This window comes from Tessaracoccus terricola (genome assembly GCF_054776555.1).
Genome location: NZ_BAAHBS010000004.1, coordinates 284,015 through 511,134 on the forward strand (window position 1 = coordinate 284,015; position 227,120 = coordinate 511,134).

The 227,120-nt window shown below is 70.0% G+C and carries 212 protein-coding genes, 3 tRNA genes, 1 other RNA gene and 2 riboswitches (2 of these 218 running past the window's edge); of the genes, 130 read left to right on the forward strand and 86 right to left on the reverse strand.

Going from position 1 to position 227,120, the window contains the following annotated elements; translation table 11 throughout:
• Positions 1–274, reverse strand: the beginning of a protein-coding gene (locus ACYU7G_RS07055; protein WP_461106200.1) for an enolase C-terminal domain-like protein. 845 nt of this gene lie to the left of the window's left edge; the window shows 274 of its 1,119 coding nt (coding positions 1–274); it begins with the start codon at positions 272–274; the stop codon falls past the left edge of the window.
• 92 nt (positions 275–366) lie between these two features.
• Here ACYU7G_RS07055 and ACYU7G_RS07060 point away from each other — a divergent pair, with 92 nt between their 5' ends.
• Positions 367–1,077, forward strand: coding sequence for a FadR/GntR family transcriptional regulator (locus tag ACYU7G_RS07060; protein ID WP_461106202.1), 711 nt, complete (start codon positions 367–369; stop codon positions 1,075–1,077).
• On the opposite strand, the gene ACYU7G_RS07065 is transcribed toward ACYU7G_RS07060, so the two are convergent.
• From ACYU7G_RS07065 to ACYU7G_RS07085, 5 genes are all read right to left on the reverse strand, one after another.
• Positions 1,074–1,829, reverse strand: a complete 756-nt coding sequence (locus ACYU7G_RS07065) for an SDR family NAD(P)-dependent oxidoreductase (protein ID WP_461106204.1) — start codon at positions 1,827–1,829, stop codon at positions 1,074–1,076. The two genes, ACYU7G_RS07060 and ACYU7G_RS07065, sit on opposite strands and share 4 nt — an antisense overlap.
• Before the next feature lie 22 nt (positions 1,830–1,851).
• A complete protein-coding gene (locus ACYU7G_RS07070; protein WP_461106206.1) occupies positions 1,852–3,084 on the reverse strand; it encodes a UxaA family hydrolase in 1,233 nt (410 codons plus the stop codon).
• Positions 3,077–3,436: a UxaA family hydrolase gene (locus tag ACYU7G_RS07075; protein ID WP_461106208.1), complete on the reverse strand. Its 360-nt coding sequence runs from the start codon at positions 3,434–3,436 to the stop codon at positions 3,077–3,079. The genes ACYU7G_RS07070 and ACYU7G_RS07075 overlap by 8 nt, the downstream gene beginning before the upstream one ends.
• Positions 3,436–4,125, reverse strand: a complete 690-nt coding sequence (locus ACYU7G_RS07080; RefSeq protein ID WP_461106210.1) for an RraA family protein — start codon at positions 4,123–4,125, stop codon at positions 3,436–3,438. The genes ACYU7G_RS07075 and ACYU7G_RS07080 overlap by 1 nt, the downstream gene beginning before the upstream one ends.
• 80 nt (positions 4,126–4,205) lie before the next feature.
• A complete protein-coding gene (locus ACYU7G_RS07085) occupies positions 4,206–4,889 on the reverse strand; it encodes a GntR family transcriptional regulator (RefSeq protein WP_461106212.1) in 684 nt (227 codons plus the stop codon).
• Between the two features lie 128 nt (positions 4,890–5,017).
• On the opposite strand from ACYU7G_RS07085, the gene ACYU7G_RS07090 reads away from it, so the two are divergent.
• The 5 genes from ACYU7G_RS07090 to ACYU7G_RS07110 are packed head-to-tail and all read left to right on the forward strand — an operon-like array spanning position 5,018 to position 10,082.
• Positions 5,018–6,139, forward strand: coding sequence for a mandelate racemase/muconate lactonizing enzyme family protein (locus ACYU7G_RS07090; RefSeq protein WP_461106214.1), 1,122 nt, complete (start codon positions 5,018–5,020; stop codon positions 6,137–6,139).
• 10 nt (positions 6,140–6,149) lie between these two features.
• Positions 6,150–7,169 (forward strand): zinc-binding dehydrogenase, encoded by a 1,020-nt coding sequence (locus ACYU7G_RS07095; protein ID WP_461106216.1) that lies wholly within the window; start codon positions 6,150–6,152, stop codon positions 7,167–7,169.
• A gap of 29 nt (positions 7,170–7,198) precedes the next feature.
• Positions 7,199–8,239 carry a C4-dicarboxylate TRAP transporter substrate-binding protein gene (locus ACYU7G_RS07100; protein ID WP_461106218.1) on the forward strand — a complete coding sequence of 347 codons (1,041 nt, stop codon included), beginning with the start codon at positions 7,199–7,201 and terminating at the stop codon, positions 8,237–8,239.
• Positions 8,236–8,799 (forward strand): TRAP transporter small permease, encoded by a 564-nt coding sequence (locus ACYU7G_RS07105; protein WP_461106220.1) that lies wholly within the window; start codon positions 8,236–8,238, stop codon positions 8,797–8,799. The genes ACYU7G_RS07100 and ACYU7G_RS07105 overlap by 4 nt, the downstream gene beginning before the upstream one ends.
• Positions 8,796–10,082 (forward strand): TRAP transporter large permease, encoded by a 1,287-nt coding sequence (locus ACYU7G_RS07110; protein ID WP_461106222.1) that lies wholly within the window; start codon positions 8,796–8,798, stop codon positions 10,080–10,082. Before ACYU7G_RS07105 ends, ACYU7G_RS07110 begins: the two co-directional genes overlap by 4 nt.
• A 123-nt stretch (positions 10,083–10,205) precedes the next feature.
• On the opposite strand, the gene ACYU7G_RS07115 is transcribed toward ACYU7G_RS07110, so the two are convergent.
• Positions 10,206–11,192, reverse strand: coding sequence for a LacI family DNA-binding transcriptional regulator (locus ACYU7G_RS07115; RefSeq protein ID WP_461106225.1), 987 nt, complete (start codon positions 11,190–11,192; stop codon positions 10,206–10,208).
• Between the two features lie 185 nt (positions 11,193–11,377).
• Between ACYU7G_RS07115 and ACYU7G_RS07120 the strand changes: the two genes are divergently transcribed.
• From ACYU7G_RS07120 to ACYU7G_RS07150, 7 genes are all read left to right on the forward strand, one after another.
• Positions 11,378–12,403 (forward strand): autoinducer 2 ABC transporter substrate-binding protein, encoded by a 1,026-nt coding sequence (locus tag ACYU7G_RS07120; RefSeq protein ID WP_461106227.1) that lies wholly within the window; start codon positions 11,378–11,380, stop codon positions 12,401–12,403.
• 26 nt (positions 12,404–12,429) lie between these two features.
• Complete coding sequence (locus ACYU7G_RS07125) at positions 12,430–13,947, forward strand: sugar ABC transporter ATP-binding protein (RefSeq protein WP_461106229.1); 1,518 nt, start codon at positions 12,430–12,432, stop codon at positions 13,945–13,947.
• Positions 13,944–14,960, forward strand: coding sequence for an ABC transporter permease (locus ACYU7G_RS07130; RefSeq protein ID WP_461106231.1), 1,017 nt, complete (start codon positions 13,944–13,946; stop codon positions 14,958–14,960). The genes ACYU7G_RS07125 and ACYU7G_RS07130 overlap by 4 nt, the downstream gene beginning before the upstream one ends.
• A complete protein-coding gene (locus ACYU7G_RS07135; RefSeq protein ID WP_461106233.1) occupies positions 14,957–16,033 on the forward strand; it encodes an ABC transporter permease in 1,077 nt (358 codons plus the stop codon). Before ACYU7G_RS07130 ends, ACYU7G_RS07135 begins: the two co-directional genes overlap by 4 nt.
• Positions 16,034–16,060: 27 nt before the next feature.
• The gene (locus ACYU7G_RS07140; protein WP_461106235.1) at positions 16,061–16,501 is read left to right on the forward strand and encodes a VOC family protein; all 441 of its coding nucleotides are present in this window, start codon (positions 16,061–16,063) and stop codon (positions 16,499–16,501) included.
• A 7-nt stretch (positions 16,502–16,508) separates the two neighbouring features.
• Entirely contained in the window at positions 16,509–17,378 is an 870-nt protein-coding gene (locus ACYU7G_RS07145; protein ID WP_461106237.1) for a sugar phosphate isomerase/epimerase family protein, read from the forward strand.
• A 393-nt stretch (positions 17,379–17,771) separates the two neighbouring features.
• Positions 17,772–18,305 carry a class C sortase gene (locus ACYU7G_RS07150; protein ID WP_461106239.1) on the forward strand — a complete coding sequence of 178 codons (534 nt, stop codon included), beginning with the start codon at positions 17,772–17,774 and terminating at the stop codon, positions 18,303–18,305.
• Positions 18,306–18,512: 207 nt separating this feature from the next.
• Here ACYU7G_RS07150 and ACYU7G_RS07155 read toward each other — a convergent pair whose 3' ends face one another.
• From ACYU7G_RS07155 to ACYU7G_RS07165, 3 genes are all read right to left on the reverse strand, one after another.
• Positions 18,513–19,187 carry an SDR family NAD(P)-dependent oxidoreductase gene (locus ACYU7G_RS07155; RefSeq protein WP_461106241.1) on the reverse strand — a complete coding sequence of 225 codons (675 nt, stop codon included), beginning with the start codon at positions 19,185–19,187 and terminating at the stop codon, positions 18,513–18,515.
• A gap of 11 nt (positions 19,188–19,198) precedes the next feature.
• Entirely contained in the window at positions 19,199–19,531 is a 333-nt protein-coding gene (locus ACYU7G_RS07160) for a dihydrofolate reductase family protein (RefSeq protein WP_461106243.1), read from the reverse strand.
• 166 nt (positions 19,532–19,697) lie between these two features.
• Positions 19,698–20,219, reverse strand: a complete 522-nt coding sequence (locus ACYU7G_RS07165) for a Dps family protein (RefSeq protein WP_461106245.1) — start codon at positions 20,217–20,219, stop codon at positions 19,698–19,700.
• Between the two features lie 198 nt (positions 20,220–20,417).
• Here ACYU7G_RS07165 and ACYU7G_RS07170 point away from each other — a divergent pair, with 198 nt between their 5' ends.
• The 8 genes from ACYU7G_RS07170 (at position 20,418) to ACYU7G_RS07205 (ending at position 26,830) form a co-directional block, all read left to right on the forward strand.
• Positions 20,418–21,350, forward strand: a complete 933-nt coding sequence (locus ACYU7G_RS07170; RefSeq protein WP_461106247.1) for an AEC family transporter — start codon at positions 20,418–20,420, stop codon at positions 21,348–21,350.
• Positions 21,351–21,459: 109 nt separating this feature from the next.
• Positions 21,460–22,707, forward strand: a complete 1,248-nt coding sequence (locus ACYU7G_RS07175; RefSeq protein WP_461107255.1) for an ATP-binding protein — start codon at positions 21,460–21,462, stop codon at positions 22,705–22,707.
• 176 nt (positions 22,708–22,883) lie between these two features.
• Complete coding sequence (locus ACYU7G_RS07180) at positions 22,884–23,831, forward strand: hypothetical protein (protein WP_461106249.1); 948 nt, start codon at positions 22,884–22,886, stop codon at positions 23,829–23,831.
• Positions 23,818–24,084 carry a sulfurtransferase TusA family protein gene (locus ACYU7G_RS07185; RefSeq protein WP_461106251.1) on the forward strand — a complete coding sequence of 89 codons (267 nt, stop codon included), beginning with the start codon at positions 23,818–23,820 and terminating at the stop codon, positions 24,082–24,084. Before ACYU7G_RS07180 ends, ACYU7G_RS07185 begins: the two co-directional genes overlap by 14 nt.
• A gap of 49 nt (positions 24,085–24,133) precedes the next feature.
• Entirely contained in the window at positions 24,134–24,391 is a 258-nt protein-coding gene (locus ACYU7G_RS07190) for a type II toxin-antitoxin system Phd/YefM family antitoxin (protein ID WP_461106253.1), read from the forward strand.
• The gene (locus ACYU7G_RS07195; protein WP_461106255.1) at positions 24,388–24,792 is read left to right on the forward strand and encodes a type II toxin-antitoxin system VapC family toxin; all 405 of its coding nucleotides are present in this window, start codon (positions 24,388–24,390) and stop codon (positions 24,790–24,792) included. The genes ACYU7G_RS07190 and ACYU7G_RS07195 overlap by 4 nt, the downstream gene beginning before the upstream one ends.
• A gap of 14 nt (positions 24,793–24,806) precedes the next feature.
• The gene (locus ACYU7G_RS07200; RefSeq protein WP_461106258.1) at positions 24,807–25,910 is read left to right on the forward strand and encodes a Gfo/Idh/MocA family protein; all 1,104 of its coding nucleotides are present in this window, start codon (positions 24,807–24,809) and stop codon (positions 25,908–25,910) included.
• Positions 25,911–26,038: 128 nt separating this feature from the next.
• On the forward strand, positions 26,039–26,830 hold the full coding sequence (locus ACYU7G_RS07205; protein ID WP_461106260.1) for an alpha/beta hydrolase: 792 nt from the start codon (positions 26,039–26,041) through the stop codon (positions 26,828–26,830).
• A gap of 16 nt (positions 26,831–26,846) precedes the next feature.
• Here the strand turns inward: ACYU7G_RS07205 and glsA are convergent, their stop codons facing one another.
• The 3 genes from glsA to ACYU7G_RS07220 form a co-directional block, all read right to left on the reverse strand.
• Entirely contained in the window at positions 26,847–27,782 is a 936-nt protein-coding gene (gene glsA / locus ACYU7G_RS07210) for a glutaminase A (protein WP_461106262.1), read from the reverse strand.
• Between the two features lie 62 nt (positions 27,783–27,844).
• The gene (locus ACYU7G_RS07215; RefSeq protein ID WP_461106264.1) at positions 27,845–28,135 is read right to left on the reverse strand and encodes a hypothetical protein; all 291 of its coding nucleotides are present in this window, start codon (positions 28,133–28,135) and stop codon (positions 27,845–27,847) included.
• Positions 28,136–28,355: 220 nt separating this feature from the next.
• Entirely contained in the window at positions 28,356–29,864 is a 1,509-nt protein-coding gene (locus ACYU7G_RS07220) for a DEAD/DEAH box helicase (protein ID WP_461106266.1), read from the reverse strand.
• Between the two features lie 262 nt (positions 29,865–30,126).
• On the opposite strand from ACYU7G_RS07220, the gene ACYU7G_RS07225 reads away from it, so the two are divergent.
• The gene (locus tag ACYU7G_RS07225; RefSeq protein ID WP_461106268.1) at positions 30,127–31,818 is read left to right on the forward strand and encodes a hypothetical protein; all 1,692 of its coding nucleotides are present in this window, start codon (positions 30,127–30,129) and stop codon (positions 31,816–31,818) included.
• 20 nt (positions 31,819–31,838) lie between these two features.
• On the opposite strand, the gene ACYU7G_RS07230 is transcribed toward ACYU7G_RS07225, so the two are convergent.
• The 4 genes from ACYU7G_RS07230 to ACYU7G_RS07245 all read right to left on the reverse strand — a co-directional run bounded on the left by ACYU7G_RS07230 (position 31,839) and on the right by ACYU7G_RS07245 (position 35,306).
• Positions 31,839–32,438: a TetR/AcrR family transcriptional regulator gene (locus tag ACYU7G_RS07230; RefSeq protein WP_461106270.1), complete on the reverse strand. Its 600-nt coding sequence runs from the start codon at positions 32,436–32,438 to the stop codon at positions 31,839–31,841.
• Positions 32,439–32,447: 9 nt separating this feature from the next.
• Positions 32,448–34,016, reverse strand: a complete 1,569-nt coding sequence (locus tag ACYU7G_RS07235; RefSeq protein ID WP_461106272.1) for a PH domain-containing protein — start codon at positions 34,014–34,016, stop codon at positions 32,448–32,450.
• The gene (locus ACYU7G_RS07240; RefSeq protein WP_461106274.1) at positions 34,013–34,528 is read right to left on the reverse strand and encodes a PH domain-containing protein; all 516 of its coding nucleotides are present in this window, start codon (positions 34,526–34,528) and stop codon (positions 34,013–34,015) included. Before ACYU7G_RS07240 ends, ACYU7G_RS07235 begins: the two co-directional genes overlap by 4 nt.
• 67 nt (positions 34,529–34,595) lie before the next feature.
• Positions 34,596–35,306: a MerR family transcriptional regulator gene (locus ACYU7G_RS07245; RefSeq protein ID WP_461106276.1), complete on the reverse strand. Its 711-nt coding sequence runs from the start codon at positions 35,304–35,306 to the stop codon at positions 34,596–34,598.
• Between the two features lie 41 nt (positions 35,307–35,347).
• Here ACYU7G_RS07245 and ACYU7G_RS07250 point away from each other — a divergent pair, with 41 nt between their 5' ends.
• Positions 35,348–35,806, forward strand: a complete 459-nt coding sequence (locus tag ACYU7G_RS07250; protein WP_461106278.1) for a DUF6194 family protein — start codon at positions 35,348–35,350, stop codon at positions 35,804–35,806.
• Positions 35,807–35,813: 7 nt separating this feature from the next.
• On the opposite strand, the gene ACYU7G_RS07255 is transcribed toward ACYU7G_RS07250, so the two are convergent.
• Positions 35,814–36,425, reverse strand: a complete 612-nt coding sequence (locus tag ACYU7G_RS07255) for an alpha/beta hydrolase family protein (protein WP_461106280.1) — start codon at positions 36,423–36,425, stop codon at positions 35,814–35,816.
• A 53-nt stretch (positions 36,426–36,478) separates the two neighbouring features.
• On the opposite strand from ACYU7G_RS07255, the gene ACYU7G_RS07260 reads away from it, so the two are divergent.
• Positions 36,479–37,021, forward strand: coding sequence for a YbaK/EbsC family protein (locus tag ACYU7G_RS07260; RefSeq protein WP_461107256.1), 543 nt, complete (start codon positions 36,479–36,481; stop codon positions 37,019–37,021).
• Between the two features lie 7 nt (positions 37,022–37,028).
• Here the strand turns inward: ACYU7G_RS07260 and ACYU7G_RS07265 are convergent, their stop codons facing one another.
• Together ACYU7G_RS07265 and ACYU7G_RS07270 are read right to left on the reverse strand one after the other, a co-directional pair.
• Positions 37,029–38,126 (reverse strand): COX15/CtaA family protein, encoded by a 1,098-nt coding sequence (locus ACYU7G_RS07265; RefSeq protein ID WP_461106282.1) that lies wholly within the window; start codon positions 38,124–38,126, stop codon positions 37,029–37,031.
• Between the two features lie 308 nt (positions 38,127–38,434).
• Complete coding sequence (locus tag ACYU7G_RS07270; protein ID WP_461106284.1) at positions 38,435–40,480, reverse strand: DUF4185 domain-containing protein; 2,046 nt, start codon at positions 40,478–40,480, stop codon at positions 38,435–38,437.
• A gap of 246 nt (positions 40,481–40,726) precedes the next feature.
• Here ACYU7G_RS07270 and ACYU7G_RS07275 point away from each other — a divergent pair, with 246 nt between their 5' ends.
• The 6 genes from ACYU7G_RS07275 (at position 40,727) to ACYU7G_RS07300 (ending at position 49,195) form a co-directional block, all read left to right on the forward strand.
• A complete protein-coding gene (locus ACYU7G_RS07275) occupies positions 40,727–41,806 on the forward strand; it encodes a glycoside hydrolase family 172 protein (RefSeq protein ID WP_461106286.1) in 1,080 nt (359 codons plus the stop codon).
• Between the two features lie 86 nt (positions 41,807–41,892).
• Positions 41,893–43,296: an ABC transporter substrate-binding protein gene (locus ACYU7G_RS07280; RefSeq protein ID WP_461106288.1), complete on the forward strand. Its 1,404-nt coding sequence runs from the start codon at positions 41,893–41,895 to the stop codon at positions 43,294–43,296.
• Positions 43,297–43,431: 135 nt separating this feature from the next.
• Entirely contained in the window at positions 43,432–44,349 is a 918-nt protein-coding gene (locus tag ACYU7G_RS07285) for a carbohydrate ABC transporter permease (protein ID WP_461106290.1), read from the forward strand.
• The gene (locus ACYU7G_RS07290) at positions 44,349–45,254 is read left to right on the forward strand and encodes a carbohydrate ABC transporter permease (protein ID WP_461106292.1); all 906 of its coding nucleotides are present in this window, start codon (positions 44,349–44,351) and stop codon (positions 45,252–45,254) included. The genes ACYU7G_RS07285 and ACYU7G_RS07290 overlap by 1 nt, the downstream gene beginning before the upstream one ends.
• 133 nt (positions 45,255–45,387) lie before the next feature.
• Positions 45,388–48,180, forward strand: coding sequence for a GH116 family glycosyl-hydrolase (locus tag ACYU7G_RS07295; protein WP_461106294.1), 2,793 nt, complete (start codon positions 45,388–45,390; stop codon positions 48,178–48,180).
• Position 48,181: 1 nt separating this feature from the next.
• Positions 48,182–49,195 carry a LacI family DNA-binding transcriptional regulator gene (locus tag ACYU7G_RS07300; protein ID WP_461107257.1) on the forward strand — a complete coding sequence of 338 codons (1,014 nt, stop codon included), beginning with the start codon at positions 48,182–48,184 and terminating at the stop codon, positions 49,193–49,195.
• Positions 49,196–49,203: 8 nt separating this feature from the next.
• On the opposite strand, the gene ACYU7G_RS07305 is transcribed toward ACYU7G_RS07300, so the two are convergent.
• The 8 genes from ACYU7G_RS07305 to rfbB form a co-directional block, all read right to left on the reverse strand.
• On the reverse strand, positions 49,204–49,914 hold the full coding sequence (locus tag ACYU7G_RS07305; RefSeq protein WP_461106296.1) for a DUF1345 domain-containing protein: 711 nt from the start codon (positions 49,912–49,914) through the stop codon (positions 49,204–49,206).
• A gap of 153 nt (positions 49,915–50,067) precedes the next feature.
• Positions 50,068–50,155 (reverse strand) — tRNA-Ser (locus ACYU7G_RS07310).
• A gap of 65 nt (positions 50,156–50,220) precedes the next feature.
• On the reverse strand, positions 50,221–51,174 hold the full coding sequence (locus ACYU7G_RS07315; RefSeq protein WP_461106298.1) for a lysostaphin resistance A-like protein: 954 nt from the start codon (positions 51,172–51,174) through the stop codon (positions 50,221–50,223).
• Positions 51,171–52,184, reverse strand: coding sequence for a DUF1648 domain-containing protein (locus ACYU7G_RS07320; protein WP_461106300.1), 1,014 nt, complete (start codon positions 52,182–52,184; stop codon positions 51,171–51,173). The genes ACYU7G_RS07315 and ACYU7G_RS07320 overlap by 4 nt, the downstream gene beginning before the upstream one ends.
• Positions 52,174–52,545 carry a GntR family transcriptional regulator gene (locus ACYU7G_RS07325; protein WP_461106302.1) on the reverse strand — a complete coding sequence of 124 codons (372 nt, stop codon included), beginning with the start codon at positions 52,543–52,545 and terminating at the stop codon, positions 52,174–52,176. Before ACYU7G_RS07325 ends, ACYU7G_RS07320 begins: the two co-directional genes overlap by 11 nt.
• Before the next feature lie 173 nt (positions 52,546–52,718).
• Positions 52,719–53,237, reverse strand: coding sequence for a metallophosphoesterase family protein (locus ACYU7G_RS07330; protein ID WP_461106304.1), 519 nt, complete (start codon positions 53,235–53,237; stop codon positions 52,719–52,721).
• Positions 53,238–53,242: 5 nt separating this feature from the next.
• On the reverse strand, positions 53,243–54,634 hold the full coding sequence (locus ACYU7G_RS07335) for a sugar nucleotide-binding protein (RefSeq protein ID WP_461106306.1): 1,392 nt from the start codon (positions 54,632–54,634) through the stop codon (positions 53,243–53,245).
• Positions 54,634–55,629, reverse strand: coding sequence for a dTDP-glucose 4,6-dehydratase (gene rfbB / locus ACYU7G_RS07340; protein ID WP_461106308.1), 996 nt, complete (start codon positions 55,627–55,629; stop codon positions 54,634–54,636). Before rfbB ends, ACYU7G_RS07335 begins: the two co-directional genes overlap by 1 nt.
• A gap of 261 nt (positions 55,630–55,890) precedes the next feature.
• On the opposite strand from rfbB, the gene rfbA reads away from it, so the two are divergent.
• Positions 55,891–56,760: a glucose-1-phosphate thymidylyltransferase RfbA gene (rfbA, locus tag ACYU7G_RS07345; RefSeq protein ID WP_461106310.1), complete on the forward strand. Its 870-nt coding sequence runs from the start codon at positions 55,891–55,893 to the stop codon at positions 56,758–56,760.
• A 143-nt stretch (positions 56,761–56,903) separates the two neighbouring features.
• On the opposite strand, the gene ACYU7G_RS07350 is transcribed toward rfbA, so the two are convergent.
• Positions 56,904–57,488 (reverse strand): maleylpyruvate isomerase family mycothiol-dependent enzyme, encoded by a 585-nt coding sequence (locus ACYU7G_RS07350; RefSeq protein ID WP_461106312.1) that lies wholly within the window; start codon positions 57,486–57,488, stop codon positions 56,904–56,906.
• An 80-nt stretch (positions 57,489–57,568) separates the two neighbouring features.
• Here ACYU7G_RS07350 and ACYU7G_RS07355 point away from each other — a divergent pair, with 80 nt between their 5' ends.
• Positions 57,569–57,910, forward strand: a complete 342-nt coding sequence (locus tag ACYU7G_RS07355; RefSeq protein ID WP_461106314.1) for a DUF488 domain-containing protein — start codon at positions 57,569–57,571, stop codon at positions 57,908–57,910.
• Position 57,911: 1 nt separating this feature from the next.
• Here the strand turns inward: ACYU7G_RS07355 and ACYU7G_RS07360 are convergent, their stop codons facing one another.
• Positions 57,912–58,745, reverse strand: coding sequence for a DUF4097 family beta strand repeat-containing protein (locus ACYU7G_RS07360; RefSeq protein ID WP_461106316.1), 834 nt, complete (start codon positions 58,743–58,745; stop codon positions 57,912–57,914).
• 23 nt (positions 58,746–58,768) lie between these two features.
• Positions 58,769–59,311, reverse strand: a complete 543-nt coding sequence (locus ACYU7G_RS07365; protein ID WP_461106318.1) for a hypothetical protein — start codon at positions 59,309–59,311, stop codon at positions 58,769–58,771.
• A gap of 213 nt (positions 59,312–59,524) precedes the next feature.
• Between ACYU7G_RS07365 and ACYU7G_RS07370 the strand changes: the two genes are divergently transcribed.
• Genes ACYU7G_RS07370 through ACYU7G_RS07400 form a run of 7 tightly spaced genes read left to right on the forward strand, consistent with a single transcriptional unit; the run spans position 59,525 to position 66,168 of the window.
• Positions 59,525–60,244 carry a FadR/GntR family transcriptional regulator gene (locus tag ACYU7G_RS07370; protein ID WP_461106320.1) on the forward strand — a complete coding sequence of 240 codons (720 nt, stop codon included), beginning with the start codon at positions 59,525–59,527 and terminating at the stop codon, positions 60,242–60,244.
• 33 nt (positions 60,245–60,277) lie between these two features.
• Positions 60,278–61,555 (forward strand): ABC transporter substrate-binding protein, encoded by a 1,278-nt coding sequence (locus ACYU7G_RS07375; protein WP_461106322.1) that lies wholly within the window; start codon positions 60,278–60,280, stop codon positions 61,553–61,555.
• Positions 61,555–62,469, forward strand: coding sequence for a carbohydrate ABC transporter permease (locus ACYU7G_RS07380; RefSeq protein WP_461106325.1), 915 nt, complete (start codon positions 61,555–61,557; stop codon positions 62,467–62,469). The genes ACYU7G_RS07375 and ACYU7G_RS07380 overlap by 1 nt, the downstream gene beginning before the upstream one ends.
• Positions 62,466–63,314, forward strand: coding sequence for a carbohydrate ABC transporter permease (locus ACYU7G_RS07385; protein ID WP_461106327.1), 849 nt, complete (start codon positions 62,466–62,468; stop codon positions 63,312–63,314). Before ACYU7G_RS07380 ends, ACYU7G_RS07385 begins: the two co-directional genes overlap by 4 nt.
• 42 nt (positions 63,315–63,356) lie before the next feature.
• Entirely contained in the window at positions 63,357–64,442 is a 1,086-nt protein-coding gene (locus tag ACYU7G_RS07390; protein WP_461106329.1) for a mandelate racemase/muconate lactonizing enzyme family protein, read from the forward strand.
• Positions 64,442–65,257: an SDR family oxidoreductase gene (locus tag ACYU7G_RS07395; protein ID WP_461106331.1), complete on the forward strand. Its 816-nt coding sequence runs from the start codon at positions 64,442–64,444 to the stop codon at positions 65,255–65,257. The genes ACYU7G_RS07390 and ACYU7G_RS07395 overlap by 1 nt, the downstream gene beginning before the upstream one ends.
• On the forward strand, positions 65,251–66,168 hold the full coding sequence (locus ACYU7G_RS07400; protein WP_461106333.1) for a dihydrodipicolinate synthase family protein: 918 nt from the start codon (positions 65,251–65,253) through the stop codon (positions 66,166–66,168). The genes ACYU7G_RS07395 and ACYU7G_RS07400 overlap by 7 nt, the downstream gene beginning before the upstream one ends.
• A gap of 78 nt (positions 66,169–66,246) precedes the next feature.
• Here ACYU7G_RS07400 and ACYU7G_RS07405 read toward each other — a convergent pair whose 3' ends face one another.
• From ACYU7G_RS07405 to ACYU7G_RS07425, 5 genes are all read right to left on the reverse strand, one after another.
• Positions 66,247–66,567, reverse strand: coding sequence for a helix-turn-helix domain-containing protein (locus ACYU7G_RS07405; protein WP_461106335.1), 321 nt, complete (start codon positions 66,565–66,567; stop codon positions 66,247–66,249).
• 59 nt (positions 66,568–66,626) lie between these two features.
• Positions 66,627–67,217, reverse strand: a complete 591-nt coding sequence (locus ACYU7G_RS07410) for a ClpP family protease (RefSeq protein ID WP_461106337.1) — start codon at positions 67,215–67,217, stop codon at positions 66,627–66,629.
• Positions 67,214–67,840, reverse strand: coding sequence for a ClpP family protease (locus ACYU7G_RS07415; protein WP_461106339.1), 627 nt, complete (start codon positions 67,838–67,840; stop codon positions 67,214–67,216). Before ACYU7G_RS07415 ends, ACYU7G_RS07410 begins: the two co-directional genes overlap by 4 nt.
• Positions 67,841–67,920: 80 nt before the next feature.
• On the reverse strand, positions 67,921–68,331 hold the full coding sequence (locus tag ACYU7G_RS07420; RefSeq protein ID WP_461106341.1) for a VOC family protein: 411 nt from the start codon (positions 68,329–68,331) through the stop codon (positions 67,921–67,923).
• Position 68,332: 1 nt separating this feature from the next.
• On the reverse strand, positions 68,333–68,683 hold the full coding sequence (locus ACYU7G_RS07425; protein WP_461106343.1) for a YdeI/OmpD-associated family protein: 351 nt from the start codon (positions 68,681–68,683) through the stop codon (positions 68,333–68,335).
• A 63-nt stretch (positions 68,684–68,746) separates the two neighbouring features.
• Here ACYU7G_RS07425 and ACYU7G_RS07430 point away from each other — a divergent pair, with 63 nt between their 5' ends.
• The 3 genes from ACYU7G_RS07430 to ACYU7G_RS07440 all read left to right on the forward strand — a co-directional run bounded on the left by ACYU7G_RS07430 (position 68,747) and on the right by ACYU7G_RS07440 (position 72,705).
• Positions 68,747–69,691, forward strand: coding sequence for a helix-turn-helix transcriptional regulator (locus ACYU7G_RS07430; protein ID WP_461106345.1), 945 nt, complete (start codon positions 68,747–68,749; stop codon positions 69,689–69,691).
• Between the two features lie 68 nt (positions 69,692–69,759).
• Positions 69,760–70,584, forward strand: coding sequence for a rhamnogalacturonan lyase family protein (locus ACYU7G_RS07435; RefSeq protein ID WP_461106347.1), 825 nt, complete (start codon positions 69,760–69,762; stop codon positions 70,582–70,584).
• 75 nt (positions 70,585–70,659) lie between these two features.
• On the forward strand, positions 70,660–72,705 hold the full coding sequence (locus ACYU7G_RS07440; protein ID WP_461106349.1) for an acyltransferase family protein: 2,046 nt from the start codon (positions 70,660–70,662) through the stop codon (positions 72,703–72,705).
• Here ACYU7G_RS07440 and ACYU7G_RS07445 read toward each other — a convergent pair.
• Positions 72,653–74,380, reverse strand: coding sequence for a hypothetical protein (locus tag ACYU7G_RS07445; protein ID WP_461106351.1), 1,728 nt, complete (start codon positions 74,378–74,380; stop codon positions 72,653–72,655). The genes ACYU7G_RS07440 and ACYU7G_RS07445 overlap by 53 nt on opposite strands.
• A gap of 178 nt (positions 74,381–74,558) precedes the next feature.
• On the opposite strand from ACYU7G_RS07445, the gene ACYU7G_RS07450 reads away from it, so the two are divergent.
• Entirely contained in the window at positions 74,559–75,725 is a 1,167-nt protein-coding gene (locus tag ACYU7G_RS07450) for a nucleotide sugar dehydrogenase (protein ID WP_461106353.1), read from the forward strand.
• Here ACYU7G_RS07450 and ACYU7G_RS07455 read toward each other — a convergent pair.
• From ACYU7G_RS07455 to ACYU7G_RS07470, 4 genes are read right to left on the reverse strand one after another with little or no spacing between them, the layout of a single operon-like run.
• Entirely contained in the window at positions 75,710–76,138 is a 429-nt protein-coding gene (locus ACYU7G_RS07455; protein ID WP_461106355.1) for a VanZ family protein, read from the reverse strand. The genes ACYU7G_RS07450 and ACYU7G_RS07455 overlap by 16 nt on opposite strands.
• A 39-nt stretch (positions 76,139–76,177) precedes the next feature.
• On the reverse strand, positions 76,178–77,197 hold the full coding sequence (locus tag ACYU7G_RS07460; protein WP_461106357.1) for an LCP family protein: 1,020 nt from the start codon (positions 77,195–77,197) through the stop codon (positions 76,178–76,180).
• Positions 77,194–79,146 (reverse strand): dTDP-4-dehydrorhamnose 3,5-epimerase family protein, encoded by a 1,953-nt coding sequence (locus tag ACYU7G_RS07465; RefSeq protein WP_461106359.1) that lies wholly within the window; start codon positions 79,144–79,146, stop codon positions 77,194–77,196. The genes ACYU7G_RS07460 and ACYU7G_RS07465 overlap by 4 nt, the downstream gene beginning before the upstream one ends.
• 19 nt (positions 79,147–79,165) lie before the next feature.
• Complete coding sequence (locus ACYU7G_RS07470) at positions 79,166–79,918, reverse strand: SGNH/GDSL hydrolase family protein (protein ID WP_461106361.1); 753 nt, start codon at positions 79,916–79,918, stop codon at positions 79,166–79,168.
• Between the two features lie 153 nt (positions 79,919–80,071).
• Between ACYU7G_RS07470 and ACYU7G_RS07475 the strand changes: the two genes are divergently transcribed.
• Positions 80,072–81,490 carry a tyrosine-protein kinase domain-containing protein gene (locus tag ACYU7G_RS07475; protein WP_461106363.1) on the forward strand — a complete coding sequence of 473 codons (1,419 nt, stop codon included), beginning with the start codon at positions 80,072–80,074 and terminating at the stop codon, positions 81,488–81,490.
• A 6-nt stretch (positions 81,491–81,496) separates the two neighbouring features.
• On the opposite strand, the gene ACYU7G_RS07480 is transcribed toward ACYU7G_RS07475, so the two are convergent.
• The 4 genes from ACYU7G_RS07480 to ACYU7G_RS07495 all read right to left on the reverse strand — a co-directional run bounded on the left by ACYU7G_RS07480 (position 81,497) and on the right by ACYU7G_RS07495 (position 87,208).
• Positions 81,497–83,371 (reverse strand): polysaccharide biosynthesis protein, encoded by a 1,875-nt coding sequence (locus ACYU7G_RS07480; protein WP_461106365.1) that lies wholly within the window; start codon positions 83,369–83,371, stop codon positions 81,497–81,499.
• Positions 83,372–83,588: 217 nt separating this feature from the next.
• Positions 83,589–85,034, reverse strand: coding sequence for a L,D-transpeptidase (locus tag ACYU7G_RS07485; RefSeq protein WP_461106367.1), 1,446 nt, complete (start codon positions 85,032–85,034; stop codon positions 83,589–83,591).
• Positions 85,035–85,231: 197 nt separating this feature from the next.
• Positions 85,232–86,086, reverse strand: a complete 855-nt coding sequence (locus tag ACYU7G_RS07490; protein WP_461106369.1) for a septal ring lytic transglycosylase RlpA family protein — start codon at positions 86,084–86,086, stop codon at positions 85,232–85,234.
• Between the two features lie 99 nt (positions 86,087–86,185).
• Complete coding sequence (locus ACYU7G_RS07495; protein WP_461106371.1) at positions 86,186–87,208, reverse strand: acyltransferase family protein; 1,023 nt, start codon at positions 87,206–87,208, stop codon at positions 86,186–86,188.
• A gap of 70 nt (positions 87,209–87,278) precedes the next feature.
• Here ACYU7G_RS07495 and ffs point away from each other — a divergent pair.
• An RNA gene (gene ffs / locus ACYU7G_RS07500) (signal recognition particle sRNA small type) lies at positions 87,279–87,375 on the forward strand.
• Between the two features lie 6 nt (positions 87,376–87,381).
• Here the strand turns inward: ffs and ACYU7G_RS07505 are convergent.
• Positions 87,382–89,043, reverse strand: a complete 1,662-nt coding sequence (locus ACYU7G_RS07505; RefSeq protein WP_461106374.1) for a sensor histidine kinase — start codon at positions 89,041–89,043, stop codon at positions 87,382–87,384.
• 265 nt (positions 89,044–89,308) lie between these two features.
• Here ACYU7G_RS07505 and ACYU7G_RS07510 point away from each other — a divergent pair, with 265 nt between their 5' ends.
• The 9 genes from ACYU7G_RS07510 to ACYU7G_RS07550 all read left to right on the forward strand — a co-directional run bounded on the left by ACYU7G_RS07510 (position 89,309) and on the right by ACYU7G_RS07550 (position 98,812).
• Entirely contained in the window at positions 89,309–91,606 is a 2,298-nt protein-coding gene (locus ACYU7G_RS07510) for a DNA polymerase III subunit gamma and tau (RefSeq protein ID WP_461107258.1), read from the forward strand.
• Between the two features lie 77 nt (positions 91,607–91,683).
• Positions 91,684–92,019, forward strand: a complete 336-nt coding sequence (locus tag ACYU7G_RS07515) for a YbaB/EbfC family nucleoid-associated protein (RefSeq protein WP_461106376.1) — start codon at positions 91,684–91,686, stop codon at positions 92,017–92,019.
• Position 92,020: 1 nt separating this feature from the next.
• Positions 92,021–92,656 (forward strand): recombination mediator RecR, encoded by a 636-nt coding sequence (gene recR, locus ACYU7G_RS07520; protein ID WP_461106378.1) that lies wholly within the window; start codon positions 92,021–92,023, stop codon positions 92,654–92,656.
• A 42-nt stretch (positions 92,657–92,698) separates the two neighbouring features.
• Entirely contained in the window at positions 92,699–93,895 is a 1,197-nt protein-coding gene (locus ACYU7G_RS07525; protein WP_461106380.1) for an MFS transporter, read from the forward strand.
• A 167-nt stretch (positions 93,896–94,062) separates the two neighbouring features.
• The gene (folP, locus tag ACYU7G_RS07530) at positions 94,063–94,950 is read left to right on the forward strand and encodes a dihydropteroate synthase (RefSeq protein WP_461106382.1); all 888 of its coding nucleotides are present in this window, start codon (positions 94,063–94,065) and stop codon (positions 94,948–94,950) included.
• Between the two features lie 100 nt (positions 94,951–95,050).
• Positions 95,051–95,473, forward strand: a complete 423-nt coding sequence (locus tag ACYU7G_RS07535; RefSeq protein WP_461106384.1) for a YciI family protein — start codon at positions 95,051–95,053, stop codon at positions 95,471–95,473.
• Positions 95,440–96,789: an RNA polymerase sigma factor gene (locus ACYU7G_RS07540; protein ID WP_461106386.1), complete on the forward strand. Its 1,350-nt coding sequence runs from the start codon at positions 95,440–95,442 to the stop codon at positions 96,787–96,789. Before ACYU7G_RS07535 ends, ACYU7G_RS07540 begins: the two co-directional genes overlap by 34 nt.
• 10 nt (positions 96,790–96,799) lie before the next feature.
• A complete protein-coding gene (locus tag ACYU7G_RS07545; protein WP_461106388.1) occupies positions 96,800–98,077 on the forward strand; it encodes a thymidine phosphorylase in 1,278 nt (425 codons plus the stop codon).
• 99 nt (positions 98,078–98,176) lie between these two features.
• Positions 98,177–98,812, forward strand: coding sequence for a hypothetical protein (locus ACYU7G_RS07550; protein WP_461106390.1), 636 nt, complete (start codon positions 98,177–98,179; stop codon positions 98,810–98,812).
• A gap of 68 nt (positions 98,813–98,880) precedes the next feature.
• Here the strand turns inward: ACYU7G_RS07550 and ACYU7G_RS07555 are convergent.
• Both ACYU7G_RS07555 and ACYU7G_RS07560 read right to left on the reverse strand, forming a co-directional pair.
• Positions 98,881–98,954, reverse strand: a tRNA-Pro gene (locus ACYU7G_RS07555).
• A gap of 120 nt (positions 98,955–99,074) precedes the next feature.
• Positions 99,075–101,705, reverse strand: a complete 2,631-nt coding sequence (locus ACYU7G_RS07560) for a glycoside hydrolase family 5 protein (protein ID WP_461106392.1) — start codon at positions 101,703–101,705, stop codon at positions 99,075–99,077.
• A gap of 151 nt (positions 101,706–101,856) precedes the next feature.
• On the opposite strand from ACYU7G_RS07560, the gene ACYU7G_RS07565 reads away from it, so the two are divergent.
• Entirely contained in the window at positions 101,857–102,285 is a 429-nt protein-coding gene (locus ACYU7G_RS07565) for a pyrimidine dimer DNA glycosylase/endonuclease V (protein WP_461106394.1), read from the forward strand.
• Here the strand turns inward: ACYU7G_RS07565 and ACYU7G_RS07570 are convergent.
• The 5 genes from ACYU7G_RS07570 to ACYU7G_RS07590 form a co-directional block, all read right to left on the reverse strand.
• On the reverse strand, positions 102,282–103,403 hold the full coding sequence (locus ACYU7G_RS07570) for an SGNH/GDSL hydrolase family protein (RefSeq protein ID WP_461106396.1): 1,122 nt from the start codon (positions 103,401–103,403) through the stop codon (positions 102,282–102,284). The two genes, ACYU7G_RS07565 and ACYU7G_RS07570, sit on opposite strands and share 4 nt — an antisense overlap.
• A gap of 4 nt (positions 103,404–103,407) precedes the next feature.
• On the reverse strand, positions 103,408–104,190 hold the full coding sequence (locus tag ACYU7G_RS07575; RefSeq protein WP_461106398.1) for a carbohydrate ABC transporter permease: 783 nt from the start codon (positions 104,188–104,190) through the stop codon (positions 103,408–103,410).
• 104 nt (positions 104,191–104,294) lie between these two features.
• On the reverse strand, positions 104,295–105,242 hold the full coding sequence (locus tag ACYU7G_RS07580) for a carbohydrate ABC transporter permease (protein ID WP_461106400.1): 948 nt from the start codon (positions 105,240–105,242) through the stop codon (positions 104,295–104,297).
• A complete protein-coding gene (locus ACYU7G_RS07585; protein WP_461106402.1) occupies positions 105,239–106,555 on the reverse strand; it encodes an ABC transporter substrate-binding protein in 1,317 nt (438 codons plus the stop codon). Before ACYU7G_RS07585 ends, ACYU7G_RS07580 begins: the two co-directional genes overlap by 4 nt.
• Positions 106,556–106,682: 127 nt before the next feature.
• Complete coding sequence (locus tag ACYU7G_RS07590) at positions 106,683–107,744, reverse strand: LacI family DNA-binding transcriptional regulator (protein WP_461106404.1); 1,062 nt, start codon at positions 107,742–107,744, stop codon at positions 106,683–106,685.
• Positions 107,745–107,916: 172 nt separating this feature from the next.
• On the opposite strand from ACYU7G_RS07590, the gene ACYU7G_RS07595 reads away from it, so the two are divergent.
• From ACYU7G_RS07595 to ACYU7G_RS07605, 3 genes are all read left to right on the forward strand, one after another.
• Entirely contained in the window at positions 107,917–110,505 is a 2,589-nt protein-coding gene (locus tag ACYU7G_RS07595; protein WP_461106406.1) for a glycoside hydrolase family 2 protein, read from the forward strand.
• Complete coding sequence (locus tag ACYU7G_RS07600; RefSeq protein ID WP_461106408.1) at positions 110,502–112,949, forward strand: hypothetical protein; 2,448 nt, start codon at positions 110,502–110,504, stop codon at positions 112,947–112,949. The genes ACYU7G_RS07595 and ACYU7G_RS07600 overlap by 4 nt, the downstream gene beginning before the upstream one ends.
• A 98-nt stretch (positions 112,950–113,047) precedes the next feature.
• The gene (locus ACYU7G_RS07605) at positions 113,048–114,502 is read left to right on the forward strand and encodes a hypothetical protein (RefSeq protein WP_461106411.1); all 1,455 of its coding nucleotides are present in this window, start codon (positions 113,048–113,050) and stop codon (positions 114,500–114,502) included.
• Here ACYU7G_RS07605 and ACYU7G_RS07610 read toward each other — a convergent pair.
• A complete protein-coding gene (locus ACYU7G_RS07610) occupies positions 114,449–117,058 on the reverse strand; it encodes a family 78 glycoside hydrolase catalytic domain (protein ID WP_461106413.1) in 2,610 nt (869 codons plus the stop codon). The two genes, ACYU7G_RS07605 and ACYU7G_RS07610, sit on opposite strands and share 54 nt — an antisense overlap.
• 101 nt (positions 117,059–117,159) lie before the next feature.
• Between ACYU7G_RS07610 and ACYU7G_RS07615 the strand changes: the two genes are divergently transcribed.
• Together ACYU7G_RS07615 and ACYU7G_RS07620 are read left to right on the forward strand one after the other, a co-directional pair.
• Entirely contained in the window at positions 117,160–117,957 is a 798-nt protein-coding gene (locus ACYU7G_RS07615; RefSeq protein ID WP_461106415.1) for an IclR family transcriptional regulator, read from the forward strand.
• Complete coding sequence (locus tag ACYU7G_RS07620) at positions 117,950–119,263, forward strand: FAD-dependent oxidoreductase (protein ID WP_461106417.1); 1,314 nt, start codon at positions 117,950–117,952, stop codon at positions 119,261–119,263. The genes ACYU7G_RS07615 and ACYU7G_RS07620 overlap by 8 nt, the downstream gene beginning before the upstream one ends.
• Here the strand turns inward: ACYU7G_RS07620 and ACYU7G_RS07625 are convergent.
• Positions 119,247–120,146, reverse strand: a complete 900-nt coding sequence (locus ACYU7G_RS07625) for a metallophosphoesterase (RefSeq protein WP_461106419.1) — start codon at positions 120,144–120,146, stop codon at positions 119,247–119,249. The two genes, ACYU7G_RS07620 and ACYU7G_RS07625, sit on opposite strands and share 17 nt — an antisense overlap.
• Before the next feature lies 1 nt (position 120,147).
• Positions 120,148–122,616, reverse strand: a complete 2,469-nt coding sequence (locus ACYU7G_RS07630) for a transglycosylase domain-containing protein (protein ID WP_461106421.1) — start codon at positions 122,614–122,616, stop codon at positions 120,148–120,150.
• Positions 122,617–122,802: 186 nt separating this feature from the next.
• On the opposite strand from ACYU7G_RS07630, the gene ACYU7G_RS07635 reads away from it, so the two are divergent.
• The 6 genes from ACYU7G_RS07635 (at position 122,803) to ACYU7G_RS07660 (ending at position 125,857) form a co-directional block, all read left to right on the forward strand.
• The gene (locus ACYU7G_RS07635) at positions 122,803–123,087 is read left to right on the forward strand and encodes a WhiB family transcriptional regulator (protein WP_143939380.1); all 285 of its coding nucleotides are present in this window, start codon (positions 122,803–122,805) and stop codon (positions 123,085–123,087) included.
• A gap of 110 nt (positions 123,088–123,197) precedes the next feature.
• Positions 123,198–123,359, forward strand: coding sequence for a DUF4177 domain-containing protein (locus ACYU7G_RS07640; RefSeq protein ID WP_461106423.1), 162 nt, complete (start codon positions 123,198–123,200; stop codon positions 123,357–123,359).
• Positions 123,359–123,820 (forward strand): RidA family protein, encoded by a 462-nt coding sequence (locus tag ACYU7G_RS07645; RefSeq protein ID WP_461106425.1) that lies wholly within the window; start codon positions 123,359–123,361, stop codon positions 123,818–123,820. The genes ACYU7G_RS07640 and ACYU7G_RS07645 overlap by 1 nt, the downstream gene beginning before the upstream one ends.
• A gap of 9 nt (positions 123,821–123,829) precedes the next feature.
• Positions 123,830–124,501: an endonuclease III gene (nth, locus tag ACYU7G_RS07650; RefSeq protein WP_461106427.1), complete on the forward strand. Its 672-nt coding sequence runs from the start codon at positions 123,830–123,832 to the stop codon at positions 124,499–124,501.
• A gap of 50 nt (positions 124,502–124,551) precedes the next feature.
• On the forward strand, positions 124,552–125,181 hold the full coding sequence (locus tag ACYU7G_RS07655; RefSeq protein ID WP_461106429.1) for a TlpA family protein disulfide reductase: 630 nt from the start codon (positions 124,552–124,554) through the stop codon (positions 125,179–125,181).
• A gap of 46 nt (positions 125,182–125,227) precedes the next feature.
• Complete coding sequence (locus ACYU7G_RS07660; RefSeq protein ID WP_461106431.1) at positions 125,228–125,857, forward strand: NUDIX hydrolase; 630 nt, start codon at positions 125,228–125,230, stop codon at positions 125,855–125,857.
• Between the two features lie 7 nt (positions 125,858–125,864).
• Here ACYU7G_RS07660 and ACYU7G_RS07665 read toward each other — a convergent pair whose 3' ends face one another.
• Both ACYU7G_RS07665 and ACYU7G_RS07670 read right to left on the reverse strand, forming a co-directional pair.
• A complete protein-coding gene (locus ACYU7G_RS07665) occupies positions 125,865–126,335 on the reverse strand; it encodes a phage holin family protein (protein ID WP_461106433.1) in 471 nt (156 codons plus the stop codon).
• Between the two features lie 50 nt (positions 126,336–126,385).
• The gene (locus tag ACYU7G_RS07670) at positions 126,386–127,132 is read right to left on the reverse strand and encodes a class I SAM-dependent methyltransferase (RefSeq protein ID WP_461106435.1); all 747 of its coding nucleotides are present in this window, start codon (positions 127,130–127,132) and stop codon (positions 126,386–126,388) included.
• Positions 127,133–127,228: 96 nt separating this feature from the next.
• Between ACYU7G_RS07670 and ssd the strand changes: the two genes are divergently transcribed.
• From ssd to nrdF, 9 genes are all read left to right on the forward strand, one after another.
• On the forward strand, positions 127,229–128,248 hold the full coding sequence (ssd, locus tag ACYU7G_RS07675) for a septum site-determining protein Ssd (RefSeq protein WP_461106437.1): 1,020 nt from the start codon (positions 127,229–127,231) through the stop codon (positions 128,246–128,248).
• Positions 128,245–129,393 (forward strand): TadA family conjugal transfer-associated ATPase, encoded by a 1,149-nt coding sequence (locus tag ACYU7G_RS07680; RefSeq protein WP_461106439.1) that lies wholly within the window; start codon positions 128,245–128,247, stop codon positions 129,391–129,393. Before ssd ends, ACYU7G_RS07680 begins: the two co-directional genes overlap by 4 nt.
• Complete coding sequence (locus ACYU7G_RS07685; RefSeq protein WP_461106441.1) at positions 129,390–130,208, forward strand: type II secretion system F family protein; 819 nt, start codon at positions 129,390–129,392, stop codon at positions 130,206–130,208. Before ACYU7G_RS07680 ends, ACYU7G_RS07685 begins: the two co-directional genes overlap by 4 nt.
• Positions 130,209–130,213: 5 nt before the next feature.
• On the forward strand, positions 130,214–130,942 hold the full coding sequence (locus ACYU7G_RS07690) for a type II secretion system F family protein (RefSeq protein WP_461107259.1): 729 nt from the start codon (positions 130,214–130,216) through the stop codon (positions 130,940–130,942).
• Between the two features lie 69 nt (positions 130,943–131,011).
• The gene (gene ald, locus ACYU7G_RS07695; protein ID WP_461106443.1) at positions 131,012–132,124 is read left to right on the forward strand and encodes an alanine dehydrogenase; all 1,113 of its coding nucleotides are present in this window, start codon (positions 131,012–131,014) and stop codon (positions 132,122–132,124) included.
• A gap of 181 nt (positions 132,125–132,305) precedes the next feature.
• Positions 132,306–132,535: riboswitch (cobalamin riboswitch) on the forward strand.
• A gap of 90 nt (positions 132,536–132,625) precedes the next feature.
• On the forward strand, positions 132,626–132,868 hold the full coding sequence (gene nrdH, locus ACYU7G_RS07700; protein ID WP_461106445.1) for a glutaredoxin-like protein NrdH: 243 nt from the start codon (positions 132,626–132,628) through the stop codon (positions 132,866–132,868).
• Between the two features lie 3 nt (positions 132,869–132,871).
• Positions 132,872–133,261 carry a class Ib ribonucleoside-diphosphate reductase assembly flavoprotein NrdI gene (gene nrdI / locus ACYU7G_RS07705; RefSeq protein ID WP_461106447.1) on the forward strand — a complete coding sequence of 130 codons (390 nt, stop codon included), beginning with the start codon at positions 132,872–132,874 and terminating at the stop codon, positions 133,259–133,261.
• Positions 133,254–135,410 carry a class 1b ribonucleoside-diphosphate reductase subunit alpha gene (gene nrdE / locus ACYU7G_RS07710; protein WP_461106449.1) on the forward strand — a complete coding sequence of 719 codons (2,157 nt, stop codon included), beginning with the start codon at positions 133,254–133,256 and terminating at the stop codon, positions 135,408–135,410. Before nrdI ends, nrdE begins: the two co-directional genes overlap by 8 nt.
• 23 nt (positions 135,411–135,433) lie before the next feature.
• On the forward strand, positions 135,434–136,408 hold the full coding sequence (nrdF, locus tag ACYU7G_RS07715) for a class 1b ribonucleoside-diphosphate reductase subunit beta (RefSeq protein WP_461106451.1): 975 nt from the start codon (positions 135,434–135,436) through the stop codon (positions 136,406–136,408).
• Positions 136,409–136,615: 207 nt separating this feature from the next.
• On the opposite strand, the gene ACYU7G_RS07720 is transcribed toward nrdF, so the two are convergent.
• The gene (locus ACYU7G_RS07720) at positions 136,616–140,050 is read right to left on the reverse strand and encodes a proline dehydrogenase family protein (RefSeq protein WP_461106453.1); all 3,435 of its coding nucleotides are present in this window, start codon (positions 140,048–140,050) and stop codon (positions 136,616–136,618) included.
• Between the two features lie 55 nt (positions 140,051–140,105).
• Between ACYU7G_RS07720 and ACYU7G_RS07725 the strand changes: the two genes are divergently transcribed.
• The 4 genes from ACYU7G_RS07725 to ACYU7G_RS07740 all read left to right on the forward strand — a co-directional run bounded on the left by ACYU7G_RS07725 (position 140,106) and on the right by ACYU7G_RS07740 (position 143,548).
• Positions 140,106–142,358 (forward strand): DEAD/DEAH box helicase, encoded by a 2,253-nt coding sequence (locus tag ACYU7G_RS07725; RefSeq protein WP_461106455.1) that lies wholly within the window; start codon positions 140,106–140,108, stop codon positions 142,356–142,358.
• 178 nt (positions 142,359–142,536) lie between these two features.
• Positions 142,537–142,803 (forward strand): DUF4244 domain-containing protein, encoded by a 267-nt coding sequence (locus tag ACYU7G_RS07730; protein ID WP_461106457.1) that lies wholly within the window; start codon positions 142,537–142,539, stop codon positions 142,801–142,803.
• A complete protein-coding gene (locus tag ACYU7G_RS07735; protein ID WP_461106459.1) occupies positions 142,800–143,192 on the forward strand; it encodes a TadE family type IV pilus minor pilin in 393 nt (130 codons plus the stop codon). Before ACYU7G_RS07730 ends, ACYU7G_RS07735 begins: the two co-directional genes overlap by 4 nt.
• Positions 143,189–143,548 (forward strand): Rv3654c family TadE-like protein, encoded by a 360-nt coding sequence (locus ACYU7G_RS07740; RefSeq protein ID WP_461106462.1) that lies wholly within the window; start codon positions 143,189–143,191, stop codon positions 143,546–143,548. Before ACYU7G_RS07735 ends, ACYU7G_RS07740 begins: the two co-directional genes overlap by 4 nt.
• A gap of 12 nt (positions 143,549–143,560) precedes the next feature.
• On the opposite strand, the gene ACYU7G_RS07745 is transcribed toward ACYU7G_RS07740, so the two are convergent.
• Together ACYU7G_RS07745 and ACYU7G_RS07750 are read right to left on the reverse strand one after the other, a co-directional pair.
• Positions 143,561–143,947, reverse strand: a complete 387-nt coding sequence (locus ACYU7G_RS07745; protein ID WP_461106464.1) for a hypothetical protein — start codon at positions 143,945–143,947, stop codon at positions 143,561–143,563.
• A gap of 74 nt (positions 143,948–144,021) precedes the next feature.
• Entirely contained in the window at positions 144,022–145,056 is a 1,035-nt protein-coding gene (locus tag ACYU7G_RS07750) for a hypothetical protein (RefSeq protein WP_461106466.1), read from the reverse strand.
• Between the two features lie 14 nt (positions 145,057–145,070).
• Here ACYU7G_RS07750 and ACYU7G_RS07755 point away from each other — a divergent pair, with 14 nt between their 5' ends.
• From ACYU7G_RS07755 to ACYU7G_RS07795, 9 genes are all read left to right on the forward strand, one after another.
• Positions 145,071–146,633, forward strand: a complete 1,563-nt coding sequence (locus tag ACYU7G_RS07755) for a DUF7059 domain-containing protein (RefSeq protein ID WP_461107261.1) — start codon at positions 145,071–145,073, stop codon at positions 146,631–146,633.
• Between the two features lie 39 nt (positions 146,634–146,672).
• Positions 146,673–147,026, forward strand: a complete 354-nt coding sequence (locus ACYU7G_RS07760; RefSeq protein WP_461106468.1) for an ArsR/SmtB family transcription factor — start codon at positions 146,673–146,675, stop codon at positions 147,024–147,026.
• 1 nt (position 147,027) lies between these two features.
• Positions 147,028–147,684, forward strand: a complete 657-nt coding sequence (locus tag ACYU7G_RS07765; protein ID WP_461106470.1) for an SRPBCC domain-containing protein — start codon at positions 147,028–147,030, stop codon at positions 147,682–147,684.
• A 265-nt stretch (positions 147,685–147,949) separates the two neighbouring features.
• On the forward strand, positions 147,950–150,625 hold the full coding sequence (gene topA / locus ACYU7G_RS07770) for a type I DNA topoisomerase (RefSeq protein WP_461106472.1): 2,676 nt from the start codon (positions 147,950–147,952) through the stop codon (positions 150,623–150,625).
• Positions 150,626–150,639: 14 nt separating this feature from the next.
• On the forward strand, positions 150,640–152,007 hold the full coding sequence (locus tag ACYU7G_RS07775) for a CYTH domain-containing protein (RefSeq protein WP_461106474.1): 1,368 nt from the start codon (positions 150,640–150,642) through the stop codon (positions 152,005–152,007).
• Positions 152,004–152,621: a dTMP kinase gene (tmk, locus tag ACYU7G_RS07780; RefSeq protein WP_461106476.1), complete on the forward strand. Its 618-nt coding sequence runs from the start codon at positions 152,004–152,006 to the stop codon at positions 152,619–152,621. Before ACYU7G_RS07775 ends, tmk begins: the two co-directional genes overlap by 4 nt.
• Before the next feature lie 34 nt (positions 152,622–152,655).
• The gene (locus tag ACYU7G_RS07785) at positions 152,656–153,807 is read left to right on the forward strand and encodes a DNA polymerase III subunit delta' (RefSeq protein ID WP_461106478.1); all 1,152 of its coding nucleotides are present in this window, start codon (positions 152,656–152,658) and stop codon (positions 153,805–153,807) included.
• 114 nt (positions 153,808–153,921) lie between these two features.
• Positions 153,922–155,532 carry a DoxX family protein gene (locus tag ACYU7G_RS07790; RefSeq protein WP_461106480.1) on the forward strand — a complete coding sequence of 537 codons (1,611 nt, stop codon included), beginning with the start codon at positions 153,922–153,924 and terminating at the stop codon, positions 155,530–155,532.
• 139 nt (positions 155,533–155,671) lie between these two features.
• Positions 155,672–157,327, forward strand: coding sequence for an alpha/beta fold hydrolase (locus ACYU7G_RS07795; protein WP_461106482.1), 1,656 nt, complete (start codon positions 155,672–155,674; stop codon positions 157,325–157,327).
• Here the strand turns inward: ACYU7G_RS07795 and ACYU7G_RS07800 are convergent.
• Complete coding sequence (locus tag ACYU7G_RS07800; RefSeq protein WP_461106484.1) at positions 157,282–158,211, reverse strand: ROK family protein; 930 nt, start codon at positions 158,209–158,211, stop codon at positions 157,282–157,284. The genes ACYU7G_RS07795 and ACYU7G_RS07800 overlap by 46 nt on opposite strands.
• Positions 158,212–158,226: 15 nt before the next feature.
• Here ACYU7G_RS07800 and ACYU7G_RS07805 point away from each other — a divergent pair, with 15 nt between their 5' ends.
• The 3 genes from ACYU7G_RS07805 to ACYU7G_RS07815 all read left to right on the forward strand — a co-directional run bounded on the left by ACYU7G_RS07805 (position 158,227) and on the right by ACYU7G_RS07815 (position 160,183).
• The gene (locus tag ACYU7G_RS07805; RefSeq protein WP_461106486.1) at positions 158,227–158,490 is read left to right on the forward strand and encodes a hypothetical protein; all 264 of its coding nucleotides are present in this window, start codon (positions 158,227–158,229) and stop codon (positions 158,488–158,490) included.
• 57 nt (positions 158,491–158,547) lie between these two features.
• Positions 158,548–158,623, forward strand: a tRNA-Thr gene (locus ACYU7G_RS07810).
• Between the two features lie 210 nt (positions 158,624–158,833).
• The gene (locus tag ACYU7G_RS07815) at positions 158,834–160,183 is read left to right on the forward strand and encodes a flavin monoamine oxidase family protein (RefSeq protein ID WP_461106488.1); all 1,350 of its coding nucleotides are present in this window, start codon (positions 158,834–158,836) and stop codon (positions 160,181–160,183) included.
• An 8-nt stretch (positions 160,184–160,191) separates the two neighbouring features.
• Here the strand turns inward: ACYU7G_RS07815 and ACYU7G_RS07820 are convergent, their stop codons facing one another.
• Positions 160,192–161,280, reverse strand: coding sequence for a winged helix DNA-binding domain-containing protein (locus ACYU7G_RS07820; RefSeq protein ID WP_461106490.1), 1,089 nt, complete (start codon positions 161,278–161,280; stop codon positions 160,192–160,194).
• Positions 161,281–161,473: 193 nt separating this feature from the next.
• Positions 161,474–162,406, reverse strand: coding sequence for a DUF559 domain-containing protein (locus tag ACYU7G_RS07825; protein WP_461106492.1), 933 nt, complete (start codon positions 162,404–162,406; stop codon positions 161,474–161,476).
• 286 nt (positions 162,407–162,692) lie between these two features.
• On the opposite strand from ACYU7G_RS07825, the gene ACYU7G_RS07830 reads away from it, so the two are divergent.
• The 3 genes from ACYU7G_RS07830 to ACYU7G_RS07840 are packed head-to-tail and all read left to right on the forward strand — an operon-like array spanning position 162,693 to position 167,142.
• Positions 162,693–164,111 carry an MFS transporter gene (locus tag ACYU7G_RS07830; protein WP_461106494.1) on the forward strand — a complete coding sequence of 473 codons (1,419 nt, stop codon included), beginning with the start codon at positions 162,693–162,695 and terminating at the stop codon, positions 164,109–164,111.
• Positions 164,108–166,078 (forward strand): hypothetical protein, encoded by a 1,971-nt coding sequence (locus ACYU7G_RS07835; protein ID WP_461106496.1) that lies wholly within the window; start codon positions 164,108–164,110, stop codon positions 166,076–166,078. Before ACYU7G_RS07830 ends, ACYU7G_RS07835 begins: the two co-directional genes overlap by 4 nt.
• Positions 166,075–167,142 carry a glycoside hydrolase family 88 protein gene (locus ACYU7G_RS07840; RefSeq protein ID WP_461106498.1) on the forward strand — a complete coding sequence of 356 codons (1,068 nt, stop codon included), beginning with the start codon at positions 166,075–166,077 and terminating at the stop codon, positions 167,140–167,142. The genes ACYU7G_RS07835 and ACYU7G_RS07840 overlap by 4 nt, the downstream gene beginning before the upstream one ends.
• Positions 167,143–167,155: 13 nt before the next feature.
• On the opposite strand, the gene ACYU7G_RS07845 is transcribed toward ACYU7G_RS07840, so the two are convergent.
• From ACYU7G_RS07845 to ACYU7G_RS07870, 6 genes are all read right to left on the reverse strand, one after another.
• The gene (locus ACYU7G_RS07845) at positions 167,156–168,610 is read right to left on the reverse strand and encodes an NAD-dependent succinate-semialdehyde dehydrogenase (protein ID WP_461106500.1); all 1,455 of its coding nucleotides are present in this window, start codon (positions 168,608–168,610) and stop codon (positions 167,156–167,158) included.
• An 81-nt stretch (positions 168,611–168,691) separates the two neighbouring features.
• Entirely contained in the window at positions 168,692–169,030 is a 339-nt protein-coding gene (locus ACYU7G_RS07850; protein ID WP_461106502.1) for a P-II family nitrogen regulator, read from the reverse strand.
• Positions 169,027–170,358, reverse strand: coding sequence for an ammonium transporter (locus ACYU7G_RS07855; protein ID WP_461106504.1), 1,332 nt, complete (start codon positions 170,356–170,358; stop codon positions 169,027–169,029). The genes ACYU7G_RS07850 and ACYU7G_RS07855 overlap by 4 nt, the downstream gene beginning before the upstream one ends.
• Before the next feature lie 132 nt (positions 170,359–170,490).
• Positions 170,491–170,979, reverse strand: coding sequence for a SixA phosphatase family protein (locus tag ACYU7G_RS07860; RefSeq protein WP_461106506.1), 489 nt, complete (start codon positions 170,977–170,979; stop codon positions 170,491–170,493).
• A gap of 31 nt (positions 170,980–171,010) precedes the next feature.
• The gene (locus ACYU7G_RS07865) at positions 171,011–172,015 is read right to left on the reverse strand and encodes a TRM11 family SAM-dependent methyltransferase (protein WP_461106508.1); all 1,005 of its coding nucleotides are present in this window, start codon (positions 172,013–172,015) and stop codon (positions 171,011–171,013) included.
• Positions 172,016–172,050: 35 nt separating this feature from the next.
• Positions 172,051–172,590 carry an inorganic diphosphatase gene (locus ACYU7G_RS07870; protein WP_461107263.1) on the reverse strand — a complete coding sequence of 180 codons (540 nt, stop codon included), beginning with the start codon at positions 172,588–172,590 and terminating at the stop codon, positions 172,051–172,053.
• 100 nt (positions 172,591–172,690) lie between these two features.
• Between ACYU7G_RS07870 and dacB the strand changes: the two genes are divergently transcribed.
• The 3 genes from dacB to tilS are packed head-to-tail and all read left to right on the forward strand — an operon-like array spanning position 172,691 to position 176,026.
• Positions 172,691–174,118, forward strand: a complete 1,428-nt coding sequence (dacB, locus tag ACYU7G_RS07875) for a D-alanyl-D-alanine carboxypeptidase/D-alanyl-D-alanine endopeptidase (RefSeq protein ID WP_461106510.1) — start codon at positions 172,691–172,693, stop codon at positions 174,116–174,118.
• Entirely contained in the window at positions 174,106–175,095 is a 990-nt protein-coding gene (locus ACYU7G_RS07880) for a zinc-dependent metalloprotease (protein ID WP_461106512.1), read from the forward strand. The genes dacB and ACYU7G_RS07880 overlap by 13 nt, the downstream gene beginning before the upstream one ends.
• Positions 175,082–176,026: a tRNA lysidine(34) synthetase TilS gene (gene tilS / locus ACYU7G_RS07885; RefSeq protein WP_461106514.1), complete on the forward strand. Its 945-nt coding sequence runs from the start codon at positions 175,082–175,084 to the stop codon at positions 176,024–176,026. The genes ACYU7G_RS07880 and tilS overlap by 14 nt, the downstream gene beginning before the upstream one ends.
• Positions 176,027–176,030: 4 nt before the next feature.
• Here tilS and ACYU7G_RS07890 read toward each other — a convergent pair whose 3' ends face one another.
• Together ACYU7G_RS07890 and ACYU7G_RS07895 are read right to left on the reverse strand one after the other, a co-directional pair.
• Complete coding sequence (locus ACYU7G_RS07890) at positions 176,031–176,828, reverse strand: ABC transporter permease (protein ID WP_461106516.1); 798 nt, start codon at positions 176,826–176,828, stop codon at positions 176,031–176,033.
• Complete coding sequence (locus ACYU7G_RS07895; RefSeq protein ID WP_461106518.1) at positions 176,825–177,700, reverse strand: ABC transporter ATP-binding protein; 876 nt, start codon at positions 177,698–177,700, stop codon at positions 176,825–176,827. Before ACYU7G_RS07895 ends, ACYU7G_RS07890 begins: the two co-directional genes overlap by 4 nt.
• Positions 177,701–177,819: 119 nt before the next feature.
• Between ACYU7G_RS07895 and ACYU7G_RS07900 the strand changes: the two genes are divergently transcribed.
• Complete coding sequence (locus tag ACYU7G_RS07900) at positions 177,820–178,773, forward strand: TetR/AcrR family transcriptional regulator (RefSeq protein ID WP_461106520.1); 954 nt, start codon at positions 177,820–177,822, stop codon at positions 178,771–178,773.
• Positions 178,774–178,836: 63 nt separating this feature from the next.
• On the opposite strand, the gene ACYU7G_RS07905 is transcribed toward ACYU7G_RS07900, so the two are convergent.
• Positions 178,837–179,322: a MarR family winged helix-turn-helix transcriptional regulator gene (locus tag ACYU7G_RS07905; RefSeq protein WP_461106522.1), complete on the reverse strand. Its 486-nt coding sequence runs from the start codon at positions 179,320–179,322 to the stop codon at positions 178,837–178,839.
• A 41-nt stretch (positions 179,323–179,363) separates the two neighbouring features.
• Between ACYU7G_RS07905 and ACYU7G_RS07910 the strand changes: the two genes are divergently transcribed.
• The 10 genes from ACYU7G_RS07910 (at position 179,364) to ACYU7G_RS07955 (ending at position 188,714) form a co-directional block, all read left to right on the forward strand.
• Complete coding sequence (locus ACYU7G_RS07910; RefSeq protein WP_461107265.1) at positions 179,364–180,296, forward strand: aldo/keto reductase; 933 nt, start codon at positions 179,364–179,366, stop codon at positions 180,294–180,296.
• Between the two features lie 81 nt (positions 180,297–180,377).
• Entirely contained in the window at positions 180,378–180,929 is a 552-nt protein-coding gene (gene hpt / locus ACYU7G_RS07915) for a hypoxanthine phosphoribosyltransferase (protein WP_461106524.1), read from the forward strand.
• An 84-nt stretch (positions 180,930–181,013) separates the two neighbouring features.
• Positions 181,014–182,963, forward strand: coding sequence for a DUF5107 domain-containing protein (locus ACYU7G_RS07920; protein WP_461106526.1), 1,950 nt, complete (start codon positions 181,014–181,016; stop codon positions 182,961–182,963).
• Between the two features lie 98 nt (positions 182,964–183,061).
• On the forward strand, positions 183,062–185,134 hold the full coding sequence (ftsH, locus tag ACYU7G_RS07925) for an ATP-dependent zinc metalloprotease FtsH (RefSeq protein ID WP_461106528.1): 2,073 nt from the start codon (positions 183,062–183,064) through the stop codon (positions 185,132–185,134).
• A gap of 1 nt (position 185,135) precedes the next feature.
• Positions 185,136–185,705 (forward strand): GTP cyclohydrolase I FolE, encoded by a 570-nt coding sequence (gene folE, locus ACYU7G_RS07930; RefSeq protein ID WP_461106530.1) that lies wholly within the window; start codon positions 185,136–185,138, stop codon positions 185,703–185,705.
• A 2-nt stretch (positions 185,706–185,707) separates the two neighbouring features.
• Positions 185,708–186,550, forward strand: coding sequence for a dihydropteroate synthase (gene folP, locus ACYU7G_RS07935; RefSeq protein ID WP_461107267.1), 843 nt, complete (start codon positions 185,708–185,710; stop codon positions 186,548–186,550).
• A gap of 43 nt (positions 186,551–186,593) precedes the next feature.
• On the forward strand, positions 186,594–186,974 hold the full coding sequence (folB, locus tag ACYU7G_RS07940; RefSeq protein WP_461106532.1) for a dihydroneopterin aldolase: 381 nt from the start codon (positions 186,594–186,596) through the stop codon (positions 186,972–186,974).
• Positions 186,955–187,518: a 2-amino-4-hydroxy-6-hydroxymethyldihydropteridine diphosphokinase gene (folK, locus tag ACYU7G_RS07945; protein WP_461106534.1), complete on the forward strand. Its 564-nt coding sequence runs from the start codon at positions 186,955–186,957 to the stop codon at positions 187,516–187,518. Before folB ends, folK begins: the two co-directional genes overlap by 20 nt.
• 6 nt (positions 187,519–187,524) lie before the next feature.
• A complete protein-coding gene (locus tag ACYU7G_RS07950) occupies positions 187,525–188,025 on the forward strand; it encodes a DUF3180 domain-containing protein (RefSeq protein ID WP_461106536.1) in 501 nt (166 codons plus the stop codon).
• Positions 188,026–188,093: 68 nt separating this feature from the next.
• Positions 188,094–188,714, forward strand: a complete 621-nt coding sequence (locus ACYU7G_RS07955) for a hypothetical protein (protein ID WP_461106538.1) — start codon at positions 188,094–188,096, stop codon at positions 188,712–188,714.
• A 141-nt stretch (positions 188,715–188,855) separates the two neighbouring features.
• Here ACYU7G_RS07955 and ACYU7G_RS07960 read toward each other — a convergent pair whose 3' ends face one another.
• Positions 188,856–189,899 (reverse strand): NADH-quinone oxidoreductase subunit D-related protein, encoded by a 1,044-nt coding sequence (locus ACYU7G_RS07960; RefSeq protein WP_461106540.1) that lies wholly within the window; start codon positions 189,897–189,899, stop codon positions 188,856–188,858.
• Positions 189,900–190,074: 175 nt separating this feature from the next.
• Between ACYU7G_RS07960 and ACYU7G_RS07965 the strand changes: the two genes are divergently transcribed.
• Positions 190,075–190,401 (forward strand): histone-like nucleoid-structuring protein Lsr2, encoded by a 327-nt coding sequence (locus ACYU7G_RS07965; RefSeq protein ID WP_461106542.1) that lies wholly within the window; start codon positions 190,075–190,077, stop codon positions 190,399–190,401.
• Positions 190,402–190,516: 115 nt separating this feature from the next.
• Positions 190,517–193,015: an ATP-dependent Clp protease ATP-binding subunit gene (locus ACYU7G_RS07970; RefSeq protein ID WP_461106544.1), complete on the forward strand. Its 2,499-nt coding sequence runs from the start codon at positions 190,517–190,519 to the stop codon at positions 193,013–193,015.
• A gap of 66 nt (positions 193,016–193,081) precedes the next feature.
• On the opposite strand, the gene ACYU7G_RS07975 is transcribed toward ACYU7G_RS07970, so the two are convergent.
• From ACYU7G_RS07975 to ACYU7G_RS08020, 10 genes are all read right to left on the reverse strand, one after another.
• On the reverse strand, positions 193,082–193,417 hold the full coding sequence (locus tag ACYU7G_RS07975; RefSeq protein WP_461106546.1) for a DUF202 domain-containing protein: 336 nt from the start codon (positions 193,415–193,417) through the stop codon (positions 193,082–193,084).
• A 1-nt stretch (position 193,418) separates the two neighbouring features.
• Entirely contained in the window at positions 193,419–193,781 is a 363-nt protein-coding gene (locus tag ACYU7G_RS07980) for a YidH family protein (protein WP_461106548.1), read from the reverse strand.
• A 231-nt stretch (positions 193,782–194,012) separates the two neighbouring features.
• Positions 194,013–194,987, reverse strand: a complete 975-nt coding sequence (locus tag ACYU7G_RS07985) for an ABC transporter ATP-binding protein (protein ID WP_461106550.1) — start codon at positions 194,985–194,987, stop codon at positions 194,013–194,015.
• A complete protein-coding gene (locus ACYU7G_RS07990; RefSeq protein WP_461106552.1) occupies positions 194,981–196,666 on the reverse strand; it encodes an ABC transporter permease in 1,686 nt (561 codons plus the stop codon). Before ACYU7G_RS07990 ends, ACYU7G_RS07985 begins: the two co-directional genes overlap by 7 nt.
• The gene (locus tag ACYU7G_RS07995; RefSeq protein WP_461106554.1) at positions 196,630–197,703 is read right to left on the reverse strand and encodes a thiamine ABC transporter substrate-binding protein; all 1,074 of its coding nucleotides are present in this window, start codon (positions 197,701–197,703) and stop codon (positions 196,630–196,632) included. Before ACYU7G_RS07995 ends, ACYU7G_RS07990 begins: the two co-directional genes overlap by 37 nt.
• 42 nt (positions 197,704–197,745) lie before the next feature.
• Positions 197,746–197,851: riboswitch (TPP riboswitch) on the reverse strand.
• 4 nt (positions 197,852–197,855) lie between these two features.
• Positions 197,856–200,450, reverse strand: a complete 2,595-nt coding sequence (locus tag ACYU7G_RS08000) for an FtsX-like permease family protein (RefSeq protein ID WP_461106556.1) — start codon at positions 200,448–200,450, stop codon at positions 197,856–197,858.
• Between the two features lie 3 nt (positions 200,451–200,453).
• Positions 200,454–201,218 (reverse strand): ABC transporter ATP-binding protein, encoded by a 765-nt coding sequence (locus ACYU7G_RS08005; RefSeq protein ID WP_461106558.1) that lies wholly within the window; start codon positions 201,216–201,218, stop codon positions 200,454–200,456.
• Positions 201,219–201,256: 38 nt separating this feature from the next.
• On the reverse strand, positions 201,257–202,321 hold the full coding sequence (gene disA, locus ACYU7G_RS08010; protein ID WP_461107269.1) for a DNA integrity scanning diadenylate cyclase DisA: 1,065 nt from the start codon (positions 202,319–202,321) through the stop codon (positions 201,257–201,259).
• On the reverse strand, positions 202,321–203,721 hold the full coding sequence (gene radA / locus ACYU7G_RS08015; RefSeq protein WP_461106560.1) for a DNA repair protein RadA: 1,401 nt from the start codon (positions 203,719–203,721) through the stop codon (positions 202,321–202,323). The genes disA and radA overlap by 1 nt, the downstream gene beginning before the upstream one ends.
• Before the next feature lie 65 nt (positions 203,722–203,786).
• A complete protein-coding gene (locus ACYU7G_RS08020; RefSeq protein ID WP_461106562.1) occupies positions 203,787–204,425 on the reverse strand; it encodes a VOC family protein in 639 nt (212 codons plus the stop codon).
• Positions 204,426–204,520: 95 nt separating this feature from the next.
• On the opposite strand from ACYU7G_RS08020, the gene ACYU7G_RS08025 reads away from it, so the two are divergent.
• From ACYU7G_RS08025 to ACYU7G_RS08105, 17 genes are all read left to right on the forward strand, one after another.
• Positions 204,521–205,324: a sugar phosphate isomerase/epimerase family protein gene (locus tag ACYU7G_RS08025; RefSeq protein ID WP_461106564.1), complete on the forward strand. Its 804-nt coding sequence runs from the start codon at positions 204,521–204,523 to the stop codon at positions 205,322–205,324.
• A 1-nt stretch (position 205,325) separates the two neighbouring features.
• Positions 205,326–206,216: a proline dehydrogenase family protein gene (locus ACYU7G_RS08030; protein WP_461106566.1), complete on the forward strand. Its 891-nt coding sequence runs from the start codon at positions 205,326–205,328 to the stop codon at positions 206,214–206,216.
• Complete coding sequence (locus ACYU7G_RS08035) at positions 206,213–207,007, forward strand: CPBP family intramembrane glutamic endopeptidase (protein ID WP_461106568.1); 795 nt, start codon at positions 206,213–206,215, stop codon at positions 207,005–207,007. The genes ACYU7G_RS08030 and ACYU7G_RS08035 overlap by 4 nt, the downstream gene beginning before the upstream one ends.
• A 364-nt stretch (positions 207,008–207,371) precedes the next feature.
• Positions 207,372–208,766: an MFS transporter gene (locus ACYU7G_RS08040; protein ID WP_461106570.1), complete on the forward strand. Its 1,395-nt coding sequence runs from the start codon at positions 207,372–207,374 to the stop codon at positions 208,764–208,766.
• A gap of 40 nt (positions 208,767–208,806) precedes the next feature.
• A complete protein-coding gene (locus ACYU7G_RS08045) occupies positions 208,807–210,852 on the forward strand; it encodes a molybdopterin oxidoreductase family protein (protein WP_461106572.1) in 2,046 nt (681 codons plus the stop codon).
• Complete coding sequence (locus ACYU7G_RS08050) at positions 210,849–212,402, forward strand: FAD-dependent oxidoreductase (protein ID WP_461106574.1); 1,554 nt, start codon at positions 210,849–210,851, stop codon at positions 212,400–212,402. Before ACYU7G_RS08045 ends, ACYU7G_RS08050 begins: the two co-directional genes overlap by 4 nt.
• A gap of 48 nt (positions 212,403–212,450) precedes the next feature.
• Complete coding sequence (locus ACYU7G_RS08055; RefSeq protein ID WP_461107271.1) at positions 212,451–213,479, forward strand: aspartate-semialdehyde dehydrogenase; 1,029 nt, start codon at positions 212,451–212,453, stop codon at positions 213,477–213,479.
• Positions 213,476–214,273, forward strand: a complete 798-nt coding sequence (gene proC, locus ACYU7G_RS08060; RefSeq protein WP_461106576.1) for a pyrroline-5-carboxylate reductase — start codon at positions 213,476–213,478, stop codon at positions 214,271–214,273. The genes ACYU7G_RS08055 and proC overlap by 4 nt, the downstream gene beginning before the upstream one ends.
• Positions 214,274–214,417: 144 nt before the next feature.
• The gene (locus ACYU7G_RS08065; RefSeq protein WP_002550589.1) at positions 214,418–214,519 is read left to right on the forward strand and encodes a 30S ribosomal protein bS22; all 102 of its coding nucleotides are present in this window, start codon (positions 214,418–214,420) and stop codon (positions 214,517–214,519) included.
• Positions 214,520–214,523: 4 nt separating this feature from the next.
• Positions 214,524–214,823, forward strand: a complete 300-nt coding sequence (locus tag ACYU7G_RS08070) for a glutaredoxin family protein (RefSeq protein WP_461106579.1) — start codon at positions 214,524–214,526, stop codon at positions 214,821–214,823.
• A 17-nt stretch (positions 214,824–214,840) separates the two neighbouring features.
• Positions 214,841–216,442, forward strand: a complete 1,602-nt coding sequence (locus ACYU7G_RS08075) for a uroporphyrinogen-III synthase (protein ID WP_461106581.1) — start codon at positions 214,841–214,843, stop codon at positions 216,440–216,442.
• A 61-nt stretch (positions 216,443–216,503) separates the two neighbouring features.
• Positions 216,504–217,133 (forward strand): histidine phosphatase family protein, encoded by a 630-nt coding sequence (locus ACYU7G_RS08080; RefSeq protein WP_461107273.1) that lies wholly within the window; start codon positions 216,504–216,506, stop codon positions 217,131–217,133.
• Positions 217,130–217,693: a TlpA family protein disulfide reductase gene (locus ACYU7G_RS08085; RefSeq protein WP_461106583.1), complete on the forward strand. Its 564-nt coding sequence runs from the start codon at positions 217,130–217,132 to the stop codon at positions 217,691–217,693. Before ACYU7G_RS08080 ends, ACYU7G_RS08085 begins: the two co-directional genes overlap by 4 nt.
• Positions 217,690–218,442, forward strand: coding sequence for a cytochrome c biogenesis CcdA family protein (locus tag ACYU7G_RS08090; protein ID WP_461106585.1), 753 nt, complete (start codon positions 217,690–217,692; stop codon positions 218,440–218,442). The genes ACYU7G_RS08085 and ACYU7G_RS08090 overlap by 4 nt, the downstream gene beginning before the upstream one ends.
• Positions 218,412–220,043: a cytochrome c biogenesis protein ResB gene (resB, locus tag ACYU7G_RS08095; RefSeq protein ID WP_461106587.1), complete on the forward strand. Its 1,632-nt coding sequence runs from the start codon at positions 218,412–218,414 to the stop codon at positions 220,041–220,043. The genes ACYU7G_RS08090 and resB overlap by 31 nt, the downstream gene beginning before the upstream one ends.
• Positions 220,040–220,939 (forward strand): c-type cytochrome biogenesis protein CcsB, encoded by a 900-nt coding sequence (gene ccsB / locus ACYU7G_RS08100; protein WP_461106589.1) that lies wholly within the window; start codon positions 220,040–220,042, stop codon positions 220,937–220,939. Before resB ends, ccsB begins: the two co-directional genes overlap by 4 nt.
• A gap of 16 nt (positions 220,940–220,955) precedes the next feature.
• Positions 220,956–222,443 carry a GerMN domain-containing protein gene (locus ACYU7G_RS08105; protein ID WP_461106590.1) on the forward strand — a complete coding sequence of 496 codons (1,488 nt, stop codon included), beginning with the start codon at positions 220,956–220,958 and terminating at the stop codon, positions 222,441–222,443.
• A gap of 12 nt (positions 222,444–222,455) precedes the next feature.
• Here ACYU7G_RS08105 and ACYU7G_RS08110 read toward each other — a convergent pair whose 3' ends face one another.
• A complete protein-coding gene (locus ACYU7G_RS08110; protein WP_461106592.1) occupies positions 222,456–223,217 on the reverse strand; it encodes an SDR family NAD(P)-dependent oxidoreductase in 762 nt (253 codons plus the stop codon).
• 67 nt (positions 223,218–223,284) lie between these two features.
• Between ACYU7G_RS08110 and ACYU7G_RS08115 the strand changes: the two genes are divergently transcribed.
• The 3 genes from ACYU7G_RS08115 to ACYU7G_RS08125 are packed head-to-tail and all read left to right on the forward strand — an operon-like array spanning position 223,285 to position 226,384.
• Complete coding sequence (locus tag ACYU7G_RS08115; RefSeq protein ID WP_461106594.1) at positions 223,285–224,706, forward strand: mycothione reductase; 1,422 nt, start codon at positions 223,285–223,287, stop codon at positions 224,704–224,706.
• A 4-nt stretch (positions 224,707–224,710) separates the two neighbouring features.
• Positions 224,711–225,157 (forward strand): hypothetical protein, encoded by a 447-nt coding sequence (locus ACYU7G_RS08120; protein WP_461106596.1) that lies wholly within the window; start codon positions 224,711–224,713, stop codon positions 225,155–225,157.
• Positions 225,158–225,166: 9 nt separating this feature from the next.
• On the forward strand, positions 225,167–226,384 hold the full coding sequence (locus ACYU7G_RS08125) for a glycoside hydrolase family 3 N-terminal domain-containing protein (protein WP_461106598.1): 1,218 nt from the start codon (positions 225,167–225,169) through the stop codon (positions 226,382–226,384).
• Positions 226,385–226,449: 65 nt separating this feature from the next.
• On the opposite strand, the gene pstB is transcribed toward ACYU7G_RS08125, so the two are convergent.
• Positions 226,450–227,120, reverse strand: the 3' portion of a protein-coding gene (pstB, locus tag ACYU7G_RS08130) for a phosphate ABC transporter ATP-binding protein PstB (protein WP_461106600.1). Its footprint extends 109 nt past the window's final position; 671 of the gene's 780 nt are visible here — the last part of the coding sequence; its start codon lies off the right edge, out of view; the stop codon is at positions 226,450–226,452.

The following is a 227,120-nucleotide window of genomic DNA, read 5'->3' on the forward strand; positions in this document are numbered from 1 at the left end:
GGTGGCGGTTCACGTTCCACAGGTCGTGCCAGATGGCCTCCCTGTCAGTGGCCTCCCGGCCCAGGATGATGGGGGCGATCGTGTCGTGGATCAACGCCTCCGGCACCACGCCGCCACGCGCGGCGAGACAGGAGGCAGTGCCCACCACGCCCGTGTCCGAGTGGAGCTGCAGCACCAGGACGTCCCAGTCCATCGGGGCGCCGCCCTCGCGGCTGGCGTCGAAGAGGCTCTCCTCCCGGTGCACGAGCCAGGTCTCGACCTTGGTGATCTTCATGGGGTTTGTCTCCTTGCGGGGGTGCGGTGCAGCAGGCTTGACAGGTGGCAGCGGCCACGGTCGAATGCAGGAATGGACGAGGGAGCGCTCGGATGATGCACAGTGACGTGGTGGAGGGAGTCGGGCGCATGGTGCTCCAGCAGGAGAGCGCCAACCCGGTGCTGCCCATCGAGCCGGAGCTGTGTGAAATGTTCGGTGTGAGCCGCAGCGTCCTGCGTGAGGCGATGAAGTCCATCGCGGCCAAGGGGCTCATCGAGGTGCGCCCCCGCGTCGGAACGCGCATCCGGCCCCGGCACCTGTGGAACAACCTGGACCCCGACGTGCTGCGCTGGTCCGCCGCCCAGGACCGGGAGAGGACCATCGTGGAGCTCAACGAGCTGCGGCAGGCCATCGAGCCGGCTGCCGCGGCGTTGGCCGCCCGGCACGCAAACGCCGACGAGCGCTCCGAGATCTGGGACCACTACTTGCGCATGGAGGATGCCGTGCGGGACCGCGACCTTGCAAGCTTCATCGAGGCGGACACCCGATTCCACACGGGCATCCTCGGGGCCGGTGGCAACGAGTTGTTCCGCTCCCTCGGGCACGCCATCGACGTCGTGCTCCAGGACAGCTTCCGGTCCGAGGCCGCCAGCATCGACGACGTCGCCAGCAGCATCCCGCTTCACCGCGCCGTCGCCGCCGCGATCACGGGCTGCCTGCCCGACGAGGCAGCCGCGGCCATGCGCGCGGTGGTGGGGTTCACGCTGCAGCGCATCGGCCAGGACCGCCAGGGCTTCAGTGCCCGCGCCGAGGCCACCACCTAGAATCCCACCAGGGCGCCGCCGTCCACCGGCAGGCACACGCCGGTGACGAAGCTCGCCGCCGGGCTGGAGAGGTAGACCGCGGCCAGGCCGATGTCCGACGGCGTGCCCACGCGCTCCATCGGGGTACGGCCCAGGATCTTTCTCAGCCGCTCCGGGTCGTCGTCGGTGGCCTTGCGGAACATCGCCGTGTCGATCCAGCCCGGTGCGATCGCGTTCACCCGAACGCCATCCGGGCCCGCCTCTGCGGCGAGGGCCCGCATCACGCCCAGGATGCCGGACTTGGCGGCCGAGTAGCCGGTGACCGCCGGCATGCCGATGTAGCTGGTCATGCTGCCGATGAACAGCAGCGAACCCGAACGCCGTGACCGCATGGTGGGCAGGAATGCCTTGCTCAACGCGAACGCCCCCACCAGGTGGACGTCCAGTACGTCTGTGAAGTCCTCCACAGTCATCTCGTCCACCAGCTTCTTGCGGTGGTTGCCGGCGTTGTTCACAAGCACGTCCACCGGCCCGAAACGCTCCTGCACCATGGCCGCCACATCGGGGGCTGCAGCGGTGTCCGTGACGTCGAAGGGGATGTGGTGGACGGCATCCCCGAAGCGGGCCAACTCGTCCGAGGGGTTCCGGCTCAGCACCACCACGCGTGCGCCAGCGGAGACGAAGGCCTCCGTCATGCCCAGCCCCAGCCCGGTGGCTCCACCGGTGATCACGGCCGTCATGCCGTCGAGTGAGAAGGGGGATCCAACTGTCATGTTCAAACTCCTGGTGTGATGGTCAACTGCAGGCGGGCGCGAAGGACACCGTCGGCACCTGGTACTTGTACGGGATGCAGTACTCCTTGTGGCCCAGCGCCTCGCTTCGAGTCAGTTGCCCCGCAGCAGTTCCGGCCACCAGCTCGAGCAGGGAATCGCGGGCCTGGGCCTGTGTCTGCCGCCCCGTGAGCACCATGCTGGCATCGAAGTCCATGTCCTCACGCATCCGCTCGAACGTCTGGGAGTTGCCGGTGATCTTGATGGTGGGTGCCACGGGTGAACCCACCACGGAACCCCGGCCGGTGATGAACAGCAGGATGTGCGCCCCGCAGGAGATGAGGTCGATGAGGCCTTCGCTGTCGTTCGGGTTGGTGATGCCGAACTGCATGAAGTGGGGGTCCGGGGTGGAGTCGAGCAGCCACAGCCCAGGGTGGGGGACGGGCATGGACACCTTGAGCACCCCCTCGATGGGGCGGGTGCCGCTCTTGACCACGGCACCCATGCTCTTCTCCTCGATGGTGGTCAGGCCGCCGGCGAAATTGCCCGGGCTGACGGAGTACTGCCTGACGGAGCGGCAGTACTCCAGGGCCTTGTCATAGGTTGCGCCGATGTCCGACGCGGCGTCCTCGTCGCGGGCGCGGGCCAGGAGTTGCGCGCGCAGGCCGATGGCCTCCACGATCTCCTCGAAGATGGCTGTGCCGCCGGCGTCGACGAGGACGTCGAAGAAGCTGCCTACGACAGCGTTGCCCGCCAGGCCGCTCGTGAAGTCGCTGCCGCCGCACTCGGCGCCCACCACCAGATCTGTGAGTCCCATCGGCACCCGTGGGGTGGCTGCGATGGCCTGCTGCAACTCCCGCACCGCCGCCACGCCGTGCTCGATGCTGGAGGTGGTGCCGCCGTGGTCCTGGATCCGGAACCAGGTGGTGGGACGCCCCGTCTCATCGGCCAGGGCTGCCAGCTTGTCCGGCTGCAGGTACTCGCACCCCAGCCCCACCAGTAGCGCCGCGCCGACGTTGGGGTGTCGCAGGAGCGCTCCCAGCAGTCGGATGGCGTACTCGTTGTCCGTGCAGCCTGCGAAGCCCACCACCTCGACGTCGTTGTCGGCGCAGGCGCGGACGATCTCGTCGGCCACGAAGTGGGCACACTCAACCGTGTAGACAACCAGGACACGGTTGCGGATTCCCAGCGACCCGTCGGGGCGCTGGTAGCCGAGCCACGTCAGCTCCTCGGGTGCGGCGACGCTCTGGTCAGGCATAGTTCACGTCCTGCGGTGCTCCGGTGACCGGGTCCAGGGATGCGGAACGCTCGTCGAACAGGCTCCGCGCGCAGTGGAGGTGGACCCAGGCGCCAGCGGAGATTTGCGCGCTGGCCTCGGCAATGGTGATCCCGTACTTGACCACGGGGTCTCCGCTCTTGTGCGGCACCAGGGCGAGCTTGTGGCCGCGGGGGATCGTCTCACCTGCCGTGACGACGTGCTCCATCGCGCCCCGGAGCCGCACCGGTCCGGGTGGGACCTCCTCCAGGGCAGTGGCCACCGTGTCCCCCGCGGAGACCACATACGCCGCAGGTGCGGACGGATCGGGTGCCACGCAGTCGCTGGCAGGCATCACAGGATCCCGTACTTGGCGAAGGCGGCCGTCGCCGTCATGCCGCCCTCGATGGCCCGGCGCACCAGCTTCTCCTGCGAGGCCTTCTCCATGGCCTCCTCCACGACGGACAGCGCGATGCCCGAGGGAATCACCAGGACGCCGTCCAGATCGCCGAAGACGATGTCGCCGTCGTCGATCTGCACGCCACCGATCTCGATGCGGCAACGGAAGTCCACCACCTGGGTGCGGATGGATGAGTCCTGTGCCCACGGACCCCAACTGAAAACGGGCCAGTCCTGCTCCAGCACCTGCGGGGTGTCCCGGTGGTAGCCGTTGACGACGGCGCCCACCGCGCCCCGTGTGCGGGCCGTTGCCGTGAGCATCTCTCCCCAGTAGGCGCAGCGCTGCGTGCCCCCGGTAGCCAGGTAGACCTCGTTGGGACGCAGGTCATCCAGTGCCTCTGTGAGGCGGCCGAAGGGCTTCTTCTGCGGCCCGAACACGTCGATCATCAGCACCGTCATGGCGCGGCCGGCCACCTTCATCCCGGGCTGGAGCGGCATCACGCTCGGCGGCAGGAACTGGTGCGCCAGGCCACGTGCGTCAAGGATGTCGCCCACCACCGGGGTGTAGAGGCTGGTGCGCAACGCCTCCAGCATCCCGTCAGCATCCAGTTCAGCGTTCTCCTGTGCCACAGGGGCAACACTCATGACCTTCACCACTCCTTCGTAAGGTGATCAATGGTCTGATGATAATAGCGCTCACCCCGAGCCGTGGCCAGCGATTCGTCTCAGTTCTTTCCGGGCGGGTCGGCCAGGTTGGGGTTGCGCCTGACGTACTCGAGCGACCGCAGGGAGGCTGCCAGGGAGTGGTTCAGGTGGTAGATCAGGGCGTCAGTGGCCGCCGTGGCGTTCTCGCGCAGCGTGGCGTCGATGATGGCCAGGTGCTCCGGGAGGTTGTGCTTCGGGTCTGACGTGCCGAGCGACGCCGCATACATGGCCAGGCGGAACTGCTGGCGCATCAGGCCCTGGTGCAGCGATGTGAGGATGGAGTTGTCCACCACCGCAACCAGGAAGCAGTGGAACTCGACATCCAGGTGGTAGTGGGCCTCGGTTTCGCCGTCGCCCAGCTCCTCGAATCGGCGGCGCAGGTCGAAGAGTTCCCGCTTCGGGTAGGTGGAGATGTACTGGGTCAGCACGGCGGGCTCCAGCAGGCGGCGGGTCTGGTAGAGCTCGGTGACGCTCTGCTCCGAGAATGCGGCCACCTGCATCCCTTTGCGCGGGTACACCACCACCAGTCGCTCGCGCCGGAGCCGCTGCAACGCCTCGCGAACGGGGGTGCGCCCGATCCCGGTCTCGTCGCTGATGCCCTGTTCCGAGATGGTCTGGCCGGGGAGGTAGGCGCAGGACTGGATGCGCTCCAGCAGTAGTTCGTAGGCCTGGTCTGCCAGGCCCCCGGCGGGCGTGGTGCTCACGACTTCTCCTCCTAGGGGTGTGGAGCAAAGCTACTTCAATAATCGGTTGACACACATCACAGGACGTACTTAGTATCTGGTGATACATCAACCGTGTCACATCACCGACTGAAGGACGAAGGCGTTCTGTGGACACAAGCAGGATCATAGACATACGGGTCTACGAGGCCACCTCGAGCATCTCCAGGGCGATCTCGGATGCCACCCATGACATCTCGAAGATCGCGTTCCTCGTGCTCGAGGTGGAGACCGCCGGCGGCGTCACCGGGCAGGGGTACCTGCTGTCCTTCCACTATTCAGAGCAGGCCGTCAAGGGCGCCCTCGCGGATCTGGTGGAGTTCACGTTGCCGCGGGACTACAAGGTCCACGAGACCCTCCAGGTCCAGCGGGACTACGAGGCCGAGTCTGAGTACTTCGGGATCGAGGGGCTGCAGCGCTGGGCGCTGGCGACGCTCAACGTCGCCATGTGGGATGCCTGGGGGCGCCAGTTGGGCCAGCCTGTGTGGCGGCTGCTGGGCAACCACAACCGCCCCATCCCGGTCTATGGCAGCGGTGGTTGGCTCTCCTACACCGACGACGAACTGCTCGAGGAGGTCCGGGGCTACAAGGCCCGTGGATTCCGGGCGGTTAAGATCAAGGTCGGGTCATCCGAGCCAGGGCGGGACATCGAGCGCCTGCGCCGCGTGCGCGACGCCGTCGGCCCGGAACTGGGCATCATGATGGACGCGAACCAGGGCATGGACGTGCCCGGTGCGCTGGAGTTGAGCCACGCCGCCCAACCGCTGGGCATCCGCTGGTTCGAGGAGCCCATTGCGCGCGACAACTACGAAGGTTTCGCCACCCTGCGCCACCGCACCCAGATCTCCATCGCGATGGGGGAGCGGGAGTACAACAGCATCGGCCTGCGCGAGCTCCTGGACCGTCGGGCCATCGACCTGTGGCAGCCCGACATCATCCGGATCGGCGGGGTGGAGGCCTGGCGCGAGTCCGCGGCGCTCGCGGCCACGCACGGCATCCCGGTGCTGCCCCACTACTACAAGGACTACGACGTCCCGCTGCTGGCCACCGTGTCCAACGCCTATGGCGCCGAGTCCTTTGACTGGATCGATGGACTCATTGACAACCAGATGGTCATCCAGGACGGACTGGCCCGCCCACGCGAAGGTGCCGGGTGGGGATTCACCTTCCGTCAAGAACTGCTGAACGAGGTCCACATGCCCTCGTCCCAGCTCACCGCGAAAGCAAGCTGAGGAGGCAACAGTGCCCAGCATCGTCCTGACCGAGCCGTTCCAGGTATCGGTCGCAGACACCCCCAAGCCCACGCCTGCCGCAGGTGAGGCGCTGCTGAAGATGGTCTACGGCGGGGTGTGCGGCAGCGACCTGGCTTCCTACCGTGGCGTCTCCCCGTACGTTTCCTACCCGAGAACTCTCGGGCACGAGTTCTCGGCCGAGGTCGTGGAGGTGGGGGACAACCCGCACGGCATCCGCCCCGGCATGTTGGTGACGGCTCTGCCCTACTTCGCCTGCGGCACCTGCCGGGGATGCCGATTGGGAAAGCCCAACGCGTGCCGCAACAACCAGACGATGGGGGTGCAGCGCGAAGGCGCCTTCTCCACCTGGTTCACCCTGCCCACCGAGCGGATCTACGACGGCACGGGCATCGACCCGCGGGCGCTGGCGCTGGTGGAGCCGTTCGCGATCAGCCACCACGCCGTCACCCAGGGGAAGGTGGGGCCCGGGGACAAGGTCCTTGTGTTCGGGGCCGGCGCCATCGGGATCCTCGCGGCCGTGGCGGCACGCAGCCGCGGGGCCGAGGCCTGGATCGCCGACATCTCACAGGAGAAGTTGGACCGGGCAGTCGAGCAGTTCGGCTTGGACGGTGGCCTGAACAGCGCCAACGCTGACGAGATGTCCGCACGGGTGGCGGAGCTGACCGGGGGAGACGGCTTCGACGTCACCATCGAGGCCGCCGGTGCGGCAGCCGCCTTCGAGGCCGCGGTGGAGCACACTGCAACCCTGGGGCGCGTCGTCGAGGTGGGGGTTTCCAGCCAGCGCGCCAACTTCGACCAGACGATGCTGCAGCGCAAGGAACTCACCATGGTGGGCTCCCGGGGCGCCACGGCAGCCGACTTCGCCGCCTGCCTCGCCCTCGTACGCGAGGGGGACGTCGACCTCACACGGCTAGTCACGTTTGAAACACCAGCGGCGGAGGCACCGGACGCCTTCACCCGTCTCCATCGCGAGTCCGCGGTGGTCACCAAAGTCCTGTTCCGATTCTGAACCGGACGATCCAAAGGAAAGGGAAGCACATGCGCATCAAGAAAAGGACCTGCATCGTCGCAGCCGGACTCGCCGCCAGCGTCGCGCTGCTCGGCGCCTGCAGCAACGAGTCCGCCGGAGGCGGCGGTGAAGACGTCGAGGGCGACGTCGTCACCATCGAACTCGGCTTCGAGAACACGATGGAGGAGCCCGTCGGCCAGGCGGTGCAGTACTGGGCGGACCAGTTGGAGGAGCAGAGCGGCGGCCAGATGAAGCTGGACCTGTACCCGAACAGCGCCCTCGGCAGCAAGCCTGAGCTCATCGACCAGATGGTGGCCGGGGAGGGCGTCATCACCATCGCCGACGGCGGCTTCTACGCCGAGTTCGGCGCACCGGACATGGGCATCCTGTACGGACCGTTCTTCTTCCAGTCCTGGGACGAGGTCTGGAATCTCGTGGAGAGCGACTGGTACGCCGAGCAGAGCGAACTGCTGGCCGACAAGGGCTTGACCCTTCTGGCCTCCAACTGGATCTATGGCGACCGCCACCTGATGACCACCAAGGAGGTCCACACCCCGGCCGACATCGCAGGGATGAACATCCGGCTGGCCAACAGCAAGGTGTTCGTCGAGGGCTTCAACGCCATTGGCGCCAACGCCGTGGCGATGGACCTCGGCGACGTCTACACCGGCCTGCAGACCGGCGTCGTCGAAGGTGTCGAGAACCCGATGTCCACCCTATACGGGCAGAGTTTTCAGGAGGTTGCCCCCTACCTGCTGAAGACCTCACACATCCGGAACTTCACCACTTGGGTGACGAGCACCGACTTCCTCGACACCCTGACCGACGAGCAGCGCGAACTCCTCATCAGCACCGCAGAGGAGGCAGGCCTGCACAACAACGAGCTCGCCGAGGCCGCCGACTCCGAGTACCAACGGATGTTGGAGGACGACGGCGTGACCGTGTCCGAGGTGACCGACGAGGAGCGCCAGCAGTGGGAGGACGCGGCGCAGGGATTCTATGACCTGGGCGACGAACTGGGCTGGAGCGAGGGCCTCTTCGACACCGTCCAAGAGGCGAAGAGCAAGTGACCTCAGAGGCCCAGGTCATCTTGGGGACGGACGAACCCCCCACCCGGAACAGGGCCCTCAGGGCCCTGTTCACGGTGGAAAACGTCCTCGCCGGCATCGTCCTTGTGATGCTCGTGGGCATCACCATCCTCGGTGTGGTGATGCGCTACGTGCTGCGGCAGCCGCTGCCCTGGCTGATCGAGATGCAACTCGCCGGCATGGTGTGGGTGGCGTTCCTCGCCGCAGCGATGGGGTTCCGGTACAAGGCGCACGTGGCCATCGAGATCATCATCGACCTCCTCCCAGCCCGCGCCCAGGCCGTGGCCGAAGTGGTCATCGGAATCATCGTCTACGCACTACTCGGATTCCTGTTCTACTCGTGCCTCGCGTACCTGCAGAACTTCGTGACCTCCGGGCGCAGCACGCCAATCCTCCGGATTCCGTACTACCTGATCTACGGGGTGGCGCCAGTGGCCTGCGTGCTGATGGCCATCAGTTACACGGCCGGATACTTCGTTCCTGCCCTCCGTACCCTGTTCGGGCGCCGGAATGCGGCCGTCGAAGGTGGTGAACCTGCATGAGTACCGCCGTCGTCCTGATGATCGTTGCCCTGCTGGTGCTGCTGTTCCTGAAGGTTCCGGTGTTCATCGCCGTCTTCGGTGCATCCGCGGTCTACTTCCTCATGAACCCCGGGATCAACATCTCGCTGTTCGCGCAACAGGCCATCACCGGTGCGGAGAGCATCCCGCTGCTTGCCATCCCGTTCTTCGTCGGCGCCGGGGTGCTGATGAACTACACCGGCGTGACGGCCAGGATCATGGACTTCTGCGCCGTCCTGACCGGGCGCCTGTGGGGTGGTCTGGCCCAGGTCAACGTCCTGCTGTCCACGATGATGGGCGGGCTGTCCGGTTCGGCTCTGGCCGATGCCGCCATGGAAGCCAAGATGCTGGTCCCGCAGATGACAAAGAAGGGCCTGTCCAAGTCCTTCTCCAGCGTCGTGACCGCTGCCTCGGCGATGATCACCCCGTTGATCCCGCCCGGGATCGGGCTGATCCTCTACGGCGTCGTCGCCAACGTGTCCATCGGAAAGCTGTTCGTCGCCGGCATCGGGCCGGGCCTGCTGCTGTGCCTCTCGATGATGGGGATGGTCTCGCTCATCTCCCGCCGGCGTGGCTACAAGCCGCTGCGTGCTGACCGTCCGAAGGGGTCCGAACTGTGGAAGTCGTTCCGGCCGGCGATCCTTCCCCTGTGCCTGCCCATCCTCATCATCGGAGGCATCCGGATCGGTGCGTTCACCGCCACTGAGGCGGGAGCCGTGGCGATCCTGTTCGCCATCATCCTGGGGCTGGTCTACCGGGAACTCCGGTTCCGCGAGACCCTCACAAGCATCCGGGAAACCCTGACGACGTCGTCCTCGGTGCTGCTCATCGTGGCCGCCGCATCGACGTTCTCCTGGATCCTCACCAAGGAACGCATCCCGCAGCAGTTCACCGAATGGATGACGACCACGGTGGACAGCAAGTGGCTGTTCCTGCTGGTGGCGTGCATCTTCCTGCTGATCATCGGGATGTTCATCGAGGGCAACGCGACGATGATCGTGCTCGCCCCGTTGTTCGCGCCGGTGGCCGTGGCGCAGGGGATCGACCCTATCCAGTTCGCAATGATCTTCATCTTTGCCAACGCGGTCGGTTCCTTCACGCCGCCGATGGGCACCCTGATGTTCGTGGTGAACAGCGTGACCGGCACAACGACACGCGAGTTCATCAAGGAGGCCGTCCCGTTCTACGGCCTGTTGCTGGGCTGCCTGCTGTTGCTCGTGCTGGTTCCTTCGGTTTCCACCGGGCTGGTGTCGCTGGTGTTCTGACGTCCGCAGCAGCCAATGGGTACTGGGACGAACACCTCCATCGGCATCCTCGTCGACGAGCCGTACATCGCCAAGTGATGATGAAGCGCCTCCCAGCCCGGTCCGCGCCTTCCGCACCCGAGGCTAGCGTTGACGGGTGGTGGTCTGCCGGACCTGGAGGGTGCCGGGGATGGTGATGCGGGCACCGGAGCGGGTGGAGTCCCTGCCCTGGGTGAGCAGCCGGACGGCCTCGGTGGCGATCAGTTCCATCGGCTGGCGCACGGTGGTGAGGCTGGGCAGCATCAGGGAGGCCAGTTCGATGTCGTCGAAGCCCGTCACCAGGACGTCGTCGGGGACGTGGTGCCCGGCTGCCTGGAAACCGGCCACCACGCCCAGCGCGAGGAGGTCGTCGGTGCAGACCACGGCGTCGGGGAGTTCCCCGGAGGCCAGGAGGTGCTCCGCGGCGGCGCGGCCCTCGGCGATGGAGAAGGTGACGTCGATGACGTGTTCTGGTGCAAGTGTGATGCCCAGGCGGGAGGCCTCCGAGGTGACCTCCAGGGTGCGGACCGAGGCCGAGAGGGAGGCGTCGGTGCTGGTGACGTGTGCGATGCTGCGCACGCCGCGCTCGTGGAGGTGCGCCATGACGTCGCGGATGCCGGTGCGGTCCTCGACGCCCACCCACGGGATCCGCAGGCTCGGCACCTCGCGGTCGAGTTGCACCACCGGCACCTGGCCGACGGCCGCAGTCATCGCCGGGGCGCTGCCCTCCGCGTGTGCGGGAACGATGAGGATCCCGTCGACGGTGCCCGCCGACATCGAGCGCAGGCGCCTGGCCTCCAACTCGACGCTGCCGCGCGAGTCGCTGAGGAACAGGTTCAGCTCGTGCGTGCTGAGTGCGTGCTCCACCTCCTCCACCAGCTCGGTGAAGAACGGGTTGCGGATGCTGGGCACCACCATGCCCACGGACCGGGTCTGCGAACTGCGCAGCGCACGGGCGATGGGGTTGACGCGGTAGCCGAGCCGGGCAGCCGTCTTCTCCACCAGTTCCGTGGTGGCGGCGCTCACCTTGTGTGCACTGCCACCCAGCACGCGGGACACCGTCGCCGTCGACACACCCGCTGCCTCTGCCACATCGGACAGCCGGGCGGGCAATCGATCTCCACTGACCATGACGTCCATTTTAGCGGACCTTGACTTGTTTCGCACAGGATGGTTACGCTCTGCGATGTAATCGTTTGCCATCCTCATTGACGAGTAAGCGTCAACCGGACCCCGCCGCAGTGGTCGGGCGCCGGCACAACCGATTGGAGACCCAGATGAACAAGAAGTCCCTCCTCGCAGGCGTCGCCGCAGCCGCGCTCCTGCTCACGGCCGCCTGCACCAACCGCAACGATCCCGGAACGGACGCCTCGGAACCCGCGGCCGCCGGCGGGGACGGCGCCACCGTCGCCTTCGTCCCGAAACTGCAGGGCATCCCGTACTTCGAGGAGATGAACCGCGGTGGTGAGGCGGCGGCGGAAGAGTTCGGATTCACCTGGCTGTACCAGGGCCCCACCAGCTCGGACGCGGCCGCGCAGGCCGACATCGTGCGCTCCTTCATCCAGCAGGACGTCGACACCCTCATCGTGGCCCCGAATGATCCGGACTCCCTCGCCCCGCTGCTCCAGGAGGCGCAGGACAAGGGCATCCGCGTGGCCACCTCGGACACGGACGCGCCCAACTCCATCCGTGAGCTCTTCGTGAACCAGACCACCACGGAGAACCACGGCGCCACGCTGGCCGAGACCCTCGCCGAGGCCATGGGCGGTGAGGGCAACTTCGCGATCGTCTCCTGTGGCGAGACCGCATCCAACCTCAACGCCTACATCGACTCGGCGAAGGCGAAGATGGAGGCCGACTACCCTGGGATCACCTTCACCCAGACCGTCTACGCCGGTGAGGACCAGGCCAAGGCCACCCAGATGGCCACCGACCTGCTCAACGCTGATCCGGAACTGCGAGGGATGATCGGCATCTGTGCCTCCGCGGCCCCGGCCGTCGCACAGGCGGTCCGGGACGCCGACCGGATCGGTGAGGTCTTCACCGTCGGCGGCGGCACCCCCAACGACATGAGGTCCTACCTCCTCGACGGCTCCTCCAGTGGCTCGGTGCTGTGGAACGTCTCCGATCTGGGCTACCTCACCGGTTGGGCCGGCCTGCAGCTCGCCGAGGGGAACGAGTTCGACGAGCAGATCAGCGTCGGTGACCTCGACGGCGTCGAGTACGACCCCGAGACGAAGATGATGCTGCTCGGTGGGCCGTTCGTATTCACCAAGGACAACGTCGAAGACTTCGACTACTGAGCCGTACCGGACCCTGGAGCAATGACATGACGACCCCGGCCCCGCCACGGATCGAACTCAAGGACATCACCAAGTCCTTCGGTGGTGTCCACGCCCTCCGCGGCGCCACGCTCCGGGTGGAGCCCGGCTCCGTTCACGCCCTCATCGGCGAGAACGGGGCCGGCAAGTCCACCCTGATCAAGATGATCGCCGGGCTGCAGAGCCCCGACTCCGGCACCATCGAGCTGGATGGCGAGCAGATCCAAATCCAGAGCCCTGCGGAGGCGATGGACCTGGGGATCCGCACGGTCTACCAGGAGCCGGAACTCGTCCCGGAGTTGACCGTCACCGAGAACATCTTCCTGGGCCGGGAGTTGACCTCCAGGGGACAGATCTCCTGGTCGGAACAGATCGCAGCCACCGCCGAGGTCCTGGACCTGATCCAGTTCCCGGCCGAGCGCGCCGGGCTGCCGATGCGTCGGCTGTCCATCGCCGAGCAGCAGCAGGTGGCCATCGCGAAGGCGGTTGCGGACGAGGCGCGAATCCTCATCCTCGACGAGCCGTCGGCCATCCTCACCGACTCGGAGATCGAGCGGCTCTTCGGCATCGTCCGGCGACTCGCGGCCAGCGGTGTGTCGGTCATCTACATCACCCACCGCCTCGACGAGGTGTTCGCGATCAGCGACACCATCACGGTGTTGCGCGATGGGCGCGAGGTGCAGTCGCTTCCCACCAGCCAGGCCAACATGCGCGACGTCATCCACGCCATGGTCGGCGACGTCGAGACGCGGGCACGCGAGGTGGGGGAGAAGGGCGACGTGGTGCTCCGGGCCACCGACATCGGCTTCACCGCCGACGGACCGCACAACAGCCTCAGCGTCCGAGCCGGCGAGATCGTCGGCCTCTACGGACTACTCGGCTCGGGCACCTTCGAGTTCGCGGAGGCCTGCTACGGCATGCGCCCCCAGTACGGCGGCACCATCGAGATCGACGGGAAGCCCGTTCGTGTCGCATCCCCTCGCGACGCCAAGGACGCCGGCGTCGCCATGGTCCCCGCCAACCGTGCCGGCCAGGCGCTCTTCTCCTTCCAGAGCATCGGCTTCAACATCTCCATCCGCGAACTGCAGCGGGTCAGCCGGTTCGGGATCCTCAAACTGCGTGACGAACTGAAGCGGGTCAAGGAACTCATCACCTCCCTGCGGGTGAAGACCCCGAGCCCGCGCCAGCCCGTCTCCGCCATGTCCGGCGGAAACGCCCAGAAGGTCGTCATGGCTCGGCAGATGATCGGGGCGCCCCGGCTCCTCGTGCTGGCCGAGCCGACCCAGGGCGTCGACGTCGGCGCCAAGGAGGAGATCCATCAGTTGGTGGAGGAGATGGCCTCCGACGGTGCTGCCGTCCTGATGGCCACCACCGACCTCACCGAGATCATGCGCATGTGTGACCGGGTGCTGGTCTTCCGCGAGGGCGAGATCGTCCACGAGTTCACCCCAGGGTTCACCCAGGCCGAGCTGCTCTCCGCAGCGGCCGGAGTGGCCCACGACACCGCAGGCAGCGAGAAGCCATGACCGCCACCGCAACCACGAAACCAGCAGCCCCGAAGCAGTCCACCCGTGGCCTCCTCCCCGCCCTGGTCACCGGCCAGGAGTGGGTGCTGCTCGCCCTGATCGCAGCCCTGTGGGTGGCCCTCGGCCTGTCCACGCCCGCATTCCTGACGCAGGGCTCCCTGGTGCCGCTGCTGGTGGCGGTGGCGCCGATCGCACTCATCGGCATCGGCATGACCTTCGTGATGATCACCGGCGGCATCGACGTCTCCGTCGGCGGCATGGTGATGGTCACCTCCGTCGTGGCCGCCAAGCTGCTCGTGGACGGCGGCCTGCCCGGGCCACTCGCACTGCTGGTGGCCGTGGCGGTGGGAGCGCTGCTGGGCCTGGTCAACGGCCTGTTCGTGGCCTACGGCGGGATCCATCCCATCATCGTCACGTTCGGTACCGCCAACCTCTTCCAGTTCATCGCGCTGCGCACCTTCAACTCGAACACGGTCAGCGGCATCCCCTCCACCTTCGACGTCTTCGGGCGCGGTGAGGCCGGGCGCACACTGGGTGTCCCGCACAGCTTCGCGCTGACGGTGGTCCTCGTCGCGCTGGCATGGTGGTACCTGCGGCACTTCCGTGCCGGGCGGCACCTCTACGCCGTCGGCGGGAACAACCAGGCCGCGGTCCGCGCCGGTGTCAAGGTGGCCGGCCTCGCGGTGTCCTCCTACGCACTCGTCGGCGCGCTGTCCGGGTTCGCCGCCACCTTCGTCATCGCCCAGGGGACCAGCACCCTTGACCAGTCCGTCGGCATCGGCATGGAACTGCTCGTCATCGCGGCAGTGGTGATCGGCGGCACCTCCGTGCTTGGTGGCCGTGGTTCGGTGCTCGGCACGTTGCTGGGGGCCGTGCTGGTGCAGACGGTCCGCTCGGGCGTCACCCAACTCGGCTGGCCGTCGCAGTCCGCCGACCTGTTCGTCGGCATCGCCATCGTCTCGGCCGTCGGCATGGACATCCTCCGCGAGCGTCGGAGCAGGAGCCTCTCATGAACAACAACCCCAATGCCCTCGCCCGCGTCCTCGAGACGGTCAGGACCAACAGGGTCCTGCTCCTGACGGTCCTGTTGGGGGTGGTCGTCGCCGCCATGATGGCCTTCAGCGCCGCCGGCTACACCTCCGGCGCGTACAACCCCGACTACATGGCCACGGCGCTCATCAACGCCGTTCCGCTGGCCATGCTCGGCCTCGCGCAGATGCTGGTCATCCTCTCCGGCCGCGCAGGGATCGACCTCTCCGTGGGGGCCGTGGTCTCCCTCAGTGGCGTCGTGTTCGGCTTCGCCTATGGGATCTGGGAGTGGCCGCTCTGGCTGGCGATCCTGCTGGCCGTGGCCGTGGGAGTGGTGTGCGGAACCATGAACGGCGTACTGGTGGCCTACATCGGCTTCCCGCCCATCATCGCCACGCTCGCCACCTTCTACGCGCTCAAGTCCCTGGCGCTGTTGGTCAGCAACCAGTCGCCCATCAACACCCCGCCCATCCAGGACTTCTACTCGGCCGCCCAGGCTGTGGAGATCCCCCTTGTCGGCGCCTACCTGCCGCTGGTGCCGCTGGGGCTGCTGACCTTCTTGGTGCCCGTCGCTGTGCTGGTCTGGTTCATCGTGAACCGCACGACCTTCGGCCGCACCCTCTACGCCAGTGGCACCAATGACACGGCCGCCCTGTGGGCAGCCCTGCCCAACCGTCGCACCCGCTGCCTGAGCTACTCGCTGGCCGGTGGCATCGCAGGGCTCACCGGTGTGTTCGTCGTGGCCCAGTTCGCATCGGCCCGACCCGACGCCGGAGTCACGGGCAATGGCATGTCCCTGCCCGCCATCACGATCGCAGTGCTGGGAGGAGTGGCCATCACCGGTGGCATCGGACGCGTGAGCGGTGTGCTGCTCGCCACCCTCGTCGTGGTCTGGCTCAACGCGGGCATCCTGCTCCTGTTCCCCGGGAACGAGGGCAGCCAGATGCAACTCCTGGCCCTCGGTGTCCTGCTGCTGGGCGCATCCCTGCTCAACGGATCACTGAAGATTCCCTGGCGGCGCAAAGTCCGTCAGAGCTCCACCACCAAGGCCGCCTGAGCGCGGCGAACTGAAAGGAAGATGACCATGGGTCTCCTCAACCACATCGGAGTGACCGTCTCAAACCTCGAGCGCTCCATCGAGTTCTACACCAAGCTGGGCATCCAGCAGCCGCCCGCCGAGTGGGTCTTCCCCATCAGCGGCGAGTGGCTGAGCAAGCTCGTCCAGGAGGAGGGCGCCGAGATCCGGGTCGCCTTCCTGCCCGTCCAGGATGACGTCGTCCTCGAACTGCTCGAGTACCAGACGCCCCAGGGCGCCAAGACCAACACCAAGCCCAACCGGGACGCCGGGGCGATGCACATCGCCCTCAACGTCGACGACGTCGACGAGGTCTACAACCGGCTCAGGGGAGAGGTGGAGTTCAACTCCGAGCCCCAGACCGTCGAGATGGGCCCCTGGGCGGGCAACAGGGTGGTCTACCTGAACGACCCGGACGGCACCCCCGTCGAGCTCGTGCAGAACGTGTGATCCCCGGATGAACACGCTCGGGATCCACTCGCTCGTCTTCGCCGGGGACACCGAACTGGACTCGGTCCGCGAGACCGTGGCCAAGTCGAAGGAGGCCGGCTTCGACCTCGTGGAGTTCTCCCTCCACGACGGCTTCGCCGCCGACACCGCGGAGGCGGCGCGCCTGGTCTCCGAAGCCGGTCTCGAGGTGGCATGCTCCCGCGGGCTCGCGCCCGACGCCGACGTCTCCAGCGAGGACCCGGCCGTCGTCGAACGTGGCCTGGAACTGGTGATGGAATCCATCCGCATCAGCAACGAACTGGGGGCCAAGGTGCTCACCGGGGCGCTGTACGGGGCTTTCGGGAAGGCGACCGCGCCGCTGAGCAGCGCCGGCCGGGCCAACATCGTCGCCAGCCTGAAGGAGGCCTCGCAGGAGGCCGCCAAGGTGGGGATGACACTCGGGCTGGAGGTGTGCAACCGGTACGAGACCAACGTTGTCAACACCGCCGCCGACGCGCTGGTGCTGGCCGACGACATCGGCGCCGACAACGTCATGGTCCACCTGGACGTCTACCACATGAACATCGAGGAGGAGGACTTCGTCAGGCCCGTCAAGCTGGTGGGGGACCGGTTGGGGTACGTGCACATCGGCGAGAACCATCGCGGCTACCTCGGTGCGGGCCACGTCGACTTCGCGTCGTTCTTCCGCGCACTGGCGGACATCGACTACACCGGAGGGATCACGTTCGAGAGCTTCTCGAGTGCCGTGGTCATGCAATCCCTGAGCAACGACCTTGCAATCTGGCGCAACACCTGGTCCGACGGCATGGCCCTGGCGAGACAGGCCAACACCATGCTGCGTGGATGGATCGAGGCCTCGCACGCTGGCGCTCGATAACGATTTGGTATCGCCATCTGGTGCCCCGGCTCGTTCAGGAGCAAGATGACAGCCAGGTTCCCGTGCGGGGGACCGACGACGCCGCGCTGAACTTCGGGGGAATGGTCAGCGCGGCGTCCAGCGCCCGGGACAGGCCCGTCACGGTGGCAGAAGCGTCAAAATTCTCACCGAGTGCACGGCGAACATCTGCCGGTCCCCCAGCCGCCGAGCGACTCCTCGCGGACGGCTCTGGTGAAGGGGGGAGGCCTCCAGCGCCGGGACCCACGCGATGGTGGGGGAGCCCATCGACCACAGCATGGCCCTGCTGTTGCGCCGTCGCGGAGTCCCCGACCAGCCTTCAGCTCGCGCCAACTGAGGGGCAGGCATGCACTGCGAGCCGACATGGTGCTCCCCGTGACCACTTGGCACCGGGGACTGCTGCTGAAGCGCGCCGTCTACCACGGCACCAGCGACGAGACCCTCATGATGGGTGTCGGCCACCTCGAGGGCACGGCCCTGCCGGTCGGGGGAGTGGGGATGCACTCCGTGCTCACCGCGCACCGCGGCCTGGCGTCTGCCACCATGTTCGACCGGCTCAACGAACTGGGCATCGGCGACGAGTTCAGCATCGAGGTCTTCGGCGAGGTCCTCAGCTACCAGGTCCGCGCCACCCAGGTGGTGCAGCCCGAGGACACCGAGACTCTTTTCCCCGAGGTCGGCTCCGACCTCGTCACCCTCGTCACCTGCACCCCCCTCGGTGTCAACAGCCACCGCATCCTCGTCACCGCCGAGCGCGTCACCCCCACGCCGCAGGTGGTGCTCGACTCCGCCGGCGCGGTTCCCGTGGTCCCGTTCCCCTGGTGGGCGGTCATCCTGGCGGGTGGCATCGTGCTGGTGGCCGGCTACCTCTTGGTGACCCGCCGCCCCCGCCCCTCGCTGGTCGAGTAGGGCGCCCAGCGCCCGTGTCGAGACCCACCCAGTCAGTTGCCCTGAGGTGCGAGCGAAAGCGAGCCTCGAAGGGCGTCTCACCCGCAGTCGTGGTGACCAGCGTCCGTACGAAAGCGATTTCGAGGCTCTGGAGGACCGCTCAGCGGCGTGTCGCGGAGCCCTGTCACCATGGGCCTGGCGTGCCTGCCGTGGCGGCTGACCGATTCGCTACTCGCGCCCTTCTTCGAGCGGGATCAGCATCGTCCTGAACTCGCCGGGTGTGGTGTGCAGCTGCCAGATGCGTTCTGCAACACCGTCGATGCCGTTGGGCACCTGGAGCTTCGGGATGGATCCCGGGATGACCAGCTGCACCACGCGCACGCCCTCGTCGGCCAGGGCCTCGTGGAGCATCTCGCCGTAGGCGCTCTCGGCCGGGAACGCCACTGACGTGCCGGAGAAACCCGCACGTGCCTTCACCGACGTGCCGCCGTTGATCAGGATGATCGTGCCGTCGCCCGCCGCGCGCATGGCAGGCAGCACCACGCGGGCCGCCGTGATCAGTCCCAAGGCCGAGAAACTCAGCGCGTCGAGTGCGAGCTCGGGGGTCAGGTCGAGCACAGGCTCCAGGTAGGCGCGTGCCGGGAGTGGGCTGTACTGCAGGGCGGTGATCGGGCCCAGGTCCGCCGCGGCGGAGGCGAGCGCCTGCTCGAGGGCTGCTGCGTCGCGCACGTCGGCCGAGTACCCGCGCGCGGTCACGCCGTCGTCGGCGAGTTCAGCTGCCAGCGCGTCGAGCTTCGACTGGTCGCGCGAGATCAGCGCAACAGCGAACCCCTCGCGCCCGAACCTCCGTGCCACCGCGGCGCCCAGGCCGGGTCCTGCTCCCACAATTGCCAGCGTTGCCATCTGAGCCTCCATCAGTGAAACCGGTGTCTGTGCCCGACCCTAGTCGGTGGCTGTTCGGGCATGCTCGGCGCCCCTGTTGACGGTTGTAGTCCAGGGGGTCTCTTGTGGGCCACGGCCTCGGCGGCGTCGTCGCCCGGCCCGGCGGCGGCTGCTGCGAACTCGGCGAACTGTCGGTAGGTGTTGGCGCCCATCAGGAGCGTGTAGGTGTCCTTGGGTTGCTGGTCCAGCCACGCGAGGTACTCGGGGCCCTGCAAGCCCCACCAGCCCGGCCAGCCCTCCGTGCTGCCGTAGCCGTCGAGGGACATGATGAAGTCCACCAGGAGTTCCTGCTGATTCTGGTTCATGGTTGCCTCCGTTGCTCAGTATGCGCTCCGGTGGCGGCATGCAACAGCCCCGGACCGAGCTGGTCCGGGGCTGTTGCTTTAGGTGTCCTTCGAGGCTCGCTGGCGCTCGCACCTCAGGACAACTGGTGGCTGGCGCTCGCACCTCAGGACAACTGAGGCGGCTGGATCACACCTGACGCGGGATGCTGCTGTTGGCGACGCGGTTCTCGGCGTCGATCATCCAGGCGAGCTGTTCGATGCGCTCGAGGATGGTGTGCAGGATGTCCGCCGTGGTGGGGTCCTCTTCGTCGACCTCGTCGTGGATGCGACGGGCCGTGCCGGCCACCGCGTACAGCGAGGCGACGATGGCGTCCACCGTGTCAGCCGTGTCCACCTCGTCGGCGGTGGGCTGGGGGAGGCTGGTCTGCTCGGCGACCGTCTTGATCCGGGCGTCCGGGGTGGCGTAGATCGCGCGCATGCGCTCGGCCACCACGTCGGTGAACTCGCGGGCGGCGTCAACCACCTCGTCGAGCACCAGGTGGGTGTCGCGGAAGTTCTTGCCGACGACGTTCCAGTGGAGCTGCTTGCCCTGGATGTGGAGATCGGTGAGGTCGACCAGCATCTGCTGCAGGTGGCCCGCCAGCTTCTCCGAAGCCTGGAAGGCCGGGTGCGCGGTGTGGGCGTCCTTGCGGTTGAGTGTCTGGGTCATGATGTTTTGCTCCCATCTCTCTTGTGGTTCGTTGGTACCCATTCTCCTCCACTTTCTTGAATGATTCAAGAAAAGGCAGGCTTGCCTAAGTTGGGTTTGAGCGTCAGCAGGGCCCTTCGGGGCTCGTTGCCACTAGCACCGCAGGGCGACTGGCAGGGGTGGGTGCCGTGATGCGAGAGGATGGGTCAGGAGGTGGCGATGCTCGACGTGTTGGCGGTGGTGGTGCCGCTCTACGTGCTCATCCTGCTGGGCCTCGCGGCCGGCGGGGCGAAGCCGTTCCAGGGCGCCGACGTCAGCCTCAACGCCTTCGTCTACTGGTTCGCGCTGCCGGCGTTCCTGTTCGACGCCATCGTCGAGGCGCCGTCGGGAGACGGGTTGCCGCTGTCCTTCTTCGTCGTCACGTTCCTGGTCACGTTCGGGTTCTCGACGCTGGTTTGGTTCGGCGCCCGGCTGACGGGGCTGCGAAACATCGCGGGGAAGCTCACGCTCTCGGCCGGGTACGGCAACGTCGGCTACTTCGCGTTCCCGCTGATCCTCAGCCTGCTCGGGCCCGAGGCCGCGCTGCCGATGGCGCTCGGCTCCATGGTGCACAACATCATCTTCATGGTCGGCTACCCGGCGCTCGCCTCCGCCGGCCAGGCCGAGCCCGGCAGGCTGCGCCAGGCACTGCTCAAGGCCGGTCCTTACAACCCGGCGGTCATCGTCGTCGTGCTGGCCATCGTCGTCAGGGCGTTCGGTGTGGCGGTGCCGGAGGTGGTGGCCGAGCCCATCTCGCTGCTGGCGCAGTCGGTGATCCCCGTGGCGCTGTTCGCCATCGGACTGGCGCTGCGCCCGGCCATCAAGGCGCTGCGGACCGGGGGAGCGTCGCTGCTGGCCATCCTGTCCGTCTCCCTGCTCAAGGTCATCGCCCTACCGCTGCTGACGTGGCTGGCGGCGCACTTCCTGATCCCCGACCCCACCGGCGTCCTCACCGCCACCCTCGTGCTGCTGGCCTGCATGCCCACCAGCGCCACGTCGTTCACGCTCTCGCAGGAGTTCGACGGCGACGGGCATCTGGTTGCTGCCGTCGTCGCCGTCTCCACGGTCCTGGCGCTGGTGACCGTGTCCGTGTTCAGTGCCCTGGTGGTGTGATCCCGGAAAAGTGACGTGGTTCGCTACTGAAAAACGACGTGGTTCAGTCCAGAAAAGCAACGTGGTTAAATCCGGAAAAGTGACGTGGTTCGTCTATGCTGGGGACATGATGGGACGTTACAGGGAACGGGTAGTGGATGCGGAGTTGGCACGGGCGCTCCGAATCAGCTCGGCTGTGAACATCGTAGGACCCAGGGCCTGCGGCAAGACGACCACCGCCAATCGCGTGGCCGCCTCGCGCCTAGTGCTGGACGATTCGGATGCGAACACGCTTGCCCAAGCCCGGCTCAGTCCGCCAAGGATGCTGGAGGGGGAGGAGCCGCGACTCCTGGATGAGTGGCAATTGGTCCCCGAACTCTGGGGTGCGGTGAGGCGCGAGGTGGACCGGGACAACCGTCCCGGAAGATTCCTGATGTCGGGATCGGCCTGGCCCGATGACGATGCTCGGCGGCACTCAGGCGCTGGGCGGATAGTGGACCTGAGGATGAGGCCCATGAGTCTGTGGGAGTCGGGCCAGTCCACGGGGGAGCTGTCTCTGAATGGCTTCGCGGCGGGCGAACCACAGCAGGGCGGGGTGTCGTCCCTCACTGTGGCTCGGGCAGCTGAGGAGGTGGTGCGGGGAGGTTGGCCGGGCTGGCTTGAGCTGGAACCCGCCGACGCCGCCTATCGCACTCGGGCGTACCTGAACGCGCTCAGCCAGCGAGATTTTCCTCTGGTCGCGGGTTCCCGACGGGCACCGGAAAGGCTCCTGGACTTCGTGCGGGCGTACTCGTCGCTGACAGCACACCCTGCGCCGTTGTCCACGGTTGGGAAGAGGTTGGCCGACGAGGGCGTGGACGTGGGGAGAGACTACCCGGGCCTGTTCCACGATTTCGCCTCCCGGCTGTTCCTGGTTGAGGACCAGCCGGCGTGGTCCCCGGGGAGGCGTTCGCGTACGCGGCTGGTGGCCAGCCCGAAGCGTCACCTGGTTGACCCGTCGCTGGCGGCCGCGAGCATGGGTATGTCAGCCGACGGGCTAATGTCAGACCCTGAGACGTTCGGGTATCTCTTCGAGTCCATGGTGGTGCGTGACCTCCGGGTCTATGCCCAGGCCGGTGATGCCAACGTGCTCCACTACCGAACCCATGATGCTGCCAGTGAGGTCGACGCCATCGTGGAGTACAGCGATGGCCGGTGGCTCGGGGTGGAAGTGAAGCTCGGGTACGCCGCGGCCGAGGAAGCGGCGGACAGGCTCCTGCGTACTGCGCGGGCGATCAACCGCGAGCCGACGGCGCTGCTCGTCGTGGTGCCGGACGGGCCAGCCGTCCAGTTGCCGAACGGGGTTTGGATCGCCCCGCTTGGGCTACTGGGGCCATGATGCTGCTGCCGGCCCGCCCCAGTTGATTGGTTCAAGGACGGTGTAACCGAGGACTCCAACAGTGAAGCTCTCGGTTACATGGACCCAGGCGACCGCGCGAGACCCCCGGTTTGTACACGCCGCAGCGTCCTAACGTGTGGAAAACACACCGCTTCGGCTGGACTGGGGGTCTGGAGATGAGCTCGACTGACGCAAGGGACCTGGCGGACCTGAGGTCCGTCAGCGGCATGCAGGTGATCGTGAAGCAGGAGACGCCGTTCCTGCCCAAGGTGGCGTTCACGCTGATCACGCTCGCCTCACTCGCGGGCGCCACCCTGACGGGCACGCTCGCGGGGCTCACCCCGTTCCAGGTGGCCGTGCGCTGGATCAGCCTCTGGGTGATCGGGCTGGCCGGCGGGTTCGCCGTCTGGCGCGTGTTCTACCTGCGCGATACCGACCCGGATGCCGAGCAAGCCGCCGTCGACGCCCTCAACGCCACCGCGCTGAGCCGGGCCACGCTGGTGGGTCGGGTGCTGGCGCCGCTGGTGCTGCTCGGCGCGTTCGGTCCCGTCCTCACCCCCTACCTGGAGCCGCAGCCGCTGCTGCGGTGGGGACTGGTGGCCGCCATCGTCGGCAGCGCGGCTGCGCTGCTGGCCGGGATCCGGCACCGTGCCGCGGGGCACGTCGTGTGGGTGCTCAGTCTGGCCACCGTCGTCGCCTGGGCCTACGCCGACGCGGGCACCGGCTGGGAGGGCTGGGTCCGGCTCGGGCACCTCGCCGCCTTCACGCTCTGGCTGGGCGGGGCGGTCTGGAACATCTGGGTGGCGATGCCGGCCGGGCGCCGGCACCCGAACGTCGACGCCGTCGTCGCGGGCGCGCACCAACTGGACCGGTTCCGCTGGGTGGTCCGGTTCGCGCTGCCCACCATCATCATCACCGGCCTGATCATGGCCGGCGTCTACCGCGTGCTGCCGCTCGAGTGGTGGCTCCAGTTCCCGGGCGTCCTCATCCCCGGCAAGGTGCTGGCCATCGTCGCCCTCGTGGTGGTGTTCATCACCTGCCCGCTGTTCCGGCACTGCTCCCCGGTGCAGGGCGTGTGCGACCTCGACGATCTCAACCCCGAGGCCGAGCATGCCTCGCACTGACGCGGTCACACTCCTGGACAACCGGGCCGCGCCCTGCGCCGTCGGACTGATCCGCGCCGACCGCCTCATGCGCACCCTCTCCGAAGGCGACGTCCTCGAAGTCCTCAGCCGGGACCGGTTCGCGCCCATGGAGGTGCCGCTGTGGGCAGAGACGGAGGGCCACGTCGTCGAGGCGCGGGAACGTACCGGTATCTGGCCGCGCCGGTACTGGCGGTTCCGAATCCGCAATGTCGCGCGGGCGGCTGCTGGCTGACGTCGCGCGGAAGGTAGATGTTGGTAGATAATCGGCGTATCATGGTTTCATGAAGACGATCACGGTGGCTGAGTTGCGCCAGAACCCCACTCCGGCTCTCGACGCGGTGGCTGGCGGAGCCAGCCTGACCGTGACCAAGCACCGTCGGCCCGTGGCGATGCTGGTCCCTGCCGAGGACGATGCACCCGTGAGGATTCAGCCAGCTGTGAATCCGTCACCCTCCCAGCTGGCAGCGCGACCGCGGCCCTCGCTGCACTCCTACGAGGAGACTGAGTCCCTTCTCGACGAGATGGCTTCCGAGTGGTGACCCGCCTCTACTTGGACACCTCGGTCGCTGTGCACGCGCTGCGTGGGACGCCCGCGGCAGAGCGCTGGTTCGACGAGGCGGCTAATGCGCAGGAGGCGGAACTCGTGTCCTCGCGGATCCTTCGGACGGAACTGACACGGGTTCTGCGCCGGGACCGGCAGCCTGTGGCTGACAGGGACCTCATTCTGGACCACGTGGCCACAGTGCCGCTCAATGACTCCATCCTCACCATCGCGGAGACCATCAGCGAACACGTGAAGACTCTCGACTCGATTCACCTGGCCTCAGCACTGGTACTGGGGAGCGGCGTGACGGTGGTGTCCCACGACGAGAACCTGAAGCGGGTTGCAGAGGTCCTGGGACTCGAGACACTGGATCCGCTTGTCCCAGACGAACCTTGAGCCTTGGAGGGCCCATGGACCATCCCATCCGATTCGCCATCACCGGCTGCGGCTACATCGGCGCTGAGCTGGCCCGCGTCGTCGCCGCGCATCCGGGCGCTGAACTCGTGGCGGCACACAGCGGCTCGGGCGTCGGGGCTCGGCGGGTGGCCGACGAGTTGGGCTGCGAGGTCTCGGACACCCTGGAAGAGCTCGTGGTGCGTGACGACGTCGACGCGCTCATCGTCGCCACCCCCAACCACCTCCACCGCGAGCCGGTGGTGCAAGCCGCCCGCAACGGCAAGCACGTGTTCTGCGAGAAGCCGTTCGCGTTGTCGGTGTCCGACGGCGAGGCGATGGTCGCGGCCTGCGACGCCTCCGGGGTGAGGCTGATGCTCGGGCACACCATGCGCTTCTTCAGCGGCATCCGCCGGGTGAAGCAGTGGATCTCTGACGGTGTGATCGGCCGACCGCTGGTGGCGCACGCCGAGCGCACCGGCTGGGAGGAGCCGCGCGAGGCGGTGTCGTGGAAGAAGCAACAGGCCAGCTCCGGTGGGCACCTGTTCCACCACATCCACGAGATCGACCTCATGCTGTGGCTCATCGGCGACGTCGCCGCCGTCAGCGCTGTCGGGGACAACTTGGCCCACCGCGGCACCGGTCACGGCGACGAGGACGACGTGGTCCTGCTTACCCTCGAGTTCGCCGGCGGAGGGTTCGCCACCATGCAGTACGGCTCCGGCTTCCGCTGGGGCGAGCACTTCGTCAAGGTCAACGGCACCGAGGGTGCCGTCCGGGCGGACTTCCAGGCCGGCACCGTCCAGCTCAAGCGCGGCAGCGCCGAACCCGAGACGTTCCCGCTGTTCGACGACCCCGAGAGCCAGGAGTCACTGCTGTCCCTGTTCCGCAGCACCGACGGCGGCAGTGCCTACGGTGGTCCAACCGACCGGCCCGGTGCCTACGTGCGCAGGGCGCTGGAGGAGGAGATGGCCGACTTCATCGCCGTCCTGCGCGGCGCTCCCGTGCCCGAGGAACGACGGATGCTGTTCGACGGCTCTGCCGGTCTCGCGTCGGTGCGGGTGGCGGAGGCGGCGCTGCGCTCGATGCGAGCACGGGAGCGCGTCGACGTCGACGGTTGACCGTAGGGTTGGTGGATGCGGATGAAGAGGGCGTTGGGAGCGGCGGGCTGGTTGTTGGCGGGCGTGGGGCTGGGTGTCGGCGGGCTGGCCGGTTTCACCGCCTGGACGCTGAACGGGCCCAGGCGACCGTGGCCGAACTACACGTTCACCCCGTTCGAGCTGGGGGTGCCGGCGGAGGACCTGCGCTCACCGCATCCGACGGCGTCGACCTCGCAGGCTGGTGGCTGGATCGCCCCGAGTCCGCCACCGTCGTCATCTGCGCCCACGGGCATCGCGGGAACAAGTCCGACATGCTGGGGATCGGCACCGGCCTGTGGCGTGCCGGCCACAGCGTGGTGCTGTTCGACTTCCGCGGCAACGGGGACTCCGGCGACGGCCCGCAGTCCCTGGCCCACCACGAGCAGCGGGACCTCACAGCCGTCGTGGACCTGGTGCGCGAGCGTCGCCCGGACGCCCGGATCGCGGTGGTCTCGTTCTCGATGGGCGCGTCCACGGCCATCCTCGCCGCGGCCGAGGATCCGCGGATCGAGGCGCTGGTGGCCGATTCCCCCTTCGCGACCCTCAGCGACGTCGTCGCCACCGGCTACCGGCGCCATCGCCTGCCGAGTGAACCGCTCATCCCCGTCGCCGACCTCGTGAACCGCCTGCGCTACGGCTACGCCTTCGCCGAGGTGCGCCCCCTGGACAGGGTCGCCGCCATCTCGCCCCACCCCCTCCTGCTGCTGCACGGCACCGAGGACCGGATCATCCCCTACGAGCACGCGCTGCAGTTGGCCCAGGCCGCCGAGCCCGGGCCGGTGGAGCTGGTCACCTTCGACGGGGTGGACCACTGCGGTGGGTACTTCGAGGACCGCGCCGGCTACGTCGCGCTGGTGGCGGACTTCCTTGACCGCTGGCTGGGGACCGAACGGATGAGCTGAGCGGTGCGTCCGCTGGTCAGAGCTGGGCGAGGCCGGGGCGCAACAGGTGCAGTCCCAACCCGTCGGAGAGCAGCTCGAGGGCGCGGATGCCTCGAACCGAGCTGCCGTGCTGGTCCAGTCTGGGGGAGTAGGTGGCGATCCCGCAGGTGCCGGGGACGGCCGCGATGATGCCACCGGAGACGCCGCTCTTGCCGGGGAGGCCGACTGCAGTCACCCACTCACCCGCATCGTCGTACATCCCACAGGTCATCATCACGGACAGGACCTGGCGGGCAGCCTGGGACGTGAACGCCTGGTCGTCGGTGCCGGGCACGACGCCGTCGTGGGCGAGCGTGGCGGCCATCCTGGCGAAGTCGACGGTGGTGGCCTCGATGGCGCACTGGCGGGTGTAGCCCTCGACGACGTCGTGCGGGTCCGCGTCCAGGACGCCCAGGGCCTTGAGGAGGTGGGCGATGCCGAGGTTGCGGTCCGCGGCCGCGAGCTCCTCCTCGAAGAGCTCCTCGTTGACGGACAACTCGCGCCCCGCCATGCGGGACAACAACTCGTGGAGGGACTGGAACCTCTGGGCGCAGTTCCCTCCGGGCAGCAGCGCGTGGACCGTCAGCGCCCCGGCGTTGATCATGGGGTTGTCGGGACGGTCGCCCTCGGCCAGCGAGATCCGGTTGAAGGCGTCGCCGGACGGTTCGACATCGACGTGGCGGAAGACCTCGTCCAGGCCGACGGTGTCGATCGCCAGGCCGTAGGTGAATGCCTTCGACATGGACTGGACAGGGAAGGCGACATCCGCGTCGCCTGCGCTGACGTGCTCGTCCTCGACAGCCACCAGGGCCAGTGCGGTCAGTTCCGGGTCGATGCCCCGGCTGGCTTCGAACTCGTGGCTATCGCCGTCGTCGAGTTCCCTGACCTGCTCCACGATGTGGTCCAGGCGTTGGCGGAGGGCGTGGGTGTCCATGCCGTTCACCCTACGGGCCGCGCCCGGGGGTGTGGCGGGTGACGCCTCGCTCCTGGGTGTGCTCAGTTCGCGGCGGTGGCCGTGCCCAGGGCGCGGAGTTCGTCGGCGGTGATCAGCACGGTTCCGCCCGCCGGGTTCAGCAGGACTCCGGCGTGGCCGTCGGCCAATGCTGCGCGGGCGATGTGGGCGAACGTCGTCGCCTGCGCACCGATGCCTGGCGCCCAGGCCCAAGCCTCTGCCGGTGAGGTGCAGGCAACCGTGACAGTCCCGCGCTCCGGGTCTGTCGTCGTGACCGTGGAGACGCCGACGAGTTGGCCCGCCTCGTCGCGGTGCTCCCGGAACGGGACGAACATGACCGGAGCGTTGCCCACCAACTCAAGCAGTTGGTCCCAGGGCAGCGAGCGCTCCAGCAGTGCGGTCTTGAGGCGGGTGTTGGCCGAGGGCTGCTCGCTGCCGCTCGCACCTCAGGGCAACTGAGATGGCGCTCGCCCCTCAGGGGAACTGAAAGGAGTCAGGGCAACTGAAAGTGGGGCGCCGGACTCATCGAGCCCGGCGCCCACTCGGCTGCGCCTGTCAGCGGGAGCGGAAGCTCCTGGAGAAGTCAGCCGCGCTGCGGGTGCTGCCCGCGGGGGCGCCGCTGCGCGATCCGTTGGACGCACCGGCCGACGCGCCGCCACGGCCACGACGTCGCGAACCACCGCTGCCGGCCGGACGCTGCCCGCCGGAATGCTGGCCGCCGTCGCCGGGGTGCCCGTTCTGGCCGCGGTTGGAGTTGCCCTGGCCACGGCCGCCCTGGCCGCCACGACGGCCGCCACCGGAGCCGCCGCCGGAGCGACGACGACCGCCGCCGCTGGGCTGCAGCTGGGCCGGCTTGTTGTTGACGCCGGACAGCTCGGCCGCCTCGTCGGCGCTCAGGTAGGTGCGGGCGCCGGGGGCGAGGACGCTGAGGATCTCGTGCCCGGGGGTGGCGTTGGTGAAGGTGGGCGTGATCTTCGCCTGGCGCAGCAGCGAGCGGACGTCGTTGCGCTGGCTCGGCAGCTCGAGCGTCACGACGGTGCCGGCGTTGCCCGCGCGGGCCGTGCGGCCGGAGCGGTGCAGGTAGGCCTTGTGCTCGGTGGGCGGGTCGGCGTGCACGACGAGGCCGACGTCGTCGACGTGGATGCCGCGGGCGGCGATGTCGGTGGCGACGAGGGTCTGCACGCGGCCCGAGTGGAACGCGTCCATGTTGCGGGTGCGGGCGTTCTGCGACAGGTTGCCGTGCAGGTCCACCGTCGGGATGCCCATGCCGATGAGCTGCTTGGCCAGCTTCTTCGCGCCGTGCTTGGTGCGCGTGAAGATGATGGTGTTGCCCGGGGCGGCGGCCAGCTCGGCCAGCACCTGGGTGCGGGAGTCGGTGTCGATGCGCAGGACGTGGTGGTCCATGGCCGCGACGGGGGAGTGCTCCGAGTCCGCCTCATGCGTGATGGGGTTGTGCAGGAACTGCTTCACGAGGGTGTTGACGCCCGCGTCGAGGGTGGCGGAGAACAGCATGCGCTGCCCGCCGTTCGGGGTGGCCTGCAGGATGCGGCGGACGCCGGGCAGGAAGCCCATGTCAGCCATGTGGTCGGCCTCGTCGATGACGGTGATCTCGATGGCCGACAGGTCCGCGAGGCCTTGGCCCATCAGGTCCAGGAGGCGGCCCGGGCAGGCGATCAGGACGTCGACGCCGCGCTGCAGCGCCTTGGCCTGCGGGTTCTGGCCCACGCCGCCGAACACGACGGTGGAGGTGAGGCCCGCGGGCTTCTCGAGGGTGACGAGGGACTCGTGCAGCTGGGTGGCCAGCTCACGCGTGGGGGCGAGGACCAGCGAGCGCGGCTTCTTGGCCTGCTTCGGCTTGTTCGACTCGACCAGACGCGCCACCAGCGGCAGCAGGAACGCGAACGACTTCCCCGAGCCCGTGCGGCCACGGCCCAGGACGTCGCGCCCGGACAGCGAGTCCGGCAGCGTCGCGGCCTGAATGGGGGTGGGGGTGGTGATGCCACGTCCCGCGAGGGCGGAGACGAGGTTTGCGGGCACGCCGAGGCGTGCGAAATCTGAAGACAAGTGGGTACCTATCGGGAGTTGTCTCACCGGGGTGCAAATGCTGTGAAGCGAAAGCGGCGACCTGCAGGATTTGGATTGACCTGCGCGCCAGCGGTCCGAGGCAAGACTGGGCGGACCGACGAATGAATGTTACCAGTGTGCGGTGGTTGGCAACGAATCGGCACGCCGGGGGAGGCATGTCGCCGTGCCTTGCCGTGATCCTGTCGGGGATCCCGGTTAGGCTCGGGTCCGACGTCGTATGTGGTCCATCGGAGAGCCTGGTATGTCTCGAACACGGTTGTTGGTCGCCCTTCTAGTGGCGGTGCTGGTGGCGCCGCTCGCCCTGTTGGCGCAGCCGTTGACGGCGCAGGCCGAGGTGGACATCTACACCACGCCCGGAACACACCACGTCAACGGCCGCGAGTGGCGCACCACCTGCGAGCCGTACTCCCAGACCAAACGGTGCCGCACCGAGATCAAGGCCACCACGATCACCTTCACCGGCGGCCGGTACGTCAGCACCCAGGGCTGGGTGTTCAACAACCTCACCTACGCCGCGTCGTCGCGAGCGCTGTGGGAGCGCAACCCGCTCGGCGCGAACGGCGTCGTCGGCGGGGCAGTGACCTGGACCGGCGACGACGGCCGCCAGTGGCGCACCGAGTGCGACACCGCCCTCACCGGCCGGCACGGCTGCCGCTCCTTCGCCCGGGCCGACGTGATCGAGCGCACCGACACCGGGTACCGCCGGGTGAACAAGTGGGTCTTCAACAACATGGTCCGGTTCACCATCCCACCGGCGGGGCCCGTGGTGCACCCGAAGGCACCGCCGATGACGACGGCGCCCGCGTTCCTCGAGGGCCGCCGCCACTTCCGGCTGGCCACGGTGGTGACCCTGCCGAACAATCCCGGCGGTCAGGCCAAGGGGACGGCGCGCGTCGCCAACATCGAACTGGACCCGGGCGGCAAGCTCGGGACGTTCCGCGAGCGCTACTGGAACTACACCTTCGACGACGCCGTCGAGAAGGACTACGGCAGGTTCCGCACCCCCATCCCCAACCAACCCACCGGCTGCATCTCGAGCGACAAGGACCGACGCGACCGGGTGCTGCTCGGCCTGCCGCCGTTGCGCGAGGGCACCTGCGACGTCCGCACCGCCCGGACCTTCCTGCAGTCGCCGACGGTGCGCACCGGCACCTACGAGGCCATCACCGGTGCTGGGGGCAACCGCATCAAGCTCTACTGGGACGGCAGCGGCACCACCGAGACCTACCTGGACACCACCGAGCCCGACGCCACCCACAGCGAACTGCGCCTGGTGGGGCAGAACCGCGCTGGCGCTGTCGAGGCCATCGGCTTCATGTTCGGCTCCACCCGGGCGCCCGGCGCCGGCCGCTCACTCGCCCCGCAAGCGGACGCCAACGTCACGTGGGTCTCGCCCCGCTCGGTGGACGCCGACGAGGTGGACCAGTCGCCGTTCCCCACCGACGCCGGCGGTGAGGGCAACACGCTGTGGGTGCAGACCGTCGGCAGCCCAGAACTGGTTCCCGTGGGGCAGGGGTTCCACCTGCGCGAGTACATCGCCACGGGCGCCGGGTGCATCGTCACGCCGCCCGAGTCCCGCGGCCGCTCCCACCCCGACGGCTGGCACGCCTACATGTGCCCGCTGCCCGACGACGGGAGGATGGTGTGGCACCACATGGTGGCCTGGCACGTCGCCGAGGGGCACGAACTGTGTACCGAGTGGAAGCCCGGCACCCCCGTCGACGAGCACGTCGCCCGCTGCATGGACGAGTCCTACCGCACCGCCGACTACGCCATGCCCGCCCGCCCCGGCGGCCACGTCTACGAGGCGCTGCAGATCATCGACGACACCGACGCCGTCGTGGGCATGCTCGGGCTGGAGACCAGCCTCTACTCCCACAAGGTCTCGTCCTACTCCCAGCTGGGGGTGTTCGTCGCGGTGGCTCCGCGGTAGGGCCTGTGCCCGTCCTGGTCTCAGGCGAGCCCGCGGAACATGTAGTCGAGGATCTCGGCCCGCAACTCGGTGATGTCGGCATCCAAGTCGCGCTGGACGGCCGTGATCGCGATGTCCAGCAGGGACTCGACGATGGTGACGGCGGCCTCGATCGGCAGGGGCCGGAAGCTGCCCGCGGCCATGCCGTCGGTGAGGATGGAGCGCAGCAATGCGCTGTCCTCCTCGGAGGTCATCAGGTACAGGGGGGTGCCGTCGGCTGTTCGGTGCGAGACGAGGATCGCGACGGCGGCCGCGACGCCGTGGCGGTGGGTGTCGATGTGGGCGAGGTATGCCTCGGCGTACCCGCGGAGCCGGGCCTCGGGCGTCGTCCCGTGCTGGACCGCCTCCCACACGGCGGTGCCGAGGGCACCGAAGACCTGGTCCGCCACCTGCAGCAGCAGGGCGTCCTTGGAGCCGAAGTAGTAGACAATGGCGCTCTTCGCCACGCCCGCGCGGGCTGCGATCTCGGACAGCGAGGCGCCGGCGTACCCGATCTCGTTGATGGTGGTGACGGCGCTCCCGATGATCTGCGCACGGCGGGCTGCCTCGGTGAAGGTTGGCTGGGTCTCCGCAGGGGGCATGCGCAGAGTCTAGGCCGCGCGAGCCGTCGGACCGGCCGGCAGGAACTCCTCGAGCAGTCCCGGTGCCGCTTGCATCGCGAGCCCGAATGCCTCCTCGGCCGCCACGTCGGGTGCCTCGTAGATGCACCATCCCGCCGCGGTCAGCGCCGAGACGGTGCTGAGGCCGAGCCTGCGCTGCAGCACTGACTGGCGGACCGCGATCGTGCTGACCGCGTCGCGGCGCAACGCCGACGTCGTGCGGCTCAGCAACCCGGAGCGCACGACGAGGTACTCACCCGAGATCGCGTGCCCGAGTGCCCGGTAGGCCACCACCGCGCCAGCCAGGGCGAGCGGCCACACCCCGAGCGCCGCCCACAACACCCACAGGGGCACGGCCCCGGTGACGGCGGGCGGGGCGAGCACGCCGACCACCGCGAGGGTGAACAGCGTGGCCCACCACAGGCGACGGCGCAGGGCCGTGCGCGGATGTGGCCGCAGGGGAGCGGCGAAGGGGGAGGGGGTCCCGAGCGCCTGCTCGGCGATGGCGAGCGCCACGCCTCTGGGGCCGCGCGGCAGGATCGCGGTCGGCTCCGACATGTCCCACACCCCCAGACCGGTGGTGATGACGTTCGTGTCCGCCATCCTCATCCACCGCCACAACAGCGGCTCGCCGATGGACAGGCCGCGGATCCTGGCCTCGTCGCGGTTCACCTCCCGGGTGCTGAACAGGCCACGGCGGGTGCGCAGGAAGCTGCCGTCGGCGGTGCGGACGCGGGCCAGTTCGAGGCCCCAGTTGGTCGCCAGGAAGTTGATGCCCATCCCTGCAGCCCCGAGGGCGCCCCCGCCCACCAGCGCCACCGCCACGGTCCCGAGCCATCCGAGTTCGTCCCAGTCGACGATTCGGGCGGAGAGCGCGAACAGGTCGATGCCGAAGGTCGCAGCGGCCCAGAACGCGCCCCAGAGCAGGCCCGCCGCCGTCAGGTAGGCCCAGATGTTGAACATGTTGTAGAGCGCCCACCACGGGCGCAGCGTCGCGAGCACCTCGACGTCGCGGGGCCCGGCGTCCTCGCGCTCCGGGTGCCCGGACGGCAGGGCGGCCGCTGGGACGGGAGGTGCTGCCTCGCGGAGCAGGACCCGGCGCAGCGCGTCCGCGTCCTCGCAGGTGAGGGAGTCGAGTTCCAGGACCGACTCCCCGGCGCTGTTGCGCTGCCCGGCCCCGATCGCCACCACCCGCAAGCCCGCGAGCCGGTGCCGCAGCTTCGCGTGGGTGTCCACGCTGCGGATGAGTTCACGCCGTGCCGATCGGTGCCGTCGCACCAGGATGCCGGTGCGGCGCTCCACGTGGGTGGGCGTCAACCGGTAGCGGGTGAACGCCCAGCGCACGGCGTCGCCAACTGCGCCGACCACGCCCCACGCCGCGATCACGACGAACGGCCACAGCGCCGCCCAACTCACCGACACCCCGAACGCGTAAACCGCCAGCGCGCCCGGAAGCAGGGAGGCCAGGCTCTTCGTCAGGTCCACCCAGATCACCCGGGCGCTCAGACGCTGCCACTCTGGTTGACCGGTGACGGGCGCGGGATTGGATTCTGCGCTCATGTGGCATCACCCTCCGAGAGTTCGGCCACCACCGACAACCGGGCCACCGCATCCTCGGCCACCGCCCTGTCCAACCCCGAGATCCTGATCGCCCCGTACGACGACGCGGTGGTCACCCGCAACGTCGACAGACCGAGCAACTGCTCCAGCGGACCCCGCACAGCGTCCACCGTCTGGATCCGTGAACTGGGCGCCACCCGCGACTCCTTCACCAGCCACCCGGTCACCGCGTAGGTGGCCTGCTCGGTGATCTCCCAGCGGTGCACGGCGTAGCGCCAGAACGGCTCCACCGCGAGCTTGGCCAGCAGGATCACCCCGACGGCGACGATGGGTGCCGCCAGCCAGACTCGGGCCGGTTCCCACAGCGCCGCCGCGGCAACCAAGCCGGCAAGGGGCAGCCCGCAGGCCAGTATCGCCCGCAGCAGCCACCACGCGATGGTGCGTCGCTCGATGCGTTGTCTCGGGAGCCGGATCTCGACAGCGCGGGCGAGGGCGTCAGTTGTCTCGGGCATGGGATTTCCCGTTCCGTTTGGCGGCAGTTGACCGATCGGTCTAATTATAGACCGAACGGTTAGCGGGTCAAGGGGTGACGACGTCCGCCAGCGTCGCCGATGCCCGCATGAGAAAGAGCGTTCGGTGCGTGATCTGCTCCAACCGGGCGTCGAGAGCCTCCAGGGACTCGGCCACGTCGTCGAGTTCCCGCAGCGCGGTGATGGCCCGCGTCACCTCGGGGATGCGGTAGCCGGCGGCGCGCAGTGCCGCGACGATGCGGGCCTCCCGGGCTGCGGCCACCGGGTAGTGGCGGGCCGACCCCGCCCGGGTCGGGATCCGCTCGGGCCGCACCAGGCCCTGCTGCTCCCAGAACCGCAGCGTGGAGGACCGGACACCGAGTGCCTGGGAGAGTTCTGTGATGGACATGGAGTCGGCTTCGGTGGGTGTGGCGTCGGTGGCTGCCTCGTCGCGGATGGCGCGGAGGGCGTCGCGTGCGGCCAGCGCCTGTTCGCGCTCGGCGGCGAGCCCCGTGTGGAGGGCGAGAACGGCAGCGGTGGCCTCGCCGGCCGGGAGGGTGCGGACCTCGCGCATCACTCGCCGCGCCGCCACGGGGCCGACGGCGTGGGCGAGCTGGCGGTAGGCCCGCAGGTCCCGCACGTGCTCGGCGGTGAAGACCCTGTACCCGTTGGGCTGCCGGGTGGCGGGCGCGATCACGCCGCGCGCCTCGAGCTGGCGCACCTGCTGGACCGAGTAGCCGCTGGCGGCCGCCACCCCGGACACACCCAAACCGTCTTCCACCGCTCAACCCTCCACAAGCACTTCAAGTTCACACTTGAACCATGACTATGGATCAACTGCTTGCCGAGATCCGTACCTTCGACGGCGTGCTGGAGCTCGCGCCCGCCGAGGGCGGGCCGTTCCCCGAGATCGCGTGGGGCGACCACTTCTTCTACTACGCGCCCGACGGCGAGGTGCCGCAGCGCGAACAGCCCTACGCCACCATCGTCACCAAGGACTACCCCGACGAGCCGAGCTCGGGACTCGATGCCCCCGACCGGTGGCGGCTGAACATCCACGTCGGCCGGGAGCGGTTCATCGAGCTCACGGGCGCCGACCCCAAGGAGGAGCCCGCCGACGTCGACCACACCGCCGCCGACGTCGTCGCGCCCCACCCCGTGTACCGAGCGCAGGGTTGGGTCAGCATCGTGAACCCGGGCGAGCGGACGAACGGACTAGTGCTCGAGCTGCTGCGCGAGGCGCACGAGGCGGCCCGGCGTCGGGCCGAGCGGCGCGGCTGAGGCCGGCTCAGCGCAGGAGGGACTGCAGCCAGTCGGCCACCGCGGTGCGAATGGTGGCGTGGTCCTTCTTCAGCGAGTGGTCGCCGGCGACGGTGACGAGCCGGCCGCCGGGTGGTGGCGTGGGTGTGCCGAACGGGTCTGAGGTGCCCTGGATGATCAGCGTGGGCACGGCGACGGCGTCGAGTTCCGGCTGCCTGGTCTTCTCCGGCTTGCCCGGCGGATGCGTCGGGAACGCCAGGCACAGCACGCCGGCGCTGCCGGTCTCCGTCGACGTCCGGCACGCCACCCGCGCACCGAACGAGCGGCCGCCGGTGACCAGCGGGAGGTCCTTGAACTCGCCGTCGTGCAGGGCTTCGGCGAGGGCCACCCACGCAACATCGGCCTGGGCGATCGGGCCCGGCAGTTTCCTGCCCGCCACCCGGTAGGGCTGCTCCACGAGCGCGACGGCGCAACCCTGGGTGAGTGCTGCTGTGGTGGCCGCGTGCAGGTCCGGTGCCGTGATCCCGCCGCCCGCACCGTGCGTGAGCAGCAGCAATGCCGTCGGATCCGATTCCGGGCGGTGGAGGTGGGAGCGCGCCGGCCCGAGGGGCGTGTCCACTTCTCGGGTCTCGGGCTCCATGGCGTCATCCTAGGTCGGTGTGGGCCGTGGCTAGGCTGGAAGGCGTGACTGAACTGAATTCTGACCTGCCCGGAAACCTCGACTGGAAGCCTGCCGCCGAGGGATCGGACCTGCTGGCGTCGCCGGTGGTCACGGCCCTCGCCGCGCTGGGGCTCGAAGCCTACGTCGCGCCCATCGACCCGGAACTGGCCGACACCGCCGCGTTCTGCGAGGCCTACGACGTGGAGCTGGCCGAGTCGTCGAACTGCGTGATCGTGGAGGGCCGACGTGGCGAGCGCACCACGCGCGCTGCCGTGATGGTGCTGGCCACGGACCGCGCGGACGTGAACAAGACCATCAAGAAGCACCTTGACGTGCGCAAGATCTCCTTCGCGCACATGGACACTGCCACGTCGCTCAGCGCCATGGAGTACGGCGGCATTACCCCCGTGGGCCTCCCCGCCGAGTGGCCCGTGCTCGTCGACCAGCGCGTGGCCGAGTCCGGCTGGGTGGTCGTCGGCTCAGGCATCCGCGGCAGCAAGCTCGCCGTCCGGGGCACCGACCTGCCCAGCCTCGCTACCGCCGAGGTGTTGGAGCTGGCGCTGCCCGTGGGGTGAGGCAGCCTCAGTCGGCGACGGGGACCGGGCGCTTCAGGCGGAGGACGACGACGGTGTAGGCCGCGGCGGACAGTGCCGCCAGCACCATGTGGATGCCGACCAGCAGCGCCGGCAACCCCTCGCGTGCCTGCCAGACGCCCACCACCACCTGGACGATGACGGCGGCGACGAGAACGAGGAGCCAGCCCTTGGGGTCCAGCTTCTTCGTCCACGCCAGCACCGTGAGCACCACCAGGAGTGCGGCAAGGATGTAGCCCGGCCACGAGTGCACGTGCGCCAGGAAGGTGGCGTCGAAGCCGTCGCGGATGACATTCGCATCGCCCGAGTGCGGGCCAGAGCCGGTGGTCAGCACGCCGAAGAAGATGGTGGCCGCCAGCGCCAGGCCGGTGACGTGGGTGAGGATCGCGAACCACTTCGGCACCGCCCGCTCACGCGGGCCGGGGACTGCGTACATGCGCACCAGGAATGCTGCAGTGACGCACACCAGCAGCAGCGACGACACGTAGTGGAAGCCGACGATCCACGGGTTCAGGCCCGTGAGCACCGTGATGCCGCCGACGAACGCCTGGGCCACGACGCCGACCAGGACGATCCACGCCAGCGCGGACAGGTCCTTGCGCTCGGGCGTCGTCCGCAGCGAGTGGAACGCGCCGACGATGGTCACCAGCAGCAGGCCGAGCGAGAAGAACGGGAAGCCGGGAACGCCGATGGCCGAGGCGATGCCGAAGCACACGCCACCTGCCGCGATGGCTCCGGCAGCGAAACCCAGGGCAGCCTTGACCGGGCGGCTGCCCCCCAGGGCGTGCAGCACCAGCAGCAGCACCGCGATGGCGAGGATCCCCACCAGACCGGTCATCAGCCGGTTGCCGAACTCGATCACGCCGTGGATGCCCTGCTCCGCCGTCGGCACCAAGGACTCAGGCGTGCACAGGGGCCACTCCGAGCAGCCCAAGCCCGAACCCGTCAGCCGCACCGCGCCGCCCGTGCCGATGATGATGACCTCCGCCAGGAACGACAGCCACGCCAGGATGCGCAGTGGTCGGCCGAACGTGATGGTCCCGCCCTGCCGGGCGGGGGAGTAGAGCGGGGCTGCGGTCTCAGGCATCTGTCCTCCGGTTGCGACGCGTGTCACAGCGCACGCATCGGGTCCAGCTTAGGTCCGGTGGTGGAGGGGATTCGACTCGGGGGTGGTGGTGTGGGTCGGGCTCCCTTGCCAGTTGTCCTGAGGAGCGAGCGGCAGCGAGCCTCGAAGGACGTGGCTCGGGGCCCTTCGAGGCTCGCTGCCGCTCGCACCTCAGGACAACTGGGGTGGGAACGCCCGCCTTGTCCGTTCCCGCCCGTCCTATCCGTTCCCGCCCGTCCTACTGGACAGGCGGGAACGAACAAGACGGGCGCAAAGTCCGCGCGGGTGCCCTAGCTGAAGCGGACGATGTTGTTGAACACCCACTTGGTGACCACGCGGTAGGTGTTGCCCACGCGCTCGACCACCTGCGCCTCGGCGTAGCTGCGGCAGCCGTTGCCCCCGGTCTGGGGCGTGTTGCACTCGGTGCGCCAGTTGCGGCCGTCGGTGCCGGTGAACTCACCGGGGGTGGCCAGCGGGTTGCCCACCCACAGCGACTTCGGCGACGGCATGTAGGTCAGGTTGTTGAACGCCCAGCCGTTGACCGCGTGGAAGTGGCCGTCGAGCTGCTTGATCTGGGTGGCCCAGATGAACGTCCAGCAGCGGTTGGTCTGCGAGTAGGGCTCGCACACCGTCATCCAGCGGCGCCCGTTGACGTCGTGGAACCCCGGCGTCACGTACAGGTCCTCGTCGGGGGCCTCGGTGGGCTCCTCGGTGGGCTCCTCGGTCGGTTCCTCCGTGGGCTCCTCCGTGGGTTCCTCCGTCGGCTCCTCGGTGGGCGGCGTGCCCGGGTCGCCGATGGCCACCAGGTTGAAGTTGTCGCCCTGCACCCAGCGGTCGGCGGTCATCGTCGAACCGGTGAACACCTCCAGCAGGGTGTGGGAGGCGCTGTTGAACTCGACGGTGAACTTCGTGTAGCCGTCGAGGTCTCCGAAGGTCTCTTCCGCGACGACGACGCCGCCCGGCCCGGTCTGCCGCACGCCGAGGAAGCCCTCACCCGCGCCGCCTCCGACCGAGTCGCCGGTGACCAGCCAGCCGGTGAGGCGGTAGTCCGTGTACGGGATGACGGCCACCGGCTGCACCACCTGCTGCGTGCCGGCGTTCATCCGCACCCAGAACTGGCGGAAACCAACCTTCGCCCAGGCGGAGTTGGTGTCGATGCCACCCTGGCCCTGCAGCGCCCAGCCGCCCTCGACGTTGAGCGCGTCACTCATCTCGAACGAGGCGTCGCGCAGCAGGTTGGGCCGCGTGACGGTGCCCGCGTCGTCGAGGCTGACGTGCATCAGTGCCACGTTGTACTCGTTCCAGATGGACAGTGCGAAGTACAGCTCATCGGCCTCGGACCACGGGTGGATGAACCCGCCGTAGAGGCCCGGGTACTCGGCCTGCGAGGCGAGCAACTGCTCGTCGCCCCACGAGGTGGGGGAGTCGCCGACGCGCAGCACCAGGTCCGCGTTCGAGTTCAGGTAGACCATGTGCCACTGGCCGGTCTCCTCGACGTAGCGCACGGACAGCTCGGCCACGGCGGCCGGGATCAGCTCCGCGACGGCCGAGTAGTCGTCGGTCCAGGCGGTGCCGTCCCAGTACTCGTAGGCGTCCTTGTCCAGCATGGCGTCCTCGACGACGCGGCCCACCGAAGCCGCACCCAGGCGGCCGTTCGGGGTGCCGAACATGTAGACGTAGCCGTCAGCCTGCGTGAACGCGACCATCTGGAACGGGTCGTCGTCGGCCTCGGTGTTCTCCCAGATCGGGGCGCCCTCGATGGACCAGGTCTCGCCGCCGTCGTCGGAGTAGGCGAGCTGGTTGAAGTTGGTCCACCACTCACCGGGCGGGCCCCACTCGCGCACGGACATGTAGGCCATGTACTGGCGGCCGTCCACCTCGATGCCGGCCGTGGGGATGGTGGTGTGCTCCTCGCCGGGGACCTTCAGCGAGCCCACGATCTCCGTCGCCTGGCCCGTCTCGTCGGTGAGTGCCCAGTCGAAGGCCATGCCGTCGGAGAGGTCGGTGTCCGAGGAGCGCAGCAGCACGTTGCTGCGCCAGTTGCCGGTGCCGGCGCCCGAGCCGCCGGGGACGGCGAACGTGTCGCCGAAGGCGGTCAGGACGTTGCCCGCGCCGTCGTCCCACATCACGCCCAGGTCCGTGGCGCCGATGTCCCAGACCTCGGCGGTGTCGGTGGTGGCTGCGGCGCCGGTCATCTCGTCGATGAGGACGGCGGGGGAGATGGGCGGTAGGTCGCCCTCGTCGGCCTGGGCGACGCCGAGCGTCACGCCCGTCGCCGCGAGGGCCCCAGAAGTTAGGGAGATGATAAAACGATTACTCACTTTGCTGCGCGTCATCGCTGTTCCTTCGGTAGTTCCGCATAGGGCCGCCACTTCGGCGTGACGGGCCTGGTTGCTCGGACTGTAACTCCGGGACTTCGTGATGTACAGGTTTCCGGCCCCACGAGACGTGAACGAGAAAGTTCTTTCACAGTCTTACCGAATGGCTTGACAGCCCACGCGTCGGGACGTACGGTGAGTAAACGATTACACGAGATTTCCCGGTGCAACGCGGCCCCGGGCGGTGAAGAAGGGTAGTCAAGGATGACTTCATACGGGGACCACGGATCCAGCCTCCGTGACCTGCCACGCCTCAGGAGCACCCGCCGTCGGCGCGTGTCCTCCTACGACCGCAGCGGAGGCAACGAGGACCGCCTCACCGTGCGGCCGGGGGAGACGGTGGAGCTCGCTGACATCAGCGGCGCCGGCGACATCAACCACATCTGGATGACCGTCGCCCCCATGGCGCCGCCGGACCCCAACACCCCGGACAACGCGTTCCTGCGCAAGCTCGTCCTGCGCGTGTACTGGGACGGCAACGAGCACCCCAGCGTGCTGGTGCCGCTGGGCGACTTCTTCGGGGTGGGCCACGCGAAGACCAAGAACTTCGCGTCGCTGCCGCTACAGATGAGCCCGCAGGACGGCAAGTCGCTGAACTCGTTCTTCCACATGCCGTTCGCCGACGGCGCCCGCTTCGAGCTGGTCAACGAGTGCTCGGAGCTGACGGTGTGGTTCTACTACTACATCGACTACGAGGCCTTCGACGAACTCGAGGACGGCATCGGCCGCTTCCACGCGTCGTGGCGCCGGGAGAACCCCACCGACGGCGAGGAGCAGGGGGAGCGCACCAATGGGCAGTACCTGTTCGAGGGTGACAACACCACCGGCGACGGCAACTACACCATCCTGGAGACCAAGGGCCGGGGCCACTACGTCGGCTGCACCTTCAACGTGACCAACCTGCGCCACACCGAGGACTGGAACTGGTACGGCGAGGGCGACGACATGATCTTCGTCGACGGCGAGACCTGGCCCCCGGACATCCACGGCACCGGCACCGAGGACTACTTCAACACCGCCTGGTGCCCCTCGGAGGAGTACAACTCCATGTACCACGGCATCACCATGCCGGGCGGGGACAACTGGTCCGGGCAGATCTCCATGTACCGGTTCCACGTAGAGGACCCCATCACGTTCCAGGAGTCCATCCGCGTCACCATCGAGCACGGCCACAACAACAACCGCGTCGACGACATCTCGTCGGTGGCCTACTGGTACCTGGACCGGGTCGACGAGACCCTGACGCTGCCCCCCGTCGAGCAGCGCCTCCCCAGGCTCGGCTAGCCGGGCCGCAACCACAACTGAACAGCCCCCAGGGGCAAACCCAAGAGATCCTGCACCGACGCAGGACATCAGCAAAGGAGCACAGAATGGGTTTCAACGTAACGAGGCGACACTTCCTCGGCGCGGGCACCGGCCTCGCAGCCGCCGCAGTCCTGACCGCATGCGGATCCGGCACGCCCGGTGAGCCGGCGCCCGAGGAGACCGGCGGCGGTGGCGGGGAGACCACGTCCACCGGCGGCGAGACCACCGGCGCCGCGGAGGCCGTGACCATCCAGTTCTGGCACCGCACCTTCACGCCCGTGGAGAACGAGTGGTACTCGGGCATCGTCAAGCAGTTCAACGAGGCCCAGTCCGAGGTGAAGGTGGTGGACACCGAGGTCCCGGCCGACGCATGGGACCAGAAGATGAAGTCCGCCCAGGCCGCCGGCAAGGCGCCCGACATCTACACCCACCCCGGCGCCATCCAGGACGCCGTCGGAGCCGGCCAGCTGCACGAGCTCAACGGCATCGTCCCGCAGGAGGCGCTCGACGAGATCATCGACGCCGCCCTGCCCGTGTCCGCCGTCGGCGACACCTTCTACGCCTACCCGCTGCTGCTCGAGCCCCAGACCGTCCTGTTCTGGAACAAGGACATGCTGTCCGCGGCCGGGCTGGACCCCGAGGTGGGGCCCGAGACGTGGGACGAGCTGCTCAGCATGTGCGAGGCCATCAAGCCCACCCTGCCCAGCGGCGCCTACTGCATCTCGCCCGCCTCCGACGCGGTCACCTTCGCGTGGTCCACCGTCGGGCAGCAGTACAACTTCGCCGGCCACACCGCACTCACCGACGACTGGACCGCACCCAACGTCCAGAACGCGGAGTACACCGGCCTGATCGAGGCGTACAAGACGCTGTGGGACAACGACTACATGCCCAAGCAGGCCCTGGCCGCCTACGTCGAGGGCAAGGACTTCGGCGAGGAGAAGTGCGCCTTCAAGGTGTCCGGCTCCTGGATGATGTCCGAGATCGGCTCCGACTACCCGGACCTGCTGGGCCGCACCGGCGTCGGCAAGTTCCCGACGGCGCCCGGCTCGGACCGCACCGCCACCACGCTCGGCAACTTCAAGTGGGTGGTGGACGCCAAGACCGCCAACGCCGAGGCCGCCGGCGCGTTCCTGTCCTGGGCCATCGCCGGTGACCCCGCCAACCTGGTGCCGTTCTTCGTCAACACCCAGTTCACGAAGGTCTCCGTGCGCCAGTCCGTGCAGGACGCCGTCGCCGACGACGAGGCCGCCGCCGACGCGCCGTGGTCCGACATCGTCACCAACGAGATCGCGCCCGACGCCATCCCCGAGCCCACCTACCCGTGGGACGTGTCCCTGGCCGTCGGCACCGCGATGGAGGCCGGCATGAAGGGTGCCGCCGCCATCGACGTCGCCCTCGGCACCGCCGCCGACACCATCACCCAGGTCATCGAGCGCGACGGCCTGCCGGAGAAGGCTCCGAACTGACGGTGGCTCCGAGGTGCTCGACACCTGCCTCGTGCACCAACACCTGCGTTATGGCGCAGGTGACGGTGTACGACGCAGGTGTCGGGCCCGCGCAACCACCCGTGAAGACGAAGGGCGAGGGATGAGATGTCGACGATGACGGACACGGTCTCCAGGGCGGAGATCAAGCGGCACAACAAGCACAAGTACCGCGACACCAAGCTGGCGTTCCTGATGCTGGCGCCCGTGACGATCATGCTGGGCATCTTCGTCATCTGGCCGGCCATCTGGGCGATGTACCTTTCGTTCCAGAACTGGAGCTTCTACCAGCCGCCGGAGTTCGTGGGCTGGCAGAACTTCAAGAACGTCCTCAGCGACCCGCTGTTCTTCGCCGCCATCCGCCGCGGCTTCGTGTTCGTGCTGATGACGGTGCCCATCATGCTGGTGCTGGCGTTCTTCTTCGCCAGCCTGGTGGTCTCCGTCGGCAAACGGTTCGCGACGACGCTGAAGGTCAGCATCTACATCCCGACGATCATCTCGGCCGTCATCGCATCCATCGTGTTCGTGCTCATCTACGACTACTCCGGCGGGCTCCTCAACGCTGCGCTGGCACAGTTCGGGGTGGAGCCGATCGCGTGGATCGGCGACCCGGCGTGGGCGCTGTTCGCCATCGCCATCCCCGCCATCTGGCTGGGCATGGGCCTGACGTCGCTGATCATGGTGGCCGCCATGGTGGACATCCCCGAGGAGTTCTACGAGGCCGCAGCCATGGAGGGTGCCAACTGGTGGCAGAAGACCCTCTACATCACCATCCCGCAGATGAAGAACGTGCTCCTCTACCTGCTGATCACCGGCTTCGTCGCCGCCATCCAGCAGTTCGAGCTGCCCCTGGTCATGACCGGCGGCGGCCCGCTGGACTCAACCAACCTGCCCAACCTGTTCATCTTCAACCACTTCCGCAACGACATCACCGTCGGGTACTCGATCGCGGCGGCGCTGCTGCTGTTCGTGGTGCTCGGCACCGTCTCCGCCCTGATCTTCAAGGTCCTGAACTCCGAAAAGCTGGTGGACTGATGACCACGACATCCGCACCCATCGAACGCGCCGTGGTGGCCGCGGCAGGCGACGAGCCGGTGACGCGTCGTCGCAAGACCCACTCCCCGATGTGGTGGGTGGCCGGGGTCTTCAAAGTGATCTTCGGCCTGGTCTTCCTGGTGGCGGCGCTGTTCCCCCTGGCCTGGATGGTGATCGCCGGGTTCAAGTCCAAGACCGAGGTGATCTCCACCCCGTTCCAGTTCTTCCCCGAGGTGTGGCTGGTGGAGAACTACATCCAGATCGCCTCGGACCCCACCTTCCTGCGCACCATGGGCTGGACGTTCATGGGCGCCATCCTGTTCACGTTGCTGCACCTGTTCCTGAACTCGTTCGCCGCCTACGCGTTCGCGCGGCTGGACTTCCGGTTCAAGAAGACGATGTGGGTGATCATCATCACCACCATGTTCATCCCGGGCATGACCATCCTGCTGACCAGCTTCATCGTGGTGACCAACCTGTTCATGCTGGACACCCTCGCCGTGCTGGTGCTGCCCGGCGCCGCCAGCGCCGCCAGCGTGTTCTTCATCCGGCAGTTCTACCTGAACATCCCCGCCTCGTTGGAGGAGGCCGCGATGCTCGACGGCTGCGGCCGGTTCCAGATCTACCTGCGGCTGTTCCTGCCGCTGTCCAAGCCGCCGTTCGTCGTCATGGGGATCACCGCGTTCCTGGCGTACTGGAACTCCTACGTGTGGCCCATCATGACCATCACCACCCCGGAGAAGTACGTGGTGCAGCAGTACCTCACCACGTTCCGTTCCGAGCGCTCCAGCGAGTTGGGCCTCCTGATGGCCGGCTCCACCCTGGCCGCCGCGCCCGTCGTGATCCTGTTCCTCATCTTCCAGCGCCAGATCATCGGCAACATCAAGATGGCGGGCCTCAAGTGAGGCCCCGTTGGTCGAGTAGCGCCTGCGAGGTACGAGCGGGCGTGTGTCGGGGCCGCCGCGCGGCAAACCGCTGGTCGAGTAGCGCCTGCGAGGAACGAGCCGGCGCGTGTCGAGACCACCTGGAGAGTTCACCATGACCTGGAATCCAGACGAGCACCCCGCCGTCGCTATGCCGCTGGGTGGCATCGGCACCGGCTCCATGGCGCTGGGGTCCGACGGCGGCTGGCGCCAGATCCAGCTCACCGGCGTCGGCAACCACCGCGGCGACCTGCCCGGCACGTTCATGGCGCTGCGCACCTCCCAGCACGAGCCCATCCACGACGCGACGACGGTGCTGCAGGCCGCGCGCACGGACCCGGGCTCGCAGGGCAGGCCCGCCACGCCGATGTTCAACGACGACCTGGTGCCCGCCTGGCAGCGGGAACTGGTGGCCGAGTTCGGCGGCACCACCACGACGATGTCCGGCACCTACCCGGTGGCCGGGGTCGTCCACGAGACCGGCGGGCCCGTCAGCGTCGACGTGCGCGCCACCTCGCCCATGGTGCCCACCGACGCCGACGCCTCCGGCTACCCGGTCGTCATGCTGGAGGTCACGCTCACCAACCACACCGACACCGTCACCCAGACGTGGCTGGCCCACAGCGTCCACAACGCCGTCGGCGGCGACCCCCACATCAATCCCGACGGCGTCCGCGCACCCGGCTACGGCGGCAACACCAACACGATGAGACGGCGGGGTGCTGACGATGGTCGAGTAGCGCCCGCGAGGGACGAGCGGGCGCGTGTCGAGACCGCTGCTGCCGCGACCCGCGTGGACCTCGTCCTCGACAACCCCTCCGTCGACCCCTCCTCGCCATGGGCCGGCCAGATGGTGCTCGGCTGCATGGCGGACGAGGTGGTTGCGCTGCCGTGCTACACCGCGCCGTCGGAGCTGTTCGACTTCCTGCGCCTCCTCGCACCGTGGGGCGACCACACGCGGGCTGCGGCCGCGCCGTCGGTGCAGGTGCCGCAGAACTCGGCGCCGTCGCTGCGGTACGGGCCCTCGCCGCAGGGTCAGACCTGGCTGGGGGCGCTGGTGGCGCACACGGTGCTGGAGCCACGCCAGGCGCGCACGGTGCGGTTCGTGCTGGCGTGGCACTTCCCGAACCGGATGGTGGACTTCGTGCAGTTCGGCCCGGACCGGCCGGAGCTGGGCAACACGCGGTTCTGGCTGGGCAACCACTACGCCTCCCGCTGGGGCGACGCGGTGGCGGTGGCCGACGAGGTGCTCACCGACTGGGACCGGCTGTGGCACGCCACCACCACCTGGACCGACGTCATGGACGGGCTCCCACTGCCCGAGCAGTGGCGCACCCACCTGGCCACCCAACCCATCCCGTTGCGCACGCCCACCAGCTTCCGCACCCACGACGGCGCGTTCTACGGCTTCGAGGGGGTGTTGGGTGCGTCGACGGGGATGTGGTCGGGCGACGTCGGGGGCTCCTGCCCGCTGAACTGCACCCACGTGTGGAACTACGCGATGGCGGCCTCGGCGCTGTTCCCGTCGCTGGAGCGCTCCATGCGCGAGACCGAGTTCGACGTCATGCAGGCCCGCTCCGGCGCGCTGCCGCACCGCGTGTTCATGCCGCCGTACCTGGAGCAGTTCGGCGACGGCCCCATCGGCGGGCCCGTCGAGGCCGCCCTCGACGGCATGTGCGGGGCGGTGCTGAAGACCTACCGCGAACTGCTGCGCGGCGCCGTCGACCTGCCGTGGGTGTGGGAGCGCTGGCGCAACATCTGCGCGCTGATGGACCACGTCGTCGCCCAGTGGGACCCGAACGGCACCGGCCTGCTTGCCGGGATCCAGCCCAGCACCCACGACATCGGCCTCCACGGCACCAACACCTACATGGGCACCTACTGGCTGGCCGCGCTGCGGGCCGCGGAGGAACTCGCCCTGGTGGTGGGCGACGACGAGCGCGCCACCGCGTGGCGGGAACGCTTCGAGCTGTCGTCGCGCCGCTACGACGAGGAGTGCTTCGACGGCGAGCACTACGTCCAACGGCCCGACCCCTCCCTGCCCGACGAGCACCAGTGGGGGATCGGCTGCCTGTCCGACCAACTGATCGGCCAGTGGTGGGCCCACACCCTCGGGCTGGGACACCTGCTGCCCGAGGACCACGTGCGCACCGCACTGCGCAACATCGTGCGCTGGAACCTCCGCGAGATCCAGGCCCCCGTCGTCGGTGACGCAGCGGATCCCGGTGCGACGGTGAGCGGGGACTTCACCCAGCGGCCGTACGCCGTCGCGGGGGAGAAGGGCCTGGTCATGTGCACCTGGCCCAACGGCGGCCGACCCGAGGTCCCCACCCTCTACTGCGACGAGGTGTGGACCGGGGTCGAGTACCAGGTGGCGGCGCACTGCATCCAGGAGGGGCTGCACGACGAGGGGGTCGCGATCCTGGAGGCGCTGTGGGCCAGGCACGACGGCAGCCGCCGGAACCCGTTCAACGAGGCCGAGTGCGGGGACCACTACGCTCGTGCCATGGCTGGTTGGAGCGTCCTGGAGGCGGAACTCGGGTTGGCGTGGAACGCGCTGACGGGGGCGTTCACCGTCGGCGCGACGCCTCAGTGTGGGGGTTCCGATGCTTCACCGGCAGATTCACCACACCGAGCCAGCTCCGTGCCGCTGCTGACCGGCTCCGGCTGGGGCGAGGTCATCGTCGACGACGACGCCGTGCGCGCGCGCTGCCACCACGGCCGCATCCCGCTGCGACGCGTGCACACGCCCGCGGGGGAGTGGAGCCTCGACGGCAACGACCTGACCCCACTCGACGACTGGGTCACCCTCACCCACACACCCAGTCGCCCTGAGGCGCGAGGTACGAGCCTCGAAGGGCGCCGTCCTGAGGTGCGAGGCACGAGCCTCGAAGGGGCCGGTGACTGACATGACCCAGCCCAACTCACGCAAGGCGGCGACGATCGCGGATGTCGCGCGGGCGTCGAACGTGTCCGTGGCGACGGTCTCGCGCGTTCTCAACGGCAACCCGAAGGTGGCGCCGGAACTGGCCAAGCGCGTCGAGCAGGCGGTCAACGAGGTGAACTACCGCCCCAACGGCGCGGGCCGGGCGCTGCGTCGCCAGAAGTCCGACCTGTGGGCGGCCATCGTGCCGGATATCCAGAACCCGTTCTTCGTGAAGGTGGTCGACGCCTTCGAGAGGGTGGCCAACGCGGAGGGATTCTCCGTGGTCCTGTGCAACACACAGGAGGACCTGGCGCGTGAGAAGGCGTCCATCGAGACGGTGATCGCGCACCAGGTGTCGGGGGTGCTGGTGGCGGCGGCCTCGCCGGAGACCCGGTTGCGGATGTTCGAGCGCTACGGCATCCCCGTGGTGACCATCGATCGTCGCGTCAACGACTTCTCCGGCGACGCCGTCACCGTGGACAACACTCTGATCGGCCGGATGGCCGCCGAGCACCTCCTGGAGCAGGGACGCGAGAAGGCGCTCATCCTGAGCCACACCGTCGAACTGTCCCCGATGCGGGACCGGGAGATCGGGTTCCGGCAGCGGATGGCCGAGGCCGGGCACCCCGTCGGCGAGCGGTGGGTGGCGCACCTGGCGTTCCACGACGGCAGGCAGGCCATCATCCGCGACTTGCTGCGCAAGCGCGCCGGCGTCGACGCCGTGTTCTGCACCACCAACACGCTCACGGCCGAGGCGTTCGTGGCGCTGCAGTCGCTGGGCATGGAGATCGGGCCGCAGGTCAGCCTGGTGGGGGTGGACGACCACCGCTGGAACACGATGGTGCAGCCGCCGGTCACCGTCGTGGAGCAGCCCGCCGAGCAGCTCGGCACGTGGGCGGGGCAGTTGTTGGCGACGCGTTCGCGCGGGCAGACGATGAACCATGGTCGGATCATGCTGGACCCGGTCCTGCACGTCCGCGCCAGTTCGCTGCGCTGAGGCTGGGGCTACTGGGCCACCAGTCCCGCCACCAGCGAGACCACCATGGCCACCACCAGGGCGTTGAACGCGAACGCCAGGAAGGTGTGCGTGCGCACGACGTTGAGGCCGGCGCGTGAGTGCGGCGAGCCGCCGGACAGGGCGCCGACGGCGGAGATCATGGTGGACATGGAGACGAAGTCGATGAACTCCGGCTCCTCCTGGATCTCGAAGCGGAACTCCTCGCCCGCCGCGTGCAGCCGGTAGTACCGCAGCGCGAACGCGTAGACCATGGACGCCCAACTGCTGGCGGCGGTGGCCAGCACCAGCAGCGCCAGCCAGATGCCGCCCGTGCCACGGCCCAGCACGGAGGCGGACACGGCAGCGATCAGGGACACCGCTGCGCCGGAGATGGTCCAGCTGGTGGTGTCGCCCAGCCCCACCAGACGCGTCAGCCGGCTGGGGCCGCGCTCGTGCTGGAGCGCGGCGATCCGCGACAGTTCCCGCCCTGGGGCCCTCGTGTAGAGGACGTGGGTCCACACCATGAAGACGAGCGAGAACAATGTGAGCGCCGCGCACGAGCCGATGATGAACAGGATCGGGCTCAAGGGATCCGACGTGACCAACGGCATGACGATCGCGGCAATGACCAGGAGGACCACGGGCAGCGACGCGACGGCTCCCCGGAAGCCGTCGTCGTAGCGGAGGGCGATGGATCGTCGCTTGCGGATGCGTGACACGCGGGACACGCTACCTCCTCAGACGACCGTGGAGCCTCGCGAGGGTTGGCCGCAGGTTGAGCAGGGCAGTGCAACCGAATGCTTGGACTGCCAAGTCCTCGGTTGCACTGATCCGGGAAGGCAGAACGCCCCTCGCGGTGCGAGGGGCGTTGCTGGCGGAGGATACGAGATTCGAACTCGTGAGGGCGTGAACCCAACCCGGTTTCCAACCGAGCGCCATAGGCCTCTAGGCGAATCCTCCGTGGAGAACCCTACCTGAGGCCATCCCGGCCGGGCAAAACGGCGGACAACTGACGCGCCAACTCATCAGCCCAGCACCTCGCGTCGGAACTGTCCGGTGGCGGCGAGGATGGCCACCACCACGGCCAGCACGCCCCACGAGACCAGCCCCAGGGGACCGACGACTCCCATGTCCGGCGTCTCGCCCGAGACGACGAACAGCATCACCATGCCACCGCCGGCATTGAGCGCACCGTGGCCGAACACTGCCGGCCAGACCGAGCCGGTGCGCATCCGGGTCCAGCCGAACAGCACGCCCCAGGCGATGCAGGCGCCAACCATCAGGATCACGCCCAGCACGTCGGTGCGGTTGAAGTTGTAGCCCAGCAGGATCAGGGGCGCGTGCCACAGACCCCAGACCGCGCCGGAGAGCACCAGTGCGGGCCACACGCCGAGGGGTCGCAGCGCCGGCACCAGCCAGCCGCGCCAGCCGATCTCCTCGCCGAATGCCACCACGCTGTTGACCAGCGCCGCCAGCGGGATCATCGCCAGCTGCGAGAACACCATCGCCTCGACGGGGACCGTGGCAGGGTCGACGCCGGCCTGGGCCAGCGCGGGGCCGACCGAGTCCCGGAACCCCGAGAATCCGACCAGGTCCAACTGCACCAGCCCCAGCGCGGCGGAGACGAACACCACGACTGCCACCAGCAGCGGCGGTACGAAGATGGCCGCGACGGTCAACCACACCGTCCGCGCCGCCGGGCGCAGCGGCCACAGTCCGAGGAACCGCGCCCGGTCCGTCCGTGGTGTGCGCATCACGAACGTGACGACGAGCACCGCCAACAGTGGCGTGAACATCATCGCCATGGCCACCAGGGTGAACGGGGGCACGAAGCTGGTTTCCACCCAGAGCGGCAGCGCCACCAGCCAGGCCAGTCCGATGGCGGCGACGACGAACACCACCACCGCCCGCCACGGCACCTGCTCCAGTTGAGGCGCCGGCAGCGTCCTGCGCTCCTTGGCCCGAGTCTCCGTGGTCATGCCTCGCTCCTGTTCTTCATGCCGCGGAGCAGCGCCGCGGCCGTGGCCGCGTCGTCGACCGTCACGGTCAGCTTCTTCCCATTGGTGCGGGTCACGAGCAGTGCGTCGCCGCTGCGCATCACGACCCCCTGGCCGTAGCTGGGGTTGTAGCGCCATCCCCAGCCGCCGAAGTCACCCAGCGGGTTCACCTGGACCACCTCGACGGAGGCGATCTCGGCCGTCGGGATGTTGGCACGCGGCCAGCCGACGACAGAGCGCACGGTGAGCCCGTTGCCGTCGACGCGGACACGGAACACGGTCATGGTCAGGGTCGCGGCGCCCACCAGCAGTGCACTCAGCCCGACGATCCACGTCTCCGGGCCGGGGCGCACCGCGACGACGGCGAACGCCAGGACGGCGAAGCTGGAGACCACGGCCACCACCATCATGACCAGCGCCCAACGTGACATGGCAGCCGTCCGGAGCCAGACCGCCTGCTCGCCGGGACGCAGGTCGACGGCGTCGGGGGTGGAGCCCCCGGGGGCGTCGGCCTCGACGTGCGGCGTCAGGAACCAACCCGCCGCACCGAGCGCGAAGCCGAGGACGAGGCTCGGGAGCATCATCCAGAACGGCATGTCCACGTTGGAGGCATCCTGCACGTCCACCTGGATCACGACCAGCAGCAGCGTCAGCGACCCCAGGAAGCCCACCAGCCACAGGTTCATGGCGGAGACGAACCGCAGGTCCAGGGCCGCGCTCGCGCGTGCCCTGCTGGACTGCGACGCGACGGCGGTGAGGGTCACGATGCCACCGCCCACCAGCGCCGTCAGCAGTGGGAAGCTCCAGGCCGGGCCCCAGCCGTCCACCTGGCCGCCGGTGCCCCAGTGGACGGCAGCCGGGTCGGGCAGACGGGGGAGCAGCACCAACTGGACCGCCACCACCACCGCCAGCAGGGCCAGCGGTAGCCACAGCCCCAGCAGGCGGGAGCGTGCGAGCGCTCGTCGGTGTTGGACGGTTCGATCAGAGGTCAAGATCTTCTCCTTCGGTGTGCACGTCACGGACCAGCCCCGCGACGGTGGCGCGCGAGATGCCCATCGCACTGGCCTTCCGGACCAGCGCGCGGATCTCGTCGTGCAGTTCAGTGGCGGCAGCAGCAGCCGCGGTGACGACGGCGCCACGGCCCCGCCGGATGTCGATGAGTCCCTCGTCCCGCAGTTCCTGGTAGGCGCGCAGGACGGTGTGCAGGTTCACGTCGAGGGAGGCGGCCACCTCCTTGGCGGCGGGAAGCTTCTCACCAGCGGTGAGGCGGCCGGTGGCGATCTCCGTGCGAATGGAGCCGGCAAGCTGCGCGAACACCGCTTCCTCGCTGGCTGGATCGATTCGGATGAGCATGGAGTAATTCTAGTTGAACTAGAACTATGAGGGCAAGGAGGCGCGACTCGGAGATCTGGTTTCGACGACGCCCGGCTCGCTTCGCTCGCGGGGCTGCTCAACCGTCGTGACCCATCGCTGGTTGAGCAGGACCGGCGAGGTACGAGCCAGTCCGTCGTCGAAACCCGCAGCGCTTAACCAGTGGAGGAGGACTGGCGCCGGGCCAGGCGGTGGAGTTCCAGGTCCCGGATGGCGCCGTCGGCGACGGTGCAGGTCATGAACGTGCAGTGGGGTTGGCGGCGTCGGTCCGTGGGGGAGCCGGGGTTCAGCAGTCGCAGGCCCTCGTGCTCGGTGTCCCACGGGATGTGGCTGTGGCCGAAGACCAGCACGTCCAGGTCCGGGTACTGCGCGCGCATCCGCTCCTCGCGGCGCTGCTTCGCACCCGTCTCGTGTACCACGCCCCAGCGCATGCCCTCGAGTTCGACGCGAGCCACCTCCGGCAACCGCTCGCGCAGTTCGTCGCCGTCGTTGTTGCCGAACACCGCCACCAGCCGCTTCGAGCGGAGCTCCAACTCGTCCAGGAGTGCGGGTGCCATCCAGTCACCGGCATGGATGACGACGTCGGCGGCAGCCACCGCGTCCCACACCTGGTCCGTGAGCTCTCGCGCCCGGACGGGGACGTGGGTGTCGGCCAGCAGTGTGACGCGCAGCACGGTACCTATCCGAGTTCCGCGACGTATGCGGTGAGGCGTTCGTCGGCGGTTGTGGGGTGGTGGCCGGTGGCGCGGATCTTGTCCAGGGTCAGTGTGCTGTGGCGGGGGCGGGGGGAGACGGTCTTGCCCTTGGCCCAGCCATCGGTTGTGGTGGTGGCGACGTCGTCGGGGTCGCGGCCCCGGAGTTCGAAGACTCGCTTGGCGATGTCTGCCCAGGTCTGGGTGGGGCCGGCGTTGGTGATGTTGTAGGTGCCGGCGGGGGCGTTGCCGGCCAGGAGGTGGGCGATGCCGGCGGCCAGGTCCTTTGCGAAGGTGAGGCGGCCGTGCTGGTCGTCGACGACGGTGGGGCGGGCGCCCTGGTCGGCGAGACGGGCCATGGTGGCGACGAAGTTCTTGCCGTGGCCGACAACCCAGCTGGTGCGCACGATGTAGTGCTGTTCGACGGTGCTGGCCGCCTGTTCGCCGGCTGCCTTCGACTGCCCGTAGACGCCCAGGGGAGTGAGGGGTTCGTCCTCGCGATGCTCCTCGAGGGTGCCGTCGAAGACGTAGTCGGTTGAGACATGGACCAGGGGGATGCGGGCGCGGTTGCAGGCGGCGGCGAGGTTGGTGACGGCGGTGGCGTTGGTGGCCCAGGCTTCGCGGCGGCCCTCGGGGGTCTCTGCGGTGTCGACGGCGGTGTAGGCGGCGGCGTTGATGATGGCGCTGGTCTCGCTGAGGTCGAGGGCGGCGACTGCGGCGGGGTCCGTGACGTCGAGGTCGGCACGCAGGAGGCCCACGGCGTCGGGCACGGCTGCCATCAGGGCGGTGCCGAGTTGGCCGCCGGCGCCGATGACCAGAGGGCGCTTCGGTGGCATCGGCGTGACGTCGGCCAGCGGAGGGTGGTTGCGGTCGGCGTCGGAGAGTTCGCACTCGGTGGCGGGGATGGGCCAGTCGATGGCGAGGGTTGGGTCGAAGAGGTTGACGTAGGTGTACTTGGCGACGGCTTCGGCGCTCCAGTGCTGGTTGACCAGGTAGGTGTAGTCGGTGTCGTCCTCGAGGGTTTGGTAGGAGTTGCCGACGCCGCGGGGCACGAACACTGCCACTTCGGGGGTGAGTTCGATGGTGACGGTCTGTCCGAAGCCGTCGCCGGGGCGCAGGTCCACCCAGGCTGCGAAGGCACGGCCCGCGCCGAGGCTGACGAGTTTGTCCCAGGGTTCGGCGTGGAAGCCGCGGGTGACGCCGGCGCGGTGGTTGTGGGCGAAGGAGTGCTGCACGGGGCCGAAGTCGGGCAGGCCCAGTGCGGTCATCTTCGCGCGTTGCCAGTTCTCCTTGAACCAGCCGCGGTTGTCTGAGTGGAGGGGGATGCGCAGGACCAGGAGGCCGTCGATGGCGGTGGTTTCGAGGGTGTGTTGGGTCATCACTGTCCCTTGGCGGCGTACTTGGCCTCGGTGGCGGCCTTCATGGGGCGCCACCAGTCCTCGTTGTTCCGGTACCAGTCGATGGTGGCGGCCAGGCCGTCGCGGAAGTTGGTGTAGCGGGGCTGCCAGCCGAGTTCGTCGCGCAGGAGGGAGGCGTCGATGGCGTAGCGCAGGTCGTGGCCGGCGCGGTCGTTGACGTGGTCGTAGGCGTCGGTGGGCTGGCCCATGAGTTCCAGGATCAGTTCAATCACCGACTTGTTGTCCATCTCCCCGTCGGCGCCGATCAGGTAGGTGGTGCCGGGGGTGCCACGGTCGATGATGTCGAGGACGGCGTCGTTGTGGTCGTCGACGTGGATCCAGTCGCGCACGTTCAGGCCGGCGCCGTAGAGCTTGGGGCGGACGCCGTCGATGATGCCGGTGACCTGGCGGGGGATGAACTTCTCCACGTGCTGGCGCGGGCCGTAGTTGTTGGAGCAGTTCGAGAGGGTGGCGTGGATGCCGAAGGAGCGCACCCAGGCCCGCACCAGGTGGTCCGAGGCAGCCTTCGACGCCGAGTAGGGGCTGGACGGGTTGTAGGGGGTGGTGGGGGTGAAGCGGTTCGGGTCGTCGAGTTCGAGGTCTCCGTAGACCTCGTCGGTGGAGACGTGGTGGAGGCGCTTGTCGTGGCGGCGGACGGCCTCGAGGAGGGTGAAGGTGCCCACGATGTTGGTCTGGATGAACGGGGACGGGTCGTTCAACGAGTTGTCGTTGTGGGACTCGGCGGCGAAGTGGACCACCACGTCGCAGGCCTTCACCAGCTCGTCGACCAGTTCCGCGTCGCACACAGACCCCACCACCAGCGTGCAGCGCGGGTCCTCGGGCAGGTTGCCACGGTGCCCTGCGTAGGTGAGTGCGTCCAGCACGGTCACGGTGTCTGTCTCATTGCGGGCCAGCAGCCGGTGCACGAACCCACTCCCGATGAAGCCGGCCCCCCCGGTGCACAAAAATGCGGTCATGCCCGCAGTCTATGGACGAGTCGGCGGCGTCGGGGCGGGTTCCGGGGACTGGTGTGGGGCGGCGGGGGTGACAGGGGCTCGCGACACGCCGGTCGGCCTGCGGAGAAGTGCAGACCCACCGGCGAGTCGCGAGCTCTGGTCACACTCGGGTTCGCTGCCGGTGTGCGAAAGCCCTAGCCGCGGCGTCGCCACTCGCCTAGCATGGGACCACCGATGGGGGAGCGGCACGGAGGCTGCTCCCGACGACTACGGGGGTATGTCATGCGGGGAATCATCCTGGCCGGCGGCACGGGCTCACGGCTCCATCCGATCACGCTCGGGACCAGCAAGCAGTTGGTGCCGGTCTATGACAAGCCGATGATCTACTACCCGCTCTCAACCCTGATGTTCGCCGGCATCCGCGACATCCTGGTGATCACCACCCCGCACGAGGCCGACGTGTTCCACCACCTGCTGGGGGACGGCTCCCAGTTCGGCGTGAACATCTCCTGGGCCACCCAGCCCAGCCCCGACGGCCTGGCCCAGGCGTTCACCATCGGCGAGGGGTTCATCGGCGACGAGAAGGTCTGCCTCGTGCTCGGCGACAACATCTTCTTCGGCCCCGGTCTGGGCACTCAGCTCGCCACCCTCAACGACATCGAGGGCGCCTCCATTTTCGGCTACTGGGTGGCCGACCCCACCGCCTACGGCGTCGTGGAGGTCGACGACGCGGGCATGGCGTTGTCCATCGAGGAGAAGCCGGCCGAGCCCCGCTCCCACTTCGCCGTTCCCGGGCTGTACTTCTACGACAACGACGTGGTGGAGATCGCGCGCAACCTGAAACCGTCGGCGCGTGGTGAACTCGAGATCACCGACGTCAACCGGACCTACATGGAACGCGGGGAGCTCAACGTCAGCATCCTGCCCCGCGGCACCGCCTGGCTGGACACCGGCACGTTCGACTCCCTCAACGACGCCACCAACTTCGTGCGCACCATCCAGGCCCGGCAAGGACTGCTGGTGGGCTGCCCCGAGGAGGCCGCCTGGCGGCAGGGATTCATCACCGACGCCCGCCTGCTCGAGTTGGCCGAGCGGTATGCCAAGTCCGGCTACGGCGAGTACCTGAGGCAGCTGCTCAACGGCCTGGGCTGAGGGCCGTGCGGTTGCCTCTGGTTCCCGCCCGTCCTATCCGTTCCCGCCCGCCGTACTGGACGGGCGGGAATCGATAGGACGGGCGGGAACTGATTAGGCGGGCGGAAACACCAGGTGGGGCGATGGCCCGCACGCGGGACGGCTCAGTCGGCGGGGTGCCAGCGCGGGTCGCGACCGATGAACGCGATGAAGCGGTCCTGCAGGTCGGCGTCGGCGGGCACGGGCTGTTCCCGTCCGTAGTGACCCGAGGATCGGATGGTCTCGGCGCTGCGACGCATGCCGGCGTCGAGGGCGGCGAGGAAGTCGGGCTCGAGCCGGTCGTCCTGGCCGCTGGAGCGCGCAAGGTCCCAGGTGTGCATGAACACGTCGGTGGTGAAGTACTGGTCCACCACTTGCTCCACGCGTCTGGTGCCGGTGTTGGGGTTCGTGTGCGACGTGGCGGCCAGGTCCTTGTCCGACAGCAGCACCCGCACCTCCCGGTCCAGGTCCTCCCACGCGCCCACGGGGTTGCGCCGTACCTTCCGCCCCGGCGCCAACCGGATGGAGGTGCCGCCGGTCAGCATCGCCGGGAACCAGGTGACGAGGTGGTCGACGACGTCGCGGGCGCGCCACTCCTTCACCGGGGTCGGGGCATCCCAGTCCGCGACTCCGGCGGCGACGGCGCCGAACCGGTCTGCGATCCGCACGTAGCGCTCGAGGATCGAGGCCCTCGTCAGTGGAGTGTTCACCCCTCCAAAGTAGCGGCCGCCGGTGGTACCGATTTCGCGGAGCTCATGAAATCCCGCGCCGATCGGTGTTCACTGTGCCCATGGAGGTACGGATCAAACGCGTCTACGAGGAGCCGTCCGACGACGACGGCTACCGCGTGCTGGTGGATCGGCTGTGGCCGCGGGGACTGTCCAAGGCCAACGCCGCCGTCGACCTCTGGTTCAAGGACGTGGCGCCCTCCCCGTCGCTGCGCAAGGCCTACCACCACGAGGGCATGGGTTGGGAGTCTTTCCGGGCCCGCTACGAGGTGGAGATGGACGGCAACGACGCCGTGGCGGAGTTGCGCGAGAAGCTGGCGGACCGCGACGTGGTCACGCTCGTCTACGCCACCAACGACGAGGAGCGCAACCACGCCGCCCTGCTGAAGGAACGCCTGGGCTGAATCAGGGGATCGCGACGGCCGTGAGGTGCGCCACCGCGATGTCGCCGGTGACGGTCCGCAGCCGAAGTTCGACGAAGGGTGCGCCCTCCTCGGGGCGGCCGAGCTCGGCCAGGGCTGAGTTGATGTCTCCGGTGATGGTGCTGATGTCGGTCCACACCGGGACGCCGGGGGCGACGCCGACGGCGATGTCCCCTGATGCCGTCCTGGCCTCGAGCGAGCCGCTGTCCATCTCGCGAACTGCGACGTCGCCGCTGGCGGTGTTGATCTCGGCGCCGCCGAGGTGACCCTCCACGCGCACGTCGCCCGATCCGCTCTTGGCAGTGAGGGTGCCGCCGACGGTGGTGACCACCAGGTCCCCGGAACCGAGGTTGGCGCGCAGGTCCTCGGTGACCTCGCGGACGCGCAGGTCCCCGGAGCCTCCCCGGACGGAGCCGCGGCCGGCGACGCCGTTGACGTGCAGGCCGCCGGAGCCGGTGGTGAGCTGGAGCGTGCCGACGTCCTCCAGTGTGACGTCGCCAGATCCGCAGTTCAGCGCGACGTCGCCGAGGCTGCCGGTGACCACCAGGTTGGCGTCGCCCAGCAGGCCGCGCAGGTGGCTGCCCGCGGGGGCGCTGATGCCCACGCGCAGAGGGTTGCCGGTGCGCTCGACGCGGCGTCGCGGCCCCGTGATGACGATCAGGCCGTCCTGTTGTTCGACGGTGGTCTCGGACGCGCCGTCGCCGTCGACCGTGACGAGGACCTGGCCCTCGATCTCGCCGGTGACGACCTCGACGTTGCCCGAGCCCACCTCGATGGCGATGGTGGCGACGCCCACGGTGTTGAAGGTGTGTTCCATGGTGATTCCTGCCTCTCGAGGGCTCAGGCCCAGCCGGTCATGCGGCGTCCCGGGCCGGCGTGCGGCGGGCGGGGCGGCCTGGGTGGGTAGTTGAAGTTGAAGCCCTGGCCGCGCAGGTTGATGCGCACGCCGGTGCTGGTGGCGTCGCGGACGGCGTCGACCAGCCAGCTGTTGAGCGACTGGCCCGCGTCCGTGGCGAGTTCCTCCGCGCGGGTCTTGAGGCCCTCCGGGAGGCGGAGCGTGATGCGGATCTGGTCCCCGCCCTCGTCGATGGGTTCGGGTTCCGGGTCCTCCGGGTAGGTGGCCGGCTCGTCTTCGGTGTGAGGGACCCCGTCAAGGACGAACTCGACGGAACGGCCTCGCAGCCTCGCGTCGATGCTGCCGGACGGGAGTTCCGTGGTGATCTCGGCCGCAGCGTCGGTGAGCGCCTCCAGCAGCACGAGCCTGACCGCCGGGTCCATCGCGGCCAGCACGCGCTGTGCCGCTGCCGCGATGTCCGGACCGGCCAGTTCCGTGGCCGCTGCGACCTCTGCCCGCAGCCTCTCGACATAAGTGGTGAGTTCCATGACGCCAATACTGACACCATAGTGGTGTCATTGCAAGGGGTTGTTGGTGTCGGTCGTGGTGTCGGGGCGTGGGTTGGGGCCAGCCGTCGACGCGGTCGTCGTCCTCTGGGCGCCACCTGTCCTACAAGTGGCGTTGACTTGCAGAACAAGTCGGATTCAGAATCGGTCCATCAAGGCACCCAGGTGTCGCTCAATGAGGAGATGAGGTGCAACATGTATGACAAGTTGAGTCACGATCAGCTCGTGATGCAGATCGTGAAGCACCTCCGATCCCGCGGCATCAAGGACGGGATGGCGCTACCCAGCGAGGCCAGCCTCATGTCCGAACTCGGTCTCGGGCGGCAACAACTGCGCGAAGCCCTTCGGGTGCTCGAGGGATTCGGCGCCGTCGAGGCCAGGCAGGGCGCTCGGCGACGCTGGCGTGGTGTCCACCTCGGGGAACTCGTGTCCCTGTCAGCCCAGCTGATCGGCTCACCGGAGCAGACGCTCGCCGAACTGCTGGCCGTCCGGCAGGCCCTCGAGACCTCAATGCTCGCGAAGGTGATCCAGCTGCACACCCCCAGCAGCCTGGACGAGCTCATGCGCATCGGTCATCGGATGGAGGACCGTGCGCATGAGGGAGAGTCCTTCGCGGACCTCGACGAGCAGTTCCACCTCGGCCTGTTCGCACCCCTGAGGAACAGCACCCTGGAGGGCATCCTCGGAGCCTTCTGGACCCTGCTCGACGTGGTGGAGCACGAGAGCCGGACCGTGGCCGTCGACCCGGTTGTGGCAGAGATGCACACGGCCATCGTCGAGGCCATAGTCGACGGCGACTACGACCTCGCCGTCCATGAACTGGACACCCACTTCTACGGCGTGCGGCGCCGGGTCTCCCGACGCAACACCGCTGGAGCAACTGCAGCGCAGGCGCACCGCAGCGCCAAGAACTGACCCATCACGGAACCAACCAAGGAGTACACCATCATGAAGCGACGCTCATTCCTGGCCGGAGCCCTCGGAGGCACCGCAGGACTCGCACTCTCAGCCTGCGGCAACGGCGAGACCGCAGACGGCAACGGACAGCAGGGCGACTCCGGCGGCGGCCCCGTCGAGATCACCTACTGGCTGTGGCAGGACGACGCCACCGACCCCACCTGGACCGACCTCGCGGAGAGCTTCAACTCGTCGCAGGAAGACGTGAAGGTGACGCTGGAGACCATCCCGCTGGACCAGTACCAGAACAAGATCACCACAGCCGCGATGAACAATACCGGCCCGGACGCCGCACGCTGCAAGGACTGGTGGATCGGCCAGTTCGCACCCGCCGGTGCCACCGCGGACCTGACCGCCTTCGTCGACGGCTGGGAGGCCAGGGACGACGTGGTGGAGGGGCTCTGGAACACCGGTCGACTCCCGGGTGAGCAGAGCATCTACATGCTCCCGCACCAGTACACGACCCTCTACATGTACTACCGCAAGGACTACTTCGCCGAGGCCGGCATCGAGGCGCCGAAGACCCAGGACGACTTCCTCGCCGCGATCGACGCCCTCACCACCGGGGACCGCTACGGCTTCGACGTCCGCGGCGGTGGCGGCGGCCAGGACCAGTGGCTCGCGTGGATGTATGCGGGCGGGGCCAACCTGGTCAACGAGGCCGGTGAGATCGTGCTGAACGACGCGACCGGCGTGGAGGTCAACCAGAAGTACCTCAGCATCGTCACCGAACTGCAGGCTGCCCCTCCGGGCTCAATCACAGCTGCCTTCGCGGACGTCAAGACCAACTTCGCCTCCGGGCTCACCGCGACGATGATCCACCACCCCGGGTCGCTCGCCGAGATGACGGAGGTCTTCGGAGACGACCTGGGCGTCATCCCCGTGCCCGGCACCGGTTCGGGCCCGTCGCGGACCCTCGGCGCCATGAGCGGCAACATCATCATGGCCCAGTCCGAGAAGCAGGAGGCCGCCTGGAAGTGGATCTCCTGGCTCTCCGAGACCGACCAGATGGCCACCATGTCCAACTCGCCGCAGGGACAGCTCCCGGTGCTGACCTCCGTCATGGAGACCGACGAGTTCACCTCCGACCCCAACCTGAAGGTGGCTGTCGACGCCATCACGGACGCCGTCACATGGCCCGGCCTGCCCGGGGTGGCAACCCTCGCGGGCAAGGAGTGGAACCCCACCATCCAGCAGGGCTTCCAGGGTGAACTCACCAGCCAAGAGGTCGTCGACAAGATGGCAGACGTGCTTGCGAGCGACGCCTGATGCTGGCAGGTAGGCAGACCACGGGCAGCCGGGCTCGGGTGGGAAGGCGCAGCTACGAACCGTACGTACTGCTCGCGCCTGCAGTCATCCTGATCCTGGTGTTCGCCGGTTACCCGCTGGTCCGCTCCATCTGGATGGCCTTCAACAAGGTCTCGGCCTTCACGGGGACCATGACCTTCGTCGGCTTCGACAACTTCGTGGCCATCAGCCAGGAACCGGACTTCTGGGGCAACCTCGGGCGCACTGCCATGTGGGTGGGTGGGGCCGTTTCCCTCCAGCTGATCGGTGGGCTCAACCTCGCGCTGCTGATCAACACCAAGTTCCCGCTCCGCGGCGTGTACCGGGGCCTCGTGATGGTGCCGTGGGCCACGCCGAGCGTCCTCGTCGCCCTGATGTGGAAATGGCTCCTCGATCCCAACAACGGGATCATCAGCAAGTCCCTGCAGGGGATGGGGCTGGTGGACCGTCCCGTCGAGTTCCTCTCGGATCCCGGCCTGGCGCTCCCCACGCTGATCGTGATCGACGCCTGGCAGGGCATCCCGCTGTTCACCGTCATGATCCTGGCGGCGCTGCAGAGCGTGTCCGGAGACCTCAAGGAAGCCGCCGCCACCGATGGCTGCGGGCCCGTGGGAGTGTTCCGGCACGTCGTCCTCCCCGCGATCATCCCCACCATCCTCATCACGGTCCTGCTGCGGATCATCTGGACGGCCAACTACGTAGACCTGATCTTCATCCTGACCGGCGGCGGCCCCGGCGTGTCCTCGACGACCCTGGCCCTGCAGTCGTACCTCACGGCCTACAAGGCCACCAGCTTCGGTGAGGGCGCGGCCTACTCGGTCCTGCAGGCGGCCATCCTCGTGATCTTCGTGGTCATGTACCTCCGACTCACTGCAAGAAAGGAGGCCGACCGATGAGGAAGCGCAAACTCACTGCGAAGCAGGTCCTGGGCAACGGCACCCGCTACCTGGCGCTCGCGCTGATTCTCCTGGCGATCCTCGGTCCCTACCTCGTGATGGCGATCACGTCGCTGACCCCCAAGGCCGAACTCGCCGCCGCCGGGGCGAACCTGATCCCCAGCGCGTTGACCCTCGACGCCTACTTCGAACTCGTGAACACCACCCCGTTCCTCAACTACCTGGGAAACAGCTTCCAGGTGGCGCTGATGGCGGTTCCCCTCACCCTGGTGTGTGCCACGGGTGCAGCCATCGCGCTGTCGCGGTTCGAGTTCCTCGGTCGGCGCCAGATCATGACTGCCCTGATCCTCGCCCAGATGCTGCCGGCCGTCCTGCTCGTACTGTCCCTGCAGGGACAGCTGAACGTGATGGGCCTGCTCGACAGCAAGTTCGGCCTCGCCCTCGTCCACGCCGCCTTCGCCACCCCGTTCGCGACGTGGCTTCTCAAGGGATTCCTCGACGGCATCCCCCGCGAGCTAGAGGAGTCCGGCTCCATCGACGGTGCCTCCACCTGGCAGATCATCCGGCTGCTGCTGATGCCGCTGCTGCTGCCCGGCATGGTCGCCGCAGGGACCTACGCCTTCATCCTGACGTGGAACGAGTTCCTCTACGCACTCACCTTCACCGCCTCGCCGGCCACCCGGACGCTGCCCGTGGGGCTGCAACTGTTCATCGGCGAGTACCAGATCCGGTGGGACCTGCTCACGGCCGGCGGCGTGCTGTCCGTGCTGCCCGTCGTCGTCGGATTCCTCCTGGTGCAGCGACGACTCGTCGCAGGCCTTGCCGCCGGAGCGGTCAAGGGCTGACCCCGAACCCCCAACCACACCCCTCCAGAAACAGGAGCATCAATGAAGATTCAAGACGTCGCGTTCCAACTGTCCCGGATCCCTCTGCCCGGGGGCACGTGGGGCGACCAGATCCACACGGTCACCCACATCGAGATCATCACGGCAGACATCACGGCGGACAACGGGGCCAAGGGTGTCGGCTTCACCCACACCTCGGGCGTGGGCGGCCGCACCATCCTGGCGATGCTCGAGGAACTACGCCCCCAGCTCGTGGGCAAGCCTGCCCATCCGCGTTCGGTGTGGCACGACGCCTGGCACTACCTGCGCGACAGCGGACCCGGGGGAGTCACCACGCTTGCGCTCGCGGCCATCGACATCGCGCTCTGGGACCTCCTCGGACACCACCACAAGCAGCCACTGGCGGACCTGCTCGGCCGCGTCCGTGACCGCGTCCACCTCTACGGCAGTGGGATCAACCTCCACCTGAGCGCCGACGAGGTGGCGGACCAGGTGGAGAACTGGAAGAACTCCGGCTACGGGGCGGCCAAGGTCAAGGTCGGCAAGCCGGACGTGGAGGAGGACGTCGAGCGGCTCACGAAGATCCGTGAACGTGTTGGACAGTTCCCGCTGGCCGTCGACGCCAACCAGGGCTGGACGCAGCCGCAGGCCATTCTCGCCGCCAACCGGTTCGAGCACCTCAACCTGCTCTGGCTGGAGGAGCCCCTCCGCACCGACGACGTCGAGGGCCACCGTCGCCTCCGTGAACGGACCAACATCCCGCTCGGACTCGGCGAGAACCTGTACACCCTGCAGCAGTTCAACCAGTACTTCATCACCGACACCTGCGATTTCGTCCAGACTGACGTGGGCCGGGTCGGTGGCATCACCTCCTACATGTCCGTCGCGGACACGGCGCGCGCGTTCAACCTGCCCATGACCCCGCACTTCATCATGGAGCTGAGCGCCCACGTGCTGTGCGCCGTGCCCAACATCTCCTGGGCCGAGATGACCGAGGGTGGCACCCTCACCGAGCTCGGCGTGATCGCGCCGCAGCCCATCGTCGACGGCTGGTTCATCCCGCGGGACGTCCCCGGGCACGGGCTGGAGTTCGATCGCGACTTCCTGAAGAAGCACGAGGTGAAGTGATGACCGACCCACTGTTCGACATTTCAGGACAGCGCGTCCTCGTGACCGGCGGCCTGGGGCAGATCGGGACCGAGTTCGTACGGGCCTTCCAGGCTCGTGGGGCCACCGTCTTCATCGCCTCCCGCAGCGTCACCCAGGCCAAGCTGGACTCCCACTTCGGTGACTCGGCCCGGCTCGTCCCGGTGCGCTTCGACGTGACCGACGCCGACGGCGTCCGCGCGGCCCTGCGCGACATCGCCGACGGAGGTGGGCCAATCACGACCGTGGTCAACAACGCCGGCCTCGACACCCAGCCGAGCGCACCCCCGGAGGTCTCCGGACCGTTCGAGGACTTCCCCGTCGACGTCTTCCGCGAGGTGGTGGACGTGAACCTGACAGGGACGTTCATCGTCACACAGGCGGCCGGGGCGGAGATGCGCCGTGCGGAGGTCGGGGGCTCGATCATCAACGTCGGCTCCATCTACGGGATGCTGTCCCCGGTCCAGGACATCTACGCCTACCGCGCCGAGCAGGGCCAGCCCTTCACCAAGCCGGTCGCCTACTCGGCCGCCAAGTCCGGCCTCTACAACCTGACCCGCTACTGCGCCACCTACTGGGGACGCCACGGGATCCGCGTCAACACGCTCACACCGTCGGGCGTGGCGCGGGACACCCAGGACGCCACCTTCCAGGCCAACTACACCGCCCGGATGCCCATCGGCAGGATGGCCGAGGCGGACGAGTTCAACGGGGCGGCCATCTTCCTGGCCTCCGACGCGTCCAGATACATGACCGGCGCCAACCTCGTGGTGGACGGCGGCTGGACGGCATGGTGAGTCCGGACCTCGGGCTGCTCTTCAGCGCCATCGCCTCGCCCCTGAATGCCGACGGCGCACTGGACGAGGCGATGGCGCGCGAGCTGGCCGCCCACCACGTGCAGGTGGGTGTGGAGGGGCTCTACTGCGGGGGCTCGTCGGGCGAGGGGCTGTTGTTGGGCGTTGACGAGCGACGACGACTCCTCGCGGCCGTGGCGGAGGGTGCTGCGGGTCGGATCCCGGTAGTCGCCCACGTCGGAGCGCTGTCCACACGGGACTCGATCACCCTCGCCCGGCACGCCCAGGACACCGGAGCGGTAGCGGTCTCCATGATCCCGCCGATCTACTACAAGTACTCCTCCGACGAAGTCGCGGGCCACTACCGTGCGGTGATGGATGCCGTGGACATCCCGATGATCATCTACAACATCCCCCAGTTCACCGGCCAGGACCTGCAGGCCGGCGACGAACTGCTCTCCGACGAGCGCGTCGTCGGGGTCAAGTACACCGCGCACAGCATGTACCAACTGGAGCGGATCGCCAGTCACCACCCACGGCTGCAGCTGGTCAACGGCTTCGACGAGGCCTTCCTGCCGAGCCTCGCGGCCGGCGCCACCGGCTCCATCGGAACCACCATCAGCATGCAGACCGACACCTTCAAGGCGGTCCGGGCCCACTACCGCGCCGGCCGCCTTGATGAGGCCCGACGCTTCCAGGAACGGATCAACGACGCCATCGAGACCCTCGTGGACGTGGGCGTCTTCCCCGCAGCGAAGTGGGTGGAGGCAGAGCTGACCGGACTGCCGCTCGGGCCGTGCCGCGCCCCGTTCCAGCCGGTCCCGGCGCAAGCCACTGAGCGGCTCCGTGAGTTGGTCACGACCGTCACGGCCACCAACGCCGAGGCGCGTGAGAGCCTGCGGGTGCGTTCCTGAGGGGGTGCGGCTGCGTCCTCCAGTTGGGGCCCTTCGAGGCGCCGACTGCGTCGTCGCACCCCAGGGGAACTGGTGGTCTCAGGCTGCGAGGGCGACCGGTCCGGTGAACGCTGCGACGGTCCGGCTGTGCAGCGTCCTCGCGGCGCGGACGGTGAGGTCCAGCAGCGGCAGGTCCAGCGCCCCAGTGACGGCGGCGAGCACCTCCGACGACGGGTCCTTGCGTCCGCGCTCCACCTCGGAGAGGTACTGGGTGGCGATGCCGGCACGACGGGCGACGTCGTCGAGGGTGCGGCCCTGCTGGAGGCGCTCGGCACGCAGCTCCGCGCCCAGCAGGTCACGCAGCAGCGGGTCCGGTCCGGCCGGGTCGTCACGATGGTGCAGCGGAGTCAGGGTGCCCATGTCCCGATCCTAGGCGGCTGCCGCAACGATCCGGCCGGTTCTCTGCTGTGGGCAGAGGATCAGCCCGGGACCTCGACGACCTGGTCGGCCACCCCGTAGGTGACGGCGGCGGGGGCGGGGAGGATCAGGTCGCGGTCGGTGTCGGTGCGGATGGCCTCCGGTGTGCGGCCGGTGTGGTGGCTGAGGACCTGCTCCAGTTCGCCGCGCAACCGCAGCACCTCGTCGGCCTGCACGATCAGGTCCGGGATGGCGCCCTGGCCCTGCGCCGACGGCTGGTGGAGCACCACCCGGGAGTGCGGCAGCATCATCCGCCGCCCCGGCTCGCCACCGGCCAGCAGCACCGCGGCCGCGGAACCCGCCTGGCCGACGCAGGTGGTGGCCACCGGTGCGTTGATGTAGCGCATGGTGTCGTAGACGGACAGCATCGCGGTCATCGAGCCGCCCGGCGAGTTGATGTAGAGACTGATCTCGGCGTCCGGGTTCTCCGAGTTGAGGTGCAGCAGCTGGGCCACGAGGACGTTGGCGACGCCGTCGTCGATCTCGGTGCCGAGGTAGACGATCCGGTCCGAGAGCAGCCGGCTCCAGATGTCCAGCGAACGCTCACCGCCCGGGCGCTGCTGCGTGACGTAGGGGACGGTGTAGCTGCTCATGCGGAGGCCACCTCCTGCTTGGCCGAGAGGCCGACGATGCGCTCGCGGTGCGGGTGGACGTCGGCGACGCTGCTGACCACGGCATCGACGAAGCCGTAGTCACGGGCCTGTTCGGCGGTCCACCAGCGGTCGCGCTGGGAGTCGGTGAGGATCTTCTCGAACGGCTGGCCGGTGTGGTCCGCGATCAGCCCGAGCACGGTGTCGCGCAGGGTGCGCAGGTCCTGGGCCTGCAGCTCGATGTCCCCCGCCGTGCCGCCGATGCCGGAGGAGCCCTGGTGCATCAGGATCCGCGAGTGCGGCAGCGCGAACCGCTTGCCCGGGGTGCCGCCCGAGAGCACGAACTGGCCCGCGCTGGCGGCCATCCCCATGGCGACGGTGCGGACGTCGTTGGGGACGAGCCTCATCACGTCGGCGATGGCGAGCATGGCCGGGACCGAACCGCCGGGAGAGTTGATCCACAGGCTGATGTCCGCCGTCGGGTCCTCGGCCGCCAGGAGCAGGAGCTCGGTGCAGATGCGGTTGCCGAGGCGGTCGTCGAGTTCGGTGCCGAAGACGATGATTCGTTGCTGGAGCAGCCGGGCGGCGAGCTGGTCGTCGAGGGCTGCCGGGATTGCGTCTGTCATGCGGCAAGCCTGCGTCCGGCCCGGCGCCCGAACCATGCCGCGCTGCCCTGGGCTGATCAGCCGAGGGCAGCGCGGCCGGCTCAGCCCGCGAGCAGCTCGAGGTAGTGCGGGCTGTACATCAGGCCGATGATGTTGCCGAACGGGTCCACCACCGACGCCGTGACCCAGCCCTCGTCGCCGCGGGCGATGGGGGCTTCCAGGGAGGTGGCGCCCAGTTCCAGGAGCCGGGCGTGGGCGGCGGCGACGTCGTCGACGTGCCAGTGCATAACGGCGCCCGCAGCGGTGGCTGGGTCATGGCCGGCGGGGCGGTAGGCGCTGCTGATCAGGCCGAGTTCGTCCTGGCTGTCGCCGACGCGGAACTCGACGTAGGCCGGGTTCTCCATCGACGGCTGGGTGAAGTACGGCTCGATGCCGAGCACCTCGGTGTACCAGGCGACGGCGGCGGGGACGTCGTCGACGAAGTAGTTGATGGTGGTGAATCCGCGGAACATTTCAGGCCTTCCTGTTGGTGGTTCCGGTGCCCGCCCGGTAGGCCGCGAGGCCTTCGGGGCGCATGCGGCCGGCGGCGATCAGCTGCTCGGCCCGGGCGATGTTGATGTCTGACCAGCGGCTGCCCGCCCGGCGGGGCGAGTAGCGCTGGAGGTAGGTGGTGGCGTCGCCGGCGCGGCGGTGGCTGTCGATCCAGCCGAAGCAGAGCGCGACGGTGGTGGCGTCGTAGGGCTGGACCGACGGGATGCCGGTGGACTTCTTCGCGACGCGGATCCAGATCTCGTCCGTGTCCGAGTGGTGTGCCTCGAGCCAGTGCTCCCAGGCTGTGGCGTCTTCGACTGTGATCTCTTCCATGTACCCAACTCTCCACCCTTAAGTGATCACCAAATGATCACTTTGTTTGAGAAGATCAGAAACATGAAGGCAGACCGGATGATCGCCACCCTGCTCCTGCTTCAGGCCCGCGGCCGCGTGACCGCCGCCGAGCTGGCCGACGAGCTCGGAGTCTCCGTGCCCACGGCCCGGCGCGACCTCGAGGCGCTCTCCATGGCCGGGGTGCCGGTCTACCCGCAGCCCGGCCGGGGCGGCGGCTGGTCGCTCGTCGGCGGCTCGCGCACCGATCTCAGCGGCCTCACCGCGCCCGAGTCCCAAGCACTGTTCGCCCTGCTCGGCCCGGCGGCGGGCGCCTCACCCGAGGCGACGTCGGCACTGCGAAAGCTGCTGCGCGCCCTGCCCGGACCCTTCCGGGCCGACGCCGAGGCCGCGGCCGCCGCCGTCGAACTCGACGAGGCCGGGTGGGGCGAGCTCGACGCCGACCAGCCGGCAGCGCTCGAGCCGCTGCGTCGCGCCGTCGTGGACCGCCGTCGCGTCCGGATCGAGTACCGGTCCCGCAGCGGCAACGGCGTCCGGGAGGTCAGTCCGCTGGGCCTGGTCCGCAAGGACCGCACCTGGTACCTGCTCGCCACCCGCGACGGCGAACGCGTGCGCACCTACCGGGTGGACCGGGTGGACGCGGTGGAGGCCACCGATGGCGAGGCCATCCGGCCCGACGGCTTCGACCTGGCCGCCGAGTGGCGCCGCGTGAGCGAGTTCGTCGAGGGCCGCCGCTCCGTGGTCAGCGCGCAGGTGGTGGTCCGCCGTCGGCGCCTCGGGGTGCTGCGCGACCACTTCGGGAAGTACCTGGAGATTCTCGACGAGCGCGACGACGAGCGCGTGGAGGTGAGCGTCGCGTCGCACACCGCCCAGTCCGTGGCGGAACAACTCGCCGGGTGGGGCGCGATGCTCGAGGTGCTCGGCCCGCCCGAGGTGCGGGCGGAGCTGGCGCGGATCGGGCGGGAGTTGGTGGCGGCCCACGACGAGTGAGTCGGCGGATCGTTGACCCCAGCGCAACAGTGTTGCGTCGGGGGCCGAGTGCGACCCCTTTCGCAACAATGTTGCGGTGGGGTCAGACTGGGGCGGGGCAGGCCAACGCAGACCGGCACCGCCCCCACCCGAAGCCGGACAACTCAGCCCCGCAGCTCGAGACCCTGGACCGCGGTCTGGTGGCCATCAGCACCGACGAGGGCGTGTTCCCCGACATCGACCCGTCCCGCCCCGGTCTGGAGATCTTCACCGTCCACGAGGGCGGGGTCTGGGCGCCGTACGGCTACGCCCTGCGCGACGCCGCCACCGGCGAGGTCATCTACGGCGAGTACAGCGGCAGGGACACCGGCCGCGGCATGATCGGCGACGTCGACCCGACCGTCCCCGGCATCGAGACCTGGGCTTGGCGGCTCCGCGCGGCCGGCGGCGACGACGTCGCGGGCCAGGTGCCCGGCACCAACCAGACCATCCGGTTCAGCGCCGACCTCACCACCCAGATCGTCGGCGGCAGCGGCGACCAGGACGTCACCCTGTGGGACGCCCAGGACGGCACCGTGCTGACGGCGGAGGGCACCCGCTCCAACAACGGCACCAAGGGCAACGCCTCGCTGGTGGCCGACATCCTCGGCGACTGGCGCGAGGAGCTCGTCGTCCGCTCGGCCGACTCCAGCGAACTGCGCGTCTACATCAGCACCGAGGTGACGGGCCACAAGCTCTACACCCTGATGCACGACGTGCAGTACCGCGCCGAGGTGGCCCGCCAGCAGACCACCTACAACCAGCCCAGCTACACCGGCTTCTACCTGGCCTCGGACATGGACTTCGACGACGTCCCGCTGGTCCAGGTGGACCGCCACCCGGGCAAGGGCAAGCCCGGCAAGGGGCGCCGCTGACAAAGTGAGGGGCCGGTGGGCCCAGCCGGAGGTAATCTTGTGGGTCGGGGGTTTGTCCCACACAGGAGGAACTCGATGGCTGAGCGCACCGGCCCCGCCCCGTCGCGCCCGGAGACCGCCCGCTCGGGACACCGGCTCGACGTGCAGGGGATGCGCGCCGTCGCGGTGCTCGCCGTCCTCGTCTTCCACGCAGGCCTCGCCCTGCCCGGCGGCTTCGTCGGCGTGGACATCTTCTTCGTCATCTCCGGCTTCGTCATCACCGCCATGCTGATGCGCGAGTTCGAACAGCACGGCCGCATCCGGCTGAAGCGGTTCTACCTGCGCCGCTTCAAACGACTCTTCCCGGCGCTCGCGCTCACCGTCGCCGTCACCCTGCTGGCGACGGTGCTCATCCTCAGCCCCGGCCAGTACCAGGAGATCGCGGCCCTGACCGGGCTGGGCGGCATCCTGCTGTCCTCCAACTTCGTGATCATGGGCACCAGCGGCGGCTACTTCGGCGCCAAGGCGGAACTCAACCCGCTGCTCCACGTGTGGTCGCTGTCCGTGGAGGAGCAGTTCTACCTGGTCTTCCCCGCCATCCTGATCGGCGCCGTCGCCTGGGGTGCGCGACGCCGCTCCGGGCCGACGTCGCACGCCCGGCCCGCGCTCACCGCGGTGCTGGTGATGTCCGCGCTGTCCCTCGGGCTGGTGGTGGTCAACACCGTCGCCACCGGGGTGCCCGCCCTGACCGGTTTCTACAGCCCGTTGCCGCGCGTGTGGGAGTTCGGGGCCGGCGCGCTGCTGGCGCTGGTGCCGCACGCGCAGGTGCTGCGCACCCGCTTCCAGACCGTCATGATCGCCCTCGCCGGAGCGGGCCTGCTCGCGATCTCCTTCGTCGTCATCGACGAGACCATGGCCTGGCCGGGGCCGGCGATGCTGCTGCCCGTCCTGGGCACGATGGCGCTGATCGGCGCCGGCTCCGCGCCGCACGCCAACCCGGTCACGTGGCTGCTCGGGACCAGACCGATGACGCTGGTGGGGGACTGGTCCTACTCGCTGTACCTGTGGCACTGGGCGCCCGTGGTGTTCGCCCAGATGCTGTGGCCCAACAACTCGACCGCGAAACTGGTGGCCGTGGCGCTCAGCGTGACGCCCGCCGTCGCCTCCTACTACCTGCTGGAGAACCCCATCCGGAAGGCGCCCGGGCTCACCGGCGCCCGGTTCGTGCGGCTGGCCGCGGTCACCGCCCTGGTGCCCGCGGCCGTGTCCGGTGCCCTCTACGCCGGCGCGGCCAACAACTGGGGCTCCGACGCGGTGGCCGCGTTCGTGGCCCGGGTGGAGCCGCAGCACATCGGCATGGAGAGCGGCTGCGACGGCCGCACCCCGCTGGGCGGCCACGGCACCGACTGCGCCTGGAACCTGGAGGCCGACGGCGCCCCCGTCTACCTCGTGGGCGACTCCAGCATGGACCACTTCACCGACGGCTGGATCGAGGCCGGTCGTGAGGCGGGGCGGCCCGTGTTCTCCGCCACCGCCAGCGCCTGCCCGTTCCTGCTGGACGTCACCATCCGCGACGTCCGCCACGACCAGTCCCTCGACGACGACTGCCACTCCTACGTCACCGACTCCCTCGACTACCTGGCCGACGCTCCGCAGGGCACCGTCGTGATCGCCAACTCCCAGCACTACCCGTTCCAGCGGGAGGTGGGCCTCGGCCCCGGCGACGGCGACCCGGAGGGAGACTTCGAGACCAAGCTGCAGGCCACCCGCGAGGGCCTGGAGGCGGCCGTGGCGCAGATCCGTGAGCTGGGCCACCAGGTGGTCATCATCCAGGGCACGCCGCTTTGGATCGGCGCCAACCACTGGGAGTCGCGCGAGTGCACCACGCTCGCCGTACTGCGGCAGGAGTGCGGCCAGCAGATGACCCTCGCCGAGGGCGACGAGCAGCAGGGCCGGGCCCGCGGCGTCGTCGAGGAGGTGGCGGCCCACACCGGGGCGACGGTGTGGGACTCGTGGATGGAACTGTGCGAGGAGGGGGTGTGCTCTACCCACGACGGCCTGTACCCGCGCTTCCGCGACGGGCTGCACATCACCGTCGAGCAGTCGAGGCTGCTGGGGCCGTCGTTCGCGCGGCTGCTGTGACCTGCGGCGGGATCACGTCCAGCCCCCGGTTGCCCAGCACGATGATGCCGACGACGACGGCGGACGCGAACGCGTACCCGATGATCGAGTCGCCGATGTTGGACAGGTCACCCAGGTTCAGCTCCGTCAGCACCGACTCCGGGTGGGCGTAGGCCATGGCGGCCACCATCGCGGCGCTGAAGACCGCGTAGGCGAGGAAGACGAACACCCTCGAGTCGCGGCCGTGCCGGTCGCTGGCGGTGTGGGTGAACTCGGCCTCCGTCAACAGCAGCCAAACCAGCCCGAACAGCAGCACGAGCAGCTGCGTGTCCCCGAGCACCGCCCCCAGCGGCTCGGCCACCTGCCTGCGGAACGGGAACACCACCAGCACCACCAGTGCGAGGCTCACCAGGAACCAGCGCAGCGGATCCATCCGCCGCCGCCACGCCAGCGCCGCCCCGAGCACCACCAGGCCGAGCAGCCCCGACGCCACGCCGGTGGACAGACTGGGCCAGCCGCCCAGCGTCCGGGCCCCGGCGAACACGCCCATCACCAGCAGCGACGGCAGCAGCACCACCAGCAGCGTGCGTCCGGTCAGGATGGCCCGCACCAGCAGCACCAGTGCCACGACCGCCATGAGGAGGTCGGACCAAACCGACATCTGCCCGCGGAAGGGTGGCGGGAGCTGGACGAACGCGCCGACCACCACCGGCAGGCCCCAGCTGCCGATCGCCAGTCCCAGCGCCATCGACACGTCGGCCAGCACCTCGGTGAGGGCGTAGGGCCGGGGCGGGTCCTCGTCCGCGCCCCGGCGGCCCCGCACCGCCCACAACGCCAGCGCGGTCAGCCCCAGGCCGCCGAAGGTCTGCGCGGCCGTGAACGCCACCACGGTGGGACCCACCAGCGACGCCCGGTACCCGCTCAATGCGGCCAGCGCCACGCCTGCGGGCACCGCCACCGCCGGCCAGACCTTGCGGGGGAGCCGACCCCGGACCGCCACCAGCGACGACGTCGCCAGGTTGACCGTGATCTGTGCGAAGGCCGTGCCCGCGGCCACCGCCACGGGCAGTGCCAGCACCGTGAATCCCAGCGCCAGTGCGGAAATGCCGTACGACGTCGTCGCCTCGCCCGGGTCGGCCAGCACGTAGGGCAGCAGTCCGGTCAGCCCCAGACCGACCACGCACAGCACGACGGTGGCGACGGTGGGTGGGCGCCGCGACCACCTGGCCACAGCCACGACGAGCACCACCAGTCCCGCCAGGACGCTCGCCGCCGCAGCCGCCAACGGCAGCAGCGCTCCCTGCACGGTGATGATGGACAGCACGACGAACAACCACAGCACCCCATGGCTGACCAGCAGCACCAGCCACGCAGCCAGACGCCACCAGATCGGCAGCTGCAGCGCCGCCAGGAACAGCAGCACCATGCTGACCCACAACCCGGACGCCACCACGGATGAGCCCAGCACCACCACGCCCATACCGTCGCGCGCGGGCGCCAGGGCGGTCACCACCGGCGAGGCCAGCACGCCCACCACCAGCAGGCCGTAGCTGACGTAGGCGGCCACGACGACGCCACGCGCCGCCCGCGACAGGCCCGCCAACCTGACCCGACCCCTGCGGACCGGCGCCACGAAGGCATTGTGCAGGGCGCTCAGGACGACGCCCAGGAGGGGATGTCTGGTTCGGCGGTGCACCGGCCCATCGAACCATGACACCCGCTCACCGCAGCCGGTCCGGCGACGGTGCCCCGCCGTCGCGCGGATGAGGGCATGGTGTGGCAGGAATTAGGAAGCTCTCAGACTTCGCTCCCGACGTGGCTGCCGGCGGCCGGGGTGGTCTAGCTTGGAGGCAGCACTAGGAACTGGAGTCTTGATGAAGATCGTCGTGGTTGGTACCGGGTACGTGGGGTTGTCGAATGCGGTGATCCTGGCGCAGCACAATCAGGTGACGGCCGTGGACATCAACGCGGGGAAGGTGGCGCAGATCAATGACCGGGTCTCGCCGATCATCGACGTGGAGTTGCAGGACTACCTGACGAACAAGGAGCTGGACCTGAGGGCCACCACTGATGGTTCGGCGGCGTATGCGGAGGCTGAGTTCGTGGTGGTGGCGACCCCGACCGACTATGACCCGCAGCACAATTACTTCGACACGTCGTCGGTGGAGTCGGTGGTGGCTGCGGTGCTGGCGGTGAACCCGGAGGCGTCGATCGTGGTGAAGTCGACGGTGCCGGTGGGGTTCACGGCGGAGTTGCGGGAGCGGCATCCGGGGGCGTCGATCATTTTCTCGCCGGAGTTCCTGCGGGAGGGCAGGGCGTTGTATGACAACCTGCATCCGTCGCGGATCGTGGTGGGGGAGCGTTCCGAGGACGGCCGCCGGTTCGCGGAGTTGTTGGTGGCGGGTGCGGAGTCGAAGGACGTGCCGGTGTTGCTGACGGACTCGACGGAGGCCGAGGCGATCAAGTTGTTCGCCAACACGTACCTGGCGTTGCGGGTGGCCTACTTCAACGAGTTGGACACGTATGCGGCTTCGCGTGGGTTGGACACGGCGCAGATCATCGAGGGTGTGGGGTTGGACCCGCGGATCGGTTCGCACTACAACAACCCGTCGTTCGGTTATGGGGGTTACTGCCTGCCGAAGGACACCAAGCAGTTGTTGGCGAACTATTCCGACGTGCCGCAGAACCTCATTGCGGCGGTGGTGGATGCGAACCACACGCGCAAGGATTTCATCGCTTTCGACATCATCAAGCGCAAGCCGAAGGTGGTGGGGGTTTATCGGTTGGTGATGAAGTCGGGTTCGGACAACTTCCGGGCTTCTGCGATCCAGGGGATCATGAAGCGGATCAAGGCCAAGGGCATTCCGGTCATCGTCTACGAGCCGGAGCTCGCCGAGGACTCGTTCTTCAACTCCGAAGTGGTCAGGGACCTGGAGGAGTTCAAGTCCAGGGCTGATGTGATCATCGCCAACCGCCGCACCGAGGTCCTCGACGACGTGGCGGACAAGATCTACACCCGAGACATCTACGGCCGCGACTGAACCACCGACGGCGCCGGCCGGAACCGCTCCAGCAACAGCACCGCCACCACGCCCAGCAGCGCGCCGAGCGAGTTCGCTATCCAGTCCAGCAGCGACGACGTGCGCGGCAGGAACGCGCCCTGCACCATCTCGATGCAGAACGACGCGACGACCCCGGCCGGCACCCACACCCACCGCGGCACCCGCGGCCACATCGTCGCCGCCAGCATCACCGGAACGGTGAACAGGGCGACGTTGAGCATGAAGTCGAAGCTGTACAGGTCCAGGCCGGTGAACCCGATCGAGTTGGCGGTGCGCGCCAGCCACGCCAGTCCCTGCCCGATCTGCTGGCCGATCGGCAGGAACACCACGCCCAACCCGAGGATCGCCCAGCCGGAGAGCAGGGCGATCAGGGTACGACGGCGTAGGTGCACGAGAGCAGTCTCACACTTTCGGTCGGGATCCGGAAGGGGTCAGCGCTGGATCTCGTAGTAGGTGGCCAGGTCGTCGGCGCGCAGGGCCTCGCGCAGGAGGCCCAGCTTGTTCTCGTCCATCAACACGATCGACTGGCCATCGCTCGAGGTGCCGGTCCCGGTGACGGGGAACTGGAAGGAGCGGATGTTGGTGGCGTTGGTGCCCATCCCCATGGCGAGGTCGATGATGACGTCGTTGGTGAGGGCCTCGTCGACGGTGAAGTTGGGGCCGAGGGTGGTGACCACGTCGCGGAACTTGCCCGGGTCCGCGAGGGTGCCGGCGGAGGCGATCTTCTTCACCACGGCCATCACGACGTCGCGCTGCCGCTCGCCTCGGCTGAAGTCACCGGCGGGCAGGTTCTTGCGCTCGCGCACGTACTGCAGCGCGCTGTCGCCGGTCAGCTCGATCTCCCCCTCGGGGAAGTTGAAGCCACCGGAGCTGGAGGGGTAGCGGTTGTTCACGGTGACGCCGCCGAGGGCGTCGATCACCCGCACGAAGCCCTCGAAGTCGATGATGACGGTGTGGTCCATCGGCACGTCCAGCAGGGACTCCATCGTCTCGATGGTCAGGCCGGCGCCGCCGAAGGAGTAGGCGGCGTTGATCTTGGCCTTGCCGCGGCCCGGGATGTCCACCCAGGTGTCGCGCGGGATGCTCATCAGGTACGCGCCCGAGCGGTCGCCGGGGATGTGCAGCAGCTGCAGCACGTCGGAGCGGCCGCGCTCGTTGCCGCGGGTGTCCGAGCCCATCAGCACGAGGTTCAGGGGCGCCTCGGTCTCACCCTCCTTGGTCGGCACCGGCGCGGGCCGGGTGGCACCCTCGGTCGGGGTCATCGACGGCTCGCGCTTGATGGCGTCCAGCGCGTCCAGCGCGGACTTGCCGTAGAAGCCGGCCAGGGCGACGGCCCCGACCAGGGCCACCGCCAGCACTCCGATCACCGTGAACAGCACCCAGCGGCGCTTCTTCGGCTTGGCCCGCTTGCCGCCGTCGCCGTTGTCGAGGAAGTCGTCGACGCTGCTCATCCCGAGCTCCGATCCTTGTCGTGGAGAGCCCTCAGCCCTGCGGTGATGGACTCGAGGTACCCGTCAATGCTAGTGGCTGCGGCCAAGGCGGCCGCATCGCCCCTGCGGTACGGGTCGGCCACCTCGTCGTCGGGGTTGGAGGAGCGGTGCTGCCACAGGTGCTCGGTCAACCCCGCCAGGGTCACATGCTCCGGGAGTTGCGCCAGTTCCCGGGCCACGTGCCCGATGACGAAGGCCTTGCGCCCGAGGGTGGGCCACTCGTCCAGGATGTAGCGACGGTGGTCCGCGCCCATGGTCAGGATCAGGTCCGCGTCCGCCACCAGGTCACGCGTCAGCTGGCGAGCGCTGTGCGCCGCGGCTTCGCCGGCGCGGACGTTGGCCGCCATCGGCGGGTCGATGGCGCGGTCCACCAACGCCCGGGTGCCGGCGGAGGAGAACTCCACGCCGGGCACCCCGGCGGCGCGGGCGACGACGTCGGCGTAGGCCGAGCGGCAGATGTTGGCGGTGCACACGAACAGCACCTGGTACGGGCGCGAGCCCCGGGCCGGGGCGGCCTGCGGGGGTGCGTCAGCGACGGCCACCGGGCGCGGGTGCTCGGCGGGGCGGGGGAGGTGGTCGGCGATCTCCAGCCACGCGTTGCCCGGACGGAAACCGGCGGCCTTGATGCGCTCCAGGTCCAACGTCGCGCCGTCGGGTCCGGCAGCCTGCGCGGGCACCTCGCGCACCAGGTTCGGGTCCGCGCCGCTGAGCTGGAACACCCGCCGCGCGACGTCGGTCCAGCCCACCACCTTGCCGTCGCCGGTCAGGTTGTAGGTGCCCGGCCTCGCCCCGGAGTCAAGGAGGTGTGTGATGCCGGCGGCCAACTGGTCGGCGAAGGTGAGCCGGCCGAACCGGCCGCCCACGACGTCGATCCGCTCCCGCCGCCGGGCCGCCGTGGCCGCCTGTTCCACGAAGCTCCCCTCGCGCCCCATCACCCAACCGGTGCGCACGACGAGGTGGCGCGGCACCCCGGCCGCGACGAGCTCACCGGCCGCGAGGGCCTGCCCGTGCGGGTGGGCGAGGCTGAGCGGCTCGTCCTCGGAGTGCACGGGCGCGGAGCGCTCGAACACAGGGTCCGCCGAGACGTGCACGTAGCGCAGGTGGTGCCGCCGGGCCACGTCCGCCAGCCGGAGCGCCCGCTCGGAGGAGCCGGACCAGCTCTCCTCCGCGTCGAAGGAGTCGGGGAAGCCGTCGGCAGTCTCGCCGTGGGCGTTGACCAGCACGTCGTAGGCGGAAAGGTCCACCGGTGTCGCAGCGCGGGGCGCCAGGTCCGCGGTGGTCACGCCGTCGGCGCCCGGGAGTTCGGCCAGCAGGGCCCGACCCAGCCGAGTCTCGGTGCCCGCCACCAGCGTGCGGCGCGGCCCCATGGGGGTGGCGTTGGCCAGGACGGGGTTGAGGGTGTCGCGGTGGGCGACGATGGCCCGGTCCCGTCCGATGGGCCAGTCGATGCCGAGGGTGGGGTCGAACAGGTCGACGGCCGAGGCCCGGCTGCGTCCCTTCGGGGTCCAGTGCTGCTCCATCAGGTAGGTGAAGGTGGTGTCGTCCTCCAGCACCTGGTGGGCGTTCGCGACGCCCCGGGGCACGAAGACCGCGACGGCGGGGAACAGGTCGTGGGTGAGGGTGCGGCCGAAACCGGGCCCCGGCCGCAGGTCCACCCAGGCGCCCATGGCGCGGCCCCGCACCACGCTGACGATCCGGTCCCACGGCTCGGCAAGGAAGCCGCGGGTGATGCCGCGAGACACCACGTGGGTGACGTTGTGCTGCACGGGATCGAAGTCCGGCAGCCCGAGGGCCGTCATCTTCTCCCGGTGCCAGCCCTCCTTGAACCAGCCGTCGTCGTTGTGCTGGAGCGCGAGGTCCAGCAGCAGCAGGCCGGGGATCTCGGTGGTGCGGATCCTTGGCTCGGTCATCGGCTCAACCTCCGCCCGGTCAGGAGAGCTCGGCCACGACGGCGTCGGCGATCTCCGCCTGGGCATCCTCGGACAGCGCCTCGCCGTCGCCGACCCCCGGCTGCCCCGCGTTGACCATGGTGCCGCCCACGGCCTCGACGGCGGCCCCGATGGTCTGCGCGTGCATCGTCAGCCAGTACTCGGCGGCGTCCTCGGTGGTGACCGGGGCGATGGCCACCAGTTCGGCCTCGGGGAGTTCGGCGCGTAACTCGTCGAAGTAGGCGGTGGCCGCCTCGGACAGGCCGTAGTCGCCGTCGGCGGTGCCGCCGAAGGTGACCACCACGTCGGGGCCGGCCGCCACGATGGCGGGGATGGAGCCGCGGAACGGGGCGCACGGGTCGAAGTCGCAGGAGCGGGGCTGGGCGACGAAGCCGCGGCCGGGCGAGGACAGGTTCACCACCTCACCCCAGCCCAGGGCCTCCGCGGCGGCACCCACCCAGGTGGCCGAGGGGTCCCCGAGGGAGTGGGAGTCACCGATCACCACGACGACGCCGGTGCCGGCGGCGGGGGTGCTCGGGTCCTCCACCGGGGTGGTGGCGGGGGCGGTGGTGCCCGGCTGCTCGCTGGTGGCCGGGTCCGCCGGGGTGGAGGTGGTCTCGTCCGGGGTGCCTGCGGGGACGGCCGGTACGGAGCGGTTCGACAACAGGGCCGCGGCGCTCAGACCGACGGCAAGGAATGCGAGCACCAATAGCGCGACGACGCTCAGCTTGCTGCTGTCCCCTGATGCCCTCATAGCCTCGCTCACTCTTGCCGAATGTTTGTTCCTGAACGCTTGACATTAGTCTAGGGGCGGCGATCCGAGTACGGGGTGACCTAGAATCTCTGGCAGCCAATACCTAGATTTCTGGGGGATGTTCCGGGGATCGTGTTCTGACAAGGATAATTGATGGAGCTGCAGCAGTACCTACGGATCTTCCGGCGTTACTGGCGGAGCGCGTCCGCGACCTTCCTGCTGGGAATCGTCCTGGCAGCCGGGTTCACGCTGCTGCAGAGCCCCACCTACACCTCGTCCGCATCCATCTTCCTGACCGTGGAGAGCGGAGGCACCGCCGGCGAGCTGTCCCAGGGCGCCACCTACACCGAGCGGCAGGTGGCCTCCTACGTCAACGTCGCCACCACCGAGCTGGTCCTCGGGCCCGTCATCGAGGAACTCGGCCTGGACGTGTCCCAGCGTGAACTCGCCCGCAGCCTCTCGGTGACGTCCCCGGCCTCCACCTCCATCATCGACGTCGCGGCCCAGCACGGCGACCCGGCGCAGGCCGCCACCATCGCCAACGCCGTCGCGCAGAGCCTCCTGTCCGCGGTGGACGTGCTCTCACCGCCCGGACCCGACGGCACCCGCCTCGTCAGCGCCCAGGTGATCGACTCCGCGCTGGTCCCCACCTCCCCGACGGCGCCCCGCCCGGCCATGAACCTCGCCCTGGGCGGCCTGCTGGGCATCCTCCTCGGCCTGGGCCAGGCGGTCCTGCGCAGCGTCCTCGACACGCGCCTGCGCACCATGGAGGACGTCGAGGCGCTCACCGACGCGCCCGTGCTGGCCTCCATCGGCCGCATCGACACCTCCGCGGACCGCGCCTCCGAGCAGACCGGGCAGCAGTGGGCCAACGCCGAGGCCTACCGCCGCCTGCGCACCAACGTCGGCTTCGTCGGCCTCGGGGGAGAGCGCCGCTCCTCGATGGTGGTGACCTCGTCGCTGGCCAGTGAGGGCAAGACCGAGACCGTCACCAACCTGGCCCGCGTCCTGGCCCACGCCGGCGAGTCCGTGCTGCTGGTGGACGCGGACCTGCGTCGCCCCCAGCTCGCGAACCGCATGCGCCTGGACAGCGAACTCGGGCTCTCCGACGTGCTGACCGGCCGCGGCACCCTTGCCGACCTCGTCATCGACGTCGCACCCGGCTACCTGGCCGTGCTGCCCGCCGGCACCGTGCCGCCCAACCCGTCCGAGCTGCTGGGCTCCGAGGCGATGGCGCACCTGCTGGCCACCGTGGAGCGCCAGTACGACTACGTGCTGTTCGACGCCCCGCCGCTGCTGCCCGTCACCGACGCCGTCGTGCTCTCGGCGCAGACGGGCGGTGCCATCGTCGTGGCCCGCTCCGGGAAGGTGCGCCGCCCCCAGCTGGACGCTGCGCTCGAGCTGCTGGAGGCCGGCGACGTGACGCTGCTGGGCATGGTGCTCAACGACGTCCCCGCGTCGAAGGAAACCGCCTACGGCGACTACTACTCCAGCCACAGCCCGGAGCAGGCCGGAGCACAGACCGCCACCCGGGGGAAGCGCCAGGCCAAGACGCCCGCCGCCACCCGCTGAGCGCGCTCAGCGCAGCGAGTCGATGGTGGTTCCCGGGTAGATCGTGGGCTCGGTGTCCAGCAGTTCCAGGACGGCGTCGCGGCTGTCCGGCTGATCCGGGACCAGGTCAGGATCAAGCGCCGGCACGTAGACCTCGCTGATCAGCGGGTGGCTGGTGACCGAGCCCTCCTCGAGGTTGCTGAACAGCACCTCGTGCATCTTCTCGCCCGGCCGCAGGCCCGTGAAGTGGATCTCGATGTCCTTGCCGGACTCGGCCACGAGCCGCTCGGCGACGTCCACGATCTTGACCGGTTCACCCATGTCCAGCACCAGCACGTCTCCGGGGGTCCCGATGGCGCCGGCCTGCAGCACCAGTTCGCAGGCCTCGGGGATGGTCATGAAGTAGCGGGTCACGTCCGGGTGAGTGACGGTGATGGGGCCGCCCTTGTCGATCTGCGCGCGGAACGCCACCAGCACCGAGCCGCGCGAGCCCAGGACGTTGCCGAAGCGCACCGAGAGGTAGGGCAGGTTGTGGGCGGTGGCGAACCAGGCCGTCAGCCGCTCCGCGAGGCGCTTGGTGCGGCCCAGCACGCTCGTCGCGGCGGCGGCCTTGTCCGTGGACACGTTGACGAACCGCTCGACCCCCACGGCATGCGCGGCCCGCAGCACGTTCAGGCTGCCGAGCACGTTGGTCTTCCAGCCCTCGAGCGGGAAGCGCTCCAGCATCGGGAGGTGTTTCAGCGCGGCCGCGTGGAACACGACGTCGGGGCGGTGCTCCTCGAACACCGTCAGGAGGGCCTGGTAATCGCGGATGTCCCCGAGGACCATGTCATCGGTGTCCAGCAGGCCGTTGCCGTAGAGGTTGAGCTGCACGCCGTGCAGCGCTGACTCGTCGCGATCCAGGAGCAGCAGCTTGGCAGGGCCCAGCTTGTGCACCTGGCTGGCGAGTTCCGAGCCGATCGAGCCGCCGGCGCCGGTGACCAGCACCACCTTGCCCGTGATGTAGTCGGCGATCTCGCTCAGGTCCGTGCGGATCGGGCGCCGGCCCAGGAGGTCCGCGACGTTGAACTGGCGCAGGGCCCCGAGGGTCACCTGGCCGCCGATCATCTCCCGCACCGGCGGCAGCACCACCAGCTCCAGGCCGTGGGCCTGGCAGCGGTCAGAGACGCTCTGGATCAGCTTGGCGGAGGCGTTGGAGATGGCCAGCACGACGGTGCGCGCACCCCGCTCCCGGGCCACCGTGACCATGTCCGCGCCGGTGCCCCGGACGCGGTGGCCCTCGATGCGCAGGTTGCGCTTGTCCACGTTGTCGTCGATGAAGCCCACGATCCGGTAGGGCGGCTCCTCGGCCTTGGCCACGAGCTGGGCCACCTGGTAGCCGGCGTCCCCGGCGCCGTAGACCAGCGCTGGCGTGGCGTCCTGCGCGGCCGGGCGGGGACGCGAGGCCATCAGGCTGCGGAACAACCAGCGTGCCGAGGCCATGATCATCAGGGCCGTGGGCGGCAGCATGATGGCCACGCCGCGCGGGAAGTTCTCCGTCAGCGCACTGAACACGAGGCCCAGCGGCAGGGCGATCACCACCACCACGAAACCCACCCACGACGCCTCGGCGAAGCTGCCGATGCGGTTGCGCCCGAGGTAGATCTGGGTGACCAGACCCAGCGCCACCTGCAGGACGAAGGCCGTCACGGTGTAGGCGATCACCCACGCCCACTGGGGACTGGTGAGGTGGAAGTCGTAGCGCACCAGCAGGAAGGCGAGCATGGCCAGCACCCAGGACAACCCGTCCCAGCCGATCAGCGTGGCGCGCCGCCAGAACGCGGGCAGCCGGTAGATGACGGAACTCAGGGTTCCGCCGGAACTCCGCGAGCCGTTGGGTGGTGCAGCCTGTTCCTCGACCATGCGCGACACAATATCGCTGCCCACTGACAGCGGGGCGAGGAGTTGCCGTGAATTCCATTGGCACAAGGACCGATGATTAAGTCGGCGGCGGGGGAATTCTCGTGAAACCCATTGTCAGGTGCTGTTGGCGGGGAAGAATGTTCGCCAATGGAAAAAACTGCGGCGCACCCCGTCCCCGGGACGCGCCGCAGCCTTCTGGAACTGCTCCGATATCGGATCAGTTGTAGACGATCACCTTGTCGCCGTTCTTCACCTGGGTGTCGAACAGCCACTTGATGCCCTCGTAGTCGCGCACGTTCACGCAGCCGCCCGAGTTGCCGTTGTACCCGGTGCGGCGGAAGTTGTCCGAGTAGTGCACGGCCTGGCCGCCGTCGAAGAACATCGCGAACGGCATGGCCGTGTGGTAGATGCTCGAGACGTGGTTGCGGGACTTCCACAGCACCTTGTGGGTGCCGTTGCGGGTCTCGGTGGATGCGCCCTCACGGCCGAAGCGGACGTCGTAGACGCTGATGATCTGGCCGTTGATCATCCAGGCCATCTGGCGCTGGTTCTTCGAGACGCACAGGGCGCGGCCGGTCATGCAGCGGGCGTCGGGGCGGAAGGTGAGGCTCGCCGGCGGGGCGAACTCGTGCTCGACCGGGACGCCAGACAGTGCGGGGGCCGCGGCCGGGATGCTGTCCTGGTGGCCGATCGTCGAGGTGCTGAACATCACGATGTTGTTCAGGACCCACTTGTCACTGGCGGTGAAGGTGCCGCCGGAGGCGTCCACGACGCGGGCCATCGCGTAGGAGCGGCAGGCGTTGCCACCGGTGGTGGGGGTGTTGCACTCGGTCTTCCACTGGCGGCCGTCCTCGGCGGTCCACTGGCCGGGGTTGGCCAGCGGGTTGTCGCCCCAGACTCGCTTGGGTGCGGGCAGGTACGTCATGTTGTTGAACGTCCAGCCGTTGTGGGTGAAGTACTTGCCCTCGTAGGTGACCACCTTGGTGGCCCAGATGTCGGTGCTGCAGCGCACGATCTGGGAGGAGTACATGGCGCAGTCGGTGTGCCAGTAGCGGTTGTTGACCAAGTGGTCACCGGGCTGCGTGTACAGGGTGGGGGCCAGCGGGGGCACGAAGTCCTTCTCGACCGGCGCGCCCGCGGGGGTCTGGGCCGCGGGGAGGATCTCCGTGACCGGGGCCACCGACGAGGAGGAGAACTGCACGATCGAGTTCAGCACCTCCTTGCGGATGGTCTGGTAGGCGCCGTCCACCTTGGTCAGCAGGTTGGTGGTCACGTAGTTGCGGCAGGTGTTGTCCGAGCGGCATTCGGTGCGCCACTGGCGGCCGGCGTCGTCGGTCCACGAGCCGGTGGCGGCGAGCCGGTTGCCGGCCCACTTCGACTTGGCGGACGGCAGGTAGGTCAGGTTGTTGAAGACCCAGCCCTCGTGGTCGTAGTGCTTGCCCTCGTGGGTCACCACCTTGGTGCCCCAGATGCTGGTCGTGCAGCGCACGATGTCCTCGGAGTACATGGCGCACTCCGTCTTCCAGTAGCGGTCGTTCACGAGGTGGACACCCGGCTGGTTGTACACCGTCGGCTCGACGGCGTTGGCCGCCTGGGTGGGCACGAGTCCGAGGACGGCTCCTACGACCACCACCAGCAGGAGGTTCAGTGTGCGTTTTGACATGCGTGGCCTTCCGAGTGCATGAAGAATTGCTCCGGTGACGATAACATCGGGCCGATCCACTCCCCAAAGAAGTGGGGGTGGCGCCGCCCGGGCGGGAACGGTCCCGCCTGTGGATTCAGTTTTCTTTCCTTGCGACCACAACACGCGATGGCAGCCCGATTGGGTTGCCATCGCGTGCCGGGGGGTCTGCCAGTGACTCAGTCGACGACCTGCCACTGGGCGGTGATCACGCCGGAGCTGATGCCGCCGACGGCCTGCATCGCGCCGAGGGACAGGTCCAGGCAGCGGCTGCCCGAGTAGGGGCCGCGGTCGTTGATGGTGACCACGACGCTCTTGCCGGTGGCCGGGTTGGTGACCTCCACCTTGGTGCCGAACGCGAGGGTGCGGTGGGCGGCGGTCATCGCGTACTGGTTGAAGCGCTCACCGCTGGCCGTGCGGTTCCCGTGGAAGCCGGGGCCGTAGTAGGAGGCGCGGCAGGAGTTGACGGGGTTGGTGTTGACCGGCGGGACGAACGCGGTGTCCACGGGCATGCCGTCGATGTCGGGCCGTGCGGCCGGGATGGTGGTCTGCGGGGCGATGGTGCTGGTGGAGAAGTTCACCATGTTGTTGAACACCCACTTGGTGGTGGTGCCCGAAGGGGTCAGCACGCTGGACATGGCGTAGGAGCGGCAGGCGTTGCCACCGGTCTTGGCGGTGTTGCACTCGGTCTTCCACTGGCGGCCGTCGTCAGCGGTCCAGGAGCCGGAGCGGGCCAGCGGGTTGCCGCTCCACACGCCGGAGGGGGAGGGCAGGTAGGTCATGTTGTTGAACGTCCAGGCGTCGTGGTTGTAGTACTTGCCGTCGTGCTCGACCACGGTGGTGGCCCAGATGACGGTCTCGCACCGCACCACGTTGGAGGAGTACATCTCGCAGTCGGTGTTCCAGTAGCGGCCGTTCTCGACGTGGTCACCGGGCTCCGTGTAGACGTCGGCGTTGGCCAGTGAGGGGGAGACGACCCCGAGCGTGGCTCCGACGATGACGAGGAGCAAGATGTGCAGCGAGCGCTTGAGCATCGCCGTCCCCTTTCTGTCTGGGGTTCGAGTTCGGACCGAAGCAACCTAACACTTTCTGAGAACAAAGCAAAGAATTCTCAGGAAATGGTTGAGGGTCGATCAGCGTGCCTTGGCGGACTCGCGCTCTGGCGTCGTCGACGGTGCGGCGGCCCGGCGGCGGCTGGCGGGGAAGGAGAACAACACGTCGATGCCGCGCACCCGCGTCAGCAGCAGCGGCACCACGAACGAAACCACGACGGCAGAGCCCACGGCCACCTCGGTGGGCACGCCCAGCGGCTGGAGCACGTTGTACAGCGCCGCGATCACGGGCAGGTGCACGACGTAGTAGATGATCGAGCGACGGCCGATCGACTCCAGGCCGCGCACCAGCCGGACCCGGGGGACCCGCGGTGCCAGCCACACCATCGCCCCGCAGCCCGCCAGGGCCAGCGCGAACGTGAGCAGGCTCTGGCCCTCGGTGATCTTGGTCACGTGCAGCCAGGATCCGACGACGGTGGCCGCCAGGAGCGCCGCGAACACGCCCCAGTGGGCCTCCTGCAGGCGCTTCACGTTGGGGGCGAGGGCGGCGCCGGCGAAGAAGAAGGCGCCGAACCAGAAGAAGTTCACCTGTTCCGGCAGCCACTGGAACAGCACGAGCAGCGACGCGGCCGGCAGCAGCCACATCGGGAACCAGCGGGAGCCGGCCCCCAGCTTGTGGGCGAGCAGCCCGACGGCGTAGCAGAACAGCAGCGTGAGCAAGTACCACAGGTGGGAGGTGCCGATGTAGGCGCGCGGGTCCGCGGCGCGCTCGGGGATGTGGGTGAACACGGTGATGGGCGCCCACAGCAGCATCGGCCAGGCGAGGTTGCGCAGCTTGCCGGAGACGTAGGTGCCGATGGGCTTGGCCAGTGCGCGGGGCAGGAACAGGCCCGAGATCAGCAGCAGCATGGGCAGCCGGAACGGTTCGAACGGCCGCGTCACCGAGAGCATCCAGCCCGGCATGGGCCAGCCGTCGATGTGGGCCATGTTCACGGTGTGGTTGAGCATCACGAGGAGGACGGCGGTGCCTCGGAGGAGGTCCATCCACGTGAGTCGTCGGGAGGCCTTGGCGGCCCCCTGCGGTCCAACCGCGTTGACATGCATCCCCACCATTCTAAGACAACGCTGGGTTTTCTCAGATTCGGGGGAGCGTCCGGGATGCAGTAGACTCTTCGAAGGCTCCTCGCGCGGCGGGATCTCGCCCAACTCCCCCAGGGTCGGAAGGCAGCAAGGGTAAGTGAGCTCTTCCGGGTGCGCGAGGGGCTCTTTTCATGCCCTCAATCGCGTTCGGGCAGCGGCAACGACACCCGGAACGTCGAACCCACCCCGGCCTCGGAGGTCACCGAGATCTGGCCGCCGTGCCCGTGCACGATGTCGCGGGTGATGGCCAGCCCCAGCCCCACCCCGGGGATGTTGCGGGCCCGGGCGCCGTCGGCCCGGTAGAACTGGGCGTACAGCAGGGACTGCTCCTCGGGTGTCATGCCGATCCCGGTGTCGGCCACCACCACGTCCATCGTCGTCTCCAGCACCTCCGTCCGGACGGTCACGGTGCCGCCCGACGGTGTGAACTTGACCGCGTTCGAGAGCAGGTTGTCCACCACCTGTGTCAGGCGCGCCGAGTCGAGCGGGGCCACCGGGGTGGGGACGAGGTCCCGCACGATGGCCACGTCCTTCGCGTTGGCCTGGGCCTCGATGGAGTCACAGGCCAGGCCCACGAGTTCGCTGAGGCGGCCGGGCAGGAGCCGGAAGGAGAGCCGCTCGTTGGCCAGGCGCTGGTTGCGCAGCAGGTCCTCCACGATGACCAGGAGCTGCTCCGCGTTGCGCTGCACCACGGCGAGGTGGGACCGGGCGGCCGGGGTGAGTTCCTCGTCGAGGGTCAGGTCCAGGAAGCCGATGATCGACGTGAGGGGCGTGCGCAACTCGTGGGAGACCATCGAGACGAACCTGGACTGCGAGTGGGCCGACTTCATGTGGAACGTGACGTCGGAGAACGTGATCACCGCGCCGTCGCGCTCACCATCGGCGTCGGTGATCTGCCGGGCGGAGGCGGACAGGATCAGTTGGTTGTCCCCGAGGGGGCCGGCGGCGAGCAACTGGTTGCTGAAGGTCTCCAGATTGGCGGCGCGACGCAGCGGGCGCCCCTCCGGCGGCACGAGGACCTCGGTGTTGGGCAGGTAGGTCAACATCCGGGACTCGGGGGCGTTCGGCTCGTCCGCAGGCAGGAACCGCTCGCGGAACACCCACTGGGCGGCGTTGCGCAGCACCTCCTTGCCGTCGCGGTCGAGGACCACCAGCCCCACGTCGATGGTGTCGATGATGTTCTGCAGCAGCCGTTCCTGCCTGGCGGTGCGCTGGTGCAGCGCGTCCTTCTCGTCCGCCTCCTGCTGCGCCCGTTCGGTGGCCCGCTCCAGCCACAACTGCAGGCCCGAGGTGAACCAGCACACCTGGAACACCGCCAGCGTCAGCATCATGGCCCGCAGCACCACCGCGGGGCTGAGGGCGCTCGCCTCCCTGATGATGACGGGAATGGCCACGCAGACCAGTGCCAGACCGGTCGCGAGGAACATCCCGGGGGTCCGGTACAGCGTCACCAGCCACAGGGCGGGCAGGAAGCACAGCAGCGAGACGCCGATCATGTCCGAACTGACCGAGGCCCGCAGCAGGCCGACGGCGATGAAGTCCGCCACCGGGATCAGGCCGGACCACACGACCGGGATCCGGGCCCAGGGGAGGCCGAACGCGGCGACGGTGGCGATGCCGGCCAGCACCAGGCAGACGTAGAACAGGTCCGGGGCGGCGATGGTGCCGGCCTCGGTGGACAGCACGACGGCAACGATCAGCAGCAGCCCGATGAACAGCGCCTGCTTGTTCACCAGCTTGCGCTTCGGGTCGTCGCTCACGGTTATCCGGAACCAGAGCGTCTGGATCGACTCGATCATTTGTCCCCCTGGACTCTCCGCACCAGGAGCCTGCGCGCCCCTGCTGCGTTGGTCTGCCGTCCGGTCCCTGTCCCGGGCCTTCCGCCATCGCCTGAGACTATCGGAAAGCCTGCATGCGGTCATTGGTCCGTGGCGTCGGGTTGTCGGTGGCCTGGAATAGGGTGTGGGTGTGGACGAGGACTACGAGTACGACGACGCGGCCGACGGCTTCGACTTCGGGACCCAGGACGGGCCCGGGCTCTTCGACGAGCCCGTCGAGCCGCCGATGGTGCAGGACGGCCCTGACTTGTTCGGGGACGTGGACGATGATGAGCCGCCCGCCCCTGCGCAACCGGCAGCCGCCGCACCGGGGGAGGTGACGGCCGCCGTCGAGGAGGAGGGCGGGGAGGAACTCGCGCCCCCGCCGTCGCGGCAGGAGTCCACAGCCCGGCCGGAGGCGCCCGCGGCCCCGCTGGCGCTGTACCGCCGCTACCGGCCGGACAAGTTCTCCGAGGTCATCGGCCAGGAGCACGTCACGGTGCCGCTGCAGCGCGCGCTGGACAACAACAAGGTCAACCACGCCTACCTGTTCTCCGGGCCCCGGGGCTGCGGCAAGACCACCTCCGCGCGCATCCTCGCACGCTGCCTGAACTGTGAGACCGGCCCCACCTCGGACCCGTGCGGCACGTGCCGCTCCTGCGTGGACCTCGCCCGCGGCGGCCCCGGCAGCATCGACGTCATCGAGATCGACGCCGCCTCGCACGGCGGTGTCGACGACGCCCGTGACCTGCGCGAGCGCGCCTTCTTCGCACCGGTCCACAGCCGCTACAAGATCTACATCGTCGACGAGGCGCACATGGTCACCACGGCCGGCTTCAACGCGCTGCTGAAGCTGGTTGAGGAGCCACCGCCGCACGCCAAGTTCGTGTTCGCCACCACGGAGCCGGAGAAGGTCATCGGCACCATCCGCTCCCGCACCCACCACTACCCGTTCCGGCTGGTGCCGCCCAAGGTGCTGGGGGACTACCTCGAGCAGATCTGCACCACCGAGGGGGTGCCGGTGGACCACAAGGCGCTGCCGCTGGTGGTGCGGGCCGGCGGCGGGTCCGTGCGTGACTCGCTGTCCGTGCTGGACCAGCTGCTCGGCGGCGCCGGGGAGGAGGGGGTGGCCTACGAGCAGGCCACCGCGCTGCTGGGATTCACCCCCGACGCCCTGCTCGACGAGATCATGGACGCCTTCGCCGCCGGGGACTCCGCCGGGGTGTTCCGCACCATCGACAAGATCGTCGAGATCGGCCAGGACCCGCGCCGCTTCGCCGAGGACCTGCTGCGACGCCTACGGGACCTCGTCATCCTCGCCGCCGTGCCCGAGGCCGCCAGCAACGGCATGCTCGACGTCGCCGATGACCAGGCGCAGCGCCTCGCCACCCAGGTGGCCGGGATGGGCTCGGGTGAGCTGACCCGCGCGGCCGAGGTGATCGCAACGGGCCTCACCGAGATGCGCGGCACCACCGCGCCCCGCCTGCACCTCGAGCTGATGTGCGCCCGCGTGCTGCTGCCGGGGGCCGACGCCGACGAGCGCGGCCTGCACGCCCGCATGGATCGGCTGGAGCGCCGGGTGGGGATGCTCGGCAGCGGTACCGAGGCGCCCGCAAACTGGTCCGACGTGCCGTCCGCGGCGGCCCCCGCCCCCGCGGCGGCACCGGCGGCCACGTCGCAGGCACCCGCACGACCGGCGGCCCAGTCGTCCGCGTCGCCCGCCCCTGCCCGGCAGGGCCAGCGTCCCGCCGGGGCGCCGCCGGGAACGCCCGCTGCGCCACCGTCCGAGCCGGCCCGGACCGCGCCCGCCGCGGCTTCTGCGGCATCCGCCGGAGCCCCGGCCGCACCCCAGCAGGCCGCTGCGCCGGAGCCCGCACCCCAGGCTCCTGCCGACGGGGAACGCGGAGGCGCCCCGGAGGCGCCCAAGGACCCGTCGTCGATGGGGCACCCGCTGCGCCAACGGCCCGCCGGTCAGCCGCCGACTGGTTCGGCCTCGGCAGTGGAGGCACCCGCCGCCGCTGCCCCCAGGCCGCAGGCCACCCGCCCCAAGGACGGCCTCACCGCCGCCGAGGTGCGGCGCCTGTGGCCAGACGTGCTCGCGGAGGTGAAGGGGCGCCGTCGGTTCACCTACATGATGCTCAGCCAGCACGCGCAGGTGGTGGACGCCGCCGACGGCACGCTCGTGCTCGGGTTCTCCAACCCCGGCGCCAAGGAGAACTTCGGCACCTCGGGCAGCCTGGACGTGCTCGCCGACAGCCTCATCGAGGTGATCGGCGTCGAGTTCCGCATCAACACCGTGGTGGCGGGCGGCGGCCCCGAGGAGCCGCAGCACCCGGCGCAGCGCCCCGCCGGGCAGATGCCGGCCGCGCCCGAGCCCCCGCCGGCCGAGCGTGCGGCGTCGGCGGCCTCCGCCCCGGAGCCCGAGCCGTACCCGGACGTGGAACCGGACGACGCCAGCCTCGCCGACGCGGACGAGACCGCCGCCGGCTTGCTGACCGAGGCGTTCGGGGCCCAGGTCATCGACGTCAGCGAGTCCGAACGCTGAGTCCCGCGCCGTGGTGAAAGCCCGGCGAAAGCAGATGCGCATAAGCTTGGCCCGCAGGGTCGAACGAAGGAGTGGGAATGTTTGAAGGACTCGACATGAACGCGCTCATGGAGCAGGCACAGAAGCTCCAGGCGGACATGCTCAAGGCACAGCAGGAGCAGGCGGCCAAGAGCTTCGAGGGCAACGCCGGTGGCGGCCTCGTCAAGGTCACCGTCTCCGGGGCCGGGGAACTGACCGACGTGCAGATCAAGCCGGAGGCGTGGGACCCCGATGACACCGAGACCCTCGGTGCCCTCGTAGTCGCCGCGTTCCGCACCGCCAAGGAGCAGGCCGACGACGCGATGAAGGCAGGCATGCCCGAGATGCCGCAGATGCCCGGCATGCCCGGCGCTCCCGGGGGCATCGGGTTCTGAGGTGTACGAAGGCCCCATCCAGGACCTCATCGACGCGCTGAGCCGGCTGCCGGGGGTTGGCCCCCGCAGTGCCCAGCGGATCGCGTTCCACCTGTTGGACGCGCCCGAGGAGGAGGTGTTCGCGCTCGCCGACACCCTCCGTCGCGTCAAGGAGTCCGCCAAGTTCTGCGAGGTCTGCTTCAACGTCACGCAGGAGAACCGCTGCCGGGTCTGCCGGGACCCGCGCCGCGACCGCTCCATGATCTGCGTGGTGGAGGAGTCCAAGGACGTCATCGCCATCGAGCGCACGTCCGAGTTCCGTGGGCTTTACCACGTGCTCGGTGGCTCGATCTCGCCGATCGACGGCCGCGGCCCCGGGGACCTGCACACCCGTGAGCTGTTCACCCGCCTCGCCGACGGTGAGGTCACCGAGGTGATCCTCGCCACGGACCCGGACACCCAGGGCGAGGCCACCGCCGCGTACCTGAGCCGCATGCTGCGTGACTTCGGCGTGAGCGTCACCCGTCCCGCCAGCGGCCTGCCCGTGGGCGGCGACCTCGAGTACGCGGACCAGGTCACCCTCGGCCGCGCGTTCGAGGGCAGGCGCTCCATGTTCGCGCCCGAGCCCGCCACCTCGTCGGCCACCCCCGCGGAGTAGTCCCGGGCCGGGAGAGCCGGACCACCAGCAAGGAAGGCCCTGATGGCCCCCACCCCCTCGCCGCAGGTGCGGCTCGCCCGCTGGGGCGTCGCCCTGCTGTTCTGGCTCAACGGCGCCACCTACGCGTCGCTGATCCCGCGCTACCCGGAGATCAAGCAGGCCCTGCAGCTCTCCGACACCTTCTGGGGGCTCTCAATCGCGGTCGGGCCGCTGGGCGGCCTCGCCGCCGGCCTGGCCACCGCCGCCCTGATGCGGCGCTTCAACTCCGCCAACGTCTCGGTGATCTCGCAGGTGGGGGCCATCGTGATGATCAACGTCATCGGCAACGCCCCCGCCGCACTGGTGTTCGCGGCCGGCCTGTTCCTGATGGCCGCCTTCGACGCCATCACAGACATCTCCATGAACGCCCACGGCCTGCGCGTGCAGCGCGGCTACGGCCGCTCCATCCTGAACTCCTTCCACGCCTGGTGGTCCATCGGCGCCGTGTGCGGCGGCTTCTTGGGCTCCACCGCCGCCCAGCTCGGCATCCCCATCTGGGCGCAGGCCCTCGGGCTGTCCGTCATCTTCCTGGCGCTCGACGTCGGCTGCCGCCGGATGCTGCTGAACGGACCCGACCGCGAGGCCGTGACCACCCACGCCGACGAGGCCGCGCCGTCGCGCCGGATCCCCGGCCCCGTGCTGCTCCGGCTCGCCGCCCTCGGCGTGATGGCGGCCGCCGCCGGCCTGATCGAGGACACCGCCGCCAGCTGGGGCGCCATCTACATGGACCGAGCGTTCGTCGTCGTCCCGTTCGTGGCCGGCATGGCGTTCGTCGCGTTGCAGGGCACCCAGATGGTGGGGCGCTTCATGGGCGACGGCCTCGTCGACAGGTTCGGCCCCCGCGGCGCGCTGGTGCAGGGCGCCGTGATCGCCGTCGTCGGCATGGGCCTCGCGCTCACGTTCCCCAACGCTGTCGGCACCATCATCGGCTTCGCCTGCGCGGGCTGGGGCGTGGCGACGGTGATCCCGTCGGCCATGCACGCCGCCGACGAGTTGCCCGGCATGCGGCCGGGTACGGGCCTGACCATCGTGACCTGGCTCCTGCGCGTCGGGTTCCTCGTCGGCCCGCCCATGATCGGCGCCATCGGAGACGCCACGTCCCTGCGCTGGGCGCTGTTCGTCGTCCCCGTGTGCGGCGTGGTCATGCTGGCGCTGAACTGGTCCCTGGCTCCGCTGCGGCTCTCCCGCCGCGCCTCCTGAGCTCCCGCGGGCCCGCTCCGCCCGGCGAGCGCATCGGGCCTGACCCGACCCGCCGACAGAATCGGGCGGAAGGGGTGCCCGTACCCTCCCGCCCGATTCTTCACGGCGTGTCGGGTCGCGGGGGCCGGGCGACGCGACAGGGGCGGCCGGGCTGGTTGAATGGACCCGTGACCCTACCCACCATCACGGCCGCGCAGCGCCGCATCGGCCGCCGAGACTTCGACTTCGACAACCGGGTGGCCGTGATGGCCATCGTCAACCGCACCAAGGACTCCTTCTTCGACGCCGGACTCACCTTCGAACTGCAGCCCGCGGTGGACGCGGCCCTGGCAGCGGCAGAGGCCGGCGCGGACATCGTCGACATCGGCGGCGTCCCGTTCAGCCCCGACGCGCGGGACGTGTCCGAGGCCGAGGAGATCGAGCTCATCGGCCCCTTCATCGAGGAGGTGGCCAAGCGAAGCGACGTCGCCATCTCCGTGGACACGTTCCGCTCGGGCGTGGCACGCGCCGCCATCGCCGCGGGTGCCGCCATCATCAACGACACCTCCGGCCTGCACGACCCGGCGACGGCGCCCCTGGCCGCCGAGACCGGCGCCACGTTGATCATCACCCACTCCCGCGCCGAACCCCGCAAGCACCTGCGCAAGCCGCACTACGACGACGTGGTGGGGGAGATCGTCTCCTTCCTCGTGGACCGGGTGGAGCGGGCCACCGCCGCCGGGGTGGGGATGGGACAGCTGATCGTCGACCCCGGCCCCGACCTCAACAAGAACACCCTCCACACGCTGGAGATCTGCCGCCGCTTCGACGAGTTCACCCGGCTCGGGCCGCCCACCCTCGCGGCGCTGTCCAACAAGGACTTCATCGGTGAGACCCTGGACCGTCCCAAGGACCAGCGCCTGGCCGGCACCGTCGCCACCACCACTTGGTGCATCGAACGGGGCGCGCGGATCGTGCGCGCCCACGACGTCGCCCGCACCGTCGAGACCGTCCGTATGACCGAGGCACTGCTCGGCCTGCGCGAACCCGCCTACCTGCGTCACAACCTCGACTGAACTCGCCCGAACTTTTTTCTGACGGATGTCGATCCACGCTCTTCCCGATCGACGTCATGGGTGAGAGGGTCGAGACACGACCCGCGAGAAGGAGTTCGAAATGTCCAAGTTCATGCTGATCATGCGAGCCAGCGACGAAGCCGTGGCCGCCTACAAGGAAGTCCCCTTCGAGCAGGTCATCGAACAGATGGGCCGCTACAACGAGGCCCTGCTGAAGGCCGGCGTCATGATCGCCGGCGACGGCCTGGCCGAGGAGCCGGGGCTGGTGGTGGACTTCTCGGAGGAGCAACCGCTGGTCACCGAGGGCCCCTACGGCGAGACCAAGGAGCTGTTCTCCGGGTTCTGGATGCTGGAGGTGCCCACCATCGAGGAGGCCGCCGAGTGGGGCAAGCGCTGCCCGCTGGGCCCCGGTGCCAAGCTCGAGATCCGCCGCGTCACCGACGAGACCGACTTCCCGGCGGACAACGAGTGGATCGAGAAGGAGGCCGGTTGGCGCGAGGAGCAGGCCGCCCGCACCAACTGATGACCAACTCCAGCCAGATCGACGACGGGGCCGCGCGCACGGCGGAGGAATCCGCCCGGCGCGCGGTCGCCGCCGTCTGGCGCATCGAGGCGGCCCGCATCACCGCGACCCTGACCCGGATCACGGGCGACTTCACCCTCGCCGAGGACCTCGCCCAGGACGCCCTCGGCGAGGCGCTGCTCGCGTGGCCCGCCAAGGGGGTCCCGAGCAACCCGGCGGCCTGGCTCACCGCCGTCGCCAAGCGCCGCGCCATCGACCAGTGGCGCCGCGACGTCCGCCACCGCGACCGCCTCTCGGAGCTCGCCTTCGGCATCGAGCAGGGCTCACCCACCGACGCGCCCTGGGACCCCGACACCATCGACGACGACGTGCTCCGCCTGGTGTTCATCGCCTGCCACCCGGTGCTCGGGGCCGAGGCGCAGGTGGCGCTGACGCTGCGGGTGGTGGCGGGCCTGACCACAGAGGAGATCGCCGCCGCCTTCCTCGCCCCGGTGGCCACCGTCCAGCAACGCATCGTGCGGGCCAAGAAGCGCATCGCCGACGCGGGGGTCGCCTTCGAGACCCCGCCCCGGGAGGAGTTCCCAGAACGGCTGCGAGGCGTGCTGGTCACCATCTACCTCCTGTTCGCCGAGGGCCACTCCGCCAGCCATGGTGAGGCCTGGATGCGCACCGACCTCGCCCGCGAGGCCATCCGCCTGGGCCGCGTCCTGACCGGACTCCTCCCGGACAGCGCGGAGGCCCACGCCCTGCTGGCGCTGATGGAACTGACCGCAGCCCGCTTCCCGGCCCGCGTCGACGCCGCGGGCGAGCCGGTGCTGCTGGAGGACCAGGACCGCCGCCGCTGGGACCGCGACGCCATCCGCCGCGGCCGCACCGCCCTCGCCCGCGCCGTCGAACTCGGCCCGGCCCTGGGCAACTACGCACTGCAGGCCTCGATCGCGGAGTGCCACGCCGTCGCCGAGAGCGTCGCGGGCACCGACTGGGCAAGGATCACGGCCCTCTACGACGGTCTCCTGCAGCTCACCGGTTCCCCGGTGGTGGCGCTGAACCGAGTGGTGGCGCTGGCCCACGCCGACGGACCGCAGGCCGGTCTGGACACACTCGACGAACTGCTCGGCAGGGGAGAGCTCGCCGGGCACCACCTCCCGCACGCGGTGCGAGGGGAACTGCTGACCAGGCTCGGCCGCACCGACGAGGCCCGCACCGAGTTGGAGACCGCCCGCGCGGGCACCGGGAACGAGGGCGAGCGCAACGTGCTGGCGCGCAAGCTCGCGGCTCTGCCGCCCCGCCAGCAGGAGGCTGGTCCGGAGAACTAGGATCGCTGGCATGAACATGGACGTCATTGATGTGATCAGCGCCAAGCGCGACGGGCACGCCCTCACCGGGGAGCAGATCGACTGGGTGATCGACGCCTACACCAAGGGCATCGTTGCCGACGAGCAGATGGCGGCGCTCGCGATGGCGATCTACCTCAACGGCATGAGCCGCGAGGAGGTGGCGCGCTGGACCATGGCGATGGTCAACTCCGGCGACCGCCTGGACTTCTCATCCCTCGGCCGCCCCGTGGTGCACAAGCACTCCTCCGGCGGGGTGGGCGACAAGATCTCCCTCCCGCTGGCGCCCCTGCTCGGTGTCTACGACGTCGTGGTCCCCAAGCTGTCCGGCCGCGGCCTCGGCCACACCGGCGGCACCCTGGACAAGCTCGACTCCATCCCCGGCTGGCGCGGCAACCTCAGCAACGAGGAGCTCTTCGCCCAGCTCGACGAGATCGGCATCACCATCGCCGCGGCAGGCTCCGGCCTCGCCCCGGCCGACAAGAAGCTCTACGCCCTGCGCGACACCACCGGCACCGTGGCCGCCGTACCACTGATCGCCAGCTCCATCATGAGCAAGAAGATCGCCGAGGGCCCCGGTGCGCTCGTCCTGGACGTGAAGGTGGGCAACGGCGCGTTCATGACGTCGGTCGAGGCCGCCTCCGAACTGGGTCGGGTGATGGTGGACCTCGGGACCGATGCCGGCATCAACACCATCGCCCTGCTGACCAACATGGACACCCCCCTGGGGCTCACCGCGGGCAACGCCCTGGAGGTGCGCGAGGCGCTGGAGGTGCTCGCCGGCGGCGGGCCCTCCGACGTGGTCGAGCTCACCGTCACGATCGCGCGCGAGCTGCTGGGCGCCGTCGGCAAGGGGGACGTGGACCCGGCGGAGGCGCTGGCCGACGGGCGGGCCATGGACCTGTGGCGCAAGATGATCACGATGCAGGGCGGCGACGTCGACGCTCCACTGGCCGTTGCGTCGCACACCGAGGTGGTCCGCGCGGAGCGTGACGGCTGGATCGAGCGGCTGGAGGCCCTGCCCGTCGGTGTGGCGGCCTGGCGGCTGGGGGCCGGGCGGGCCCGCAAGGAGGACACCATCGACCCGGGTGCCGGCGTCCAACTGCACGCCAAGCCGGGGGACCGCGTCACCGCCGGCCAGCCGCTGTTCACCCTCCACACGGACCGGCCGGACAGCTTCGCCAGGGCGATCGAGGCGCTCGAGGGTGCCGTCGGCTACTCCGACGCCGAGCCGGAGCCGACGCCGCTGGTGCTGGGCCGGGTCGACTGACCCCAGCGCAACACTGTTGCGCCCGCAGCCGTACACGGACCCTCCCGCAACACTGTTGCGCTGGCGTCGGCACTTGGGTGGGCGTGAAAGACTTCAAGCATGAGAATCAAGCGGACCCTGCCTGCGCTGGCGCTCGGACTGCTGCTGGTGGCCGGCTGCGGCCAGACCGACGGCTCCGACCCGGCCCCGCCCACCGCCACCGGCGACGTGGCGACGGTCACGCCCACCCTGGCGTCGCCGGACGCGGACACCAGCACCGCTGGGGAGAGCCCGACCACCGAGCAGACCGAGCAGGGGCCCACGCCACCGCCCCAGGCCCCCGAGTCGCCGACGGCGCCCGTCACGGAGGACCCCAGCACCATGGGGCCCGTGGAGGGGGAGTGGACGGCGCTGGAGGCCGAGGTGAAGTCCGCCGACGACCTCGACACCATCGCCGACCTCCCCGAGGACTTCCGCGCGTTCGTGGGTTCCATCGCAGGGGTCACCGACTCCTACGACTGCACCCTTGAGCTCACCATCACCGGCTTCCACCCGGCGGGTTTCGCCTCCGGGTCCACGTTCGCGCCCGGCTGCGGGGGCTCGATGGTGGTCTGGAGCAAGGCCGGCGGCTCCTGGGCGACGGTGCTGGAGATGCAGGCGGTCCTGGACTGTGCCGAGTTCGAGAACAACTACATCCCGCCGGGCAGCCCGGACCTGAGCTGCCTGGATGCCTCCGGAAACGTTGTCGCCTGGTAGGTTGCGGCGGGAAGCGAAAAACCGGCTCTGGCGAGCGTTTCCGCTTGCCAGAGCCGGTTTCTGCTTTGTCGGGGTGACAGGATTTGAACCTGCGGCCTCGTCGTCCCGAACGACGCGCGCTACCAAGCTGCGCCACACCCCGATTGGCCCCTTGAGCCATCGAACATGTTAGCGGATCAGCTGCCACCGCGCGAAATGGAGCTCTCGCCGGCTACGGGCGGCCACCTGTCGCCCCCGGAGCCGGACTTCGGGTCTCGACGGGTCAGGACTCGATGCGGAAGATCGCGCTGCGCCACTTGTCGAGCTGCACGCGAAGGCCCCCTGACAGCAACTGCGCCGAGGTGCCCGAGAAGACCTGGTCGCCGTTCTCGGCAACGAGCCGGAAGCTGCCCTCTCGGCTGATGCGCGGGTGCACCTTGTCGCGGCCCGGGTTCTTCATCGAGCGACGGTAGACCACGAGGTGCTCCGGGCCGACGACCAACTGGTGGTCGGGTGAGGTGCGACGGTCGACCGGGACCCCCGCGCCGGTCAGGAAGTCGGCGAGCCGGCCCTTGTTGAGGTGTTCGAGGTCATCCACCCAGAGGATCGGGAGCTCGAAGCTGTCCGAGGCCAGTACCGCGCGGACCCGCTCGTCGAGGTTGCGGCGGTCAGCGACGACGGCGTCGTAGTCGAACTCCGCGGTGAGACCGTCGACCTGCTCAAGCCCAGTCGGCACCATCGTCAGCAACCGGTCGATGATCTCGTCGTCGGTCAGCAAATGGAACGGGCCGAGGTTCAGGTCGAGCGCCATCTTGACGAAGGGCACCACCGAGAAGTTGTGGCCGTTGGCGATCGGGGCCGCCGCCGGGTTCTGCACCAGGGCGACCGTGGCTGCGGACCAGTCCACCGGGCCTGCCGCGTAGACGGGGGAGTAACGACGGAAGTGCCGGTCGAAGGACTCGCGGAAGGGTTCGAAGTCGTTCGCGTTGTGCCAGAGCGCCCAGTGCATCTTCCCGACCGCGCCGGCCGCGTAGTACTGCACGAGCGCCGCCTCGATCATCAGGTCACCCGCGGTGGCCTGGTCCATGTCCGGCAGGAAGGAGTCCCAGCCGTAGCTGCCGCCCTCGCCGTTGTAGACCGGAACCGGCGACGTCGAGTAGGGGGCGAACAGCGATGCGATCGCGTGGGAGAAGACATCGTCGACGTCACGGGCCAGCCACGGAGAGTGGCGGTCCTGGGCGTCGGGGCGCAGTTCGAGCGGAGCATTGGGCATGTAGTGGTGCGGGGCGTTGCCGTCCACGAGGTTGGGCAGTTGCCAGGTGGCCACGGAGGTGGACACGTCATGGCCGTATGCGCCGACCATCGCGAACACCAGGCGGTCCGGGTCCGCCTGCTTGATCGTGAACGCGCACTTCTCGGTGATGCGCCTCCAGTTCGACTGCACGGACATGAACGCGTCGTGCGGCTCGTTGTGGGGGATCTCGATGCCCATGACGTTGGGGTTGCCCTTGTAGTGCGCCGCGAGCCAGCGATGCGAGTCGAGGAGCGCCGCGAGGTGCTCGGGGTCGGAGAGGTCGAGCGCCCCGCGCTCGGTGGACGAGGGTGCCAGGTAGCTGAACGCTGTCCCGGGCTTCCCCGTGCCGGCGTCGTGGTTGTTGCCGCCGGACCAGTAGTCGTACGGGTCGACGGGGAAGCGGTGCCAGTCCAGCACGAGGCGGATGCCGTGCCTGCCGGCCTGCGTGACGAAATGGTCCAGCATCGCCAGCCATGCGGGATTCATCCCCCGGGTGGTGAGTTCGTCGGCCCAGGCCGCATCGTCGGGGAAGACTCCGCGGGCGGGCTGCACCATGCCAAGGTTGATCGGGACGCGGACCGCTCGAAGCCCCCAGTGAGCCATCAGCGCGATGTCGGCGTCGAGGCCGCTCCAGTCAGCGGTGCGGGGGAAGCGGAGCATCATGAGGTCGTAGTTGAAGCCCGTGAAGCCGAAGCGCTTGTCGCCCTCCATCAGCTTGCCGCCCTCCACCCGCAGCGGCAGGAGTTCCTGTGGAGCGCGCACCTCGATGGGGAACTCGTGCGTGGCGCCGAGGTGGTCGACCGTGATCGACGTCGCCCCCGGGGCCACGGGGGTCAGGTAGCCGAACTCGTTGATCCGGAGCACCGACTCGTCGCCCGAGGACAGGGTTGAGTGTTGTGTGACGTCCTTGAGGGCGCCATCTGCGTACCGGGCCCGGACCACCAGCGGGACGAGGTCGGGCTCGCCGACCAGCACGAGCGGTAGACCGGTTGTCTCGAGGCCGGACGGGACGACGGGGTCGACGGTGTGCTCGACCCTGACGTCGTCGAACCACGCGATCGCGGAACCTGCTCCGAGGACCATGTGGTCCTTCCACACCTGCAGCTCCAGACGGATGACGTCCTGCATTCCGGCGACGTTGTTCCAGTGGGTCACCTCCACGCTCTGCCAACCGGGAGCACCGGGTGTGACGTTGACCTGCGCGTTGCGCTGGCCCTGGGTGGCGCTGACCAGCCGGACCTGGACGCGCGAGACGCCCTCGGTACGGATCTTGAACGTGACCTTGGTCACCGCCAGGCGGTCCAGCGTCTTGCGGAGCGCGACGTACCGGCCGGCGGCGGAGAAGTCGCCCAGGAGGCGGCCGGACTGGTTCCCCTCGGCCGCACGCGTGGCGTCCCGGGTGAACTCGCCGACGGCGGCGCCGTACTCGTTGCCGAGGTGGACGGCCCACGGTTCGTGCTTGGACTCGAAGTGCCCGACGACGTCCACCCAGGTCGTCGGCGTTGCCGCTGCCTCGCTCGGGAACATCCCGCCCGCGAGGACGGACGTGGCCACCGACGTCGCCACCACGGCACCGGTGCCCATCAGAAGGCTGCGCCTCGTGATCGGTTGTGTCTCCACTGTGAAACTCCCTCTGTCATGCGCTGCCTCGTTGCTAAAGCGCTTTAGTGCAACCTTAGGCAGATGTTCCGATCATCGTCAACGGGTCAGCGCAGAGAGTTTCGAACGTTTCATCACGCACTTCCGGACGGGCACTGGCATGCTGGCTCCCATGCGCCTTTGGAGTCTCCATCCAGCCCTCCTGGACAGGGCCGCGCTCGTCGCCTGCTGGCGCGAGGGTCTCCTGGCGCAGGCGGTCCTCGCCGGGCGTACGCGTGGATACCGGAATCACCCCCAGCTGGAGCGCTTCCGGGCGAGTCCCGACCCCTTGGTGGCCGTGGCGACGTACCTGTCGGCCGTGGCCGAGGAGGCCGATGCCCGCGGCTATCGCTTCGACCGCACCCGGCTCGACGCGGATCCCGCCGCAATGCTCCGGATGGCCGTCACCCGCGGACAACTGGAGCTGGAGCTGGAGCACCTGCGAGCGAAGGTGCTCGCCCGAGCCCCGGAGTGGCTGGGGCGGCTGGGGTCCGCCGACCCGCACCCGGTTTTCCACGTCGTGCCCGGTCCGCCGGAGAGCTGGGAGCGCCACCGTTCCTAGGGGCGCAGGATTGCGGGATCAACGCGCTCGGCGGCGGCGCGGTGGCCGGTCTCGTTCGGGTGGAGTCCGTCGTGGGTGAATCCGGGCCGCCACAGCGACGGCGATGCCGGCGCGCCGAGGGCTGCTGCGACGTCGATGACCCCTGCCAGGGGTGACGGGACGGAGCGCAGCCAGTCGTTGACCTGTGCGCGTACCCGTGCGCCGGCCGTCGGGGTCTGACCGGCCAGGGTGCGCCAGCCGTCGCCCGAGGTGGTGACCGGCGGGATGGTGCAGGCCAGGACCCTGCTGCCCATGGCCTCCAGGTCGCGCCAGTGCTCGATCAGCAGATCCTGCATCTCGGCCAGCCCCGGCCCGCCCTGCTGTAGGTCGTTCGTGCCGAGCGCGGCGATGGCCACGCAGGGCTGCACCCACTGCAACAACACCCGGCGACGGCGACGCGACGGCACCGACAGCGCGCCGCGCGCGGTCGCCCCACTGACGGCCAGATTCAGCGTGGGGAACTCCGGCTGGAGGGCTCGCTGGACCCAACCCAGGTGGTGTGCGGAGCCGCGCACGTCTCCGAAACCGACGGCGTTCGAGTCGCCTGTGACGAGAACCGTCGGCGCGTCCCTTGCCGCAGAGCCGACGTCGCCGAGCACCTGCCACGGGCCGTAGCCGTGGGCTGTCCCCGGTCGCACGGTGGCACCGCCTCGGGGGGCCACGCCCTCGCCGTCGTGGGCGTTCGTCTGCGATCCCAGCGGGACTGAGCCGCCCGGGTCGGATTCCACGGTGGTGTCGGTGAGGAACGCAAGGCCCGCCCTGCCCGAGATGTCCACGGGATCCGAGATCCCGGCCTCCCCGGGCTCCAGCCTCAAGTACCGGGAGCCCGAGAACCAAACGACGTGCTCGGCGTGGGTGACGACCTTGGCGGAGACCGTGATCGGGTCGGGGCCGGGGACGTCGCGGCCGTCGACGTTGGACCAGTTCGAGTAGACGAGGCGGATGCCGGATGCGCCACGCTGGAGGACGTGGCGCATCCGGGTGACGAGCGAACCGGCGTCGCTCATGTTGTCGGGTGGGGCGACCCGCACCGGCAGGTGGACGTTGGTCGCGACGGGGGCGAGGCGGTCGACGTCCACCGCATCAGCCCTTGAGGCCACCGGCGAAGCCCTGGATGACGTGCTTCTGCAGGAAGAAGTACACGACGAGCACCGGCAGGGCGGCGATCATCATGCCTGCGAAGATCAGGCCCCACTCACTGGCGAACTCGCCCTGGAACGAGAACACCGCGACGGGCAGCGTCCGGTTGGGCGTGCCGGCCAGGTAGAGCAGCGGGGTGAGGAAGTCGTTCCAGGTGTTGATGGTGTTGATGATGATCACGGTGCCGGTGACTGGCCGCAGGAGCGGGAAGACGACGTGGAAGAACGCCTTCCACCAGCCCGCGCCGTCGATCTTGGCAGCCTCCTCGAAGGTGGGGGACTGCGTCTTGAGGAACCCCGTGTAGAGGAACACCGTCATGGGCATCAGGCTGCCCACGTAGTAGATGATCAACGATGCGTGGGTCTGCAGCAGGCCGGCGTCCCGCATCAGCATGTACAGCGGAACCATGCCGAGTTGGCCGGGGATCATCATTCCCAGCAGGAATGCCATCAGCTTGACCGTGCTGGTGCGACGATTGCCGCGCACGATGGCGTAGGCGGCCATGGCGCCGATCAGCACGGCGATCGTGATGCTCACGGCCGTGACCAGCAGGCTGTTGAGCATTGCGCGGCCGAGGTCGGCGGAGACCCAGGCGGTCTCGTAGTTGCCGAGGTGCAGTGACTGGGGTGGGGCCACCGTGGAGGCGGCGATCTCGCCGCCCGTCTTGAAGGACATCGAGACCATGATGTAGAGCGGAAACAGGTACGCGATCGTGATCGGGATCATCGCGACCTCTAGGACGGGGCGACCGAAGCCGTGCCGCATCCGGCGGCGGTGGCCTGCTGGCCTTGTTGCGGTCCCCTGCGCAGACCTGCTTGCAGCGGTGGTGCTCACGCTTCGACCTCCCCTCTGCGGGTGATGGACATCTGGACGAAGACGATGAACGCGACGATCATCGTGAGGACCAGCGCGATCGCTGAGCCGTAGCCGTACTCGCCGTAGACGAAGGCCTCGCGGTACATGATCAGGGAGAGCGTCTGGGTGGACACGCCCGGACCACCGCCGGTCATGATGAACACCTGGTCGAAGAGCTTCAGGGACGAGGTCATCGTCAGGGCGGTGGCGATGGTGATCGCCTGCCCCAGCAGTGGCCAGGTGATCGAGAAGAACTTCCGGAGCGGACTCGCGCCGTCGATCGACGCGGCCTCGTAGAGCTCGTCCGGGATGCCCTGCAGGCCCGCCAGGAATATCACCATGGACATTCCGACGTGGTGCCAGATCACGCTGGCGATCACGGACCACAGAGCCACGGACGAACTGCCCAGCCAGCTCTGGACGAGGCTTCCGAGGCCCAGTGCCTGGAGTGCGGTGTCCAGCGGTCCGTTGGGTGTGTAGATGTACTGCCAGAGCAGGCCGACGATGACCGGCGGCATCATCATCGGGGCGAAGAAGAGGGTGCGAAGGACGTTGCGCGCGCGGATGGCGGAGTTGAGGGCCAGCGCCAGCAGCAGGCCGAGGCCTGACTGGACCACCGTGAGGGAGACCGCGATCAACAAGGTGTTGCGCAGGGAGGCGACGGCCGCCTGGTCCGCCAGCAACTTCTGGAAGTTCTCCAACCCCGTGAACGTGACCTCGTTTCCGCCACGCCAGTCCGTGAAGGCGTACAGACCGCCGGCGATCGATGGGTAGACCACAACGATGGTGTAGAGGACAAGTGCAGGAACGAGGAACCACTGGGGGACCAGCCTGCGACGACTGTGACGTCCCTTCGGCCGGCTCGCCCCGGAGGGGGCCTGCGGGCTGGCCGCGGGCCCCCTCGTGGCGAGTGCGGTACTCACTGCATGGCCTCCTGGTAGGCCGCGTCCATTGCTGCCAGGAGGTCGTCGATCGACTTGGACCCCTCAACCACCTGCTGGCCGACCTCCATGAGCGCCCCTGCGACCTGGCCGCCCGGCCAGCCGTGGTTCGAGAATGGTGCGACCTGGCCGCTGGACAGGAACGGCTGCATCGTCTGGTTCACGTCGTTGTCGATCGGCTCGGCATTCGTGAGCGCCGGGATCGCGCCGACCTCGGCCGCCCACTGTGAGGCCCTCTCCGGGGTGGAGATGTACTCGAGGAAGGCGAGGGCGGCGTCGCCGTTCTTGGCGTCGGCATTGACGACTAGGTAGTCCGGGGTGAACGGCACGATGGTCTCCGAGGCATCATCGGTCGCCGGGATCGCGAACGACCCCATGCGATCTTCGCCACCGGTCATCAGGCCGGCCAGGACGGGGGAGGCTGCCGACGGCATCACGACGATGGCGGCATCGCCGCTGGCGACGGACTGCATGGCCGGGTCACCGGGCATGCCGAGGGGGTCCGGGGTGGTGTAGCCGTCCTCGACGAGCCCGACGAAGAGTTCGAACGTCTTGCGCCAGCCCTCGGACTCCACGAAAGAGGTCTCTCCGGCGTCGAGCTTCTCGTAGAAGTCCGGTTCCAGTCCGTCGACCAGCGTCCCCGCCAGCGCGAACGGCAGGAACTGCATGATGTAGTTGTCCGCCAGTCCGAGTGCGATCGGGACCTTCCCGGCCGCCTTCAGCTCGTCCATGACCTCGATGAACTCCGACCACGTCGTCGGGGGCTCGACGCCGACCTCCTCGAACACGTCCTTGTTGTAGAACGCCAGCATCGCCTGGCCGTACGTGGGGAACGCGTAGGTCTCACCGTCGATCGACTGCAGGCGGGAGAACGACTCGGGGACGTACTGGGCCCACGGTTGGTCGGACAGGTCGCGCAGGGCACCCTCGTTGGCGAGGTTGAGCACCGACGAGGGTGCGGCGAAGCCGGGGGCGGAACGGAACAGGTCGGGCGCGGTGCCGGAGGTGACCTGGATACGGATCTGCTCACCGAGGGCGCCGGCCTCGGCGTACGTCCCCTGGACCTCGACGCCGGTCTCCGCCGTGAAGTCGTCGATGAACAGCTTGGGCCCCAGATCGCTGCTGGTGGCGAGCGTGAGGGTGCCGCTGAGTTCTGCGGTGGTTTCCTGCGAACCGGTGCTGGGACCGGTATCGGGTTCTTGCGCGCCGGTGGTGGAGCAACCGGCCATCAGGGCGACGGCCAGCCCGGCGCTGGCCAGGGCTGCGGTGCGGCGGCGGAGTGATGCAAGCATCATGGGTCCTCTCGATTTCTCGACATTGAGTGTTGGAACGGGTGGTTTCCCGAGACCTGGCCGGTCCTCGAAGTACACAACTAAAGGGCTTTAGTTGTCAAGCCGCTGCGTGGTGGTCGTGACCTGATCGTTATGGTCCGTCGACGATGGCTCGGGCCGGGGCGGGGCCGGTGCTCTGGCGGACCACCAGCTTCGTCCTCGTTCCGGCGATGCTGCGTCGCTCACCCGTCGCGATGACGTGCAGGAGTTCACTGGCGGCCAGCCTGCCGTAGCGCGTGAGGTCCCGGCTCAGCACCGTGAGGGCCGGCGTGAGGAGGGTGGCACTCGTGCCGTCGTCCCACGCGAGCACTGAGACGTCGCCCGGCACCGTGACCCCTGCGCCCGCCAAGGCTCCGGTGAGGTGGACCGCGAATTCGAGGTCCTCGACGATGACCGCGGTCAAGGGGTTCGGTCCTCCGGCCAGGGAGCGGATCCTGTCCGCCGTGTCCGCACCCTCGTAGAGCGTCTCGGCGTGCATCTGCACGTGCGCGGCCTTCGCCGCGGCCATGAACGCCTGCTCGCGGATGGCGAAGTGCAGCATTTTCGGGTTGCCGCTGACGCGTGCCACGTGTTGGTGGCCGAGGTCCGCAAGGTGTTGCACCGCGAGTCGGGCCGCTTCCTCGTCGTCGGTCCAGGCGCAGCTGAGCGACGACAGGCCGCGCGTGTCCCCGACCACGACTGCGGGAAGGTCGAGGCGCTCCAGTTCCGCCAGGCGCGGGTCATCCGCATGGGCGTTGATGACGAGTACGCCGTCAACCCTGCGCTCGCCCAGCCACTGCTCGTAGAGTTCCGCCTCCTCCTCGAGGCTCTCGACGGTGTGCAGGATGAGGAGCACGCCGTGCTCGGCGATCTCCGACTGGACCCCGGCCAGGAAGTGACCGCCGAAGTTGGCGGACCACAGTGGTTTCCCCGGTTGCCGGATCGTGACGACGCCGATCACGCCCGCGCGCGAGGTCGAGAGGGCCTGTGCCGCGTAGTTGGGGCGCCAGTTGGCCGCTCGGACGACGTCGAGAATCCGCTCCCTGGTCTCGGGGGAGACGCCGGGGCGGCCGTTGAGGGCGAAGGAGACCGCAGAAGGCGAGACCTTGGCGCGGGCAGCGATCTCGGCGATGGTGAGTCGGCGGGGTGGCTGGTCGCCGGCAGGTCTCGACATGGGCCAAACAGTACCTGCCCGCGCGTGTCGGAGGGGGAACGGTGTTGTCGGGTCAGATCAATTACTAAAGCGCTTTACAAGGCGGCGGTCACGGACTACTGTGATGCCCGTGGCGGTTCGCCTGAGCCCTGGCCGGCCCATCGAACCCACGAAAGACAACGGAGTTATCCAAGTGAACACCACACCCTGCGGTGTCCCTGCGCACCCCGCAGTTCGCCTCGACCTCGGCGGCCGCTGGAGTTGCCGGGCAGTCGCTGGTCCGGTACCCGATGAGCTGGCACGAGCCCTCGCCGACGGCTTCCCCGGGAGTGTCCCGGGCGTCGTCCACCTGGACCTCCTGGCTGCGGGCCTGATAGACGATCCCTACGACGGCCGAAACGAACACGACCTGACCTGGATCGGACGCACCGACTGGGAGTACAGCCGCGAGTTCGAGTGGCACGACGACGAGCACCCCACGGTCGAACTGGTGGCCGAGGGACTGGACACGATTGCCTCCGTTCGCCTCAACGGCGTCGAGGCCGGCAGCTCGGCCAACCACCACCGTTCATACCGCTTCGACGTCGCCGACCTCCTGCGGCGGGGCACGAACGAGATCCGGATCCTCTTCACAGGTGCTCTGGAGCACGCCGAGGCGCGCGAGTCGGTCCTGGGGGCGCGCCCGCACTCCAACGACCACCCCTTCAACTGCATCCGCAAGCCCGCCTACTCGTTCGGTTGGGACTGGGGCCCGGAGATCGTCACCGCCGGCATCTGGCGGCCGATCAGCCTCGAGGCCCGCACCACGGCCCGCCTCGCCGGCGTTCGGCCGCTCACCAGCTGGAGCCAGGCCTCCGGTGCGGCACTCGATCTCCGCCTCGACGTCGTCGGTCAGGGCGCCGGGCACACGGTCCGCGTCGACGTCGCGGACCTGACCTCGGCCTCGGTCCCTGTGGCACCGGGTACCCGAATGGAACTCGAGGTGCCCGGTGCCGAGCCGTGGTGGCCACGCACTCACGGCGCCCAGCCGCGCTACGAGACCACGGTCTCGCTCCTCGACGCCACCGGAGCGCTGGTGGACACCTGGACCGGCCGCATCGGGTTCCGCAGCGTTTCGGTGGACACCACGCCCGACGAGACCGGGACCCGATTCCAGGTCGCGGTCAACGGCACACCGGTGCACGTTCGTGGCGCGAACTGGATCCCGGCCGACACCTATCTCCCCAGGGTGGACCGGGCATCGCTGCTGCGTGCCCTCACCGATGCCGCCGAGGCGAACATGAACCTGATCAGGGTCTGGGGTGGTGGCATCTACGAGACCGACGAGTTCTACGACGTGTGCGACGAACTCGGCCTGCTCGTCTGGCAGGACTTCACGCTCGCCTGCGCCGCCTACTCGGAGGCGCCGGAACTGTGGGACGAAATCGAGGCGGAGGCGCGCGAGGCCATCACACGCCTCTCGGCCCACCCCTCGCTGGCCATCTGGAACGGCGGCAACGAGAACATCTGGGGCTGGGCGGACTGGGGATGGCGTGCGGCCCTCGAGGGCGCCGCCTGGGGCGAGGGCTACTACACACGGCTGTTCCCGGGGCTGGTGGCCGAACTCGCACCGGGCACCCCCTACCTGGAGGGCAGCCCGTTCTCCTTCGACCGATACCTGCACCCGAACAGCGACCTGGACGGCTCGATGCACATCTGGGACGTCTGGAACACCCACGACTACACCACCTACCGCGAGTACCGCCCACGGTTCGTCTCCGAGTTCGGATTCCAGGGCCCGCCCGCCATGACGACGCTCGAATCCGTCGTCCGGGACGAGCCCCGCTCACCGTACGGACCGCAGATGCTCTCGCACCAGAAGGCCACCGACGGCAACCTCAAGCTCGAACGGGGCCTGGGGGATCACCTGCCCGTGCAGGAGGACTACGTCGACTGGCACTGGGCAACCCAGCTCAACCAGGCCCGCGCCATCCGGTTCGGGATCGAGCACTTCCGCTCCCTGAGTCCCTTCAACACCGGCTCGGTGGTGTGGCAGCTGAACGACTGCTGGCCGGTGATCTCCTGGTCCGCCGTCGACGGTCTCGGCCTGCGCAAGCCGTTGTGGTTCGCCCTGCGCGCGGCGTTCGCCGACCGGCTCGCAACCTTCCAACCCCGCGACGGTGATCCCGCGCTGGTGTTGCACAACGAGACCGACCTGCATTGGCAGAGCACGGCCACCGTGCGGCGCATGACGTTGCAGGGTCAGGAACTCGCCACCGCAGTCCTCGACCTCGAGGTGCTGCCGCGCGGCGCGGTGACGCTGGCGCTCCCCGAAGCGTTGGTCCACCCGGCGGACCCGACGCGGGAGTTCGTCGTCGCGGAGCTCGGGACGGGTGAGCGGGCGCTGTGGTACTTCGTGGAGGACACTGCCCTGGCCCTGGGTGGTGACGACGCGCTCGAAGCCACCGCGGAGGCCCGCGACGACGGCTACGTCGTGATGGTCAGGGCCCGCGAGTTGGTCAAGGACCTCACCCTGCTCGCGGACCAGGCGCACCGCACCGCAAGCGTGGACGAGGCTCTCGTGACGCTGCTGCCCGGCGAGACCGTCGAACTGCGGGTTCGATGCGCCGAGAAGATCGCGGCCGAGGCGCTCGTCGCCCGTCCCGTACTGCGAACCGCCAACGACCTGGTGGCACGGGACCGCGGCGCGTCGCTCGGGACCGTCGGCACCTGGATCGGACGCCCGCCGGTGGGTGTCGAACCGGCCCGGCAGGAGATGCTGACCGGGAGACTGGAGTCATGACCCGATCCCTGCGCCGCGCCAACCTCGAGACGTCGCTCAAACCCTTCGAGTCGTTCACGGACGCGGCCGTCGCGGCCACCGTGGGCCAGGTCTTCGACCAGTGGAGGACGCTGCTGGAAGCTGCCGAGGAGTGCTCACTGCTCCTGTGGGCGTCCGACGGCAGCGAGATCCTGGACTGGGCCGGGGACCTCGACCAGGAGTTCGAGTGGGCCCGCTTCATCGGGTTCAACAACGTCGAGTACGGGCCCTACGGCGAGGAGAAGGAGCCCGAGCGCGTGGCTCTCCCGTACCGCCGAGACGCACCGCGCGTGACCTATCGGGACCTCGCGAAGGTGGTCGCGGCCTTCCGGGCCGAGGGGACCGCACGCGGCATCCCCACCCGCGTCGGAGCCACCTTCGACCCCGGACCGGAGTTCGCACCCTCCAGCTTCAAGTTCGAACGCCATCCCGAGGTGGTGGCCCGGGGCGAGGAAGTGGGGATCGGCCCGATCATCGCCATGGTGCGCCACTTCTCGGAGCTACGGGCCGACGACCGACGGTACGCCGGCTTCCCTGACGGCATCCCGGAAGGCACCAGTTTCGGTGAGTTCCTAGGTCGCCAGTCTCAGGACTTCCTGGACCGACTCGGATTCGACTACCTGTGGCTCTCGAACGGGTTCGGGTTCAGTTCGTATGCATGGTCGGAGCTGGGGGAGTCCTTCGACGGCGTCAGGTTCCGCGCCGAGCGCAGCGGGGAGTTGCGCCGGCGCGCGCTCGAATTCTGGCGAGACCTCTCGGCGCACCTCGACCACCCCGTACAGGTGCGCGGCACCAACCACACGGCTGGGATCGACATCGGCGCCGACTCGGTACCGGCGCTCGAGATCTACGAGGGCGGCCACATCTCGTCGCCGCCCCCGAACTCGCCATGGGGTCCTCTGAACGAGGACTTCGGGATCGAGCTGTCCGGCTTCATGTCGCGGATCGCGCTGCTGCCTGCCGGGTGCGACGGCTACCGGATGCGCTTCTACGCCAACGACCCGTGGTTCTGGCAGCAGCCCTGGTGGGACTTCTACCATCGCGAACCGTTCGACATCCACCTGCCCTTCGCCGTCTCGCGCATCCGGGCCGACGGCACGGTGCAGCCGCCGACGGAGGTCAACATCCTGGCGATCGACACCGCACACGGCGTGCTCGACGAGCGCTGCGCCCGCGAGGTGGGCACGCACATCATGGTCTCCCTCGAGTCACTGCCGGACGCCGCCGGGCCACTGGTGTGGGTCTACCCTTTCCGCGAGTACCACGAGGCCATGGCGAATGACCCGGCAAGCATCGGCACGCCACACTTCGAGGACTGGTTCCTGACGTCGGCGATCAACGCCGGCCTCCCCCTGAACACCGTCGTCCCCACCGACGATGCTGCCGCAGCCGTGGCCTCCGGCGCCCTCGACGGGCGGGTGCTCGTCGTTCCGGCAGGCGGGATCGGGGCTGCCCTCGCGGGGGTCCTCGCCGATCATGCGAACCGCGGCGGCACGGTCCTGGTCTACGGGTCGATGACCCATGCGGATGACCGCTGCCGCGAACTGGTGGGACTCGGTGTGGCGGAAGTCGGTCTGGACGGCGACCTGCAGTTCCGGACCGAACTGGCCGGCGACGTCGTCCCAGGTGCAGAGATGCCGCTGGTACTCAGGCACACCGCACACCTTTCCGGCGGATCGGTCACGGAGTTGCTGCCGGCCGCGGGCGACGGGGTCCGGCCACTGGCAACCGTCTCGCGCGGCGGCGTCGAACGCGTCTTCGCCGCCAGCAGGGCGGTCGGGGACGGCCGGGTGCTCTGGGTGCGCGGGTCCGCGCCGTTCGAGTACTCGGAGCCGGACGGGCGGGGAGTGCGCACCCACGTCCCGCACGATCGTTCAGTGCTTGCCGACGCCGGGGCGCTCGCCCGCGACCTGGTCGCCGAGGCGGGCCTGCGGGTGTCTCACGAACTGCGCACGGCGGACTCCGGCCGCGCGGTGCAGGCGATCCACCGGCACGACGGCGCGTTCTGGTTCAGTGGCTACCTGCCCGACACCACCACCCGCATCCGGCTGCGGCTGCCCCAGGGGGCGCCGCTGCTGCAGCACACCGAGTGCTGGCTGGGGGCCGACGGCGCCACGGTCCACCAACTGCCCAAGTCCTTCCACCTGGAGTGTCGGGTGCTGGTCGAGCAGACCACCCCAGGGATGCTCCGTTGCCGTGAGGTCGCGCCCTTCCCCGCCCACATGACCCGCGGCACGAGGGTGAGTGGTCTGGTCGATGCGACAGTGCGTCTGCTGCTGCCGGCTGAGCTCGGCGAGGTGCGCGTCGACGTGGACGGTGTGCCCCGTCCCGAGTCTTTCGAGGGGTCGCCTGGGGACGAGCGTCCGCGAGAAGTCGTCGTTCCAGGCGTCACGGGCACGCTCACAGTCATGTGGCAGGAACACTGACGCACCGGCGCGAGCGCTCACCAGGACGGCTCACCGAGCGCGCCCCCGGTGGAACATCAGCAATTTCAGAACAACCAAGAGACGCAGGAGAAGGAACAATGTTGATCGAACGTCGCAAACCCCTGCCGGCCAAGGTCGGGATCGTGTCAGTGGGACATCACGTGTACTGGGACCAGTTCGACGGTCTGCGGGACGAGATGCTCCGCAAGTCAGCGGTGTTGGCAGGCAAGGTCGCCGGCAACGGCGTCGAGGTGGTGGACTTCGGCCTGGTGGACGAGGCGCAGGGCGCATATGCAGCGCTGCCCCGGATCCGGGCCGCAGATCTGGACCTGTTGATGGTGGACATGGTCACCTACGCCACCTCGTCGACGTTCGGCGCACTGATCCGGTCCCTTGACGTTCCGGTGGTGATGGTGGCGCTGCAACCGCGTTCGGCGCTGGACTACGCGAATGCGACCACGTGGATGCAACTCGCGAACGACGACTTCTGCTCGGTGCCCGAGTTCGCCGCGGTGGCCGTCCGGATGGGCAGGCCTGTGCCGGAAGTGATCCTGGGCACGCTCGAGGGTGATGCGGCGGCGGATGCCGAGATCGCTGAGTGGTGTCGGATCGCGAAGGTCTACCACTCGCTGCGGACGGCTCGGATCGGGCTGATGGGGCACGTCCTGGAGGCGATGCTCGACATGCACACCGACCCCACGGCGCTGACAGCGGCATTCGGCAGTCACGTGGTGTTGTGCGAGCCCGAGGACATCATGCGGCACTGGGCCGACCCCGATCCCGCAGCGGTGGCGGCCAAGGAGCAACAGATCCTGGAGTTCTTCGACACCCCCGCACCTGTCTCCGACCCGATCACCATGAAGCTCACCCAGCCCGACCTCAACACCGCCGCTCGGGCGGCGGTGGCCCTCGACGGGTTCATCAGCGAGAAGAGCCTCGACGGCCTGGCCTATTACTACGAGGGCCTACCGGGCTCGGAGACCCGCACGGTGATGACCAACCTGACCGTCGGCAACTCACTGCTGCAGGCCGCCGGCTTCCCGATGTGTGGCGAGTTCGACATCAAGACCTGTGTGGCCATGATGGTGATGGACCGGCTCGACATCGGTGGCAGCTTCGCGGAGTTCCACCCGATCGACTTCGATCGCGACGCCGTCCTCGTCGGCCACGACGGACCGCACCACATCAACATCGCCGAAGGGCGTCCGGCGATCCGCTCCCTGAAGAAGTACCACGGCAAGCCCGGCGCGGGTGCGTCGGTGGAGTTCAACATCAAGGAGGGGCCCATCACGATGCTCGGAAACACCCTCACCGCTGACGGGCGCTTCAAGTTCGTGATCGCGGAGGGCGAGTCCCTGCACCTGCCCGTCCCGCCCACCGGGAACACCAACACCCTCGGCCGGTTCGAACCCGACGTCCGTACCTTCCTCAAGCGCTGGGTCCGGGAGGCCCCCACCCACCACTACGCCCTGGGTATCGGGCACCACGCGGCGACCATCTCAAAGGTCGCCGACGTCCTCGGCATCGAATCCGTCGTCGTCCCGACCCACTAGGACACCATCCGCCAGGCGGTGGTGCCCCGAGCCCAGGCGTTCCCGGTGGCCGGAGGGCAGGTTGATGCATGCCTCGGCGCCCACTGGGACGTCGACCTCGATCTCGAACCCGCCCGGGCCTCGGGACCATCGGACCCGGACGGTGCCGTAAGTCGTCTCCACGGACGCTCGCGCCCAGGCCAGGTCCGGCACCTTCGGGGCGACCTCGAAGACCCGGTGTCCCGGTTCCAACGGGCGGATGCCGGCCACGTCCTGGAACAACCAGTCGTCGACCGTGCCCAGGAAGTAGTGGCCGCGGGATCGTGAATCGAGGGCCCAGTGCTCCCAGGTGGTGGTGGCCCCGTTTGCGAGCCAGAATCCCCAGCTGGGGAAGGTGGTCTGCTGGGCCACCCGGAGTGCGGTCCCTGGGTGGCCGTGTCGGCTGAGCACCGGCAGCAGGTACTTCGTGCCCAGGGCGCCGGTGTTGAGGTGGTGGCCGCGGGCAGCGACGTCGGCCGCGACGGCGTCCGCAACCGCCTGCTGCACGCCGTCGGGCACGAGACCGAACGCCAGCGCGAGCACGTTGTGCGACTGGCGGAAACCCTCCTCGCCAACACCTCGCACCGTGAGGGTGTCGCCGTCCAGGAACGCGACCTGGAACGCTTCCCGAACCAAGGCTGCCAGGCTGCCCAGTTCCCGGGCCACCTCGTCGCGGCCGAGCTGCGCGGCGATTTCCGCCACCGTCGAAAGGATCGCGTGGAGGAACACAGTTGCGGGAACTCGGGGATCCTCAGGCGGGTTCCCGCCGCCGGGAGGTGTCTCGGGCGAGACCCAGTCCCCGAGTGTCGTGGTGGCGATGCCGTCGTCTGAACGGGCGAACTCGAGCCGCGCGTGCCGGACGAGCGTCTCGAAGTGCTCCTGCATCGTGCGCTCGTCGCCCGTGTACAGGTGGAGCCACCAGGCGAGGAGCGGCATGGCGGCATTCCACGTGGGCGTCGGGCCCCAGTCGAACGACCAGCCACCGTGCGGTGCGATCACCTTCGGCAGGCCCGTCCCGCGCGTGGTGGCGACGATGTCGCCCACCCACTTCGCGAGGAGCTCGTGCGCGTCGAAGTTCGTCAGCATGAGTTCGGCGGCCACCATGCCGTCCCCGGTCCAGCCGTTCTTCTCAAAGGTCGGGGTGTCCGTGGGTATCCCGTGCAGGTTGTTCAGGACCGTGTCGACGACGATCCGGTGGATGTCCCCGAGGATCGGACTGGAGCAGTGGAACTCCCCGGTTCTCGCCACCGAGGTGTGCACGCACTCGGCCACGATGTCTGCGGCGGTGGGCGGCGTGTCCTCCGGCCACCCGGACAGCTCGACGTAGCGGAATCCGTAGTACGTGAACCTGGGAGCCCAGGACTGCCGCTCGGCCGCCGGTGTGAACGTCACCTCGCAGGTCTGGAACCGGCCGTCGTAGTAGTCGTGGGGATCGTCGTTGTCCGCACTGCCGTCAGGTCGTAGCGTCTCGGAGTACGCCACCCGAATCGTCGCTGCCGTCGAAGGTGGTGGGGACAACCTCACCCAGCCGGCCACGACTCGTGGGAACTCCACCAGGTACCGGCCCGGTGCCAGACAGTTGACCGCGACCGGATCCAGGACGGACGTGACCTCGATCGGTGGCTGGCGCTGGTGGACCAACCTGCCCCGGGGCCCCGCCACGGCGGCTGCACTCGACCATCTCGCGTCAGGGCGGCTGTGGGCCGCCGCGATGCCGAAGTCGAACGTCTCACCCGCATAGAGGTCGTCGAACTCGGTCCCCGAGTCCGCGACCAGCCAGTCCTCGTCCGTTGCGATGACGGTGCGGCCACCGTCGGCGTGGTGCACCACCAGGAGCGCCCGGAGGCACGGCTCACCGTGCCACGGCGCCCGCTCCCAGCCCCAGGTGTTTCGGCGGGAGATCCCGTAGAAGCCGCGTCCGAGTTCGGCCCGGATCGTGTTGCGTCCGGTGTTGAGGAGGTGCGCCACCTCGGTGGCGTCGTACTGCACGACGGATTCGTAGTCCGCGAACCCCGGGGCGAGCACGCCACGGCAGGGGGATGTGCCGTTGATCCGGACGTCGGCCAGGCCTCCGGCGGCGACGAAGAGTTGTGCGCTCATGATCGGACGGCCCAGGTCGAACTCCTTCTGCAGCAGTGGGGCGGGAAGATGCACGGGCGCGCCGTCGCGGTGGCGAGCGATCCATCGGGAGCCGCTCCAGTCCCGCTCGGTTAGGAGACCTGTTCGGAACGTCGACCAGGAACTGGTAGTGCCCGCGTTGGTGTCGCAGACGATGTCCCACCGGTAGCGGGTGTTGGGCTCGAGTCCCGGCCCTGTGTAGTCCACCCAGCGAGCATCGCGTGAGGTGATCCTCCCGCTCGCCCAGACCTCGTCGGCGACCGCCGTGACGTCGCACACCCTGCGGACGTTGACCTGGAATGAGAGTTGTTGGACCCCCTCCGCCGCAGAAGTCACGATCCACGAGAACCGCGGGCTGGCGACGTCGATCCCCACGGGCTCGTCCTTCGCCTCGACCCGCAACCTGCTGACCGTGACCATGCGCCCCCCTGTGTGTGGGTTGTTGACAGCGGCTGGGCACCGGTGCCATCGTGAACGCTACCGAACTCACTTCGGGAATGTCGAACGATCAGAGGAGTCCAGTGGTATCCGACCCCGACGCCGCCGTCGATGCGAGGCGCAGCCCGATCCAGAGCATCGACCGAGCCACCGAGCTGCTGGGCGTGATCGCCGCGGCCGGTCCTGCCGGGATCGCGCTCACGCCACTCGCGTCGGAGGTGGGCCTGCGCGGATCCACGGCGCGGACCCTTCTGATCGCCCTCGTCATGAACGGGTTCGTCGGTCAGGTGGGTCAGGGACGGCGCTACGTCCTGGGGCCCCGCCTGTTCGAACTCAACCGTGTCCACCAGTTGCAGCACGACCTCGCCTCGGTGGCGGCTCCTGTGCTGCGAGGGCTGTGGGAGCGGACCGACGAGACAGTCCATCTCGCGACGCTCCAGAACGGCCGCAGGGCGGATCTCTCCGTCCTGGTCAGCCGCCAACTCCTCGGCGTGAACCCGACCAACATGGGAGCGGTCGACGATCCGGTGGGTGCTCTCGGCAGGACCGCCGCTGGCAAGGTGCTGTTGGCGGGTCTGGACGCCGTCGAGTTGGGCCGTCTGTTCCCGGAGGAGGATGCGGGGGCGCTGCAGGCGGAGCTCTCCCTGGTTCGGGACGCGGGGCACGCGGTCAACGTGGAGGAGGAGGTGCTGGGAGTCTGCGGCGTTGCCGCGCCCGTGTTGGGCCCGGCCGGGACAGTGGTCGGGGCGGTGTGCATCGGCTACCCGTCGGCGAGGCGGAGCCCGAACCGGGAGAGAGAGCTTGTGGCGGCCGTTGTTGCGGCCGCGGCCGAGGTGTCCGGTCTGATCGGCGGCGGCGCACCAGGAGGCGACGATGCGTGAGCGGGCTGTGGAGGATCTCGACGTCCTCGTCGTCGGAGGTGGCGCGGCGGGCACGTGTGCCGCCATCCAGTCGGCGGCCTCTGGGGCCGGCACGATGCTGGTCGAGAAGAACGGTGCGCTCGGCGGTACGACCACGGTGGCAGGTGTCGCCCTGCCCGGGCTCTTCCACGCCTGGGGCAGGCAGGTGATCGCCGGGATCGGTTGGGATCTCGTCTGCCGAGCGGTGGACCTGGCCGGAGCCCGGCTGCCGGACTTCACCGACTGGCGCCAGCCCCACTACAGGCTCCAGGTCCCCGTCAGCGCCCCGCTGTACGCGGCAGTCCTGGACGAGGCAGTCCTGGGCGCAGGCGTCGACCTCAGGCTGCACACCATGGTCGGCGCCGTCGAGTCGGTCGCGGACGGCTGGTCGGTGACCCTGTGCGACAAGGAAGGGCTCCGCACCGTGCGCGCGCGTCGCATCGTGGACTGCAGCGGCGATGCTGACGTGGTGGCGCTCGCGGGCCTGAGCCGCCTCCGCAATCCCGCGCTGCAACCCGGCACGCTGATGGTGCGGCTCGGTGGTTACCGGATGGAAGACCTCGATGTCGCTGCACTCGACGAGGCACACCGTCGCGCGGTGGCGGCCGGGGACCTCCTGCCGGCAGACCTGTCCATGAGTGGGAACCCCATGGCACGGTTCCTCCGCAGCAGGGGGGAGAACACCATCCACGTGACCGACGTGGACGGGGGCACCAGCCGCACGCGGACCGCCGCTGAGGTGGCTGCGAGGCGGACGCTGCTGCGCATTCACCAGTTCCTGCGTCGGCAGCCTGGCCTGGAATCGGTGACGATCGAATCGTGGGCCGTCGAGTGTGGCATCCGCGAGACCTTCACCATCGACGGTCTGGCCAGGATCACGGCCCAGGACTACGCGACGGGGAGGCACTGGGAGGACGCGGTCTGCAACAGCTTCTACCCGATCGACGTCCACAGCCCCGACGGGGACGGCATCACGATCCGGCCACTGGAGTTCGGGACCGTGCCCACCATCCCGAGATCGGCCATGGTCCCGAAGGGGTCACGCCACCTGATGGTGGCTGGGCGATCGGTGTCAGGGGACCAGGAGGCGAACTCTGCCTACCGGGTACAGGCCTCCTGCATGGCGATGGGGCAGGCGGCCGGCGCCAATGCTGCGCTGGCGGCAGCCGCAGGCTGCGACATCACGGAGGTACCCGTTCTCGAGGTTCACCGGGAGGTGCGGGCCATGGGGGCCATCGTCCCGGGCGGGACCCGACCCGTGGATGGTGAGGTCAGCGCCGGGCGGTGAGCGTGAGCAAGGTCACCTCGGGTCGGCAGGCGAACCGGTACGGCGCGTACGGTGAGGTGCCGAGGCCTGCGGAGACATGCAGGCTGGCGGTCCGGCCGCCGGCGGTGTGGCGGCTGAGGCCCTTCACGCGGGCGGTGTCGAGGTCGCAGTTGGTCACCAGTGCGCCGTGGCCGGGCACGCAGACCTGACCGCCGTGGGTGTGGCCGGCCATGATCAGGTCCATGCCGTCGGCGGTCATGGCGTCGAGCAGCCGCAGGTAGGGGGCGTGGGTGACACCGATGTTGAGGTCGGCGTCGCGGTCCGCGGGACCTTCCACCAGCGAGTAGTCGTCGCGGTCCAGGTGGGCGTCGTCGGTGCCGCGGAACGCCAACCGGTAGCCCGCTACGTCGATGGTGGTGCGACGGTGGGTGAGGTCCTCCCAGCCGTGCCGGGTCATCCGCTCCCGCAGGTCCTCGGTGGGGAGCCTGCGCGGTTCACCCTTCACGTGGGAGCGGCCGTGGGTGACGTACATCAGCGGGTTCTTCGGCTCGGGCGCGTAGTAGTCGTTGCTGCCGAACACGAACACCCCGGGCACGAACCGCAGCCGGTTCCAGGCGGCCATCAGCGGGAAGATGGCGTCGGCCTCGGCGATGTTGTCGCCGGTGTTGACCACCAGGTCCGGGTCCAGTGCCGAGAGCTTGCGGATGAAGTCCAGCTTCAGGTGCTGCCGGGTGGTGAGGTGGAAGTCGGACACGTGCAGGATCCGCAGGTCCCGCCCTCCGGCGGGCAGCACGGGCAGGGTGACGCGGCGCATCGTGAACATGGCAGCCTCGGCGAGGCCCCAGGCGAAGCAACCCGCCGCGGCTCCAGCCAGCAGTCCGACGCCCTTTGCGAGGCGCCCCACGTCAGTTGTCGCCGTCGTCCCCGCCGCGCGGCGGGTTGTCGCCACCGCGCGGGGGGGTGTTGCCCGGCGGGTTGCTGTTCGGCGGGGTGTTCTGTGGCGGCGTCGAGGCCGGGGGAGTGGACGCCGGGGGCGTGGGGTCCGGCGTCGGGTCGGGCTCCGGAGCGGGTTCCGGGCCGGCCGAGACGCGCAGCGCCACGGTGGAGAACTTCGTGGCCTCGCCGCGCGGCCAGGTGCCGAGGAACGTGCCCTCGCGACGGTCGCTGAAGACGCGCTGGCGTGCGGTGTTGAAACCGGCGGCCTCGACGGCGGCCTTGGCCTCGTTGTAGCTCATGCCGGAAGTGTCCGGGATCGGGACCTTGACGCCCTCGAGGATCTCCTTGGTGGGATCGGTGAACTCCGTCGGGGCAACGTCCGCCAGTGCGGCACCCATGGCCGCCTTCCAGATCTGGCCGGCGTCGCCACCGCCGGTGCCGGCGAGGCGGCCACCGTTGGTCAGCGGCACCGCGGTGATGCGCTTGTTGCTGCGGCCGTCCCAGTAGTCGGCGCCGTTGTCCGCGGCGATCATCGCCACGCCCGCCATGTCCGGGGTGTAGCCGGCGAACCAGACGGCCTCCGTGTCGTTCGTGGTACCGGTCTTGCCCGCCTGGGGACGCCCGTCGGACATCCGGGCCGGGCGACCCGTGCCCTTGCTCATGACGCTCTCGAGGATGTAGGTGACGCCGTCGGCCACGGCGGGTTCGATGACCTGCTCACAGTTTGCGCTGGGGACCTCGAGCTCGGTCCCGTCCTGCGTCACGACGGACTCCAGGATGATGGGCTCGCAGTGGATGCCGCGGTTGGCGAACGTGGCGTAGGCCTCGGCCATTGACAGCGGCGTGATCTCGGCGGTGCCCAGCGTGAACGACGGCTTCGAGCCGAAGTCCTTGACGAGCTCGAAGTTCCGGTTGGCCAGCTCGACGCCCACCTTGTCGGCCAACTCCACCGTCGTGCAGACGCCGACGTCGCGGATCAGCTGCACGAAGTAGGTGTTGACGGAGCTCTCGGCGGCCTTGAGCATGTCAATGTTGCCGAAGCCGCGGTGGAACTGGTTGGAGGGCTTCCACGGCTGGCCCGAGAGCTTGATGTTGCCGTTGCAGGTCTTCCAGGTCCAGTCACCGGTGTCGACGGTGGCGGGGGAGTTGTACTGGTGGCTGGGGGTCATGCCCACCTCGAGCGCGGCGGCGATCGTGAAGGCCTTGAACGTGGAGCCGGCCTGGAAGCCGTTGTACCCGCCCATGTCCTCACCGGCCATGTAGTTGTACCAGGTCTGTCCCGGGTCTGTGCCGCGCTCCGGGCGGCTCTGCGCCATGGCGACGATGAGGCCCGTGCTGGGCTGGATCAGGACCGTGCCCGCGATCAGGGGGTCCACGGGGGCCACCTGCTGCATCGCGGCGGCCTCGGCGGCGCGTTGGGACTCCGGGTTGATCAGCGTCCGGATGGTGAGGCCGCCCCGGTTGAGCATGTTCTCGCGCTGCTCGGCGGTCTCTCCCAGGCTGGGCATCTTGCCGGAGCTGACCAACTCGTGGAACACGTAGTCACACATGTGCGGGAACTCGGAGCTGACGCAGCCGTTGGGGATGCGCTGGATCTGGGCCGGGTCGAACGCGACGGCCTGGGCGGCGTCGCGGTCGGCCTCGGAGATGATCCCGAGGTCTGCCATCCGGCTCAGCACGAAGTTGCGCCGCTCGATGGTCAGGTCGAGATTGCGGGCCGGGTCGTACTGGACGGGGTTCTGCACGATGCCGGCCAGCATCGCGGCCTCCGGCAGCGTCAGCTCGGCGGCCGTCTTGCCCCAGTAGGTGTGGGCGGCGGCCTCGACGCCGTAGGCGCCGGAACCGTAGTAGGCGATGTTGAGGTAGCCCTCGAGGATCTCGTCCTTGGTCATCCGCTCCTCGATGGCCATGGCGTAGCGCATCTCGCGGATCTTGCGCTCGATGGTGGTCTCCGTCGCGGCCTTGATGGCGGCCTCGTCGCCGGCCTGGACCGCGGCCTCCACCTGGACCAGTTTCACGTACTGCTGGGTGAGGGTGGAGGCGCCCTGGGTGTCGCCGGAGGCGGTGCGGAAGAACGCACGCACCAGGCCCTGCAGGTCGATGGCGCCGTGCTCGTAGAAGCGGTGGTCCTCGATGGCGATCTGCGCGTCCTGCATCACCGGCGCGATCTTGTCCAGCGGGACGTAGATGCGGTTCTCGTCGTAGAAGGTTGCCAGCGTGGAGCCGTCGGCCATGAGGATCTTGGAGCGCTCCGACTGCGGCGGGGTCTCCAGTTCGGCCGGCAGGTACTGCAGGCTGTCCGCGGCCGCCCGGGTGGCGCCGCCCGCGAGGGCCGTGAGCGGCACCGCCAGTCCGGCGAGCAGGAGTCCTGCAAGCACACTGACGGCGACGAACATGATCATCGCGTAGGCCTTCTGGCTCAGGGAGGCAGACTTCATGGCGGCAATTCTACGTGACTGGTCCCAGCACACCGCATCGACCGCGGGCCGCGCGGTGCCCCGGTTGCCACCAACCGGCCTCTGACCGGCGGTGAAGCTGTCCTTCAACCCCCCTGTTGCACTGGTACTGGAATGCGCTAGCGTCAGTGGCATACGCAGAACCAATGCGCAAAGGAGGGCACGGGGATGTCGTTGGCTGAGGTCAGTGAGTGGACCCTGCAGGCGAAGTGCCGCGATATGGCGGATGCACTCTTCCCTGAGGGCAAGGACCAGAAACGAGCACGCACGGTTTGCATGGGGTGTCCCGTGCGGTCCGAGTGCCTCGCGGAGGCCCTGGACAACAGGATCGAATGGGGGGTGTGGGGCGGTATGACCGAGCGCGAGCGCCGTCACCTGCTACGCACCCGCCCGGACATCCAGTCCTGGCGCGAGGTACTCGTCGAGTTCGGCGAGAACGTGAAGGCCAGCTGAGGAGAATCGACACGGGCCGGGCGGCCCCGGCACGGCAAGCGCCGTGGCCGCCCGAGTCTCAAGGGGTGTGCACGTTTGGCCGGGGGATTGGCCGGTGGCAGGCTGTAGCCATGCAGAAATGGGAGTACTTCACCGCACCGATCCTGTCCCACGTGGCGCAGCAGATTCTGAACAACTTCGGCTCCGAGGGCTGGGAGCTCGTCCAGGTGGCGCCCGGACCCAATCCCGACACGATGGTCGGGTACTTCAAGCGGCCCGTCCAGGAGGGCTGATGCTCTCCGCGTCCGAACAACTGGAGAGCCTCGGGCTCACCCTGCCGGAGGTGGCCGCGCCCATCGCCTCCTACGTGCCCGCCCGGATCGCCGCCGGCCTGGCCTACACCTCCGGGCAGTTGCCCCTGGTGGACGGCCGCCTGCTGGCCACCGGCCAGGTGGGTGACGAGGTCACCCTCGACGACGGCATCGCTGCTGCGCAGGCCGCCTGCCTGAACGCGCTGGCCGCCGTCGCGGACAAGCTGGGTGGCATCGACCAGATCACCAGCATCCACCGCGTGGTGGTCTACGTCTCCAGCGCACCCGGATTCATCGACCAGGCCAAGGTGGCCAACGGTGCCTCCGACCTCCTCGTCGACGTCTTCGGCCCCGGCCGCGGCTCCCACGTGCGCAGCGCCGTCGGTGTCGCGTCGCTGCCGCTGGACGCCCCCGTCGAGGTGGAACTCGTGGTCGAGCTGTAGATGAGTGCCATGGCAGCCCCGGAGGAGGTCAACGAGCGACTCGCCGTGACCTACCCCGGGGCGCGCGCCGAGCTGGACTTCACGAATGCGTTCGAACTGCTCGTCGCCACCGTGCTCTCCGCCCAGTCCACGGACCGCCGCGTCAACGCCGTCACGGCCGTCCTGTTCCCCGCCTACCCCGACGCCGCGGCCCTCGCCGAGGCCGACCCGGAGCAGGTGGAGCAGATCATCGGACCGGTCGGGTTCTACCGCAACAAGACCAAGGCCATCATCGGGCTCTCGCGCGCCATCGTCGACGAGCACGACGGCGAGGTGCCCGACTCGCTCCAAGAACTCGTCAAGCTGCCCGGCGTGGGGCGCAAGACCGCCAACGTGGTGCTCGGCAACGCCTTCGACATCCCCGGCATCACCCCCGACACGCACCTGATCCGGCTGGCGAACCGCTTCGGCTGGGTCTCGTCCAAGAAGCCCGACGACGTGGAGCGCGCCGTCGGTGAGCTGTTCCCGCCCGAGGAGTGGGTGATGGTGTGCCACCGCGTGATCTGGCACGGCCGCCGCTGCTGCCACGCCCGCAACCCGGCCTGCGGCGCCTGCGTCGTCTCGGACCTGTGCCCGAGCTTCGGCGAGGGCGAGACTGACCCGGACAAGGCCGCCACCCTCATCCGCGAGCCGCGCGCGTGACCCCCAGTCTCCCTGAGGTGCCAGTGCGTTCCGCATCCAGTCGCCCTGAGGTGCGAGTAGCAGCGAGCCTCGAAGGGCGCCGATCCCGACTCGCGAAAGGCATCGCGTCCCTCGCTGCCGCTGTCGCACTGCTGGCGGGCTGCAGCACCGCACAGCCGCAGGACACCACGCCAGCACCGTCGAGCGCGGAACTCGAGAAGCTGCGCATCAGCCACGACATCCCCGACTGCCCCGTCACGGACCCCGATGCCGAGTCGGTCAGCAAGGGGCTGCCGCAGACCAGCCTGCCGTGCCTGGGCTCCGACGTCACGGTCAACCTCGCCGGGCTGGAGCGCCGCCCGACGGTGGTGAACTTCTGGGCGCAGTGGTGCGGCCCCTGCCGCGAGGAGGCGCCGTTCCTGCGCGAGGTCTCGCAGGCCACCGACGAGGTGGCCTTCGTCGGCATCAACTTCGACGACCCGGAGCCGGCCTGGGCGCTGGAGTTCGCGGGGTTGGCGCAGTGGCGCTACCCGCACGTCGCGGACCCCGACGGCACGCTGCGCGCCCAGGTGGGCGTGCCGGGGCTGCCGATGACGCTGTTCGTCGACGAGACGGGCGAGGTGGTGGAGCACCACTTCGGGGTGATCGAGTCCAGGGAGGAACTCGAGGCCGCCATCGCCGAGCACTTCGGCGTCTCGTGACCACGCCGTCGCCGGGCAGCGGGCGCGGGGCTCGTAGGGTGGATCCGTGACCTACGACTTCTCCGAACTCTCCCGCTCGCTGCGCGCAGGCGTCGACGCGCCCGCGGAGTGGGCCGAGCGGGCACCGCAGGGCGTCCGGGCCGCGGCGGTGCTGCTGTTGTTCACCGACGCCCCGGACCCGCGCCTGACGTTCATCGAGCGGGCGTCGACGTTGCGTCGCCACGCCGGGCAGGTGGCCTTCCCCGGGGGCGGGCGAGAGGACGCCGACGAGTCGTTGATGCACGCCGCACTGCGGGAGGCGGAGGAGGAGGTGGCGCTCGACCCGTCGCTGGTGACCGTGCTCGGGCAGCTGCCCGTGGCGTGGGTGCCGAAGAGCCGCTACGACGTGACCCCGTTCGTCGGGACGTGGGACGGTTCGAAGGCATTGCGGGCAGAGGATCCCGCGGAGGTGGAGTGGGTCTTCGACGTGCCCGTCTCCGAACTGGTGGACCCCGCCAACCGGGTCAGCGGCAGCCACCCGCTGGGCTACCGCGGGCCGGCCTGGATCCTCGGGGACATGTTCATCTGGGGATTCACGGGGCACCTGCTGGACCTCACGCTGCGGCTGGCTGGCTGGGAGCAGGAGTGGGACCAGGAGCGCACCGTGGCGATCCCGCAGCGCTTCATGCGGGACTGAGTGGGCCTCAGGCGGAGCGGCGCGGCAGTTCGTCCACGGGCCGGACCTCCACCTGCTTGTCCTTGTGCTTGCCGGTGACGGCGTCGACGAGCGCGCTCATGGTCGCCCCGGCCTCGGCGATGGTGGCCTCGGGCGCCTTCACGTGGCGGAACTGGGCGGAGCCGATCTTGAACAGGATGAACGCGATCAGCAGCGATACCACCACGCATGCGAAGAACCCGATGGTGAACGCACCCCAGGTGCTCAGGGCCGTGAAGCTGTCCAGGATCCAGCCGATGGTCAGGGCCAGGGCGATGATGAACATCCACAGCGCGTGGATCGCGAACATCCCGGCACCGCCGAAGAAGGCGCTTCCGATGCCGGCGTGTTTGGCGGCCGGGACCAGCTCGGCCTTGGCGAGTTCCTTCTCGCGTTCGACGAACTCGGCGAAGTTCGCGCGGAACTCCTGGAAGGCGTCGCCGTCTTCGGGAATAGCCATCTTTGTCCTTTCGTCGAACCCCAGCCTAGGGCCAAGGCGGGCAGGACGCGTCAGATCGGGATCCGAACGCCGTCCTCGGTGAGCCGAACGGGTGTGGTCATCTCCTCGTGGCTGACCCACGCGCGCAGGCACAGCAGCTGGAACGGCAGCCGCAGCATCTCGCCCGGCCGGACGGAGGAGGAGAACAACTCCGCCACCTCGGCGTGCAGGCGTTGCAACTGCTGCTCGGTGAGGTTCTTCGCGAGCGGCTGGCGGGTCACGAGGTCCTGCAGGTCGGGGAGGGAGACGGGCTGCCACACGCGGAAGGCGCGCTTCTCCACCTCCGGGAAGTACTTCGACCCCTCCAGCAGGTCCAGGCTCTGGTGGCCGTAGTCGCCCTTCATGGCCATCGGGTCGTAGTGGCGCAGCAGAGCGGCCAGCCGCCGCACCCAGGGCACGGAGTCGTCGCGGATCACGTAGGAGGCGGACAGGCAACCGCCGGGACGCAGCACCCGTGCGAGCTCACCCAGGGCGTGCTCGTGGTCCAGTTCATGGAACTTCTGGTGGGTGAGGATGACGTCGAACTGGAACGGCTCGGTGGGGATGGCTTCCGGGCGCGCCCAGACGGGCACGATCGACTCCTCGGCGTCCAGCCGGCGCACGACGGCCTCGTCCCAGGCGAGCGCGAACACGCTGTGCCCCTCGTCGCGGAGGCGACGCGCCATCGCGGTGCCGCCGTCGATGGTGAGGCTGCGGGCGCCCGACCACACCGTCAACCAGCTGACGGCGTCGGGGAGGAGGACGTTTTTCTTCGACATGGCTTCCTGGTCCGGGGACTTCGTTCCCCCACAGGTTATCCACAACGCAACCCCTCCCGTGACGAACAGGGGTCCCGGACCACCAGAGTGTGGGTTGTGAACCACACCGCCACCGCTGCCACACGTCCCCTGCTCGCCACCCGTGACCCGGCCCTGGCCGAGGCCGTCCTCGCGACGGCGTTGGCGCTGGGCGTGGAGGTCGACGTGGTGCGGGACCGCGACGAGCTCCGGCGCGGCTGGACCTCGGCCACGCTGCGGCTCCTGGGTGCGGACATGGCGGCGCGGGCCTCCCTGCTGGAGCGTGCCGGCAACACCTACGTGGTGGGCTCCGGGGAGGCGGACCTGCTGGCCGCGTCCGCCCAGCTCCGGGCACCGGCGCTGGCACTGCCGAACGCGACGGCGGAACTGGCCGACGTGCTGGCCGGGCACCTCCATGCCGGACCCGCGGCGCAGGCGTTCGCCGTGGTGGGCGGCTCCGGAGGGGTCGGGGCCAGCTCCCTGGTGGTCGGGTTGGCCACGGCTGCGGCGGAGGCGGGACTGCGCAGCGCCGCCGTCGAGCTCGCCGGCTGCGGCGGCGGGCTGGACCTCCTGTTCGGGGCGGAGATGCGCGAGGGTCTGCGCTGGGACGAACTGGGCCACGCCGAGGGCCAGTTGGGTGACCTCGAGGGGCACCTGCTCAACGTCGGCGGCGTCGACGTGGTGGCCCATGACCGACGAAGTCCCACGACTCCCGACGACGCTGCCGTGGCTGCCGTGCTCGGCTCGCTGGGCCGCTCCCACGGCGCGGTCTTCGTGGACGCCGACGCAGCTGACGTAGGTGGCCGGAAGCTGCAGGTGCTGCTCGTGGTGGGTGCCGACGTCGCTGCCGTGGCGGCGGCACGGATGCTGGTGGAGCGCTGGGGGCTGGAGTCGGCCCGCGTGGTGGTGCGCGACGGCCCGGGCCGGACCCTGCCCGCCGAGGCGGTGGCCGAGTCCCTCGGCATGGGCCTGCTCGGCCTGGTCCGGCACGACCGCAAGGTGCTGCGGCTGGCCCAGTCCGGCGGCAGCGTCGCCTCGGCGCCGGCGCGCCGGTTCCGCCGCGACGTGAAGGCGCTGTGGGAGGGGCTGCGGGCATGATCGACGAACAACTCGAGGCGCTGCAGACCCACCTGGGAGCCCTCGGCCGCGAGCACACCCCCGCCGACGTCGCCGCCGCCATGCGCCGCATCGGGATGGTGGTGACGGACCGGACCATGCTGCAAACCATGGAGGCGGTCCGCCGGAACAGCACCGGCGCCGGCCCCCTGGAGGACCTGGTCCGCGCGCCCGGGGTCTCCGACGTGGTGGTCAACGGGGCCGGGGCGGTGTTCGTGGACCGCGGCCAGGGCCTTGAACCCGCCGCGGTCCGGTTCCTCGACGACGCGCAGGTGCGCCGCCTCGCGGTTCGGCTCGCCGCGGCGGCCGGGAGGCGGCTGGACGACGCCCAGCCCTTCGTCGACGGTCGGCTGGCCGACGGCACCCGGCTGCACGCGGTGCTGGCGCCCGTGGCATCGCCCGGCACCTGCATCTCCCTGCGCGTGCCCGCCTCCTCCCGGATGGGCCTGGCCGAACTGGCCGCCTCCGGCTCCGTGGCTCCCGAGGCGCGCGATCTGCTGCAGGGCATCATCGCGGCCAAGGTCCCGTTCCTGATCAGCGGCGGCACCGGCACGGGCAAGACCACCCTGCTGGCCGCCCTGCTCGCGCTCGTGCCCGCCGAGGAACGGATCGTGGTTGTGGAGGATGCCCGCGAGCTGGACCCGGCGCACCCGCACTGCGTCCGGCTCGAGGCCCGCCCCGCCAACACGGAGGGCCTCGGCGCCATCACTCTCACCCAGTTGGTGCGGCAGGCGCTGCGGATGCGGCCGGACCGGGTGGTGCTGGGGGAGGTCCGCGGGGCCGAACTCTCGGACCTCCTCACGGCGCTGAACACCGGCCACGAGGGCGGCTGCGGCACCATCCACGCCAACTCGATCGCCGACGTGCCGGCGCGGCTGGAGGCACTCGCCGCCCTCGGCGGCCTCGGCCGCGACGCCTGCCACGCCCAGGTGGCGGCCGCGTTGCGGGTGGCGGTCCACGTCCGGCGCCTGCGCGACGGGCGCCGGCAGGTGGCCGAGATCGGGTTGTTCCGCCGCGGCGACGACGCGCTGGTGCGCGTCCAGCCCGCCGTGTCCTTCGAACCGGGTGGCGGTAGCACCTGGCACGAGGGCGCGGCCGAACTGCGGAGGCTGGTGGCTCTGACATGAGTGCCCTGTTGCCGGCACTGCCCGCAGCGCTGCTGCTGGCGTTCGCTGCGGCGCTCGGCGCCGGACCGCCCCGAGGGGACGCGCTGCGGCGCCTCCGGGTCCGCGCCGCCCGGCGTACCGGCCGCACGTGGCCGCTGCCGGCCGTGGCCGCGGCCCTGCTCGGGGTGCTCGGCTCGCTGTTCGGGTGGCGGGTGCTGGGTTGGGTGGCGCTCGGCGGGATCGCCGCCGCCCTGGTCTCGTGGCTGGCGCACCGGCACCTGCTGGAGCGGCGTCGCCGTCGCGCCCAGGACGAGGTGGCCGAGGCCGCGCACAACCTCGCGCTGCTGCTGAAGGCCGGCCAGATCCCCACCCGCGCGCTGGCCGAGGCCGCGGCCGACAACCCGTGCCTCGCCCCGGCCGCCGCCACCGTGGCGCTGGGCGGTGACGTCGGGGAGGCGCTGAGGGAGGCCGCGCGTGAACCGGGCCGCGAGGCGCTGGCGCAACTGGCGGGGGCGTGGCGCGTCAGCGAGGCCAGCGGGGCACCCATCGCCAAGGTGGTGGGACAGGTCACCGACACCGTGCGCCGCGAGCGGCAACTGGCCGACGTCGTGGCCACCGAACTCTCCGCGGCCAGGACCAGTGGCCGCATCATGGCCTGCCTGCCGCTGCTGGCTATCGGGTTGGGCATCGCGGCCGGAGCGGATCCGGTCACCTTCCTGTTCCGTGAAGGCTTGGGTCAGGGCCTGCTGGTGGCGGGGGTGGCACTCGCCGCCGCCGGCGTGGTGTGGACCGAACGGATCGCTGCGGGACCGGAAGCGGGAAGGGGCCCGCAGTGAATGGGATGGTGCTGGGCGGTGCGTTCCTGGTGGCGGCGGCGTGGCTGGCGTTCCCGGCCTCGGCTGCAGGGCTGCTCCGGTTGCGGCCGGAGCGCTCCGAGCCGGCGGTGGCCCGTCTCCTCGAGGGGCGGCCCGGTGCGCCGCCGCTGCGGCAGCGGGCCTGGCTCGGGGCCGCCGTCGGGGTGCTGGTGCTCGTGTGGCAGCCCGGAGCTGCAGGGGCGCTGCTGGCGTTCGCGCTGGGAGTCGGGGTGGTCGCCGGGCTGGGCTGGCTGTGGCGTGCCCCGGCCACGGACCCGGCGCTGTCACGGCAACAGGCCGGGACCCTCGAACTCTTGGCGGCCTGCCTCGAGGCCGGGGCGCCGATGCGCCGGGCGGTGGACACCGTCGCGGCGGTGTCCGAAGAACCGACCGCGGGACTGCTCGAGCGGGTCTCCGGCCAGTTGCGGCTCGGCCGGACCGAGGCCGACGCGTGGGCGGTGCTCGCCCGGGACGAGGTGTGGGGCGCGGTCGCCCGCGACGTCGCCCGCTCGTCACGCTCGGGCACGGCACTCGCCGACGGCCTGCTCGTCCACGCCGAGGACCAGCGCCGGCGCCTCGAGGCGGAGCAGACCAGGACCGCCCGCAGCGTCGGAGTGCGCTCAGTACTGCCGCTGATGGTGTGCTTCCTGCCCGCGTTCGTACTGGTGGGGGTGGTGCCGATCATCGCCGGGCTGCTGGGCAACTTCCTCGAATGAGCAACGCCGCAGGGGCCGGGGTCCGCGTAGGGTTGGGCGAAGGTCTGTCGAGGGTGAGGAACGGTGAGCATGAGGGTCGGGGTCCCGCGCGAGGTCAAGAACGGCGAGTACCGGGTGGCACTGACGCCCGCCGGGGTGCACGAGCTGGTCAAACGCGGCCACGAGGTGGTCATCGAGACCGGCGCCGGCGAGGGCTCGGCCATCCGCGACGACGACTACGGCGCCGTCGGGGCCCGCATCGTCCCGGACGCTGCCGAGGCCTGGGAGGCCGAACTGGTCTGCAAGGTCAAGGAGCCCGTCGGCGACGAGTTCGCCCACCTGCGCGAGGGCCTCACGCTGTTCACCTACCTGCACCTGGCCGCGGCCCCCGAACTGACCGACAGGCTGCTGGCCTCCGGCGTCACCGCCGTCGCCTACGAGACGGTCCAGCTTCCCAACCGGCAACTGCCGCTGCTGTACCCGATGAGCGAGGTGGCCGGCTGCCTGGCGCCCCAGATCGGCGCCTTCCACCTGACCACGCCGCAGGGCGGCCCCGGGGTCCTGATGGGCGGGATCGGGGGAGTGCCCAACGCCAAAGTGCTGGTCCTCGGCGCCGGCGTCTCCGGCCAGAACGCCGCCAGCATCGCCCGCGGCATGGGCGCCGACGTCACCATCCTGGACACGGACCTGGACAAGCTCCGCACCGTCCACTGGCGCTGGGACGGCGCCGTGCGCCAACTCGCCTCCGACGAACTGACCATCCGCCGCGAGATCGTCGACGCGGACATCGTCGTCGGATCCGTCCTGATCCCCGGCGGCCGGGCGCCGCGCCTGGTCACCAACGAGATGGTGGCCACGATGAAGCCCGGCTCCGTGCTGGTGGATATCGCCATCGACCAAGGCGGCTGCTTCGAGGACTCCCGCCCCACCACCCACGCCGAGCCCACCTTCCAGGTGCACGGCTCCACGTTCTACTGCGTGACCAACATGCCCGGCGCCGTGCCCAGCACCTCCACCATCGCGCTCACCAACGCCACCACCCCCTACATCCTCCAACTGGCGGACCTGGGCTGGCGCGAGGCCATGCGCGCCAACCCGGCGCTGGCGCTCGGGCTGAACACGGCCGGCGGCCAGGTGGCCAACGCCGCCGTCGCCGAGGCCCTCGGCCACGACGCCGCACCCCTCGACGACGTCCTCGCCTGAACCACGGGAGCCCTCCGTCGCGCGTCGGCGTGGTGACAGGTGTCGGCGACACGCCGACGAACCTTCCTCCAGAGCAGAGAAAGCGCTTGCTCACCGACGCTCGTCACCACCACCTCCGCTGACCCCGCCCCGGGCCGCGGCCCCGCGCCACGCCGGACCCTTTACTAATCACAGCTTTGTGATTAGCATCCCTAGTGCTGGTTCACCTCGTCGGCCACAACATGTTGTGGTCGAGGTGGTGAGACAACAGGGAACCCGGTGTGAATCCGGGACTGCCCCGCAGCGGTGAGAGGGAACGACAGGCGGCATCGAGCACTGGCCACATGGCTGGGAAGCGTCGCCCGGTAGGTCCACACCTGGAACAGGTGTCCGCCCTCGAGTCCGAATACCTGCCAGCGGCCGGGAGACCATCCCGGCCAGTCCGACCAACGGTCTCGCGGGAAGACCGGGCGCACTGGCAGTGCTCCCTCCGCGTGACCCTTTGCTTCGAGGAGAGAGCAAGTGTCACCCATCACCGTCTACAGCAAGCCGTCCTGCGTCCAGTGCACGGCCACCTATCGCGCCCTCGACAAGCTGGGCCTCCACTACGACGTGGTGGACCTCGCCACCGACGAGGCCGCCCTGCTCGAGGTCACCGCCATGGGTCACCTCCAGGCGCCGGTCGTCGTCGCAGGCGAGGAGAACTGGTCCGGCTTCCGGCCGGACCGGATCAGCGCCGCCGCCGCACGCCTCGCCGCAGCCTGAGGCGTGCGGCTGGTCTACTTCTCCTCGGCCTCGGAGAACACCCACAGGTTCGTCGCGAAACTGGGGGTGGATGCCATCCGTATCCCCCTGCACCGCCGCGACGAACCCCTGGAGGCCACCGAACCGTACGTACTGCTGCTGCCCACCTACGGCGGCGGCAGCAGCGGCGGTGCGGTCCCCAAGCAGGTGATCCGGTTCCTCAACCAGCCGGGCAACCGTGCCCTGATCCGCGGCGTCATCTCCGCGGGCAACACCAACTTCGGCGAGGCGTACTGCCTGGCGGGCGACATCGTCGCCGCCAAGTGCCAGGTGCCGCACCTCGACCGCTTCGAACTGCTCGGAACGCCCGACGACGTCGCGCGGATCCGCGAAAGGCTCACCCGAAATGACTGACCTGTTGACCCCCACCCAGAGCGCCGCCGTCCCCGCCGGGGAGGCGGACCACCACGCGCTCAACGCCATGCTGAACCTCTACGACGCCGAGGGCCGCATCCAGTTCGACGCGGACAGGCGCGCGGCGCACCAGTTCTTCCGCAACCACGTCAACCAGAACACGGTGTTCTTCCACTCGCTCGCGGAGAAGCTCGAGTACCTCGTGGCTGAGGGCTACTACGAGGCCGAGGTCCTGGAGCGCTACGAGTTCGAGTTCGTCAAGAGCCTGTTCAAGCGGGCCTACGCGGTGAAGTTCCGGTTCCCCACCTTCATGGGTGCGTTCAAGTACTACACGTCCTATACGCTCAAGACCTTCGACGGCACCCGCTACCTGGAGCGCTTCGAGGACCGGGTCTGCATGGTGGCCCTCACCCTGGCCGCCGGCGACCGCGCCCTCGCCGAGCACGTCGTCGACGAGATCATGTCCGGCCGGTTCCAGCCCGCGACCCCCACCTTCTTGAACGCCGGCAAGGCCCAACGCGGCGAACTGGTCTCCTGCTTCCTGCTACGGGTGGAGGACAACATGGAGTCCATCGCCCGCGCCATCAACTCCTCGCTGCAACTGTCCAAGCGGGGCGGCGGGGTGGCGCTCAGCCTGACCAACATCCGCGAGGCCGGCGCCCCCATCAAGCAGATCCAGAACCAGTCGTCGGGAGTGATCCCCGTGATGAAGCTGCTCGAGGACTCGTTCAGTTACGCCAACCAGCTCGGGGCGCGGCAGGGCGCGGGGGCGGTGTACCTGAACGCCCACCACCCCGACATCCTGTCCTTCCTGGACACCAAGCGGGAGAACGCCGACGAGAAGATCCGCATCAAGACCCTCTCCCTGGGCGTGGTCATCCCGGACATCACGTTCGAGCTGGCCAGGAACAACGAGGACATGTACCTGTTCAGCCCCTACGACGTCGAGCGCGTCCACGGTGTCGCGTTCAGCGAGGTCTCCGTCACCCAGAGGTACCGGGAGCTGGTGGACGACAAGCGCATCGGGAAGAAGAAGATCAACGCGCGGCGGTTCTTCCAGACCCTCGCCGAGATCCAGTTCGAGTCCGGCTACCCCTACATCGTGTTCGAGGACACGGTGAACCGGGCCAACCCCATCGACGGCCGCGTCACCATGAGCAACCTGTGCTCGGAGATCCTGCAGGTGTCCACGCCGTCGAGCTACAACGAGGACCTCTCGTATGCCGAGGTGGGCAAGGACATCTCCTGCAACCTCGGCTCGCTCAACATCGCCCGCACCATGGACTCGCCGGACCTCGGGCGCACCGTCGAGATCGCAGTGCGGGCGCTCACGGCAGTCTCGGACCAGTCGAACATCGCCTGCGCTCCCAGCATCGAGCACGGCAACCAGCGCAGCCACGCCATCGGGCTGGGGCAGATGAACCTCCACGGCTACCTGGCGCGGGAGTCCATCCACTACGGCTCCGACGAGGGCCTCGACTTCACCAACATGTACTTCTACACCGTCACGTTCCACGCCATCGCGGCCTCGTGCCGGATCGCCCGTGAGCGCGGCGTGCACTTCGAGGGGTTCGAGCGCAGCAAGTACGCCACGGGGGAGTACTTCGAGAAGTACCTAGCGGGGGAGTGGGTGCCCCGGACCGCTCGGGTGGCGGAACTGTTCCGGGAGGCGGGGATCGCGATCCCGACGCCCGACGACTGGCGTGCGCTCGCCGCCGAGGTGGCCGAGCACGGCCTCTACAACCAGAACCTGCAGGCCGTGCCGCCCACCGGCTCGATCAGCTACATCAACCACTCCACCAGCTCGATCCACCCGATCGTGGCGAAGGTGGAGATCCGCAAGGAGGGCAAGATCGGCCGTGTCTACTACCCGGCCCCGTACATGACCAACGACAACCTCGAGTACTACGCCGACGCCTACGAGATCGGCCCCGAGAAGATCATCGACACCTACGCCGAGGCCACCAAGCACGTGGACCAGGGCCTGTCCCTGACGCTGTTCTTCCAAGACACGGCCACCACCCGAGACATCAACAAGGCCCAGATCCACGCCTGGCGCAAGGGGATCAAGACCCTCTACTACATCCGGCTGCGGCAGCTGGCGCTGGCCGGCACCGAGGTCGACGGCTGCGTCAGCTGCATGCTGTGACGAACAGGAACGAGACAAACACGATGAACCGAACCACCCCGCTGCTGCGCGGCGTGCAGGCAGTCAACTGGAACCGGGTCACCGACGAGGTGGACGCCGACGTCTGGGACCGGCTGACCAGCAACTTCTGGCTGCCCGAGAAGGTGCCGTTGAGCAACGACATCCCCTCGTGGCGCACCCTCACCCCCGCAGAGCAGTTGATGACCACGCGCGTGTTCACCGGCCTGACGATGCTGGACACCATCCAGGGCACCATCGGCGCCGTGTCCCTGATCCCGGACTCGATCACCCCGCACGAGGAGGCCGTCTACACCAACATCGCGTTCATGGAGTCTGTGCACGCCAAGAGCTACAGCTCGATCTTCTCCACGCTGATCTCCACCGAGGAGATCGACGAGGCGTTCCGCTGGAGCGAGGAGAACCAGAGTCTCCAGCTCAAGGCGAGGATCATCCTGGACCACTACCACGGTGACGACCCGCTCAAGCGCAAGGTGGCCTCCACGATGCTGGAGTCATTCCTGTTCTACTCGGGCTTCTACGCACCCATGTACTGGTCCAGCCGGGCCAGGCTGACCAACACCGCGGACCTGATCCGGCTGATCATCCGCGACGAGGCCGTCCACGGCTACTACATCGGCTACAAGTACCAGCAGGGGCTGAGGCTGGAGTCCGAGGCGCGTCGCGAGGAATTGAAGGACTACACCTTCTCGCTGCTGCTGGACCTCTACGACAACGAGGAGGCCTACACCGCGGACCTGTACGACCCGCTGGGCCTCACGGAGGACGTGAAGATGTTCCTGCGCTACAACGCCAACAAGGCCCTGATGAACCTGGGCTACGAGGCGATGTTCCCCAAGGAGGCGACGGCGGTCTCGCCGGCGATCCTGGCCGCGCTGTCCCCGAACGCCGACGAGAACCACGACTTCTTCTCGGGTTCCGGATCCTCCTACGTGATGGGAAAGGCGGTGAACACCGAGGACGAGGACTGGGAGTTCTGACGCCCCTGCCGGGCGGGGGCGCGACGTCGCCCGTCCGGCCCGCCTGCGCCGTCCCGTTTGCAGGACTCTTGCGTTGGGGTCGGTCTACCGGCCCGTTCGCAAGACTCTTGCGAACGGGCGTGCCGTCCCGTTTGCAGGACTCCTGCGTTGGGGTCGGACTACCGGCCCGATTGCAAGTCTCCTGCGAACGGGACAGGCGGTTGGCTCTCAGATCAGCCCACGTGCCCCGGGCGGCACCTGTCCGAAGCGGTGCAGCGTCCGGCTGATGGACTGCTCCCGCAGGCAGGTCAGCAGCTCGCGGCGGCCGTTGGCCAGCACGGGACCGGCGACGGCCGCGACGCCCATGGCCGCCAGTTCGTCGGGCAGGCTGCCCACCGAACCCAGCAGCCGCACCCGGGTGTCCCGGGCAGCGTCGGCAAGGTGTGCGGCCAGATCCACCACGCGAAGCCCAGCCAGCTCCTCCAGCACTGCCCTGCCCGGGCCAGTGGCGGAGAGTTGACCCTCCAGCCCGACCGAAACCGACGGCGCCAGCGAGACCCGCACCGGTGTGCCGGTCAGTTCGGCCGCCAGCAGCAGCCGGGCCAGCTCCGCCGGGCGGGCGCCGTCGCCGCAGTGGATGACGAGTTGGGGCACGCTGCGGTAGCGCAGCAGGTTGGCCTCGCTGCGCAGCCCGGCTAGGTCCTGGACCTGGCCCAGCTCGGTGGCGAAGGCGTGGGCGTCGCTGCCGACGGCGGCCGCCAGCCAGTCCTGCTCCGAGGGATCGACCAGCGGGGCGAGCCGCGCCGCCAACGCCCGCACCCGCGCCGGGGGGGTGCGCCGCAGGGTGGGCAGGCCGTCGGCCTCCCAGCTGCCCAGGCTCGCGACGTAGTTGGGGCCGCCCGCCTTCGCGCCCGGCCCGACGGCGGAGTCCTTCCAGCCTCCGAACGGTTGCCTGCCCACGACGGCGCCCGTGGTCACGCGGTTGATGTAGGCGTTGCCCACCTCCACCCGCTCCAGCCAGGTGGCGACCTCTGCGTCGTCGAGGCTGTGGATGCCGCCCGTGAGTCCGAACCTGGTGGCGTCCTGCCACTCGAGCGCCTGCTCCAAGTCGTGCGCGTGCATCAGCCCCAGCACGGGCCCGAAGGCCTCGGTGGTGTGGAAGAACGAACCCGGCCGTACCCCGCTGCGGACGCCGGGACGCCACAGCCGCCCCGTCCCGTCCAGCTGCACCGGCTCCACCACCCAGCGCTCCCCGGGCTCGAGGGTTGTCAGCGCCCGGAGCAGCTTCCCGTGGGGTGGCTCTATCACGGGGCCGACGGTGGCGCCCAGGTCATCGGGCCAGCCGACGCGCAACGAGCGGACGGTGTCGACGAGTTGCCGCTCGAACCTGGCGGAAGTGCCGACGGATCCCACCAGGATCCCGAGCGACGCGGCGGAGCACTTCTGCCCGGCGTGCCCGAACGCGGACCTGACGAGGTCCTGCACCGCCAGGTCCAGGTCCGCCGCGGGGGTGATCACCAGCGCGTTCTTGCCCGAGGTCTCCGCGTGCACGGCCGGCCCGCCCGCGCGGCCGGTGCGCCAGGTCTGGAACAGTCGGGCGGTGTCGACCGCACCGGTCAGGACCACCAGGTCCATGTCCGGGTGGGACACCAGGCGACGGCCCGCGTCGCCCTCGCCGGCGCGCAGCACCTGCACCACGTCGTCGGGGATGCCCGCGGCCCACAGCGCCTCGACGGCGATCTCGGTGCAGCGCTCCACTCCCGGGGCGGGTTTGATGACCACGGCGGACCCGGCTGCCAGTGCCGCCAGCACACCGCCGATGGGGATGGCGACGGGGAAGTTCCACGGTGGCGTCACGAGCGTCACCCGCGGTGGGGTGAAGGCGGTGCCGTCGGTCATGGGGTGGCCGGCGCCCAGGTCCTCGGCCGAGTCCGCGTACCAGCGGGCGAAGTCCACGGCCTCGCTGACCTCCGGGTCCGACTGCTCGATGGTCTTGCCGCCCTCGGCCGCCATCGCGGCCACCAGCTCGCCCCGTCGCGTCTCCAGCTCCCGCGCGGCGCGGCGCAAGTGCTGGGCACGCCGGGCGGGGGAGTCGGCCGCCCAACCTGCAGCGGCGGCCAGGGCGGTGGCGACGGCGGCGTCCACGGCCGTGACGTCGGCCTCGGGGCTGGTGGGCTCGCCCGGGTCTCCCAGCACCACCTCCGCCGCCCAGGCGCGGGTGGCGGCCAGCGCCGGGTCCGAGTCCGGGGTGTTCGCGAACCGGTCCCCGACCTCCGGGCGTTCTCCGGTTCGTCGGGGCGCCGTCGGGGTGTCGGCGGCGGCTGCCAGTGACTCCCGGAACCTCGTCTCCTGCCGGGCCATGGGGGAGTCGGGACCGGTGGCGGTGCTGAAGGCGGCGTGCAGGTAGTTCTGCGGCTGGGCGTTCTCCTCGAGCCGCCGCACCAGGTAGGCGACGGCGACGTCGAAGTCCGCGGGCGCAACGATGGGGGTGTAGAGCACCATGGAGCCCACGTCGTCGCGCACCACCCGGGCCTCGGCCGGCGCCATGCCCTGCAGCATCTCGGCGTCCAGCCGGTCGGTGACGTCGCGGCGTTGGGCCAGCAGGTGGGCGGCGGCGACGTCGAACAGGTTGTGGCTGGCCACGCCGAGGCGCAGCACCGAGGTGGCGTCGGGCCGCAGCAGCCGCTCCACCAGGCGCAGGTAGTTGGCGTCCACGTCGGCCTTCGAGTCGTAGGGGGCCTGCGGACAGCCGTGCACCTCCGCCTCCACGGCCTCCATCGCCAGGTTGGCGCCCTTGACCAGCCGGATCTTGATGGCCGCCTGCCCGGCCTCGCTGCGGCGGTGCGCGAACTCCACCAGGCGCTCGGCCGCGGCCACGGAGTCCGGGAGGTAGGCCTGCAGCACGATCCCCGCCTCCAACGGGGCGAACTCCGGCTCGCCGAGGAGCGCCTCGAACACCGCGAGGGTGACGTCCAGGTCCCGGTACTCCTCCATGTCCAGGTTCACGAAGGCGTGCGGCTGCCGGCGGGCGGCGGCGCGCAGGATGGGACGCAGCCGTTCGGCCACCCGCGCGACCGTGCCGGGCAGGTCCCACGTGGAGACCTGCGGGGCCAATGCCGAGACCTTCACCGAGACGTAGTCCACGTCGGCGCGTGCCAGCAGGGCGACGATGCGGGCGGCCCGGTCCGCGGCCTCCGCCTCGCCCAGCACGGCCTCGCCGAGGAGGTTCACGTTGAGCCGGTTCCCCTCCCGGCGGGCCCGCTCCAGGTGGTGTCCCAGCGCCGGGTCCCTCGCGTCGACGACGAGGTGGCCCACCAGTTGCCGCAGCCGACGCCGCGCCAGCGGCACCACCAGCCCCGGTGCGAGTGGGGCCAGCCGCGCCCCGACGCGCAGCAGCAGCCGGTCCAGCGGGGGCAGGAAACCGGCGTCGGGCAGCCGGAGCCCGGCGAGGGCCGTCGCGGCGGCGCGGGTGTCCTCAGGGCGGGCCACCTCGTCGACGAACTTCACCGCCAGCGCCAGCCCGTCGCGGTCCCGCAACAGGCCCGCCAGCCGGGCGCCGGTGGCCCGTTCCCGCTCGGTCTCCTCGGCGGCGGCGCGCTCCCGCCACCGCGCGGCGAGCCGGACCGCGTCGTCGGCCAACAGGGTCAGCTCCGATGCGTCCATGCCTCCAGTCTCGCCCCAACTGGGCGCTGTCGGTGGGGACTGGCAAAGTTGGGTCGTGGACTGGAACTGGCTGCTCGAGCGCGACGAGGTGGTGGCACTGCGCCGTCGCGGGGCCGGTGCCGGTGCGACGGGGCAGTGGCCGCAGTGGCTGCCGGCCGCGGCCGTGGACAGCATCCGCGCGGCCGAGATCGAACAACCCTGGCAGCACCAGGCCGAGTTCGCCGAACTGGCCTTCGCCGGCCGGCACGCCGCCATCTGCACACCCACCGGCTCGGGCAAGTCGCTGGCCTACCTGATGCCGGTGATCGCGGCGACGACGGAGGGCCGCTTCGGGTGGGAACTTCCCGAGGCGCGCAGCTTCGCCAAGCCCCGCCACACCGCCCTCTACCTGGCGCCCACCAAGGCGCTCGCGCACGACCAGTACCGCGCCGCCCGCGAACTCGCGCCCAAGGGCTGGCGCGTGGGGACCCTCGACGGTGACTCGGAGCAGGGCGAGCGCCGCTTCGCCCGCGAGCACGCCCAGTTCGTGCTGTCCAACCCGGACATGCTGCACTTCTCGGTGCTGGCGAACCATGAGAAATGGGCGCGGTTCCTCGGCGGCCTGCGCTACGTCGTCGTCGACGAGGCACACCGCTACCAGGGCGTCTTCGGTGCCCACGTGGCAGCCGTGCTGCGCCGGCTGCGGCGGCTGTGCGCGCTGTACGGGACCAACCCGACGATGCTGCTGTGCTCGGCCACCGCCCCCAACGCCGCGGAGTTCGGGGGAGCGCTGATCGGCGAGGATGGCGTCGAGGTGGTGGACGAGTCCACCGCGCCCACCTCCGCCCGCACCGTCGCCCTGTGGCAGCCGAAGGGCTCGCTGAACCACGACACGTCGCAACTGCTCGCCGGCCTCTCCGACGACGGCGCCCAGACACTGGCGTTCGTGCCCAGCCGGGCTGGGGCCGAACTGGTGGCCGTCGGGGCGCAGGAGGAGGCCCTCGAACCGGAGCGGATCGCCTCCTACCGGGCCGGGTACCTGGCCTCGGACCGGCGCGGGCTGGAGGCGGCGCTGCAGTCCGGCGAGCTGCGCGGGCTGGCCACCACGAACGCGCTGGAGCTGGGGGTGGACGTCTCCGGGGTGGAGGCGGTGCTGGTCTCCGGCTACCCGGGCAAGCTGTCCTCGTTCTGGCAGCAGGCCGGCCGCGCGGGGCGGGCGGGGCAGGAGTCGCTGGTGGTGCTGCTGGCCCGCGAGAACCCCCTGGACACCTACCTGCTGGCCCACCCCGAGCTGGTCTTCGACGCCCCCGTCGAGCACGCCGTGTGCCACCCCGGCAACCCGCACGTGCTGGGCCCGCACCTGGCCGCCGCCGCGCAGGAGCACCCGCTCAGCGCCGAGGACGAGCGCTGGTTCGGCCCGCAGACCATGGCACTGGTGGAACAGCTCACGGTGCAGGGCGTGCTGCGGGACCGCGGCGGCCGCTGGTTCTGGACGCGCCCGGACCGGGCGGTGGACTTCATCAACCTGCGTGCCACCGGCCCGGCGCCCATCGAGATCATCGAGCGGGAGACCGGCCGGGTGCTGGGGATCGTCAGCGACGAGGCCGCCGACCGCACCGTGCACCCCGAGGCGGTCTACCTGCACCAGGGCGAGACCTGGGCCGTGACGGACCTGGACCGCGACGAGCACCAGGCCCTCGTCACCGCAGTGCGGCCCCACTACTACACGCAGGCGCAGTCCACCTTCGACATCGAGGTCCTCCGGCAGTCGCGGCGCCGCGAAATCGGCGTCACCGAGGCCGGCTTCGGGGACGTGCTGATCACCTCCCGGGTGGTGGGTTACCTGCGCCGCGACGAGGTCACCCACGACGTCCTCGACGCCTCCGAACTGGAGATGCCCAAGCGGCAGCTGCGCACCCAGGCCGTGTGGTGGACCGTGCCGCGAGAACTGGAGCGCGTGCTGCGCTGGCCGGCGCTGCGGATGGGAGCCGCGGCCCACGCCATGGAACACACCGCCATCGGACTGCTCCCGGTGTTCGCACCCTGTGACCGCTGGGACATCGGCGGCGTCAGCACCGCCGCCCACCCGGACACCGGGCTGGCCACCATCTTCGTCCACGACGGCATGGACGGCGGCTCCGGCTTCGCCGCCCGTGGCTTCGAGGTCCTCGAGGAGTGGCTCGCCGCCACGCTGGAGCGGCTCGACACCTGCCGGTGCGACGACGGCTGCCCGGCCTGCGTCGTCTCCCCGAGGTGCGGCAACGCCAACCAGGTGTTGGACAAGGCCGACGCCACCTCCCTGCTGCGGCAACTGCTCGGCGCCGACTGACCCGCGCGGCGGGCACCCGCCGGCCAGCGGTGAACGGACGGTCCCGGGGTGATTACAGACCGTTCCGCGGGACTTATCCACAGCCAGTAATTCCCGTGACGGATCACCCCTTCGAAATCCCAGAGTGTGGGGTGCCGCGGGTGAAGGGCACCCGGGCACCTTGGAGAAGGGACTGACCATGACCAACCACAACATCGCCGACGAGGCGCTCGGCCGCGTGCCCGCCGTCGCATCCCCGGACAGCGAGGGAGCCGTCGAGACCGCACCGCGCAGAGGACGGGCGCGCCGCCTTGCGGAGCGGGGCCTGACCACCATCGAGTACGCCATCGGCCTCGTGGCCGCCGCCACCGTCGCGCTCACGCTGCTGCGCATCTTCGACGACAACCGGTTCTTCGAGATCCTCTGGGAATGGGTGGTCGGCATCTTCGACATGCTCGCCGGATGAGCAGCGGGCCCGGGGCGGCGCCGGTGGGCGTCGCCCCGCGCCGCCTCCCCGGGCTCCGCGAGCGGGGGCTGGTCACCGTGGAACTCGCAGTGGGTTTCGTGACGGCCACCCTGCTCGCCGCCGTGCTCGTGGGGGTGGTGATGTTGGGCGTGGCCCAGGCCGCCTGCGCCCGGACCAGTTCGGAGGTAGCCAGGCAGCTCGCACGCGGCGACGCCGTCGCGGCGGAGCGGGCCGAGGAGCAGGCGCCGGCCGGTGCCCGCGTGGCGGCCCGCGACGTCGATGACGGCGTGGAGGTCACGGTCGAGGTGCCGGTGGACGTGTTCGGGATCGGGGTGGTGGAGGTGGCCGACACCTCTTGGGCCCGCTACGAGAACGGCGCCCAGCCATGAGGCGGCACGACGAGCGGGGCGTCGGCACCGTGCTGACCGCCGGCGTGGCGATGGTGCTGCTCACCGTGGCCACCGCCGCCTGCATCCTCGCCGGTTGGCTGGCGCAGGTCACCGCCACCCAGGACGCGGCGGACCTCGCCGCACTGGCGGGTGCCTCCGCGATGGCCGAGGGGCTGGATGCCTGCGAGGCCGCCGACGGTGCCGCCCGGGTCAACGGCGCCACGGTGACGCGGTGCCGGGCGGTGGGGGACCGGCGCGCGTTCGTGCTGGAGGTCAGGGTCCGCGCCCCCCTGAGACCCACCCTGCCCGGGCTGCCGGAGGAGGTGGTGCGGGGGGCGTTCGCCGGGACGGGCTGAGGGGCTGGCGCGTCAGCGGTACTCGAACTCCACCGGCACCCCGGCCGCGGCGGCGTCCCGGTCCCGGGTGCCGGCCACCAGGAACCTGCCGGGTGGGGACGAGGCGCCGACCGTTGAAGTGACCTGTCGGATCCTGGGCTGGAACCGGGTGCTGGCAACCAGGTACTGCTTTACGGCGCCCGAGGTCATTCGGATCCGGACCACACGAGGGTCCACCGCCACCGAGCGGACGGTGTTGAACAGCCGGAACAGGACGACCCCAACTGTGGCCACGAGCCAGACTCCGGCCGACCATGCCAGTGCGGAGTCCCCGCGGACCTCCAGCGGACCGGCGAGCAGTGCCAGCGCCAGCAGGGCCAGGTAGAGCCCGTAAAGCGGTGGCGCGCCGAAGCGCTTCACGAGGTTCCAGGTGGGTGTGGTGAACTCGAGACTGCTGGGGTCCGGGCCGCTCGGCAGGGGAGGTGTCCGGATCGTCAGCTCCAGTCGATCCGCACCACGCCCGCGGCGGCGGTCCCGGCCTGCTCCAGGAGGTGGGCGAACTGGTCGTAGCTTTCGAACATCTTGCGGTAGGTGCCGATCCCGAGGTCGTAGACGACGCGCTCGTCGGCCTTCGTGAGGATCTTCGCGGAGCGATTGATGAATTCGCCCTGCGGCTTGATCTGGATCACCTTGAGGTCTGAGTAGTTGAACGTCCTGTCGTCGAAGGACACCCAGGTGGGTGCCACGACGATCTGCTTGGGCAGCTTGTCCGCGCGCTTGCGCATCACCAGCACCGGCGCCACGAGGATGAGGGCGAACAGGATGAACCCGCCCAGCACCACCCACGGGAGGTAGGGCTCGACGTTGTCCTCGGTGCTGATGCCCCAGGCGACGAAGGTGCCGAGCAGCAGGATGATGCCCGCCAGCACGTAGAAGGTGATGTTGAACTTGCGCAGCGGCTTGCGGGAGATCTCGAAGCGCTGCGGCTGGAAGTTCAGCGGCTGCCTGCCCACCGCCGCCGGTGCACCGGGAGTGCCCGGAGCCCCGGGGGAGTGTGGGGCGTTCGGCTGGGCGCCCACGGAGCGGCCGGTGAGCCGGTTGACGAGCTCGTTGAATTCCTCGGCCTCGAAGGCGATGGTGTGGGTGTCCGTGCCGTGCGGGCCCACGATCTCGAGGGCCCGGGTGGTGCCGACGTGCTGTCCCCGGTTCATCTGGTGGGTGAGCTTGGGGGCGAACTGGTTCTCACCGAGGCGGTACTCCTTCACGCCGCCGGCCAGCATGTGGATGCGCAGTGCCTGACCGTCGAGTTCGATCCGCTTGATGGTGCTGAACAGGGTGCTCATCACCATGCCCACCGCCACCACGGCGCCGATGCCGAGCGCGATCGGCATCACCCGCGTGGGCGTCCAGTTGCTGAAGCGGCTGATCAGCCCGTAGGTGACCAGCACCGCGGCCAGGCCGACTCCGACGGCGATCGCGAAAGCCAGGGCGATCTTGCCGGGCTTGGCGACTAGTTCGAACTTGTTCACGGCGGCATTGTGGCATCGAACGGGTTCGCTGTCGCCCAACTAGTGTTTGCCACATGCACCCGGACACCACTGCCCTGCGCCACCGCCTGAACGAGATCGGCTACACCGTCGACGCCGTCCTGGACCGGATCGGAGAGGCCGGGCAGGAGGCCCTCGGCCGCAACACCACCCTCGCCGCGGACGTCGCGCTCGGCGATGCCATGGACCCGTTGGCCGTGCTCATCCGGCTGTTCCTGCTGCAGCAGGCCGTGCCCGCAGAGCACGTCGCCGCCGCGCTCGACCTGAGTGACCTCGTCGCCCAGGACGTGCTCCGCCTCGACGGCGACGAGGTTGTGGCACTCCTGGACATCCGCCCCTACGACTCGCCCGACGACGGCGCCTCCGGCTTCCTGGCCAGCGACCTCACTCCCGGCATGGACTCGGCCACCTCCGCCACCCGCCCCGACTACGTCCTAGGCGCCTCGCCCGCGTCCCTCACCCTCGCCCAGCTGATCGTGCGCGACGACGTCGGCTCGGCCCTGGACCTGGGCACCGGCTGCGGCGTGCAGGCGCTGCACCTCGCCCGGCACTGCGGGCGGGTGGTTGGCACCGACCTCAACGAGCGCGCCCTCGAATGCGCCCGGCTGACCGCGGAACTGTCCGGGATCGACGTGGACCTGCGCCACGGCTCCCTCTACGAACCCGTGGCCGGGGAGCGCTTCGACCTGATCGTGTCCAACCCGCCCTACGTCATGAGCCCACCCGGCGACGACGGGGACCGCCTCACCTACCGCGAGGGCACCCACACCGCCGACGGCCTGGTGGAGGCCGTTGTCCGGGGCGCGGCCGAACACCTCAACCCCGGCGGCACCGCCCAGTTCCTCGTCAACTGGGCCGTCACCGCGGACCAGCAGTGGACCGAGCGCCTGCGCGGCTGGGTGGCGGGCACCGGCCTGGACTGCTGGGTGATCGAGCGGGAGCGGATGGACCGCTACTCCTACATCGAACTCTGGCTCACCGACGCCGGTCTCGCCGGCTCCGAGGAGTGGCTGCCCGCCTACCGCCGCTGGCTCGACTACTTCGACGAACTGGGCATCGAGGAGGTTGGCATGGGCTGGATCATGCTGACCGCGGCCGGCCGCCAGGAACCGCAGTTGCGGTTCGAGACCTGGCCCCACGCCGTCGTACAGCCCGTCGGGCTCGCGTTCGCGCAGGACCGGGCCGCCGTCGACGCGTCGCTGCTGCCGCTGGCCGAGCTCCTCGCAGCCACGCCACGGCTGGCCGACGTCAAGCAGGAGACCATCGGTGAACCCGGCGCCGCGGACCCGCAGCACATCGTGCTGCGGCAGCGCACCGGCCTGCTGCGGGCCATCGAGGTGGGCACCGCGGAGGCGGCCGTCCTGGGTGCGCTCGACGGCGAACTCACCGTCGGCCAGGTGCTCGCCGCCGTGGCGCAGGTGCTCGAGGTGGACGCCGCCGAACTGGCCGCCGAGGTGGTGCCAGTGATCCGCGACGCCCTGCGCGACCAACTGCTCGTGCTCGGACCCGAGGGCGAGGCGCTCGAGGAGGAGCCCGACGTCGTCGGAGCCTTGAATTAAGTCTTGACTTAAATAAGCTGCTGCTTAACAATGGTTCCCATGCACGCTCTGGACGTCCTGGGGGACCCCGTGCGGCGGCGGGTCCTCGAACTCCTCGCCGACGGGGAGCTCGGCGCGGGTGAGATCAGCGCCCGGGTGGGGGAGGAGTTCGGCATCAGCCAGCCCGCCGTCTCGCAACACCTCAAGGTGCTGCGGGACAACGGGTTCGCCACCGTCCGCGCCCAGGGCACCCGGCGGCTCTACGCCGTCGACGGCCGCGGTCCCACCGAGGCCCGGCAGTGGCTGAGCGCCTTCGAACGCTTCTGGCTGCCCAAGCTGGACGCACTCGGCACCGAACTGGCCCGGGGCAGGCGCCAGCGCCGCCTGGCCGAAGAGAACAACAAGGAGAACTGACATGGTCGACGTCATCGCACAACTGGGAGCCGTCTCCCGCGCAGTGGTCACCGAGGAGCGCGACGGGGAACCCGCCCGCGTGCAGAGCCTCGAACAGACCTACCCCTCGCCGATCGAGGACGTGTGGGAGGCCGTCACCCACGCGGACCGGATCGAGCGCTGGTTCATGCCCGTCGAGGGCGAACTCGCGCTCGGCGGCCGCTACCAGCTCCTCGGCAACGCCGGCGGCACCGTGCTGGAGTGCACGCCGCCGTCGGACGGCAGCGCCGGTTACCGCATCACCTGGGAGTTCGGCGGCGGCATGAGCTGGGTGTCGATCTCCCTGGCGGGGGAGGGCGATTCCACCCGGCTGGTGCTGGAACACGTCGCCCGCGAGGCCGACGTGCCGCAGGAGATGTGGGACACCTTCGGGCCCGGTGCCACGGGCGTGGGTTGGGACGGTGGGCTGCTCGGGCTGGGCCTGCACCTGGGTGCCACCGCCGGGGAGCTCAGCCCCGCCGACGCCGAGGCCTGGGCCGGGACCGACGAGGGCAGGCAGTTCTATCGCGGCGCCGCCGACGCCTGGGCGGCCGCGCACGTCGTCGCCGGGGCCGACGCCGCCGTCGCGGCCCGCAACGCCGACGCCACCTACGGCTTCTACACCGGCCAGCCCGCCTGACCCCAGCGCGACACTGTCGCGCAGGCCGCCGACTGCAGACGCGTGCGCAACAGTGTTGCGCTGGCGCCATCGGACCCAGCGCAACACTGTTGGGAAGGGCGTCGTCAACCACCCTCTGCGCAACACTGTTGCGTTGGCGTCATCGGTCTCGGCGCGGCTGCCGGCCCGACCCCCGCATGTCCGGTGCGAGGGGCTCTGGGACGGACCACTGCGACGCGTCGGCTAGCATTCCAATCGTCCTGCCCCCACGAATGGAAGAAGTTGCATGGCCGACAAGCTGAAGCGACTCGTGATCGTCGAGTCGCCCACGAAGGCGACCAAGATCGCCGGATACCTCGGTGACGGGTACATCGTGGAGTCCAGCCGCGGCCACGTCCGTGACCTCCCCACCGGCGCCGCAGAGGTGCCCGCCAAGTACAAGGGCCAGCCGTGGGCCCGCACGGGGGTCAACGTGGACGAGGGGTTCCAGCCCCTCTACGTGGTGGCAGCCGACAAGAAGGCAACCATCAAGGACCTCAAGACCAAGCTCGCAGGGGTCGACGAACTCCTGCTCGCAACCGATGGCGACCGCGAGGGCGAGGCCATCGCGTGGCACCTGCTGCAGGAGCTGAAGCCCAAGGTCCCCGCCCGCCGGATGGTGTTCCACGAGATCACCCCCAGCGCCATCGAGGAGGCGGTGAAGAACCCGCGCGAACTGGACACGGACCTGGTCGACGCGCAGGAGACCCGCCGCATCCTGGACCGCCTCTACGGCTACGAGGTCTCCCCGGTGCTGTGGAAGAAGGTCATGCCGCGGCTGTCCGCCGGGCGCGTGCAGTCCGTCGCCACCCGCCTGGTGGTGGCCCGCGAGCGGGAGCGGATCGCGTTCGTGCCCGCCTCCTACTGGGACCTCGACGCCGTGCTCGACGGCGGCGCGCAGGCCGAGCCGCGCAATTTCCCGGCCCGCCTGACCACGGTGGGCGGCAACAAGATCGCCCAGGGCCGTGACTTCGATTCCGACGGCAAGGTCACCAACGCCACCGCCGTCATCCTCGACGAGGCGGGCGCCAACTCGCTGGCCGAGGCCATCAAGGCCGGCAGCCTGTCCGTCGCCTCCGTCGAGGCCAAGCCCTACACCCGGCGCCCCTACGAGCCGTTCCGCACCACCACGATGCAGCAGGAGGCCGGCCGCAAGCTGGGCTTCACGGCGCAGCGGGCGATGTCGGTGGCGCAGGAGCTCTACGAGAAGGGCTTCATCACCTACATGCGTACCGACTCGGTGACGCTCGCGGCGTCGGCCATCCAGGCCGCCCGCAAGCAGGTCTCCGAGCTGTTCGGCGACTCCTACCTGCCGGAGAAGCCGCGCTTCTACGCCTCCAAGGTCAAGAACGCCCAGGAGGCGCACGAGGCCATCCGCCCCGCCGGCGACACGTTCCAGCACCCGGACCGCACCGGCCTGCACGGCGACGCGTTCAAGCTGTACCAGTTGATCTGGCGCCGCACCCTGGCCTCCCAGATGGCCGACGCGCGCGGCGAGCAGATGACCGTGCGCATCGACGCCGAGCTGGGCTCCCCGGTGGAACTCGCCACCGGCGCCGTCACCGAGGCCGAGCTCACGGCGTCGGGACGCACCATCTTGTTCCACGGCTTCCTGAAGGCCTACGTAGCCGGTTCCGACGACGCGGCCGCGGCCTCCGACGACTCCCAGACCCGCCTCCCGCAGCTGGCGCAGGGCCAGGAGGTGCACGCCGAGTCGGTGACCGCCGCCGGCCACGAGACCAAGCCGCCGGCGCGCTACACCGAGCCCTCGCTGGTGGCCAAGCTCGAGGAGCTGGAGATCGGGCGCCCGTCCACCTACGCGTCGATCATCCGCACCATCACCGCCCGTGACTACGTGTTCAAGAAGGGCTCCGCGCTCGTGCCCACGTGGCTGGCGTTCGCGGTCACCCGACTGCTCGAGGAGCACTTCTCCAAGCTCGTCGACTACAAGTTCACCGCCGAGCTGGAGGACCTCCTCGACGAGATCGCCGCCGGCGACGCAGACCGGCTCAAGGTGCTCACCGAGTTCTACCGCGGCCCCGACGGCTCCGAGCACCAGGGCCTGCACGCCCTGGTCAACGAGCTGGGCGACATCGACGCCCGCGAGCTGTCCACCTTCCCCATCGCCGACTCCGGCATCAACGTCCGGGTGGGGCGCTACGGCACCTACCTCGAGGACTCCGAGGGCAAGCGCGCCAACGTGCCCGAGGACGTCGCCCCCGATGGCCTCACCGTCGCCTACGCGGAGGAACTGCTCAGCCAGCCGCTGGACGCGGAGCACGAGCTGGGCGTCGATCCCGACACCGGCCTGATGGTGGTGGCCAAGAACGGCCGCTACGGCCCCTACGTCACCGAGGTGCTGCCCGAGGACGCACCCAAGAGCAAGAAGCCGCGCACCGGTTCGCTGTTCAAGTCCATGAGTCTGGACAGCATGGACCTCGAGACCGCCAAGAAGCTGATGAGCCTGCCGCGCGTGGTGGGAACCGACGCCGAGGGCGTGGAGATCACTGCGCAGAACGGCCGCTACGGCCCGTACCTGAAGAAGGGCACGGACTCGCGCTCGCTGACGTCGGAGGAGCAGATCTTCGACATTACCCTCGACGAGGCGCTGGCCATCTACGCCCAGCCCAAGCAGCGGGGCCGGGCGGCCGCGGCGCCGCCGCTGAAGGAGTTCGGCGCGGACCCGGTCTCCGGAAAGCCCACGGTGCTCAAGTCCGGACGGTTCGGCCCCTACGTCACCGACGGCGAGACCAACGCCACGCTCCGGCGCGACGACGACCCGGCCACGGTGACCCCCGAGCGGGCCTTCGAACTGCTCGCCGAGAAGCGCGCCAAGGGCCCGGCCAAGAAGCCGGCCCGCAAGAAGGCGCCGGCGAAGAAGACCACCACCCGCAAGCCGGCCGCCAAGAAGACCGCCGAGTGAGCTGAGGACCTCGCATGGGCAAGAAGCACAAGTCAGCGTTGCGGTTCCACGTTCCGTTCACGGCGACTGCGCCGCCCATGACCTCCCGGTCCGTCGGCATCGCGCGGCTGGTGCAGCGCTCCGGCGGCGCCACTGACAGTGGCGTGACCATCATCGACGCCCCGGACAACCGACTGCTGAGGGCCGGGGTGGTGGTCTCCCACCACATCGCCGACGGCGTGGGCACCTGGGTGCTCGAGGCCCCGGCCTGGGTGCCGAGGCTGCCCAAGCACCGCTCAGTCCCGGTGGGGGCCACCGAGTTGCCGCCGGAGTTCGCGGCGCTGGTGCGTCCCATCGCCCGCGGTGCCGTCCTCGGCCCCGTGGCCGCGTTGGACGTGGAGCGCACCGAGTACGCGATGCTCACCGACGACGGCGAGACCCTGGCCGACATCTTGGACGAGAAGGTGGCGGTCCGCCGCGGCGGCGTCACCACCGCCCGCTACCGCGAGACCACCATCGCGCCCGTGGGCCAGTTCACCCCGCAGCAGCGGGAGTTCGTGCTGTCCTCCATGCTCTCGGTCTCGGCGACGCCTGTGGACGCGTTCCCGTCCCTGCAGCAGCGCCTCGGGCCGCCCGCCACCGGCATGACCGACTTCCCCGAACCCCAGCCCGTCGGCCGGGACTCCACCCTCGAGGAGCTCGTCACCGCCGTGTTCGCGCGCGACCTGCACGACCTCGTGGAGGTCCTGCTGGACCTTGCCGCCGTCCGCCCCGACGACGTGGACAGCCTGAACCGCCAGCTCACCACCGTCGCCCGCAACGTCCGCGGCTTCGCGCACGCCCTGGACCCGCAGTGGTGCGAGCGGGTGCAGGAACTCGTGGCGGGCGTCCCGTTCGAGAGCGCCACCGACGCCGTCCCCGTCGCCCTGCGGGTGGCCGACGCGCTGGTCGGCGCGGTGCACGCGCCCAGGCTGGGGGACAACTCCCAGGACCTGGCCGCCCCGCTGCTGCACCGTCGGGCCGAGCAGGGCGTCTACATCCTCGCCGACCGGTGCCGGGCGCTGGAGGAGTCCTCGCCCGACAAGCAGTGGGCCGCCGCCCTGCAGGCGGCCGAGCAGCTGGCCGTCTCCGCTGCGGTCGCCTCGCTGCTGCCGGGCAAGCCGCTGACCAAGATCGTGCGGCTGCTCGACGAGCTCAGCACCCACCTGCGCTCCTGCGTCGCCCCCTCCGACGAGCCCGTCGACCTCGAGGGACTCACCGTCGAGGAGGCCTTCGACGAGGGGATGCGCACCGAGCGCCGTCGGTTCACGGTCATCAGGTCCCGGGCGAAGTTCGTGGCCCAGTGGCCCGAGCGGATCGCGAAGCTGCGCAAGTTCCAGGAGAAGGCGAAGAAGAAGCGATGAGCGGCGCCTTCATCGTCCTCGAGGGCGGCGACGGGGTGGGCAAGTCCACGCAGGTCGACGCGCTGGTCGAGTGGCTGGCCGCGCGCGGAGTCCGCCACGTCAGGACCCGGCAGCCCGGCGGCACCGAGCTCGGCGCCAAGCTGCGCAGCCTCGTCCTGGACCCGGCCACCGGCGACGTCGCCCCCCGCGCCGAGGCGCTCATCTACGCCGCTGACAAGGCACAACACCTGATGCAGGTGGTGGAACCCGCGCTGGCCGACGGGGCGGTGGTGGTGTGCGACCGCTACGTCGACTCGATGATCGCCTACCAGGGCGCCGGCCGGGTCCTCGACGTCGCCGAGGTGGAGGAGGTCGCCCGCTGGGCCACCCACGGCCTCCGCCCGGACCTGACCATCCTGCTGGACACCGAACCGGGGGACGCCGTTGGCAGGATCGCGGAGAAGGACCGCCTGGAGGGTGCCGGGGACGAGTTCCACCGCCGCGTGCGCGCCCACTTCCTGCACCTGTCCGAGCAGGACCCGGAGCGCTACCTGGTGGTGGACGCCCGACTGCCGATCCCGGAGGTCACCGCGGCCATCACCGCCCGGCTCGGGACTCTGCTGGACTGTGGCTGAGCGAACTGTCGGTGGGGGCTGGCAGGATGGTTCCGTGACTGTTTGGGATGAGCTGATCGGCCAGCTCAAGGCCGTCGAGGTGCTGCAGCGTGCCGTCTCCGGCGGCCGCCACTCCATGACGCACGCCTGGCTGTTCGTCGGGCCCCCCGGGTCCGGCCGCTCCAACGCGGCGAAGGCGTTCGCGGCGGCGCTGCAGTGTGAGCGCGGCGGCTGCGGGGAGTGCAACGACTGCCGCACCTCGCTGTCCGGTGCCCACCCGGACGTCACGCTGCTGCGCACCGAACAGCTCTCCATCGGGGTGGAGGAGGTCCGCCAGCTGGTGGGCCGAGCCAACGTCTCCCCCGTGAACCGGCGCTGGCAGGTGGTGATCGTCGAGGACGCGGACCGTGTCACCGAACGCGGCGCCGACGCCCTCCTCAAGGCCCTCGAGGAACCCGCGCCCAAGACGGTCTGGCTGCTGTGCGCGCCCAGCGCCGACGACGTCATCGTCACCATTCGCTCCCGCTGCCGCCAACTGCAGCTGGTCACCCCCGGCATCGACGCCGTCGCGGACCTCTTGGTGCGCCGCGACGGCATCTCGCCCGCGCTGGCCGCCCACTGCGCCCGCGCCGCCCAGGGCCACGTCGGCCGGGCCCGGATGCTGGCCCGCTCGGAGTCGGCCAGGATCCGCCGCAACGAGATCCTCACCCTCCCCGGGCGCCTGCACAGCGTCACCGACTGCCTCACCGCGGCGGAGAACCTGGTGGCAGCAAGCGCCGACGAGGCCGCCCAGGCCACCGCCGACGTCGATGCCAAGGAGATGACGGACCTGCAGGCCGCACTCGGCATGGGTGGCCGGGGCGCCAAGCCCCGTTCCGCGCAGGCCGCCGTCAAGGAGCTCGAGGACCAGCAGAAGATGCGCGCCAAGCGGATGCAGCGCGACGCCCTGGACAACGTCCTCACGGAGCTGACCGGCTTCTACCGCGACGTGCTGGCTGTCCAGACCGCCCCCGGGGTGGAGCTGATCAACTCTGACCTCGCGGACCAGATCAGCCCCATCGCGCGCCGCTCGACGGGGGAGCAGACCATCCACGCGCTGGACGCCATCCTCGAGGCGCGCACCGCGCTGGAGACCAACGTCGCACCCCTGCTGGCCATGGAGGCCCTGATGGTCAGCCTCGCCGAGGCCGGCCGCACCACCGTCTGAGGCCGTTCGTGGGGCGCCGCGGCGCACGAGTGACCCGCCGACGGCGTGTGGCACCGCACCTCCGGCGGGCTTGGGTGGGAGGATGATTCCAACTCACCCGGAGAAGGAACCACCATGTCCACACCACAAGAACCCGATTGGGTGCGTCAGGGAACGCCCCGCGACGTCGATGCCGAATGGAACGATGAGCAGAGCGAGTACGGGACCACTGTGAGCCCCGTCGAGTGGGACGACTACTCCAGCGAGCAGTCCGTGCCGGTCGAGCGGCCGCGCCCCGTCGCGCAGCCCCCGGTGGCCGCCCGGTCCGCCGACGAGGTGGCCGACGAGCAGCCTGTCGCCGATGAGGCGACGCAGGCCGCGGCTTCGGACGAGGCCACGGACGAGACCTCCGACGACGCCGCCGAGTTCGGCGCGCCGCTCGAGGACCAGCCGGTCCTGCCCGAGGACGCCGCAGAGGACTCGACCGTGGACCCGGTTGCAGCCGACCAGCCCGTCGAGGACTCCGCACCCGAGGAACCGACCCTCCATGAGCCCGCCGAAGAGGTGGCGCCCGAGACGGGCATCCCCGCACCGGTGGGGGTCCCCGGGTTCGAGCGCCCCGAGGACGAGGCCCCCGCCGAGTCCTTCGAGGAGGAGACCCTGGACGAGCCGGCCATCGACGACTACGACGAGCCCGGCGACGACGCACCCGTCGCCGCCGATGCCGATCCCTACGACGAGCCCCTCGTGTCCGACGAGCCCGTCGCCGAGGACGAGTCCGCCGTGACCGACGAACCCGTCGCCGAGGACGTCGTCGTGGAGGAGGAACTCACCGTTTCCGAGGAGGCCGCGCCGGTGGCCGACACGGATCCCGAGGGCGAGACCCTCGTGGAGGAGACCGACGTCGTGGAGGAGGAGGTCGTGGACGAGCCCGGGGACGACTACGACCCCGACGCCACCCGCGTGACCCCCGCCGTCGACACCACCGACGAGGACGCCGAAGCGGCCGACGAGGACCCGGACGCCACCCGCGTGGTGCCCGTGGCCGTCGGCGCTGCCGGGGCGGCGTCGGTGGCAGGGGCCTCGCCCATTCCCGACGACCTCTACCGAACCGGCGAGACCGCCGTCATCGACGACCGGGAGGCCCTCGCGGCCCGCGCCCGGGAGGCCGACGAGGCGGAGGCCCGCGAGCGCGAGCTCCAGGCCCAGTTGGACGCCGAGCGGCGCGCCCGCGACGAGCGCCTCGGGGTGGTGGCGACGTCGTCGGAGAACGAGGTCCGGGACCCGGCCACCGCCTACAAGGTCTCCACCGACCGCTTCTTCGGCAGCCTCGGCCTGTTCGTGCTGCGCCTGGTCACGGCCGCCATCCTGGGCGTCACCGGCTACCAGGTGCTCACCGGGGTGGACCGCACCACCGAGTTCCTGTCCCAGACCGCCATCCCCGAGCCGCGGCTCGTGACATGGATCGTCGGCTTCACCCTCGGCGCACTGGCGCTGCTGCTGGTGATCGGACTGATCCAGCGCGTGGTGGGCGTGGTCCTGCTGCTGCTCAGCATCGGCTCGCTGGTGTTCATCCGCTGGGGCGCCTTCAGCCCGTTCGTCGACGGCCGCGAGGGCTTCCTCGGTGACAAGACGCTGCTGCTGGCCGCCGTCGGCTTCGTGCTGATCGGTGTCGGTGGTGGGCTGTGGGGCGTCGACGGTGCCTTCCGCCGCGCCCGCGCCGCCGCCAAGGCCGAGAAGAGCTGACCGGCCCTGCCGCAACTGCGAACCCGCCCGTCGTCACGCACGACGGGCGGGTTCCGTCGTCGTCGGGGGCGCTCAGGGCGGGGGTGGTTGAGTCGTCGGGCAGAATTGGGATCGACGTGACGCCTTTCATGGGAGAGCAATGAAGAAACGACGCAACTGGGTCAACGGGGCACAGGTGCTGTGTGTGGTGCTCGCCATCGGTCTGGTCGCGTCGTTCTTCATCGGCGGACTCTTCGGCGGCGGCGCCCCCGCGGACCAGCCCGTCGAGCCGCAGGAACCCACCACCCAGACCGGTGAACCCGTGGGCGAGGGCGATCTCCAGCCCGGCGTCCCAGCCGTCCCCGTCGCCGAGCACGAGACGTGGGACATCGAGGAGGAGACCAACCCGGACCGCCAGCTCGACTACGAGCCCACCGAGGATCCCGCCGTCGAATTCCAGGACGCGCCCAGCAGCGACCTGACCGGCTACTGGACCCAGACCGTCGACTGGCAGCCCTGCAAGGAGGGCGACCTCTGCGCCACCGTCCTCACCCCGCTCGACTGGGAGGACCCGGGTGCCGCGGCCATCCAACTGAAGGTGCGCAAGTCGCCCGTCGAGAACCCCACGCAGGACCCGATGTTCCTCAACCCGGGCGGCCCCGGCGTCGGCGGCCAGTACATGGTGGACAGCGTCGGCGACCGTTGGCCCAGCTACGACAAGATCGCCTGGGACCCGCGCGGCACCGGCGAGTCCACCGCGGTGCAGTGCGGCACCACCGAGGAGATCGACCAGGCATACGCGCTCGACGGCTCACCCGACGACGAGGCCGAGAAGCAGGCCCTCGAAGACGGCTGGAGCGAGTTCGCGCAAGGCTGCCGCGACGCCTCCGGTGACCTGCTGGACCACCTCACCACCATCGAGGTGGTCCGCGACATGGACCTGCTGCGCCACCTCGTCGGCGCCGCGAAGCTGAACTACCTCGGAGTGTCCTACGGCACCTACCTGGGTGCCATGTACGCAGAGCTCTTCCCCGAGCGCACCGGCCGGATGGTGCTGGACTCGGCCGTCAACATCACCGACGACGAGAGCGCGCCCAACCAGATCGAGGGCTTCGAACTGGCCCTGCGCAACTACGCCGACTGGTGCGCGGGCGAGGACCGCTGCACCTTCGGCTCCTCCCAAGAAGAGGTGATGGGCAGCATCGGCGACTGGCTCGCCGGCCTCGACGCCAACCCGGTGCCCGTGGGGGACCGCGAGCTCACCCAGACCCTCGGCACCGTCGGCGTGATGCTGTTCCTGTACTCCGACGAGGAGGCCTACGAGGCGCTCACCTACGTCGTCATGGAAGCGATGGAGGGCCGCGCCGAGGAACTCCTCAAGGCCGCCGACAGCCTCAACATGCGCGGCGACCCGGCCATCGGAGCGTTCCCCGCCATGCGCTGCGGCGACTGGCCCGACGAGGGGATCGAGGCGGCCCACGAGTGGTTCGAGGAGGTCAAGCCACTCGCTCCAACACTGGCCCCGAACTCCGGCATGGACCTCGTCTGCGAGACCTGGACGGCCGACTCCGCACCGCTGCTGAAGCTCACCGGCGAGGGTGCTGCACCGCTGCTGGTCATCGGCACCACCGGCGACTCCGCCACCCCCTACGAGCACGCCGTTTCCATGGCCGAACAGCTCACCTCCGGCGTCCTGGTCACGATGGACGGCGCCGGCCACGGCTCCGCCACCGGCGACAACGAGTGCCTGCAGGACGTCCTGACCAAGTTCTACGAGGACGGCACCGTCCCCGACGATGGCGTCACCTGCAGCTGATCCACCTCTGAGGGTTGAGCCTGGGCCAGTCTTCGTTCCAGCTCCTCGCGCGTGAACGGGGCCACTCCCGCCGTGGGTGAAGAGAGTGTGTCGGTGAGGTGGCGCAACCCGAACAGTCCGGCTCCCAGCGCCGTCGCGAACTCGTCCAAGGACGACGCCACCACCAGCGGGGCCACGTGCAGCTGCTCGCCGAGTTCACGCGTCAGGTGCGGCAGGAAGTGATCGGCCAGCGGGACCAGTGCCCCACCGATGGCCACCACGGCCGGATCCATCACGGAGATGGCGAACGTCAGGGCGGGCGTGATGGATTCCACGTAGGCGACAGCCCCTGCCAGGGCGGCGACGTCGCCCGACAGGGCTGCCCGGACGCCGTCCCCGAGTGGGTCGTTGCCGGAGGTGAAGGGCGCGAGCCAGGCCGTCCGGTCCTCGGTGGGCAGCAGGGAACTCATCGACATGTCTCCCGCCATCCCGTGCGCGCCATGCCGGGGTGCGCCCCCGATGAGCAGGCCCAGAGTGGGGCGGCGACCAAGGTGAACCAGCAGTGCGTCGTCATGCCCGCGGGTCGCCCCGACGGTGTGCTCCGCCCACAGGGCCGCCCGAACGTCGTTCACCACCAGCGCCCTGCCGGGTAGGACGTCGGCGAGCAGTTCTGCGGGGTGCCGACCCTCCCACTCGGGCACGGCCACGGAACGCAGCACCCGGCCCGCCCGGTCCAGTCGGCCGCCGACGGCGAGCATGGTGAGCCAGACCTCCGATGCGCCGGCGTCCCGGATGGCCGAGGAGACAACCTCGGCCACGAGGTCGAGCCGTTCCCGCACCCGTGCTGCCGGCGGCCCGCCGAGATCTGGGCCGCAACCACCGTCCACCGGGACGGGCGGTTCCACTCCACGAGGGGTTGGGTGTTCAACAACCTCACCTACCTCCCGCACATGACCAGAGCCGCCTGGCAGGACAACCCGCTGGCCAATGACGGGGAATGGGTGGCCTCGGACGGACGCCAGTGGCGCACCGAGTGCGACACCGCCACCACCGGCGGCAACGGGTGCCGCTCCTGGGCCCGCGCGGACGTGGTGAAGGCCACCCAGGCCGACGACGGCACGTGGAGCTTCTCCCTGGCGCGGGGGGAGTGGGTGTTCAACAACATCGTCCGCTTCCGAGCCTGAGGAGGTGGCGTCGCAGTTTCGCTCCTGCGCCCCGCGCCGCTATAGTTTCTGCTTGCTGCCGCCCTAGCTCAGTAGGCAGAGCGACGCTCTCGTAAAGCGTAGGTCAGGAGTTCGATTCTCCTGGGCGGCTCCAGACATGGGGAACCCCGGTCCACACGGACCGGGGTTCTCCGCTTTCCGGCGCTCCTCGGCGCCCGCGGCCGAGTGCATCCGGGGCTTCTGACTGCGTAATATGGGACGTCCGTGTCGCAACGGTGGGGCGGGTCCAGACAGCCGGAGCCCGCCTTGTACTCTGGTTGGGTCGGTGCGGACGTCGCGCCGGTGCTCTACACGAGGAGGGGACATGTTCGACTGCGCCATCATCGGGGCCGGTCTCGCTGGGCTGAGCGCAGCCCGGGATCTGGTCCGGCGTGGCCTGGACGTCGTCGTCATCGAGGCCCGTGACCGCGTGGGCGGTCGGGTCGAGAACGGAATCCTTGCCGACGGCCAATACGTCGAGCTGGGCGGGCAGTGGATCGGAAGCGGCCATGACACCATCGCCGAGCTGGTCAGCCACTACGGCCTCGAGACCATCGGCAACCCCTCCACCGGCCACCTCATGGTCCGGCTGCGCGGCAAGGCCAAGGCACTGCCGTCCACCGAGGAATCCTCCGAACTCACACCTTTCGAGGTCGCCGACCTCGGCAGCGGGCTGGTCAGGCTGCGTCGCCTGGGCCAGCGGCTCCGCGACGACGAGGCGTGGGCGAAGGCCAACCACGTCTGGCTCGCCCAGGACCTCACCCGCTGGGTGAAGACCAACCTGCGCACCGTCGGCGCCCAGAAGCGTTTCAAGAAGGTCTACCAGACGGCCTTCGGGCCCCTCGAGGAGGGCACCACCCTCCAGGAGGGGCTGATGGAGGTCAACTCCGGCCCGGACCTGGAGGGCATGCTCGCCTCCAACGGCGGCCTGAACCAGCTCCGCGTCGAGGGCGGCGTCTTCGCCCTCGTGGCGGCCATGGCCGCGGACCTCGAGGATCGCATCCGGCTCGGAAGCCCCGTGGTCAAGGTGGAGCACGGCGCTGACTCGGGCACGCTGGTGCTGGCCGACGGCGAGCGCGTCGAGGCCCGCCACATCATCTCCACCCTGCCACCCAAGCTCGCCGTGAAGCTCGAGCACGAGCCGCCGTTGGCGCCGTGGCGCGCCGAGACCGCGGAGAAGGTGACGAGTGGAAACGTCATCAAGGCCTACCTCGTCTACGACCATCCGTTCTGGCGCGAGGGCGGCCTGTCCGGCCAGTCCAGCGCCGACGACGGCCCCGTTCGCGTCACCTTCGACACCACCACCGGTGAGGACAAGCGCGGCCTGTTGATGGGCTTCTTCGAGGGCGCCGACGCCGACTCGCTGTCCAAGCGGTCCGTCACTCTGCGCAAGCGCGCGTTCGTGGACTCCGTGGTGCGGACCTTCGGCGAGGTCGGCGCCAACCCAGTCGAGTACGTCGAGCGGGACTGGTCCGCCGAGCCCTACACCGGGGGCTGCCACGGGGCGCACTTCGCGCCCGGCGTGTGGACCGCCAACGGGCCCGCCCTGTCCGAGTCCGAGGGGGTCCTGCACTGGGCCGGCGCCGAGTACTCCGGACGCTTCAACGGCTACATGGAGGGCGCGGTTCGTTCCGGCCTCGACGCCGCGGCGGTCGTGGCGCTCCACCTCGCCTGAGCCACGGTTCAGGGGCTGACGAAGGGGAAGTCCTCGAACAGGCGCCCCAGCCGGGTGCGCACGTCGTCGGGGATGGGGGAGAACTCCGCCACCTCTAGCTGCCGCTTCGACGGCCGCCCGCCCCGCTTCCAGAGCCCCACCACCGCACCGTCGACGACGATGCTGCGGCCGAACACCCCGTTGTTGCCCGGCACCAGCCGCTGGTGCTCCTCGGCGCTCATGGCGAACAGCCGGTCCTGGTAACCCAGGATGAACTCGTCGAACCCCGGCAACAGCACGGGCGAGGCGACGGCGTCGCCCAGTTCGGCCACCTCGTCGCGCAATCCGGGGCGCCAGTAGGTGGGTTCGGCCTCGTTGCCCACGTCGAACTCGTCCACCACCAGGTCCAACGCCGCACGGGCATCCCGCAGCGTGAGCTTGGTCCACCAGACGAAGTCGCGGATGGTGGCCGGGCCGTGACTGTTCAGGTAGCGCCGGAGGAACTCCGCGGCGGCGGCGACCCGGTCACCGTTGAAGCGGGCCTCCAGACCGGAGTCCTGCGGCACCCACCCGTCGGCGAGCACCACGTTCTGGTCCTTGCCGTTCCAGGGGCCGTAGAACAGGAACGTCTCCGAGATCATCCGGCCCAGCAGGTGGTAGCCGGGGCCGCCCTTGGTGGGTTGGCCGTCGGCCTCCCAGAGTGCGAACAGGTCTGCCCGTGACAGGCCCTTCGGCGCCTTGGAAAGCGCCTCGAACGCCACCTGGCGCGCCCGGGCCACGCGGGCGTCGTCGAGTCCCAGCTGGTCCTGCCGGCTGCGGGCCGCCTTGAGCGCCGGCTTCGCGCACAGCTGGCCCATCCATGCGGCGTCGGCGGCCGGGAGCAGGAAGACGGTGCCGCGCATCGGGTAGCCACGCACGATCCGGCCGTCGTCCATGGCGTCGGTGACGGCCTCCGCCGAGTTCGACGGCGTCCGCAGCGCCGCCGACGCGATCACCCCCGGCAGATCCTGGCCCTGCATCGCCCCGTGGGCGCTCACCACGGCCAACGGATCGTCGTACGGGCGGGTCACCAGACCCTGCGCGACGAGGCGGGCGCGGCCGAGCAGCTTGTCAGTCATACCGAACACCTAACCAGAGGAGGGGTACACCCCCGGTCGCAACTGCTTCCGGGTCCCAGCGCGACACTGTTGCGCAAGGCGTCGTCGACGGCGCCCAGCGCTGCACACTCGCCTCAGCGGCGTTTGTCCCGATTGCAACAGTGTTGCGATCCGGGTCGAGTACCGCCCTCATAGCAACAGTGTCGCGCTGGGGTCACGAGCGGCGGCCCCGACACCGGGGGCAGTTGGCGAGCTGGCCCTTCCAGCCGTGTTGCCGGAGCACCGTCGCCACCTGCCTGGCGACCTTGCAGGGATTGCCCGCCACCGCTGACCAGCCGAACCGCAGTGTGATCAGTCCAAGCAGACGGTGCTCGTTGTCGCGGTCCATGTCCTGCTGGGCGGCCAACCCCCTGTGGTGGGTCTCGCCGTCGAGCTCCACCAAGAGGTGGAACTCCATGTAGCCGACGTCGGTCCGGCGGCGCGACGATGCTCGCACCTGTCGGGTTCCCACCGGCAGGCCGTGGGCGATCTCCACGTCGTGCAGGTAGCGTCGCTCCAGTGGACTCTCGATCCCAGCTTCTCCTTCGCTGAGGATGTCCAGGATCAGCGCCCGGTGGGGTTGGGTCCGGGAGTTGCGGGTGTGGCCCAGCAGCGACGAGCGGGTCAGCTTGGTCTTCGACAACGCCTTGGTGATCCAACCGACCACCTCGTCGGCGTCGCGCGCCTCCGCGCACAGGTCCAGCACTGTCTGCTCCAAGGTGGTGCGTGGCGGCTCGTGAGTCCTCGGTCGCCTACCGTGACGGAATCGCCAGCGTCCGCCCTCTCGCTGGCGTGCCCGGCCAACCGTCCAGACGTCGATCTGTGCAGGCTCGGGCGCGAACCCCCACAGGCTGGCGGCGGCCTTGCCGCCGATGGCCGCCCCGTCGCCGCCCAGGAGTACCCCGCCCCAAGCGAGAGCCTTGAAATCGGGATCCTTGGACAGGGACCACAGGTTTCGGCCCTTCGAGTGCCAGCGGCCCTCGCGCGCCCACCGACGCATGGCCGCCCGGGTGGCGCCGTTGTCCATGGCTTGTTGGTGACTGAACATCCCGGACTGGGCCGAGATCAGGTCCTGGAGGCCGTCGGGGACTGCAAGTTTGTGCTTCATACCCACACTCTGGGTTTTTGTGAGCACGAAGTTTCTTTGTCCACAGGCACCCTGTCACGTTGGGTGTTGACTGGCATGCCCATTGCGACAGGCTTGGGGTGATCGGCCTGACGCCAGCGCAACAGTGTTGCGCAAGGCGTCGACGACGGCGCCCTTCGCAACAGTGTCGCGCTGGGGTCACTGGTGGGGTCCGGCCGACAGTGGAAACCGGGTCCGGCCCCGACTCAGCGCGTGACTACTGGTGACACTGCGCCAAACGGGGGTCGGGGTCTGCCAGACTGGCCCCGTGACCCAGAACACCGCCGCACGGCGCACACCGGGGGAGATCACCGTGCGGGAACGCCTCACCTTCGCGGCGGGTGACGTCTTCGCAGGTGGCGCCTCCTCACTGATCGCGGTGCTGTACCTGATCTTCCTCACCGACGTCATCAAGCTCGCACCCGGGCTGGCCGGCACGGCGGTGCTGGTGGCCAAGCTGTGGGACGCGGTCAACGACCCGCTGATGGGGGCCATCTCGGACAGGGTCCGTACCCGGATGGGGCGACGGCGCCCGTTCATCCTGGGCGGTGCGGTGCTGCTGATCCCCATCATGGCGCTGTTGTGGCTGCCGTTCCCGGTGCTGGACTCCCAGGTGGGCAAGATGTTCTGGGCGATGCTGTCCTACATCGGCTACAACACGGTGCAGACTGTGATGGCGGTCCCGTACGCGTCTATGTCCACGGAGATCACCACGGACTACGACGAGCGCAACAAGGTCAACACCACCCGGCTGTTGTTCTCGACGGTGGCCTCGGCCTCGGTGACCCTCCTCGGCGCGTGGCTGTTCGGCCAGTACCGCAGCGGACAGATCGGCCTGTGGCCGATGTACCTGTGGATCGTGTTCGGCTTCGGCACTGTGTTCATGCTGGTCATGCTGGGGGTGGCGCTGTTCACCCGGGAGCGGGCACCGATCCCACCGCGCACGGAACGCTTCGAGGTCTCGACGTTCGTGGCGCCGCTGAGGACGGGCTCGTTCCGCAAGCTGCTCGGCATGTACCTGAGCCAGGCGCTGGCCTTCGACATCATCTCCGCCACCGTCCTCTACTACGCCCTCTACGTGGTGGTGGGCTCCAACTCGCAGGTCTTCCTCGGCATCTTCATCGCGGTCAACGTGATCGCCTACCCGATCGTGACCTGGCTGGTGGGCCGGGTCTCCAAGCACCGCATCTACACGCGCCTGATCCCGCTCGCACTCGTGGGCGTGGTGGCCGTCGCGTTCTTCCCCTCCGACTGGCCGGTGCCGCTGGTCTACGGGTTCGCGTTCCTCCTGGCCACGGGCATGGCCGGTGCCCAGCTGATGTGCTGGGTGATGTTCCCCGACGTGCTCGACGACGCCGAACTCGCCACGGGGCAGCGCAACGCCGGCTCCTACTCGGGCCTGATGACCTTCACCCGGGGCATCGCCTCGGCCATCGTGATCCAGGTGCTGGGTCTGGTGCTGCAGTTCAGCGGCTACCTGGCGCCCGTGGGCAACGAGGTGCCGGTCCAGCCGGACACGGCGATCATCGGGATCCGGGTGTTCATGCTCGTGGGGATCGCGGGACTGTTGGCCACGGGCTGGCTCGTGGCGCGCCGCTACCCGCTCACCCGGAAGGTGGCACTGGCGAACCAGGCCGAACTGGCCCGTCGACGTGGAACAGTCGGGGCCAGGGAGGAGGTCTCATGATGACTTCACTGGCGCTGTGGCTGCGCTCGCTGGGCCGCGAGACCACGCCGCCGCAACCCGACGATCCGGGGATGGCCGTGAAGATGTCGCCCTCCGGCATCCGGGACCTGGACAGGCTCGTCGCCGGGGAACCCATCGACGAGCGACCCGTCCACACCATCTGCGAGTTCGTAGACACCCGCTTCGACTGCGCCGACTTCCGCGTCCTCACCCTGCTGCGGATCGCCTACTCGGACAACCGCCACGTCTCCGACGACCTGCGCCGCCGCGTCCGCGCCTCCCTGCTCGGGTTCCGCTACTGGATGGACGAGCAGGGCAACGACTCGATGTGCTTCTGGTCCGAGAACCACCAGGCGATCTTCGCCGCCTGCGAGTACCTGGCCGGCCGGCTGTACCCCGACGAGGAATTCACCAACCCCGGCCCGGGCGGGGTGCGCCTCACCGGCCGTGAACGGGAGGCGCGCGGGCGCCGTCGCCTCGAGACCTGGTTCGACCACCGCTTCCGCTACGGCTTCACGGAGTGGAACTCCAACACCTACTACGAGGAGGACGTGGCCCCGCTGGCGCTGCTGGTGGACCTCTCCGGCGACGACGACATGGTGCGCCGGGCGACGACGATGCTGGACCTGCTGCTGCTGGACATGGCCCTGCACCGCTTCGAGCGCTGGTTCGTCTCGTCCGCCGGCCGCGCCTACGAGGCCCAGAAGAAGGACCCCCGCCGCGCCGACGTGAACGACATCCTGGACCACGCCTTCGGCCGCGACTTCCGCCCCACGCTCGACAAGGCGGGCGGCTTCTTCGTCGTCAGCGGCTACGAGACCCCGGAGGTGCTGCGCCGGATCGCCGACGAACCGGGCGAGGTGCTCATCCGGGAGTCCTTCGGGCTGGATGCCGACGAGGTGGTGGGGGAGGTGGGCGCCGCCGACGACGTGGAGACCACCGGCTTGTTCTTCTGGCTGATGGAGGCCTTCACGACGCCACCGTCGATCGGCATCACCGTGGACATGGTGGAGCGCTGGAAGCTGCACACCAACCGCTTCCTCGAGCCCCTCGGCGCGTTCCGCAAGGTCCCGCGCGCGCTGCTGCCGGGGCTCGTGCGCCTGCTGAACCCCGCCACGCAGGGGGTCGCCATCCAGCGCGCCGACGTCCAGACCTTCCGCACCGAGCACCACCTCCTGACCAGCGCACAGGCCCATCAGCCGGGCGGCTTCGGGGACCAGCAGCACATCTGGCAGGCCATGCTGCCCGGCGGCGTGCCCGTGTTCGCGCTCCACCCCGGCGCGCCGATGTTCGACGAGACGGCCCGCAATTTCTCGCCCGCCTCCTGGGTGGGCAACGGCATCAACCCGCAGGTGGGCCAGGACCGCGGCCTCCTCATCGCCCTCCACGACCTGCGCCACCGCGGCGGTTTTCTCGAACGCGAACGGCTCCGCTTCACCCACCTGTTCTGGCCCACCGAACGCTTCGACGAGCACCGCATGGGCCTCCACAGCGGCGGCGGCAACTGGCTCACCGCCCGCTGCGGCGACGGCTTCATCGGGGTGGTCTCCCTCCGGCCGCTGCAGCTCGGAGCCGAGCCCGAGCCGCAGTCGGTGGTGCAACCCGGCGACGTCACGGGCTGGGTGGTGCTGATGGGATCGGCCCACGAGGGCGGCTTCGACGAGTTCTGCGAACGAATCCGCACCACGCCCGTCACCCACGTCGTCGGTCGCAAACCCCGCCACGGCAGCATCGCCACCACCGTCGACGGCGCCCACTACGAACTGCGCTGGGTCGGTGGTCTGCACCGCGACGGCGAACCCCTGGCCACGCGCTACCCCCGCCTCGACACCCCGTTCGTCACCGCCGAGCGCTTCCCGTCGCGGATCCACGTCAGCCACGCCGGGCACACCCTGGACCTGGACTGGGCCGCCGGCACCCGCGACGTCGGCACCACCGCCGACGCGACACGGGAGGCTGTTCCTTGACCGCCCTCGAGGTGGCCGTCGAGTTGTGCGACGACATCGCCGCCGTCCACCGCGACCGGAAGGTCCTGCCCTGGATGTGGGGGCCCGCCCTGCTCGGGTTCGCGCTGGGGGAACTGGACCACCACCTGGGCGAGGACCGCTACCTGCCGTGCCTGGAGCGCTACGGGGACCACTACCTGGCCCACCCGCCGGCCATCAACTACTCGGACCACGTGGCCCCCGCCCTGGTCACGTGGACGCTGCAGCGCAAGGGGATGGACCGGTTCGCGCCCCTGACCGAGCGGGCCGTGGACTACATCCGCCACGCACCCCGCGCCGTCGACGACGCCGTCAACCACCTGGGCCGCTCGCCGTGGAACTGGATCTACCCGCGCTCGGTGTGGGTGGACTCACTCATGATGTTCTCGGTCTTCCCGGCCATGTACGGGCGGGTGGAGGGTGACCCGCAGCTCCTCGACGTCGCCGCCCGGCAGCCCGCCCAGTACGCCAGGCGGATGTTCGACGAGGAGTCGGGGCTTTGGCACCACGCCTACTGGGTGCGCTTCGGGCCGTTCCCCAACGTGTTCTGGGGCCGCGGCAACGGCTGGGTGGTTGCCGCGCTGCCGATGATCCTGGACCAGCTCCACGACACCCATCCCGAGTGGGACCCGATCCACGAACTCCTCGAACGCACCAGCGCCGCACTGCTGCCGCTGCAGTCCGCCGACGGCACCTGGCAGACCGTCCTGAAGGACCGGCGACGGTGGTTCAAGTCCCGCAGCGGCTACCGCGAGCTGTCCGCGACGGCGCTGGTGGCGGCCGGCTGGTTCCACGGGGTGCGGCGCGGCTACCTGGGGGAGGAGTACCTCGAGCCGGCGCAGCGCGCCCTCGACGCCGTGACGTGCGCGGTGCGACGCCGCGGCGGCCGGGTGGAGCTGCCCGAGATCTCCGGCCCCACCATCCCGCTGCCGTTCGCTCCCCGGCTGGGCTACCTGCTCACCCCCAAGGGCTCCAACCACCCCTACGGCGTGGCCGCGTTCGTGCTGGCCGCCATCAACCAGGACCTGCTGCAGCGCGCGCCCTGAGGGCCGGCGCCGCTCAGGACGGGTCGGGCAGCGCCAGGTAGACCGTCTCCAGGTACTCGGCGATGCCCTCGTGCGAGCCCTCGCGCCCGATGCCGGACAGCTTCACCCCGCCGAAGGGGGCGGCGGCGTTGGACAGCACACCGGTGTTGATGCCGATCATGCCGGTCTCCAGCAGCGCGCCGAGCCGCTGGATCCGGTCGACGTCGCGGGTGAACGCGTAGCCGGCGAGCCCCATCCGGGTGGCGTTGGCGATCCGCAGCGCCTCGGCCTCGTCGCGGAAGGTGGTGACCGGCGCGACGGGGCCGAAGATCTCCTCGCCGAGGATGTCGGCGTCCTGGGCCACCCCGGCCAGCACCGTGGGCGGGTAGTGGTAGCCGGGCCCGTCGGGGACCTCGCCGCCGGTGAGCAGCCGGGCGCCGTCGGTGACGGCGTTGGTGACGATGGAGTGCACCTGCTCGCGGGCCTCCTCGGAGATCAGGGGGCCGACGTCGGTGCTCTCGGCCAGGCCGTCGCCCACCTCGAGGCCCGCGAATTCGGCGGCGAGTCTGCGGCCGAACTCCTCGGCCAGCGACTCGTGCACGATGAACCGGTTGGCGGCGGTGCAGGCCTCACCGATGTTGCGCAGCTTGGCGGCCTTCGCGCCGGCGACGGCGGCGTCCAGGTCCGCGTCCTCGAACACCAGGAACGGGGCGTTGCCACCGAGCTCCATGGAGGTGCGCAGCACCCCGTCGGCCGCCTGCTTCAGGAGGGCCTGTCCCACGCCGGTGGAGCCGGTGAAGGACAGCTTGCGCAACCGGGGGTCGGCGATGATGGCGTCGGTGACGTCGTGCTCGGCGGAGGTGATGACGTTGACCACGCCGTCGGGGAAGCCGACGTCGGCCAGCACCCGCGCGAACAGCAGCGTCGTCAGCGGCGTCACGGAACTGGGGCGCAGCACGACGGTGCAGCCGGCCGCCAGCGCGGGCGCCACCTTGCGGGTGGCCATGGCCAGCGGGAAGTTCCACGGCGTCAGCAGCAGGCTCGGGCCCACGGGCCGCTTCACGACGAGCCCGCGCAGGGTGCCCTCGGGGAGGGTGCCGTAGCGGCCCTCGATCCGCACCGCCTCCTCGGAGAACCAGCGCAGGAACTCGGCGCCGTAGGTTACCTCGCCGTCGGACTCGACCATCGGCTTGCCCATCTCGAGCGTCATGGTGCGGGCGAAGTCGTCCCGACGGGCGACGACGGCCTCGAAGGCGGCGCGCAGCAGTTCGGCCCGGGTGCGGGGTGGGGTGGCGGCCCAGCCGGCGCTGGCGTCGTCGGCGGCGGTCAGGGCGGCGAGGCCCTGGTCCACGTCGGCGTTGGCCACCGCAGTGAGTTCGCGGCCGGTGGCCGGGTCGGTTACCGGGGTGGCCGGGCGGGCGCCGTCCTGCCATGCGCCGCCGATCCAGAGTCGGGTGGGGAGGTCCGTTGGGAGGCTGCGGTCATCCATGCTGCCACGTTACTCCCGTGGACGGTTCGGGCCCCCACCTGCGACGTTGCAGGTGGGGGCCCGGCCTGGGGAACCGACGGATCAGACAGCGGCGGCCCCGGTCTCGCCGGTGCGGATCCGGACCACCTCGTCGACGGGGGTGGACCAGACCTTGCCGTCACCGACGGATCCGGTGCGGGCGGAGGCGAGGATGACGTCGATCACGCCCTCGGCCTCGTCGTCGCCCACGAGCACCTCGATCTTCGCCTTGGTGAGGAAGTCGATCATGTACTCGGTGCCGCGGTAGACCTCGCGGTGGCCGCGCTGGCGGGCGTAGCCGGCGCACTCGGTGACGGTCATGCCCGCCACCCCGTGCTGGGCCAGGGCCACCTGGACCGCGTTGAGCATTCCTGGTTGGACGATTGCTGTGACGAGCCTCATGCCACACTCTCCTCTTCACGGACGGGGACGACGATGGTCTGCTTGACCGAGTGCGACGAGTAGGCGACGTGACTGAGGTCGTAGCCGGTCTCCGCGTGCTCGGACTGGTCGATGCCTGCGGTCTCGGCGGTCTCGGTGACCCGGATGCCCATGACCAAGTCCAGCACCTTGGCGATGACGAAGGTCACCACGAAGCTGTAGACCAGCACCGCGCCGGCGCCGAGGATCTGGGCCCACATCACGGCGAAGCCGCCGCCGTAGAGAATGCCCGCCGCGGCGGTCGGGGAGGACGGGTCGGCGAGGAAGCCGATGGCCAGGGTTCCGATCAGGCCGCCGCCGAGGTGGACGCCGACGACGTCCAGCGAGTCGTCGTAGCCCAGCTTGTTCTTGAGTCCGATCAGGAAGGCGCAGCCCACGCCGGCCAGCAGGCCGATCGCCAGCGCACCCAGCGGGCTGACCGCGGCGCAGGCGGGGGTGATGCCCACCAGGCCCGCCACGATGCCGGAGGCGGCGCCGAGGCTGGTGGCGTGGCCGTCGCGCAACCGCTCCACGACGAGCCACCCGATCATGGCGGCGGCCGCACCTGCGACGGTGTTGAGCCAGGCCACGCCGGCGGTGCCGTTGGCGGCCAGTGCGGAGCCGCCGTTGAAGCCGAACCAGCCGAACCACAGCAGGCCCGCGCCCAGCATGACGAGCGTCAGGTTGTGGGGCCGCATCGGGGACTTGCCCCAGCCGAGGCGGGGACCGAGGACGATGCACAGGGCCAGGGCGGCCGCGCCGGCGTTGATGTGGATGGCGGTGCCGCCGGCGAAGTCGATGGCGCCGATGGTGTTCGCGATGAACCCGCCGGTGGCCGAGACCGAGTCGTCGAAGGCGAACACCCAGTGGGCGGCGGGGAAGTACACCAGCAGCGCCCAGACGGCGGCGAAGACGATCCAGGCGGAGAACTTCATGCGGTCTGCCACGGCGCCGCTGACCAGGGCGACCGCGATGATCGCGAACGCGCACTGGAAGCCGGCGAAGACCATGGTGGGGATGGTGCCGACGAGGGCGTCGGGGCTCATCAGGGACGCGAGGCCGGCGAAGGTCAGCGGGTTGCCGATGACACCGCCGATCGAGTCGCCGAAGGCCATCGAGAATCCGACGAGGATCCAGAGGACACCGACGACGGCCATCGTGGTGATGGACATCATGAGCATGTTCAGCACGCTCTTGGCCCGCACCATGCCACCGTAGAAGAAGGCAAGGGCGGGCGTCATGAGTAGCACCAGCGCTGCGCTGGCGAGCACCCAGGCTGTGTCGCCTGCGGAGAGTTCCAGAAGGTTCATGCCAATGATCCAACCGACACGACGTTTCGGGAGGATCGTCGTCGCGTAACGAACCGATCAGCGCCTGTTGCTGTTCAGTTGCTCAGCGTTACTGATCGGTTACGGAGTTCTCACAGGCCCCGTCGGGCGGTGTCAGGGGCGGTTAACGCGCTCCAGTCTCACGTGTTCCAGGTTGTCGCGCTCCAGGTCCCGCCAAGAGCCCTCGAAGGTGAACTCGGCGAACGCCGAGGTGGGGAACCAGCACTGCAACTCGTCGGCCCGGCCCGGCGAACTGGCGTAGCTGAGCTGGGCCGAGAGCCCGGGGATGGTGGGGGCGTGGCCCACCACGAGCAGGCCGGTCACGGCGTCGTCGGTCTCGGAGATGCGCTGCAGCATGGTCTCGGTGCCGTCGGAGTAGAGCACCTGCTGGTACTCGACGGGGATGTCCAGCCCCAGCGCGGCGAACGTCTGCCGGGTGCGGGTGGCGGTGGAGACCAGGGCGTGCTGCAGGCCGAGCCCGGCGAGCACCTTGCCCACGTCCTGCGCCGCCTGCACCCCGCGGGGCAGCAGCTCGCGGGCGTGGTCGCCGCCCGGGTTGTTGCCCTCGGTCTTGGCGTGGCGCATCAGCACGAGTCGTCGCATGGGCCAAGTCTAGGACCGGGGGGGCGGCGGATCAGGGTTTGGTGGCCACCATCAGGTCGCGGCGGATGGAGGAGTCGACGCGGTGCGCGAACCGCTCCCAGGCGCCACCCTCGCTGACCTCGAGGCCGGCGCGGACCAGCACCTCGGCCAGGTCCTCGCGCGGCATGCCGAGGGTGTTCCAGGAGATGCCCAGCGCCCCGCCGTGGACCAGTTGCCCGGCCCAGACCGGGACGGCCTCCTTCAGCAGCCCGGCGGGGGTGCGGTCGCGGCGGCCGGAGTGGCCCACGACGTCGGTGTGGGAGCCGTGGACCACACCGTAGGGGGCGTCGACGACGACGGCGTCGAACTTCTTCTTCCCGAACAGGTCCGCCGAGGTGCGGGTGTCGCCGGTGAAGGCGGTCACCTGCCGCTCACCCGCGGTGGTGGTGACGGTGGCGTCGAACCGCTTGCCGATGGACTTGCCGTCGCGGCGCACGGGGGTGGTGCGGGTCTTGTGCTTGATGCGCTTGCGCCGCAGCCACGTGCTGTAGAACGCCGCCATCTGCTCGAAGGCCTTCGCGTCGGCCTCCACACCGTAGGCGTCGTGGCCGGCCAGCAGGGCGGTGGACAGGGTGGTGCCGCGCCCGGCCATCGGGTCCAGCACCTGGCGGGGGCCGTTCGGCTCGCGGGTGACCGCGGCGAGGGTGACGTTGAGCAGCAGGCGGGTGAACTGCTCGTTGGTCTTGCCCTGGTACTTGGGGATGGTGACCAGGTCGTCGTCGAGCGCGTCCACCTCGGGCAGCGCGACGGGCCGCAGCAGGTCCCCGGAACGCTCGAACAGGGCGAAGGCGGTGGACTGGGAGGCGACGGTGGCGAGCGCGGCGTCGTCCAGGCCCGGGGCGCTGAAGGCGAGGTAGCCCACCCCCGCCACCACCTCGTCGGCGCTGGATTCCACGAACGGCGCCGTCAGTTCCAGTTCGGCGACGCTCAGCGCCGCCGCCTCACCGGCGTAGACGCGGTTGGCGGACGGGGAGCGCAGCAGCAGGAAGTCGGGCATTGGACAAGTGTCGCAGACCCGCAGGGGCCGACGCGTCAGGCCAGGTTGACGTGGTGGTGCTCGAAGGGCGTGCCCTTGGCGCGCTCGAAGGAGGCCTGGATCTCGTCCTCGGCGTCCACCTTGCCGGTCCAGGTGGCGCCCTCGACGGACTTGCCCGGCTCGAGGTCCTTGTAGACGGAGAAGAAGTGCTCGATCTCCAGCAGCATGTGCTCCGGCACGGTGTCCAGGTCCTTGACGTTGTGGCGGCGGGTGTCCGCGGTGGCCACGCACAGCACCTTGTCGTCGCCGCCCATCTCGTCGGTCATGCGGAACATGGCGACGGCGTAGCACTCGATCAGGCAGCCGGGGAAGGTGGGCTCGGCACCGATGACCATGGCGTCGAGGGGGTCCCCGTCCAGGCCGAGGGTGCCCTCGATGAACCCGTAGTCGTACGGGTACTGCGTCGACGTGAACAGCGTGCGGTCCAGCCGGATACGACCCGTGTTGTGGTCCATCTCGTACTTGTTCTTGGTTCCCTTGGGGATCTCAACGGTGACATCGAACAGCACCCGTCGCTCCGCAGGCAGAACCTCGATGTTCTCGACGACGTCTTCGCTCACTGAACGCGCTCCTATGATTGAGGACAACCCGCTCGGGCGGGAGGTTGGAAAGCACAATACCGCGTCTGGAGCATCAATGAGGTCATCGGGCAGGGCCCTGCAGTGGCTCGCCGTCTGGATCATCCTGGGGCTGCTGCTGGCGCTCGGTTTCGTGGGCGCGGTGTTCCTGCGTCCCGTGATGGTGGCCGTCGGGGCCGAGACCACCGGTGCGCCGACGACGGTGGCGCCCACGCTGTTCGACCCGCCACCCACCCCCGAGGTTGAGCCGCCCATCGGCAACGGACTCGTCGGGCCGGCGGCCACCCCGGAGCCGGGGACCGCACCTGACAGGGAGGAACTCGAGGCGAGACTGGCTGCCGTGGACACCGCCGCCCTGGCCGAGGGTGCCGAGGAGGGCCTGCTGCTGGGGCTGGAGGTGGTGGACCTCGAGACCGGCGACGTGCTGGCGGCCCGCAACGCGGACCAGCCGCTGATCCCGGCCTCCAACACCAAGCTGCTGACGGTGGCCGCCGTCATGAACGCCTTCGACGACGAGGCCACCTTCGCCACCACCGTCGTCCAGCCCGAGCCCGGCCGGATCGTGCTCGTCGGCGGCGGCGACCCGCTGCTCACCAGCGTCCCCGTCGAGCCCGGCACCTACCCCCGCCCCGCCTCGCTGGAGGAACTCGCCACCGCCACGGCCGAGGCCCTCACCGCGGCCGGGCAGGACAGCGTCACCCTCGGCTTCGACGACTCGCTGTTCACCGAGGAGTGGAACCAGACCTGGCCCAGCAACTACTTCGACCAGGTCACCCGCATCAGCGCCCTGTGGGCCGACGAGGGCCGCCAGCCCAACCGCGTGCGCAGCAACACGCCCGCGATGCTGGCCGCGCAGACCTTCGCCGCCCAGCTGACCGCCGCCGGCATCACCGTCACCGGCGCTCCCGTAGCCGCCGACGGGGACGGGGTGGAGCTCGCCCGGGTGGAGTCGCTGCCCGTGCACGTCCTCGCCGAGCAGGCCATGCTGCGCTCCAACAACTCCTTCACGGAGGTGCTCGGCATGCAGGTGGCGCTCCGGACGGGGCACCCGGCGACGTTCGCGGGCGCCGTCGCCGCCATCGAGGAGCAGCTGACTGGACTGGGCCTCTGGGAGGATGGTGCGGTGATCCACGACGCCTCCGGCCTGTCCCGCAGCAACGCCGTCCCGGCGTCCATGCTGGCGAGCACCATGCGCCACGTCGCCACCGAACCGAAGCTCACCGTCGTCCTGGACGGCCTGCCCGTCGCCGGCGTCACCGGCACCCTCGCCGACCGATTCAACGACTCCGTCTCCAGCCCCGCCCGCGGGATCGCGAAGGCCAAGACCGGCTCCCTCACCCGCGTCGCCACCCTGGCCGGCACCACCGTCACCGCCGACGGCCGCGAGGTGGCCTACGCGTTCATGACCAACGGGTCCGCCGACGGCTGGGCCGCCCGGGTCTGGACCGACCGCTCCGTCGGCATACTCACGGGGTGTGGCTGCTGATGCAACTGCGCCCCCACGTCGACTGGTCGCTGGCGAGGAGACTCGCCGCCCGCTTCCAGGGTGACCTGCCCGAAGCCACCCGCCCCGAGGCGCACCAGAGCGTGGGGTCGCTGCGCGTGGCCGCCCGCCGCGCCGGCGAACTGGCCGTCCGGTTCAGCGGCCTCGACGGCGAACCCGCCGCCCGGGTGGTGGTCACGGACCGCGAGGGCTGGGCCCGCGGCATGACCCGGATGGCCGACGCCGTCATCGAGGCCCTCCCGATGCGCGACCGCAGCGAGGGGCTGCGCAAGAAACTGGTCGGGCTCGGCTACGGCAGCGTGGGAGGCCTGGCGCTGGGGGCGATCGGCCGCCAACTCCTCGGCCAGTACGACGCGTTCTCGCCCGAGCGGACGCTGTACCTGATCGCGCCCAACATCGTCGCGCTGCAGCGCGCCCGCCGACTGGTTCCGAAGGACTTCCACCTCTGGGTGGCCATCCACGAGCAGACCCACGCCGTCCAGTTCAGTGCCGCCCCGTGGCTGGGGGAGTACCTGATGGAGCGCTTCGTGGCCATCGCCACCGACGACCTCTCCGCCACCGGTGCCCTGCGGAACCTGGCCGCCGGCCGCGGCGCAGCCGCCACCATGGCCAGCCCCGACGGGCACAGCGCGCTCGACGAGATGACGGCCGTGATGACGCTGGTGGAGGGTCATGCCGACTACGTCTCCGACGCCGTCGGCAGGCGCAACGTCCCCACCGTCAAGCAACTGCGCAAGGCCTTCGCCCGCGACGGCGCCGCACCCCGGCTCGCGAAGGTGTTGCCCGCCGTGGACAAGGCGGCCCAGTACCGCGACGGCCTGGCGTTCTGCCGCAAGGTGGCCAGCCGCGTCGGGCGCCGCGGTCTCGCGCGCGCCTTCGAGGGGCCGCACAACCTGCCGACCGCCGCCGAGATCGCCGATCCGGCCGAGTACCTGCGGAGGGTCCATGGCAAGACGTGAACTCGGCCCGGCCGCGCTGGAGGTGGCCCAGGCCGTCGCGGCCCTGCTGCCCACCGGTGAGGTGGTGGTGGGCGTCTCCGGGGGCGCCGACTCCCTGGCCCTGGCGCTCGGGGCCCAGTGGGCCGCCGCCCGCTCCGGCACCGTGGTGCGCTGCATCGTCGTGGACCACGGCCTGCAGGACGGCTCCGACGCCGTTGCGCGCCGCGTCGTCGAACAACTCGACGCCCGCGGGATCCACGCCGAGGTGCGCCGGGTGGCGGTGGACCTTGAATCCGGCGACGGCCTGGAGTCGGCCGCCCGCGACGCCCGCCTCGAGACCCTGGCGGCCGAGGGCGTGCCGGTGCTGCTGGGCCACACCCTCGACGACCAGGCCGAGTCCGTCCTCCTCGGGCTGCTGCGCGGCTCCGGCGTCCGCTCCCTGGCGGGCATGGCGCAGGTGCGGGCACCGTTCCTACGGCCCCTCCTGGGGATCCGGCGCACCACCACCCAGCAGGCGTGCGGGGAGTGGGGGATCGAGTACTGGTCGGACCCCCACAACACCGACGAACGCTTCGCCCGGGTGCGCGTGCGCAACCACGTCGGCGGGCTCAGCGAGGCCCTCGGCCGCGACGTCGCCCCCGCACTGGCCCGCTCCGCCACCCTCGCCCGCATCGACGCCGACTACCTCGACGGCCTCGCCCTCGGCATCGGCGTCAAGGCCCTCTCCGGCCGGGACCTGCGCGCCGACGTCGTGGCGGACCTGCCCGACGCCATCCGGCTGCGCGTGATCCGCGACTGGCTCGCCGCCCACGGCGTGGAGCCGCTGGCGATGGTGCACCTGCAGGCGGTCGACGCGCTGGTGGCGGCCTGGCGCGGCCAGGGCCCGGTGGACCTGCCCGGCGCCCGGGTGCTGCGCACCGACGGCACCCTGCGGGTCTCGCACCCGGCCTGAGTGCTCAGCGCACGGGGGTGCGGGGGAACCGCCACGCCGCCAGCAGGCCCGCCACCACGATGATCCCCACGCACCAGGCAACGGCGGCCACCGGCCGGGCCTCGCCCACCAGCAGGGCCGCGCGGATGGTCTCGATGATCGGGGTCACCGGCTGGTGCTCCGCGACGGGTTGCAGCCACCCGGGCATGGTGGAGACCGGGACGAAGGCGCTCGAGACGTAGGGTAGGAACAGCAGGACGAATCCGTACCCGTTGGCGGCCTCCGGGCTGCCGGCCACCAGCCCGATCAGTGCGAACACGGCCGTGACGGCCAGGATCCACAGCGTGACGACGCCCAGGGCGGTCAGCCAGCCGGCCAGCCCGGCGTCCGGGCGGAAGCCGATCAGCAGCCCCACCCCGATCACGACGGCCGTGGCCACCAGGTTCCGCACCACGCTGGCGACGACGTGGCCCACCAGCGCGGTGGGAGCCGAGATCGGCATCGTGCGGTAGCGCAGCATCGCGCCCGTGGTCATGTCCCGACTGACGGAGACCGCGGTGGACGAGGCGCCGAAGCCCGCGCAGGTCAGGATGATGCCCGGCACGACGTAGTCGATGTAGTCGCCGCCGGAGGAGATCGCGCCGCCGAAGACCAGCACGAAGGTGAGCATCAGGAACACGGGAAGGGCGATGGCCATCAGCAGCCCCTCGCCGTCCCGGAGGCTGTGGACCAGGCTTCGCCTGATGAACACCAGGCTCGAGCGCACAGGATGCGTGCCGACGGGGCGGGCACCGGTGTTTTCCGGAAGCGAGGTCGTGGTCATGCCGCCACCTCCCGGTGGCCGCCGGTGATGGCAGTGAAGGCGTCGTCGAGCGAGGGGGAGCGGAGTTCGACTCGGGTGCCCGTCGGGGTGTCCACGGCCAGGCCGGCCAGCGCCGTCGCCACGGAGGCCGGTGTCCCGTCGGTCTCGGCGCGGCCGAGCTCGGTTCCGGCGGCGTCGAGCACGACGAGGTTCATCCCGCCCACGGCTGCGGTCAGCTCCGCGGCGGTGCCGTCGGCGACGACCCGGCCGTGCTGCAGCACCGTGATCCGGTCCGCCAGTGCCTCCGCCTCGTCGAGGGTCTGGGTGGTGAGCAGCACGGTGGTGCCACCCGCCGCCAGTGCCCGCACGTCCTCCCAGACGCGGGCACGGCTCGTCGGGTCCAGCCCCGTCGTGGGCTCGTCGAGGAACAGCACCCCGGTGGGTGCGATCAGGCTGGCAGCGAGGTCCACCCGTCGGCGCATGCCGCCGGAGTAGGAGCGCACCGCCCGGTTGCCCGCGGCGGTGAGGTCCAGTCGTTCGAGGAGTTCGTCGGCCCGCCGTCGAGCCCGGGACCCGAGCCCCAGCAGCCTGCCCAGCAGGACGAGGTTCTCGCGGCCGGTGAGCAGCTCGTCGAGCGAGTTGGACTGGCCCGTCACCCGGATCAGCGCTCGCACCGCCGCCGCTTCGCGCACGACGTCACGGCCGAGGACGCGTGCGGTGCCGTGGTCCGGGCGGACGAGCGTGGTCAGGATGGACACCAGGGTGGTCTTGCCGGCCCCGTTCGGGCCGAGCAGCGCCACCACGCCGCCATCGATGGACAGGTCGAGATCGGCCAGGACCGTCTCCCGCCCGTAGGACTTCCCGAGGCCCGTGGCCTCGATCGTGGGCGCCATGGGCGCCTCCTCTCGGTGAGTGATCTGTCTGCTTGATAGACAGTATGCGACATAAACAGTATGCGATCAACGCAGTATGGTTGGCATACAGTTGTGGGACCGAACAGCCAGGAGGTCCGATGGCCGACGACGACGTCTCGAGGGTGGTTGCGCTCGCATGGGGGGTGGCTGCCTCCCCGCAGCGAGGTCCCAAGCGGGAACTGAGTCACGAGCGCATCGTCGAGAAGGCGATGGAGATCGCCGACGCCGAGGGGCTGTCAGCGGTCACCATGGCACGGGTCGCGCAGTCCTTCGGGTTCACCACGATGGCGATCTACCGCTACGTCGCCGCCAAGGAGGACCTGCACCGGTTGATGCTCGACGGCGCCTTCGCCGACAGGCCGACGCCCGACGTCGGCGGTGGCTGGCGGGCGGGCCTGGAGGCGTGGGCGGACTGGCTGCTGGCCGGCTACCGCGCCCACCCCTGGGTGCTCGAGATCCCCATGAGCATGGAGGCGCTGATGATGCCCTCCCAGATGACGATCGCCGACGCGGCGCTGCGGGCGATGGCGGACCTGCCCGCCACGCAGGGGGAGCGGCTGGCGCTGCTGGTGGCGCTGTCCACGTCACTGCGCGGCATGGCCGCCATGGAGCAGGAGATCACCGGGCCGCAGGCGGAGGTCTCGCAGGCCACCAAGGACCTGGTGCGCGAGGTGGTCGAGGGTGTCCACCTCCCGGCGCTGGCCCCGCTCGTGGCCAGCGGGGCCTACTTCGGTGAGGGTGACGACGGCTCCGGCGGGGAGTTGCTCGAGGACGAGTTCACCCGTGGCCTGGAGGTGTGGCTGGCCGGCGTCGAGACCCTGTTCGCGTCCCGTTCGGACGTGCCCGAGGCCCAGTGCGCCGCCCCGGCCCCGCCCGAGACCCCGGCCCAGCAGTTGGCGCGGGCTGAGGCGGAACTGGCGGCGGCCGTCGCCGCCAGGAAGGAGGCCGAGGCCAGGGTCAAGGAGCTCTACCGGGCCGAGGCCGCCGCGCGGAAGCGACGCGACCGGGCCAAGGAGGTCGCCAAGGCGGCGGCGAAGCTCGAGCAGGGCTGAGCCGCCGGGTCGGGGTCGGCTCGGTGTGGTGTTCCTGCTGGTGGACCCGCAGGATCACCACAGTCAGCCGCGCGCAGGGAGGCCCGCCGGGGAGACGGCTGCCACGACATGGGCCGCGGCGACGCCGAGGGCTTCGGCCTGTTCCGGGGTGAGGTTGTCGAAGACGGCGCGGCGCACCGCCTCGACGTGGCCGGGTGCGATCTCGCGGACGCGCGCCCAGCCCGCCTCCGTGAGGATGCCCAGGGTGACGCGGCCGTCGGTGGGGTCCGGTTCCCTGCGCACCCAGCCGGCATTCTCGAGCCGCGTCATCACGCGCGACAGGTGGGACTGGGTCATGTTGGTGACCAGCGCCAGCTCGCCGAGACGCATCGAGCGGCCGGGTGCCATTGAGATCTGGGAGAGCGCGTTGTACTCGGCCAGGCTCGTGTCGGAGTCCTGCCTGAGCTGGGTGTCCAGGCGTGCGGGCAGCCAGGTCATCAGCCCCCACACGGCCAGCCAGGTCTGGTGTTCGGCGGGGCTGAGCCAGCGGGTCGGATCGGTTTCAGCCATGGCTCGAGCATAGCGCAGAAACTTGACGTGGAAAGTAAACCCTGTACTGTGACCTCGACGTCTTCCCGCTCAACCTGGGCGGCAACACCTTCGGCTGGACCTCGGACCGCGAGCAGACCTTCGCCGTGCTCGACGCCTTCGTCGCCGCCGGCGGCAACTTCATCGACACCGCCGACTCCTACTCCATGTGGGCCGAGGGCAATGACGGCGGCGAGTCCGAGCGCCTCATCGGGGAGTGGCTGACCGAGCGCGGCAACCGTGACCAGGTCATCATCGCCACCAAGGTCGGCGGCCTCCCCGCCCGCCAGGGCCTGTCGGCCGCCAACGTCGACGCCGCCCTCGACGAGTCCCTCGCCCGCCTGCGGACCGACTACGTCGACATCTACTACGCGCACTACGACGACGAGACCGTCTCCATCCCGGAGCAGGTCCGCATCGCGCACTCCCTCGTCGAGTCGGGGCGCGTGCGCCACCTCGCCCTGTCCAACTTCACCCCGGAGCGGATGCGCGAGTGGTTCGAGGAGGCCACCCGGGCCGGGCTCACCGTGCCCGTGGCAATCCAGCCGCAGTACAACCGGATCCACCGCGCCGGCTACGAGCAGGCCTACGCCGAGATCGCCCGCGAGTTCGACGTCGCCGTGTTCCCCTACTTCGCCCTCGCCTCCGGCGTGCTCACCGGCAAGTACCGCACGGCCGCCGACTTCGAGGGACGCGCCCGAAAGGGGTTCGCGGCCGACCCCCTCACCGACGACGCGCTCAAGGTGGTCGACACGCTCACCGCCGTCGCCTCGGCCCGCAGTGCCGAGCCCGCCACCGTCGCGCTCGCCTGGCTGCTCGCCAAGGGCATCCACGCCCTCATCGCCTCGGCCAGCAACGTCGAGCAGTTGCCCGCGCTGATGGCCGCGCCGTCGCTGCAGCTCAGTGACGCGGAGGTGGCCGCGCTGGACGCGGCCTCGGCACCCTTCGCCGCCTGACCCGGTCCCCGTGTGCGCGGCCACCCGACCTCCTCGGGTCGGGTGGCCGCTCGGTGTCCCGCAGGTGGCTAAGCTGAGGGTGTGGATGCAGCAGATGTGAAAGCCGACCTGTCCGAAGTTCTCTACACCGCGGACCAGATCCAGGAGCGGATCGCCGAGGTGGCCGCCCAGATCGACGCGGACTACGAGGGTCGGGAGGTGCTGCTGGTCGGCGTCCTCAACGGCGCAGTGATGGTGGTCGCGGACCTCCAGCGCGCCATGAAGGGCCACGTCCAGATGGACTGGATGGCCGTGTCCTCCTACGGCTCCGGCACCCAGTCCAGTGGCGTGGTGCGGATCCTCAAGGACCTCAGCAGCGACCTCGCCGGGCGCCACGTCATCGTGGTGGAGGACATCATCGACACCGGCCTCACCCTCAGCTACCTGATGAGCAACCTCGCCTCGCGCAACCCCGCGAGCCTCGAGATCATGACCATGTTCCGCAAGCCCGAGGCCTCGAAGATGGACGTCGACGTCAAGTACGTCGGCTACGACATCCCCAACCAGTTCGTGGTGGGCTTCGGGCTGGACTACGACGGCCGCTACCGCAACCTGCGGGACCTCGCGATCCTCGCCCCGCACGTCTACTCCTGAGTGTCGGGGCCGCCCACCGATCATTTTTGTGTGGGCCTTCAATAATTACCTCTTCGCCTCTCGGAAGCGGTAGCGTGAGCGTCCATGAGCACCAGTTCCCGCGACGTCGGCACCCCCTCGGCTGAGCCCGGACCCGCACCCGTCGCCCCCGTCGGCGCCACCGTCGTGCGGCGCCGGGTCACCATCCCCGCCGCCGGGATCGGCCCCGAGGGCCTCCCGCTGCTGCACCTCCAGCACGAGAGCTCCCTCAGTGAGTCGGACCGGGAGCTGCTGGGGGAGCAGCCCGGCCGTCGCCTGGTGGACCGCCCCACCAACATGCTCCCGTACCGGGCGCAGAGCCGCTACGACCGCGTCATCACCGACCGCGAGTTCGACGTCGTCGAGCTGGCCAACGAACACCTGCGCGCCACCTTCCTGCCCGAACTCGGCGGCAGGCTGTGGAGCCTCGTGGACCTTGAATCCGGCCGCGACCTGCTCTTCCAACCCGACGCCATCTGGTTCGGCAACCTCGCCCTGCGCGACGCCTGGTTCGCCGGCGGCATCGAGTGGAACCTCGGCATCACCGGCCACTGGGGACTCACGGCATCGCCGGTGGGTGCGGGCATCGTCGAGGTGGACGGCCAGCAGGTGCTGCGGATGTGGGCCTACGAGCGGCTCACCGGGCTGGTCTGGCGCCTTGAGGCCTGGCTGCCCGCCGGCTCCCGCCACCTCTACACCAGCGCCCGGATCGCCAACCACCACTCCCACGCCGTCCCCTTCTACTGGTGGTCCAACGCCGCCGTCCCCCTCGCCGACGGTGCCCGCGTGCTCACCGAGGCCACCAGTTCCTTCCACAACGACTACGAGGGCCGCCTGATCCGCGTCGGCCACCCCGACACCGGCCGCGACGTCGACTCCAGCGCACCGCTGAAGGCGCCGCGCGCCGCCGACTACTTCTTCGACACCGCCCTGCCAGACGGCGAACCCGCCCCCGTCCCATGGGTGGCGATCCGCGACGACGAGGGCCCCGGCACCCTGCTCGCCTCCACCTCCGAGCTCCGCGGCAAGAAGGAGTTCGTGTGGGGCAACACCCGCGGCGGCCACCGCTGGCAGGCCTGGCTGAACGGCGAGGGCCGCTACCTGGAACTCCAGTCCGGCTACGCCCGCACCCAGAAGGAACACATCGCCCTGGAGGCCGGGCAGCAGGTGAGCTGGGTGGAGGCGTTCGGCCCGGTCACCGGCGATCGCCCCGCCGACCACGACGAGGAGGTGCGCGCCGTCGCCGCCCAGTTGCCCGAACGGGGGCTGCGGCGGGCCCGCGAGCTCTTCGACGCCGCCGCACACCTGGCGCCCGAGGTCTGGCACGAGGCGGACGGCTGGGGTCGCGTCGAGGTGGAGGCCGGGCACCTGCCGGCCGACCCCGCCGTGCCCTTCGACGCCGAGCTCGACGCCGCGCAGGCAGCCTGGGTGGCTGTCGCGAAGGGCCGGGAGCCCGAGCCGCTGCTGGCCGGGTCGCCGCAGGTGGGTCCGGAGTGGCTGCGCCACGTCGAGGGCGTCGCGGACGGGTGGTTGAAGGAGCTCCTGCTCGGCTACTGCGCGTGGGCCCAGGGTGACCGGGAAGTCGCCGTCGGGCACTGGGAGGCGTCGGTGGCGGCCGAGCCCAACGCCGGTGCCCTGCACTGCCTGGCCGCCGTCTCCGAGGACGGCTGGGACGCCTTCGACTACGCCGAGCGCGCCTGGGAGGCCCGCCCGGAGGAGGACAACCTCCTGATCGACTACCTCGGCCGCGCCCGCACCGTCCCCACGCTGGTGCTGCGCATCATCGACCGGCTCCCACCGGAGCGCCAGCGGCTGCCCCGGGTGCGGCTGGCGCTGGCCAGGGCGCTGGTGGACGAGGGCCGGCTCGTCACGGCGCGCGCCGTCATCGACGAACTGGAGCTGCCCAACCTGCGCGAGACCAGCAACGAACTCGAGGAACTGTGGCGCAGCTACACCAGCGCCGCGGGAACCCTGGACCCGCTGCCCGAGCACCTGGACTTCAGAATGTTCTCCTAGGGACTGCGCTGGGATCGTGGGGTGGGATTGGGCGACGCTGGTAATCTGCCCTTGCCCACTACCGTTTTCCAGATCGGCGTTGTTCGTTGCAGAAACTCATGAAGAGCCCGTTCGGGTGGTTGACCTGGATCATCATCATCATCCTGGTCTTCACGCTCGGCAGCCAGCTCGTGTCCTCCCTCGTCGGCTACCAGACCAAGCCCACGTCGGAGGTGCTCGCGCTGCTCGAGGGTGACACCAAGCTCAAGGAAGTCATCCTCGTCGACGGCGAACAGGTGGTCCGCGTGACCACCGCCGCGGGGGAGAAGGTCGAGACCGCATGGGTCGGCAACCAGGTCGACGACATCGTCGACATCCTCAACGAGCGCCAGCAAGCCGGCACCCTCGAGTCCTGGGTGGCGCAGAACCCGAGCCCCGGGTTCCTGTCCACCCTCCTCTACACCGGCCTGCCGTTCCTGCTGTTGGCCATCGGCTTCTTCTTCGTCATCCGGATGATGTCCAGCGGCGGCTCGGGCGGCCCGCTGTCCTTCGGCAAGTCGAAGGCGAAGCTGGCCAGCAAGGACACCCCCAAGTCCACCTTCGCCGACGTCGCGGGCGTGGACGAGGCCGTCGAGGAGCTCCAGGAGATCAAGGAGTTCTTGGCAGAGCCGGGCAAGTTCCAGAAGCTGGGCGCCAAGATCCCCAAGGGCGTGCTCCTCTACGGGCCGCCCGGAACGGGCAAGACCCTGCTGGCGCGCGCCGTCGCGGGCGAGGCCGGGGTGCCGTTCTTCTCCATCTCGGGCTCGGACTTCGTTGAGATGTTCGTCGGCGTCGGCGCCTCCCGCGTGCGTGACCTGTTCGAGCAGGCCAAGGAGGCCGCTCCCGCGATCGTGTTCATCGACGAGATCGACGCCGTCGGCCGCCACCGCGGCGCCGGTATGGGTGGCGGACACGACGAGCGCGAGCAGACGCTGAACCAGCTCCTCGTGGAGATGGACGGCTTCGACGTGCGCGGCGGCGTCATCCTGATCGCCGCCACCAACCGACCCGACGTCCTGGACCCGGCCCTGCTGCGTCCCGGCCGCTTCGACCGCCAGATCTCCGTGGAGGCGCCGGACCTGGACGGCCGCGCCCACATCCTGAACGTCCACTCCAAGGGCAAGCCCCTCACCGCCGACGTGGACCTGCACTCCATCGCGCGCCGCACCCCCGGGTTCTCCGGCGCGGACCTGGCCAACGTCCTCAACGAGGCCGCGCTGCTGGCCGCCCGCATGAACCTGGAGGCCATCGGCCAGGCCCAGCTCGACGAGGCCATCGACCGAGTCATCGCCGGCCCGCAGAAGCGCACCCGCCTGATGAACGACCGCGAGCGCCTGATCACCGCCTACCACGAGGGTGGACACGCCCTGGTGGCAGCGGCCATGCCCGGCAACGACCCGGTCCAGAAGGTCACCATCCTCCCGCGCGGCCGCGCCCTCGGGTACACGATGGTGATGCCGGACCAGGACAAGTACTCCCAGACCCGCGGGGAACTGCTGGACCAGATGGCCTACATGATGGGTGGCCGCGCCGCCGAGGAACTGATCTTCCACGACCCCACCACGGGCGCCTCCAACGACATCGAGAAGGCCACCAAGGTGGCCCGCGCCATGGTGATGCAGTACGGCATGAGCGAGCGCATCGGCGCGATCCAGCTCGGCGGCGGGGACTCCGAGCCGTTCATGGGGATGCGGGGATCCCAGCCCAGCAAGGACTTCTCCGAGCACAGCGCCGCCATCGTGGACCAGGAGGTCGCGGCCCTCATCCACACCGCCCACCAGGAGGCCTTCGACGTCCTCGAGGAGAACCGCGAGGTCCTCGACGAACTGGTGCGGCAGCTGTTCGCCAAGGAGACCCTCAACAAGGCCGAGGTGGCCGAGGTGTTCAAGCCCCTCAAGCGTCGCGAGAAGCGGCCGGCCTGGACCGGTTCGGACCTGCGTGTGCCGTCGGACATCCCGCCCGTCGAGGTGCCGTCGACGCCAGGCCGCCCCAACGTGATCGGCCCGCCCGCCAACCCGAACCCGCACCCGCAGCCGCCGACGCCGGGCGGCTCGCCGCAGCCCCCCGGCCAGCCGGGCGCGGAGCAGCCGCCCACCCCCGGTCCGGACACGTGGGAGCCGCCGCAGTGGCCGAGCCCCGGATCGGGACGCTGACATGGCAGTGGACCAGGCCCGCGTCGAGGCGGCAGTCCGCGAGATCCTGATCGCGGTGGGGGAGGACCCCGACAGGGAGGGCCTCCAGCAGACGCCCGCCCGCGTCGCCCGCGCCTACGAGGAACTGTTCGCGGGGCTGTCGCAGACCCCGGAGGCCCACCTCGCCACCACCTTCGACATCGCCCACGACGAGCTCGTCCTCGTCAAGGACATCGAGGTCACCAGCACCTGCGAACACCACCTGCTGCCGTTCGTCGGGGTCGCCCACATCGGCTACATCCCCAGTGAGAACGGCCGCGTCACCGGGCTTTCCAAGCTGGCCCGCCTGGTGGACGTCTACGCCCGCCGCCCCCAGGTGCAGGAGCGCCTCACGACGCAGGTGGCCGACGCCCTCGTCGAACACCTCGAGGCCCGCGGCGTCATCGTCGTGATCGAGGCGGAGCACATGTGCATGACCATGCGCGGCGCCCGCAAGCCCGGCAGCATGACCATCACCAGCGCAGTCCGCGGCCAGCTCCGGGACCCCGCCACCCGCGCCGAGGCCATGGGGCTGATCACCGGGGGCCGGTGAGCATGACCCTCGTGATGGGGGTGGTGAACGTCACCACGGACTCGTTCTCCGACGGCGGCCGCTACGTCGACACCGACGCCGCGGTCGAGCACGGCCTGGAGCTGGCCGCGCAGGGCGCGGCCATCGTCGACGTCGGTGGGGAGTCCACCCGCCCGGGAGCGCAACGCGTCGCCGCCGGGGAGGAACTGGACCGGGTGGTGCCCGTCGTGCGGGAGCTGGTGCGGCACGGGATCGCCGTCTCCGTGGACACGATGCGCGCCGCCGTGGCCGAGGCCGCCATCGCCGCCGGTGCGGCCGTCATCAACGACGTCTCCGGCGGGCAGGCGGACCCTGACATGCTCGGCGTGGTGGCCGCCTCCGACGTGGACTACGTGCTGATGCACTGGCGCTCCCACTCCGCCACCATGCAGGCCGAGACCAGCTACGACGACGTCCTCGCCGACGTCGTGGAGGAGCTCCGGCGCTGCCGCGACGCCGCGCTGCGGGCCGGGATCGGTGCCGGCCGGATCGTGCTGGACCCGGGCGTCGGGTTCTCCAAGACATGGGACCAGAACTGGGACCTGCTCGCCGGGCTGGAACGGTTCGAGGAACTGGGCCATCGGATCCTCGTCGGGGTCTCCCGCAAGCGCTTCCTGGGGGAACTGCTGGATGGGCGCGAGCCCCTCGGCCGGGACGCCGCCACCGCCGCCATCAGCACCTGGTGCGCGCTCACCGGGGTGTGGGCGGTGCGCACCCACGAGGTCCCCAGCCAGCTCGACGCCATCCGCGTCGGCCAGCGGCTGCGCGCCGCGCGGCTCGCCGCGAGCGGTGCCCACCGTCCTGACCCCGGCCCGGTCACGGCCTGATGGGTTGGGGTAGAGTCGCACCCGTCGCAGAAGAGAATTGGGGGTGAGCAGCTTGGACAGCATCACACTGACAGGGATTTCCGCAACCGGATTCCACGGGGTGTTCCCCGAGGAACGACGTGACGGCCAGACCTTCGTCGCAGATGTCGAGTTGGGGCTGCCGCTCGAAACCACCTCCGACGACCTGGCTGACACCGTCAACTACGCGGAGATCGCAGAAGTGGTCGAAGCTGTGCTGAGCGGTGAACCCTGCAACCTCATCGAGACGGTGGCCGGCCGAATCGCGGCCGCCTGCCTCGAACACGACGAGCGGGTGGAGACGGTGCGAGTCACCGTGCACAAGCCCCAAGCACCTGTCCGGCAAGCCTTCACAGACCTGTCCGTCACCATCACCAGGAGCAAGAATGTCCAACGGCCCCTTTGACATCGACGTTGACACCCTCGGCAACCTGCGGCCCATCTCGAAGGTCGTGTTCAGCCTCGGGTCGAACCAGGGCGAGTCCGCCACCATCCTCGCGGAGGCCGTCGAGTACCTGGCCGAGACGCCGGACCTGATCCTCGTGGACGTCTCGCCGGTGTACGAGACCAAGCTGGAGGGCGAGGGTCCCGAGCAGCCGGACTTCCTGAACCTGATCGTCGTCGCCGAGTCGACGCTCGAGCCGCTGACGCTCCTGGACCGGGCGCTCGCAATCGAGGAGAACTTCGGCCGCGTCCGCGAGGTGCCCAACGGGCCCCGCACGCTGGACATCGACATCATCATGGTGGGCAAGCGCATCAGCGAGGCCGAGATCGAGCTCCCGCACCCGCGCGCCCACGAGCGGGCCTTCGTGCTGGTGCCCTGGTTGGACGTGGACCCCGAGGCGGAGATCGCCGGCCACGGCCGCATCGCCGAACTGGTGGAGGACGTGGACACGGACGGGGTGCGACGTCGTGACGACATCGTGATCTCCGCACCCGCCGGGTTCTGAGCCACCTTGGCGCAACAGCCCGAACCGCCCCGGCCGAAGCTGGGGCTGACCACCTTCAAGCAGGTCCTCGTCGCCGCGCTCGCGGGGGCGCTGCTGGCGGCGTTCCTGCTCAGCATCTACGACCTGTTCGAGGGCTTCCCGCCGGTGGTGCCCTGGACCGTGCCCGCCATCCTCGTGGTGATGGCGGTGGCTGCCTGGATCTACTCCCGCGGCCTGTCGAAGCGGGTGGCACAGCGTGCGGTCTCCGGGGTGGAGGCCGTGCGGGCCCTCGCCATCGCGAAGGCCGCCATCATGGCCGGTGCCATCCTCGCCGGCATGCACGCGGTCTACGTCGGGCGCTGGATCGGCCAACTGGACGCCTCCCAGCCCGCCCAGCGGGTGCTGCTCGGATCGGTGACCCTGGTCAGCGCCATCCTGTTCACCGGCGCCGGGCACCTGCTCGAGAAGGCGTGCGTGGTGCCCGACGACGATGACGAGGACGACGAGTCCTCCGAGGAGCAGGACTGACGCGACACGCCCTCGGAAACGACGGCGTGCCTCACCGAGTTGTTGGATCCCTCGGATATCCTGTCCGCATGGCTGGTCGACACGTAGCAACCCCTTCCTCAGAACGACGGATCGCACTGACGATCCTCATCGTCGGCACCGTGGTCTCCCTCGCCTCCCTGCTGGGCGGCATCTGGGTGGTCCGGGCCGGAGTCGTCCTCGCCGTCGCGATGGCCTTCGCCGCCGTCGCCGTTGCCCGCAAGCAGCTGGAGCGTGAGCGCGTCGAGCACGCCGAGGAGATCAAGGAACAGGTGGCCGCCCGCGTCGCCCTCTCCGAGAAGCACCACGCCGACTCCGTGGCCATGATCGAACGCTTCGGCGCCCGCACGGACAACCTCAAGGCCGTCATCGCCAACCTGCGCCGCCAGCTGGGCGCCGCCAACGCGGAGCTCAGCAGCATGCGCGGCAACGCCGTGTGGCTGCGTGCCGAGGTGGCCGAGCGCCAGGCCCGCATCGACGCCCTGACCACGAAGATCGCCGAGCTGGAGGCCGAGCACAGCCAGAAGCTGGTGCTGCTCCCGCGCCGCGGCACCGCCGCGCTGCACCCGAGCGCCGAGGACATCTGGGGCGAGGACGAGCACCCCACGATGGTGGACCTCGCGAAGCTGCAGCTCGACGGCCTGCCGGAGCTCCGCCGCGAAGTCGGCTGACCGCCAGGCGCCACCTCCTGGGACGCAGACGCTACCGCCACGGCGGTGGCGTTTTGCATTTCGGGCAGCGACGCGATTTCGTCTGTTGAGCCGCCCGCGACTCGAAGCGAGCCGGGCGAGTCGAAACCAGCTCGGGCGAAGCTACTTGTCCAGGTCCCCGATGGCGTAGCCCATGGAGGCGACGACGTCGGCCACCTGGTCCTTCCTGGCACCGACCAGCAGGCGCTCGAGTGCCGCGACGTTGGCGAAGGTGGGGGTGCGCAGGGCCAGGCGCCAGGGTGTCGGGCCACCGCGGGAGACCAGCAGCACGCCGGCGGTGCCCCAGGGGGCCTCCACCTCGCTCACGTGCTCGCCCTCGGGCACCTTCAGGCGTCGGGAGAGCTTGGTGGACACCGGGCCGTCGGGCACGTCCCCGGAGAGTCTGGTGATCATCGCGGAACTGGTGCGCAGTTCGTCCACCAGCACGCTGAAGCGGGCGTGCGCGTCGCCGGCGTTGCGTGGAGGTGCCTGTTCGAAGTGACCGGCGTAGTCGAGGGCGCCCGTGAGCCGACGGTCCAGGTCCAGTCCGCAGGAACGGGCCACCGGCCCTGAAAGCCCATATTCGTGACAGATAGCGTCGTCCACCACTGCGAGACCACGGAACCGATCTCGCGAGTTCTCGAGTGCTCCGGAGAGTTCGTCGGCCAAGCGCGAGACCTTGCCGATCAATTCGGGCAGGGAATCGAGCCAGCCCTCCGGTACGTCTGCGGACAATCCGCCCACCCGGCACAACATCGGATGCACGCGGTTGCCGCTCCAATGCAGCAGCCCGTTGCGTAATTCGTCGACAGTCGCCCAGATTTCGCGTTCCAATTCCTCACTCGCGACGTAGGAGAGGAACGACAGGTGGGAATGGAGCCTTGCGTATTCAGCCAGCAGGGTCCGCAGGCGAGTGGCCCGCGGCGGGGGAGTGAGGCGCATGGCGGACTCGACGGCGAGCGTCACCACGAGTTCACCGGAGAAGCTGGCCAGCCAGTCGTGGCGGTCGGCGAGCATTATCAGGGAGCGGTAGTCGCGGACCTCGAAAAGCTTCTCTGCCGCCCGGTGCAGGTATCCGGGCTGAATCCGGACCTCTTCAATTACCCCATCGGTTGTGGAAATGTCTGCCGCAACCACCCCGACGTGGCTCGGGTGGCGTTCACCCAAGGAGATGTGATATCGGCCGGGTAGGGGAATGCCCCCGATCGCTACCTGAAAATCGGCCACGGCATTTCCTTCAAAGTGAACCTTGTCGAAGTAGGGTGAGACAATGATCGCACATGACCGGTCGACCCCGACGGCGGACATCTCCCGTGCGACGAGAAGAAATGAAGGAGCGTTCATGCGCAAGGTACAGGTAATTCTGATCGACGACATCGACGGAACCGACGCTGACCGGACCGTCCAGTTCAGCTTTGACGGCACCTCGTACGAGATCGACTTGAGCAATGACAACGCGGCCAAGCTCGAGAAGGCCCTCGCGCCGTTCATCGAGAAGGCCACCAAGGTCTCCTCGGCCCGCGCGGCCGGTGGCCGCGCCAAGCGCACCGCCAGCGGCCGCAGCAAGGCGGCAGAGGTACGGGCGTGGGCCAAGGAGCAGGGAATCGCCGTCCCGGACCGTGGCCGCGTCCCCAACGACATCCTGGAACAGTACGAAGCTGCTCACTGAGTCCCGGTTCGCGGACGGTGAACCACGGAACGCTTGGACATCTCCAGTCGTTGGTTAAGCTGGACGAGTCGGGAATCGCCAGCACGCGCGTACCCCCGGCGGGAGGGAAGAATTCATGTTCGAACGGTTTACCGACCGCGCCAGGCGCGTGATCGTGCTCGCCCAGGACGAGGCGAAGCTGCTGAACCACAACTACATCGGCACCGAGCACATCCTTCTGGGCCTCATCCACGAGGGTGAAGGTGTCGCTGCCAAGGCTCTGGAGTCCCTCGGGATCTCGTTGGAGGCGGTGCGGGAGCAGGTGGAGGAGATCATCGGCCAGGGACAGCAGGTCCCGACCGGCCACATCCCCTTCACCCCCCGTGCGAAGCGCGTGCTGGAGCTCTCGCTGCGCGAGGCCCTGCAGATGAACCACAGCTACATCGGCACCGAGCACATCCTGCTCGGCCTCATCCGCGAGGGTGAGGGTGTGGCTGCCCAGGCCCTGCTGAAGCTCGGCGCAGACCTGAACCGCGTGCGCACCACCGTCATCCAGCTGCTCTCGGGCTACCAGGGCAAGGAGGCGTCCCTGTCGGGCGCCCCCGACGCCGGCCCGGAGAAGTCGTCGTCGCAGGTGCTGGACCAGTTCGGCCGCAACCTGACGCTCGCCGCCCGCGAGAACCGGCTGGACCCGGTCATCGGCCGCACCAAGGAGATCGAGCGCGTGATGACCGTGCTCAGCCGCCGCACCAAGAACAACCCGGTGCTGATCGGCGAGCCCGGCGTCGGCAAGACCGCCGTCGTCGAGGGTCTCGCGCAGGCCATCGTCCGCGGCGACGTCCCGGAGACGCTGCGCGACAAGCAGATCTACACGCTGGACCTCGGCGCGCTCGTCGCCGGCTCCCGCTACCGCGGTGACTTCGAGGAGCGCCTGAAGAAGGTCCTCAAGGAGATCAAGTCGCGCGGCGACATCATGCTGTTCATCGACGAGATCCACACCCTCGTCGGTGCCGGCGCAGCCGAGGGAGCCATCGACGCGGCGTCGATCCTGAAGCCCATGCTGGCCCGCGGTGAGCTGCAGACCATCGGCGCCACCACGCTCGACGAGTACCGTAAGCACATCGAGAAGGACGCTGCCCTGGAGCGTCGCTTCCAGCCCATCCAGGTGGCGGAGCCGTCGGTGGGCATGACCGTGGACATCCTCAAGGGCCTGCGGGACCGCTACGAGGCGCACCACCGCATCACCATCACCGACGAGGCCCTCTCGGCCGCGGCGACGATGGCGGACCGCTACATCCAGGACCGGTTCCTGCCGGACAAGGCCATCGACCTGATCGACGAAGCGGGTGCGCGCCTGCGCATCCAGCGCATGACCGCCCCGCCGGACCTGCGCGAGTTCGACGAGCAGATCGCCAAGATCAAGGTGGAGAAGGACGCCGCGATCGACGCCCAGGACTTCGAGAAGGCGGCCAAGCTGCGCGACGAGGTCCAGCGCCTGCAGGCGCAGCGTGCGGAGAAGGAGGAGGCCTGGAAGCAGGGCGACTCCGACATCCCCGCCGTCGTCGGCGAGGAGGAGATCGCGGTCGTGCTCTCCGGCACCACCGGCATCCCCGTGTTCAAGCTCACCGAGGAGGAGTCCGCGAGGCTCCTGCGCATGGAGGCCGAGCTGGGCAAGCGCTACATCGGCCAGGAGGACGCCGTCAAGGCGCTCTCCCGCTCCATCCGCCGCACCCGCGCCGGCCTGAAGGACCCGAAGCGTCCCTCCGGTTCGTTCATCTTCGCCGGCCCCTCCGGCGTCGGCAAGACCGAGCTGACCAAGGCGCTCACCGAGTTCCTCTTCGGTGACGAGGACGCCCTCATCACGCTGGACATGTCCGAGTACTCCGAGAAGCACACGGCCTCCCGGATGTTCGGTTCCCCTCCCGGCTACGTCGGGTACGAGGAAGGTGGCCAGCTCACCGAGAAGGTGCGCCGCAAGCCGTTCTCCGTCGTCCTGTTCGACGAGATCGAGAAGGCGCACCCGGACATCTTCAACTCGCTGCTGCAGATCCTCGACGAGGGTCGCCTCACCGACGCGCAGGGTCGTGTCGTGGACTTCAAGAACACGGTGATCGTGATGACCACCAACCTTGGTTCCCGGGACATCAGCAAGGGCGTCAACCTGGGCTTCTCGCAGGCGGGTGACACCGAGAGCAGCTACGAGAAGATGAAGGCGAAGGTTTCCGACGAGCTCAAGCAGCACTTCCGTCCGGAGTTCCTGAACCGAGTCGACGAGATCGTGGTCTTCCACCAGCTCACGCAGTCCGACATCGAGCGGATCGTGGACCTGATGGTGGCCCAGGTGGAGGAGCGCCTCGCGGACAAGGACATGGGCATCGAGCTCACGCCCGCCGCGAAGACCCTCATCGCCAAGCGTGGCTTCGACCCGGTGCTGGGTGCCCGTCCCCTGCGTCGCGCCATCCAGCGCGACATCGAGGACATCCTCGCGGAGAAGATCCTCTTCGGGGAACTCACCCCCGGCCAGATCGTCCAGGTGGACGTGGCCGAGGACGGCGCCGAGTTGCCGTTCAAGTTCACCGGCGTCGCCAAGGGCGAGGTGGACCAGTTGGCCCCCGCGGCCACGGACCAGAGCTGAGTCCGGCCGAATAGTCGCGTGACGGCGGCGCGTCCCTGCGGGGGCGCGCCGCCGTTCGCGTTCCGCCTACTCGACGGTGCCCACCAGCGCCAGCGCCATGGCGAAGATGCCGGCCACGCAGACGCAGGCCGCGACCACGAACATCAGGAAGCCGTCGGCCAGGCTTCCCCGCTGCGTGGTGAGGGTGCGGTGGTGGTGTCGGTAGCGGCTGTTCGACTTCAGCCCCATGACGACGGCGAGTGCGAGCCCCGCAGCGGTGGGCAGCAGCGCCCACAGCCCGACGGTGGGGGAGATGATGCGGGCGTAGACCACCGAGCCGACGGCGAGCGCGAGGGCGGTGCGTCGCCAGGACAGCGACACCCGCTCGGGTTGCAGACCGGGGTCGAAGGGCTGCTGTCCCATGTCAGCGCAGCACCAGACCCAGCATCACGAGGACCCCGGCGACGGCGACGGCGATGACCACCGGCAGCGCCAGCATCGGGTTGGGCAGGGGGGTGTTGTTGCGCAGGGCGCGCTCGTTGCGGGCCCACCCGTACCAGGCCTGCACCGGAGCCAGGATGCCGGTGAGCATCAGCACCACCGACGCGGCCAGTTGCAGCCCGGGGTGGAGGCCGAGCCCCAGCGCCTCCAGGGCCACCCCACCGGCCATCAGCGCCAGCGCGGTGCGGATCCAGGCGAGGAACGTGCGCTCGTTCGCGAGGGTGAACCGCGCGTCGGGCTCCTCCCCGTGGGAGTAGACCGACTGTGGGAACCGCTGCCTTGCCACTGCTCTCCTTCCGCACGACGCAGCCGGGGTCCGGGGCGCGCCAGCTACAACTGTGGCACATCGCAGCCCGTGCAGCCGAAAGGTGGACACCTGCCGTGCAGCCGGACGTGCCGTGGTGACAGGCGTGATCGACACGCCGTCGTCGGGATCTCCAGAGCCGCTGCCCGGCGTGTCGTTCACGCTGGTCACCAGCCCCCGAGGTCCCTGCCATCGAGGGCTTGCCGAGGCGGTTCAGTCGGCGGGGGTGACGGCGCCGCCGACGAGGCGCACCCGCACGGTCTCGGCGCCGGCGCGCTCCTCCGAGCGGACGACGGCGCGCTGGCCGTTCGGCAGTTCGATGCCGATCTCCACGTGGCCTAGGTCGAAGCCCTCGTCGAGGACGGGGACGGCAACGCCGTCGGGGTGCAACTCCAGGCTGCGGGGGCCGACGCCGAGGAGATGCCCCTCGGGGAGCCGGCCGTCCCAGCCGAGGGCGTGGGCGTCGTCGGCGGTGAGGAAGGCCTTGTTCCCGAGGAACCGTGCCACCTGCACCGAGGCGGGCCGCCGCCACAGCTCGTCGGGCTCGGCGCGCTGCAGCAGGTGGCCGCCGGCGATGACGCCGACGGTGTCGCCCACCATGGAGGCCTCCTCCTGGTCATGGGTGACGTAGATGGCGGTGGTGCCCACCTCGCGCAGGATCCGGGACACCTCGCCGGCGAGGTGGCGCCGCAGCCCGGTGTCCAGCGCGGACAGCGGCTCGTCCAGCAGCAGTGCCCGGGGCGACGGCGCCAGTGAGCGGGCCAGGGCGATGCGCTGCGCCTCGCCGCCGGAGAGTTCGGTGATCTTGCGCTTCTCGTAGCCGGACAGGCCGACCAGTTCGAGCATTTCGGCCACCCGGTGGCGGTGGGAACCCGCCCACCTGCCCAGCCCGTAGGCGATGTTTCGGCCCACGTTCAGGTTGGGGAACAGCTGGCCGTCCTGGAACACGAACCCGAAGTTGCGCTTGTGCACCTTCACCGCGGACAGGTCCTCGCCGTTCCAGTGGATGCTGCCGGACTCGAGCTTCGCCAGCCCTGAGACGGCGCGCAGCAGCGTGGACTTGCCGGACCCCGACGGCCCCAGCAGTGCCAGCACGTGGCCGGGCTCGAGGTGGAGGCTGACACCGTCGACGGCGGTCACGTCCTTGTACCGGACCACGACGTCGCGGGTCTCGAGTCCTGCTACCACGTGGCGACTCCCTTCGGGCGGCGGCCCTCGGCCGCTGCCATCACGATTGCGGTCAATACTGCCAGCAGGGTGGCGGCGGCCAGCGCCATGCCGTAGTTGTCCGCGCCGGGGCGGCCGAAGAGCCGGAAGATCACCACGGGCAGGGTCGGGTCGTCGGGGCGGGACAGGAACGACGTCGCACCGAACTCGCCGAGCGAGGTGGCGAAGGCGAACCCGGCCGCCAGGCCAAGGCCCTTCGCGAGCTGGGGGAGCTCGATGGTGGCCAGCACCCGCCACGGGCCGGCGCCGAGGGTGCGGGCGGCCTCGAGTTGGCGGGAGTCGATGGCGTGCAGCGACGGCAGCAGGCTGCGCACCACCAGCGGCAGGGCGACGAGGGCCTGCGCGATGGGGATCAGGGCGAGGCTGGAGCGCAGGTCCAGCGGCGGCCGGTTCAGCGTGATCAGGTAGCCGAAGCCCACCGTCACGGCGGAGACCCCCAGCGGCAGCAGGAACAGGCCCTCCAGCGCTGACAGCGCCCGCCGCCCCCGCGACGATTCGGGTCGGCGGGAGGCCACCAGTGAGACCAGCACCCCCATCACCAGCGCGACGGCGGCGGCCACCGCGGCGATCCACAGGGAGTTCCACACGGCCCGGGATACCGGCACGGACAGGGCCGGGTTCTCGCCCGTGAACAGCGCGGCGTAGTTGTGCAGCGTCCACTGGCCGCCGCGGCGCAGCGAGCGCACGGCGAGGTTCACCAGCGGCGTCAGCAGCAGCCCCAGCACCACGACGGCGGTGACGGCGGCCACCGCCCAGTCGCGTCGCCAGGAGGCGGGGGCCACGCCCGAGTCGTCGGTGTGGAGTCGTCGAGCCCGGGTGGTGCGGCGCTGCAGGGAGTTGGTCACCACCAGCAGCAGGGTCACCACCACCAGCTGCGTGATGGACAGCGCGGCCGCGGCGGGCAGGTCCAGCAGCTGCTTGGTCTGGAACCAGATCTCGGTCTCGATGGTGGAGTAGCGCACCCCGCCCAGCACCATCACGATCCCGAACGACGACGCGCAGAACAGGAACGTCAGCGAGGCCCCGGCGGCGATCGCAGGGCCGAGCGCCGGCAGCACCACGGTCAGGAACGCCCGGAGCGGGGAGGCCCCCAGGGTGTGCGCGGCCTCGCCCAGTTGCGGGTCCAGCCGTCGCCACATGGTGCCGACGGTGCGCACGATCACCGAGTAGTTGAAGAACACCATGGCCAGGCCGATGGCGATCCAGTGGTCGTCCAGGCCGAGGAATCCAAACAGCCCGCCCCTGTCGAACAGCGAGCCGAAGGCGACGCCCACCACCACCGTCGGCAGCACGAATGGCACCACCACCAGGGCCCGGACGACGGCGCGGCCGGGGAAGCGGCGCCGGTACAGCAGGTGCGCCCCCGGGATGCCCAACAGCAGGCAGGCGGCGGTGGCGAGGCCGGCCATCCCCAACGTGAAGCCGAGGATGCGCCAGGTCCGGGGAGCGCTGAAGACCCGCTGGAAGCCCTCGAGGGTGAGGGCGCCGTCGACGACGAAGCCCTTGGCCACCAGCGTCCCCGCCGGGAGTGCGAAGAAGACGGCCAGGAAGGCGGCCGGGATGATCCCGGCCGCCACCCAAGCCAGCCGCCACAGCCTCAAGGTCAGCCGATCACCCGGGCGGTCCAGTCGCTGATCCACTGGTCGCGGTTGGCGGCGATCTCCTCGGCGGGGACCTCGATGGGGGCCTCGGACAGCGGCGCGAAGGACGCCCAGTCGGCGGGCAGCTCCACCTCGTCGTCGATCGGGTACATGTACATCTGCTCCGGGATGGCGGCCTGCACCTCGGCCGAGAGCAGGAAGTCGATGAACTCCTGCGCACCCTGCTCGTTCTCCGCGCCGGCGATCACACCGGCGTACTCCACCTGCCGGAAGCAGGTCTCCAGCAGCGCCTCGGTGGTGGAGGCGGAACCGTCCTCGGTGAGGGTGAAGGCGGGGGAGGTGGCGTAGGAGAGCACCAGCGGGTACGGGCCCTCGCCGTCGGCCCCGGAGAACTCGGTGTAGTAGGCCTCGCTCCACCCGGGGACCACCTTCACGCCGTTGGCCACCAGCGCGTCCCAGTACTCCAGCCAGCCCTCGCCCTCGGCTCCGACGGTGGCCGCCAGGAACGCCAGCCCGGGTGACGACGAGGCGGGGTGGGAGACCACGAGGAGGTCCGCGTAGGCGGGATCCGTGAGGTCCTCGAGGGTGGTGGGGACGTCGATTCCGGCGTCGGCGAACCACTGGGTGTCGGCGTTGATGCACACGTCGCCCATGTCCACCGGCGTCAGCGACTCGATGGCGTACTGCTCGGCCGAGGCGGGCAGCGTCGCCGAGGTGTAGGGCGAGAACACGCCCTCGTCGACGGCGCGGCGCGCGAAGGTGTTGTCCACGCCGAACACGACGTCGCCGAGGGGGGAGTCCTTGGTGAGGATCAGCTGGTTCACCAGCGCACCGCCGTCACCGGGGGCGACGTAGGTGACGTCGTAGCCGGAGGCCTCCTCGAAGGCTTCCTTGAGCTCGTCGGGCAGCGCGAAGGAATCGTGCGTGACCACGGTCAGTTCCGTGCTGGTGGTGACGCCGCCGTCGCCGGCGGTGGGGTCCTGGCCGGGTTCGGCCGGGCTGCCCGAGCAGGCCGCGAGCGCGGCGACGGCGAGCAGCGCGGTGGTCGAGGCGGTGGTCCTGCGTGCGAAAGACATGAGTCTCCTCCTGGTCCTGCGGGCCCGGCCGATGGTTGGCCGAGGAGATGTTGGCTCACTCCCTACGCCGGTGCTAACCGGATCAGGTTGAGGGTCTGCGGCTGGTCCGCACTCTCAGCGCACGTGCTGCGCTCCCCTGTGCGCCGCCCACCCTACACGGCGTCGACGGTGGGCTCGGCCACGTCGGCCGTCGTGGACCGGTGCTGCAGGAGCCGGTAGGGACCCTGCAGCTTCAGCGCCGCGAGCAGCGGCAGCACCGCGGCCGCCACACCCACGAGGAACCCGCGCAGCACGAGACCCCACAGCGAGTCCCACGGAATCTCCAGGAACGGGTAGCCCATGTTCGCCAGGCCGCGCTGCAGCCCCCAACCGGCGATGGTGCCCGCGGCCGTGCCGACGAGGCCTCCGACGGTGCCCATCAGGATGGCCTCCAACGCCACCATGGCGCTCACCTGCAGCCGGTCCATGCCCACCAGGCGCAGGGCCCCGAACTCCGGTTTGCGTTCCTGCACGGCGATCAGCAGCGTTCCCGCGATCCCGATGATGGCGATCCAGGTCAGCAGCGTGAGCAGGGACCCGACGGTGTCGGAGGCGGCCGCCAGCGCCTCGCCCCGGGCCGCGGCCAACTCGTCAATGTCCTGGACCCGCAGCAGGGGGTCGGAGGAGGTGATGTCGAGCAGGATGGTGCGGAGTGTGCCGACGTCGGCGGTCCGGGCGAGCTCCAGCGCGACGAAGTCGTCGACGTCGGTCACGCCGCGGTCGGTGAAGGTGCCGCGCGCCGAGATGACCGGGGGCAGGTCAACGCCGCGGGCGGGTTCGAAGATGCCGACGACGCGGACCTCCACCCGCTGCTGGTTGATCACCACGTTGAACGCGTTGCCCCGCTCCAGGTCTGTCGCCGCCGCGTATTCGGCCGAGACCATGATCTCGTCGACGGCCTCCAGCTCGCGGCCGTCGGTGACCTCGTAGTTCACCACGTCAGTGAGGGTGCCGGGCATCGCCACCGCGAAACGGACGGGGTCCCCGCCCCGCAGCGCGGTCTGGATGCCGTACGTGGTGACCTGCTCCACCCCGGGCAGGGTCGCGGCGAGCTCCCCGACGCCGCGGTTGAACCCGCCCTCGGCCGAGGAGGTGACGAACAGGTCGCCGTGGATGTTCTCGGGCAGGTCGTGCTGGGCCGAGGCCCGCCCGGACGCGCCGAGCACCGCGAAGGTGGCGACCAGGCCCACGCCGAGGACCAGCGCGGCCGTGGCCTTCGCGAACCGCACCGGGTGGCGGGTGACGTTGCGGGCGGCGATGGTGCTGACGTCGCGCAGCAGCGGCCGGCCCGCGAGCCCCACGAGTCGCACGAAGGGTGCGCCCAGGACGGGGGTGGCGATGGCGGTGCCCACCAGGACGACGACGGCGCCCAGCAGCGCCCACGCCCACGGCAGGGGCATGCCCGGCAGCACGGTGCCGACGGCGAGGAGGCCGACGCCGACGGCCACGAGCCCGACGCTGGTCCACGCGGCGTCGCTGAAGTGCAGCCGGGGACGCGGGATGAAGGGGCGCGGCGGGAGGGCCTCGGTGAAGGAGACGGCGGTGGCGTGCCGGTGCGCCGCGAGGACGGTGATCAGGACGCCGAGCCCGATGCACAGCCACGCCTCGGTGGTGGACAGGTCCGGGATGACGGCGCCCAGCGCGAGGCCGTGCTCCCGTCCGAGGTCGTTCAACCGGTCCGCCAGCGACTGTCCGATCGGCATGCCGATCGCGGACCCCACCAGGCCCAGCAGCAGGGCCTCGACGAGGATCGGCAGCGCCACCTTGACCGGGGAGGCGCCCAACCGTCGCAGGAAGGCGGCCTCGGGGCGGCGGCGGGTGACGAGGTGTGACGTGGTGGTGCTGATCAGCGCGGCGGCGATGCCCAGCGTGACGAGCCCGGCGGCCCACAGCCCCACCTGGGCGATCGTGAGCCGGGGGTAGAGCTGGAACTGGGTGGCCGAGGCCACCTGGCCGCCGTCGACGATCTGGTACTCCGACGGGATCAGGTCCCGCATCTCGGAGATGATGGCGTCGACGTCGACGTCGGGCCCGTCGTCGAGGTCCACCCAGATGCTGTTGAAGCCGTCCTTGCCGGCCTGGAAGTGGGTGCGGGCGGCGGCCTCGCTGAACAGGGCGTAGCTGGCGCCGGCGGGGCGGTCCCCCTCGAGGGCGACGACGCCGACGACGACGGCCTCGATCGACGGGTGCGGCCCGGTCCGGGCGAACGCGACGGTGTCCCCGATCTCGAAGCCGCTGCGCTCCAGCGTCGGCCGGTCCAGCACCACCTCGTCGGGTCCCTCGGGTGCGCGGCCGTCACTGATCGCGATGTGCGCCCCGCCCTCGTCGTCGGTGGGCAGGAAGCTGCCCGTGATCGTCGGGGCCAGCTGCGGCTGGAGGAGTTCGCCGTCGCTGGTGATGGGGAACAGCACGTCGCCGCGGACCTGGCCGCGGGCCCGGGTGACTCCCGGGATCTCGGCGACGTCGGCGACGGTGGTGGCGGACAGCGGCGGCGGCGCGGACACCGCGTCCACGGCCACCAGCGAGCCGGCCGGCACCACCGTGACGTCTGCGGCGGTGGCGGCGACGACCCCCTCGGTGGTGGTGCGGACCAGGGCGTTCAGGGACAGGGCGGCGCTGAGTGCTGCCACGGAGATGATGATGGCGCACAGGCACATCAGCACCTGCCAGAGGCGGGTGCGGAGCGTGTGGAGGCTGGCTTTCCACATGGGTCAGCCCTGCGACATGGCGGTCGCCCTGGCGTCCAGCTCCGCCAGCTTGGTGAGGACCTTCACGGGGGTGGGGGAGCCCATGTCGGCGACGATGTGGCCGTCGGTGAGCACCAGCGCCCGGTCCGCGCGGGCGGCGACGATCGGGTCGTGGGTGAACAGCACCACCGCCTGCCCCGTCTCGTCCCGTGCCCACTCGAGCAGGTTCATCACCTCGCCGCCCTCGCGGCTGCGCAGCCGTCCCGTGGGCTCGTCGGCGAGCAGCAGGGAGGGCTTGGCTAGCAGGGCGCGGGCGACGGCCAGCAGCTGCTGCTGGGTGGGGGTGAGGGCCACGGGCGGGTGCTGCAGCAGGTCCTTGAGGCCGGCGGCCGCGACGACGGAGTTGTACCACTGCTTGTCGGGGCGCTTGCCGGCCAGGGACATCGGCAGCAGCAGGTTCTCCCGGGTGGACAGGGTGGGAACGAGGTCCGCGCTCTCCAGCACCAACCCGATGTCCATCCGACGCAGCCTGGTCAGCTCCCGGTCGGAGAGGATGGCGAGGTTGTGGCCGCCGACGGTGACCTCGCCGCTGGTGGGCTGGTCCAGCCCGGCCAAGATGTTGCACAGCGTGGTCTTGCCGGCACCGGAGGGGCCGAGGACGGCGGTGATCACGCCGGCCCCGAAGGATGCGGTGATGCGGTCGAGCGCGAGCGTGTCCACACCGTCGTTGCGGTGGACCTTGCGCAGGTCCAGCACGTGCGCGGTGAGGCCGGGGGAGGTGGATTGCATCGACATCATCCTGGGATCTTCTTCGTCTCGGGCGGCGGTCAGGTGACCTGGTCGGGGCGGGAGTAGGCGGCTTCCGTGACCCGCAGCAGCGCGTCACGGATGAGTCTGGCGCGGGCGGTGCCCACGCCGTCGAGTTTCATGAGGTCCGCCACGGAGGCCCCGAAGAGCTCCTGCAGCGGGTAGCGCTCCACCAGCTTGTCCACGAGATTGGTGGGCAGCCTGCCGACTGCGGTGAGCAACCGCACGCCCCGGGCCTTCACCAGGGTCTCCAGGTAGGCGTTCGGGCCGAAGCCCAGCCGCTCGGCCACCAAGGAGGTGCTGAGGAGTTCGTCGGCGGAGAAGTTCTCGAGGCGCTCGAGGGTGAACAGTTCGGGCTCGTCCAGGTTGTGGGCATAGTCCTCGCGCAGCAGTTGGGCGAGGTGCTCGAAGGAGGCCATCAGCTCCTGGTGCTGCAGCGCGGTCAGGCGCCCCTCCACGCCGAGCGTGTCGATGTGGAACTGCATCTCCTGGGAGAGCCGCCGCACCATCTCGTAGCGGTGCGAGACCTGCACCAGGTCCCGGATGGTGACCTGCTCGCCCACCTCGAGCGCGTTCAGCTGGTCCAGCACCGCCTCCAGCCGCGTGACCACGCGGGCGAGGGTGGCCAGGGTCTGGTTGGCGCGGCTGATCATCTGGTCCGTGGTCTCGATGACGTGCCGGTGGCTGTTGATGAACAACGAGATGGTGGACATCGACGCGGAGACGGTCACCACGGGCAGGCCCGTCACCTGCGCGGTGCGGTCCGCGGAGCGGTGGCGGGTCCCGGTCTCGGCCGTGGGCAGGTCACCGGCGGGCACCAGGTGGACACCCGCGGCGACGATGCGGGTCAGGTCCGAGGACAGGATGATGGCGCCGTCCAGCTTGGCCAGTTCGCGCAGCGCCTGTGGGGTGAAGTCAACATTCAGCTGGAACCCGCCGCTGGAGACCTGCTGCACCTTCGAGTTGTTGCCGAGAACCACGAGCGCGCCCGTGCGGCCGTGCAGGATGCGGTCCAGTCCTGCGCGCAGGGGTGTACCCGGCGCCAGGAGGCGCTGGTACTGCCGCAGTTTCGGCCGTGTCAACATCACTCCTGTTCCTGTGTCCGACGCTGGCTCCTGCGCAAGTCTAGGACCCCGAGCGCCTCGGCGAGGCTGCCGACCTCAACCACGCGCAGCCCGGCGAGTCGCGGCACCTTGACGGTGACGTCGCGGGACCCCGTGGGGACCAGCGCCAGTTCGAAGCCCAGCCGGGCGGCCTCGGCCAGCCGGCGTTCCACCCCGGGGACGCGACGCAGGTCACCGGCGAGCCCCACCTCGCCGAGCGCGAGCAGCCGCTTCGGGAACTGCGTGTCCAGCGCGGCGGAGGCGACGGCGATGGCCACCGCGAGGTCCACCGACGGCTCGGAGATCCGGGCGCCGCCCACCGTCGAGACGTAGACGTCCTTCTGGGACAGCGGCAGCCCGGCCTTGCGTTCCAGCACCGCCAGCACCATCGCCATCCGGGACGAGTCCAGCCCGTGCGTGGTGCGCTTGGGTGAGGCGCGCTCGGGCGACGGGGCCACCAGCGCCTGCACCTCCGCCAGCAGCGGGCGCCGGCCCTCCATGGTGACCGTGACGCACGTGCCCGGGACCGGTTCGTTGTGCACCGTGGTGAACAGGCCCGACGGGTCCGGCACCTCGACGATGCCGTTCTCGTTCATCTCGAAGCAGCCCACCTCGTCGGCGGGGCCGAAACGGTTCTTGGTGGCGCGCACCATCCGGAAGCCGGAGTGGCGGTCGCCCTCGAACGTGAGCACGACGTCGACGAGGTGCTCCAGGGTGCGCGGGCCGGCGATGGAACCGTCCTTGGTGACGTGGCCGACGATCAGCACGGACATGTCCTCACGCTTCGCCACCCGCGCCAGCGCGCCGGTGACCTCCCGCACCTGCGTGGTGCCGCCGGGGGCGCCCTCGGCCTGCGCCGTCGCGATGGTCTGGACCGAGTCCACCACCAGCAGCGTGGGGCGGACCTCCTCCACGTGGCCCAGCACGGTGCCGAGGTCAGTCTCGGAGGCCAGGTACAGCTCGTCGTGCAGCGCGCCGGTGCGGGTGGCGCGCAGCTTCACCTGCGAGGCCGACTCCTCGCCCGAGATGTAGAGGGTGCGCTCCCCGGAGGCCGCCCACTTGGCGGCGACGTCGAGCAGCAGCGTCGACTTGCCCACCCCCGGTTCGCCCGCCAGCAGCACCACCGCGCCGGGCACGAGGCCCTCGCCCAGCACGCGGTCAAGTTCCGCGATGGTGGTGAGGCGGCGTCGGGTCTGGTCCGTGTTGACTTTCGAGATGGGCACGGCAGCCGACGTCGGCGCCGAGGATGCCACCTGCTTCAGCTTGGGGGCGCCGCGCTCGACGACGCTGCCCCACGTCTGGCACTCACCGCAGCGCCCGACCCAGCGCACGGTGGTCCAGCCGCACTCGGTGCACTGGTAGGAGTCCTGTTGTTTCGCCACGCTGCGACTCTACGTGGCCCCACCGACAGTCGACGACGTCGTCCCACCGCCTGTGGAGAACACCCTCAGATGACGACTTCGCCCTTCGACGGTGAGGTGAACTTCACCCGGTTGATGCCGGGGGCGCCGTTGGGAGCCACCAGCTTCAGCTGGACGCCGTCGAGTTCGTTCTCCACCGGGGTGTCGAGCCAGTCGGAGAGCCGCTCGGAGGAGCCGGAGATCTCGATGGCCTGGAGGTCCACCTCGGCGGGCAGTGCGCTGGGGCGCAGGGTCTCGTCGGAGACCCATTTCAGGAAGTACGGCAGCTGCGGGTCCGCGATCAGGCCCTTGATACCGATCTGCTGCCACTCCAGCAGGCGGCCGTCGGGGAAGTGCCGGGAACCGGGCACCGACGAGCGCTCCAGGCGGGCCTCGTAGGGGGAGAGGTCATCGACGCTGACCACCCATCCGAGCCAGCCGCCACCCATCTCGGAGCGGGCGCGCACGGCCTGCCCGAAGGGCGCCTTCTCTGCGGCGGGGTGCTCGAGCACCTCGACCACCTCGATGTAGCGGGCGCCGGCCAGGGGGATGATGTGGTTGCGCGTGCCGAAGCGTGGATGGAAGCCCCCATCCTTGAACTCGGTACCCAGCTCAGCGGCGAGTCGCTCGGCGTCAGCTCTGAGACCGGCGGGGCCAACTGCAAAAATCAAGTGGTCCACATGCATGCCGCCATTGTGCCCCCACCGGCCCCGTAACTCCCAATCGGGTCCTGCTTGCCGCCCCGGGCGTGCGGCCCTGCCCGCGCGTGTAGGGTTGCAACGTGTCCACGTCGAAAGTGCTCCTGTCGACAACCTCGGTGTACCCGGAGTCAACGGCAAGTGCCTTCGAGCTCGCGGGGAGGCTCGGCTACGACGGCGTGGAACTGATGGTGGGGATCGACCCGCTGGCCGCCGACGTCGACGCCGTCGCCAAGCTCGCCGAGTACCACGGGGTGAAGGTGTACTCCGTGCACGCCCCCGTCCTCCTGGTCACGCAGAACGTGTGGGGCAGCGACCCGTGGGAGAAGCTGGAGCGTTCGGGCGAGGCCTGCCGGCAACTGGGGGCCGACACCGTGGTGGTGCACCCGCCGTTTCGGTGGCAGCGCGAGTACGGGGCCGGCTTCGTCGATGGCATCCGCCGCCTCAACGAGTCCCACGACGACGTGACGTTCGCCGTCGAGAACATGTACCCGTGGCGCACGCCCGGCGGCGGCTTCCAGGCCTACGTGCCGCACTGGGACCCCACTGACCTGGACTACGACCACCTCACCCTGGACCTGAGCCACGCCTCCACCGCGCGGATGCAGTCCATGCAGCTCGTCCACGCCTGGGGAGACCGACTGCACCACGTCCACCTCACCGACGGCCGCGGATCCTTCAAGGACGAGCACCTCCTGCCCGGCGAGGGCGACCAGGACGCCTGGGACGTGCTGGCCGAACTGGGCAAGGCCGAATGGGGCGGCCACGTCTGCCTCGAGGTCTCGACCCGGCGCGCCCGCAGCCGCCACGAGCGCGAGGTGCTGCTGGCCCAGATGCTCGAGACCTGCCGCAAGGTGCTCGCGAAGGGAGCCCCAGCGGATGCGTAGGATGCAGGGTCTCGTCCAGCGCGCCATCCGCTCCGAGCGGCTGAGCCGGGTGGCGCAGGAGACCGCCGTTCGTGACCTGGCGCTGGCCTGGTTCGCCGGCGAGCACGTCGACGACGCCGTCGCCACCGCCGCGGACCTGAGGCGCAAGGGCCTGTCGGTCAGCTTCACCCACCTCGGCACCGACTGCGGCGACACCCCCGTCCAGCTCGGCCGCCTGCTCGACGCGCTGGGCGACGACGCCGCCGGCGCGGAACTCTCGGTGCGCCCCTCCACCATCGGCCTGCGGGAGTCCACGGACCTGGCCCGCGGCACCCTCGTCGACCTGTGCGGCGCCGCGGACGACGCCGGCGCCACCATCACGCTCGAGATGCAGGGCCACCCCGAGTACGCGCAGACCCTCGCGCTGTACCGCGACGTGGTACGGCACCACCCGAGCCTCGGCGTCACGCTGCCCGTGGACCTGCGGCGGGCCGAGCGCGACGCCCGGGACCTGGGCCGCGACGGTGCCCGCGTGCGCCTGTGCATCGGCACCTACCCGACCCCCAGGCCCGTGGCCATCCGCTCCGAGCACGAGAAGTCGTTGGCGCTGGTGCGCTGCCTGCGGATCCTGGTTGAGTCCGGCGCCCACACCATGCTCGCCAGCCACGACCCCCGCATCATCCACATCGCCCAGGAACTGGCGCACCGCAACAACCGCACCCCGGAGGACTTCGAGTTCCAGATGCTGATGGGCGTGCGCCCACTGGAGCAGCGGCGCCTGGTGGACATCGGCATGCGCTGCCGCACCTACATCCCGTTCGGCCCCGCCTGGTACGAGTACCTGGCCGGACGGATCGCCGCCCGCCCGCGGACCCTGTGGAACTACGCCCGAGCCATCCTCGACAAGCGATGACCGCGGGGGAGATGGAGACGGCCACCGCGCCGTCGGGGATGAGCCGCATGCTGCGCATCGAGATCCTCGTGGTGCTGGGGATCTCGCTGGGCCAGTCCGCCATCTACTCGGTGCTGCGCATCATCAACCGGCTCACCTACGAGGTGCCGCTGAACCAGCAGACCACCACCATCAACTCCTCGACGACCCCGGACCGGCCGTGGCTGGACCTCGCCTACCAGGTGGCCGGCACCGTGTTCCCGCTGATGCCCGCCGTGCTGGTGCTGTACTTGTTGTGGGCGGTCCACCGACCCGAGGGTGGCCCGTTCGGCGCCATGGGGTTCGACCTGCGCAAGCCCGGCCGGGACCTGGCCATCGGGTTCGCCACCTTCGCCGGCATCGGCGTCGCCGGCCTCGCCTTCTACCTCGTGTCCCGCGAGCTGGGCATCAACACCAACGTCTCCCCGGCCAACCTCGAGGCGGCCTGGTGGACGGTGCCCATCCTGCTGCTGCGCGCGGCCATGAACGGCATCCTCGAGGAGGTGGTGATGCTGGGCTACCTGTTCACGCGTTGGCGCCAGAGCGGCGGCGGCGTCGTCGCCATCCTCGTCGGCAGCGCGCTGGTGCGCGGCGGCTACCACCTCTACCAGGGCTTCGGCGGGTTCATCGGCAACGCCGTGATGGGCGTCCTGTTCGGGCTGATCTACCTCAAGACCAAACGCGTCATGCCGCTGGTGATCTGCCACACGCTGCTCGACGTGGTCGCCTTCGTCGGCTACGCCCTGCTGGCGCCGTACCTGAGCTGGCTGTAGCGGCGGGTGGCGACGACGTCGTCGCCGGTTGCTCGACGCTGCCGCTGCCGTTCAACGCTACCGCTGTCGCTCAGCGCTATCACTGTCGTTCAGTGCTACCCCTGTACGGGTAGCGCTGAGAGGTAAGGGTGGCATCCACGACAGAGGTAGCCTCGAGGCCCCCCGCACGGCCAGGGGTACGTCTGGCGAGACTGGTCGAAGAGGCGCACCGGTGGCCACGACTTGTTTCGACGCCGTGACAGCGGCCTCACTTCCCCTCCGGCGACGGTGTGAGGACTTTTTGTCCTCGCCGTCACGGAGGCGCGGATCCACGTAACACCCGACTCCTAGCTTGTTGGCAAGGCCGAACGACAGGAGTTCGAACATGGCGCAGACCGACGCGAAGGACCGCTCCACCGCGCTGGCGGGGGCCGCCCCGTCGCCGCTCGTCCGCAGGGCAGGACGCAGGTTGGAGGGCTACGACCCGGACAACGGCGCGCAGTGGGCCGCCGAGGGCAGGGCGATCGCCCGCCGGAACCTGCGCTGGTCGATCTTCGCGGAGTTCCTGGGCTTCGTCGTGTGGCAGTTGTGGGCCATCACGGTGGTGTTCCTGCCGGAGGTGGGGTTCCGGCTGACGACGGCGGAGACCTTCTGGCTGATCTCGGTGCCGTCGCTGGTGGGTGCGGTCCTGCGCGTGCCCTACACGTTCATGGTGGGCATCTTCGGGGGACGCAACTGGACTGTGGTCTCTGCGCTGCTCCTGCTGGTCCCCGCCGTCGGACTCGGCGTCGTCGTCGGCAACCCGCAGACGCCGTTCCCGGTGCTCCTGCTGGTGGCGGCCACCGCCGGTTTCGGCGGCGGCAACTTCGCCTCCTCCATGGCCAACATCACCCACTTCTTCCCGGCCCGGGAGAAGGGTTGGGCGCTCGGCCTCAACGCCGCGGGCGGCAACCTCGGTGCCGCGGTGGCCCAGTTCGCGGTGCCCGTGGTCATCACCGTCGGCGCCGCCGGTGCCCTCCGGTTGCCGCTGGCGGGCTGGATCTGGGTGCCGGCCATCCTGCTGGCCGCCGGGGGCGCCTGGTTCTTCATGGACAATCTCGCCCAGGCCAAGGGCGACGCCGCGGGCTCGCTGGCAGCGGCCCGGGAGCCCCACTTCTGGGTCCTATCGCTGCTCTACGTGGCCACCTTCGGCTCTTTCATCGGCTTCTCCGGGGTGTTCCCGAAGCTGATCGCCGACACCTTCCCCGGGTACTCGACCCTCAGCGTCGGGGCGGCGTCGGTGTCGCTGGCGTTCCTCGGACCGCTGGTCGGGTCCATCGCCCGGCCGTGGGGCGGCAGGCTGGCCGACCGCCGCGGCGGCGCCCGGATCACCATGGCCGCCCTCGCGGGTCTGGCGGTGCTGGCGCTGCTGGTGGTGCTCACCCTGCCGCTGCGCAACTTCTGGCTGTTCCTGGCCCTGTTCCTGCTCCTGTTCGCGGTGGCCGGCCTGGGGAACGGGTCCACCTACAAGATGATCCCCTCGGTGTTCCGGATCCGCGGCGAACGGGGACCCACCGGGGTGCCCGCCGAGCGCAAGGCGGCGGCCGCGCTAGGGCTGGTGGCAGCCGTCGGCGGGCTGGGCGGCTTCGTGATCCCGCAAGTGCTGGCCGCGGCCCAGCGCGCCACCGGCGGCTACGAGGTGGCCTTCGTCGGGTTCATCGCGTTCTACCTGGCCGCAATGGGGCTGTGCTGGGCCTGCTACCAGCGCACCGGTGCGGCGATGGCGGGTGAGAATGTCTGAGGCCGCGACGCACTGCCCCTACTGCGCGCTCCAGTGCGCGATGACCCTCACGAAGGGTCCCGACGGCGTGGGCGTCGCCGGCCGCGAGTTCCCCACCAACCGGGGCGGGCTCTGCCGCAAGGGCTGGACCGCCGCGGAACTCCTGTCCAGGACCGACCGGCTGACCTCCCCGCTGCTGCGCCAGCCCGACGGCACGTTCGCGTCCATCGGCTGGGACGAGGCGCTGGACCGCTGGACCGCCGAACTCACCAGGGCCCGGGCGGCCCACGGCCCCGACTCGCTCGGCGTCTTCGGGGGAGCGTCCCTCACCAACGAGAAGGCCTACGCCCTGGGCAAGTTCGTGCGGCTCGCGCTCGGCAGTTCCCGCGTGGACTACAACGGCCGGTTCTGCATGTCCTCGGCCGCGGCCGCCGCCAACCGCACCCTCGGCGTCGACAGGGGGCTGTCGTTCCCCGTCGCGGACCTCGACTCCGCCCACACCATCCTGCTGCTCGGCTCCAACGTCGCCGACACCATGCCCCCGTTCGTGCAGCACCTGGCCGGGGCGCGGGCGGCCGGCGGGCTGGTGGTGGTGGACCCGCGCCGCTCCGCCACCGCGGAACTGACCGCCGACGGGCAGGGCACCCACCTGCAGCCCCTGCCCGGCACGGACCTCGAACTGCTGCTCGGGATCGCGCACGTCGTCGTCCACGAGAAGCTGTCCGACGAGGCCTTCCTCCAGGTCCGCACCACGGGGCTCGACGCCGTGGTCAAGGTGCTGAACCAGTGGTGGCCCGAGCGCACCGAGCAGGTTACCGGGGTGCCCGCCGGCAGCATCCGCGCCGTCGCCCGCCGCCTGGCGCGCAACCCCCGCGGCACCTACGTGATCACCGGCCGTGGGGTGGAGCAGCACGCCAACGGCACCGACACCGCCACCGCCGCCATCAACCTGGCCCTCCTGTTGGGGCTGCCCGGCGGGCCCGACTCCGGATACGGCACCCTCACCGGCCAGGGCAACGGTCAGGGCGCCCGTGAGCACGGGCTGAAGGCGGACCAACTGCCCGGCTACCGCAGCATCGCCGACGACGCGGACCGGGCCGCGGTGGCCGCCGTCTGGGGTGTGGACCCGGCCGACATCCCCGGCCCGGGCGTGCCCGCCATGGAACTCCTCGGCTCCCTGGGCGAGCCCGGCGGCATCCGGTGCCTGTGGGTGAACGGCTCCAACCTCGTGGTCAGCGTCCCCGACGCCGGCGCCCTCGTGGAGCGGTTGGGCGGCCTGGACTTCCTCGTCGTGACCGACTTCTTCTTCTCCGAGACCGCCGCCCACGCGGACCTCGTGCTGCCAACCACCCAGTGGGCCGAGGAGGAGGGCACCATGACCAACCTGGAGGGCCGGGTGCTGCGGCGCCGCCGGCTGCTCGAGCCCCCTCCCGGCGTCCGCGGGGAGTTGCAGGTGATCTCCGAACTGGCGCGCAGGCTGGGGGTGCCAGGCTTCCCGGCCGACCCGGCCGAGGTGTTCGCCGAGTTGGCCGCCGCGTCGGCCGGCGGCCGCGCGGACTACTCCGCCGTGACCTGGGACCGGCTCGACGCCGGGGAGGCCCTGCACTGGCCCTGCTCCGCCAACCACCCCGACGGCACGCCCCGGCTGTTCACCGAGCGCTTCGGCCACGCCGACGGGCGCGCCCGGCTCGTCCCGGTCCGGCCGCCGGTCGACCGGCCAGGACGCGGTCCGTCGGGCACCCTCGTCCTCACCACGGGCAGGTACCTGGAGCACTACCAGTCCGGCACCCAGACCCGACGCGTGGCCTCGCTGGTCAGCGCCCGCCCCGAGGCGCGGTTGCAGATCCACCCCGCCACGGCCGCCGCCCGCGGCATCACCGACGCGGACCGGGTGGAGGTGGCCAGTGCCCAGGGGACGGCCCTGGTGGGGGTGGAGCTCACCACCTCGATCCGGCCGGACACCGTGTTCCTGCCGTTCCACTTCGCGGGCAGGCAGACGGCCAACCTCGTCGTCGCGGCCCTGGTGGACCCCGTCTCGGGGATGCCCGAGTTCAAGTCGACGCCGGTCACGGTGCGCAGGGTCGCGCCGGGGGAGGAGGCCCTGTGAAGCGCCACGGGACCAGGCCGGGGGACCACGTCCTGGTGGTCGGGCTCGGGCCGGTCGCAGTCCGGCTCGTGGACGAACTCCTCCCGGAGGTGGCGGCGGGGCGGCTGCGCCTCACCGTGATCGGCGAGGAGCGGCGCTCCGGGTACAACCGGGTGCTGGTGGGCGAGTACGCCGTCGGCCGCTACGAACGCGCCGGTCTGGACCTCGTCGACGAGACCGCGTGGCGGGCCGCCGGCGTCCGGGTGCTCACGGGACATGCGGTCAGCTGGATCGACCGCTCCTCGCGGGTGGTCCACCTCGCGCCCGGCGCCGCGGTGCCGGAGGTGGCCTACGACGTCCTGGTGCTCGCCGTCGGTGCCCGCGCCAACGTGCCCAACCTGCTGGGCATCAACCCGGACCCCGCCGCCGTCGCGCACCTGCCGCGCGGCGTGACCGTGCTGCGCACCCCCGACGACGGCGACCAGTTGCGCCGGGAGGTGGCCCGCGGCGGCCGCGTCGTCGTCCTCGGCGGCGGCGTCCTCGGCCTGGAACTGGCGCTGGCCGCCCACGAGGAGGGCTGCCGCGTCACAGTGGTGCACCACCGCCCCTGGCTGCTCACCCGCTCCTCGGACCGGGTGGCCGGAGCGATGCTGGAGCAGGTGCTGGCCGCCCACGGCGTGGAGGTGCTCACCGACTGCGTCGCCCGCGAGGTCCTGCTGCACGAGGACCGCAGCTTCGCGGCACTCGCCCTGGCCGACCACCGCGTCCTCGCCGGTGACCTGCTGGTCCTCGCCTGCGGCACCACTCCGCGCAAGCGGATCGCGCAGGGCGCCGGACTGCGCACCGACAAGGGCATCCTCGTCAACCATGACCTCGAGGCGGACACGGAGGGCCGCGTGTTCGCCATCGGGGACTGCGCCGAGGTGCTGTGCACAGACCACACCTGCACCATCTGCCCGCCCCGCCGCGGTCGCGGCCCCGCCGGGCTGGTGGGGCCCGGCTGGCAGCAGGCCGAGTGGTTGGCCCGGCGGCTTCGCCACGAGCTGGACGAGGTGACCGAACCGCTCGAGCCCCTCGCCAGCACCGAGCCCGACGTCATCCGGTTGAAGGCCAGGGCCGTCTCGTTCGCAGCCGGGGGAGAGATCGACGGCGAACCCTGGGACCCGCCCGGTTCCGGCCGCACCGTCGCGCTCTGGGCGCAGGGCGGCGCCGGCTGCTTCGCCAAGATCGTGGTCCGCGACGAACGCCTGGCCGGGTTCATCGCGCTCGGCCTGCCCAGGGCCGGGGCGGAACTCGCCATGCGCTACGCCGACGGCACCGAACTCCCGGCCGACCTCAGCGTGCTGCTCCGGCTGGACGGCCCCGACGCCGAGGCCCCCGCCGCGATGACCCCCGAGACCACCATCTGCCGTTGCGCCGGGGTCCGCGCCGGAGCCATCACCGCTGCCGTCGAGGAGGGCGCCCGCAGCGTCGACGACATCTGCGCCGCCACGCGGGCGGGCAGCGGCTGCGGCGGCTGCCGCTCGGTGCTGCGGGAACTGCTCGGCACCTCCGCCGTGGAGTGCCCGTGACGGCGGGGCGTGGGCACGAGTCGTCGCCCTCGTCCCCACCAGCGTAGAATCCGCCCCATGCGTGTTGGAGTCTTCGGAGCGACGGGCCAGGTCGGCGCCGTCATGCGGTCCCTGTTGGTCGAGCGGAACTACCCCGTGGAGGAGATGCGGTACTTCGCCTCGGCGCGGTCCGCGGGCAGGAAGCTGCCCTGGAAGGGCGAGGAGATCACCGTCGAGGACGCCACCACCGCGGACTTCTCCGGGCTCGACGTCGCCCTGTTCTCCGCGGGCGGCAGCACCTCCAAGGCCATCGCTCCCCGCGTCGCGGAGGCCGGCGCCACCGTCGTGGACAACTCCTCGGCGTGGCGCATGGACGAGCGCGTCCCCCTGATCGTCTCCGAGGTCAACCCCGGTGACGTGGACCGCGCCGAGATCGGCATCATCGCCAACCCGAACTGCACCACGATGGCGGCCATGCCCGTCATGAAGGCGCTGCACGAGGCCGCCGGCCTCGCCGCCATGCAGGTCACCACCTTCCAGGCCGTCTCCGGCTCCGGCCTCGCCGGCGTCCAGACCCTCGCCACCCAGATCGAGGGACTCGAGCACCCCGAGCGCCTCACCCACGACGGCTCCCTGTTCCAGCCGACGGACCTCGGCCCCTACGTCGAGCCGATCGCCTACAACGTCGTCGCGCTCGCCGGCAACCTCGTCGACGACGGGTTGAACGAGACCGACGAGGAGAAGAAGCTCCGCAACGAGTCCCGGCGCATCCTGCACCTCCCGGACCTGCGCGTCGCCGGCACCTGCGTGCGCGTTCCCGTGTTCACCGGGCACAGCCTCAGCATCCACGCCGAGTTCGACCGCGAGATCACCCCCGAGCAGGCAGCGGAGGTGCTCGGCGCCGCCCCCGGCGTCGAGCTGGCCGACGTGCCCACCCCGCTCAAGGCCGCCGGTGGCGACACCAGCATCGTCGGCCGCATCCGGCAGGACCAGTCCCGCACCGACGGCCGCGGCCTCGTCCTGTTCGTCAGCAACGACAACCTCCGCAAGGGTGCTGCGCTCAACACCCTGCAGATCGCGGAACTGCTCGTCCGATGAGGATCGTGCTCGTCGGTGCCGGTGCCATGGGCGGAGCCCTGCTCAGCGGCTGGATCGCCGGCGGCCAGGACCCGGCCGACGTGGCCGTGGTGGACTCCTACACGCCGCGGGTCGACGAACTCGTGGCCGAGCACGGGGTGCGCGGGGCCGACCTGAACGAGGCCGCCGACGCCGACGTCGTCGTGCTGGCCGTCAAGCCTCACCAGATCCTGACAGTGGCCAAGGCTTTGGGCGGCTCGCTCGGCCCGGACACCGTGGTGGTCTCCATCGCCGCCGGCGTGACCCTCGCACAGCTGGTCTCCGCTCTGCCCGAGGACCAGCCCGTGTTCCGTGTCATGCCCAACACCCCCGCCCTCCTGGGCAAGGGGATGGCCGGCGTGGTCGCCGGACCCGGCACCACCCGGGACCAGCAACTGCTCGTGGTGGGCCTCCTGGACGCCGTCGGCCGCACCGTCGTCACCGACGAGGCCCACATCGACGCCCTCACCGGGCTGTCCGGCTCCGGTCCCGCCTACCTGTTCTACGTCGCCGAGGCGATGATCGAGGCCGGGGTGCACCAGGGACTGACCCGTCCCGAGGCCACCGCCCTGGTCAACCAGACGTTCGTGGGGGCCGCCGCGATGCTCGACGAGTCCGGCGACAGCGCCACCGTGCTGCGGGAGCGCGTCACCTCGCCCGGCGGGACCACGGCGGCCGCGCTGCGCACCCTGGACGACCACGGGGTGCGCGCCGCGTTCCTGGCGGCCGTCGAGGCCTGCGTGGAGCGGGGCCGGGAGATGTCTGCGGACGGCTGAACCCCGGCCCGATCCCGGTCCACGGTGGGCCGCCAGAATTGGTTCCCACCACGGCCGCGGGTTACCATTGGGAGTCTGCCGGAGCACTCCGGCGGCTCAAAACTCACCCACTCCGGGCCCGAACCCGGAAACCGAAAGGCAAACATGGGCTCTGTCATCAAGAAGCGCCGCAAGCGGATGGCCAAGAAGAAGCACCGCAAGCTGCTGAAGAAGACGCGCATCCAGCGCCGCCGCGCCGGCAAGTAAGACCTTGCCAGCGCCCTCGCGGGTCCTGCTGCTGACCCGGACCGGTTGCCACCTCTGTGAGGAGGCCGAGTCCGTGGTCGCAGCCATCTGCGGGGCAGTCGGGGCCGGTTGGCGCATGGTCGACGTCGACACCGACGCGGACCTGCGCGCGGACTGGACGGATCACGTACCCGTGACGTTCGTGGACGGCGAGTTGCATGGGCGTTGGTTCGTAGAACCTGACAAACTCAAGCAGGCGCTGGTTTCGGGGCATCCCGAGCCCATGCCTGCGGACTGGCTACCGTCCGCTTCCGGCCCGAGCTGAGACCAGGGGAGACGTCTGTGAGCGAGATCGAGTTCGACGACAACGATCGTGAACCCGGCGAGGCCACGAGCGGCCCGGGTTCCGTCACCTTCGTCGGGGCCGGCGCCGCGGACATCAGCCTCGTTCCCATCGCGGGCGTTCGCGCCATCAACCAGGCGGACCTGGTGGTGGTCGACTCCATCGAATACGCCGAGGCCCTGGCCGGTGCCGGCATCCGCACCGACGCCGAGGTGGTCTGCGTCGGCGACGACGAGGCCGCGCAACTGATCGCGGCCGTGGACTGCGGGCAGCACGTCGTGCGCCTGTCCCGCGGGGACTTCTACGAGAGCCGCTTCCGCGACGTCACGTTCCGTGCCGTGCTGGCCAAGCACGGGGTGCGGACCCTGGTGGTGCCCGGCGTCAGCCGCTGGGTCTCCGTCCTCACCTACGGCGCCATCACGCCGACGACGGCGTTCGCCTCGCTCGACGCCTCCCGCGGCGCCCAGCCGGAGGACTGGCCGGTGGCGCCCACCGTCATCGTGTGGACCAACACCGAGCACCTCGCGGACATCGCCGCCCAGGGCGCCGAACGGTTCGGCCCCAAGTCCGACGTACTGGTCCTGACCGGCCTCGGCACCAACTCCCAGCGCAGCCGCCTCCACACCTGGAAGGAAGTGCTCGCGGGCAAGGCCGAGGTGGCCGTCGACTGCTACCTCGTCGTGGGCCCCGGCATCGCCGAGCGGGAACGCGAACGCCTCGACTGGTTCGCCTCCAAGCCGTTGTTCGACTGGCGCATCGTGGTGCCGCGCACCAAGGACGAGGTGGGCGAACTCACCGGCCAGCTCACCAGCTACGGCGCAGCCACCGAAGTGGTCCCCACCATCGCCATCGAGCCGCCCCGCACCGAGCAGGCCATGGAGAAGGCGGTCCGGGGCATCGTCGACGGCCGCTACCTGTGGCTCGTGTTCACCTCGCCCCACGCCGTCGTCGCCATCATGGAAAGGCTGGCCGAGTACGGCCTGGACTCCAGGGCGCTGTCCGGGATCAGCCTCGCCGCGGTGGGGCGCGGCACCGTCGAGAAGCTCCAGGAGTTCGGGCTGCGCGCGGACCTGACCCCGTCGGGGGAGAACACCGTCGCCGGCCTGGCGCTGGAGTTCCCCGCCTACGACGACCTGATCGACCCCCTGGACTGCGTCCTGGTGCCCAGCGCAGACGTGAACGTCCAGCCCCTCATCGACGGCCTCGCCCCACTCGGCTGGGAGGTGGAGGAGGTGACCGCCTACCGCACCGTCCGCGCCCTCCCGCCGCCGCCGGAGACCCGCGAGGCCATCAAGACGGCCCTGTTCGACGCCGTCGTGTTCACCTCGGCCACGGCCGTGCGCAACATGATCGGCATCGCCGGCAAGCCGCACGCCGCCATGGTGGTGGCGGCCATCGGCCCGGCCACCGCCCAGGCCTGCGAACTGCACGGCCTGAAAGTCAACGTCGTGGCCACCAGCCCCACCTACGAATCCCTCGCCGAAGGGCTGGCCCGCTACGCCAAGGCCCGCACCGAGGACCAGATCGCGAAGGGCCAGCCCGTCAAGAAGCCCTCCGAGCGCCGCAGGCGCCGACGCAAGACCCCTTCGCCGACCGAGTAGTCTGGCCGGGGTAGCTCAACAGGAGGTGGACGTGGCTGACGAGGCGCGCGTCGTGCACGTGATGCGGCACGGACAGGTGGAGAACCCCGAAGGCGTCCTCTACGGCCGCATCCCCGGGTTCGGACTGTCCGAACTGGGACACCGGATGGCGCAGGAGATGTCCGGGTTCTGGAGCGACGTCCCACTCACGCACCTGCGCTGCTCCCCGCTGCAGCGGGCTCGGGAGACCATGGCACCCACCGCGGCGCTGTTCCCGCAACTCGAGGTCACCACCGACGAACGCGTCATCGAGGCGGAGAACCGGTTCGAGGGCATGGTGTTCGGCAAGGACAACAAGGCGCTGCGCGACCCGCGCATGATCCGCCACGTGCTCAACCCACTCAAGCCCAGCTGGGGCGAGCCGTACGTGGACATCGCCGCCCGGATGCGCGCCGCCATCGCGGACGCCGCCGAGGCCGCCGGCACCGGGGGCCAGGCGCTGGTGGTCAGCCACCAACTCCCCATCGAGATCGCTCGCCGCGACGCCCAGGGCCTCCGCCTGGCCCACCACCCCGGCCGACGCCAGTGCACCCTGACCTCCGTGACGTCGTTCACCGTCCGCGACGGCCGCATCACCGCCGTCGACTACCGCGAGCCCGTGGCACACCTGCTCCCACCCAAGCACGGCAGGAAGTTCCGGGTGGGCACGTGAGGCGCCGGTCGTTCCTGGCCGCCCTCGCAGTCGTGCCGCTGGCGGCCTGCACCGACACCGGGGGACCGGGCGTCGACGACGACACCGTCGGCTTCACCGCCGGCGACGGCTCGTTCACCATCATCCCCGGCGACGAACGCCAGCCGGCCCCGGAGCTCAGCGGAGAGACCCTCGACGGGGAGCAGCTGAGCACCGCCGACTTCCCGGGCCAGATGCTGCTGCTGAACGTGTGGGGGTCCTGGTGCGCGCCCTGCCGCAAGGAGGCACCCGCCCTGGTGGAGGTGGCGTCTCAGTACCCCGAGGTGCAGTTCATCGGCATCAACACCCGGGACCTGGACCCGGCGCCCGCCAATGCCTTCGTGCGCGCGTTCGAGGTGCCCTACCCCAACATCTTCGACCCGGACGGCTCCCTGCTGCTCCAGTTCGGCCAGCTCCCGCCCAAGGCCATCCCCAGCACGCTCATCATCGACGAGCAGGGCCGCGTGGCGGCCCGCGTCCTCGGTGAGGTCACCGCCTCCACCCTCGCCGGTGTGATCGAGGACGTCCGGAGCGCGGCGTGATCCTGTTGGAGTCCTGGGTGAGCGGGGCACTGTCCTCGTCCCTGCTGCTCGCCGTGCCCGTGGCGCTGCTCGCCGGGCTGGTCTCGTTCGCCTCGCCCTGCGTGCTGCCGCTGCTGCCCGGCTACCTCTCCTACGCCTCCGGCCTCGGCGCCTCGGAGATCGCGGAGGGCACCGGCAACCGGCGGCTGCTGGTCCTCGGCACCGTCGGGTTCGTCCTCGGATTCGCCGCCGTCTTCGTGGTCACGGGCGCCGTGCTCGGTGGCCTCGGTACGTTCCTGCTCCTCAACGAGCGCCTGATCACGGCCCTCGCGGGCATCCTGATCATCCTGATGGGGCTCGGCTTCATCGGCTGGCTCCCGATGCCCGCCCAGTGGAAGCCGAAGGCCCCGAAGATGGGGGCTGCGGCCTCCCCGCTGCTGGGGATGGCGTTCGGGCTGGGCTGGACGCCCTGCATCGGGCCCGCCCTCTCGGTGGTGCTGACCCTGGCCCTGACCGAGGGCTCCGCCGCCCGCGGCGGCTTCCTCGCCTTCGTCTACGCCCTCGGGCTGGGCCTGCCGTTCATCGCGTTCGCGCTGGCCTTCACCAAGCTCGCCGGGCACTTCGCCTGGCTCAAGCGCAACCAGCGCACCCTCACCCTGGTGGGCGGCGGCCTGCTGGTCGCCGTCGGGCTGGCCATGGTCTCCGGCCTGTGGACCTGGGTGCTGGGCTACCTGCGCCAGTGGGCCGCGTCGTTCGGGACCATCCTGTGAGCCCCCGCAACCAGCCCGCCGGCGAGGCGCGGGCGATGAGCACCCGGGAGTTCCTGCGGTGGTGCTGGACCCAGCTCACCAGCATGCGCACTGCCTTGGCGCTGCTGTTCCTGGTGGCCCTCGGCTCCGTCCCGGGCTCGATGTTCCCGCAGTACAACATCTCGCCCGTCGAGGTGCAGCTGTACAAGAACGACAACCCCGAGCTCTCGAGGATCCTCGAGCCGCTCGGGATGTTCAACGTCTACACCTCGCCCTGGTTCTCGGCCCTCTACCTGCTGCTGTTCATCTCGCTGATCGGCTGCATCCTGCCGCGCATCGGCGTGTACGCGCGCAACGTCGCCAAGCCGCCGCCCAGGTTGCCCGCCCGGCCCGAGCGGCTGGCCGAGCACCGCACCGGCACCGTGGCCGACGCCCCGGCCGCCATCGCACGAGCGGAGAAGTGGCTGCGCGGCAAGCGCTACCGCACCCTGGCCACGGCCGAAGGCGTCAGCGCGGAGCGCGGCTACTCCCGCGAGGCCGGCAACCTGGTGTTCCACGTCGGGCTGCTGGTGCTGCTGCTCGGCCTGGCCTGGTCCAACCTGCTCGGGTTCCACGGCAGCGCCGTCGTGGTGGAGGGCAACTCGTTCAGCAACTCCATCACCCAGTACGACGAGTTCAGCGCGGGTGGGCTGGTGGACACCGACCGCCTGACGCCGTTCACCGTCGACGTCAACTCCTTCGTGGCCGAGTTCGAGACCGGCGACGTGCAGCGCGGTGCCGCCCGCCGCTTCGACACCGACATGACCGTGCACCACGACGGCAACACCTGGGACCAGCTGATCCAGGTCAACCACCCCCTCACGTTGCCGTCGGGTGAGCAGATCAACGTGATGGGCCACGGCTACGCCGCGCACGTCACCGTCACCGACGGCAACGGAGACCTCGCCTTCGCGGGTCCCGTGGTGTTCCTGCCCCAGGACGGCAACTTCTCCTCCATCGGGGTGGTCAAGGTCCCCGACGCCCGCCCGCAGCGGCTCGCGTTCGAGGCCTTCTTCTTCCCGACGGCGGTGCTGAACGAGGAGGGACCCCACTCGGTGTTCCCGGACGCGCTCAACCCGGAGCTGTTCATGAACGCCTGGTCCGGTGACCCGGCGGTGGAGGACGGCATCCCGGAGAGCATCTACGTCCTGGACACCACCGGCCTCGCCCCGATCGAGGGCGACAACGGCGAGGTGCTGCGCATGCGGCTCGTGCCCGGCTCCGGGATGGAACTGCCCAACGGGCTCGGGACCATCACCTTCGAGGGCTGGTCCCGCTGGGTGAAGCTGCAGGTCAGCATCACCCCCGGCAACACCCTCACCCTCGTCAGCCTCGCCGTCGCAGTCGCGGGGCTGTGCGTGAGCCTGTTCGTGCGTCCCCGGCGCCTGTTCGTGCGCATCACCGACGGCCGGGCCGCCATCGCGGGCCTCGACCGCACCGACGCCGCCAGCGGACTCGACGACGAGGTCACCGGCCTCGCCGAGGCGGTACTCGGCGGACCGATTACCCAGCCCACGGATGACGGGGCAGAATGGGGCGGCGGCACAACGCCCGCCGACCCGCAGGAGGAGGAGCTGAAGTGACACTGTCCGGAGCCTCGGACACGGCGATGGTGATCGCCGCCGTCGGGTACCTGATCGCGTTCGCGCTGCACAGCGTCGAGTGGTCGTCCGCCCGCGGGCTGGCCTCGGAGCGGCCCGCCGACGGCACGGAGGACGCGTCCCGGCTGCGGGTGGACCTGTTCGGCCGGCTCGGGATCGCGCTGACCATCGTCACCGGCATCATCCACGTCGTCGCGGTGGTGCTGCGGGGCGTCGCGGCCGAACGCGCCCCGTGGGGCAACATGTACGAGTTCGTGAGCTCCTCGCTCGCCTTCGCCGTCGTCGTCTACCTGCTCGCGGTCTGGAAGCTGGGCGCCCGCTGGCTGGGCATCGGCGTCACGCTGCTGTGCTCCGTCGGCCTCGGGCTGGCCGTCACCGTGTTCTACGTCGACGTCGCACCCCTCGTGCCGGCGCTGCACTCGGTGTGGTTCATCATCCACATCGTGGCCGCCGCCATCGCCGGTGCCGCGTTCAACGTCGCCGCCATCGCCGCGATCCTCTACCTGCTCAAGCTGCGCTCCGAGGCCAGTGGCGCCCCGGCCCGCGGCTACCTCGCGCGCCTGCCCGAGGCCCGCACGCTGGACCTGTTCTCCTACCGGCTGCACGCCTTCGCGTTCCCGCTGTGGACCTTCACCATCGCGGCCGGTGCCATCTGGGCCCAGTACGCGTGGGGCCGGTTCTGGAACTGGGACCCGAAGGAGACCTGGTCGTTCGTGACCTGGGTCATCTACGCCGCCTACCTGCACGCCCGCGCCACCGCCGGCTGGAAGGGCCGTCCCGCGGCCTGGATCGCGATCATCGGAGTGGTCTCGTTCTGGTTCAACTTCATCGGCGTGAACCTGCTGTTCAGCGGGTTCCACTCCTATTCGGGGATCTGACCCGCCCGGGACCCCCATGGCCGCACCGGATGCCGAGATCGAGCTCCTCGTAGACCTCTACGAGGAGCATGGAACGAGCCTCCACCGGTTGGCGGTGCTGCTGGGCGCCGAGACCGCCTCCGGCCACATCCTGCGCACCGCGCTGCTGTCCCTGGGTCGGCGCGTGAACAGCGTCGTGGACCCGATGGAGCGGCTGGAGTACCTGCAGGAACAGGTGGTCCACCAGGCCCGCAGCGCCCGCGGCTCGGGCGGCGCCCTCACCCTCCCCGACGTCGACGACGCGCGCCAGCAGGAGATCCTCGCAGGCATCCGGACGCTGCCCGTGCGCGACGGCGAGGTGCTGGTGATCAGCCATTACCTGTCCATCTTCGGCCCCGAACTCGCGGGCATCCTGCGGATGACCATCCGCTCCACCAACGCCCGGCTCGAGGAGGCTCTCGACAGGTTGCGGCTCGTCGTCGGCGACCCGACCCCCGGGTCCATGCCGGGTGTCATCGAGTCCCTGTCCCAGGAGGTGACCGCGGCGCTGCGCTCGTCGGCCAGGTCCGTCCAGCCCTCGGGCACCGACACCCTCGCCGCCGAACTCCTCACCCTCGGCGACTCCTCCAAGCGCGGGGTGTCGCCATGGCTGGTGGCGCCCCTGGTGGCGGCGTCGCTGCTGCTGGGGGTTTGGCTCGCCACCGTCACCGCGGCCGGGCAACCCAGCCTGCCGCCGGAGTCGCCCTCACCCAGCCCGTCCGTGTCCGTCTCCCCATCGCCCACCGCCACGGCGTCGCGCTCCATGCCCGCCATGGTCAGGGCCGTGCCGGTGTTCTACGTGGGCCGCACCGACGGGCAGCTCTACCGGGAACTGCGTGACCTGCCGGCCGGCAGGAACCTGATCTCGGCGGCATTGGAGGCGACCCTGTCGCTGGCCCCGCTGGACCCGGACTACGGCTCCGCGTGGGGGCCCGGTGCGCTGATCAGCGCCGAGGTCACCGGCGACGTCCTCACCATCGACCTGACGCCCGAGGCGTTCGAGGGCATCGACTCCCGCGCGCGGGCCCGCAGCGCGGTGAACCAGATGCTCTACACCGCCAGCGAACTGAGCGGGAACCCGGACCTGAGGGTCAAGTTCCTCTCCGACGGCGGCCCTCCGCCCGAGGTGCTGGCCCAGCCGGAGGAGGGCTTCGGGCGCACCGGTCTGAGCCCGATGCCGGCGCTGTGGCTGTCCTCCCCGAAGAACGGCGCCACCCTCCCCGCCGGCCAGGTGGTGATCGCCGGCACGGTGAAGCCGGGAGCCGACTCGCCGCTGGTGACCATCACCGCCGAGGACGGCACCCTCGTCGCCAGCGTGTCTGCCCAGACCACCACCACCGCCTCCGCCGAGGGCTGGCGGGACTGGTCCGTGGTGGTGCCCCTGCAGCCGGGCGCCTTCATCATCAACGCCACCACCGAGATCGTCACCGAGGACGGCGGGGCAGCTCGCGGGTACCAGGAGAGCAAGTCCATCACCGTGCGGTGAGGACCGGCCGTCTCAGCGGGTGACCACCCACCGGGCCAGCCGGAGCGCCACCCGGGTGGGCACGAACCGGTTGGCGTGGGCCAGCAGCTTGTTGCCGGTCCCGTCGATCACGTGGGGGCGACGGCGCTGCAGCGCCTCGAACGTGGTGGCCACCACCTCGTCGACGGTGCGGCGCTGCGCCATCGCCTCCTCGGCGCCCGCGTTGCCCCAGAACGGGGTCTCCGTCGCGCCGGGGCAGATGCACAGCACGCGCACGCCGGTGCGGCGGGTCTCGGCCCACAGGGCCTGGGAGAAGCTGAGCACGAAGGCCTTGGTGGCGGCGTAGGTGGCCATCTCCGGGATCGGCTGGAACGCGGCTGTGCTGGCGACGTTGATGATGGCGCCGCGGTCCCTCGCCAGCAGCTGCGGCAGGACGGCGTGCGTGAGCTCGGTGACCGCTGCGACGTTGAGCTGCACCTCGCCGGCGATCCGGTCCCGCTCGAGGTCCGCCAGCTCACCGTGGCTGGCGAAGCCGGCGTTGTTGACCAGGGTGTGGACCTCCAGGTGGTCCAGCCTCCCCACGAGCTCGAACCGGTCTGCCGGGTCCGTGAGGTCGAAGGGCAGCACCAGGGTCTGGATGCCGTGGGCGCGTTCGAGCTCCACGGACAGGTTGAACAGCTTGTCCTCGCTGCGGGCCACGAGCACGACGTTGGCCCCCTGTGCGGCCAGGTGGCGCGCGTACGCCTCGCCCAGCCCGGAGGAGGCACCCGTCACGACGGCCCAAGATGTAGTCATGCAACCACCCTAGTGTCCGCGGGGTGCCGCCAGGGCGGGCCTCGGTGGTGCGTGCCATGATTGGGGCATGCAGCACTTCGACGTGGCGGTAATCGGTTCCGGCTCGGGCAACTCCCTCATCGACGAGCGGTTCGAGGGGCTGCAGGTGGCCCTCGTGGAGCGGGACGATACGTTCGGCGGCACCTGCCTGAACCGGGGCTGCATCCCCACCAAGATGTTCGTGCTGCCCGCGGACCTGGCGGCCAGCGTCTCCGAGGCCCGTCGCCTCGGCGTGGAACTCGAGTTCAAGCGCGCCGACTGGTCGGCCATCCGGGACCGGATCTTCGGCCGGATCGACCCGATCTCCGCCGGCGGGCTGGACTGGCGCGAACGCAGCCGCAACGTCACGGTCTTCCACGGCGAGGCCCGTTTCGTCGACGCGCACACCCTCGCCATCGGCGAGGACCGGATCAGCGCGGACCAGATCGTCATCGCCACCGGCTCCCGGCCGCGTCCCCTGGCCGCGGAGGTCCCGGAGTCGCTGCAAGACCGGGTCCACACCTCGGACACCGTGATGCGCATCGACGAACTGCCCGAACGGGTGGTGATCCTGGGCGGCGGCTTCGTCGCGGCCGAGTTCGCGCACGTGTTCGCCTCCTTCGGCAGCGAGGTGACACTCATCAACCGATCCGAGGTGCTCCTGCGCGGCGAGGACCACGAGATCTCCACGGCCTTCGCCGAGCAGCTCGGCCGCCGCGTCAACATCCGCCTCAACCAGGTGGTCTCCACCATCGAGGAGGACGAGGACGGGATCCACCTCATCACGGTGGACCGCAACGGCGTCGAGTACGACTACTTCGCGGACCTGGTGCTCAACGCCACCGGCCGCATCCGCAACTCCGAGGCCCTGGACCTCGCCGCCGCCGGGATCGACGTCCGCCCCGACGGGCAGGTGATGGTGGATGCCAACCAGCGCACCAACGTGCCGCACGTGTGGGCGCTGGGCGACGTCTCCTCGGACCACCTCCTGAAGCACGTCGCCAACGCGGAGATGCGCACCGTCGCGCACAACCTCCTGAATCCCGAGAACCTGGTGCGCACGGACCATCGCTACGTCCCGCACGCGGTGTTCTCGGACCCGCAGGTGGCCTCCGTGGGTGCCACCGAGCAGCAGCTGCGGGACTGGGGCACGCCGCACGTCATCGCCCGCCAGCGCTTCGCCGACGTCGCCTACGGCTGGGCGCTGGAGGACCAGGGCCACTTCGTGAAGCTGATCGCGGACCCACGAAACTGGCGCCTGCTCGGAGCCCACGTCATGGGCCCGCAGGCCTCCACCCTGGTGCAGCCGCTGATCCAGGCCATGAGCTTCGACCTGTCCGTGCCGGACATGGCCCGCGGCCAGTACTGGATCCACCCCGCGCTGCCGGAAGTGGTGGAGAACGCGCTGCTCGGGCTGCTCGCCGCCCACCAGCCCGAGGAGATCGAGCACCCGACGGCGGAGAACTTCTGAGCCGATGATCGAATACGCCCGGATCTACGCCGCGCAGCTGGCCGAGCTCCTCGGCCCGGACGAGCGGGCGGTGGACGCGATCTCGGTGGACTACGCCGCCGGGCGGGGCGCCACCCTGGACACGCGCGGCGGCCCGCTGGCCGGCATGCTCGCGAAGGCGGCACGCCTGACGCCGTACCTCGTGCTGACCGAGCACCGGCTGCTGGTGGTCGACGAACTGGGCGACGTCGAGAAGCAGGCCGTCACCTGGGCGGTGCCGCTGGAGCGCGTAACCGCGATCAGGCACGACCCGAAGCCGCCCGTCGAGCTCGGCCGGATCCTGGTGGTCTTCGACGACTCGTCCCAGGTGCGGCTGCGCGCGGGCCTGCTGCTGCCGTTCGCGGCCCGCCGCTTCGCCAAGGCCTTCCGCGACGCCGGTGGAAGCGGCCGACCCCGCCGGGGACAGCGGTAGGGTCGAGGAGTGAGACCACCGAGACCCATCGTGTTCGCCGGCCTCGCGGGACTGGCCCTCACGGCCTGCGCCCCGGGGCCGCTCGTGACGCCCGATCAGACCGAGGAACCGGTGGCCACCTCCAACGTTCGCCCCGTGACCACCTCGCCCGAGCCCGCCACCCCTGAGCCGCCGACGATGGCTCCCGGGCCGGCGGCCTGCAGCGACGTCGCGGCCGAACTGCCGCTGGCGGCGCAGGTGGGCCAGCTCTACATGGTGGGCGTGTCCACGGGCGGGCTCGACGAGGCCACCACCGCCGCCATCACGCAGGCGCAGGTGGGTTCGGTGGTGCTCCTGGGCAACTCCGACGCGGGCCTCGAGCCGATCACCGCGATCACCACGGAGCTCGCCGGGCTGGGTGCTGATGAGCTGCCGATCATGGTGGCCGTGGACCAGGAGGGTGGCACCGTGCAGCGGCTGCAGGGGGAGGGCTTCAGCGACATCCCCAGCGCCGTCGAGCAGGCGCAGCTGCCCGAGGGTGAACTGGTCGACGCCGCCTACGGCTGGGGCATGGAACTCGTCGACGCCGGTGTCCACTTCAACCTCGCACCCGTGGCCGACGTCGTGCCCGCCGACAAGCAGGCGAGCAACGCGCCGATCGGTGCCCTGGACCGCAACTACGGCAACGACGTCGACACGACGGCCCGGGCGGTGGCGGAGTACGTCTCCGGCATGGAGCTCGCCGGGATCGCCACCTCCCTGAAGCACTTCCCGGGCCTGGGCCAGGTGACTGTGAACACCGACTTCGGGGTGGCACATGACACCGACGTGGTCCCCGGGGACTCGGACTGGGCGGCCTTCACCGCGGGCATCGACGCCGGTGCGCGCTCTGTGATGGTCTCCTCGGCGGTCTTCGAGTTGATCGACCCGGACAACGAGGGCGTGTTCTCCCGCACCGTCATCACGTCCTACCTGCGCGAACAGATCGGCTTCGAAGGAGTGGTGATCGCCGACGACCTCGGCGCCGCCGGAGCCGTGGCCGACACCCCGCCCGCGGACCGCGGCGTCCGGTTCCTCTCGGCCGGGGGAGACGTCGTCATCAACGCGGACCCGGCGATCCTGCAGGAGATGGTGGCGGCCACGATCACCCAGGCGGAGGCGGACCCGGCCTTCGCCGAACAGGTCACGGCCTCGGCCACCCGCGTGCTGCAGCTCAAGTCCTCGCTGGGCCTGGTCGACTGCGCCTGACCGACGAACCGTCGAGCGAAGCGAGCTCGGCGCTGTTCGGGGCTAAGGGGGCGGAACCCCGTGGGTTATCCAAACCGACCGGTGATGTAATCCTCCGTGGCCTTCTCGTCCGGGTTGTGGAAGATCTTCTCCGTGTCACCGAACTCGATCAGCTCGCCCGGCTGTCCCTGCGCCTTCAGGTTGAAGAACGCGGTCTGGTCCGAGACGCGCGCCGCCTGCTGCATGTTGTGGGTGACGATGACGACGGTGTAGGTCTCCTTCAGCTCGTGGATGAGCTCCTCGATGGCGAGGGTGGAGATCGGGTCGAGGGCGGAGCAGGGCTCGTCCATCAGGATGACGTCGGGGGACACGGCGATGGCACGGGCGATGCACAGACGCTGCTGCTGGCCGCCGGACAGGCCGGAGCCGGGACGGTCCAGACGGTCCTTGACCTCGTTCCAGAGGTTGGCGCCGCGCAGGGCCTTCTCCACCAGTTCGTCGCTCTCCTTGCGGCTGATCCGGGCATTGTTGAGCTTCACGCCGGCCAGCACGTTGTCGCGGATGGACATCGTGGGGAACGGGTTGGGGCGCTGGAACACCATCCCCACCTGGCGGCGGACGCGGACCGGATCGACGTCGCGCGCGTACAGGTCCACGCCGTCGAGCAGGACCTGGCCGGTGACGTAGGCGCCGTCGATCACCTCGTGCATGCGGTTGAGGGACCGCAGGACGGTGGACTTGCCACAGCCGGACGAGC

Coding starts and splice junctions, on each gene's coding strand:
- ACYU7G_RS07060 (WP_461106202.1), top strand. CDS start 367: ATGATGCACAGTGACGTGGTGGAGGGAGTCGGGCGCATGGTGCTCCAG.
- ACYU7G_RS07065 (WP_461106204.1), bottom strand. CDS start 1,829: ATGACAGTTGGATCCCCCTTCTCACTCGACGGCATGACGGCCGTGATC.
- ACYU7G_RS07070 (WP_461106206.1), bottom strand. CDS start 3,084: ATGCCTGACCAGAGCGTCGCCGCACCCGAGGAGCTGACGTGGCTCGGC.
- ACYU7G_RS07075 (WP_461106208.1), bottom strand. CDS start 3,436: ATGCCTGCCAGCGACTGCGTGGCACCCGATCCGTCCGCACCTGCGGCG.
- ACYU7G_RS07080 (WP_461106210.1), bottom strand. CDS start 4,125: ATGAGTGTTGCCCCTGTGGCACAGGAGAACGCTGAACTGGATGCTGAC.
- ACYU7G_RS07100 (WP_461106218.1), top strand. CDS start 7,199: ATGCGCATCAAGAAAAGGACCTGCATCGTCGCAGCCGGACTCGCCGCC.
- ACYU7G_RS07110 (WP_461106222.1), top strand. CDS start 8,796: ATGAGTACCGCCGTCGTCCTGATGATCGTTGCCCTGCTGGTGCTGCTG.
- ACYU7G_RS07120 (WP_461106227.1), top strand. CDS start 11,378: ATGAACAAGAAGTCCCTCCTCGCAGGCGTCGCCGCAGCCGCGCTCCTG.
- ACYU7G_RS07125 (WP_461106229.1), top strand. CDS start 12,430: ATGACGACCCCGGCCCCGCCACGGATCGAACTCAAGGACATCACCAAG.
- ACYU7G_RS07130 (WP_461106231.1), top strand. CDS start 13,944: ATGACCGCCACCGCAACCACGAAACCAGCAGCCCCGAAGCAGTCCACC.
- ACYU7G_RS07135 (WP_461106233.1), top strand. CDS start 14,957: ATGAACAACAACCCCAATGCCCTCGCCCGCGTCCTCGAGACGGTCAGG.
- ACYU7G_RS07140 (WP_461106235.1), top strand. CDS start 16,061: ATGGGTCTCCTCAACCACATCGGAGTGACCGTCTCAAACCTCGAGCGC.
- ACYU7G_RS07145 (WP_461106237.1), top strand. CDS start 16,509: ATGAACACGCTCGGGATCCACTCGCTCGTCTTCGCCGGGGACACCGAA.
- ACYU7G_RS07155 (WP_461106241.1), bottom strand. CDS start 19,187: ATGGCAACGCTGGCAATTGTGGGAGCAGGACCCGGCCTGGGCGCCGCG.
- ACYU7G_RS07160 (WP_461106243.1), bottom strand. CDS start 19,531: ATGAACCAGAATCAGCAGGAACTCCTGGTGGACTTCATCATGTCCCTC.
- ACYU7G_RS07165 (WP_461106245.1), bottom strand. CDS start 20,219: ATGACCCAGACACTCAACCGCAAGGACGCCCACACCGCGCACCCGGCC.
- ACYU7G_RS07170 (WP_461106247.1), top strand. CDS start 20,418: ATGCTCGACGTGTTGGCGGTGGTGGTGCCGCTCTACGTGCTCATCCTG.
- ACYU7G_RS07175 (WP_461107255.1), top strand. CDS start 21,460: ATGGGACGTTACAGGGAACGGGTAGTGGATGCGGAGTTGGCACGGGCG.
- ACYU7G_RS07180 (WP_461106249.1), top strand. CDS start 22,884: ATGAGCTCGACTGACGCAAGGGACCTGGCGGACCTGAGGTCCGTCAGC.
- ACYU7G_RS07185 (WP_461106251.1), top strand. CDS start 23,818: ATGCCTCGCACTGACGCGGTCACACTCCTGGACAACCGGGCCGCGCCC.
- ACYU7G_RS07190 (WP_461106253.1), top strand. CDS start 24,134: ATGAAGACGATCACGGTGGCTGAGTTGCGCCAGAACCCCACTCCGGCT.
- ACYU7G_RS07200 (WP_461106258.1), top strand. CDS start 24,807: ATGGACCATCCCATCCGATTCGCCATCACCGGCTGCGGCTACATCGGC.
- glsA (WP_461106262.1), bottom strand. CDS start 27,782: ATGGACACCCACGCCCTCCGCCAACGCCTGGACCACATCGTGGAGCAG.
- ACYU7G_RS07215 (WP_461106264.1), bottom strand. CDS start 28,135: ATGTTCGTCCCGTTCCGGGAGCACCGCGACGAGGCGGGCCAACTCGTC.
- ACYU7G_RS07225 (WP_461106268.1), top strand. CDS start 30,127: ATGTCTCGAACACGGTTGTTGGTCGCCCTTCTAGTGGCGGTGCTGGTG.
- ACYU7G_RS07230 (WP_461106270.1), bottom strand. CDS start 32,438: ATGCCCCCTGCGGAGACCCAGCCAACCTTCACCGAGGCAGCCCGCCGT.
- ACYU7G_RS07235 (WP_461106272.1), bottom strand. CDS start 34,016: ATGAGCGCAGAATCCAATCCCGCGCCCGTCACCGGTCAACCAGAGTGG.
- ACYU7G_RS07240 (WP_461106274.1), bottom strand. CDS start 34,528: ATGCCCGAGACAACTGACGCCCTCGCCCGCGCTGTCGAGATCCGGCTC.
- ACYU7G_RS07250 (WP_461106278.1), top strand. CDS start 35,348: ATGACTATGGATCAACTGCTTGCCGAGATCCGTACCTTCGACGGCGTG.
- ACYU7G_RS07255 (WP_461106280.1), bottom strand. CDS start 36,425: ATGGAGCCCGAGACCCGAGAAGTGGACACGCCCCTCGGGCCGGCGCGC.
- ACYU7G_RS07265 (WP_461106282.1), bottom strand. CDS start 38,126: ATGCCTGAGACCGCAGCCCCGCTCTACTCCCCCGCCCGGCAGGGCGGG.
- ACYU7G_RS07270 (WP_461106284.1), bottom strand. CDS start 40,480: ATGACGCGCAGCAAAGTGAGTAATCGTTTTATCATCTCCCTAACTTCT.
- ACYU7G_RS07275 (WP_461106286.1), top strand. CDS start 40,727: ATGACTTCATACGGGGACCACGGATCCAGCCTCCGTGACCTGCCACGC.
- ACYU7G_RS07280 (WP_461106288.1), top strand. CDS start 41,893: ATGGGTTTCAACGTAACGAGGCGACACTTCCTCGGCGCGGGCACCGGC.
- ACYU7G_RS07285 (WP_461106290.1), top strand. CDS start 43,432: ATGACGGACACGGTCTCCAGGGCGGAGATCAAGCGGCACAACAAGCAC.
- ACYU7G_RS07290 (WP_461106292.1), top strand. CDS start 44,349: ATGACCACGACATCCGCACCCATCGAACGCGCCGTGGTGGCCGCGGCA.
- ACYU7G_RS07295 (WP_461106294.1), top strand. CDS start 45,388: ATGACCTGGAATCCAGACGAGCACCCCGCCGTCGCTATGCCGCTGGGT.
- ACYU7G_RS07300 (WP_461107257.1), top strand. CDS start 48,182: ATGACCCAGCCCAACTCACGCAAGGCGGCGACGATCGCGGATGTCGCG.
- ACYU7G_RS07315 (WP_461106298.1), bottom strand. CDS start 51,174: ATGACCACGGAGACTCGGGCCAAGGAGCGCAGGACGCTGCCGGCGCCT.
- ACYU7G_RS07325 (WP_461106302.1), bottom strand. CDS start 52,545: ATGCTCATCCGAATCGATCCAGCCAGCGAGGAAGCGGTGTTCGCGCAG.
- ACYU7G_RS07335 (WP_461106306.1), bottom strand. CDS start 54,634: ATGACCCAACACACCCTCGAAACCACCGCCATCGACGGCCTCCTGGTC.
- rfbB (WP_461106308.1), bottom strand. CDS start 55,629: ATGACCGCATTTTTGTGCACCGGGGGGGCCGGCTTCATCGGGAGTGGG.
- rfbA (WP_461106310.1), top strand. CDS start 55,891: ATGCGGGGAATCATCCTGGCCGGCGGCACGGGCTCACGGCTCCATCCG.
- ACYU7G_RS07355 (WP_461106314.1), top strand. CDS start 57,569: ATGGAGGTACGGATCAAACGCGTCTACGAGGAGCCGTCCGACGACGAC.
- ACYU7G_RS07360 (WP_461106316.1), bottom strand. CDS start 58,745: ATGGAACACACCTTCAACACCGTGGGCGTCGCCACCATCGCCATCGAG.
- ACYU7G_RS07365 (WP_461106318.1), bottom strand. CDS start 59,311: ATGGAACTCACCACTTATGTCGAGAGGCTGCGGGCAGAGGTCGCAGCG.
- ACYU7G_RS07370 (WP_461106320.1), top strand. CDS start 59,525: ATGTATGACAAGTTGAGTCACGATCAGCTCGTGATGCAGATCGTGAAG.
- ACYU7G_RS07375 (WP_461106322.1), top strand. CDS start 60,278: ATGAAGCGACGCTCATTCCTGGCCGGAGCCCTCGGAGGCACCGCAGGA.
- ACYU7G_RS07380 (WP_461106325.1), top strand. CDS start 61,555: ATGCTGGCAGGTAGGCAGACCACGGGCAGCCGGGCTCGGGTGGGAAGG.
- ACYU7G_RS07385 (WP_461106327.1), top strand. CDS start 62,466: ATGAGGAAGCGCAAACTCACTGCGAAGCAGGTCCTGGGCAACGGCACC.
- ACYU7G_RS07390 (WP_461106329.1), top strand. CDS start 63,357: ATGAAGATTCAAGACGTCGCGTTCCAACTGTCCCGGATCCCTCTGCCC.
- ACYU7G_RS07395 (WP_461106331.1), top strand. CDS start 64,442: ATGACCGACCCACTGTTCGACATTTCAGGACAGCGCGTCCTCGTGACC.
- ACYU7G_RS07400 (WP_461106333.1), top strand. CDS start 65,251: ATGGTGAGTCCGGACCTCGGGCTGCTCTTCAGCGCCATCGCCTCGCCC.
- ACYU7G_RS07405 (WP_461106335.1), bottom strand. CDS start 66,567: ATGGGCACCCTGACTCCGCTGCACCATCGTGACGACCCGGCCGGACCG.
- ACYU7G_RS07410 (WP_461106337.1), bottom strand. CDS start 67,217: ATGAGCAGCTACACCGTCCCCTACGTCACGCAGCAGCGCCCGGGCGGT.
- ACYU7G_RS07415 (WP_461106339.1), bottom strand. CDS start 67,840: ATGACAGACGCAATCCCGGCAGCCCTCGACGACCAGCTCGCCGCCCGG.
- ACYU7G_RS07420 (WP_461106341.1), bottom strand. CDS start 68,331: ATGTTCCGCGGATTCACCACCATCAACTACTTCGTCGACGACGTCCCC.
- ACYU7G_RS07425 (WP_461106343.1), bottom strand. CDS start 68,683: ATGGAAGAGATCACAGTCGAAGACGCCACAGCCTGGGAGCACTGGCTC.
- ACYU7G_RS07430 (WP_461106345.1), top strand. CDS start 68,747: ATGAAGGCAGACCGGATGATCGCCACCCTGCTCCTGCTTCAGGCCCGC.
- ACYU7G_RS07435 (WP_461106347.1), top strand. CDS start 69,760: ATGTTGCGGTGGGGTCAGACTGGGGCGGGGCAGGCCAACGCAGACCGG.
- ACYU7G_RS07440 (WP_461106349.1), top strand. CDS start 70,660: ATGGCTGAGCGCACCGGCCCCGCCCCGTCGCGCCCGGAGACCGCCCGC.
- ACYU7G_RS07450 (WP_461106353.1), top strand. CDS start 74,559: ATGAAGATCGTCGTGGTTGGTACCGGGTACGTGGGGTTGTCGAATGCG.
- ACYU7G_RS07460 (WP_461106357.1), bottom strand. CDS start 77,197: ATGAGCAGCGTCGACGACTTCCTCGACAACGGCGACGGCGGCAAGCGG.
- ACYU7G_RS07465 (WP_461106359.1), bottom strand. CDS start 79,146: ATGACCGAGCCAAGGATCCGCACCACCGAGATCCCCGGCCTGCTGCTG.
- ACYU7G_RS07470 (WP_461106361.1), bottom strand. CDS start 79,918: ATGAGGGCATCAGGGGACAGCAGCAAGCTGAGCGTCGTCGCGCTATTG.
- ACYU7G_RS07475 (WP_461106363.1), top strand. CDS start 80,072: ATGGAGCTGCAGCAGTACCTACGGATCTTCCGGCGTTACTGGCGGAGC.
- ACYU7G_RS07480 (WP_461106365.1), bottom strand. CDS start 83,371: ATGGTCGAGGAACAGGCTGCACCACCCAACGGCTCGCGGAGTTCCGGC.
- ACYU7G_RS07485 (WP_461106367.1), bottom strand. CDS start 85,034: ATGTCAAAACGCACACTGAACCTCCTGCTGGTGGTGGTCGTAGGAGCC.
- ACYU7G_RS07490 (WP_461106369.1), bottom strand. CDS start 86,086: ATGCTCAAGCGCTCGCTGCACATCTTGCTCCTCGTCATCGTCGGAGCC.
- ACYU7G_RS07495 (WP_461106371.1), bottom strand. CDS start 87,208: ATGCATGTCAACGCGGTTGGACCGCAGGGGGCCGCCAAGGCCTCCCGA.
- ACYU7G_RS07505 (WP_461106374.1), bottom strand. CDS start 89,043: ATGATCGAGTCGATCCAGACGCTCTGGTTCCGGATAACCGTGAGCGAC.
- ACYU7G_RS07510 (WP_461107258.1), top strand. CDS start 89,309: ATGGTGCAGGACGGCCCTGACTTGTTCGGGGACGTGGACGATGATGAG.
- ACYU7G_RS07515 (WP_461106376.1), top strand. CDS start 91,684: ATGTTTGAAGGACTCGACATGAACGCGCTCATGGAGCAGGCACAGAAG.
- ACYU7G_RS07525 (WP_461106380.1), top strand. CDS start 92,699: ATGGCCCCCACCCCCTCGCCGCAGGTGCGGCTCGCCCGCTGGGGCGTC.
- ACYU7G_RS07535 (WP_461106384.1), top strand. CDS start 95,051: ATGTCCAAGTTCATGCTGATCATGCGAGCCAGCGACGAAGCCGTGGCC.
- ACYU7G_RS07545 (WP_461106388.1), top strand. CDS start 96,800: ATGAACATGGACGTCATTGATGTGATCAGCGCCAAGCGCGACGGGCAC.
- ACYU7G_RS07550 (WP_461106390.1), top strand. CDS start 98,177: ATGAGAATCAAGCGGACCCTGCCTGCGCTGGCGCTCGGACTGCTGCTG.
- ACYU7G_RS07565 (WP_461106394.1), top strand. CDS start 101,857: ATGCGCCTTTGGAGTCTCCATCCAGCCCTCCTGGACAGGGCCGCGCTC.
- ACYU7G_RS07575 (WP_461106398.1), bottom strand. CDS start 104,190: ATGATCCCGATCACGATCGCGTACCTGTTTCCGCTCTACATCATGGTC.
- ACYU7G_RS07585 (WP_461106402.1), bottom strand. CDS start 106,555: ATGATGCTTGCATCACTCCGCCGCCGCACCGCAGCCCTGGCCAGCGCC.
- ACYU7G_RS07590 (WP_461106404.1), bottom strand. CDS start 107,744: ATGTCGAGACCTGCCGGCGACCAGCCACCCCGCCGACTCACCATCGCC.
- ACYU7G_RS07600 (WP_461106408.1), top strand. CDS start 110,502: ATGACCCGATCCCTGCGCCGCGCCAACCTCGAGACGTCGCTCAAACCC.
- ACYU7G_RS07605 (WP_461106411.1), top strand. CDS start 113,048: ATGTTGATCGAACGTCGCAAACCCCTGCCGGCCAAGGTCGGGATCGTG.
- ACYU7G_RS07610 (WP_461106413.1), bottom strand. CDS start 117,058: ATGGTCACGGTCAGCAGGTTGCGGGTCGAGGCGAAGGACGAGCCCGTG.
- ACYU7G_RS07620 (WP_461106417.1), top strand. CDS start 117,950: ATGCGTGAGCGGGCTGTGGAGGATCTCGACGTCCTCGTCGTCGGAGGT.
- ACYU7G_RS07630 (WP_461106421.1), bottom strand. CDS start 122,616: ATGAAGTCTGCCTCCCTGAGCCAGAAGGCCTACGCGATGATCATGTTC.
- ACYU7G_RS07635 (WP_143939380.1), top strand. CDS start 122,803: ATGTCGTTGGCTGAGGTCAGTGAGTGGACCCTGCAGGCGAAGTGCCGC.
- ACYU7G_RS07640 (WP_461106423.1), top strand. CDS start 123,198: ATGCAGAAATGGGAGTACTTCACCGCACCGATCCTGTCCCACGTGGCG.
- ACYU7G_RS07645 (WP_461106425.1), top strand. CDS start 123,359: ATGCTCTCCGCGTCCGAACAACTGGAGAGCCTCGGGCTCACCCTGCCG.
- nth (WP_461106427.1), top strand. CDS start 123,830: ATGGCAGCCCCGGAGGAGGTCAACGAGCGACTCGCCGTGACCTACCCC.
- ACYU7G_RS07665 (WP_461106433.1), bottom strand. CDS start 126,335: ATGGCTATTCCCGAAGACGGCGACGCCTTCCAGGAGTTCCGCGCGAAC.
- ACYU7G_RS07670 (WP_461106435.1), bottom strand. CDS start 127,132: ATGTCGAAGAAAAACGTCCTCCTCCCCGACGCCGTCAGCTGGTTGACG.
- ACYU7G_RS07680 (WP_461106439.1), top strand. CDS start 128,245: ATGATCGACGAACAACTCGAGGCGCTGCAGACCCACCTGGGAGCCCTC.
- ACYU7G_RS07685 (WP_461106441.1), top strand. CDS start 129,390: ATGAGTGCCCTGTTGCCGGCACTGCCCGCAGCGCTGCTGCTGGCGTTC.
- ACYU7G_RS07690 (WP_461107259.1), top strand. CDS start 130,214: ATGGTGCTGGGCGGTGCGTTCCTGGTGGCGGCGGCGTGGCTGGCGTTC.
- ald (WP_461106443.1), top strand. CDS start 131,012: ATGAGGGTCGGGGTCCCGCGCGAGGTCAAGAACGGCGAGTACCGGGTG.
- nrdE (WP_461106449.1), top strand. CDS start 133,254: ATGACTGACCTGTTGACCCCCACCCAGAGCGCCGCCGTCCCCGCCGGG.
- nrdF (WP_461106451.1), top strand. CDS start 135,434: ATGAACCGAACCACCCCGCTGCTGCGCGGCGTGCAGGCAGTCAACTGG.
- ACYU7G_RS07720 (WP_461106453.1), bottom strand. CDS start 140,050: ATGGACGCATCGGAGCTGACCCTGTTGGCCGACGACGCGGTCCGGCTC.
- ACYU7G_RS07730 (WP_461106457.1), top strand. CDS start 142,537: ATGACCAACCACAACATCGCCGACGAGGCGCTCGGCCGCGTGCCCGCC.
- ACYU7G_RS07735 (WP_461106459.1), top strand. CDS start 142,800: ATGAGCAGCGGGCCCGGGGCGGCGCCGGTGGGCGTCGCCCCGCGCCGC.
- ACYU7G_RS07740 (WP_461106462.1), top strand. CDS start 143,189: ATGAGGCGGCACGACGAGCGGGGCGTCGGCACCGTGCTGACCGCCGGC.
- ACYU7G_RS07760 (WP_461106468.1), top strand. CDS start 146,673: ATGCACGCTCTGGACGTCCTGGGGGACCCCGTGCGGCGGCGGGTCCTC.
- ACYU7G_RS07765 (WP_461106470.1), top strand. CDS start 147,028: ATGGTCGACGTCATCGCACAACTGGGAGCCGTCTCCCGCGCAGTGGTC.
- topA (WP_461106472.1), top strand. CDS start 147,950: ATGGCCGACAAGCTGAAGCGACTCGTGATCGTCGAGTCGCCCACGAAG.
- ACYU7G_RS07775 (WP_461106474.1), top strand. CDS start 150,640: ATGGGCAAGAAGCACAAGTCAGCGTTGCGGTTCCACGTTCCGTTCACG.
- tmk (WP_461106476.1), top strand. CDS start 152,004: ATGAGCGGCGCCTTCATCGTCCTCGAGGGCGGCGACGGGGTGGGCAAG.
- ACYU7G_RS07790 (WP_461106480.1), top strand. CDS start 153,922: ATGTCCACACCACAAGAACCCGATTGGGTGCGTCAGGGAACGCCCCGC.
- ACYU7G_RS07795 (WP_461106482.1), top strand. CDS start 155,672: ATGAAGAAACGACGCAACTGGGTCAACGGGGCACAGGTGCTGTGTGTG.
- ACYU7G_RS07815 (WP_461106488.1), top strand. CDS start 158,834: ATGTTCGACTGCGCCATCATCGGGGCCGGTCTCGCTGGGCTGAGCGCA.
- ACYU7G_RS07820 (WP_461106490.1), bottom strand. CDS start 161,280: ATGACTGACAAGCTGCTCGGCCGCGCCCGCCTCGTCGCGCAGGGTCTG.
- ACYU7G_RS07825 (WP_461106492.1), bottom strand. CDS start 162,406: ATGAAGCACAAACTTGCAGTCCCCGACGGCCTCCAGGACCTGATCTCG.
- ACYU7G_RS07835 (WP_461106496.1), top strand. CDS start 164,108: ATGATGACTTCACTGGCGCTGTGGCTGCGCTCGCTGGGCCGCGAGACC.
- ACYU7G_RS07845 (WP_461106500.1), bottom strand. CDS start 168,610: ATGGATGACCGCAGCCTCCCAACGGACCTCCCCACCCGACTCTGGATC.
- ACYU7G_RS07850 (WP_461106502.1), bottom strand. CDS start 169,030: ATGAGGCTCGTCACAGCAATCGTCCAACCAGGAATGCTCAACGCGGTC.
- ACYU7G_RS07855 (WP_461106504.1), bottom strand. CDS start 170,358: ATGAACCTTCTGGAACTCTCCGCAGGCGACACAGCCTGGGTGCTCGCC.
- ACYU7G_RS07860 (WP_461106506.1), bottom strand. CDS start 170,979: ATGCGACGACTCGTGCTGATGCGCCACGCCAAGACCGAGGGCAACAAC.
- ACYU7G_RS07865 (WP_461106508.1), bottom strand. CDS start 172,015: ATGCCCGACTTCCTGCTGCTGCGCTCCCCGTCCGCCAACCGCGTCTAC.
- dacB (WP_461106510.1), top strand. CDS start 172,691: ATGAGGTCATCGGGCAGGGCCCTGCAGTGGCTCGCCGTCTGGATCATC.
- tilS (WP_461106514.1), top strand. CDS start 175,082: ATGGCAAGACGTGAACTCGGCCCGGCCGCGCTGGAGGTGGCCCAGGCC.
- ACYU7G_RS07890 (WP_461106516.1), bottom strand. CDS start 176,828: ATGACCACGACCTCGCTTCCGGAAAACACCGGTGCCCGCCCCGTCGGC.
- ACYU7G_RS07895 (WP_461106518.1), bottom strand. CDS start 177,700: ATGGCGCCCACGATCGAGGCCACGGGCCTCGGGAAGTCCTACGGGCGG.
- ACYU7G_RS07900 (WP_461106520.1), top strand. CDS start 177,820: ATGGCCGACGACGACGTCTCGAGGGTGGTTGCGCTCGCATGGGGGGTG.
- ACYU7G_RS07905 (WP_461106522.1), bottom strand. CDS start 179,322: ATGGCTGAAACCGATCCGACCCGCTGGCTCAGCCCCGCCGAACACCAG.
- ACYU7G_RS07920 (WP_461106526.1), top strand. CDS start 181,014: ATGAGCACCAGTTCCCGCGACGTCGGCACCCCCTCGGCTGAGCCCGGA.
- ftsH (WP_461106528.1), top strand. CDS start 183,062: ATGAAGAGCCCGTTCGGGTGGTTGACCTGGATCATCATCATCATCCTG.
- folE (WP_461106530.1), top strand. CDS start 185,136: ATGGCAGTGGACCAGGCCCGCGTCGAGGCGGCAGTCCGCGAGATCCTG.
- folP (WP_461107267.1), top strand. CDS start 185,708: ATGACCCTCGTGATGGGGGTGGTGAACGTCACCACGGACTCGTTCTCC.
- folK (WP_461106534.1), top strand. CDS start 186,955: ATGTCCAACGGCCCCTTTGACATCGACGTTGACACCCTCGGCAACCTG.
- ACYU7G_RS07955 (WP_461106538.1), top strand. CDS start 188,094: ATGGCTGGTCGACACGTAGCAACCCCTTCCTCAGAACGACGGATCGCA.
- ACYU7G_RS07965 (WP_461106542.1), top strand. CDS start 190,075: ATGCGCAAGGTACAGGTAATTCTGATCGACGACATCGACGGAACCGAC.
- ACYU7G_RS07970 (WP_461106544.1), top strand. CDS start 190,517: ATGTTCGAACGGTTTACCGACCGCGCCAGGCGCGTGATCGTGCTCGCC.
- ACYU7G_RS07975 (WP_461106546.1), bottom strand. CDS start 193,417: ATGGGACAGCAGCCCTTCGACCCCGGTCTGCAACCCGAGCGGGTGTCG.
- ACYU7G_RS07995 (WP_461106554.1), bottom strand. CDS start 197,703: ATGTCTTTCGCACGCAGGACCACCGCCTCGACCACCGCGCTGCTCGCC.
- ACYU7G_RS08000 (WP_461106556.1), bottom strand. CDS start 200,450: ATGTGGAAAGCCAGCCTCCACACGCTCCGCACCCGCCTCTGGCAGGTG.
- ACYU7G_RS08005 (WP_461106558.1), bottom strand. CDS start 201,218: ATGCAATCCACCTCCCCCGGCCTCACCGCGCACGTGCTGGACCTGCGC.
- disA (WP_461107269.1), bottom strand. CDS start 202,321: ATGTTGACACGGCCGAAACTGCGGCAGTACCAGCGCCTCCTGGCGCCG.
- ACYU7G_RS08020 (WP_461106562.1), bottom strand. CDS start 204,425: ATGCATGTGGACCACTTGATTTTTGCAGTTGGCCCCGCCGGTCTCAGA.
- ACYU7G_RS08030 (WP_461106566.1), top strand. CDS start 205,326: ATGCAGGGTCTCGTCCAGCGCGCCATCCGCTCCGAGCGGCTGAGCCGG.
- ACYU7G_RS08035 (WP_461106568.1), top strand. CDS start 206,213: ATGACCGCGGGGGAGATGGAGACGGCCACCGCGCCGTCGGGGATGAGC.
- ACYU7G_RS08040 (WP_461106570.1), top strand. CDS start 207,372: ATGGCGCAGACCGACGCGAAGGACCGCTCCACCGCGCTGGCGGGGGCC.
- ACYU7G_RS08045 (WP_461106572.1), top strand. CDS start 208,807: ATGACCCTCACGAAGGGTCCCGACGGCGTGGGCGTCGCCGGCCGCGAG.
- proC (WP_461106576.1), top strand. CDS start 213,476: ATGAGGATCGTGCTCGTCGGTGCCGGTGCCATGGGCGGAGCCCTGCTC.
- ACYU7G_RS08065 (WP_002550589.1), top strand. CDS start 214,418: ATGGGCTCTGTCATCAAGAAGCGCCGCAAGCGGATGGCCAAGAAGAAG.
- ACYU7G_RS08080 (WP_461107273.1), top strand. CDS start 216,504: ATGCGGCACGGACAGGTGGAGAACCCCGAAGGCGTCCTCTACGGCCGC.
- ACYU7G_RS08105 (WP_461106590.1), top strand. CDS start 220,956: ATGGCCGCACCGGATGCCGAGATCGAGCTCCTCGTAGACCTCTACGAG.
- ACYU7G_RS08110 (WP_461106592.1), bottom strand. CDS start 223,217: ATGACTACATCTTGGGCCGTCGTGACGGGTGCCTCCTCCGGGCTGGGC.
- ACYU7G_RS08115 (WP_461106594.1), top strand. CDS start 223,285: ATGCAGCACTTCGACGTGGCGGTAATCGGTTCCGGCTCGGGCAACTCC.
- ACYU7G_RS08120 (WP_461106596.1), top strand. CDS start 224,711: ATGATCGAATACGCCCGGATCTACGCCGCGCAGCTGGCCGAGCTCCTC.